This window comes from Hydrogenophaga pseudoflava (genome assembly GCF_031020795.1).
Lineage (GTDB): Bacteria > Pseudomonadota > Gammaproteobacteria > Burkholderiales > Burkholderiaceae_C > Hydrogenophaga > Hydrogenophaga pseudoflava_A.
Map to the genome: position 1 here is coordinate 254,834 of NZ_JAVHJP010000005.1, position 174,468 is coordinate 429,301.

The 174,468-nt window shown below is 68.4% G+C and carries 166 protein-coding genes and 2 riboswitches; of the genes, 98 read left to right on the forward strand and 68 right to left on the reverse strand.

Annotated features, from left to right (window positions below; all coding sequences use genetic code 11):
• Positions 1 to 129: 129 nt before the first annotated feature.
• The 3 genes from RCO38_RS17555 to mnmG all read right to left on the reverse strand — a co-directional run bounded on the left by RCO38_RS17555 (position 130) and on the right by mnmG (position 3,880).
• Positions 130 to 744: a LysE family transporter gene (locus RCO38_RS17555; protein ID WP_308329643.1), complete on the reverse strand. Its 615-nt coding sequence runs from the start codon at positions 742 to 744 to the stop codon at positions 130 to 132.
• 467 nt (positions 745 to 1,211) lie between these two features.
• Positions 1,212 to 1,886, reverse strand: coding sequence for a 16S rRNA (guanine(527)-N(7))-methyltransferase RsmG (gene rsmG / locus RCO38_RS17560; protein WP_308329644.1), 675 nt, complete (start codon positions 1,884 to 1,886; stop codon positions 1,212 to 1,214).
• The gene (gene mnmG / locus RCO38_RS17565) at positions 1,883 to 3,880 is read right to left on the reverse strand and encodes a tRNA uridine-5-carboxymethylaminomethyl(34) synthesis enzyme MnmG (protein WP_308329645.1); all 1,998 of its coding nucleotides are present in this window, start codon (positions 3,878 to 3,880) and stop codon (positions 1,883 to 1,885) included. The genes rsmG and mnmG overlap by 4 nt, the downstream gene beginning before the upstream one ends.
• 158 nt (positions 3,881 to 4,038) lie before the next feature.
• Here mnmG and RCO38_RS17570 point away from each other — a divergent pair, with 158 nt between their 5' ends.
• The gene (locus tag RCO38_RS17570; protein WP_308329646.1) at positions 4,039 to 4,314 is read left to right on the forward strand and encodes a TfoX/Sxy family protein; all 276 of its coding nucleotides are present in this window, start codon (positions 4,039 to 4,041) and stop codon (positions 4,312 to 4,314) included.
• Between the two features lie 45 nt (positions 4,315 to 4,359).
• The gene (locus RCO38_RS17575; RefSeq protein ID WP_308329647.1) at positions 4,360 to 4,950 is read left to right on the forward strand and encodes an NADPH-dependent FMN reductase; all 591 of its coding nucleotides are present in this window, start codon (positions 4,360 to 4,362) and stop codon (positions 4,948 to 4,950) included.
• An 18-nt stretch (positions 4,951 to 4,968) separates the two neighbouring features.
• Here RCO38_RS17575 and RCO38_RS17580 read toward each other — a convergent pair whose 3' ends face one another.
• Together RCO38_RS17580 and mprF are read right to left on the reverse strand one after the other, a co-directional pair.
• Positions 4,969 to 6,354, reverse strand: coding sequence for a virulence factor family protein (locus RCO38_RS17580; RefSeq protein WP_308329648.1), 1,386 nt, complete (start codon positions 6,352 to 6,354; stop codon positions 4,969 to 4,971).
• Positions 6,351 to 8,912, reverse strand: a complete 2,562-nt coding sequence (gene mprF, locus RCO38_RS17585; RefSeq protein WP_308329649.1) for a bifunctional lysylphosphatidylglycerol flippase/synthetase MprF — start codon at positions 8,910 to 8,912, stop codon at positions 6,351 to 6,353. The genes RCO38_RS17580 and mprF overlap by 4 nt, the downstream gene beginning before the upstream one ends.
• A gap of 81 nt (positions 8,913 to 8,993) precedes the next feature.
• On the opposite strand from mprF, the gene RCO38_RS17590 reads away from it, so the two are divergent.
• Entirely contained in the window at positions 8,994 to 9,278 is a 285-nt protein-coding gene (locus RCO38_RS17590; RefSeq protein WP_308329650.1) for a YkgJ family cysteine cluster protein, read from the forward strand.
• On the opposite strand, the gene RCO38_RS17595 is transcribed toward RCO38_RS17590, so the two are convergent.
• The 4 genes from RCO38_RS17595 to RCO38_RS17610 form a co-directional block, all read right to left on the reverse strand.
• Positions 9,253 to 10,155, reverse strand: a complete 903-nt coding sequence (locus tag RCO38_RS17595; RefSeq protein WP_308329651.1) for an alpha/beta fold hydrolase — start codon at positions 10,153 to 10,155, stop codon at positions 9,253 to 9,255. The genes RCO38_RS17590 and RCO38_RS17595 overlap by 26 nt on opposite strands.
• A 91-nt stretch (positions 10,156 to 10,246) precedes the next feature.
• Entirely contained in the window at positions 10,247 to 10,819 is a 573-nt protein-coding gene (locus RCO38_RS17600; protein WP_308329652.1) for a YceI family protein, read from the reverse strand.
• Positions 10,820 to 10,866: 47 nt separating this feature from the next.
• Positions 10,867 to 11,430 (reverse strand): YceI family protein, encoded by a 564-nt coding sequence (locus tag RCO38_RS17605; RefSeq protein WP_308329653.1) that lies wholly within the window; start codon positions 11,428 to 11,430, stop codon positions 10,867 to 10,869.
• A gap of 19 nt (positions 11,431 to 11,449) precedes the next feature.
• Positions 11,450 to 12,004, reverse strand: coding sequence for a cytochrome b (locus RCO38_RS17610; RefSeq protein WP_308329654.1), 555 nt, complete (start codon positions 12,002 to 12,004; stop codon positions 11,450 to 11,452).
• A 137-nt stretch (positions 12,005 to 12,141) separates the two neighbouring features.
• Here RCO38_RS17610 and RCO38_RS17615 point away from each other — a divergent pair, with 137 nt between their 5' ends.
• From RCO38_RS17615 to RCO38_RS17625, 3 genes are all read left to right on the forward strand, one after another.
• The gene (locus tag RCO38_RS17615; protein WP_308329655.1) at positions 12,142 to 12,795 is read left to right on the forward strand and encodes a Crp/Fnr family transcriptional regulator; all 654 of its coding nucleotides are present in this window, start codon (positions 12,142 to 12,144) and stop codon (positions 12,793 to 12,795) included.
• Positions 12,796 to 12,895: 100 nt separating this feature from the next.
• On the forward strand, positions 12,896 to 13,084 hold the full coding sequence (locus RCO38_RS17620; RefSeq protein WP_308329656.1) for a YgaP family membrane protein: 189 nt from the start codon (positions 12,896 to 12,898) through the stop codon (positions 13,082 to 13,084).
• A 200-nt stretch (positions 13,085 to 13,284) separates the two neighbouring features.
• The gene (locus RCO38_RS17625; protein WP_308329657.1) at positions 13,285 to 14,058 is read left to right on the forward strand and encodes a class II aldolase/adducin family protein; all 774 of its coding nucleotides are present in this window, start codon (positions 13,285 to 13,287) and stop codon (positions 14,056 to 14,058) included.
• 21 nt (positions 14,059 to 14,079) lie between these two features.
• Here the strand turns inward: RCO38_RS17625 and RCO38_RS17630 are convergent, their stop codons facing one another.
• The 10 genes from RCO38_RS17630 to RCO38_RS17675 all read right to left on the reverse strand — a co-directional run bounded on the left by RCO38_RS17630 (position 14,080) and on the right by RCO38_RS17675 (position 26,390).
• On the reverse strand, positions 14,080 to 15,420 hold the full coding sequence (locus tag RCO38_RS17630; protein ID WP_308329658.1) for a type III glutamate--ammonia ligase: 1,341 nt from the start codon (positions 15,418 to 15,420) through the stop codon (positions 14,080 to 14,082).
• A 4-nt stretch (positions 15,421 to 15,424) separates the two neighbouring features.
• A complete protein-coding gene (locus RCO38_RS17635; RefSeq protein WP_308329659.1) occupies positions 15,425 to 16,903 on the reverse strand; it encodes an aldehyde dehydrogenase in 1,479 nt (492 codons plus the stop codon).
• Between the two features lie 120 nt (positions 16,904 to 17,023).
• The gene (locus RCO38_RS17640) at positions 17,024 to 18,349 is read right to left on the reverse strand and encodes a hypothetical protein (protein WP_308329660.1); all 1,326 of its coding nucleotides are present in this window, start codon (positions 18,347 to 18,349) and stop codon (positions 17,024 to 17,026) included.
• 28 nt (positions 18,350 to 18,377) lie between these two features.
• Complete coding sequence (locus RCO38_RS17645; RefSeq protein ID WP_308329661.1) at positions 18,378 to 19,238, reverse strand: ABC transporter permease; 861 nt, start codon at positions 19,236 to 19,238, stop codon at positions 18,378 to 18,380.
• Entirely contained in the window at positions 19,238 to 20,143 is a 906-nt protein-coding gene (locus RCO38_RS17650; protein ID WP_308329662.1) for an ABC transporter permease, read from the reverse strand. Before RCO38_RS17650 ends, RCO38_RS17645 begins: the two co-directional genes overlap by 1 nt.
• 21 nt (positions 20,144 to 20,164) lie before the next feature.
• Positions 20,165 to 21,268 carry an ABC transporter ATP-binding protein gene (locus tag RCO38_RS17655; protein WP_308329663.1) on the reverse strand — a complete coding sequence of 368 codons (1,104 nt, stop codon included), beginning with the start codon at positions 21,266 to 21,268 and terminating at the stop codon, positions 20,165 to 20,167.
• A 98-nt stretch (positions 21,269 to 21,366) separates the two neighbouring features.
• Positions 21,367 to 22,548, reverse strand: coding sequence for an extracellular solute-binding protein (locus RCO38_RS17660; protein ID WP_308329664.1), 1,182 nt, complete (start codon positions 22,546 to 22,548; stop codon positions 21,367 to 21,369).
• A 153-nt stretch (positions 22,549 to 22,701) separates the two neighbouring features.
• A complete protein-coding gene (locus tag RCO38_RS17665; protein ID WP_308329665.1) occupies positions 22,702 to 24,141 on the reverse strand; it encodes an aspartate aminotransferase family protein in 1,440 nt (479 codons plus the stop codon).
• Positions 24,142 to 24,162: 21 nt separating this feature from the next.
• Positions 24,163 to 25,536, reverse strand: a complete 1,374-nt coding sequence (locus tag RCO38_RS17670; RefSeq protein WP_308329666.1) for a glutamine synthetase family protein — start codon at positions 25,534 to 25,536, stop codon at positions 24,163 to 24,165.
• Between the two features lie 53 nt (positions 25,537 to 25,589).
• Entirely contained in the window at positions 25,590 to 26,390 is an 801-nt protein-coding gene (locus RCO38_RS17675; RefSeq protein WP_308329667.1) for a gamma-glutamyl-gamma-aminobutyrate hydrolase family protein, read from the reverse strand.
• A 112-nt stretch (positions 26,391 to 26,502) separates the two neighbouring features.
• Between RCO38_RS17675 and pdxR the strand changes: the two genes are divergently transcribed.
• Entirely contained in the window at positions 26,503 to 27,993 is a 1,491-nt protein-coding gene (pdxR, locus tag RCO38_RS17680) for a MocR-like pyridoxine biosynthesis transcription factor PdxR (RefSeq protein WP_308329668.1), read from the forward strand.
• On the opposite strand, the gene RCO38_RS17685 is transcribed toward pdxR, so the two are convergent.
• The gene (locus RCO38_RS17685) at positions 27,983 to 29,377 is read right to left on the reverse strand and encodes a sigma-54-dependent transcriptional regulator (protein ID WP_308329669.1); all 1,395 of its coding nucleotides are present in this window, start codon (positions 29,375 to 29,377) and stop codon (positions 27,983 to 27,985) included. The two genes, pdxR and RCO38_RS17685, sit on opposite strands and share 11 nt — an antisense overlap.
• 10 nt (positions 29,378 to 29,387) lie before the next feature.
• Entirely contained in the window at positions 29,388 to 30,758 is a 1,371-nt protein-coding gene (locus tag RCO38_RS17690; protein ID WP_308329670.1) for a sensor histidine kinase, read from the reverse strand.
• A 308-nt stretch (positions 30,759 to 31,066) separates the two neighbouring features.
• Here RCO38_RS17690 and RCO38_RS17695 point away from each other — a divergent pair, with 308 nt between their 5' ends.
• The 3 genes from RCO38_RS17695 to RCO38_RS17705 are packed head-to-tail and all read left to right on the forward strand — an operon-like array spanning position 31,067 to position 32,227.
• Positions 31,067 to 31,297 (forward strand): hypothetical protein, encoded by a 231-nt coding sequence (locus RCO38_RS17695; RefSeq protein WP_308329671.1) that lies wholly within the window; start codon positions 31,067 to 31,069, stop codon positions 31,295 to 31,297.
• Between the two features lie 50 nt (positions 31,298 to 31,347).
• A complete protein-coding gene (locus RCO38_RS17700) occupies positions 31,348 to 31,629 on the forward strand; it encodes a PepSY domain-containing protein (protein ID WP_308329672.1) in 282 nt (93 codons plus the stop codon).
• Between the two features lie 22 nt (positions 31,630 to 31,651).
• Complete coding sequence (locus tag RCO38_RS17705) at positions 31,652 to 32,227, forward strand: cytochrome b/b6 domain-containing protein (protein ID WP_308329673.1); 576 nt, start codon at positions 31,652 to 31,654, stop codon at positions 32,225 to 32,227.
• A gap of 9 nt (positions 32,228 to 32,236) precedes the next feature.
• Here RCO38_RS17705 and RCO38_RS17710 read toward each other — a convergent pair whose 3' ends face one another.
• Complete coding sequence (locus RCO38_RS17710) at positions 32,237 to 33,550, reverse strand: NAD(P)/FAD-dependent oxidoreductase (protein ID WP_308329674.1); 1,314 nt, start codon at positions 33,548 to 33,550, stop codon at positions 32,237 to 32,239.
• Between the two features lie 2 nt (positions 33,551 to 33,552).
• On the reverse strand, positions 33,553 to 34,479 hold the full coding sequence (speB, locus tag RCO38_RS17715) for an agmatinase (protein WP_308329844.1): 927 nt from the start codon (positions 34,477 to 34,479) through the stop codon (positions 33,553 to 33,555).
• A 175-nt stretch (positions 34,480 to 34,654) separates the two neighbouring features.
• Here speB and gstA point away from each other — a divergent pair, with 175 nt between their 5' ends.
• On the forward strand, positions 34,655 to 35,266 hold the full coding sequence (gstA, locus tag RCO38_RS17720; RefSeq protein ID WP_308329675.1) for a glutathione transferase GstA: 612 nt from the start codon (positions 34,655 to 34,657) through the stop codon (positions 35,264 to 35,266).
• A 3-nt stretch (positions 35,267 to 35,269) separates the two neighbouring features.
• Here the strand turns inward: gstA and RCO38_RS17725 are convergent, their stop codons facing one another.
• The gene (locus RCO38_RS17725) at positions 35,270 to 36,487 is read right to left on the reverse strand and encodes a YbfB/YjiJ family MFS transporter (protein WP_308329676.1); all 1,218 of its coding nucleotides are present in this window, start codon (positions 36,485 to 36,487) and stop codon (positions 35,270 to 35,272) included.
• A gap of 56 nt (positions 36,488 to 36,543) precedes the next feature.
• Positions 36,544 to 37,137: a hemerythrin domain-containing protein gene (locus RCO38_RS17730; protein ID WP_308329677.1), complete on the reverse strand. Its 594-nt coding sequence runs from the start codon at positions 37,135 to 37,137 to the stop codon at positions 36,544 to 36,546.
• 177 nt (positions 37,138 to 37,314) lie between these two features.
• Between RCO38_RS17730 and RCO38_RS17735 the strand changes: the two genes are divergently transcribed.
• Positions 37,315 to 37,809, forward strand: coding sequence for a peptidoglycan-binding domain-containing protein (locus tag RCO38_RS17735; protein WP_308329678.1), 495 nt, complete (start codon positions 37,315 to 37,317; stop codon positions 37,807 to 37,809).
• 18 nt (positions 37,810 to 37,827) lie between these two features.
• Here RCO38_RS17735 and RCO38_RS17740 read toward each other — a convergent pair whose 3' ends face one another.
• Positions 37,828 to 40,110, reverse strand: coding sequence for a heavy metal translocating P-type ATPase (locus RCO38_RS17740; protein ID WP_308329679.1), 2,283 nt, complete (start codon positions 40,108 to 40,110; stop codon positions 37,828 to 37,830).
• Between the two features lie 124 nt (positions 40,111 to 40,234).
• Here RCO38_RS17740 and RCO38_RS17745 point away from each other — a divergent pair, with 124 nt between their 5' ends.
• From RCO38_RS17745 to RCO38_RS17770, 6 genes are all read left to right on the forward strand, one after another.
• A complete protein-coding gene (locus RCO38_RS17745) occupies positions 40,235 to 40,432 on the forward strand; it encodes a heavy-metal-associated domain-containing protein (RefSeq protein ID WP_308329680.1) in 198 nt (65 codons plus the stop codon).
• Positions 40,433 to 40,541: 109 nt separating this feature from the next.
• Complete coding sequence (gene cueR, locus RCO38_RS17750; protein WP_308329681.1) at positions 40,542 to 40,970, forward strand: Cu(I)-responsive transcriptional regulator; 429 nt, start codon at positions 40,542 to 40,544, stop codon at positions 40,968 to 40,970.
• Between the two features lie 163 nt (positions 40,971 to 41,133).
• Positions 41,134 to 41,667 (forward strand): Spy/CpxP family protein refolding chaperone, encoded by a 534-nt coding sequence (locus RCO38_RS17755; RefSeq protein ID WP_308329682.1) that lies wholly within the window; start codon positions 41,134 to 41,136, stop codon positions 41,665 to 41,667.
• 125 nt (positions 41,668 to 41,792) lie between these two features.
• Positions 41,793 to 43,001: a 5-demethoxyubiquinol-8 5-hydroxylase UbiM gene (gene ubiM / locus RCO38_RS17760; RefSeq protein ID WP_308329683.1), complete on the forward strand. Its 1,209-nt coding sequence runs from the start codon at positions 41,793 to 41,795 to the stop codon at positions 42,999 to 43,001.
• A 133-nt stretch (positions 43,002 to 43,134) separates the two neighbouring features.
• A complete protein-coding gene (locus tag RCO38_RS17765; RefSeq protein ID WP_308329684.1) occupies positions 43,135 to 44,061 on the forward strand; it encodes a histone deacetylase family protein in 927 nt (308 codons plus the stop codon).
• Between the two features lie 7 nt (positions 44,062 to 44,068).
• Positions 44,069 to 46,747 (forward strand): bifunctional acetate--CoA ligase family protein/GNAT family N-acetyltransferase, encoded by a 2,679-nt coding sequence (locus tag RCO38_RS17770; protein WP_308329685.1) that lies wholly within the window; start codon positions 44,069 to 44,071, stop codon positions 46,745 to 46,747.
• Between the two features lie 305 nt (positions 46,748 to 47,052).
• On the opposite strand, the gene RCO38_RS17775 is transcribed toward RCO38_RS17770, so the two are convergent.
• Positions 47,053 to 48,000 carry a prenyltransferase gene (locus tag RCO38_RS17775; protein ID WP_308329686.1) on the reverse strand — a complete coding sequence of 316 codons (948 nt, stop codon included), beginning with the start codon at positions 47,998 to 48,000 and terminating at the stop codon, positions 47,053 to 47,055.
• 120 nt (positions 48,001 to 48,120) lie between these two features.
• Here RCO38_RS17775 and minC point away from each other — a divergent pair, with 120 nt between their 5' ends.
• The 7 genes from minC to infA all read left to right on the forward strand — a co-directional run bounded on the left by minC (position 48,121) and on the right by infA (position 53,229).
• On the forward strand, positions 48,121 to 48,909 hold the full coding sequence (gene minC / locus RCO38_RS17780) for a septum site-determining protein MinC (protein WP_308329687.1): 789 nt from the start codon (positions 48,121 to 48,123) through the stop codon (positions 48,907 to 48,909).
• 18 nt (positions 48,910 to 48,927) lie between these two features.
• Positions 48,928 to 49,743 carry a septum site-determining protein MinD gene (minD, locus tag RCO38_RS17785; RefSeq protein ID WP_308329688.1) on the forward strand — a complete coding sequence of 272 codons (816 nt, stop codon included), beginning with the start codon at positions 48,928 to 48,930 and terminating at the stop codon, positions 49,741 to 49,743.
• A 2-nt stretch (positions 49,744 to 49,745) separates the two neighbouring features.
• A complete protein-coding gene (gene minE / locus RCO38_RS17790; RefSeq protein WP_308329689.1) occupies positions 49,746 to 50,006 on the forward strand; it encodes a cell division topological specificity factor MinE in 261 nt (86 codons plus the stop codon).
• 80 nt (positions 50,007 to 50,086) lie between these two features.
• Entirely contained in the window at positions 50,087 to 51,577 is a 1,491-nt protein-coding gene (locus RCO38_RS17795; protein ID WP_308329690.1) for a M48 family metalloprotease, read from the forward strand.
• Entirely contained in the window at positions 51,574 to 52,290 is a 717-nt protein-coding gene (locus tag RCO38_RS17800) for a hypothetical protein (protein WP_308329691.1), read from the forward strand. The genes RCO38_RS17795 and RCO38_RS17800 overlap by 4 nt, the downstream gene beginning before the upstream one ends.
• A gap of 367 nt (positions 52,291 to 52,657) precedes the next feature.
• Complete coding sequence (locus tag RCO38_RS17805) at positions 52,658 to 52,942, forward strand: hypothetical protein (protein ID WP_308329692.1); 285 nt, start codon at positions 52,658 to 52,660, stop codon at positions 52,940 to 52,942.
• Positions 52,943 to 52,974: 32 nt separating this feature from the next.
• Complete coding sequence (gene infA, locus RCO38_RS17810; protein ID WP_308329693.1) at positions 52,975 to 53,229, forward strand: translation initiation factor IF-1; 255 nt, start codon at positions 52,975 to 52,977, stop codon at positions 53,227 to 53,229.
• Positions 53,230 to 53,255: 26 nt separating this feature from the next.
• Here infA and RCO38_RS17815 read toward each other — a convergent pair whose 3' ends face one another.
• The 6 genes from RCO38_RS17815 to RCO38_RS17840 form a co-directional block, all read right to left on the reverse strand.
• Positions 53,256 to 54,056, reverse strand: coding sequence for an SDR family NAD(P)-dependent oxidoreductase (locus RCO38_RS17815; protein WP_308329694.1), 801 nt, complete (start codon positions 54,054 to 54,056; stop codon positions 53,256 to 53,258).
• A 72-nt stretch (positions 54,057 to 54,128) separates the two neighbouring features.
• A complete protein-coding gene (locus tag RCO38_RS17820; protein ID WP_308329695.1) occupies positions 54,129 to 55,160 on the reverse strand; it encodes a patatin-like phospholipase family protein in 1,032 nt (343 codons plus the stop codon).
• Between the two features lie 8 nt (positions 55,161 to 55,168).
• Positions 55,169 to 56,266, reverse strand: a complete 1,098-nt coding sequence (locus tag RCO38_RS17825) for a 3-deoxy-7-phosphoheptulonate synthase (protein WP_308329696.1) — start codon at positions 56,264 to 56,266, stop codon at positions 55,169 to 55,171.
• Between the two features lie 36 nt (positions 56,267 to 56,302).
• Positions 56,303 to 56,776 (reverse strand): C40 family peptidase, encoded by a 474-nt coding sequence (locus tag RCO38_RS17830; protein WP_308329697.1) that lies wholly within the window; start codon positions 56,774 to 56,776, stop codon positions 56,303 to 56,305.
• A gap of 31 nt (positions 56,777 to 56,807) precedes the next feature.
• Positions 56,808 to 59,561: a cation-translocating P-type ATPase gene (locus tag RCO38_RS17835; RefSeq protein WP_374694550.1), complete on the reverse strand. Its 2,754-nt coding sequence runs from the start codon at positions 59,559 to 59,561 to the stop codon at positions 56,808 to 56,810.
• A gap of 62 nt (positions 59,562 to 59,623) precedes the next feature.
• Entirely contained in the window at positions 59,624 to 60,826 is a 1,203-nt protein-coding gene (locus RCO38_RS17840; protein ID WP_308329699.1) for a helix-turn-helix domain-containing protein, read from the reverse strand.
• A gap of 173 nt (positions 60,827 to 60,999) precedes the next feature.
• Here RCO38_RS17840 and RCO38_RS17845 point away from each other — a divergent pair, with 173 nt between their 5' ends.
• From RCO38_RS17845 to RCO38_RS17855, 3 genes are read left to right on the forward strand one after another with little or no spacing between them, the layout of a single operon-like run.
• Entirely contained in the window at positions 61,000 to 62,667 is a 1,668-nt protein-coding gene (locus RCO38_RS17845) for a PQQ-dependent dehydrogenase, methanol/ethanol family (protein ID WP_308329700.1), read from the forward strand.
• A 2-nt stretch (positions 62,668 to 62,669) separates the two neighbouring features.
• On the forward strand, positions 62,670 to 63,038 hold the full coding sequence (locus RCO38_RS17850; protein ID WP_308329701.1) for a c-type cytochrome: 369 nt from the start codon (positions 62,670 to 62,672) through the stop codon (positions 63,036 to 63,038).
• The gene (locus RCO38_RS17855) at positions 63,035 to 63,943 is read left to right on the forward strand and encodes a substrate-binding periplasmic protein (RefSeq protein ID WP_308329702.1); all 909 of its coding nucleotides are present in this window, start codon (positions 63,035 to 63,037) and stop codon (positions 63,941 to 63,943) included. Before RCO38_RS17850 ends, RCO38_RS17855 begins: the two co-directional genes overlap by 4 nt.
• Before the next feature lie 127 nt (positions 63,944 to 64,070).
• Here RCO38_RS17855 and RCO38_RS17860 read toward each other — a convergent pair whose 3' ends face one another.
• From RCO38_RS17860 to RCO38_RS17870, 3 genes are read right to left on the reverse strand one after another with little or no spacing between them, the layout of a single operon-like run.
• Positions 64,071 to 64,688: a 3'-5' exonuclease gene (locus RCO38_RS17860; protein WP_308329703.1), complete on the reverse strand. Its 618-nt coding sequence runs from the start codon at positions 64,686 to 64,688 to the stop codon at positions 64,071 to 64,073.
• Positions 64,685 to 66,835 carry a HAMP domain-containing sensor histidine kinase gene (locus tag RCO38_RS17865; RefSeq protein WP_308329705.1) on the reverse strand — a complete coding sequence of 717 codons (2,151 nt, stop codon included), beginning with the start codon at positions 66,833 to 66,835 and terminating at the stop codon, positions 64,685 to 64,687. The genes RCO38_RS17860 and RCO38_RS17865 overlap by 4 nt, the downstream gene beginning before the upstream one ends.
• Positions 66,832 to 67,524 carry a response regulator transcription factor gene (locus RCO38_RS17870; protein WP_308329706.1) on the reverse strand — a complete coding sequence of 231 codons (693 nt, stop codon included), beginning with the start codon at positions 67,522 to 67,524 and terminating at the stop codon, positions 66,832 to 66,834. Before RCO38_RS17870 ends, RCO38_RS17865 begins: the two co-directional genes overlap by 4 nt.
• Positions 67,525 to 67,691: 167 nt before the next feature.
• On the opposite strand from RCO38_RS17870, the gene RCO38_RS17875 reads away from it, so the two are divergent.
• From RCO38_RS17875 to RCO38_RS17935, 13 genes are all read left to right on the forward strand, one after another.
• Entirely contained in the window at positions 67,692 to 69,014 is a 1,323-nt protein-coding gene (locus RCO38_RS17875) for an SPFH domain-containing protein (protein WP_308329707.1), read from the forward strand.
• 1 nt (position 69,015) lies between these two features.
• Positions 69,016 to 70,545, forward strand: a complete 1,530-nt coding sequence (locus tag RCO38_RS17880) for a hypothetical protein (protein ID WP_308329708.1) — start codon at positions 69,016 to 69,018, stop codon at positions 70,543 to 70,545.
• Positions 70,546 to 70,580: 35 nt separating this feature from the next.
• On the forward strand, positions 70,581 to 72,281 hold the full coding sequence (locus RCO38_RS17885; protein WP_308329709.1) for an ABC1 kinase family protein: 1,701 nt from the start codon (positions 70,581 to 70,583) through the stop codon (positions 72,279 to 72,281).
• Between the two features lie 186 nt (positions 72,282 to 72,467).
• Positions 72,468 to 72,568, forward strand: a riboswitch (guanidine-I (ykkC/yxkD leader).
• A 52-nt stretch (positions 72,569 to 72,620) separates the two neighbouring features.
• Complete coding sequence (locus RCO38_RS17890) at positions 72,621 to 73,661, forward strand: ABC transporter substrate-binding protein (RefSeq protein ID WP_308329710.1); 1,041 nt, start codon at positions 72,621 to 72,623, stop codon at positions 73,659 to 73,661.
• Between the two features lie 13 nt (positions 73,662 to 73,674).
• Entirely contained in the window at positions 73,675 to 74,685 is a 1,011-nt protein-coding gene (locus RCO38_RS17895; protein WP_308329711.1) for a fatty acid desaturase family protein, read from the forward strand.
• Positions 74,682 to 75,467: an SDR family NAD(P)-dependent oxidoreductase gene (locus tag RCO38_RS17900; protein WP_308329712.1), complete on the forward strand. Its 786-nt coding sequence runs from the start codon at positions 74,682 to 74,684 to the stop codon at positions 75,465 to 75,467. Before RCO38_RS17895 ends, RCO38_RS17900 begins: the two co-directional genes overlap by 4 nt.
• Positions 75,464 to 76,216: an SDR family NAD(P)-dependent oxidoreductase gene (locus RCO38_RS17905; RefSeq protein ID WP_308329713.1), complete on the forward strand. Its 753-nt coding sequence runs from the start codon at positions 75,464 to 75,466 to the stop codon at positions 76,214 to 76,216. The genes RCO38_RS17900 and RCO38_RS17905 overlap by 4 nt, the downstream gene beginning before the upstream one ends.
• 10 nt (positions 76,217 to 76,226) lie before the next feature.
• Positions 76,227 to 77,177, forward strand: coding sequence for a DMT family transporter (locus RCO38_RS17910; protein WP_308329714.1), 951 nt, complete (start codon positions 76,227 to 76,229; stop codon positions 77,175 to 77,177).
• Complete coding sequence (locus RCO38_RS17915; RefSeq protein WP_308329715.1) at positions 77,174 to 77,956, forward strand: creatininase; 783 nt, start codon at positions 77,174 to 77,176, stop codon at positions 77,954 to 77,956. Before RCO38_RS17910 ends, RCO38_RS17915 begins: the two co-directional genes overlap by 4 nt.
• Complete coding sequence (locus RCO38_RS17920) at positions 77,953 to 78,630, forward strand: cysteine hydrolase family protein (protein WP_308329716.1); 678 nt, start codon at positions 77,953 to 77,955, stop codon at positions 78,628 to 78,630. Before RCO38_RS17915 ends, RCO38_RS17920 begins: the two co-directional genes overlap by 4 nt.
• A 4-nt stretch (positions 78,631 to 78,634) precedes the next feature.
• Positions 78,635 to 79,264 (forward strand): hypothetical protein, encoded by a 630-nt coding sequence (locus RCO38_RS17925; RefSeq protein ID WP_308329717.1) that lies wholly within the window; start codon positions 78,635 to 78,637, stop codon positions 79,262 to 79,264.
• Between the two features lie 9 nt (positions 79,265 to 79,273).
• On the forward strand, positions 79,274 to 80,041 hold the full coding sequence (locus RCO38_RS17930; RefSeq protein ID WP_308329718.1) for an MBL fold metallo-hydrolase: 768 nt from the start codon (positions 79,274 to 79,276) through the stop codon (positions 80,039 to 80,041).
• 46 nt (positions 80,042 to 80,087) lie between these two features.
• On the forward strand, positions 80,088 to 80,858 hold the full coding sequence (locus RCO38_RS17935) for a S1 family peptidase (RefSeq protein WP_308329719.1): 771 nt from the start codon (positions 80,088 to 80,090) through the stop codon (positions 80,856 to 80,858).
• A gap of 24 nt (positions 80,859 to 80,882) precedes the next feature.
• Here the strand turns inward: RCO38_RS17935 and RCO38_RS17940 are convergent, their stop codons facing one another.
• Positions 80,883 to 81,437 carry a glycine zipper 2TM domain-containing protein gene (locus RCO38_RS17940; RefSeq protein WP_308329720.1) on the reverse strand — a complete coding sequence of 185 codons (555 nt, stop codon included), beginning with the start codon at positions 81,435 to 81,437 and terminating at the stop codon, positions 80,883 to 80,885.
• Between the two features lie 79 nt (positions 81,438 to 81,516).
• Here RCO38_RS17940 and RCO38_RS17945 point away from each other — a divergent pair, with 79 nt between their 5' ends.
• Positions 81,517 to 82,152, forward strand: a complete 636-nt coding sequence (locus tag RCO38_RS17945; protein WP_308329721.1) for a YitT family protein — start codon at positions 81,517 to 81,519, stop codon at positions 82,150 to 82,152.
• Positions 82,153 to 82,167: 15 nt separating this feature from the next.
• On the opposite strand, the gene RCO38_RS17950 is transcribed toward RCO38_RS17945, so the two are convergent.
• Positions 82,168 to 82,380, reverse strand: a complete 213-nt coding sequence (locus RCO38_RS17950; protein ID WP_308329722.1) for a hypothetical protein — start codon at positions 82,378 to 82,380, stop codon at positions 82,168 to 82,170.
• Between the two features lie 168 nt (positions 82,381 to 82,548).
• Between RCO38_RS17950 and RCO38_RS17955 the strand changes: the two genes are divergently transcribed.
• Genes RCO38_RS17955 through RCO38_RS17965 form a run of 3 tightly spaced genes read left to right on the forward strand, consistent with a single transcriptional unit; the run spans position 82,549 to position 84,645 of the window.
• Complete coding sequence (locus RCO38_RS17955; RefSeq protein ID WP_308329723.1) at positions 82,549 to 83,022, forward strand: Rrf2 family transcriptional regulator; 474 nt, start codon at positions 82,549 to 82,551, stop codon at positions 83,020 to 83,022.
• Entirely contained in the window at positions 83,009 to 83,905 is an 897-nt protein-coding gene (locus RCO38_RS17960) for an NAD(P)/FAD-dependent oxidoreductase (protein WP_308329724.1), read from the forward strand. Before RCO38_RS17955 ends, RCO38_RS17960 begins: the two co-directional genes overlap by 14 nt.
• 26 nt (positions 83,906 to 83,931) lie before the next feature.
• On the forward strand, positions 83,932 to 84,645 hold the full coding sequence (locus RCO38_RS17965) for an enoyl-CoA hydratase/isomerase family protein (protein WP_308329725.1): 714 nt from the start codon (positions 83,932 to 83,934) through the stop codon (positions 84,643 to 84,645).
• Position 84,646: 1 nt separating this feature from the next.
• On the opposite strand, the gene RCO38_RS17970 is transcribed toward RCO38_RS17965, so the two are convergent.
• Complete coding sequence (locus RCO38_RS17970; protein ID WP_308329726.1) at positions 84,647 to 85,048, reverse strand: ankyrin repeat domain-containing protein; 402 nt, start codon at positions 85,046 to 85,048, stop codon at positions 84,647 to 84,649.
• A gap of 168 nt (positions 85,049 to 85,216) precedes the next feature.
• Here RCO38_RS17970 and RCO38_RS17975 point away from each other — a divergent pair, with 168 nt between their 5' ends.
• The 11 genes from RCO38_RS17975 to RCO38_RS18025 all read left to right on the forward strand — a co-directional run bounded on the left by RCO38_RS17975 (position 85,217) and on the right by RCO38_RS18025 (position 98,036).
• Complete coding sequence (locus RCO38_RS17975) at positions 85,217 to 85,498, forward strand: hypothetical protein (protein ID WP_308329727.1); 282 nt, start codon at positions 85,217 to 85,219, stop codon at positions 85,496 to 85,498.
• Between the two features lie 84 nt (positions 85,499 to 85,582).
• Entirely contained in the window at positions 85,583 to 85,957 is a 375-nt protein-coding gene (locus tag RCO38_RS17980; protein WP_308329728.1) for a hypothetical protein, read from the forward strand.
• Complete coding sequence (locus RCO38_RS17985) at positions 85,935 to 86,180, forward strand: hypothetical protein (RefSeq protein ID WP_308329729.1); 246 nt, start codon at positions 85,935 to 85,937, stop codon at positions 86,178 to 86,180. Before RCO38_RS17980 ends, RCO38_RS17985 begins: the two co-directional genes overlap by 23 nt.
• Before the next feature lie 9 nt (positions 86,181 to 86,189).
• Positions 86,190 to 86,310: riboswitch (guanidine-I (ykkC/yxkD leader) on the forward strand.
• Between the two features lie 68 nt (positions 86,311 to 86,378).
• Positions 86,379 to 87,275: an ABC transporter permease gene (locus RCO38_RS17990; RefSeq protein WP_308329730.1), complete on the forward strand. Its 897-nt coding sequence runs from the start codon at positions 86,379 to 86,381 to the stop codon at positions 87,273 to 87,275.
• Between the two features lie 5 nt (positions 87,276 to 87,280).
• Positions 87,281 to 88,141, forward strand: a complete 861-nt coding sequence (locus RCO38_RS17995; RefSeq protein WP_066151976.1) for an ABC transporter ATP-binding protein — start codon at positions 87,281 to 87,283, stop codon at positions 88,139 to 88,141.
• A 152-nt stretch (positions 88,142 to 88,293) separates the two neighbouring features.
• Positions 88,294 to 88,992, forward strand: a complete 699-nt coding sequence (locus RCO38_RS18000) for an urea amidolyase associated protein UAAP1 (RefSeq protein ID WP_374694554.1) — start codon at positions 88,294 to 88,296, stop codon at positions 88,990 to 88,992.
• Between the two features lie 16 nt (positions 88,993 to 89,008).
• Positions 89,009 to 89,677 carry an urea amidolyase associated protein UAAP2 gene (locus RCO38_RS18005; protein WP_374694551.1) on the forward strand — a complete coding sequence of 223 codons (669 nt, stop codon included), beginning with the start codon at positions 89,009 to 89,011 and terminating at the stop codon, positions 89,675 to 89,677.
• 79 nt (positions 89,678 to 89,756) lie between these two features.
• Positions 89,757 to 93,383: an urea carboxylase gene (uca, locus tag RCO38_RS18010; protein WP_308329733.1), complete on the forward strand. Its 3,627-nt coding sequence runs from the start codon at positions 89,757 to 89,759 to the stop codon at positions 93,381 to 93,383.
• A gap of 26 nt (positions 93,384 to 93,409) precedes the next feature.
• Complete coding sequence (gene atzF, locus RCO38_RS18015; RefSeq protein WP_308329734.1) at positions 93,410 to 95,239, forward strand: allophanate hydrolase; 1,830 nt, start codon at positions 93,410 to 93,412, stop codon at positions 95,237 to 95,239.
• Between the two features lie 224 nt (positions 95,240 to 95,463).
• Positions 95,464 to 97,122 (forward strand): AAA family ATPase, encoded by a 1,659-nt coding sequence (locus RCO38_RS18020; RefSeq protein WP_308329735.1) that lies wholly within the window; start codon positions 95,464 to 95,466, stop codon positions 97,120 to 97,122.
• A 44-nt stretch (positions 97,123 to 97,166) separates the two neighbouring features.
• Positions 97,167 to 98,036, forward strand: a complete 870-nt coding sequence (locus RCO38_RS18025; protein ID WP_308329736.1) for a DNA adenine methylase — start codon at positions 97,167 to 97,169, stop codon at positions 98,034 to 98,036.
• Positions 98,037 to 98,193: 157 nt separating this feature from the next.
• On the opposite strand, the gene RCO38_RS18030 is transcribed toward RCO38_RS18025, so the two are convergent.
• Positions 98,194 to 98,400: a hypothetical protein gene (locus RCO38_RS18030; RefSeq protein ID WP_308329737.1), complete on the reverse strand. Its 207-nt coding sequence runs from the start codon at positions 98,398 to 98,400 to the stop codon at positions 98,194 to 98,196.
• An 84-nt stretch (positions 98,401 to 98,484) separates the two neighbouring features.
• On the opposite strand from RCO38_RS18030, the gene RCO38_RS18035 reads away from it, so the two are divergent.
• The 4 genes from RCO38_RS18035 (at position 98,485) to RCO38_RS18050 (ending at position 100,884) form a co-directional block, all read left to right on the forward strand.
• Complete coding sequence (locus RCO38_RS18035) at positions 98,485 to 98,880, forward strand: hypothetical protein (protein WP_308329738.1); 396 nt, start codon at positions 98,485 to 98,487, stop codon at positions 98,878 to 98,880.
• Positions 98,877 to 99,443 (forward strand): hypothetical protein, encoded by a 567-nt coding sequence (locus RCO38_RS18040; RefSeq protein WP_308329739.1) that lies wholly within the window; start codon positions 98,877 to 98,879, stop codon positions 99,441 to 99,443. The genes RCO38_RS18035 and RCO38_RS18040 overlap by 4 nt, the downstream gene beginning before the upstream one ends.
• A gap of 548 nt (positions 99,444 to 99,991) precedes the next feature.
• Positions 99,992 to 100,375, forward strand: coding sequence for a hypothetical protein (locus RCO38_RS18045; protein ID WP_308329740.1), 384 nt, complete (start codon positions 99,992 to 99,994; stop codon positions 100,373 to 100,375).
• A gap of 116 nt (positions 100,376 to 100,491) precedes the next feature.
• The gene (locus tag RCO38_RS18050; protein WP_308329742.1) at positions 100,492 to 100,884 is read left to right on the forward strand and encodes a hypothetical protein; all 393 of its coding nucleotides are present in this window, start codon (positions 100,492 to 100,494) and stop codon (positions 100,882 to 100,884) included.
• A gap of 21 nt (positions 100,885 to 100,905) precedes the next feature.
• On the opposite strand, the gene RCO38_RS18055 is transcribed toward RCO38_RS18050, so the two are convergent.
• The gene (locus tag RCO38_RS18055; RefSeq protein WP_308329743.1) at positions 100,906 to 101,877 is read right to left on the reverse strand and encodes a helix-turn-helix transcriptional regulator; all 972 of its coding nucleotides are present in this window, start codon (positions 101,875 to 101,877) and stop codon (positions 100,906 to 100,908) included.
• 113 nt (positions 101,878 to 101,990) lie between these two features.
• Here RCO38_RS18055 and RCO38_RS18060 point away from each other — a divergent pair, with 113 nt between their 5' ends.
• Positions 101,991 to 102,596: a glutathione S-transferase family protein gene (locus RCO38_RS18060; protein WP_308329745.1), complete on the forward strand. Its 606-nt coding sequence runs from the start codon at positions 101,991 to 101,993 to the stop codon at positions 102,594 to 102,596.
• Between the two features lie 12 nt (positions 102,597 to 102,608).
• Here RCO38_RS18060 and RCO38_RS18065 read toward each other — a convergent pair whose 3' ends face one another.
• A complete protein-coding gene (locus tag RCO38_RS18065; protein WP_308329746.1) occupies positions 102,609 to 102,977 on the reverse strand; it encodes a DUF1428 domain-containing protein in 369 nt (122 codons plus the stop codon).
• Positions 102,978 to 103,365: 388 nt separating this feature from the next.
• Between RCO38_RS18065 and RCO38_RS18070 the strand changes: the two genes are divergently transcribed.
• Entirely contained in the window at positions 103,366 to 104,085 is a 720-nt protein-coding gene (locus RCO38_RS18070; protein WP_308329748.1) for an alpha/beta fold hydrolase, read from the forward strand.
• Between the two features lie 46 nt (positions 104,086 to 104,131).
• Here RCO38_RS18070 and RCO38_RS18075 read toward each other — a convergent pair whose 3' ends face one another.
• Together RCO38_RS18075 and RCO38_RS18080 are read right to left on the reverse strand one after the other, a co-directional pair.
• Complete coding sequence (locus tag RCO38_RS18075) at positions 104,132 to 104,788, reverse strand: NAD(P)H-binding protein (protein ID WP_308329750.1); 657 nt, start codon at positions 104,786 to 104,788, stop codon at positions 104,132 to 104,134.
• Positions 104,789 to 104,802: 14 nt separating this feature from the next.
• Positions 104,803 to 105,291, reverse strand: coding sequence for a DUF3592 domain-containing protein (locus tag RCO38_RS18080; protein WP_308329751.1), 489 nt, complete (start codon positions 105,289 to 105,291; stop codon positions 104,803 to 104,805).
• A gap of 155 nt (positions 105,292 to 105,446) precedes the next feature.
• Here RCO38_RS18080 and RCO38_RS18085 point away from each other — a divergent pair, with 155 nt between their 5' ends.
• Positions 105,447 to 106,421 (forward strand): Bug family tripartite tricarboxylate transporter substrate binding protein, encoded by a 975-nt coding sequence (locus tag RCO38_RS18085; protein WP_308329752.1) that lies wholly within the window; start codon positions 105,447 to 105,449, stop codon positions 106,419 to 106,421.
• Between the two features lie 38 nt (positions 106,422 to 106,459).
• Here RCO38_RS18085 and RCO38_RS18090 read toward each other — a convergent pair whose 3' ends face one another.
• Positions 106,460 to 108,370 carry an FAD-dependent monooxygenase gene (locus RCO38_RS18090; RefSeq protein WP_308329753.1) on the reverse strand — a complete coding sequence of 637 codons (1,911 nt, stop codon included), beginning with the start codon at positions 108,368 to 108,370 and terminating at the stop codon, positions 106,460 to 106,462.
• Positions 108,371 to 108,494: 124 nt separating this feature from the next.
• Here RCO38_RS18090 and RCO38_RS18095 point away from each other — a divergent pair, with 124 nt between their 5' ends.
• The gene (locus tag RCO38_RS18095; protein ID WP_308329755.1) at positions 108,495 to 108,914 is read left to right on the forward strand and encodes a MarR family winged helix-turn-helix transcriptional regulator; all 420 of its coding nucleotides are present in this window, start codon (positions 108,495 to 108,497) and stop codon (positions 108,912 to 108,914) included.
• Here RCO38_RS18095 and RCO38_RS18100 read toward each other — a convergent pair.
• From RCO38_RS18100 to phnG, 13 genes are all read right to left on the reverse strand, one after another.
• The gene (locus RCO38_RS18100) at positions 108,883 to 110,121 is read right to left on the reverse strand and encodes an MFS transporter (protein WP_308329756.1); all 1,239 of its coding nucleotides are present in this window, start codon (positions 110,119 to 110,121) and stop codon (positions 108,883 to 108,885) included. The two genes, RCO38_RS18095 and RCO38_RS18100, sit on opposite strands and share 32 nt — an antisense overlap.
• A gap of 1 nt (position 110,122) precedes the next feature.
• The gene (locus RCO38_RS18105; RefSeq protein ID WP_308329757.1) at positions 110,123 to 110,683 is read right to left on the reverse strand and encodes a phosphonate degradation HD-domain oxygenase; all 561 of its coding nucleotides are present in this window, start codon (positions 110,681 to 110,683) and stop codon (positions 110,123 to 110,125) included.
• Between the two features lie 9 nt (positions 110,684 to 110,692).
• A complete protein-coding gene (gene phnE, locus RCO38_RS18110; RefSeq protein WP_308329758.1) occupies positions 110,693 to 111,499 on the reverse strand; it encodes a phosphonate ABC transporter, permease protein PhnE in 807 nt (268 codons plus the stop codon).
• Between the two features lie 62 nt (positions 111,500 to 111,561).
• Positions 111,562 to 112,506, reverse strand: coding sequence for a phosphonate ABC transporter substrate-binding protein (gene phnD, locus RCO38_RS18115; RefSeq protein WP_308329760.1), 945 nt, complete (start codon positions 112,504 to 112,506; stop codon positions 111,562 to 111,564).
• Positions 112,507 to 112,554: 48 nt separating this feature from the next.
• Complete coding sequence (gene phnC / locus RCO38_RS18120; protein ID WP_308329762.1) at positions 112,555 to 113,430, reverse strand: phosphonate ABC transporter ATP-binding protein; 876 nt, start codon at positions 113,428 to 113,430, stop codon at positions 112,555 to 112,557.
• Positions 113,431 to 113,539: 109 nt separating this feature from the next.
• Positions 113,540 to 114,694, reverse strand: a complete 1,155-nt coding sequence (locus tag RCO38_RS18125) for an alpha-D-ribose 1-methylphosphonate 5-triphosphate diphosphatase (protein ID WP_308329764.1) — start codon at positions 114,692 to 114,694, stop codon at positions 113,540 to 113,542.
• On the reverse strand, positions 114,691 to 115,407 hold the full coding sequence (gene phnL, locus RCO38_RS18130; protein ID WP_308329765.1) for a phosphonate C-P lyase system protein PhnL: 717 nt from the start codon (positions 115,405 to 115,407) through the stop codon (positions 114,691 to 114,693). Before phnL ends, RCO38_RS18125 begins: the two co-directional genes overlap by 4 nt.
• A complete protein-coding gene (gene phnK, locus RCO38_RS18135; protein WP_308329767.1) occupies positions 115,404 to 116,186 on the reverse strand; it encodes a phosphonate C-P lyase system protein PhnK in 783 nt (260 codons plus the stop codon). The genes phnL and phnK overlap by 4 nt, the downstream gene beginning before the upstream one ends.
• Entirely contained in the window at positions 116,183 to 116,635 is a 453-nt protein-coding gene (locus tag RCO38_RS18140; protein WP_308329768.1) for a GNAT family N-acetyltransferase, read from the reverse strand. Before RCO38_RS18140 ends, phnK begins: the two co-directional genes overlap by 4 nt.
• A complete protein-coding gene (locus RCO38_RS18145) occupies positions 116,628 to 117,536 on the reverse strand; it encodes an alpha-D-ribose 1-methylphosphonate 5-phosphate C-P-lyase PhnJ (RefSeq protein ID WP_308329769.1) in 909 nt (302 codons plus the stop codon). Before RCO38_RS18145 ends, RCO38_RS18140 begins: the two co-directional genes overlap by 8 nt.
• Entirely contained in the window at positions 117,533 to 118,630 is a 1,098-nt protein-coding gene (locus tag RCO38_RS18150) for a carbon-phosphorus lyase complex subunit PhnI (RefSeq protein ID WP_308329771.1), read from the reverse strand. Before RCO38_RS18150 ends, RCO38_RS18145 begins: the two co-directional genes overlap by 4 nt.
• A 2-nt stretch (positions 118,631 to 118,632) precedes the next feature.
• Positions 118,633 to 119,262, reverse strand: a complete 630-nt coding sequence (gene phnH, locus RCO38_RS18155) for a phosphonate C-P lyase system protein PhnH (RefSeq protein WP_308329773.1) — start codon at positions 119,260 to 119,262, stop codon at positions 118,633 to 118,635.
• Complete coding sequence (gene phnG / locus RCO38_RS18160; protein ID WP_308329775.1) at positions 119,259 to 119,759, reverse strand: phosphonate C-P lyase system protein PhnG; 501 nt, start codon at positions 119,757 to 119,759, stop codon at positions 119,259 to 119,261. Before phnG ends, phnH begins: the two co-directional genes overlap by 4 nt.
• Positions 119,760 to 119,833: 74 nt before the next feature.
• Between phnG and phnF the strand changes: the two genes are divergently transcribed.
• The 4 genes from phnF (at position 119,834) to RCO38_RS18180 (ending at position 123,531) form a co-directional block, all read left to right on the forward strand.
• Positions 119,834 to 120,592 (forward strand): phosphonate metabolism transcriptional regulator PhnF, encoded by a 759-nt coding sequence (gene phnF / locus RCO38_RS18165; protein WP_308329777.1) that lies wholly within the window; start codon positions 119,834 to 119,836, stop codon positions 120,590 to 120,592.
• Positions 120,582 to 121,295 carry a DUF1045 domain-containing protein gene (locus RCO38_RS18170; protein WP_308329779.1) on the forward strand — a complete coding sequence of 238 codons (714 nt, stop codon included), beginning with the start codon at positions 120,582 to 120,584 and terminating at the stop codon, positions 121,293 to 121,295. Before phnF ends, RCO38_RS18170 begins: the two co-directional genes overlap by 11 nt.
• Complete coding sequence (gene phnN / locus RCO38_RS18175; protein ID WP_308329781.1) at positions 121,292 to 121,867, forward strand: phosphonate metabolism protein/1,5-bisphosphokinase (PRPP-forming) PhnN; 576 nt, start codon at positions 121,292 to 121,294, stop codon at positions 121,865 to 121,867. The genes RCO38_RS18170 and phnN overlap by 4 nt, the downstream gene beginning before the upstream one ends.
• A gap of 98 nt (positions 121,868 to 121,965) precedes the next feature.
• Entirely contained in the window at positions 121,966 to 123,531 is a 1,566-nt protein-coding gene (locus RCO38_RS18180; protein ID WP_308329783.1) for a methyl-accepting chemotaxis protein, read from the forward strand.
• Positions 123,532 to 123,553: 22 nt separating this feature from the next.
• Here the strand turns inward: RCO38_RS18180 and RCO38_RS18185 are convergent, their stop codons facing one another.
• Positions 123,554 to 124,219 carry a nitroreductase family protein gene (locus tag RCO38_RS18185; protein ID WP_308329785.1) on the reverse strand — a complete coding sequence of 222 codons (666 nt, stop codon included), beginning with the start codon at positions 124,217 to 124,219 and terminating at the stop codon, positions 123,554 to 123,556.
• Between the two features lie 321 nt (positions 124,220 to 124,540).
• On the opposite strand from RCO38_RS18185, the gene RCO38_RS18190 reads away from it, so the two are divergent.
• The 9 genes from RCO38_RS18190 to RCO38_RS18230 are packed head-to-tail and all read left to right on the forward strand — an operon-like array spanning position 124,541 to position 143,888.
• Positions 124,541 to 127,066 (forward strand): hypothetical protein, encoded by a 2,526-nt coding sequence (locus RCO38_RS18190; protein WP_308329787.1) that lies wholly within the window; start codon positions 124,541 to 124,543, stop codon positions 127,064 to 127,066.
• Between the two features lie 2 nt (positions 127,067 to 127,068).
• Positions 127,069 to 128,871: a hypothetical protein gene (locus RCO38_RS18195; protein WP_308329788.1), complete on the forward strand. Its 1,803-nt coding sequence runs from the start codon at positions 127,069 to 127,071 to the stop codon at positions 128,869 to 128,871.
• 49 nt (positions 128,872 to 128,920) lie between these two features.
• Positions 128,921 to 131,512, forward strand: coding sequence for a hypothetical protein (locus RCO38_RS18200; RefSeq protein WP_308329789.1), 2,592 nt, complete (start codon positions 128,921 to 128,923; stop codon positions 131,510 to 131,512).
• A 30-nt stretch (positions 131,513 to 131,542) separates the two neighbouring features.
• The gene (locus RCO38_RS18205) at positions 131,543 to 134,233 is read left to right on the forward strand and encodes a hypothetical protein (protein ID WP_308329791.1); all 2,691 of its coding nucleotides are present in this window, start codon (positions 131,543 to 131,545) and stop codon (positions 134,231 to 134,233) included.
• 20 nt (positions 134,234 to 134,253) lie between these two features.
• Positions 134,254 to 136,599: a hypothetical protein gene (locus tag RCO38_RS18210; protein ID WP_308329792.1), complete on the forward strand. Its 2,346-nt coding sequence runs from the start codon at positions 134,254 to 134,256 to the stop codon at positions 136,597 to 136,599.
• Positions 136,600 to 136,602: 3 nt separating this feature from the next.
• Entirely contained in the window at positions 136,603 to 137,445 is an 843-nt protein-coding gene (locus RCO38_RS18215) for a hypothetical protein (RefSeq protein ID WP_308329793.1), read from the forward strand.
• 15 nt (positions 137,446 to 137,460) lie between these two features.
• A complete protein-coding gene (locus RCO38_RS18220; protein ID WP_308329795.1) occupies positions 137,461 to 137,811 on the forward strand; it encodes a hypothetical protein in 351 nt (116 codons plus the stop codon).
• Between the two features lie 57 nt (positions 137,812 to 137,868).
• Positions 137,869 to 141,378 carry a S8 family peptidase gene (locus RCO38_RS18225; protein WP_308329797.1) on the forward strand — a complete coding sequence of 1,170 codons (3,510 nt, stop codon included), beginning with the start codon at positions 137,869 to 137,871 and terminating at the stop codon, positions 141,376 to 141,378.
• 17 nt (positions 141,379 to 141,395) lie between these two features.
• Positions 141,396 to 143,888: a hypothetical protein gene (locus RCO38_RS18230; protein WP_308329799.1), complete on the forward strand. Its 2,493-nt coding sequence runs from the start codon at positions 141,396 to 141,398 to the stop codon at positions 143,886 to 143,888.
• Between the two features lie 18 nt (positions 143,889 to 143,906).
• On the opposite strand, the gene RCO38_RS18235 is transcribed toward RCO38_RS18230, so the two are convergent.
• Positions 143,907 to 144,515 (reverse strand): M15 family metallopeptidase, encoded by a 609-nt coding sequence (locus RCO38_RS18235; protein ID WP_308329801.1) that lies wholly within the window; start codon positions 144,513 to 144,515, stop codon positions 143,907 to 143,909.
• 69 nt (positions 144,516 to 144,584) lie between these two features.
• On the reverse strand, positions 144,585 to 144,824 hold the full coding sequence (locus RCO38_RS18240) for an ATP-binding protein (protein WP_308329803.1): 240 nt from the start codon (positions 144,822 to 144,824) through the stop codon (positions 144,585 to 144,587).
• Between the two features lie 20 nt (positions 144,825 to 144,844).
• Here RCO38_RS18240 and RCO38_RS18245 point away from each other — a divergent pair, with 20 nt between their 5' ends.
• Positions 144,845 to 145,312, forward strand: coding sequence for a CoA-binding protein (locus RCO38_RS18245; protein WP_066260645.1), 468 nt, complete (start codon positions 144,845 to 144,847; stop codon positions 145,310 to 145,312).
• Between the two features lie 4 nt (positions 145,313 to 145,316).
• Positions 145,317 to 146,603, forward strand: a complete 1,287-nt coding sequence (locus RCO38_RS18250) for an O-acetylhomoserine aminocarboxypropyltransferase/cysteine synthase family protein (RefSeq protein ID WP_308329805.1) — start codon at positions 145,317 to 145,319, stop codon at positions 146,601 to 146,603.
• 3 nt (positions 146,604 to 146,606) lie between these two features.
• Here RCO38_RS18250 and RCO38_RS18255 read toward each other — a convergent pair whose 3' ends face one another.
• Positions 146,607 to 147,323 carry an NUDIX hydrolase gene (locus RCO38_RS18255; RefSeq protein ID WP_308329806.1) on the reverse strand — a complete coding sequence of 239 codons (717 nt, stop codon included), beginning with the start codon at positions 147,321 to 147,323 and terminating at the stop codon, positions 146,607 to 146,609.
• A 113-nt stretch (positions 147,324 to 147,436) separates the two neighbouring features.
• Between RCO38_RS18255 and RCO38_RS18260 the strand changes: the two genes are divergently transcribed.
• The 7 genes from RCO38_RS18260 to RCO38_RS18290 all read left to right on the forward strand — a co-directional run bounded on the left by RCO38_RS18260 (position 147,437) and on the right by RCO38_RS18290 (position 154,103).
• Positions 147,437 to 148,300, forward strand: coding sequence for a cysteine hydrolase (locus RCO38_RS18260; protein WP_308329807.1), 864 nt, complete (start codon positions 147,437 to 147,439; stop codon positions 148,298 to 148,300).
• 13 nt (positions 148,301 to 148,313) lie between these two features.
• Complete coding sequence (gene pncB, locus RCO38_RS18265) at positions 148,314 to 149,510, forward strand: nicotinate phosphoribosyltransferase (RefSeq protein WP_308329808.1); 1,197 nt, start codon at positions 148,314 to 148,316, stop codon at positions 149,508 to 149,510.
• Positions 149,507 to 151,207, forward strand: coding sequence for an NAD+ synthase (locus tag RCO38_RS18270; protein WP_308329809.1), 1,701 nt, complete (start codon positions 149,507 to 149,509; stop codon positions 151,205 to 151,207). The genes pncB and RCO38_RS18270 overlap by 4 nt, the downstream gene beginning before the upstream one ends.
• A 4-nt stretch (positions 151,208 to 151,211) precedes the next feature.
• On the forward strand, positions 151,212 to 152,276 hold the full coding sequence (locus RCO38_RS18275; RefSeq protein ID WP_308329810.1) for a bifunctional nicotinamide-nucleotide adenylyltransferase/Nudix hydroxylase: 1,065 nt from the start codon (positions 151,212 to 151,214) through the stop codon (positions 152,274 to 152,276).
• A 114-nt stretch (positions 152,277 to 152,390) separates the two neighbouring features.
• Entirely contained in the window at positions 152,391 to 152,591 is a 201-nt protein-coding gene (locus RCO38_RS18280) for a hypothetical protein (RefSeq protein ID WP_308329811.1), read from the forward strand.
• 13 nt (positions 152,592 to 152,604) lie between these two features.
• On the forward strand, positions 152,605 to 153,528 hold the full coding sequence (locus RCO38_RS18285; RefSeq protein WP_308329812.1) for a DUF692 domain-containing protein: 924 nt from the start codon (positions 152,605 to 152,607) through the stop codon (positions 153,526 to 153,528).
• On the forward strand, positions 153,525 to 154,103 hold the full coding sequence (locus RCO38_RS18290) for a hypothetical protein (protein WP_308329813.1): 579 nt from the start codon (positions 153,525 to 153,527) through the stop codon (positions 154,101 to 154,103). Before RCO38_RS18285 ends, RCO38_RS18290 begins: the two co-directional genes overlap by 4 nt.
• Positions 154,104 to 154,118: 15 nt before the next feature.
• Here RCO38_RS18290 and RCO38_RS18295 read toward each other — a convergent pair whose 3' ends face one another.
• From RCO38_RS18295 to RCO38_RS18320, 6 genes are all read right to left on the reverse strand, one after another.
• Complete coding sequence (locus RCO38_RS18295; protein ID WP_308329814.1) at positions 154,119 to 154,871, reverse strand: amino acid ABC transporter ATP-binding protein; 753 nt, start codon at positions 154,869 to 154,871, stop codon at positions 154,119 to 154,121.
• On the reverse strand, positions 154,858 to 155,508 hold the full coding sequence (locus RCO38_RS18300; RefSeq protein ID WP_308329815.1) for an amino acid ABC transporter permease: 651 nt from the start codon (positions 155,506 to 155,508) through the stop codon (positions 154,858 to 154,860). Before RCO38_RS18300 ends, RCO38_RS18295 begins: the two co-directional genes overlap by 14 nt.
• A complete protein-coding gene (locus RCO38_RS18305; RefSeq protein WP_308329817.1) occupies positions 155,501 to 156,178 on the reverse strand; it encodes an amino acid ABC transporter permease in 678 nt (225 codons plus the stop codon). The genes RCO38_RS18300 and RCO38_RS18305 overlap by 8 nt, the downstream gene beginning before the upstream one ends.
• A gap of 31 nt (positions 156,179 to 156,209) precedes the next feature.
• A complete protein-coding gene (locus tag RCO38_RS18310; protein WP_308329819.1) occupies positions 156,210 to 157,004 on the reverse strand; it encodes a transporter substrate-binding domain-containing protein in 795 nt (264 codons plus the stop codon).
• Positions 157,001 to 157,726: a GntR family transcriptional regulator gene (locus RCO38_RS18315; RefSeq protein WP_308329821.1), complete on the reverse strand. Its 726-nt coding sequence runs from the start codon at positions 157,724 to 157,726 to the stop codon at positions 157,001 to 157,003. The genes RCO38_RS18310 and RCO38_RS18315 overlap by 4 nt, the downstream gene beginning before the upstream one ends.
• 178 nt (positions 157,727 to 157,904) lie before the next feature.
• A complete protein-coding gene (locus RCO38_RS18320; protein ID WP_308329822.1) occupies positions 157,905 to 158,246 on the reverse strand; it encodes a thioredoxin family protein in 342 nt (113 codons plus the stop codon).
• An 84-nt stretch (positions 158,247 to 158,330) separates the two neighbouring features.
• Here RCO38_RS18320 and RCO38_RS18325 point away from each other — a divergent pair, with 84 nt between their 5' ends.
• From RCO38_RS18325 to RCO38_RS18380, 12 genes are all read left to right on the forward strand, one after another.
• Entirely contained in the window at positions 158,331 to 158,768 is a 438-nt protein-coding gene (locus tag RCO38_RS18325) for a PACE efflux transporter (RefSeq protein ID WP_308329823.1), read from the forward strand.
• A complete protein-coding gene (locus RCO38_RS18330; protein ID WP_308329824.1) occupies positions 158,765 to 159,058 on the forward strand; it encodes an acylphosphatase in 294 nt (97 codons plus the stop codon). Before RCO38_RS18325 ends, RCO38_RS18330 begins: the two co-directional genes overlap by 4 nt.
• Positions 159,059 to 159,104: 46 nt before the next feature.
• Complete coding sequence (locus RCO38_RS18335) at positions 159,105 to 159,863, forward strand: NYN domain-containing protein (protein WP_308329825.1); 759 nt, start codon at positions 159,105 to 159,107, stop codon at positions 159,861 to 159,863.
• Between the two features lie 41 nt (positions 159,864 to 159,904).
• Positions 159,905 to 162,703, forward strand: coding sequence for a type I restriction endonuclease subunit R (locus tag RCO38_RS18340; RefSeq protein ID WP_308329826.1), 2,799 nt, complete (start codon positions 159,905 to 159,907; stop codon positions 162,701 to 162,703).
• A 16-nt stretch (positions 162,704 to 162,719) separates the two neighbouring features.
• A complete protein-coding gene (locus RCO38_RS18345) occupies positions 162,720 to 164,429 on the forward strand; it encodes a type I restriction-modification system subunit M (protein ID WP_308329827.1) in 1,710 nt (569 codons plus the stop codon).
• The gene (locus RCO38_RS18350; protein ID WP_308329828.1) at positions 164,426 to 166,003 is read left to right on the forward strand and encodes a restriction endonuclease subunit S; all 1,578 of its coding nucleotides are present in this window, start codon (positions 164,426 to 164,428) and stop codon (positions 166,001 to 166,003) included. Before RCO38_RS18345 ends, RCO38_RS18350 begins: the two co-directional genes overlap by 4 nt.
• Positions 166,004 to 166,008: 5 nt before the next feature.
• A complete protein-coding gene (locus RCO38_RS18355) occupies positions 166,009 to 167,829 on the forward strand; it encodes a restriction system-associated AAA family ATPase (protein WP_308329829.1) in 1,821 nt (606 codons plus the stop codon).
• Positions 167,826 to 168,908: an HNH endonuclease gene (locus RCO38_RS18360; RefSeq protein WP_308329831.1), complete on the forward strand. Its 1,083-nt coding sequence runs from the start codon at positions 167,826 to 167,828 to the stop codon at positions 168,906 to 168,908. Before RCO38_RS18355 ends, RCO38_RS18360 begins: the two co-directional genes overlap by 4 nt.
• The gene (locus RCO38_RS18365) at positions 168,905 to 169,843 is read left to right on the forward strand and encodes a DUF5655 domain-containing protein (protein WP_308329832.1); all 939 of its coding nucleotides are present in this window, start codon (positions 168,905 to 168,907) and stop codon (positions 169,841 to 169,843) included. Before RCO38_RS18360 ends, RCO38_RS18365 begins: the two co-directional genes overlap by 4 nt.
• Positions 169,844 to 169,877: 34 nt before the next feature.
• Positions 169,878 to 170,699: a DUF6216 family protein gene (locus tag RCO38_RS18370; RefSeq protein ID WP_308329833.1), complete on the forward strand. Its 822-nt coding sequence runs from the start codon at positions 169,878 to 169,880 to the stop codon at positions 170,697 to 170,699.
• Positions 170,699 to 172,369, forward strand: a complete 1,671-nt coding sequence (locus RCO38_RS18375) for an RNA-binding domain-containing protein (RefSeq protein WP_308329834.1) — start codon at positions 170,699 to 170,701, stop codon at positions 172,367 to 172,369. Before RCO38_RS18370 ends, RCO38_RS18375 begins: the two co-directional genes overlap by 1 nt.
• A 459-nt stretch (positions 172,370 to 172,828) precedes the next feature.
• Entirely contained in the window at positions 172,829 to 173,950 is a 1,122-nt protein-coding gene (locus RCO38_RS18380) for a hypothetical protein (protein WP_308329835.1), read from the forward strand.
• The last annotated feature ends 518 nt before the right edge of the window (positions 173,951 to 174,468 follow it).

A 174,468-nucleotide genomic window follows, 5' to 3' on the forward strand; every position in this document is an offset into this window, starting at 1 on the left:
ACGCAAAAGATCTTCGCCATCAGATGTCCTCCCACGCTCCGCCGCTGCGCGGGTCGCTGCCCCCCATGGGGGCGTTCGCGCCTTGGGGCGGCCCGGCGGCGCTCAGTGCTTGCTGCAGATGAAGTTTCTTCATTTCGAGATGGCCAGCTTGACGCCGAAGCCGATGAGGAAGACACCGGCGAGCTTGTTGAGCGTCCGGGTGATGCGCGGGTTGGCGCGCATGCGTTCGGCCAGGAAGTGGGTGAGCAGCACGGCGGTCAGGCCATAGAGGAAGGTGAGGAAGGCCACGGTGATCGCCATGGCGCCGAAGGTGATCAGGCCCTGGTGGTGCGCGGGGTCGACGAACAGCGGGAAGAAGGCCATGTAGAAGACGATGGCCTTGGGGTTGAGCAGGGTGATGGTGAAGGCCTGCTGGAAGAACTGGCTGGGGCGGATGTTGAGGACGGGCGCATCACCCGGCTTGGCGGTGAGCATCTTGAAGCCCAGCCAGGCGAGGTAGGCGGCGCCGGCCCACTGCACGAAGCTGAAGGCGGTCGGGTAGGCCGCGAGCAGCGCGGCCACGCCTGCGACCGCCATCCACATCAGCACCTGGTCGCCCGCGATGACGCCGAAGGTGGCCGCCATGCCGCCCCGGATGCCACCTTTGCCGGTGGAGGTGATGAGGGCGAGGTTGCCCGGGCCGGGGATGGCGAGGAACAGGACGATGGCGGCGACGAAGGCGCCGTAGTCAGCGATGCCGAACATGGTGGCTCTCTTGGGGGGTGTGGAGACGGTCGAGTTTACGTGAGGGGCTTGTGTTTCCTTCCCACGTTTCGCTCCAACGTTGCGTCAGAGGGGACTGCGTCGTGTGGCTGGGCTCTGGTCTCGCTCGCGGGCGGCTGGACCTGAGCGCTCCGATTCCTTCGTCAACAACACACAGGTTCGCTGGCTCTGTGGCAACCGCGAATCGTCTCGCCGCCCATCCACACGCCACAGCCCCCTTCAGCGACACCAGGGCGAGCCACCGGTGGCGCGCACGCGTTGCTGCTCACAGGCCGTTGGCGATGTGCGCGGGCGCAGGCCCCATTCGCGGTTGCCCACGCGGCGGCACACAGGCCCCGTGTTGACGAAAGGGTTTCAGCGGAACCGGGTCTTCGCCCGCGAGCGTGGGCCGGAGAACGCGCATGTCGCCAATGGCCTGGCGCGAGGTCAATGAGCGAAATGCACCGAGCTCAAGAGACAGCAGGCCGCAGCCAGACAATGCACCGCTCGGCATCCAAGCCCGGCACCGTCAACTGTTCCACGTGAAACACCGACACATCGGCCGGCAGGGCTGACAGCTCTTCCGCAGGGTGCTTGCCCTTCATCGCCATCCACACCGCCCCCGGCCTGAGCGCCGCGCGCGACCAGGCCGTGAAATCCGCCAGCGAGGCAAAGGCGCGCGAACAGACCACGTCGTAGCCGCCACCCCCCTGCCCTTCGGGTCCAGCCGTCAGCGACTCCACCCGCGCATGAATCCCGCGCAGATTCGGCAGCTTCAGCGAAGCCGCCACCTGCTGGATGAAGGTCGCCTTCTTGAGCACCGTGTCCACGCAATGCACCTGGATCTGCGGGCAAGTGATCGCAATGACCACACCCGGCAAGCCGCCACCCGAGCCCACGTCGAGAAGCTGAATGGGTTGCCCGCCGGTCTGGCGCAACAGCGGCGGGATGGCGGCCAGGCTGTCCAGGAGGTGGTGCGTCAGCATCTCCTGCGGGTCGCGTACCGCCGTCAGGTTGTAGACCTTGTTCCACCTGGCGATCAGGTCCTGGTAGGCCAGCAGCTGGTCCACCCGGGCGTCGCTCAGGCTCAGGCCGAGTTCACGCGCGCCGGCTTCGAGCGCCGGCTTCAGGGCAGCGGCGCTCATGCGTCCTGCGTCTCGGTGGTGCGGGCAAAGCCCTTGAAGCCACCCTTTTTGAGGTGGATCATCAGCAGCGAGACGCTGGCCGGGGTGATGCCCGAGATGCGCGCAGCCTGGCCCAGTGTCTCCGGCCGGTGCTTGGCCAGCTTCTGGCGGGCCTCGAACGACAGGGCCGTGACCTGGGCGTAGTCCAGATCGGGCGGCAGCTTCAGGTGCTCGTAGTGGGCGGCACGCTCCACCTCGTCCTTCTGGCGGTCGATGTAGCCCGAGTACTTGGCCGCGATCTCCACCTGCTCCACCACCGCGTCGTGCAGCTCGCCCAGTGTTTCACGTGAAACCACGGGGCGGGCATCTTCGTCGCCCGCCTGGGCCGCCGGCGCCCAGCGGCCTTCGCCCATGCCCATCAGCTCGGCGTAACCCACACCGGGACGGCGCAGCAGATCGAACAAGTTGTATTCGCGCTCGATGGCCTTGCCCAGCACCCGCTCGGACTCGGCCGCCTCCAGGATGCGCGGATTCACCCAGGTGGATTTCAGGCGCTCTGTTTCGCGTGAAACCGCGTCGCGCTTGCGGCTGAACGCATCCCAGCGGGCGTCGTCCACCAACCCCATCGCCCTGCCCTGTTCGGTCAGTCGCATGTCGGCGTTGTCCTCGCGCAGCTGCAGGCGGAACTCGGCCCGGCTGGTGAACATGCGGTAGGGCTCGGTCACACCTTGGGTCACCAGGTCGTCCACCAGCACGCCGAGGTAGGCCTCGTCGCGGCGCGGCAGCCAGGCGTCTTTGCCCTGGCACCGCAGCGCGGCATTCAGGCCGGCGAACAGGCCCTGGGCCGCCGCCTCTTCGTAGCCCGTGGTGCCATTGATCTGGCCGGCGAAGAACAGGCCCTGGATCTGCTTGGTCTCGAAGCTGCTCTTGAGCGAGCGCGGATCGAAGTAGTCGTATTCGATGGCATAACCCGGCCGCAGGATGTGGGCGTTTTCCAGCCCCGGCATGCTGCGCACCAGCGCGTACTGGATGTCGAACGGCAGGCTGGTGCTGATGCCGTTGGGGTAGACCTCGTGCGTGGTCAAGCCCTCGGGCTCCAGGAAGATCTGGTGGCTGTCCTTGTCGGCGAAGCGGTTGATCTTGTCTTCCACGCTCGGGCAATAGCGCGGGCCCACGCCTTCGATCTTGCCGGTGAACATGGGGCTGCGGTCGAAACCGGAGCGGATGATGTCGTGCGTGCGCTGGTTGGTGTGCGTGATCCAGCAGGGAATCTGGCGCGGGTGCATCGCCGTGTTGCCCATGAAGCTGAACACCGGCACCGGCAGGTCCGGATTCATGCCGCCGGGCACGCCGTCGCCGGGCTGTTCGGTGCATTGGGACCAGTCGATGGTGCGGCCGTCGAGGCGCGGCGGCGTGCCGGTTTTCAGGCGGCCTTGCGGCAGCTTCAGCTCCTTCAGGCGCGCACTCAGCGACACGGCCGGCGGATCGCCCGCGCGGCCGGCCGCGTAATTGTTCAGGCCGACGTGGATCTTGCCGTCCAGGAAGGTGCCCGCGGTGAGCACCACGGTGCGGCTGCGGAAGCGGATGCCGACCTGCGTCACCGCGCCGACCACGCGGTCGCCCTCCACCATCAGGTCGTCCACCGCCTGCTGGAACAGCCACAGGTTCGGCTGGTTCTCCAGCATGCGGCGGATGGCGGCCTTGTACAGAATCCGGTCGGCCTGGGCGCGGGTGGCGCGCACCGCCGGGCCCTTGCTGCTGTTGAGGATGCGGAACTGGATGCCGCCCTCGTCGGTGGCCAGCGCCATGGCTCCGCCCAGCGCGTCCACCTCTTTCACCAGATGGCCCTTGCCGATGCCGCCGATGCTGGGGTTGCAGCTCATCTGGCCCAGGGTCTCGATGTTGTGGGTGAGCAGCAGCGTGGCGCAACCCATGCGCGCGGCCGCGAGCGCGGCTTCGGTGCCGGCATGGCCGCCACCGACGACGATCACATCGAATTCCTGGGGGTACAACATATATATAGAGCGCTTGGGAGGATCGGGCCCATCCGGGCAGGTCCGGTGGTCATGGGCGGTGTTTCACGTGAAACAGTGGCGGCAGGCCTGCCCCGGCCCGTGCCAACCCGCTATTGTCCTAGATAGCGCCCGGCCCTGAGCCTCCGCATCATTTGCCCATGCCCACATCCACACCGTCCGACCTCCCAGGCCTCGGCCCCAAGTCCTTGGCCATGCTGGCCGCCGCCGGCATCCACGGCCGGGCCGACCTCGAACGGCTCGGCTCGGTGCACGCCTACCTGCGCGTCAAGGCCGCCGGACAGAACGCCAGCCTCAACCTGCTCTGGGCGATGGAAGGCGCGCTGACTGGCGAGGACTGGCGGGTGGTCGCCCGCGAAGAGCGCACCCGTTTGCTGCTCGCGCTGGATGCTGCGCAGCGGCCCGAACCGGGATAGCCCCACGCAGGAATCCTGCGCCGGCCCGCTGCCACAATGCCGCCCATGAGCACCCCCACCCCCCTCCTCGTCTTCGCGGGCAGCACGCGCGCCCAGTCCTTCAACCGCAAGCTGGCCACCGTGGCCGCCGAGATCGGTCGCGAGGCCGGCGCCACCGTCACCCACATCGAGCTGGCCGACTTCGACGTGCCGCTCTACAACGCCGACCTGGAAGCCAAGGGGACGCCGCGCGACGTGGTGCGCCTGAAGGAACTCTTCTTCGCCCACCCGGCCTGGATCGTGGTCTCGCCCGAATACAACGGCAGCTACACCGGCCTGATGAAGAACACCATCGACTGGGTCTCCAGCCCCATCAAGGGCGACCCGGTCTGGTCCAGCGGCACCAAGCCGTTCGCGGGCAAGGTGGTCGGCATGCTCTCGGCCTCGCCCGGTGCGCTGGGCGGCCTGCGCAGCCTCTCGCACCTGGCGCCGCTGCTGATGAACCTGCAGTGCTGGGTGTCGCCGAAGCAGTTCGCCCTGTCCAAGGCGGGCGAGGCCTTCACGCCCGAGGGGCAGCTGGTGGCCGAACCCGCGCGCGAGAACGTGCGCGGCGTGGTCGAGCAGGTGCTCTGGGCGGCCCGGCGCTTCGGCGCCTGAGCACCGCGCCGCGAGCCTTCAGCGACTGCGCTGCAGGATCTGCTCGGCCAACCCGTCGTAGTTGCCGCCGTAGTGGTGGTCGCCCTTGAGCGGGACCAAGGTCATCTGCTCGGGGCTCAGCTTCGGGCAGATCGTGTCGCGGTCCTCCGTGCCGTAGATGCAGGTGGCGTTGCCCGCGTTGAAGCCGGCCAGTTCGGGCAGCACCGGCGTGCCCTTGGCATCGCGCGAAACCCAGTTGCTCAGCTTGAATTCAAAGGACGCGCGCTCACCCGGCCCCAGCAGCACGGTCTGCACCACCATCGCCTTCACCGGGGCCGGCAGCCGGTTGACGGCAAACGGCAGCACGTCGGCACCCTGCGAATAGCCGATCAGCACCACCCGCTGGCGCTTCCACTGCCGGGTGTAGGCGCGGATGGTGCGCGAGAGGTCGTCGGCAAAACCCTGCGGCGTGCGCGCCGACCAGAAGTAGCGCAGCGAATCCCAGCCGACCACCGGCACGCCCCTGGCGGCCATCACCGCGGCCACCCGCTTGTCCAGCCCCGCCCAGCCGCCGTCGCCCGAGACCAGCACCGCCAGCGTGTCGGAGGCCACACCGGACGGCACCTCCACCAGAGGCAGGTCGCCCACCTCGACGCCGGCCTCGGCGCTGAGCCGGCTGGTCGACACCTCGGTCGCCATGCGCCGGTACGACACCTCGTAGGCCGACAGGCCCGCCGCCGTTCCGAGCAGGTCCTCTCCCACGCCCGGCACGCCGACCCAGTGGCTGCTGGGCACCTTGCTCACGAAGGCCTGCGTCGCCGCCACCGGGCAGCTGCGGTCCTGCGCGCCCTGCAGGGCCAGCCAAGGGGTCCGCATGGTCGTATCTGGCAAAAGAGTGAGGGCTGACTTTTCCTTGTTGACCCGGAACACCGAGCCCTCGCCCTTGCACAGCGGCTTGGCCAGCGGCAGGCTCGGACAGAAGCCGATGGACACCGCGCCGGAGAAGGTGCCCTCGGGCGCTTGCGCCGCCATGGCGTAGGCCAGCGCGCCGCCGGCCCCCACGCCCACCGCCAGCGGCGGGTAGTAGGCCGGCAGCCGGGCGTAGCCCTGCACGAAGCGCGAGAGGTTTTCCACATCGCCCTCGGGCACCACGCAGCCGCCGCCGTCCTGGTTGAAATTGGCCAGCAGCGAGGGCGTGTCGATGGCCGCCACCACCGCCCCGGTGTCCAGCAGCACCTGCGCGGCAGCGCCGGGGCCGCCCGCCCCCCACCCGCCGGCGCCCGAGAACAGCAGGGCCACGGTCTTGACTTCGCCCCTGGGGCGGTAGAGCCGCACCTCTTTGAAACGGCCGTGCGAGACGGTTTCCTGGGCGGCCGCGGGCACCAGGGCCGCGCCGAGCATGAGCGAGAGAAGCAGGGTTTTCATTTGGTGATCACGCGCCGCCAGCCACCCGCAATCAGCGCGGCGGTGTCCGACAGCACCAGCAACGGAGACAGGCCGCCGGGGGCCGCCAGGTAGCGGGGTTCCCAGACGGGGTCGAATTTTTCCTTGAACGAACGCAATCCCTGGAAGTTGTAGAAGTTCTCGCCGTGGTTGAACAGCAGGCGCCCCAGGCGCTGCCAGCGCGGCGCCAGCCGGTGGCTGGCCATGCCCGAGAGCGGCACCATGCCCAGGTTGAAACGCGCCACGCCCTGTTCGCGCAGGTGCAGGATGATCTGCGTGAACAGGAAGTCCATGGTGGTCTTGGGGGCGTCGCCGCGCTGGCGCATCAGGTCCACCGCGGCCTCGGCGGACAGCCCGGTCACCAGCATGGTGGCAAACGCCACGATGCGCCCCTCGTGCCGCACCAGCGCCAGCGGCTGGCGCATCACGTACTCGCGGCTGAAGGCACCGAGCGAGAACGCCTTCTCGGCCGTGTCCTGGCGACCCAGCCAGTCGTCCGACACCGCCTGCAGCGCATCGAACACCGACTCGGCCGCGCCTGCGGGCAGCCACTCGAAGCCCAGCCCGTCGCGCTGGGCCCGCGCCACACCGTGGCGCAGGTTGGCGCGGCGCTTGCCTTCCAGGCTGAAGCCGGCCAGCTCCACCGTCGCGCACTCCCCCAGCTTGTAGACCCGCAGGCCGGCGTCCAGGTACACCGGCAGGGCCTGCGGCCGCACCTGGTAGAAGGCCGCGCGCCCGCCGGACTCGCCCGCCAGCTCGACGAAGCGCCACACCAGCTCGGGCCACTCCTCGCGCGGGCCCACCGGGTCGTACAGCGCCACCCAGGAGCGGCCCTTGCGTGAAAACATCAGGAACGCGCGGCCCGACTCCGAAAACATCAGGCTCTTGTCGCCCATCAGGGCCAGACCCGCGCCAGCGCTCTCCTGCGCCATCACCACCGCCTGCGCCCGGGCCAGCAGAGCCCCGTCGGGCCGCGGCAGCGCGGGCGGCGCGCGGTGCAGCAGGTGGGCCAGCGCCACGCACAGCGTCAGCAGAGCCACGGCGACCATGGCGCGCAGCGAGCGCGGCGCATGGCCGTCGAACTCGAACCGCCACCACACGCGATCCACATAGTCCGTGTCCTGGTAGACGAACACCAGCAGCACCCCCACCGCCAGCACCACGGCCAGCACCGCCACCAGCCAGCCGCGCGAGAAGGCCAGCGACAACACCGCCGCCCGCCGGTTGAAGTGCCGGTGCGACAGCGCCAGCGACAGCGCCAGCAGGCCCAGCAGCACCGCCTCGGACACCGCGATGCCCTTGGGCAGGCACAGCACCAGGCTGGCCAGCGCCAGCACCAGTCCGGCCCACCAGGCCACGTCCAGCCGCAGCAGCATGCCGCGCGCCACGAACAACAGCGCCAGCCCGATCACGCTGGCCAGGAAGTGCGCCGCCTCCACCGCGGGCAGCGGCATGAACTGGCGCAGGTGCGCGGTGGCGTCCTCGGTGGCGGGCGTGGCGCCCGAGACCAGCAGCACCACGCCGCTGACAAAGGTGAAGGCGGACAGCAGCAACGGCGCGAGCGCCGACGCCGCCCGCACCAGCGGCGTGGACACCCCGCGCCGCCAGGAGGAGCCCACGAGCAGCAGCAGCGCCAGCGCCAGCGGCAGCAGGTGGTAGATCACCCGGTACAGCACCAGCGCGCCCACCAGCCGGTCCGCCGGCACCTGCTGCCCCAGCGCCAGCAGCAGCACGGCCTCGAACACGCCCAGGCCGCCGGGCACGTGGCTGATGACGCCGACGGCGATGGCCAGCGAATAGAAACCGACAAAGGCCGGGAAGCCGACCGCGCCGGCCGGCAGCAGCACCCACAGCACGGCCGCGGCAGCCACCACGTCCAGCGCGGAAATCAGCAGCTGCTGGCCGGCCAGCGAGGCACTGGGCAGCCGGAAGGTCCAGCCGCGGAACGACCAGCGACCGCCGCGCCGGCAGGCGCCCAGCGCCGCGGCCGTCACCAGCAGCGCTGCCACCCCGGCGGCGCGCAGCAGTTCGGGCGGCGCGCGCAGCAGCGAGGCCACCGACTCGGCGCCCCAGACCAGCGCCGCCGCGCCGACCACCGCGATGCCGACCGTGAATCCCAGGGCGTTGAAGGCGATGGCGCGCGAGATCTGCCCCGCTTCCAGCCCCGCCGCACCGTACAGCCGCAGCCGCACCGCGCCGCCGGTGAACACGCCCAGCCCCACCGTGTTGGACAGCGCGTAGGCGATGAACGAGGTCTGCGCCACCACGCGGTAGGGCAGTCGCGCGCCCGCGTACTGCAAGGCCGAGCGGTCGTAGAAGGTGAGCGCCAGAAAGCTCAGGGCGGTGGCCGCCACCGCCGCGAGCAGGTCCCAGGCCGGCGTGTCCTTGGCTGCCGCCATCACCGCGCCGTAGCTGAACCCGCTGAGCACGCGCAGCACCGCCTCGGCCACCAGCGCGAACAGCAGCAAACCCACACCCAGGCGCAGCCAGAAACGCCAGCGCGTCAGACGCGCGGTCAGCAGCTCAGGCGCTGACAGCAACCATTTCGAAAAGAACCGTTGGGACGACATGCAGACCTTGAAACCGGGGAGCCCAGCCGCCCGAAAGGCGACAATGGTGCCATGGCTTTGAGCTCTTCGCCGCCCTGCCGCGCCGGTTGTGCGGCGTGTTGCATCGCGCCCTCGATCAGCAGCCCCCTGCCGGGCCTGCCGGGCGGCAAGCCAGCGGGCATGCCCTGCCCCCACCTGGACGAGGCCCTGCGCTGCCGCCTGTTCGGCCGCCCCGAGCGGCCTGCGGTGTGTGGCTCACTGCCGCCCAGTGCCGAGATGTGCGGCGACACCCGCGAACACGCGCTGCATTTTCTGCAGCGGCTGGAGCAGGCTACACAACCGATTTCGCGCAGATGAAGTCGGCCACCTGGGCACCCACCGGCGCCGCCAGCGCGTCCGGCAGCAGGTGCCCCATGTCCAGCACCGTCAGACGGGCCCCCGGAATCAACCGCGCCAGCGCCTGACCGTGGGCCAGGGGCAGGCAGGGGTCTTCGGCACCGTGCAGCACCAGGGTGGGCACCCGCAGTTGCGGCAGCCAGCCGGTGCGTGGCGCCGCGCGGTCCACCGCCAGGGCGTGCTGCATGGCGGCCAGCGGCTGGTGTCCGGCCGAGGCCGCCGCGCGAGCCTGTTCGCGCACGGTGTCGGCGGGGAACGGGTGGGAGCCGCCATGGAACACCGACCAACCCCGCACGGCCACCTCGTCTGGCGGCAGGCCGCGGGCGCGCACCGAGGTCTCCAGCAAGGCCTGCAGAAAACCCGGTGCCGGCCCGGGCAGCCCGTCGGTGGGCACCGGCCGCCCCAGCGTGGCGGCCATGTAGGGCCGGTGGTCGGGCGAACTGCCCAGCAGCACCAGGCGGTCCACGCGCTGCGGGTGTTCGTGCGCCAGGTGCTGCGCGATGTAGCCGCCCATGGACCAACCCAACACCGACGCCCGCGCCAGACCCCATGCATGAAGCACGCGCAGTGCATCGGCCACCAGGTCGCCCAGTGCATACGGCGGCGCGTGCAGCGGGTGCACGAAGGAGCGGCCGGTGTCGCGGTGGTCATAGCGCAGCACCCGGCAGCCGGCCTGCACCAGCGCCGCCACGAAGCCCGGCGGCCAGAAATGCGCCGGGTTCATCGCCCCCATCACCAGCAGCACCGGCGGCCCGTCGGACGGCCCGCCGGCGTCGCTGAACAGATCGCCCAGCCCGGGCACAGGAACGCGCCGCGGCTCCCAGTGGATGGTGTTCATGGTCCCTGTGTTCATCGCCCGTTTGTACCCCAGCCCAAAAACAAAAGGCCCGCAACAGCGGGCCTTTTGTCCGGGGACGGTGGCGCAGGGATTACTGCTTGACCGCTTCCACCTGCAGCACCAGGCGCACGTTCTTGGGGAAGCCCCAGTCGATGCCGTAATTCACGCCGAAGGCGGTGCGGTCGATGGTGGCCTCGAAGTCGCCGCCGCAGACTTCGCGCTTGAGCATGGGGTTGTCGTAGCAGTTGAACTGCGTGGCCTTGAGGGCGACGGGCTGGGTCTTGCCGGCGATGGTCAGGTTGCCTTCCACGGCCGAGACCTTGTCGCCGCTGAAGACGAACTTGCTGGAGACGAACTGGGCCTTGGGAAATTTCTCGGCGTTCAGGATCTCGGCGCTGGCCAGGTGCTTGTCGAACATGGCGGTGCCGGAGTTCACCGAGGCGATGTCGAGGCTGATGTCGACCTTGCCGGTCTTGGCCGCCTTGTCGAAGCTGACCTTGCCTTCCTTCTTGTCGAAGCGGGCGCGGTTGGTCGTGGCGCCGAAGTGGCCGATCTCGAAGGTGGCGAAGGTGTGGGTCGGGTCGATCGCGTAGTCGGCGGCCTGGGCGACGCCGGCGGTGGACAGCACGGCCGCGGCGGCCAGCAGGGACAGGGACTTGCGCATGGTTGAACTCCTGGATTGAGGTTGGAAACGGAAACGGGAAACGGACATCAGAGCTTGGGCACGCCGGTCAGGGCGATCTTGAATTTCACCTGCACCTCGTCGGCGACCATCGAGGTGTCGGCCCACTCCTTCTCGCCGATGCGGAAGGTCAGGCGCTTGATCGGGAAGGCGCCGCTGGCCACGGTGGTGGCGCCGTTCTGCGCCAGCGTGACCGGCACGACCACGTCGCTGCTCACGCCCTTGATGCTCAGCTTGCCAGCGACTTCGTACTTCGTGGCGTCGATGCGCTTGATGGCACTGGACTGGAAGGTGGCCTTGGGGAACTGGGCCACGTTGAACCAGGAGGCCTTGGGCAACTCGGCGTTGGCCTCGCGGCTGATGTCGGCGCTGCCGGTGTCCACGGTGAAGGCGATGCTGCTGCTGGCCAGCTTGGCCGGGTCGAACGCCACCTGGGCGCTGAAGCTCTTGAACTTGCCGTCCACCGGCACGCCCATCTGGCGGCTGGTGAAGGCGACCTCGCTCTGGGCGGGCACGAGGGCCTGCTGCGCCTGCACGGCCAGCGGCGAGACGCTTGCGGCGACCAGCGCCAGGGAAAGAAGACGGGTGTTCATGAAAAGACTCCTGGGAAGGTCAGCGGCTGAAACCCATGCGGGACATCAGGCCGTCGCGATCGACAAAGTGGTGCTTGAGCGCTCCGGCCACATGCAGCAGCACCAGGCCGGCCATGGACAGGGCCGCGATCTTGTGGGCTTCCTTGAGCGCGTCGGCCAGGCCTTCGCTCACCGGCACAAAGTCGGGCAGCGGCAGCACCCCGAACAGCACCACCGGGAAACCGGCGGCCGAGCTGAAGGCCCAGCCGCTCAGCGGCACCGCGAAGAACAGCGCGTAGAGGCCGATGTGGGTGGCGTGGTGGGCCAGCTTCTGCCAGCCGGGCATGGCCGCCTCGATGGCCGAGGGCAGTGCCGGTGGCGATTTCAGGATGCGTGTCAGCAGGCGGAACGCCGAGAAAGCGAGCACCAGCACACCCGCCCACTTGTGCCAGCTGTAGTACTGCAGCCGGGCGGGCGAGAAGGGCAGGTCCGCCATGTAGATGCCCAGCGCGAAGTTGCCCGCGATGAGCAGGGCCAGCGCCCAGTGCAGGGTCCGGGCCAGCGGGTGGTAGCGGGTGATGGAGGAGGTAGCCATGGCGGCAGTGTAGGGAGGGGCCTGCCCGCTCAGGTCGAAAGCGCTTGAAGCCTGAATTCAAAAAATTCGAATGAACTTTGGCCGCGCGTTCGCATCTCCACCCTCTGGACACGCCCCCCGCACCTACAATGCGCCGCATGTCCCAGACCGCCCCGCCCGACCTGCTGACGCTGTACCCGGCACTGGCTGCACTGCCGGGAGTGGTGGCCCGACTCGCACCGATGACCGTGCCCGCCGGCACCCGGCTGTTCCGCGAGAACGACCCTTGCCAGGGCTTCCCGCTGGTGCTGGCCGGCGAAGTGAAGGTCTCGCGCAGCGCCCCCAATGGCCGCGAGCTGGAGCTCTACCGGGTCGCGCCCGGCGAGATGTGCCTGGTGTCCTCGGCCGGCCTGTTCGCCCACCAGCCGCTGACCGCGCGCGGCGTCGCCACCAGCGAGACCACGCTGTGCCTGCTGCCGCCGCCGGACTTCCAGGCCGCGCTGGCCGACACCGGCTTCCGCGAATACGTGCTCGGCCTGTTCGCGGCGCGCATGGCCGACCTCACCGGCCTGATCGAGGCCATCGCCTTCCAGCGCCTGGACAGCCGCCTGGCCGGCGCCCTGCTCGGCCACGGCCAGACGCTCAGGACCACCCACCAGGCCCTGGCCGACGAGCTGGGCACGGTGCGCGAGATTGTCACGCGGCTGCTGCACCGCTTCGAGCGCGACGGCCTGGTCGAACTCTCGCGCGAGAGCATCACGATCAAGGACAGCGCCGGTCTGCGCACGCTCGCCGCCGGCCAGCCCGCCTGAGCCGGGCCTGGCTTTTTCCTGTGTGACCGTGGTCACAGACCGGACGGGGCCACCACGGCTCCAATACGTCCGCACCCTCTTTCACTCACAGGAGCTTCACATGACCAAGAACGTTGGCGGCGTCGACCGCACCCTCCGCATCGTCGTCGGCCTCGCCCTCATCGCGGCCGCCGCCACCGGCGCTGTCGGCGTCTGGGGCTACATCGGCGTCGTGCCCCTGCTCACCGGCCTGGTGGGCTGGTGCCCGCCGTATGCCCTGCTCGGCTTCAATACCTGTAAAACCAGGTAACCCCCTGCGCCGCTGCGCGGCTTCCCCCCTTGAGGGGGAACATCATGTGCGGCCCGGCGAAGCCGGTTCCGCCGTGATTGCTGGAGCCAGGCACTTCGCTCCTGACACCTGGCTTGTCCGTCCTGCGACAGCCCGCATGCCGTGTCCGCGCGACCATGTCCGCCCAGCCGCGCACCCCGACGCGGCGCAGGAGACACGCCATGCTCAACATCCCTTCGCTCAAGGACTCGGTCAGCGCCGAGGAATGGCAGCTGCGCTGCGACCTCGCGGCCTGCTACCGGCTCGTGGCCGCCTACGGCTGGTCCGACTTGGTGTTCACCCACATCAGCGCCAAGCTGCCCGACAGCGTCACCGGCGGCGAGCACCAGTTCCTGATCAACCCCTACGGGTTGATGTTCGACGAGATCACGGCGTCCAGCCTGGTCAAGGTCGACATGCAGTGCAACAAGCTGATCGACTCGCCCTTCCCGGTCAACCCGGCCGGCTTCGTCATCCACAGCGCGGTGCACGAGGCACGGCCCGAGGTGCAGTGCGTGCTGCACACCCACACCCGCGCGGGCGTGGCGGTCAGCGCGCAGAAGGCCGGCATCCTGCCCATCAGCCAGCAGAGCAGCTTCGTGCTCGCCTCGCTGGCCTACCACGACTACGAAGGCGTGGCCTTCCGCCCCGACGAGAAGCCGCGCCTGCAGGCCGACCTGGGCCGCGCCAACTTCCTGGTGCTGCGCAACCACGGCCTGCTGACCGTCGGCACGTCGATCCCCGACGCCTTCCTCTCGATGTACACCTTCGAGAACACCTGCCGCATCCAGATCGACGCGCTGGCCGGCGGCGGTGAACTCACCCAGGTGGACCCACGCATCCTCGCGGGCATGGCCGAGGTGATGAAGATCGCGACCGCGGGCCAGGGCGCGATGCTCGCCTGGCCCGCGCTGCTGCGCAAGCTGGACCGCAGCGACCCGTCGTACAAGACTTGAGCAGACTCGGCCTGAGCGGTCTCAGAACCCGTCCGCGTAGCGCTCCAGTTCCCAGTCGCTCACCTGCTGCGCGTAGGCGTCCCACTCGGCGCGCTTGAGCGCCAGGAACTGCTCGCAGAAGGCCTCGCCCAGGTCGTCGCGCAGCAGGGCGTCGGCGCGCAGCGCGGCCAGCGCCTCGTGCAGGTCGCGCGGCAGGCGTGGCGGCATCGGGTCGCCTGCCGCGTGGCGCTGGTACAGGTCGGCGTCGCAGGCCTCGGGCGCCGGCAGGTCGCGGTCGATGCCGTCCAGCCCCGCGGCCAGCGTGGCCGCCAGCGCCGCATAGACATTGCACGACGCGTCGGGCAGCCGCCATTCGAGCCGGCCCTCCACCGTGCGCAACACGCAGGTCCGGTTGTTCTCGCCCACCGCCTTCCACACCGGTGACCAGGTGGTGCCCGAGGCGCTCTCGCTGACCGCCAGGCGTTTGTAGCTGTTGACCGTGGGCGCGCACAGCGCTGCCAGCGCATCGCCGTGTTCGAGCAAGCCCGCGGCGAAGCGCAGGCCCAGCGGGCTCAGCCCCATCGGACCGCCGGCATCGGCCATCAGCGGGCAACCCAGTTCGTCGGTCAGGCTGATGTGGAAGTGCAGGCCGCTGCCCGGCGCGTTCGCCAGTGGCTTGGGCATGCAGGAGAACACCATGCCGTGCTGGTCGGCCACGGCGTGCGCGGTCAGCTTGAACAGCTGGAAGCGGTCGGCCGCGGCGAGCGCCTCGTCGTGGCGGTAGTTGATCTCGTACTGGCCGGTGGCGTCCTCGTGGTCCGTCTGCTGCAGCCCGAAGCCCAGGGCTGTGAGGTGGCGGCGCATGTCGTCCAGAAAGCCGTGGTTGCGCACCATGGCCTTGAGGTCGTAGGACGGCTTGTCCAGCCTGTCCTCGGCATCGGCCACGCCCCATCGGCCGTCCTCGCCGCGGCGCAGCAGGAAGAACTCGGGTTCGATGCCGACATGGAAGGTCCAGCCGCGCTCGCGCAGCCGCGCCAGTTGTCGCTGCAGCACCTGCCGCGAACAGGTGTCCAGGGGTTCGCCCCCCGCAAAGCCGTCGCACACCGCGTGCGCCACGCCCGGCAGCCAGGGCAGCGGCCGCAAGCTGTCGGGCACCACGCGGCCGTGGTATTCGCTGCGCGGCCCCATGCGCGGCAGGCCGGTGCCCACGATGCTCGGGCCGGCGAAGCCCGCGCCGCTGGCCACCGCCGCAGGCAGCGCCTCCAGCGGCAGCAGCTTGCCCTTGGGCACGCCGTGCAGGTCGGTGAAGGTGGCCATCACCGAATGCACGCCCTGCACGTGCAGGGCCTCGATGCGCTGCGCCAGCGTGAACATGGGCGTCATCGCGTCACACCGGGCTGTCGATGCGGATCCAGGTGGTCTTGGTCTCGGTGTACTTGTCGAACGCGTGCAGCGACTTGTCGCGCCCCACCCCGCTCTGCTTGAAGCCACCGAAAGGCACCGTGATGTCGTCCTCGTCGTACTGGTTCACGTGCACCGTGCCCGCGCGCAGCGCACGCGCCACGCCGTGGGCCTTGTTGATGTCGCGCGTCCACACCGCGGCCTGCAGGCCGTAGATGTTGTTGTTGGCCTGTTTCACCACGTCGGCCGCGTCGGTGAACGAGAGCACCGACAGCACCGGGCCGAAGATCTCCTCGCGCGCGATCGTCATGCTGTTGGTCACGCCGTCGAAGATGGTGGGCTGCACGTAGCAGCCGCCGGCCACGGGCGCCACGCGCTCGCCACCGGCCAGCAGCTTCGCGCCTTCGCTCTGGCCCAGGCCGATGTAGCGCATCACGTTGTCGAGCTGCACCTGGTCGACGATGGCGCCCATGACGGTGTTCTTGTCCAGCGGATTGGCCGGCTGGTACTGGGGCACCAGCTTGAGCGCCTTCTCCAAGAAAGCCTCCTTGATCGAGGCCTCGACGAACAGGCGCGAGGGCGCGTTGCAGCTCTCGCCCTGGTTGAAAAAGATGCTGCCCACCGAGGCCTCCACCGCCTTGTCCAGGTCGGGGCAATCGGCGAACACGATGTTGGGCGACTTGCCGCCCAGCTCGGTCCAGGCGCGCTTGAGGTTGCTCTGCCCGGCCATCACGTGAATCTGCTTGCCCACGCGCGTGCTGCCGGTGAAGGCGATGCAGTCCACGTCCATGTGCAGCGCCAGCGGCGAACCGGCCTCGGGCCCCAGACCCGTCACCACGTTGAACACGCCGGCGGGGATGCCGGCCTCCAGCGCCAGCTCGGCCAGCTTGAGCGCCGTCAGCGGGCTCTTCTCCGACGGCTTGAGCACCACCGAATTGCCCGCGGCCAGGGCCGGCGCGATCTTCCACGCGGCCATGATCATCGGGTAGTTCCAGGGCACGATCACGCCGACCACGCCCACCGGCTCGCGGGTGATCAGGGCCAGCGCCGTGTCGGGCGTGGGCGCGATTTCGTCGTAGACCTTGTCCACCGCCTCGCCGTACCAGCGGATGCAGTTGGCCGCGCTGTTCACGTCCACGCCCTTGGCGTACTTCACCGGCTTGCCCATGTCGAGCGACTCGGTCAGTGCCAGCAGATCGCCATTGGCCTGGATCAGCTCGGCGAACTTGATCAGGGTGCGCTTGCGCGCAGCGGGCGCCTTGCCGGCCCAGCGGCGGTCTTCAAACGCGGCGCGGGCGGCGGCCACGGCGGCGTCGATGTCGGCCTGGCCGCAGCGGGCCACCTGGGTCAGCACGCGGCCGTCGACCGGGGAAATGCAGTCGAAGGTCTGGCCATCGCGCGCGGCGACGCGCTCACCGTTGATGAGGGCGCGGCCGTCGAAGGAAGGGATGGTGGTGTCGGACATGGGCACGGGTCTCCACATTGAAGTGGCACCATGCTAAGGCAGCATCCGGCCAATTGTTGCGTCCACTTGGAACACCCGGAGAGCCGGAGTGGACTCAGCGGCGGCGCACGGAGCGCCCGGTCAGTGCGCCGCGTCCCGCTCGAACCGCCGCCGCAGCCAGGTGCGCCGCTCGTAGTCGCTCTGCACCACCGGCACCCCGTACAGCGCATGGCAGCCGTAGGCCAGCACGTCGTCGCGACCACGCAGCACCACATACGGCTCGCCGCTGCGGCGCCAGTCCTGCGCCAGCCGCTTGCAGACGCGGCGCACCTTGTCGCGGGTCACGGGTTCGAGCGTGGTCGCGGCCTCGATGAAGCGCTCCTGGCCCAAGACGAAGCGCCCCAGCTGCACCCCGGCCAGCGCCACCACCAGCGCCAGCCCACCCCACAGCGGCACCCGCCAGGCCAGACCGGTCGGCGCCCAGCGCGCAATCACCAACAGCGCCAGCAAGGGCAGCGGCAGCATCATCCGGTAGAGCGAGAAGAAGGGTGAGCCGGCGTTGTATTCGGCGAACTTGTTGTTGCTCACCATCAGCGCGATCAGCAGCAGCAGGCCCGCAGCGCCCAGCGCCCAGCGCCAGCCGTCCGCGCCCGCCAGCGACGCCGGGTCGCGACGCTCAGCCCGGACCACCAGCGCCCCGGCGCCCAGGCCCAGCAGCAGCAGGCCGCCCAGCGCCACCACCACGTCGGGGTTCTGCAGGTTGCCCAGCAGGTAGCCGGGCCGGAAGAACAGGTCGGGAAAACGGTGCACCACATGGTCGGGGTTCCACACATAGAACAGGCCCAGCGCCTTGAACAGCGCATGGCCCAGCACCAGCCCGGCCCCGGCCAGCAGCCAGCGCCGCCGGTCGGGCAGGAACACCAGGGCCGGCAGCATCAGCACATTGCTCATATAGGAACCGGTGCAGAACCCCACCAGCGCCGCCCAGCCGATCTGCGCCCCGGCCGACGGCGCCGCCGGGCGCAGCAGCAGGGCCAGGCCCAGCCAGGCCAGCGCGATGCCGGTGATGAAGCCGCGCGGCAGCGCCGCGGCCAGCGTGTACTCCAGCGGCAGCGCCAGGAACAGCGTGGTCACGGCCAGCGCCGCCCAGGGCCGCTCGCGGCCCAGCCACCAGGTGGTCAGCACCCAGGGCAGGTAGAAGCTCAGCGCCGCCACCGCCTTGACCGCCACCAGCGGGTCCAGGCCCAGCCACACCGCGGGCACGGCCAGGTAGGCCTCGAAGGGCAGCAGATAGGCCTGGCCGTAGAAGAAGGGCTCGTGGAACTCGCCGCGCGCCATCCAGGCGGCCTGATCGGCCACCACCAGCTGGTCCGGGTCCAGCCAGACGGCGTGGAAGCCGGCCTGGTGGACCGCTGCGTGCAGGGCGTAGAGGAGCAGCAGCCAGAGGCGGCTGTCGCGCAGGGACACAGTGCGGCGACGGGTTCGTGCGGACGGCTCAGCGCGCCGACAGCGCCGCCAGCTCGGCCCGCGTGGCCGCCTGGATCTCGCGTTCGCGCTTGCGCGTCTGGCGCGCCACCCAGACGCTGTAGCCGATGATCACGATGGTCACCGTGGTGATCAGCAGCGTGGCCGCGGCGTAGATGGTCGGGTTGATGCCGCGGCGGGCGTAGCCGAAGATCACCTGAGGCAGCGTGGAGACGCCGGGGCCGGAGAGGAATTCGGAGATCACCACGTCGTCGAAAGACAGCGTGAAGCTCAGCAGGAAGGCGGCCAGGATGCCCTGGAAGATGTTGGGCAGCGTGATCAGGAAGAACACCTCGTGGGGCCGCGCGCCCAGGTCCATCGCGGCCTCTTCGATGCTGCGGTTCATCTCCATCAGCCGGCTCTGGATCACCACCATGCCGTAGGCCATGCCCAGCAGGGTGTGGCCCAGGATGATGGTCAGCATGCCGCGCTCGGGCCAGCCGAAGACGTTCTGCGCGCCCACCATCAGCAGCAGCAGCGACAGGCCGATCACCACCTCGGGCATCACCAGCGGCGCGTTCACCATGCCCGAGAAGACGGTGCGCCCCAGGAACTTGCGGTAGCGCACCAGCACGAAGGCGGCGAAGGTGCCCAGGATGGCCGAGAGCAGGCCCGTGACCGCGGCCACCTTCACCGACAGCCAGAAGCCCTCGACGATCTTGGTGTCGCGCGTGAGCGCCTCGTACCAGCGCAGCGAGAAGCCGGTGAAGTTCGCGTCCTGCCGGGTGCTGTTGAAGCTGAACACGATCATGAAGAACAGCGGCAGGTACAGGAACAGGTAGACCAGCGCCATCCAGGCCTTGCCGAAGTGTTTTTCGAGAATCCGTTTCATCACTTCTTCTCCTCGGCGGTGTAGTGGTAATAGATCGCCAGCGGCACGATGATCAGCGCGATCATCACCACCGCCAGCGCCGAGGCGCGCGGCCAGTTGTTGCTGGTGAACATCTCGTCCCAGACCACACGGCCGATCATGATGTTTTCCGGCCCGCCCAGCAGCGAGGGGATCACGAACTCGCCCACGGCCGGGATGAACACCAGCATGAAGCCGGCGATGATGCCGGCCTTGGACAGCGGCACCGTCACCAGCCAGAAGGCCTTGAACGGCGTGGTGCCCAGGTCGTAGGCGGCTTCGAGCAGGCGGAAGTCCATCTTCACCAGGTTGGCGTAGAGCGGCAGGACCATGAACGGCAGGTAGACGTAGGTCATGCCCACCAGCATCGACACGTTGGTGTAGAGCATCTGGATCGGTTCGCTGGTGATGCCCAGGAACATCAGCAGCTTGTTGACCACGCCCTGGTCGGCCAGGATGCCCTTCCACGCATAGACGCGCAGCAGGAACGAGGTCCAGAACGGCAGCATCACCATCATCAGCAGCGCCGGGCGCACCGCCGGCGACGAGCGCGCGATGAAGTAGGCGAAGGGGTAGCCGATCAGCAGGCACAGCAGGGCCGTGAGCAGCGCGTACCAGATCGAGCGCAGGTAGGCCTCGATGTAGATGGTCTGGAACAGCGCCCCACCCTCACCATCGCGGAAGATGGTCCAGTAGTTCTCGTACTTCAGGCTCAGGATGCCCGTCTCCGGGTCCCAGATCGGCTTGAAGGGATTGATGCTCTCGCCCTGGTGAACGAAGCTGATGTACAGCAGGATCAGGAAGGGCAGCAGGAAAAAGACGAACAGCCAGGCATAGGGCAGGCCGATGACGAAGCGCTTGCCTGGAACCGGAAGGGGTGACGCCATGGTGGTGCTCCTGGTTCAGGTTCAGTCGCGCAGAACCACGGCGTCGAGGTCGTCCCACCAGAAGAACACGTCGTCCTCCCAGGTGATGTCCAGCAGCTCGTGGCGCGAGCCGTTGGGCTCGGTGATCTTCACCTTGGTGCCCTGCGGCGTGACCACGATGTAGGTGTTGTAGGAACCGAAGTAGCCGATCTCCTTGACGCGCCCGGCGAAGAGGTTGCGCGTGATGTGGGCCGGCCGCTCCTTGCCGATCTCGATCTTCTCGGGCCGCACCGCCACCGCCACCGGCATGTCGATGGAGCCGCTGATGCCGTGACCCACGTGCACCTCGCCGATCGCCGTGCCCACCGCGCAGCGGTCGGTCTCGTCCAGCGTCAGCTTGCCCTCGAACAGGTTGACGTTGCCGATGAAGTCGGCGACGAAGCGGTTGCCCGGGTATTCGTAGATCTGCTGCGGCGTGCCCACCTGCAGCACGCGGCCCTTGCTCATGATGGCAATGCGGCTGGCCATGGTCATGGCCTCTTCCTGGTCGTGCGTCACCATCACCACGGTCACACCGACCTTCTCGATGATGTTGACCAGCTCGAACTGCGTCTGCTCGCGCAGCTTCTTGTCCAGCGCGCCCAGCGGCTCGTCCAGCAGCAGCAGCTTGGGCTTCTTGGCCAGGCTGCGCGCCAGCGCCACGCGCTGCTGCTGCCCGCCCGAGAGCTGGTGCGGCTTGCGCTTGGCGTACGGCGTGAGCTGCACCAGGGCCAGCATCTCGTCGGTGCGCTTGGCGACCTCGTCCTTGGGCAGGCCCTCGCGCTTGAGGCCGAAGGCCACGTTGTCCCAGATGTTCAGGTGCGGGAACAGCGCATAGCTCTGGAACATCATGTTCACCGGCCGTTCGTAGGGCGGCATGTTGGCCACGTCCTGGCCACCGAGCAGGATGCGGCCCTTGGTCGGGGTCTCGAAACCGGCCAGCATGCGCAGCAACGTCGACTTGCCACAGCCCGAGCTGCCCAGCAGGGCGAAGATCTCGCCCTTGCCGATGGAGAGCGAGACCTCGTCGACGGCCACCGCCTCGTCGAAGCGCTTGACCAGTTTTTCCGTGACCAGATAGCCCTCTTGCGTGCCGGCTGCTGCCATGGTGACCCCTCGTTGTTGGTGATTCGGAAACAGAAAGGGCTGTTCATACGCAGGGTACGAACAGCCCGTGTCAGGCCATGCCTGGGTGCCGGTGGCGCTTACTTGCCCTTCTTGAAGCTGTTGTAAGCGTTGGACATCGCCTCGCGCGCCTCGTTGGTGAAGCTGCTGGGCGGGATCATCTTGCCGAAGTAGTCGGACTCCACAAAGATGGTCTTGTTGCCGGCGATCTCGGGGTTGACCTTGTCCATGCCCGCCTTGTTGCCGGTGGGGTAGCCCATGTCGTTGGCCATGGCGGCGGCGTTTTCAGGGCGCAGGTAGAAGTCGATGAACGCGGCGGCGTTGTTCGGGTGCTTGGCGTCCTTGGTCACGGCCATGGTGTCAAAGAAGATCAGCGCGCCGGTGCTGGGCAGCAGGGCTTCGATGACGTCCTTGGAGCCGTTCTCCTTGGCGCGGGCGGCGGCCTGGTTGATGTCGCCAGACCAGCCGATCGCCACGCAGGCCTTGCCGCCGGCGATGTCGTCGATCATGGTCGAGCTGAACAGGCGCACGTCCTTGCGGACCTTGGCCAGCATCTCCGTCGCCAGCTTGTAGTCGGCCGGGTCGTTCGAGTAGGCGTCCTTGCCGATGTAGTGCAGCGCCACCGGCAGGATTTCGGTCGGCGAATCCAGGTAGGCGATGCCGCAGGACTTGAGCTTGCTGGTGTACTCAGGCTTGAAGACCAGGTCCCAGGCGTTCTCGGGCATGGCCATGCCGCCCAGCGCCTTCTCGGCCTTGGTCTTGTTGATGCCCACGGTGGTGAAGCCCCAGGCCCAGGGCACCAGGTGCTTGTTGTCCGGGTCGGCCTTGGTCAGCACGGACATGATGGCGGGGTCCATGTTGGCCAGGTTGGGGATCTGCTCCTTCTTCAGGGGCTGCAGCAGGCCGCCTTCGATCTGGCCCTTGGCGAACACGGTGCCGGGCACGACGATGTCGTAGCCGGTGTTGCCGGCGACCAGCTTGGCGTGCAGGGCTTCGTTGGTCTCGAAGGTGTCGTAGTTGACCTTGATGCCGGTTTCCTTCTCGAAGGTGGCGATCATGCCTTCGGGGATGTAGTCGGGCCAGTTGTAGATGTTCAGGACCTTCTCGTCGTCGAACACCGGGCCGGCGGGTTTGGCCGGCTCAGCGGCGGGGGCCGGGGCTGCCGCGACCGGGGCGGCCGGGGCCGCAGGCGCTTCTTCTTTCTTGCCGCACGCCGCCAGCAGGATGGCGGAAATGGCCAGGGCCAGGACTTGTTTCTTCATGGTGAGGAACGCTCCAGGTTTGAGGGGAAAAATCCCGACGATTGATGTACAGACACCCTGCTTCAAAGCTTGCGCTCCGCAAGCAAATAGCAGACCAACTTTATCCCCAATCTGGGGCGTCTTTTACTGTAACAAACAAACGCATGAGCCCGGTCAGCCCAGCAGTCCCTGCGAGCGCAAATCGTCCAGCGTCGCATCCAGACACCGGCGGATCAGGCCCATCATCTCGTCGATCTGGGCGCGGGTCATGACCAGCGGCGGCGCGATGATCATGCGGTCGCCCACGGCGCGCATGATCAGGCCGTTGCGGAAGCAGTGGCCACGGCAGACCATGCCCACCGCCAGGTCGGGGTCGAACATGGTGCGCCGGATCTTGTCCTTGACCAGCACCAGCCCGGCCACGAAGCCGCAGGTCTCGGCCTCGCCCACCAGCGGGTGGTCCTTGAGCTCGGCGAAGCGCTGGGCCAGGTAGGGGCCGGTGTCGTTCTTCACCCGGTCCACCAGGCCCTCGCGCTCCATCAGCTCCAGGTTGGCCAGCGCCACCGCGCAGGCCACCGGGTGGCCGCTGTAGGTGTAGCCGTGGTTGAACTCGCCGCCCTTGGCGATCAGCACATCGGCCACGCGGTTGCCCACCATCACGCCGCCCAGTGGGATGTAGCCGCTGGTCACGCCTTTGGCGAAGGTCACCAGGTCGGGCTTGATGCCGAACTTTTCGTAGGCGAACCAGTGGCCCAGGCGGCCGAAGGCGCAGATCACTTCGTCGGCGATCAGCAGGATGCCGTACTTGTCGACGATGCGCTGGATCTCGGGCCAGTAGGTGGCCGGCGGGATGATCACGCCGCCGGCGCCCTGCACCGGCTCGCCGATGAAGGCCGCCACCTTGTCCGGGCCGATGGCCAGGATCTTCTCCTCCAGCCAGCGCGCGGCGCGCACACCGAACTCGGCCGGGGTTTCGCCGGCGCGTGCGTTCTCCCAGTAGTGCGGCTGCTCGATGTGGGTGATGTTGGGGATGGGCAGGTCGCCCTGCGCGTGCATGCCGCCCATGCCGCCCAGCGAGGCGCCGGCCATGGTGCTGCCGTGGTAGGCGTTGTTCCGGCTGATGATGACCTTGCGCTGCGGCTGGCCCATCAGGTCCCAGTAGCGGCGCGCCATGCGCACATTGGTGTCGTTGCTCTCGCTGCCGCTGCTGCTGAAGAACACGTGCTTGAATGAACGGTCACCCACTGTCGGCGCCAGCGCCGCCAGCTTGGCCGCCAGTTGCACCGCCGGCACGTTGGTGGTCTGGAAGAAGCTGTTGTAGAAGGGCAGCGTCATCATCTGCTGATAGGCCGCGTCCGCCAGCTCCTTGCGGCCGTAGCCGGCGTTGACGCACCACAGGCCGCTCATGCCGTCGAGCACCTTCTTGCCCTCGGAATCCCAGACGTAGATGTTGTCGGCGTGGGTCATCACGCGCGCACCGCGCGTGGCCAGGTCCCCATGGTCGGTGAAGGGGTGGATGTAGTGCGCGCTGTCCAGCGCCTGGATGGCCTTGGTGTCCTGCTGCTCGGCGCGGCGGACCAGGGCGGGCGGGGCGATGAGGGTGGAGGTGTTCATGGCGTTTCGCTTATCAACAGTTCAGACATGCAGGAGGAGGTGCTCGCGTTCCCAGGGAGAAATCACCTTCATGAACTCCTCGAACTCCAGTTCCTTGATTTCGGTGTAGATGGTCACAAACTCTTTGCCCAGCACCTCGTGCAGGTCGGTCTCGCGGCGCAGCCAGTCCAGCGCCTCGCCCAGGCTGCGCGGCAGCGCGTAGGGCGAGAGGTAGGCATCGCCCTTCATCTCGGGCTTGGGCTTGATCTGGTTCTTCATGCCCAGGTAGCCGCAGGCCAGGGTCATCGCCATCGCCACGTAGGGGTTGGCGTCGGCGCCGATCACGCGGTTCTCCACGCGCCGCGCCTGCGGGCTGGAGATCGGCGAGCGGATGCCCACCGTGCGGTTGTCGTGGCCCCACTCGATGTTGATCGGCGCGGCCGTGTGCCGAGAGAGGCGCCGGTAGCTGTTCACGTAGGGCGCCACCAGCGCCATCGCGGCCGGGATGTAGCGCTGCAGGCCGCCGATGTAGTGGTGGAAGGCGTCGGAAGCGCTGCCGTCCTCCTTGCTGAAGATGTTGCGGCCCGTGTGCTTGTCCACCACGCTCTGGTGGATGTGCATGGCGCTGCCCGGCTCGCCCGCGATGGGCTTGGCCATGAAGGTGGCGTACATGTCGTGGCGCAGCGCGGCCTCGCGCACGGTGCGCTTGAAGAAGAACACCTCGTCGGCCAGGCCCAGCGGGTGGGCGTGGAAGAAGTTGATCTCCATCTGGCCGGCGCCGATCTCGTGGATCAGGGTGTCCACGTTCAGCTGCATCTTGTCGCAGTAGTCGTAGATCTCCTCAAACAGCGGATCGAACTCGTTCACCGCGTCGATGGAATAGGCCTGGCGCGAGGTCTCGGCGCGGCCGCTGCGGCCCACCGGCGGGCGCAGCAGGGTGTTGGGGTCGGTGTTGCGCGCGGTCAGGTAGAACTCCAGCTCGGGTGCGAGCACCGGGTCCCAGCCTTCGGCGGCGTAGAGGTCGCAGATGTGGCGCAGCACCGAGCGGGGCGCAAACGGCACCAGCTTGCCGGTGTGGTCGAAGCAGTCGTGGATCACCTGCGCGGTGGGGTCGGTGGCCCAGGGCACGATGCGCACCGTGGCCGGGTCGGGCCGCAGCTGCATGTCGCGGTCGGTCGGCTCGATCACGTCGTAGTAGGGACCGCTGGCCGGGAACTCGCCCGTCACACCCATGGCCACGATGCCCTGCGGCAGGCGCATGCCGCGGTCTTCGGTGAACTTCTCGCGCGGCAGGATCTTGCCGCGGGCCACGCCGGTCAGGTCGGGCACGAGGCACTCGACCTCGGTCACGCGGTGCTGGTTGAGCCACTGTTCCAGGTCGTTGAAGGTCTGGGGACTGGTGATCGGCTGGTTCATAAGCTGCTGTCTCGTTGTGTCGATTCTGTCGGGCCGGACCGTCTCGGGACGGCTCAGGCCGGGGTGTGCCGCGCCAGGTCGGCGGCCTGCAGCCGCAGGCTGCGCCGCTGCCGGCAGGCCTTGCCGAAGGCCTGGAAGATGGCGGTGTAGAAGGGGTTCTCCCAGCAGCGCCATTCGGGGTGGAACTGCACCGCGTAGGCAAAGGTGCGGGCACCCTGCACCGCCACCGCCTCGACCTGGCCGTCGGGCGCGTGGGCCAGTGCGTCCAGTCCGGGCGCGAGCTTGTTGATGCCCTGGCCATGCAGCGAGTTGACCATCACCTCCGGACCGCCGGCCCAGGTCTCGAACACGCTGCCCGGCACCAGCCGGATCGGATGGCTGGGCGCGTACTGCACCTCGAACGGCGCGGTCTTGGACTCGCGGTGGTCCGCGCGGCCCGGCACCTCGTGCACCCGCTGGTACAGGGTGCCGCCCAAGGCCACGTTGATCTCCTGGAAGCCGCGGCAGATGCCCAGCAGCGGCACGCCCTCGTGCACACAGGCCTTGATCAGCGCCAGCGTGAGCGAGTCGCGCACCGGGTCCAGCGGCAGGCTCGGGTCGGCCACGTCCTCGTCGAAATGAGAGGGGTGCACATTGGACGGCGAGCCGGTCAGCATCACGCCGTCGACCATCGGCAACAGCTCGGGAATCTGCCCGGCATCGGCCAGCGGGAACATGACCGGCTGGCACTCGGCCCCCACCTTGACGGCCCGGGCGTACTTGTCGCCGAGCAGCAGGAAGGGCATCTGGTGGCCGTGATCGCCCATGAGGCGGTGGTCGGCCGGCAGCCAGACCATGCAAGGTGAAGAATTCATGGCTTTGAAGCTCCAGACTTGATTGTGGCGAGGCAATTGGATCACAATCGGGGCCATTTGTTAAAACAAGATGGTGCCATTTGACGGTCGTCATGGCCCGCCGCCCCCCCGCATGCTGTCCGAATTCCTCCTCGCCGAAATGCACCGCCTGGGCGCGCAGGACGCGCTGCCCCTGCACCGCCAGCTCTACGAGGCGCTGCGGCGCGCCATGCTCGACGGCAAGCTCGGGCCGGGCGAGCGCCTGCCCTCCAGCCGCGACCTGGCGCAGGACCTGGACCTCTCGCGCAACACCGTGGTGGCCGCCATCAACCAGCTCTCGGTCGAGGGCTACCTGCTCAGCCGGGTCGGCAGCGGCACCTATGTGAACGACAGCGTGCCGCGCGCCGCGCCCGGCCGCCACCCCGGCCCCAACGGGGCCCGCCCGCCCGCCGCCACCCCCCGCATGTCGGCGCGCGGCGAGGCCCTGGCCACCCGCTTCTGTGCCACCGAGCTGGAGGTCCAGCCCTTCACGCCCGGCATCGCCGACTTCAACGCCTTCCCGCTCACGCTCTGGCAGCGGCTGCAGAACAAGCACTGGCGCATGACCTACCCGGACATGCTGGACTACAACAGCTCGGGCGGCTACGCGCCGCTGCGCCGCGCCATCGCCGACTACCTTCGGGTATTCCGCAGCGTGCAGCTGGACGCCGACCAGGTGATCGTCACCACCGGCACCCAGCAGTCGCTCGAACTCTGCGCCCGCCTGCTGGCCGACCACGGCGACACCGTCTGGGTGGAAGACCCGGCCTACTGGGGCGCGGTCAAGGCCTTCATGGCCACCGGCCTGGACCTGCACCCGGTGCCGGTGGACGACGAGGGCATCCGGCCCACCGAGGGGGACGACCGCAGGCCGCCGCGCCTGATCTACCTCACGCCCTCGCACCAGTACCCCAGCGGCGCGGTGATGAGCCTGCCGCGGCGCCACCAGCTGCTGTCCACCGCGCGCGCCCACAACGCCTGGGTGCTCGAAGACGACTACGACAGCGAATACCGCTTTTCCGGCCCGCCGATCTCCAGCCTCGAAGGCCTGGACAGCGACGGCCGCGTGCTCTACATGGGCACCTTCTCCAAGGTGCTCTACCCCGGCATCAAGCTGGGCTATCTCGTGGTGCCCAAGCCGCTGGTGGCCGCGTTCCGCCAGGCCCACTACGACCTCAACCGGCCGGGCCAGATGCCGCTGCAGGCCGCGCTGGCCGAGTTCATGGAAATGGGCCACTTCAGCAGCGCGCTGCGCCGCGCGCGCCAGAGCTATGGCGAGCGCCGGCAGTGCCTGCTGGAGGCCCTCAAGCCGGTGCTGGCCCCCGCAGGCCAGGAAGGCCCGTTCATCAGCGGCGCCGAGCAGGGCCTGCACCTGTGCCTGCGGCTGCCCGCGCAGACCGACGACCGCGCGCTGGCGCAGCGCATCGCTCAGCAGGGCCTGACGGTGCGGCCGCTCTCGGCCTACTGCCTGGCGCGCCAGGACCTCAAGGGCCTGGTGATCGGCTACGGCTACGCGCCGCTGTCGGGCATCGCGCGCGGCGGGCCGCTGCTGGCCGCCGCGGTGCAGCAGGCGCTCAAGGCCTGAGCCCGAACTTGTCGATGCGGTAGCGCAGGGTGTCGCGCGAGATGCCCAGCGCCCGCGCGGCCTGGGTCACGTTCCAGCGGTTGCGCTCCAGCGCACTCAGCAGCAGGCGCCGCTCGGTCTCCGGCAGGCTGGCCGGCTGCTCCTCCAGCACCACCGGCAGCCCGGGTCCGGCCGCCGGCATCACCGGCAGCGGCAGCTCCTCGGCCTCGATCACCGCGCCGCTGGCCAGGATCACGCACTGCTCCACCAGGTTGCCCAGCTCGCGCACATTGCCGGGCCAGCGGTGCTGCGCCAAGCGCTCCAGCGCCTCGTCCGAGAAGCGCAGCGCACCCTTGCCGTAGCGCCGCGCCGCACGCTCCAGGAAACTGCGGGCCAGCAGCAGCACGTCGCCATCGCGTTCGCGCAGGGGCGGCAGCTCGATGCGCAGCATGCCCAGGCGGTAGAACAGGTCGCCGCGGAACTGCCCGGCCTGCACCATGGCCTCCAGCGGCCGGTTGGTCGCCGCCAGCACGCGCACGTCCACCTGCTGCTCGCGCACACTGCCCAGGCGGCGGAACTGGTGGTCTTCCAGCAGCTTGAGCAGCTTGGCCTGGGTGGCCAGCTCCAGCTCGCCCACCTCGTCCAGGAACAGCGTGCCGCCATGGGCCGCTTCCACCAGGCCGATGCGGCGCTCGCGCGCGTCGGTGAAGGCGCCGCGCTCGTGGCCGAACAGTTCGCTCTCCACCAGCGCCGCCGGCAGACTGGCGCAGTTGATCTCCACGAACGGACCGTTGCGGCGCGGCCCCTCGAAGTGCAGGGCGCGAGCCACCAGCTCCTTGCCGGTGCCGGTCTCGCCGCCGATCAGCACCGCGGGCGAGCGGCCTTCGCTGAGGCGCTGCTCCGCCTCCACCAACTGGCGCAGGCGCGTGCGCAGCTGGCGCATCGCGGGCGACTCGCCCAGCAGCGCCGCCAGGCCCTGTGTCGCCGGGGCACCGGCCGTGCCACCTCCGGTGCGCAGGTGTTGCAGCTCCAGGGCCTGGCGCTGCTGCTGCACCGCGCGGTCCAGCACCTGCTTGAGTTGGTGCAGCGACACCGGCTTGATCAGGTAGTCGAAGGCACCGGCCTTCATGGCCTCCACCGCCACCTGCTCGCTGCCGTGTCCCGTGGCCATCACCACCGGCAGCTGCGGCTCGCGCTCGCGCATGCGCCGCAGCACCGAGAGGCCGTCCTGGCCCGGCAGGTTGTGGTCCAGCACCACGGCGTCGGGCCGGGCCTCGTCCAGCAGCGCCAGCCCCTCCTCTCCGCTCGAGGCGGTCTGGCAGGCGATGCCGTGGCGCTCCAGGTACAGGAGCATGTTGCGGGCCAGCACCGGCTCGTCTTCGACGATCAGAACGCTGTAGCTCATCGGGGGTGTCTCATGGGCGGTCGGAAGATGGCGGCGGGTTCAGCGGCAGGTCCAGCAGCGCGCGCGTGCCGGTGCCCGGCGCACTCTCCAGCCGCAGGCTGCCGCCCAGGCGCTCGATGCTGCGGCGTGCCAGCGGCAGGCCCACGCCCAGGCCGGTGCGCTTGGTGGTGTGGAACGGCGTGAACACGCGCTCCAGGTCTTCGGGAGAAATGCCCACGCCGGTGTCGGCCACGGTCACGCGCAGGCCCCGTCCCCGGGGTTCCACCGACAGCCGCAGTTCGCCGCCCTGGGGCATGGCGTCCAGCGCGTTGGCGATCAGGTTGTCCAGGGCCTGCTCCAGCGCGGGCGCGTCGGCCTGCGCCTGGGGCAGCTGCGCCGGCCAGTCGCAATGAACCGCCACGCCCTGGCGGTCCATGCGCGCCGCATGCTGGCTCACCAGGTGGTTGAGCAGTTCGTCCAGCCGCACCGGACCCAGCGCCCGGCCGCCCTGCTGCGCATAGGCCAGCAGCCTGGCGATCCAGCCCTGCAGGCGGTCGACCTCGGACATGATGTCGCCCGCCATCTCGCGCTCGGGGCCCATGGCGATCAGCTCGGCACTGGAGCGGATGGCGCCCAGCGGGTTGCGCAGGCCGTGCGCCACCGCCGAGGCCATGTCACCGACCGCGGCCAGCGACTCGTTCGCGACGATGGTGCGCTGCTGCCGCGCGATCTGGCGGTCGGCCTGCATCACCAGCCAGACCAGCGCCAGGTAGGTCAGCAGACCGCTGAGCACGCAGGCGATCCAGACGAAGCGCGTCATCTCGTGCACGTCGTTGAGCAGGCCCTCGGGCAGCATGTACAGCTCGATCACGCCCACCACCTTCGAGCCGCTGTCGAACACCGGGATGTAGACCTCCACCGCATCGCGCGCGTCGTTGCGCAGGAAAGCGTGCTCGGGCTTGATGAAGGACGCCGTCTCCAGCAGCTCGCTCTCGACCTCCAGCCGGCCGGTCAGGGCCGCGTCCAGTTCGTGGTTGGCGCCAGCGTCGCGGCCGATGGCGTCGGTCGCGGTCGACCAGACCACGCGCCGCCCGGTGTCGAACACGTTGGCGTGGCCCAGGCCCGGCATGCGCGAAAGCTCGACAAACAGCGACTCCATGCCGCGGGTGTCCTGGCGGTTGAGAAAGAACTGGTCGCCCCGGTGCATGCGCATCAGGCTGCCCACGAAGTCGCGCGCCAGCTCGGCGTTGTGGCGGATCATGCGTTCGGCCACGTACTTGGACAGCAGGGTCGCACTGGTGAGCGCACTGGCCACCACGCACAGCAGGCTGATCGCGGCAAAGCGCCGGGTCCAGAACAGCGGAGGCCGCGCGAACAGCGAGCGGACGGAGAAATGCGGCACGGCGGTCACCCAGGGGCGGCGCCAACAGCGGCGCCCAGCCATTCTAGGCAGGCTGCGGGCCCCGGCCGGCCACCCCGGCCAGCGGGGCAAATCCCCCGGATCCCCCCAAGAATCGGGGCATTTGCCCCACCCCCGCCGCACCCCTGGCGCGTGGGGCGCAGCCGCCTGGCAGGAAAAAACTTGTTCAGATTCATGGGTCTGGGGCGCTTCGGCCGGGGGATGGTGGGCGGGAGCCGGGATGGCACAACGATTGCAAAACCCGTTCCGTCCGCCACCCGCACCACCCACCAGCACCCCGCACACCCACCATGGCACGGCCCCTGAACACGACCCGGCTCCAGAACGGCGTGCCCGCGCGGGCACCGGCCTTCCGGCCGAACGTGCCGGCCCGCAAGACCCCGGACGCCGCCACCCTCCGCCGCTACCCGGGCGCCCCTGGCGCACGCGGCGGAGACCGGCCGGTCGCGCCGGTCCTCGCGCCCTGCGTGCACGTGCGCGATGTGCCGCTGCGCTGGTACGGCATCGGCGGCACCGGCTGACGCCATCCGGCCGCCGGCCTCTTTTCCAACCTCACTTTTCGGGAGTTTTCATGCGCCTGCGCACCCCCCTGTTCTCCATGCTTCTGCTGGCGGCCGCCGGCGCTGCAGTTGCCGGCCCGACCTGCACCGACGAACCCCAGAGCAAATGGCTCAGCGAAGCCGAGATGAGCCAGCGCTTCCAGGCCCAGGGCTACAAGGACGACGTGAAGAAGCTGCACGTCTCCAAGGGCAAATGCTGGGAGATCTACGGCACCGACAAGCAGGGCCGCAAGGTCGAGGTGTACTTCCACCCGATCACCGGCGCCATCGTCGAAGAAAACGTGCGCAACTGAGCCCGCGGCGCGAGGACGCTCCATGGCCGCCCACCCGACCCGCGTGCGCGTCTGGGACCGCTTCGTGCGGGTCTTCCACTGGTCGCTGGTGGCGTCCTTCGCCACCGCCTATTTCGTCACCGAGCACATCGGCCTGGTGCACAAGGGTGCCGGCTACCTCGCCCTGTCCCTGGTCGCAGCGCGCTGCGTCTGGGGCTTCATCGCGCCCGGCCCGCACGCGCGCTTTGCGGGCTTCGTGCCCACGCCTGGGCGCCTGCGGACCTACCTGGGCCAGCTGATACGCGGTCGCGAGCCGCGCCACCTGGGTCACAACCCGGCCGGCGCGGTGATGATCCTGTACCTGCTGGCGGCCGTGGTGGTGATCGGGGTCACCGGTCACCTGCTCACCACCGACGCTTTCTGGGGCAGCGAGCTGGTCGAGACGCTGCACGTGACCACGGTCGACGTCACTGTGATCGCGGTGATCGTGCATGTCGCTGCCAACCTCTACGAGAGCATCCGCCACCGCGAGAACATGTTCAAGGCCATGGTCACCGGCGAGAAGAACGCGCCACCGAAAGCGGACGACGGTTCCGCGGCCGAACGCGCCTGGCCCTGAGGCCGGCGCTCAGCCGATCACATCCTTCATCCGGTGCCACAGCATGCCCAGCGCCAGCGTGGGCGTGCGCAGCAGCGGGCCGCCGGGAAACGCGTGGTGCCGCAGGCGAGCGAACAGGTCGAAGCGCCCGGCCTGCCCCGCCACCGCCTCGGCCACCATCTGCCCGGCCAGCCCGGTCAGCGCCACGCCGTGGCCGCTGAAGCCCTGCAGGTAGTAGAGGTTGTCGCCCAGCCGCCCGAAGTCGGGCGCGCGGTTCATGCTGATGTCGACGAAGCCACCCCAGACGAACTCCACGGGCACGTCCCTGAGCTCGGGGAACACCGCGCCCATGCGCCGCGCCATCACGCCCTGCAGGTCGGGCGGCGTCATGGTGGTGTAGCTCACCCGGCCGCCGAACAGCATGCGGTGGTCGGCGCTGAAGCGAAAGTAATCGAGCACGAAGTTGTTGTCGCACACCGCCGCCAGGCCGGGGATCAGGCGCTCGCACAGCGCAGGTTCCAGCGGCGCGGTGCCGACGATGTAGGTGCCCACCGGCATGATGCGCGGCGCGATCTCGGGCGCCACGCGCGGGCCGACCTCGGGCAGCATGCAGTTGCCCGCCAGCACGCCGAAGCGCGCGGTCACCTGGCCCTTCGAGGTGCGAGCCACCAGTCGGCGGCCACGGTCCAGCCCGGTCACCGGCGAGTGCTCGTGGATGCGCACCCCCGCCGACTGCGCGGCCTGCGCCAGGCCCAGCGCGTACTTCAGCGGGTGCAGGTGGCCCGAGGTGTGTTCGCGGAACGCGGCCACGTAGCGCGGGCTGCGGATGAAGCGCGCCACGTCGCCGCCCTCGGCCCAGTCGCAGGCGATGCCGCGCGTGCTGTGGTCCTCGAACTCCTCGCGCAGCGCCCGCGCCTTCTTCGGCGAATCGGCCACGTAGGTGTAGCCGCGCCGCCAGTCGCAATCAATGCCGTGCGCGGCGATGCGCTGCTCGATCAGGTGCACCGCCTCCACCGAGAGGTCCCAGGCGCGCTGCGCGTCGGCCGCACCCAATTGCGCCTCGAACGGCCCCTGACCGCTGGCATAGCCGACGATGGCCTGGCCCCCGTTGCGGCCGCTGGCACCCGAACCGATGCGGTCGGCCTCCAGCAGCACCACGCTCAGCCCCTTCAGCCGCAGCTCCAGCGCCGCCGACAGCCCGGCAAACCCGCCACCCACCACCACCACGTCGGCCTCGACCGCGCCATCCAGCGGCGCGCATGCCAGCGGCCGGACCACGCTGGCCTCGTAGTAGCTCTTCTGGTTGAGCTGGGTGTCCGAGCCGGTGAGCGAGCGGGTGAACATGCTCAGGCCCTCGTGCGCTTGGCGACCTGGCCGCAGAGGTAGGCCCAGACGAAGGTGGCGGCGGCGTTGGTGGTGAGCTCGGCGTGGTCGTAGGCCGGCGCCACCTCGACGCAGTCCATGCCCACCCAGTTCAGCCCCGCCAGCTCTTCGATGAAGGTGAGCACCTGGGCGCTGGTCAGGCCACCGGGCTCGGGCGTGCCGGTGCCGGGCGCAAACGCCGGGTCCAGCACGTCGATGTCCAGCGTGAGGTAACAGGGCCGGTGGCCGATGCGCTCACGGATCGCCGCCAGCACAGGGCCCAGCGCCGCGCCGTCCAGACCGCGCAGCGCGCGCGCGGTGAAGATCTGCCCGCCCTGGTCGGCCACGTACTCGCGCGCGGCGCGCACGCCGGGCGACCGGATGCCGATCTGCACCGTGTGCTCGGCGCTGATCAGGCCCTCCTGGATCGCTTCGTAGGTCCAGGTGCCGTGGCCCGAGGGCTCGCCGAAGTGGTCGGTCCAGGTGTCGCAATGGGCGTCGAAATGCACGCAGGCCAGGGCCTCGCCGTGGCGCGCTTTCGCCGCGCGCAGCAGCGACAGCGTGACCGAGTGGTCGCCGCCGAGGAACACGCAGTGGTGCCGCGCCATCAGCTCGGCCGCCTGCCGCTCGATGTGCGCGCGCACCTCGGGCAGCGGCGAGGCGTTGGGCAGGCGCATGTCCAGCGCGTCGCCCAGCAGGTCCAGCGGCGAGACGTCGAAGACCGGGTGGATGCCGTCGCACAGCATCAGGCTGGCGGCGCGGATCGCCTGCGGACCGAAGCGTGCGCCGGGCCGGTTGGTCACCACGCCGTCGTAAGGCACGCCCGACATCGCAAAGGGCTGGTCGGCCAGCGGCGCGCAGGCGAGGAAACGGTTGGTGTTGAGGGCGAAAGCGAATTGACCGGTGGCCATGGCGGGCAGGAAGTGGCGGGCAACAGCGCCCAAGTGGCCCGAAAGATACCTCGATCTTGGTCACTTGACAGAGCCACTTGGCTCCCCTGGCGTCGGGCCAGGCCCGCCTCCTGCAGAAAACCCGGCGGCCCGATAGCATCACCCGCTTTCGTCGTTCACCCCCAAGGAGACCCTCATGCTCAAGCTCTACTACTCCCCTGGCGCCTGCTCGCTTTCGCCCCACATCGTGCTGCACGAGTCCGGCCTGCCCTTCGAGGCCATCCCGGCCCCGACCAAGACCCACCAGCTGCCCAACGGCACCGACTACTACACCATCAACCCGCTGGGCTACGTGCCGCTGCTGGTGATGGCCGATGGCGAGAAGCTGCGCGAAGGCCCGGCCATCGTCCAGTACATCGCCGACCAGGTGCCTGAGAAGAACCTGGCCCCGGCCTACGGCACCCTGGGCCGCTACCGTCTGATGGAGTGGCTGACCTTCATCGGCACCGAACTGCACAAGGGTTTCTCGCCCCTGTTCAACCCCGCCATGCCGGCCGAGGCCAAGCAGATTTCGAAAGACCGCCTGGCGCAGCGCCTGGCCTGGGTCGACGGCGAACTGGCCGGCAAACAGTACCTGCTGGGCGAGGCGTTCAGCGTGGCCGACGCCTACCTGTTCACCGTCACCAACTGGGCGGCCTTCGTGGGCGTGGACATCAGCGGCCTGGCCAACCTCAACGCCTACCGCGCCCGCGTGGGGGCCCGCCCGGCGGTGCAGGCCGCGCTGAAAGCGGAAGGTCTGGCCAAATAAACCTCAAAGGGCGCGCTGCCGCAAGGCCAGCAGTGCGCCCAGCCACAGCACGCCGGCCGAGAACACGAGGCCGCGCGCCAGGCCCCCGGGGCCGTCGGCGATGAAGCCGACGACCGTGGGGCCGACGATCTGCCCCGCTGCGAAAGTCACGGTGAAGGCGCTGATGCCGGCCGCCCACTGCGCCGGCGGCAGGTTGTGCCGCACCAGGGCCGTGGTGCTGGCCACCACCGAGAGGAACACCGCGCCGAACAGCAGGCCCGAGGCCAGCAGCAGCGGCCAGGCGGTGGTCAGCGCCGGCAGGATGGCGGCCACGCCCAGCAGCGCGTTCAGCCGCGCCAGCGCCTGGCCGTCGCGGTGGCGGTCCAGCAGGCCGGCCCAGATGCGCGAGGACGCGATCACCGCCAGGCCCAGCAGCGCGTAGAACACCGTGACCGCCGTGGCACTCGCGCCCTGCTCGCGCAGCAGCGCGATCACGAAGGTCATGTAACCGATGTAGCCCATGCCGAAGCCCAGGTAGCCCAGCAGGCCGAAAGCGAAGTCGCGCCAGCGGAACGGGCGCTGCATGGCCGGCGCCGCAGTGGAACCGCTGACCGCCACGGGTGGCGTGGCCTCCAGCCGGCCCAGCACCCGGGCCGGCCAGAGCATCAGCGCCGTGGCGCCCGCGCACAGCCCGGCCATCGCCCACCAGCCCCAGGACCAGGCGTGTGGCCGCCCCTCGAACAGGGCCAGCACCAGCGGCACCCCCAGCGCCGACAGCGCGATGCCAATGCCCGTGCCGCCGTAGTACAGCCCCAGGAGCAGGCCACTGCGCTGCGGCTGGCGCGCCCCCAGCCGCGCCGCCAGCAGCCCGCCGGTGCTGAACACCAGGCCACTGGCCACACCGGCCAGCAGCCGCTGCAGCATCAGCGCCTTTGCATCGGTGAAGAAGCCGCTGGCCGCCATGAACAGTGTGGCCAGCATGGCCCCGACCAGGAACAGCCGGCTGGGTGACATGCGTTGCAGCAGCCGGGACATGGCCATTGCGCCGAGCAGGTAGCCCACGGCGTTGGCGGTGTTCATGGACCCGGCCAGCGCATAGCTCCAGCCCAGGTCTTCCCGCATCGGCGGCAGCAGCAGCCCGTAGGCGAAGCGGGTGATGCCCAGCGACACCGCCGCCCCGAGCGAAAGCGCCAGGGCCAGGCGCCCGTAGGGAATGGGGTCGTGCGGCGAGGAAACGGGCATGCGCCCATTGTGGCGCGCCCGCGCAGCCACCCGCGCCAGCGGCGGAACGTGCGGAATTAACTGCCCAAACCCACCGGCGCAGGTGCCTTCATCACGATGCGCGTGAACAGGCGGTCGAACTGCGGATCGCGCGGGATGCGGCCGTTCAGCGGGTCCTGGTTGGTCGCGAAGGCGGCATTGAGCGCGTGCCAGTCGGCCTCGCCGAGGTGGCGCTCGGCCTCGGGCAGGATCACGGTCTCTTCCAGCCGCATGTGTTCCAGGTAGAAGTCGACGTAACGCGTGACCTCTTCGACAAATGCCTGGCGGCGCCCATCGCCCAGCAGCTCCCAGGCCACCAGCATGTGCATCAGCTCGCGCACCCGGGGCTCGCCGCGCAGGTGGTCGCGCTCCAGCTGGTCGATCGTGGCCATGGTGTGCGGCGCGGCCTTGACCACGCGGGGAAACAGCAGGTCCGATTCCTTGGGGTGGTGGTGCCGCTCGGGAAACTCGTCGATATAGAACAGCATCGCGCGCAGCACATCGAAGAAACGGTTGGAGTCGTCCAGGCCATTGACCTCGGGCCCGCGCCGCACCAGCTGCATCAGCGACTGCAGCATGGCCGCCAGCGTGGCGTGTTCTTCGCGGATGACGCGCAGGGCTTCATGGGTCATGGTGTTTGTCTCCGGGCAAGGCAAAGCCGACCGTCCGGTCGGCGAATGGTTCCGCGACTATGGGGGAGCAGGCCCCCAGAGGCTTTGACACATGTCAAGCCTCGCGGAACGCACCCTCGGATGGGGGCAGGTCTTACAAGTCGTTGCAAACCAAAGTGCTAGCACCAGGGCGACGACGTGAAAACGCTGCAGCTGGCCCTCCAGCGCCATGGCAAGGCCATCAAGGACGACAGCGACTTCGGTCCGGGCACCGAGCGCCTGCTCACCGAGTTCCAGCGCGAGCACCGGCTCGCCCCCACCGGCTTCGGCGACCGCTCCACGCTCCAGGCGCTGGGCATTGCCCCGGCGCTGGACGCCACCAGCGCGGCCTCGCTGCAGCACATGGTCGACGGCCTGCGGGCCGGTGGCCGGTTCAGCGATGCGCAGATCACCCGCATCGCCGAGTCGTCACAGAACTACCTGCTGGAGCACAGCGCCGCGCTGGGCCAGGTCACCCACATCCAGCTGCGCAACGACGGGCAGAAGATCCTGTTCCAGAACGACTTCAGGCAGATGCGCGAGCTGGACACGCAGCAGGCGCTCGACGGCTACCGGCCCTCCCAGCCCCTGGTGGAGGCGCCCGCTGCGCCGGCCCCGACGGCCGAACGCACGGCCGAAGCCATTCGCCAGTGAGCGGCGGCCCGGGCGGCCTCAGCGCCCGGGTTTCCAGCGCTTGAGCAGCAGCGCGTTGCTCACCACGCTCACCGAGCTCAGCGCCATCGCCGCACCGGCCAGCACCGGGCTCAGGTAACCCAGCGCCGCCAGCGGGATGCCTGCCGCGTTGTAGGCGAAGGCCCAGAACAGGTTCTGCCGGATCTTGCTCACCGTGCGGCGCGAGATGTCCAGCGCCGCCGGCACCATCGCCGGGTCCCCGCGCATCAGCGTGATGCCGGCCGCGTGCATGGCCACGTCGGAGCCGCCCTCGCGACTGCCGATGGCGATGCCCACGTCGGCGGCGGCCAGGGCCGGCGCGTCGTTGACGCCGTCGCCAATCATGGCCACGGTGTGTGAAGGTTCCGTGCCCGTGGCTTCGCGCAACCGGTGCACCACCGCCGCCTTGTCCCCCGGCAGCACCTCGGCGATCACCGCGCCGCCGTCCACGTCCATCCCCAGCCGCCGCGCCATGGCCTCGGCCGCGCCGCGGTTGTCGCCCGAGACCATGTAGGTCCGCAGACCCTGGGCCTTCAGTGCCGCCAGAGCCCCGGCCGCACCGGGCTTGGGCTCGTCGCCGAAGGCCAGCAGGGCCAGCGGCGACCAGGGCTGCTCATCGTCTCCGCGGCTGGCCAGCAGCGAGACCGTGGCGCCGTCGGCCTGGTGCTTGTGCACCGCCAGCGCCAGCGGCCCCAGCGGCACGCCCAGCTCGTCCATCCAGCGCAGGCTGCCCAGGGCCAGCGTCACGCCCTTGATCTGCCCCAGGGTGCCGCGACCGGTCACCGCCTGCACCTCCCGGGCCGCGTCGGCCGGCACGGCCATGCCGCGCGCCACCGCCGCCTCCAGCACCGCGTGCGCCAGCGGGTGCGCGCTTTGCGCCTGCAGCGCCGCCGCCGCGCCCAGCACCGCCTCTTCGTCGGCGCCCGGCACCGCCTCGATCAGCAGCAGCCGCGGCTTGCCCACGGTCAGCGTGCCGGTCTTGTCGAAGGCCACGGTGTCCACCTTGTGGGCGATCTCCAGCGCCTGCGCGTCCTTGATCAGGATGCCGTGGCGCGCCGCCACGCCGGTGCCCGCCATGATCGCGGCCGGCGTCGCCAGGCCCAGCGCACAGGGACAGGCGATCACCAGCACCGCCACCGCGTGCAGCAGCGCGTCTTCCACCGGTGCGCCGGCCCAGAGCCAGCCCGCCAGCGTGGCCAGCGCGATCAACAGCACCACCGGCACGAACACCGCCGCCACCTGGTCCACCATCCGCTGCACCGGCGCCTTGCCGGCCTGCGCGTCCTGCACCAGGGCGATGATGTGGGCCAGCACGCTTTGCGCACCCACCGCCTTGACCTTCAGCTCCACCGACCCTTCGCCGTTGAGCGAGCCGCCGGTGATGCGGTCGCCGGGGCGCTTGGGCACCGGCATCGCCTCGCCGGTCAGCATGGATTCGTCGGCCTGGGTCTCGCCCAGCAGCAGTTCGCCGTCGGCCGGAAAGCGCTCGCCCGGCAGCACACGCACGATGTCGCCCGCCAGCAACTCGTCCACCGGCACATCGCTCATCTCGGTGCGCTTGACGCCGTCGGGCACCAGGTGCGCCGTTTCGGGCCGCAGCGCGTGCAGCGCGCGGATCGCGTCGGTGGTCTGGCGCTTGGCGCGGGCCTCCAGCCACTTGCCCAGCAGCACCAGGGTGATCACCACGGCACCGCCTTCGTAGTAGAGGTGCACCATCTCGTCAGGCTCGGCCTTGAACCACAGCCAGGTGGACAGTGCCCAGGCCGCCGTGGTGCCGATGGCCACCAGCAACTCCATGTTGCCCGTCAGCGCCTTCAGCGCGTGCCAGCCGGCCTTGTAGAAGCGCGCACCGAGCCAGAACTGCACCGGCGTCGCCAGCAGGAACTGGACCCAGGCCGGCAGCATCCAGTGCTTGCCGAACAGGTCGCCCACCATGGGCAGGGCCAGCGGTGCCGACAGCAGGGCGCCGATCACCACCGGCCAGAGGTCCGCCGGCAGGCCCCACAGCCGCTCCTGTTCCACCTCGGGCGCATCCATGGCCCGCGGCTCATAGCCCGCATCGCGCACCGCGCGCCGCATCAGCGCCGCGGCGTGGGTGGCGTCGGCGCCGCGGTAGAGGATGCGCGCCGACTCGGTCGCCAGGTTCACCGTCGCCGCCTCCACGCCCGGGTGTTTGCGCAAGGCCTTTTCCACGCGAGAAACGCAGGAGGCACAGGTCATGCCACCGATGCCCAGGTCGATCTGGCAGGTGTCGTCGTTCAGTTCAAGCGTGGCGGTGTTCATAGGGCGAGCATAAGGTTTACCCCCATGGGAAGGTCAAGCCACAAGGTGTATCTCCCAAGGCCGCTTGACCTTGACACCGTGTCAAGGTGCATCATTGCGCTGTTTCAATCCACCGGAGATTCCCATGAGCCAACAGACGTTCACCGTGCAGGGCATGACCTGCGGCCACTGCGAACGCGCCGTGCAGACGGCCATCAAGACCCTGGACCCACAGGCCGAGATCAAGATCGACCGCACCCAGAACCTCGTCGAGGTGCACACCGCCCAGCCGCGCGAGGCGGTGGCCGCTGCGATCCGCGAAGAGGGCTATTCGGTCGTATGACCCCCACGCTCCTCCGCTGCGCGGGTCGCTGCCCCAGGACCGGGAAGGGACCCGGTCCATGCCGGGTCCGGGGGCTGATCCGCCTTGGGGCGGCCCGGCGGCGGATCGCATGAGCGGCTCATCTATCGAGGCGGTCACCACCTGGCCGGTCAACATCGGCACCGCGGCGCAGCTCTCGGGCATCTCGCCCAAGATGCTGCGCCACTACGAGTCGCTGGGCTTGCTGGGCGAGGTGGCGCGCACAGGCAGCAACTACCGCCAGTACAGCCTGGCCGACGTGCACACGCTGCGCTTCATCCGCCGCGCGCGCGACATGGGCTTCGGCCTGGACGCCATTACCGAGCTGGTCGGCCTGTGGCACAACCGGCGGCGCAACAGCGCCAGCGTCAAGCGCATCGCCCAGAAGCACCACGACGACCTGGCCCAGCGCATCGAGGCGCTGCAGGCCATGCAGCGCAGCCTGCACACCCTGCTGTGCCACTGCCCGGGCGACGAACGGCCCGACTGCCCGATCCTGGACGATCTGGCCCATCCTTGACGGGGATCAAACCCCGGGCCCGCCCGGTCGCCGGTTCCGGAACAAATCTTTACCGGACAGCATCACAAGGGCAGACAACGGTACACACGGGGGTATGACACTGGACCCAAGGCACTGGCCTTGCCGCCCGGTGTCCTCCCCCTCAACCTCAAGGAGCCCTCGCATGAAACCCTTCGTCAAACGCAGCCTCATCGTCGCCGCCATCCTCGCCGGCATTGCCGGTGTGTCGGCCACCGCCATCGCCCAGGGCATGGGCCAGCACCACAGCATGGACCAGCAGAAGCACAGCCAGCACATGGGCCAGCGCATGGAACAGATGCAGAAGCGCCACGCGGAACACCAGGCGCAACTCAAGTCGGCCCTGAAGATCACCGCTTCGCAGGAAGCCGCCTGGAATGCCTACGTGGCCGGCACGGCACCGAATCCGCCCGCCAATGCGCCGGGCATGGCGCGGGAAGACTGGAGCCAGCTGACCACGCCGCAGCGCCTGGACAGGATGCAGGCCCTGCGCGCGGAGCGCGACGCCGCCATGGCCAAGCGCATCGAGGCGGTCAAGACCTTCTATGCCGCGCTCACCCCCGAGCAGCAGAAGGTGTTCGACACCCAGGCCCATGGCGGCATGCACCGCGCCGGCATGAAGGGCGGGCACCGCATGGGCGGCATGGGCTGCGACGGCCCCGGCGCCAAGGCCGGCTGATGTCTCCCCCAGCCTTCATTGATCGGTTCTCCTCAGCACTCACAGCCCCGGTCCGCCGGGGCTTTTTTGTGCCCGTTGACCTGAGTCAATCCCCAGCGCATGCCGCGCACGTAAGCTGCCGCGCCATGGAACACGACCTCCTCATCGTGGGCGCCGGGCCGGCCGGCCTCAGCCTGGCCCGGGCGCTGCGCGGCAGCGGCCTGCGCACCACCCTGATCGAACAGGCTCCCCTCGAATCGCTGCAGAACCCCGCCTTCGACGGCCGCGAGATCGCCCTGACCCAGCACAGCGCCGAGCTGCTGCGCCAGCTCGGTCTGTGGCCGCGGCTGGGTGAAGCGAACATCGCGCCGCTGAAAGACGCACTGGTGCTCGACGGCGGGGTGGGCGGTGCGCAGTCGCGCATGCGCATCGGCCACGAACTGAGCACCAAGTCCGAACTGGGTTTCCTGGTCGCCAACCACCACATCCGCCGCGCCGCCTTCGAGGCCGCGCTGGGCGAGGGCGACGGCCCGGTGCCCGGTTTGCGCTGCGGCCGCCAGGTCACCGGCATCCAGACCGACGCCCAGTCGGCCCGCCTGACCCTGGCCGGCGGCGAGACCCTGTCGGCCCGCCTGGTCGTGGCCGCCGACAGCCGCCACTCCAGCACCCGCCGCGCCATGGGCATCGCCGCCGACATGCACGACTACGGCCGCACCATGCTGGTCTGCAACATGACCCACGAGCGGCCCCACCATGAAACCGCCTGGGAGTGGTTCGACCATGGCCAGACCCTGGCCCTGCTGCCGATGAACCCCGACCCGGCCAGCGGGCTGCCGCGTTCGTCGGTGGTGCTCACCCTGCCGCACCAGGCCATCCAGCCTCTGCTGGCGCTGGACGAAGGCGATTTCAACCGCGAAATGACCCGGCGCTTCGGCGGCCAGCTCGGCGACATGCGGCTGGTGAGCACGCGCCACGCCTACCCGCTGGTCGGCGTCTGGGCGCGGCGTTTCGTGGCACAGCGCTTCGCCGTCGTGGGCGACGCCGCCGTCGGCATGCACCCGGTCACCGCGCACGGCTTCAACCTGGGCCTGCGCAGCATCGACACCCTGTCGAAGGCGCTGATCCAGGCCCACCAGAGCGGTCAGGACATCGCCTCGCCCCAGCTGCTGGAGCGCTACCAGCTGGTCCACCAGCGCGCTGCGCGCGGCCTCTACATGGCCACCCACGCGGTGGCCACGCTCTACACGCGCGAACACGTGCCCGCGCGCTGGCTGCGCCGCGGCATGGTGGAACTCGGAGAGCGCTTCACACCGTTCAAACGGGCGGTGGCAGCCTCCCTCACCGGGCTGGGCTGACCTCCCCGCGCCCCACAGGGCCTTGTTGCGTTGCGTCAAGGCAGCCGTCAGCCTACGGGTCTAGATTGATGGAAATCAATCGGCACGGGCGCGCAGTCGTCCGGCCCTGTTCCGCCCCGAGGAGACCCGAACGATGCTGTCCGCTTTCATCAGCCACGCCGACTGCGCCCGCCACGACATGGGCGCGCACCACCCCGAGTGCCCCGAGCGCCTGGGCGCCATCAACGACCACCTGCTGGTCAAGGGGCTGCTGGACTACATGGTGCCCTACGACGCGCCGCTGGCCACCGAGGAACAGCTGGGCCGCGCCCACGCCTCGCTCTACGTCAAGGAAATCTTCGAAGCCTCACCCAGGGAGGGCCTGCACGCGGTCGACCCGGACACCAACATGTGCCCGCACACGCTGCAGGCCGCGCTGCGCGCCGCGGGTGCGGCCGTGCAGGCCACCGACCTGGTGCTGGCGGGCGAAGCCCCCACCGCCTTCTGCAGCATCCGCCCGCCCGGCCACCACGCCGAACGCTCGGCCGCCATGGGCTTCTGCTTCTTCAACAATGTCGCCGTCGGCATCCGCCACGCACTGGACGTGCATGGCCTGGAGCGCGTCGCCCTGATCGACTTCGACGTGCACCACGGCAACGGCAGCGAAGACATCTTCCGCGGCGACGAGCGGGTGCTGATGTGTTCGATCTTCGAGAAGGGGCTCTATCCCTTCAACGGCGAGAACGCGACCGGTCCGAACATGGTCAACGTCGGCCTGCCCAGCCGCTCCGGCAGCGATGCTTTCCGCGCCGCGGTGACCGAACACTGGATGCCGGCCCTCGACGCCTTCCAGCCCCAGCTCATCTACATCTCCGCCGGTTTCGACGCCCACCGCGAGGACGACATGGGCAACCTCGGCCTGGTCGAGGCCGACTACGCCTGGGTCACCCAGCAACTCATGAAAGTCGCCGAAAAGCACTGCCACGGCCGTGTCATCTCCTGCCTCGAAGGTGGCTACGTGCTCAGCCCCCTGGCCCGCAGCGTGGCCGCACATGTCAGGGTCCTCATCGGGGCCGACTGAACGATTTATGGACAAACACTACCTCACCCCCCTCTTCCAGCCCGACACCATTGCGGTCTTCGCCGGCAACCACGAAGACCCGGACAGCCAGATCGCGCACGCGCGCACCCTCTGCGCCGCGCTGACCGGCCAGCGCTTCTCGGGCAGCCTCGTTTTCCTCGACATCCACACCAGCGGCACCCTGGCCGACCTGGCCCAGACACGCGCGGACCTGGCCATCATCGCGCTGCCTCCCGAGGAAGCGCTCGCGGCCCTGGAAGTCGCCGGCCGCATCAAGTGCAAGGCGGCCCTGGTGGTGGGCAGCGGTGCCAATGCCGACATCGCCTCCGACATGCACCAGGTGGCCCGGCGCCATGGCCTGCACCTGCTGGGCCCGAACAGTCTCGGTTTCCAGCGCCCCCGCAGCGGGCTCAACGCCAGCGTCGCCGGGCCCCTGGCCGCGGTGGGTCCGCTGGCCCTGGTGTCGCAGTCGGGCGCGCTGACCTCGTCCATCCTGGACTGGGCCAGCCAGAACGGTGTCGGCTTCTCCACCGTGGTCTCGCTGGGTCCCAAGACCGCGGTCGACATCGCCCAGGTGCTCGATTTCCTGGCCTCGGATGCGCAAACGCACAGCATCGTCGTCTATCTGGAGGGCATCTCCAACGCCCGGCGCTTCATGAGCGCCCTGCGCGCCGCCGCCAACGCCAAGCCGGTGGTGGTGCTCAAGGCCGGCCGCAAGACCGCGGGCAACGAGGCCGCGCAGACCCACAGCGGCGCCATCGTGGGCAGCGACGACGTGTTCGACGCCGCGTTGCGCCGCGCGGGCGCGGTGCGGGTGCGCTCCTTCGTCGAGCTGTTCTCGGCCGCCAAGTGCCTGGCCTCTCGCTACCGCCCGGTGGGCAAGCGCCTGGCCATCATCACCAACGGCGGCGGCCCCGGCGTGCTGGCGGCCGACTGGGTCAGCGAGATTGCGCTGCAGCTAGGCAAGCTCTCGCCCGAGACCATGGCGGCGCTGAAGCCCCAGCTGCCGGCGCTCGCGTCCCTGAGCGACCTGGTCGATCTCTCCGAAGAGGCCAGCGCCCAGCACTACCTGGCGGCCATCAACGCCGCCGGCCAGGACCGCTCGGTCGACGGCGTGCTGGTGGTTCACTCGCCCAAGGCCGGCGTCGACGCCACCGACGTGGCGCGCGTGATGGCTGAGGCCAAGGCGCGCATGAACAAGCCCCTGCTGTGCTGCTGGATGGGCGACGCGTCCGTCGGCGAGGCGCGCGAGGTGCTGGGCAAGGCCGCCATCCCGAGCTTCCGCACGCCCGAGGCCGCGGTGGGCGCCTTCGGCAACATCGCCAGCTTCTACCAGAACCAGCAGCTGCTGCAGCAGACCCCGCCGCCGCTCTCGACCTTGGCCAACCCCGACATCGAGGGCGCGCGCCTGATCATCGAGAACGTGCTGACCGAGCGCCGCAAGGTGCTCACCGAGATGGAGTCCAAGGCCCTGCTCTCGGCCTTCCACATCCCGGTCACACAGACCATCCTGGCGCGCACGGCCAACGAGGCCATGATGATCGCGACCCAGCTGGGCTACCCGGTGGCGCTCAAGATCGACTCGCCCGACATCAGCCACAAGAGCGACGTCAACGGCGTGGCGCTGAACGTGATGAACGCCACCGCGGTGCGCGACGTCTACAACACCATGATCCAGAGCGTGGCCAAGCTGCAGCCCGGCGCGAAGATCAACGGCGTGACCATCCAGAAGATGGCGCGCAGCAAGCGCGGGCGCGAGCTCTACATCGGCCTCAAGACCGACGACCCCTTCGGCCCGGTGATCGCCTTCGGCGCCGGCGGCACCATGATCGAGCTGATCGGTGACCAGGCCATGGAGCTGCCGCCGCTCAACCAGTTCCTGGCGCGCCGCCTGATCGAGCGTTCGCGCGTGGCCGACACCCTGGGCGAATGGCGCGGGGCGACGGCGGTCGACATGGACGAGCTCGAACACGTGCTGCTGCGCGTCTCCGAGATGGTCTGCGAGCTGCCGCAGCTGCGCGAGATGGACATCAACCCCATCATCGTCGACGAAGACGGCGCGGTGGCGGTCGACGCCCGCATCGTCATCGAGAGTGCGCCGGCCACGGCCCGCAACTACGCGCACCTGGCCATCCTGCCCTACCCGGCGCGCTACGAGCAGGTCTGGCCGCTGCGCGGCGGCGGCGAGTACACCATCCGCCCGATCCACCCGGACGACGCCCAGATGCTGCAGGACCTGGTGCAGAACCTCTCGCCCCAAAGCCGTTACTACCGCTTCGTCTCCAGCATGACGGAGCTGCCGCCGTCCATGCTCTCGCGCCTGACCCTGATCGACTACGACCGCGAGATGGCCCTGGTGGCCATCCACCGCGAGCGCAAGGCCGGCGAACACGGCGAAATCGTCGAGACCGAGCGGGTCGTCGGTGTCTCGCGCTACATCACCAATCCGGACAAATCCAGCTGCGAGTTCTCGCTGGTGGTGGCCGACGACTTCAACGGCAAGGGCCTGGGCTCGCGCCTCATGCTCAGCATCATGGAAGAGGCCCGGGACAAGGGACTGGCCGAGATCGAGGGCCTGGTGCTGGCCAACAACCCCGGCATGCTCAAGCTCATGAAGGGACTGGGCTTCCAGATCAAGCCGTTCGTGGAAGACCCGGACTTCAAGCTCGTCACCCACGCCCTCTGAACGGCCGCCAGAGCGGCTGAACACCCGTCAAAAAGCGCCCCGGAGCCCCCTCCGGCGGCGCTTTTTTTATCCCTGTCTTATTCAACTATCTCAATATCTCTAAATCGTTGTAGTAGTAGAGGACGGCTTCTGGTGTGGACAAGCCGGTTTTTTCCTTTGAAATCAAAGACCGGAGGCCTTGCAAACACTGTTTGAAAAGTTCTGACGCTGTTCAGCCGGAAAATGAACAACTCGGCCTGCAGGCCAGATTCTGTGGATAACAACGGTGTTCTTAAAAAGTTATCAACAGACTTGTTGAAAACTGCTCAGTGGTTCCAACCCAGCCAGGCAAAACCTGCCGCCATGCCCAGGCCGTGCAGCAGGGTGGCCGCCACCGTGGCGGCCAGGGCCGGGTGCAGACGGGCGGTCTGGTGGCGATGGCGGAACAGCCAGCCGGAAGCGAACAGCGACAGGGGCAGCGAAACCAACCCCATCAGCGCAGGCACGGGGGGAATGAGCAGCCACACCGATGCCGCCAGCCAGGCGTGGGCACCCAGGGTGAGCGCGGTGTAGAGCGCCCAGGCGCCGGTGGGTCCCAGCCGGACCGCCAGCGTGCGTTTGCCAACCCGGGCGTCCGCGGTGGCGTCGGGCACCCCGTTGATCAGCAGCAGCGCCGCCACCATGGCCGCGAAGTTCAGCGCCACGCTGGCCGGGATCACGAAGAACTGGCGCCGCTGCACATAGTCGGCCCCCACGACCACCAGAAACCAGGCCAGCGCCACGGTGAGCTCGCCCAGGCCACGCGACATCAGCTGCAGCGGCGGCGCCGAATAGGCCCAAACCAGCCACAGGCCGGCCAGTCCCAGACCGATCACCCCGCCCCCGGCCTTCACCGCCAGCAGCAGGCCGCCCGGCACAAGCAGCCACAGCAGGGCCCGGGCCAGGTCGGCGGTCTCGCGCTCGCTGGTTTCCCCGTTCTGGATCAGGCGCGAACCGCCGGTGAAGGGAAAAATACCGCCGCTGTTGCCGGCGTCGGCGCCGCTGCGCGCATCGTGCAGGTCGTTGAGCACGTTGCCGGCGGCGTGCGCCATCACCGCCAGCACGGTGGTGCCGATGGCCAGCGGCAGGTCCAGCCCGCAACCGCAGGCCGAGGCGGTGGCCGTGCCCAGGCTGCAGGCCACCACGGTCAGCAGCAGAAAGGCCGGCCGGGTCATGCGCCACCAGAGCCCGAGGCGCCAGCCAGATGAACCGTGGGGGGTATCTCTCGCATTCATGGCGCGCAGTGTGCACGACACATGTGGACACCGTGCGGACGCCGGCCGCCGGTGGTCGGCTGGTAAACTGCCCGCCGACCTGGCCGGGGCTTTTCCGGCCCTCTGTTCCCCGCCGGATTCATGTCCACCGTCCTCAGCGCCAGCGCCCCGACCAGTTTCGAAATCAAGAGCGCCCAGCTGCCGCTGGTGGCTTTGCTGCTCAAGACCGCCGACCTCGTCCAGCTGGCCGAGGAAATGACCCAGCGCTACGGCGACATCCCCGACTTTTTCGACCACGACCCGCTGCTGGTCGACCTGAGCCCGCTGCAGGCGGGTGAACAGGCCGACAGCGTGGTCGACTTTCCCGCGCTGGGCTCCCTGCTGCGCCGGTTCCGGCTGGAACCGGTGGCCGTGCGTGGCGGCAACGATGCACAGACCGCGGCCGCCGAACTGGCCGGCCTGATGCCGGCCCAGGACGCCACCGTGCAGCGCAGCGCCGCTGCGCGCACCCCCGAGGCGCCCGTCCCGCAGGCGGCCCCCGCTGCACCGGCTCAGGTGTCGGCGCCTGCCCCCGCGGCGCCGTCCAGCGCCCTGGTCATCGACAAGCCCCTGCGTTCGGGCCAGCAGGTCTATGCCCGGGGCCGCGACCTGGTCGTCCTCGCCATGGTGAACCCGGGTGCCGAGGTCATCGCCGACGGCCACATCCATGTCTATGCGCCGCTGCGCGGCAAGGCCATCGCCGGGGCGCGCGGCAACGCCGAGGCCCGGATCTTCGCCATGTCCATGGACCCCGAGCTGATCTCCATCGCCGGCATCTACCGCACCAGCGACAACCCCCTGCCGGCCGAGGTGCTGGGCAAACCCGGTCAGGTGCGCCTGATGTCCGGCCCCGAAGGCGACAAGCTCGTCATCGAATCCCTGAATCCCTGAACCCGAGGAACCCTCACCATGACCAAGATCGTTGTCGTCACTTCCGGCAAAGGCGGCGTGGGCAAGACCACGACCAGCGCCAGCTTCGCCTCCGGCCTCGCGCTGCGCGGCCACAAGACCGCCGTCATCGACTTCGACGTCGGCCTGCGCAACCTGGACCTGATCATGGGCTGCGAGCGCCGCGTGGTCTACGACCTGATCAATGTGATCCACGGCGAGGCCAATCTCAACCAGGCCCTGATCAAGGACAAGGTCTGCGAGAACCTGTTCGTGCTGGCCGCCAGCCAGACCCGCGACAAGGACGCGCTGACGCAGGACGGCGTCGAGAAGGTGCTGACCGACCTGTCGGGCATGGGCTTCGAGTACATCGTCTGCGACTCGCCCGCCGGCATCGAGACCGGCGCGCTGATGGCCATGCATTTCGCCGACGAGGCGCTGGTGGTGACCAACCCGGAAGTCTCCTCGGTGCGCGACTCGGACCGCATCCTGGGCATGCTGGGCAGCAAGACCCGCCGCGCGATCGAGGGCAAGGAGCCGATCAAGGAACACCTGCTGATCACGCGCTACAACCCCAATCGCGTGGCCGACGGGCAGATGCTCAGCCTGGAAGACATCCAGGACATCCTGCGCATCAAGCTGATCGGCGTGATCCCCGAGAGCGAGAACGTGCTGCAGGCCTCCAACCAGGGCACGCCCGCGATCCATCTCAAGGGCACCGACGTGGCCGAGGCCTACAGCGATGTGATCGACCGTTTCCTGGGCGCCGAGAAGCCGCTGCGCTTCATCGACGCCGAGAAGCCCGGCTTCTTCAAGCGCCTGTTCGGGAGCAAGTGACCATGTCGTTCCTCTCCTTTTTCCTGGGCGAGAAGAAGAAGACCGCCAGCGTCGCCAAGGAACGCCTGCAGATCATCCTGGCGCACGAACGCAGCGGCCGCAACGCCGCCGAGCCCGACTACCTGCCGGCCCTGCAGAAGGAACTGGTGGCGGTGATCAGCAAGTACATCAAGATCAACACCGACGACATCAAGGTCCAGCTCGAACGCCAGGACGACCTCGAGGTGCTGGAGGTCAAGATCGAACTGCCGGACCGCAAGTGAGGAGGCGCAGGGTCGCCACCGGCGGCGGCCCTGACTATCATGGGTCCGATGGCGGTCAGGCCCGCCGACAGGAGCCCACCATGCCGAAACTTTTCGCCAGCACCCTGCTGCTGGCCGCAGCCCTGCTCGCCGGCTGCGGCAGCACCGTGGTCAACCCCGTCACCGGCCAGTCCGAGCGCACGGTCATGGACGAGCGCAGCGAACTGGCCGAGGGCAAAAAAGCCCACGACGAGGTGCTCAAGGAATACGGTGTCTATCAGGATGCGCGGCTGCAGGCCTATGTGAACGAGATCGGCCAGAAGCTGGCGAAGCAGTCGCACCGGGCCAACATCCCCTGGACCTTCACTGTGCTCGACAGCCCGGAGATCAACGCCTTCGCGCTGCCCGGCGGCTACGTCTACATCACGCGCGGCATCCTGGCCTACATGGACAGCGAGGCCGACATGGCCGGCGTGATCGGCCACGAGATCGGCCACGTCACCGCCCGCCATGGCGCGCAGCGCGCGACGCGCCAGCAGAACGCGGGGCTGGGCGTGCTGGCCGCGACGGTGCTCGGTGCTGTACTGGAAAGCCAGGCCGGTGTGTCGGGCGGCACCGAGATGTTCGGCCAGATGGCCCAGGGGGTGGCCGCCGGTTATGTCGCCAAGTACAGCCGCGAGCAGGAGCTGCAGGCCGACAACCTGGGTGCCGAGTACCTGGCGCGCAGCCAGTACGACCCGCGCAACATGATCGACGTGATCCGGGTGCTCAAGCTGCAGGAGGCCTTCGCCATCGACGAAGCGCGTGCCGAAGGGCGCCCGGCGCCCGAGGGCACCAACTGGCTGTCGTCCCACCCCAGCAACGACCAGCGCCTGCAGCAGATCAGCCAGAACGCCGAGAAGTACCAGGGCAGCTACGCCTCGGACGGCGCACAGCGTTTCCTGCAAGTGGTTCGCGGCATGCGCTTCGGCGAGAGCCCCGAACAGGGGCTGACGCGTGGCCAGAACTTCTACCACACCGGACTGGGCCTGGCGATGACCGCGCCGGCCGGCTGGCGCATTCAGAACGAGCCCGAGGCGCTGACCTTCGTCGCGCCGCAGGGCGACGCTGCGCTGCGCATGCTTGCCATGCCGCCGCGCGCCGGCGGTACGCACGACGAGATCATCCGCAACGCCCTGCAGCCCAGCGAGGGCAAGGTGACGCGCGGCCGGATCAACGGCTTCGCCGCCTCCCATTTCGTCGGTGCGCGCAAGGCGCAGAACGGACAGGCCCAGGCGATCGAGGCCACCGTGGTCACCGGCCCGAAGAACAACAGCTACCTGATGCTCTACCTCGCGGCCGACGCAGCCGCGCGCAACCGCGCCATGCCAGGCCTGATGGCGGCCGAGAAATCCTTTCGCGCCATGACCGCGGCCGACCAGGAGGCCGCACGGCCCTGGATGGTGCAGACCGTGCCGATGCCGCGCGGCGGATTCGCCGAACTGGCCCGCCAGTCGCCGCTGTCGGAAAAACGTCTCCAGCTGCTCAACGGCACCTGGGGCCGCAGCGATCCGCCGGTCGGACAGGTCGTCAAAACCGTGGTTGAGCAGTGAGCGCCCCCGAACCCGACAACGGGCCGGACACCACGCCCGGCATCCCACCCTCCCGGCCCGCATCTCTGGCGCCGTACCGGGTGGCCGACACCGCGTTCCGGCCGCCCGAACGCGACGGCATGAACGGCCTCTCCATCGGCTTGTTCGCCGCGGTGGTGGTGCTGGGGCTGTACGCACTGGTCAACTGGCCCTGGTCGCGCCCTGCCGCCGTCGCCGGAGTGCCGGCCGCGGAGGCCGTGAAGGCCGCGCCCGCACAGACACCTGCCCCTGCGCCAGCGGGCATGCGCGGCCAGCCGGTCGACACCACGACGGCGGTGAGTGTCGAGGGCGCGCAGGGCACCACGCTCTACCGCTGTCGCGGCGCGGGCCGGTTCTGGTCGGTGGTGCATTGCCAGCACCGCGGCGCCGAGGTGGTGGCCATGCACACGGTGCCGGCGAACCTGTCGCTGGCCGAGCAGATCGTGTTCGCACGCAACCGGGAAGCACTGGCCAGGCCCGCCAAGGGGGCTACACCCAGAGCGGCCGATGGGGGGCCGGTCGCATCCCTGAACGCCACCCAGCAGAAGGCCAGCGATTGCAGGCGCCTGGACGAACTGGTGGCCGTGCTGGACGACTACGCCCGCCAGCCGCTGCCGCCGCGCGAACAGGACTCGGTGCGGCGCGACCGCAAGAAGCTGCGCGACGAACAGTTTCGCCTGCACTGCGGACGCTGAACCGGCGCAGACTGGCATGTTTTTCCACATCGTGGTACATTAGCGGCTTCGCCTTGGGCGACAGACCCGGTTGCAGCGCCTTCGGCGCGGCCCACCACCCCGGCAGAGGGTCGGTCTGTCCGGCCCCTCCAACGCGAGCCAAGCCCTCTCCGCACCCCAAGCGGTCTTCCGGCGAGGCACTTTTTCCCCGCTGCCCTCCCCATGCCTCTGCCGAGGGCGGGTACCAGAAACCTCCGACGCCGCTGATGCGGTGCGGTGTTTCCGGTCGGAGCAGCAGGGCACCCCGGCACCCTGGGGCTGCCACCTTGTCAGTCGGGCCCTGTGTGGCCGGCGGCCCAGCCGCAGGCCCTGCCCATAGAAGTTCTTGATGATCCAGATGTTTCCGATGTCCGCCCCAGTGGCGCGGACCCCTTGTTCCACCGCCCCGCTGACCCTGGGGCGTTACCGCATCAGCGCCCGCCCACGGGCCCTGGCGGACGGGCGCTTTGCCGCCTTCGTGTCGATTGCCAGCGGCACCGGCAGTGCCAGCACCGACCGCGTGATGCGCTTCACCGAAGACTTTCCCACCCACGAGGCCGCGGCGCGCTACGCCATGGCCCAGGGAATCGACTGGGTGCGCGAAAGCGAGCGCCCGGTGGTCCGCCCGAACTGATCCGAATCCCACGACTCCAGGAGAACCACACCATGGCCAAGGAAGAACTGATCGACATGATGGGCATCGTCAACGAGGTGCTGCCCGACACCCGTTTTCGCGTCACGCTGGACAACGGTCACCAGCTGATCGCCTACTCCGCCGGCAAGATGAAGAAGAACCACATCCGCATCCTCGCGGGTGACCGGGTTTCGCTCGAACTCTCGCCCTACGACCTGACCAAGGGCCGCATCAACTTCCGCCACATCGAGGGCCGCGGCCCCGTGGCGCCGCGCAAGCCGCGCTGACCGGCGCACCGCGGCACGGCCGCGGCTCACATGCCCATGCCACCATCCACCGGCAGGCCCGCGCCGGTGATGAAGCGCGCCGCGTCGGAGCACAGGAACACCACCGCATCGGCCATGTCGGCCACCGTGCCCAGCCGCCCCAGCGGCGTCTGAGCGACGATGGCACCGACCGCGGCCTCAGGCGTCGGGAACAGCCCGGCCGTCACCACGTCGGCCGCCAGCTTCATGCCCATGTCGGTCGGCACCAGGCCCGGGCAGATGCAGTTCACCCGCACGCCGTAGCCCAGCTGGCCCGCCTCCATGGCGGCCACGCGCGTGAGCCGGTCCACGGCCGACTTGGTGGCCGAATAGCCGGCGATCGCCGGAAATGCAATGGTGGCCGCGACCGAGGCCACGTTCACCACCACCCCGCCCTGGCCGGCCACGCCACCGGGGCGCATCGCGCGCATGGCGTGCTTGAGGCCCAGCGCGGTGCCGACGATGTTCACGTCCAGCATGCGCCGCAGCGCCTCGGCGTCGATTTCCGTCACCAGCGCGGTCTCCTCGACACCGGCGTTGTTGATCAGGATGTCGAATCCTCCGAACGTGGTGTGGACGGCATAGATCGCTGCGAGCCAGCCGGCTTCGTCGGTCACGTCCAGCTGCACGAAGGCGGCCCGCCCGCCCGTGGCCACGATGGAGCGGGCGGTCTCCCGGCCCCTGTCTTCCAGGATGTCGCCGATCATCACGGCCGCGCCGGCCGCGGCCAGCGCCTGCGCCATGCCGGCGCCCAGACCGCGGGCGCCGCCGCTGACCAGGGCGGTGCGGCCTTGCAAGGTAGAGCTCATCGAGTTTCTCCGGTGGGGAAGGCCCGCCAGGGCGATCCGGACCCTGCCATTCTCGGCAGCGCCGCCGGGCGTTCAGCCAAACAGCCCGGCAAGTTCGACAGTGCCGTGGCGGCCGACGGCGGCCCGGTGCGCGTCCAGCCAGAGCCGGCCCTGCCCCCTTCCCGCCTCGAACAGCATCTCGAAGAACCGCTGGCCGGCGGCGGCCTTGGTGTCGGTGCCCAGCTCCCCCAGCACCGGGCCGGGCTCGATGGCGTGGAAGCGCGACTGCGCGAGCCGCCGCTCCAGCGGGCCACGGCGCCACCAGCCGATGTGGGCGATGCGCTCGCGCAGGTGGGCGAACATGCGCATCTCGCGCAGGAAGGTGGCGTTGAAGGCCAGTTCCTGCATGCGGTGCTCGATGTCCCGCGCCGACTGCGGCGTGGCGGCGTAGCGCAGCGGCGTGAGCATGACCAGCAGCGTGTCGTGCGTGGCGGTGTCCAGCAGCAGGGGGTAGACCGCGGGGTTGGCCGCGTAGCCGCCGTCCCAGTGCGGCTGGCCATCGATCAGCACGCTGCGGTGCAGACGTGGCAGGCAGGCCGAGGCCAGCACCGCGTCCAGCGACAGCTCGGCATTGCGGAACAGCCGCAGCCGGCCGGTGTTGGCCTCGGTGGTGGCGATGAACAGCTGCACCGGCGAGCGCCGGCGCAGGCCCTCGATGTCCAGCTGCTGGCGCAGCACCTGGCGCAGCGGGTTGAGGTCGAAGGGGTTGAGCTGCTCGGGCGTGAAGTGGTGGGTCCACGGCAGCATCAGGCGCATGGCCGGTGCCAGCTGGAAGCCCGAGCCGTCGGCCCGCGGCACCGCCACCTCGAACGGCAGGCTGGCGGCCACGGCGGTCCAGAAGCGGCGCAGCGCGGCGCGCGCGCCCTCGCGGCCGCCGTCCATCAGGCCTTGGGCCAGCACCACCGCGTTCATGGCGCCCGCGCTGGTGCCGCTGACGCCGTCAAAGGCGAGCTGCCCGTCCTCCAGCAGCGCGTCGAGCACGCCCCAGGTGAAGGCCCCGTGGGCCCCGCCGCCCTGCAGCGCCAGGTTCAGCGCGGGCGAGGCGGGTTGCCAGGGCAGGCGCATGGGGTGCGTCAGCGGGTGCGGCGCTGGCGCACGGCGGCCGCCAGCCCCTGCAGCACCGGCACGGTCTGCTCGAAGCTGATGCAGGCGTCGGTCACGCTCACCCCGGGCAGCAGCGGCTGGCCCGGCACGATGTCCTGCCGGCCCTCGAATAGGTGGCTCTCGATCATGATGCCGGTGATGCGTGCATCGCCCGCGGCGATCTGTTCGGCCACGTCGGCCGCCACATCGATCTGCCGGCGGTGCTGCTTGCTGCTGTTGGCGTGCGAGACGTCGATCATCACCTGCTCGCGCTGGCCCGCGGTCTTGAGCAGGGCGCAGGCCGTGTCCACGTCCGATGCGCTGTAGTTGGGCGCCTTGCCGCCGCGCAGGATCACGTGGCAGTCGCGGTTGCCGCGGGTCTCGAAGATCGCGGACTGGCCCATCTTGGTCATGCCCATGAAGGCGTGCGGCGCCTGCGCCGCCTGGATGGCGTCGCTGGCCACCTTGACGCTGCCGTCGGTGCCGTTCTTGAAGCCCACCGGGCAGGACAGGCCCGAGGCCAGCTGGCGGTGGCTCTGGCTCTCGGTGGTGCGAGCGCCGATCGCGCCCCAGCTGACCAGGTCGGAGATGAACTGCGGTGAGAGCAGGTCCAGGAACTCGGTGCCCACCGGCAGGCCCACGGCCAGCACGTCCAGCAGCAGCTGGCGCGCCAGTTCCAGGCCTTCGTTGATGGCGAAGCTGCCGTCCAGGTGCGGGTCGTTGATGTAGCCCTTCCAGCCCACGGTGGTGCGCGGCTTCTCGAAGTACACACGCATCACGACCAGCAGGTCGTCGGACAGCGCGTCGGCCTGTTGCTTCAGGCGTCGCGCATAGTCCATGGCCTGGCCGTGGTCGTGGATGGAGCACGGACCGACCACGACGATCAGGCGGTCGTCCTGCCCGTGCAGCACGCGCGAGAGGGCGGCGCGGCTGCTCTCCACCAGGGCCTGCGCGGCCGGAGGCGTGGGCAGCCACTCCTGCAGCAGCGCGGGCGTGATCAGCGGCCGCACCGCACCGATGCGCAGATCGTCGATGCGGGTGGTGTCGTGCGTGGACAGCGGCGGGGTGGCGGGAACGTGGGTGCTCATGACGCGATTGTCGCCGCCTTGCCGGCAAAGCCCGTGTCAGGGCCTGCGGAAACGCACCATCTGGCGCGCCCAGTAGCGGTTGTCCAGCCGGTCCAGCCGCACCGTGCCGCCGCTGGACGGGGCGTGCACGAAGCGGCCCTCGCCCACGTAGATGCCCGCGTGCCAGGCCGGGTCGCGGCCGAAGATCACCAGATCGCCGGTGCGCAGCTCGTCGGCGTCGACCGCCTGGCCGAAACCCGCCAGCTGCGCGACGGTGCGCGGTGGTGCCGCGCCTGCGCGGTGCCGGTAGACGTAGCCGATGAGGCCGCTGCAGTCGAAGCCGCTCTCGGGTGTGTTGCCGCCCCAGCGGTAGGGCGTGCCCACCAGGCCCATGGCGTGGATCGCCAGGTCGCTGCTGTGTTCGGCCGACAGCGCGGGCAGCGATGAAGGCGGTCGGGCCGGCGGCGTGCTGCCGCAGGCGGCCAGCAACAGAACGGCGCAAAGACTCAGGGTGTGGGGGACCAGGCGCATGGCAGCAAGCTTACCGAAGGACCGGGGTATGTCACAGGCGCCGCACACCGCCGCCGCGCAGCAGCGCCTTTTCCAGTTCCACCAGCGCGAAGGTCGCCGCCCCAACGGCCAGCACCATGCCCCAGGACGCGGCGTCCAGTGCCTGGGTCTGGAACATGGCCTGAAGGGCCGGCGCGTAAGTGAAGGCCAGCTGCAGCAGAACCAGCAGACCCGCCACCAGCGGCACCACGGGGTTGCCGGTCAGCGTCTCCAGGCGCCAGGCGTGGCGGGTGAAGTGGCGCACGTTGAACAGGTAGAACAGCTCGCAGGCCACCAGCGCGTTCACGGCCGCTGTGCGCGCCGTCTCCAGCGCCGAGCCGCGCGAGAGCTCCCAGTGGAAGACCCAGAAGGTGGCGGCGATCATCAGACCGATCACGAACAGGATGCGCCCGCCCAGGGTGCGGGTGATGACCGGCTCCTGGGGCGGCCGTGGCGGGTGCTGCATCACATGCGGCTCGGCCGGCTCGAAGGCCAGCGAGAGCGCCAGCGTCACCGCCGTCACGGTGTTGACCCACAGGATCTGCCCGGCTGTCACGGGCAAGGGCAGGCCGGCGAAGATCGCCAGCAGGATCACGCCGGCCTCGCCGCCGTTGGTGGGCAGCATGTGCATCAGCGACTTCTTGATGTTGTCGTAGACCACGCGACCCTCGCGCACGGCGCGCGCGATGGTGGCGAAGTTGTCGTCGGTCAGCACCAGGTCCGAGGCCTCGCGCGCCGCGTCCGTGCCCTTGCCGCCCATGGCCACACCCACGTCGGCGACCTTGAGCGCCGGGGCGTCGTTCACGCCGTCGCCGGTCATGGCCACCAGCTGGCCCTCGGCCTGCAGTGCGGCGATCAGGCGCAGCTTGTGCTCGGGGCTGGCGCGTGCGAACACGTCGGTGTCCCGGGCGGCGCGGCGCAGCGCCGCATCGTCCAGCGTGGCGATGACGTCGCCCGTCAGCGCCCGGTCGGCCTCCAGGCCGAGCTGGCGTCCGATGGCCGCCGCCGTCACCGCGTGGTCGCCGGTGATCATCTTGACCCGGATGCCGGCCTGCCGGCATTCGGCGACGGCGGCCACGGCCTCCGCGCGCGGCGGATCGATGATGCCCACCAGGCCCAGCATCTCGAAGCGCGGCGTCAGGTCGGCCAGGCCCACCTCGCGGCGTTCGGCCGGCCAGTCGCAACGGGCCAATGCCAGCACGCGCTCGCCCGCGCCGCCGGCGCGCTCCACCGCCGCCGTCCAGCGCGCGCGCTCCAGCGGCCGCCCGCCCGACTCGCTGGTGCACAGCGCCAGCACGCGCTCGGGCGCGCCCTTGAGCAGCAGCTCGTGGTGACCGGCGTGGTCGTGGTGCAGCGTGGCCATGATCTGGCGCTCGGATTCGAAGGGGATCGCGTCCAGCCGCGGGAAGGCCTGGGCCGCGTCCGTGGCGTCCAGGTCGGCCTTGTGCGCCAGGGTGGTCAGCGCACCCTCGGTCGGATCGCCCGTGAGCACCCAGCCTTGGTCGTCTTCGCGGTGGATGCGGGCGTCGTTGCACAGCAGCGCGCAGTGCAGCAGGGCCATCAGCGCGGCGTCGTCGCCCGGGTGCAGCACCGAGCCGTCCTCTCGGTGGAAGCCGCCCTCGGGCGCGTAGCCGGTGCCCGTCACGCCCAGCTCGTGCGCCGGCAGCACCACGCGCACGGCGGTCATCTCGTTGCGCGTGAGGGTGCCGGTCTTGTCGCTGCAGATCACCGTGACCGAGCCCAGCGACTCCACCGCCGGCAGCCGCCGCACGATGGCCTTCTTGCGCGCCATCACCCGCGTGCCGATGGCCAGCACGATGGTCACCACCGCCGGCATGCCCTCGGGAATGGCGGCCACCGCCAGCCCCACCACCGCCAGGAAGACGTCGAACAGCGGCATGTCGGCGACCAAGTACCCCCAGGCCATGGTGAGCACCGACACCCCGAGGATGAAGGCGGTGATCTGGCGCGCGAAGCGGTCGAGCCGGCGCGTCAGCGGCGTGGCCAGGGTCTGCACCTCGCTGACCAGCTGGCCGATGTGGCCGATCTCGGTGGCGCTGCCGGTGGCCACCACCACACCGCAGCCGCTGCCACACGCCACCAGCGTGCCGGAGAAGGCCATGCCGTGGCGGTCGCCCAGGGCTGCGCCCTCGGTCGCTGCGCCGGTGTCCTTGTCCACCGCGGCCGACTCGCCGGTCAGGGCCGCTTCCACCGTGCGCAGGTTGCGGACCTGCAGCAGCCGCAGGTCGGCCGGCACGCGGTCGCCGGGCTCCAGCCAGACGATGTCGCCCGGCACCAGCTCGCCGGCATCGATCTGGTGGCGCTCGCCGCCGCGCTGCACCGTGGCGCGCGCGGCCAGCATGCCGCGCACGGCCGCCAGCGCCTGCTCGGCCTTGCCTTCCTGGATGTGGCCGATCAGCGCGTTGATCAGCACCACGCCCAGGATGACGCCCGCATCCACATGGCTGCCCAGCAGCAGCGTGGCCAGACCGGCGGCCAGCAGCACATAGATCAGCGGGTTGTGGAACTGCAGCACAAAGCGTTGCCACGCGGGCCGGCGCGGCGGCTCGGGCAGGCGGTTGAGGCCGTGTTGCGCCAGTCGCGCGGCGGCTTCCTCCGGGTCCAGCCCCTTGTCCGGGGCCACACCGCCGAGGCGCTGCAGCACCTGGGGACGTTCCAGCGCGTGCCAGGCCGGCGGGGGAGATGGGATCGGTTGTTCGCTCACGTGCGGGCTCTGCGGGCAGGTCGTCGGTAGGCTTTTGACCATAGCACGCAGGTCCTCGCGCGCCCGGGAACCTGAGCGCTGCGCCGGGCGACCCGGGCCGGCGCCTATTTGCGCAGGTGGCGGTAGACCAGCCCGCGCGAGACGCCGAGCTGGCGAGCGGTGCGCGCGACGTTGCCGCCGTTGGCCTGCAGCGCGTCCTCGATCAGGCGCTGCTGGGTCTGGGCCAGTGAAGGGGCGGCCACCGGCGCAGGCGATGCCGCAGCGGGCTCGGCGACCGGGACCGGCTCGGGTGCCGGCGGCACGGCGGCCGGCCAGGCCACCGCGTGCCGGAAGTCGACCCCGTCGCGCAGGCCCAGCGTCGCGCGCACCCAGATGCCCAGGCCGCTGGGCAGCTGCAGGCGCCGCGCCTCGGTGGCGCCGCACAGCGGCAGCAGCTGCGACAGGCCCTGGCCGAACAGCTCCTCCACCGGCGCCACCTCGGGCCGCGAGGGGCGGCCCAGCAGGCTGTGGCCGGTGGCGTTGACCCAGACCACGCGACCGCCGTGGTCGACGCCGGCCAGGCCCTCCATCGGCGTGCCCAGCAGAGCGGGCGCGGCCTGGAAGTGCAGCACCAGGTGCTCGTCGGACTGCGCCTGCAGCAGGCGGTTCTCGATCGAGGTGGCGTACACGCCGACCACGGCCGCGGCATCGAAGCCGAAGGCGCGCGACTCGGTGGACACGTCCAGCACGCCCACCAGCCGGCCGTGCACATCATGGATCGGCGCGGCCGCGCAGCGCACCTGGCCGAACAGCTCGTAGAAGTGTTCGCAGCACTGCACGGTGCAGGCCATGCCGGTCTGCACCACGATGCCGGGCGCCGTGGTGCCCAGCACTTCCTCGGCCAGGTGCACGCCCACGCGCGTGGCCGCGTCCAGCACCTTCTGCTCGGGGTCGCCGCTGCCGCGCGAGGCGTGCACGATGATCCCCTGCGCATCGGTCAGCATCAGGCGGCTGGCGGTGCCCGCGAGCGCGGCCTCGAGCTGCCGCAGCTCGTCGTGCGCGGCCTCCAGCAGGTGCCGGTTGCGCGCCAGCGCGGCGCTGAGGGCGCTGCGGTTGACCGGGTCCAGCGCCGGCATCTTGTGGCTGGCGTGACCCAGCGTGCGGCTGCGGCCCCAGGAGCGGATCACCGCCTCGCTGACCAGACCGGCCGGGTGCTGCTGCTCCTCGAAGAAGCGCTGGCGCGCCAGCGCGGCGCGCTGCTCGGGCGTCTGGAAGAAGGGCTGCGGCGGCAGGTCCTGGGTGGACAGGGTTCGGTGGGTGGCGCGCATGGTGTTCGTGGGGGCGAAGTCTCGCGTCCGTTGCGGCGGTGTGGGGGAGTGTTCCACCGCAGAACACTTTTCCCACCGGGAAAACCCGGACGTGATCGGCGGCGCCCAAATTCCCACAATGAAAAAGGACAGCCACAACAACGAGGCACCGCCTCACCCCACAGGAGACCTCCATGCAACAGACCACCCGATGGGCCGGTGCGGCCGCGCTCGCGCTGCTCGCCACCAGCCTGCACGCCCAGTCCCTGGACGACCTCCGGCGCGACCACGCCACGCCCGGCGACGTGCTCACCTACGGCATGGGCTACAACAACCAGCGCTACAGCCCGCTCAAGCAGATCAACACGAAGAACGCGGCCAAGCTGCGCCCCGTGTGGGCCTACAGCCTGAACAACCCGCAGGGCCAGGAGTCGCAGCCCATCGTGCACAACGGCGTGATGTACGTGACCACCCACAACACCACCGTGGCGATCAACCCCGCCACCGGCAAGCAGATCTGGAAGCAGGAGATCGAACTGCCGCAGGACGTGTTCAAGATGGCCTGCTGCGGCATCCTCAACCGCGGCGCCGCGATCTACGACGGCAAGCTGTTCCGCAGCACGCTGGACGCGCACGTGGTCGCGATGGACGCCAAGACCGGCAAGCAGCTGTGGAAGAGCAAGGCCGCCGACTACCAGAACGGCCAGGCCATGACCAGCGCGCCGCTGATCGCCAATGGCGTGGTGCTGACCGGCATCGCCGGCGGCGAATACGGCACGCGCGGCTTCATCGACGGTTGGGACCCGGCCACCGGCAAGCAGCTCTGGCGCTTCTACACCACCGCCGCGCCCGACCAGAAGGGCGGCAACACCTGGCCCGGCGACACCCACCAGAAGGGCGGCGCCCCCACCTGGCTGACCGGGGCCTACGACCCCGAACTCGACCTGGTCTACTGGGGCACGGGCAACGGCGGCCCCTGGAACCCGAACGCGCGCCAGGGCGACAACCTCTACATCGCCTCGGTCGTGGCCATCCGGCCCAAGACCGGCGAGCTGGTGTGGCACTACCAGTTCAGCCCCAACGACCCCTACGACTACGACGCCACCGAAGTGGGCATGCTGGTCGACATGAAGGTCGGCGGCAAGGACCGCAAGGTGCTGGCCCAGGCCAACCGCAACGGCTTCTTCTACGTGCTCGACCGCGCCAGCGGCGAGCTGCTCGCGGCCAACCCCTACGTGAAGGTGAACTGGGCCGAACGCATCGACCTCAAGACCGGCCGCCCGGTGCCCACGGACATCGACCGCAGGGCCCGTGCGGGTGAAGACGTGGAGATCTTCCCCAGCGTGGTCGGCGGCAAGAACTGGACGCCGATGTCGTGGAACCCGGCCACGGGCCTGGCCTACGCCAACACCCTCAACATGAGCTGGCCCTACCAGCTGGCCAAGCCCGAGTACAAGAAGGGCGAGTGGTACCTGGGCGTGAACTTCCGCGGCGTGAACATGCCCAAGAACGAGCCGCACGGTCACCTCAGCGCCATCGACCCGATGACCGGCAAGAGCAAGTGGCAGATGCCCTGGCCCGGCCAGCCGAGCATGGCCGGCACGCTTTCCACCGCGGGCGGCCTGGTGTTCACCGGCGCGGCCACCGGCGAGTTCATCGCGGTGGACGCCAACAACGGCAAGAAGCTCTACGAGTTCCAGACCAGCAGCGGCATCATCGGCCTGCCCGTGACCTTCGAGCACCAGGGCAAGCAGTACGTGAGCATCGTTTCGGGCGCGGGTGGTGTGTGGGCGCTGCTGGGCGACGAGCGCATGGCCAATGTGCCCGCCGGCGGTTCGGTGTGGACCTTTGCGGTCGACTGACGATGCGCTGGCGTGAACCCATCCTGTGCGCGCTCGCCCTCACGGGCGCGGCGCTGGCACAGTCGAACACGGTGCCGGCCCAGACGCTGCCGGTGGCGATGCCGCCCGCGGCGCCCTTCTCCGCCGAAGCGGTGGAGAAAGGCCGCGAGCAGTTCCACCGCACCTGCGCGCAGTGCCACGGCCGCAACATGGTCAACGCAGGCACCACGGTCTACGACCTGCGCAAGTTCCCCACCGAACAGCGCGAGCGCTTCTACAACTCCGTGACCAACGGCAAGGGCAACATGCCCTCGTTCAAGGGCGCGCTGGAGCCGGAGGCCATCGAGCTGCTGTGGAACTACGTGGCGACGCGTGGAGGAAAAGAACTGTGAGCACCCTGCGCGCGCTGCTGGCGCCGCTGCTGCTCGCGCCCGTGCTGGCCTTCGCGCAGGCGGCACCACTGACCGTCTGCATGGCCGAGGACAACCCGCCGTTCTCAGTGGCGCGCAAGGGCCAGGTCACGGGCTTCGACGTGAAGCTGGCCGAGGCGGTGGCGCGCGAGCTGGGGCGGGAACTCAAGCTCATGCCCTTCGAGCCCGAGGTGGAGAAGGAGGCGATGCTGACGCACGAAGTCAACGCGATGCTCTCGGCCGGGCTGTGCGAACTGGCGAGCGGCTTTCCGCTGCTGGCCTCGGACCTCGGTCCGCCCACGCGCGAGCGCTTCAAGACGCCGGACCACCCGGGCGCCAAGCCGCCGCGCGAGCGGCCGTGGGTCGCCCTGGGCACGCTGGCGGCGAGCCAGCCTTACCAGGGCACGGCGCTGGTGATCGTGCAGCGCGCCGGGGCACCGGCCGTGGCGTCGCTGGGTGAACTCAAGGGTCGCAAGGTGGCCGCGGTGGCGGGCACGCTCGAAGGCACGCTGGTGGCGATGTACGGGGGTGGTGCGCTGGCGAAGGACATGGTGTCGCTGGGGCAGCGTGAAGACGCCTGGGCGGCGCTGGAGAGTGGCCGTGTGGACGCGATGCTGGTGCCTTCCGCGGCGTTCGACACGCACCGGGCGCGCAAGCCGGTCACGACCTTGCAGGCGGGGCCGGCGCGGCCGCTGGGGATCAACCTGGGCTGGGTGGCGCTGTCGTCGAAGGCGGAGTTGCTGGAGGCGGTGAACCGGGTGGTGGCGCGGGCTTCGGCCTCGGGTGAGTTGCAGGGGTGGGCGCGGGAGTCTGGTCTGTCGTGGCAGGCGCCTTCTGTACCTGCGGTGGCCGGGTCTTTGTCTTTGGCTGGCTTGCTTCGGGACTGAACTGTTTTCGTTTCCTTGGTGAACAGTGCAGTCTCTGGAGCCGGGTGTGCGTGTGGGCCGGAGAACGCCCAGGCGCACACCCGGCTCTGAGCCAAAGCAACGAAAGAAACGGGACGAACGAAATGAATCAGGCCAGCGCAGCCACCTGACGGGCAAAGAACTTCGGCAGAGCAGCCTTGGAACAGGCCTGCAGGGCACAGAGGAAGGCGTGGTCCGGCCGAGCCACACCGTGCTTGAGCATTAGGTCGTGCCGGATGCGTCCCAGCAGCTCGGTCGCCATCTCCGCATCCGCCAGCGCCCGGTGCGCCTGCCCGGTTCGTGGCAGGCCGAACCAGTCAACCAGCTGCCCCAGCTTGTGGCTCGGTGCCTCCGGGTACAGCCGGCGCGACAGCAGCACCGTGCAGGCAAAGGGCTGCAACGCCGGCAGGCCGCACAACGCGAGCTCGGCCTGCCAGTAGCGCCGGTCGAAGCCCGCGTTGTGCGCCACCATCGGCGCATCACCCACAAAGCGCGCGGCCTCGCGCATCACCTGCGCCGCCGACGGTGCGGCCTGCACCATCGCGTTGGTGATGCCCGTCAGCTGCGTGATGAAAGCCGGGATGTAAACGCCCGCGTTCATCAGGCTCTGGTAGCGGTCCACCACCCGCCCGCCCTCGGTCATCACGATCGCGACCTCGGTCGCGCGGTCGCCCAGGTTCGGCGAGGTGCCGGTGGTTTCAAAGTCGATGACGGCGATGCGGTTCATGCGGAAGGAGAAGTGCGTGAAGCGGCGCGCGGCAGGCGCAGCGTGAAGGTGACGCCGCCTGCGACGTTGGCGGCCGTGATGGTGCCACCCATCTTGGCCATGTAGGTGCGCGCGACGAACAGGCCCTGGCCCCGGCCCTCGCCCTGCCCGCCGTTGGCCGCGCCGTCGCTCACGCCGTAGTCGAACACCTTGTCCAGCAGCGGCTCGGGAATCGCCGGGCCGCTGTTGCGGATCGCCAGCGCCACCATGGCCTCGCCGACGCCCGGCAGCGCCAGCGTGATCGGCGTGCCGGCCGGGCGGTAGCGGTCGGCGTTGCGCAGCACATGGGTCACCACGTCTTCCAGCGAGTGTTCGTCGGCCTGCACCCAGACCGGCGCACCGGCCGGCGTGTAGACCACGTCGGCGATGCCCGCATACGGCGCGTTCTCGGCCACATGGCGCAGAAAGGTGTCCAGGTCCAGCGCGTCCACCTCCACCGTGGCCGCCGTGATCGCCTCGCTCGGCGAGGCCGTGCCATAGAGCACGCGCACCGCCTGCTGCATGCGCTGCACATAGCGGTGGCTCGGGTCGGCGGCGTCGCCGTGCAGCACCATCAGCGACTGCAGCGGCGACATGATCTCGTGGCCCACGGCCTGCCACATGTCGCGCTCCTGCTCGTTGCGCAGGTGCTCGCGCCGCACGCCCTCCTTCACCCGCTGCAGCAGCGCCGCCAGCGTGCTCGCGAGAATGCCCATCTCGTCGCGGCCGGCCATGTCGCGCACCTCCAGATCGCCCAGCCGGCGCTCGACCTGCGGGTCCTGCATGTTGTAGTTGAGCGCCGCGGCGCGTTTCGTCAGCAGCGCCACCGGGCGGATCAGGCCCAGCTCGATCACCAGCCAGGCCAGCAGGATGGCCGCCAGCATCGCGCCGACAAAACCGCTCATGCGCGTGGCCGTCGCGCTCAGGCTGCGGTCCACGCTGGCCAGCTCGCCGCTGAGGCTGAGCTGGTAACGGCCGCTGGAGGTGCTCACGGTCTCGCTGGCCGACACCTGCGTGCGCGTGTCGCCCGACGGCAGCCGCAGGACCAGGCGCGTGAGCCAGGGTGCGGCCACGCCCTCGCCCTGCGCCTGGCCGCGCAGCTGCGTCACCAGTTGCGGCGCGGCGCCGCCCAGGCGCTCGATGCGCAGCACCTCGCCTGCGGACAGCGTGCCCGCCAGTTGCTGCAGCGAAAACGGCTGCACCGCGCCCGTCCGTGCGCTGTCGAACAGCACCTGCCCGCCCGGCGCCACCCACTGCAGGTGCAGCCGCGTCTGCGCCAGGTCGGCCGGCGGCCAGGTGCGCGTGCCCTGGGCGAACAGCGCGCGGCGCCAGGCCTCCACCGGCACCCGCAGCGACAGCAGGCTGCGCCGCGCGCAATCCGGCAGGGCCTGTCCCGGCGCCGCACAACCGGCCTCTTGCCAGAGCCAGCCGCGGAAATCGCGCACCGGCAGCGAGCCCTTGACCAGCAGCGAGCCCTCGCCGGCGAAGCCGGTCACGCGGCCGCGCAGCCCGCCGTCGCCCAGGTCGGCCGGCGCATCGCCGGGTGCCTCGAAAGGCGCGACCCAGCGCTCGGTGCCGGCGGACGTCTCGGCCCGGATCACCGCGTGGCTCACCGGGTCGAGTTCCAGCGTGCCCTTCTCGCGCGCCACCGCCGGCGGCAGCACCAGGTCGGCCACCAGATACACCACACCGCCGGCGTAGGCGCTGTTGCCCACGCCCACGCACAGCTGCCCGCCATCGTTCGGCCAGTGCACCGCGCAACCGCTCATCTCCACGGCCTGCCGCGCCTTGAACGGGTCGGAGTAGTCCAGCGCCGAGAACGGCAGCACCACGGGCGAGATCCCGGCCTGCGACGGCGCCACCGCGTCGGCGTTGATCAGCGCGAGTTGTCCGGTGGGGTGGCGCAGCTGCGCGGCCAAGGTGGAGAGCGTCTGGCGAAAGCCCGCCTCGTAGCGCGCCCGCGCGCGCTGCTTCTCCTCGGCCAGCAGCGTCAGCGCCAGCCCCACCACCGCCAGCGCCAGCAGCACGAACACGGTGTGGAACACGATGCGCCGCCGGAACGCCGCCAGCGGCAGCCGCGGCAGCGCGAGCGCCGGCAGCGAGGGGAGATCCAGCGGGCCGAATTTCATCGCGACCAGCGGAAGCCGCGCATCGGCACGTTTTCAATGGCGTCGAACGTGGGGTCCAGATCGCGGAAGGCGTCGCGGATTGCGCTCACGTGCTTGCGCACGTTGTCGCGGTTGCGCCCGCTCTTGACCACCTCGAACAGGTCCTCGTAGCTCACGGTCTGGCCCTTCTTTTGCACCAGCACCGCCAGAATGCGCTGCGCGGTCAGCGGCAGGTTGATGCGCTGGCCGCGCCAGGTCGGGCTGCGCTGCCACAGCGGGTCCAGGCTCAGCTCGTCGTCAGCCGCGGCCACCGGTTCGGCGCCCTTCTGCGCCCGCGCGCTGCGCAGGATGTCGAGGAAGGTCTCGACGAACTCGGCCTCGTCGAAGGTGGTCTTCTGCAGGTAGTCCCAGGCGTCCAGCGCCTTCATGATGCTGCGGTAGATGGCGGCCGGCATGGCCGAGACCACCAGCACCGGCGTGCCCTGGTGCAGCTTGTTGATGGTGTTGATGATCGCCACGCCCGCGTGCCGCTCGCGGCCCAGCTCGATGTCCAGCACCACCAGTTCGTAGCGCTCGGTGGCCAGCGCGGCCTCGGCGCTGTCGCGGTCGAACCACTGGTGCACGGTCAGTTCGGGGCGTGCGGCTTTGATCCAGCCGGCCAGCAGGTCGCTGGTGGGGCGGTCGTCTTCGATCACGGCTACGGAGGGCATGGGCCGATTATCGAAGCGCCCCGGGTGGAGCCCCTGTGAGTTTTTCTTCCGGGGCCGGCGGTGCATCCGCCCGGCGGCCGCATTGAGACTTCCGCGCCGCTCCGGAACGATGCAGGGCATGGCGGACCCGCGGTTGGGAACGCCGGCCACAACACCCGGAGGACACCATGCTGTACCGACTCAAGACCCTCACCCGTTCCACCCGACTGGCCCTGGCGCAATGGTTGCGTGGCACACGCTCCGCCACTGCCGCCACTGCCGCCGCGGACGGCGACACGACGGGCGCAGAAGCGGTGGACCGCGCAGCGCGCCAGCCGGTCCCGCTGCGCCCCGTGCTGCTCACCCTCGGCACCGCCGCCGTCGCCGCGGGCGCCGCCTGGGTGCTCGTCAATCACCCGCCGGTGCAACCGCTGGAGCCCGGCCACCTGGCCGTGCGCACCAACAACCTCACCGGCGACACCAGCGTCTGGCGAGAAGGCCCAGTGTGGGTGCTGCCCGGCCTGCACCAGCTGGCCACCCTCTCGCTGCAGGACCGCAGCTGGACCGCGGCCGCCATGGCCACCGCCGACGGCGCCTCACCCGCACAGACCGTCGAAGGCCTGTCCATCGGCATGGACCTGCGGGTGCGCTACGCCATCGACCCCTCGCGCATCGGCGGCGCCCAGGCCGTGAGCTACCCCAAGGACATCGATGCGCAGATCGTCGAACCCGCCGTGCAGGCCACGGTCTACAAGATCGTCGCGCGCCACACGGTGCGCGAGATCTTCTCCTCGCAGCGCGCGCAGATCGAACAGGACATCGAGACCCAGATCCGCGAGCGCCTGAAAACCGACGGCCTGCTGCTGCGTTCGGTGCACATCGGCCAGATCGACCTGCCCGAGGACTACCGCCGCGGCATGGAGGTGCTGCTGACCGAAGGCCTGTCGGCCGAGAAGATGCGCTACACGCTGGAGCTGCGCGAGAAGCAGGTCAAGGAAAGCGAACTGACCGCCGCGGCCGAGAAGGCGCGGCGCGAGGTCGCGGCCGAGGCCGCGGCGCGCGAACAGGTGATCGCGGCCAAGGCACAGGAAGAGGCGATGAAGCACGTGCTGCCGCTCAAGCAGCGCCAGATCGAACAGCGCCAGCTGGAAGCCGAGGCCGCGCGCGTCTCGCGCGTCAAACAGGCCGAGGGCGAAGCCCAGGCGCGCCGCATCGAGGCCACCGGCGAGGCCGAGGCGCGCCAGAAGCTGGCCGACGCCGAGGCCTACCGCCTCAAGAACATCGGCAAGGTCAATGCCGAGCAGATGGCGCTCGAAGGTGCGCTGATCACCAAGCACCCGCTGCTGATCCAGAAGACCATGGCCGACCGCCTGAGCGACAAGGTGCAGGTCATCATCGCGCCGCCGAACACCAACGGCTTCATCGGCAACAACCTGCTGGGCAACGTCGCCGCCGCGCCGCGCGACGCCAGCGCCGATGCCGAGATGTCCGGCGACCACGGGGAGCAGTGAGATGAGCTTCAAACCCAAAACCCGCTGGGCCCGCTACCTCTGGGCCGGCACCCTGGCCATCGCGCTGGCCGCCACGCTCTACACCGCCACCGCACGTGCTGCGACCTCCGCACCCGCCACCACCGTCGGCCTGGTGACGCGCGACAAGGTCGCCCTGCGCGCCGCCCCGCGCGAGAGCGCCGCCAGCCAGACCCTGCTCTGGCGTGGCGAGGCGCTGGAGATCCGCGGCGCCAAAGGCGACTTCCTGCAGGTCTGGGACCACCACCGCGAGCGCGGCGGCTATGTGCGCGCCACGCAGCTGATGCGCGTGGCCGGCGACGCCGCCGAAGCGCCGCAGTTGCTGGCCCTGCTGGGCTTCGTGAGCGAGCAGCCCGGCGCCGAACCGCTGGGCCTGGCGCTGGCCGCCGCAGCCATCCAGGCCCTGCCCGCGGCCGCACTGCAGGGCGCGCAGGGCGCCACCGTCATGGACGCCATCGCCCGCCAGGCCGAACGCCTGGCCGAGCGCGCCACCGTCGGCGCCGGCCGCGTCGACGACGCGCTGCTGACCGCGCACCTCGATGTCGCGCGCCGCCATGGCGTACAGCTTGTGACCCGTGAGCTGGAAGGTCGCATGACCGTCTGCTACGACGGCGACGCCTTCCGCCGCCTGCTCGCCATGTCCGCCGCCAGCGCCGAACAGAAGGCCCGTGCCGCGCTGGCGCTGACCCGCGTCGAGTGCCTGGAGCAGCCGGCCCGCATCGCCGACCGCGAGGCGCTCGACGAAGGCCTGGCCGACCTGCTGGCCCGCGCCGACGCGCCCTCGCTCGCGCCCCACTGGCGCGCCCGCCTGGCCACGCGCCAGGCCGAAGTCTGGAGCCGCATCGCCTACGCCCGCGCCCAGCGCGACAGCGCCGACACCGCGCGCAACGCCGCCCGCCAGGCCATCGACGCCATCGGCCGCATCGAGAAGGCCGAGCTGGTCGACGACGACCTGGCCCGCTTCCACGCCGCCGCCGTGCGCGTCAATGCCGTGCGCTGGGCCGCCGCGCCCGTCGTCGCCACATCCGGCCGCCTCACCGTCGCCACCCGCCGCGCCGACGACGGCCAGACCTGCGTGATGCTGCGCGACCCGAAGGCCAAGGCCGACGCCCCCGCGCTGGCCGAGCGCTGCAGCTGGGGCCAGGTCTGGGCCGCCTCGGCCGCGCCCAACCGCGAAGGCACGGCGCTCGCGCTGGCGGTGCAGCCGGTGGACGGCTGGCGCGAACTCTGGGTGTTCAGGAAGGACGCGGGCGGCTGGGGCGTGCAGGTGCTGCCCCCCGCCGCGCTGCAGCCCGGCACCGGCTACGCCGAATTCGCCGGCTGGGAACCCGGCGGCCAGCGCCTGCTGGTGGCGCGCGAGGCCATGGCCGAAGGCAAGACCATCCGCCGCTTCGAGGTGGTGAAGCTGGCGACGCTCACACCCGAACGCACCGCCTTCGACGCCGAGGCCCTGGGCCCGTTCTCGCGCTGGCCTGACCCTGCATGGAAGCGGGAGTCGCTGGCGTTGCGGTGAGCGACGCCAGGCAGGGAGCGGCCTATGATGGCCGCATGCTGATCGAAACCCTGGGTTCGGCCCGCGACATGGGCCGCCTCAACCAGATTCTGGGTGTGCTCATCCGTCATGGCTTCGGCGACAGCGTGCGCCGGCTGGGCCTGGCGGACCGGCTGGAACGTGCCGGCCACGCGCTGCGCTGGGAGCACGCGGCCGACCTGGCGAAGCTGGAGCCGCCGGTGCAGCTGCGCCTGGTGCTCGAAGAGCTGGGGCCCACCTTCGTCAAGCTCGGTCAGATCCTCGCGGGCCGCGCCGACCTGTTCGGCCCCGAGTACATCGCCGAGTTCGAGAAGCTGCACAGCAACGTGCCCGGCCTGCCGCTGGACGAGCTGCGGCCGCAGCTGCGCGAGGACCTGGGCGGCGAGCCCGAGGCGGTGTTCGCGCGCTTCGACACCGAGCCGCTGGCGGCGGCCTCGATCGCGCAGGTGCACCGCGCCCAGCTGCACGACGGCACCGAGGTGGTGGTCAAGATCCGCCGCCCCGGTATCGACCGCACCATCGAGGCCGACCTGCGGTTGATGGGCCGCCTGGCCGCGGTGGCCGAGGCCGAGCTGCCCGCGCTCAAGCCCTACCGCCCGCAGCAGCTGGTGCGCGAGCTGGCGCAGTCGCTGCGCCGCGAGCTGGACCTGGCCAGCGAATGCCGCAACGCCGAGCGCATCGCCACCAACATGACCGGCCTGCCCTGGATCGTGGTACCCCGGGTGCACTGGGCCTACACCAAGGCCCGTGTGAACGTGCAGGACTTCGTCCAGGGCATCGCAGGCCATGAGCTCGCGATGCTGGACGAACAGGGGCTGGACCGCACGCTGCTGGCGCGCCGCGGCGCCCAGGCGGTGCTCAAGCAGATCGTGCAGGACGGCCTGTTCCACGCCGACCCGCACCCGGGCAACGTGTTCTACCTGCCGGACAACCGCATCGCCTTCATCGACTTCGGCATGGTCGGCCGCCTCTCGGCGCGCCGCCGCGAGGAGCTGCTGCAGCTGCTGATGGGCCTGGTCGAGCGCGACCCACGCACCGTGGCCGACGTGCTGCTGGACTGGGCCGGCGACGCGCACACCGCCAACCTGTCCTCGCTGGAGACCGAGATCGAGACCTTCGTCGACCAGTACCACGGCGCCCCGCTGGCCGAGCTGAACCTGGGCCAGATGCTGGGCGACGTGACGGCCATCCTCCGCGGCCACCAGCTGGGCCTGCCGTCCGACCTGGCGCTGCTGATCAAGGCCTTCATCACGCTCGAAGGCATGGGCCGCGGGCTGGACCCGGACTTCCACATGACCAGCGAGGCGCTGCCGCTGCTGCGGCAGGTGGTGCGCGCGCGCTACCAGCCCAAGGCCATGGCCACCCGCGCCTGGAAGACGCTGCGCCGGGCGCTGTCGGTGGCCGAGCAGCTGCCCGACGACCTCACGCGGCTGCTGCGCAACGCGCGCCGCGGCAAGGTGCACGTGGGCATCGACATCGCCCACCTCAAGCGCGTGGGCGACCAGATCGACCGCGCGGCCAACCGGCTGGCGATGGCGCTGCTGATCGCGGCCCTGATCGTCGGCTCGTCCATCGTCATGACGGTGCAGGGCGGCCCCACGCTGTTCGGCCTGCCGGCCTTCGGCTTCCTGGGATTTGCCAGCGCGTTTGCCGGCGCCATCTGGCTGCTGCGCGCGATCTGGCGCAGCAACCACGGCAAGGACCTGGGCGACGACTGAGCCGCCGCCCCGTGCCTGATGGCACGGCGCACCAAGTCTGTTCACCGCCGGCCCGAACCGCCGGGTTTCTGACGCGCTTTGGTGCGTCGTGCGCCTTCAAAGGCCCCGCCCACCCTGGCACGCTCCATGCATTGGGGGGTATCAGCATGGATGAGCGGTCTGTGACCGGTGGTTGCAGCGGCTCGTGCGTAGGTCCACTAGGGTTCCGTCTGCGGCAACGCAGGGTCTGGTCCGAGAGTGGGCCGGCCTCATCGCAGGCTCCACGGAGGGACAAAAGCCCGGGAGAACGACATCAGATCGTCTCTCCTGCGCCCGTCCCACATCAACCGGAGCTTTCCCATGAAACTGGCTGGTCTCTTCTCCTCTCCCGCAGCGTCCACCTCTTCGTCTTCCCTGCTCGGCCGGCTGTTCAAGCCCGCGCTGGGCGCCGCGCTCTCGCTGGCCACGGCCGCCGCGATGGCCGCCCCCACCAACATGAAGATCGCCACCGTGGTGTGGATCGGCTACGGCCCGTTCTACGTGGCCGAGTCGCTGGACCTGTTCAAGAAGTACAACCTCAAGGTCTCGCTGCAGGTCTTCACCGATCCGGCGCTGATCCCGCCCGCCATCGCCTCGGGCGCGGTGGACGGCGGCATGCTGACGTATGACCAGGTGGTCGGCCAGGTCGCGGCGGGCAAGGCCATGAAGGTGGTCATGCCCATCGACTATTCCAACGGCGGCGACGCCATCGTGGCCGACGGCTCGATCAAGTCGGTCAAGGACTTCAAGGGCAAGAAGATCGGCTACAACCCGCTCTCGCCCAGCGACTTCCTGCTGTCCTACGCGCTCAAGGTCAACGGCCTGAGCGAGAAGGACATCAGCCCCGTCAGCATGACGCCCGAAGCCGTGCCGGCGGCTATGGCCTCGGGCCAGCTGCCGATTGGCGTGACCTACGAACCCAGCCTGTCGCAGATCCTCGGTCAGGGCGGCGGCAAGAAGTTCAAGGTGGTGTTCTCGTCCAAGGACGCGCCCGGCCTGATCGCCGACGTGCTGGTGTTCGATGACAAGGCCATCAAGGCCAAGCCCGCCGAGATCAGCGGCCTCATCAAGGCCTACCTCGACGGCATGGCCTACATGAAGGCCAAGCCCGACGAGGCCGCCAAGATCATCGGCAAGTTCATGGGCGTCTCCGCCAAGGAAGCCAAGGAACAGATGGGCGGCGTCTACAACATCCCGCTGGCCGAGATGCCCAAGGCCTTCCTGCCCGCCAAGGAAACCACCTCCTACTACGCCAGCGGCGAAGTCATCGGCCAGCTGCTCAAGGCCAAGGGCCAGATCAGCGCCATCCCCGCCACCGAGGCGACCTTCGACGCCTCCCTGGTCAAGGCCCTGGCCAAGTAAGACAGGAGGCGCCATGCCCGCCCTGTTCCGGCACGCCGACGGCGCGCTGCCCAACACGCTCGCCCTCGCGGTGACCGTGCTGGGCTGGCCCGCCGGCCTCTGGATGCTCGGCCAGAGCGCCTGGTGGCTCAACGCCGCCGGCGTGCTGCTGGTCGCGCTCACCCTCACCTGGTCGGCCTACTTCATCCACGAGTTCGCCCACCAGGCCATCTTCCGCACGCCGCAGGCCAACGAGCGCTGGGGCGTGGCCATGAGCTGGATCAACGGCAGCGCCTACGCCAGCTTCGACGACCTGCGCCGCAAGCACATGCGCCACCACGTCGAGCGCGCCGACGTCATCACCTTCGACCACCAGGCCTTCCTGCGCGCGCGCCCCCTGGTGCGCCGTGTGGTCCTGGCGCTGGAGTGGCTGCACATCCCGGCGGTGGAGTTCGTGATGCGCGGCTTCGTCATCGCGCTGCCCTTCATGGACGAACGCAAGAAAGCCGCGCGCGGTCGCATCATCGGCGTGGCCGTGGTGCGGCTGGCGGCCTGGGCGCTGCTCGGGTGGTGGTCGCTCAAGGCGCTGGCGCTCTACGCGCTGGCCTACCTGCTGTTCGTGCACCTGCTGCGCTTTGCCGACTGCTTCCAGCACACCTACGACGCCTACCCCATCCTCGACGACAGGCCGATCCCGCAGGACAAGCTGCGCGACCGCGCCTACGAGCAGGCCAACACCTACAGCGACGTGGTGGGCCTGGACGCCAAATGGCTCAACATGGTGTGGCTGAACTTCGGTTTCCACAACGCCCACCACGAGCGGCCCGTCGCGCCCTGGTACCAGCTGCCGGCCCTGCACCGGCAGCTGTATGCGGACCAAAGCCCGCAGGTGGTGACCGTGGGCGAGCTGCTGCGCGCCTACCACCGCCACCGCGTCACGCGTGTGCTGGCCAAGGACTACGGCGAAGTGCTGCCGCCCGGCACGCCGCGCCGCGCCGACGGCTTCATCGGTGCGGTGGGCGTCTCGTTCCTGACCGCGGTATGACGGTCCGCTACGGCCTGGAAGGCCGCACCGTGCTCATCACCGGCGCGGCCGGCGGCATCGGCCAGGCGCTCTCCCGCGCCTTTCTCGCGCAGGGTGCGCGGCTGATGCTGCTCGACCGCGAGGCCGCGCCGCTGGACACGCTGGTCGAATCCCTGCACAGCCGCCAGGTGCACAGCGCCGTGTGTGATCTTGGCGACGACGCCGCTGTCAACGAAGCGGCCGCGCGGGTGGCGAACCGCTTCGGCCGGCTGGACGTGCTGGTGCACAACGCCGGCAGCGAGTACCCGACACCTGTCGATGAGGCGTCCGACGACGCCAACGCCCGCTGGGCCGCGCTGCTGGACAACAACGTCAGCGGCATGTGGCGGCTCACGCGCGCGCTGCTGCCGCATCTGCCGCGCGGCGCCAGCGTCATCCACCAGTCCTCCATCTGGGGTCGCATCGGCGTGGCCGGCTTCTCGGCCTACAGTGCGAGCAAACACGCCATCGTCGGCCTCACACGCTCGCTGGCGCTGGAGCTGGGCCCGCGCGGCATCCGCGTCAACGCCGTCTGCCCCGGCTGGGTGCGCACCGCCGCCGCCATGCGCTCGCTCGCGGTCATGGCACGGGAACAGGGCCGCAGCGAAGCCGAGGTCGAACGCGAGATCCTCTCGCGCCAGGCCGTGCCGGTGATGCTCACGCCCGAGGACCTGGCCGACACCTTCCTGTTCCTGGCCAGCGACGGTTCGGCCGCGCTCACCGGTCAGTGCCTGTGCCCCAGCCATGGCGAGGTGATGCTGTGACGCTGCCCACCCTCTCCCTGCAGGGCCGCACGGCGCTGATCACCGGCGGCGCCACGGGCATCGGCCGCGCCACCGCGCTGCTGTTGGCCCAGGCCGGTGCCACCGTCTGGGTGAACCACCTCGGTCAGGCCGATGCCGCCGCCGCACTGGTCGAGCAGATCCGGACCGCCGGTGGCAGTGCGCAGGCCATCCAGGCCGACGTGAGCCAAGCCGTCGCGGTGCAGGCCATGGCGGAAGCGGTGGGCGCCGTGGACGTGCTGGTGAACAACGCCGGCGTCATCCAGGAGAAGGCGTTTCTGGAGACCACCGAGGCCGACTGGGACCGCCTGCTGGGCGTGGACCTCAAGGCCGTGTTCCTGGTCTGCCGCGCCTTCATTCCCGGCATGCTTTCAAAGGGCCGGGGCGCCATCGTCAACATGGCGTCCGACCTCGGCATCCTGGGCCGCGAGCGCTACGCGCCCTACTGCGCGGCCAAGGCCGGCGTGATGGGCCTGACCAAATCGCTGGCGCGCGAGTTCGCGCCGCAGCAGATCCGCGTCAACGCCATCGCGCCCGGTCCGGTGGCCACCGCCATGGTCTCGCTCGAACACATGAGCGCCGAGTGGGTGGAGAAGGAACTCGCCATCCCGCAGCACCGGCTGGCCGCGCCGGAGGAGATCGCCGCCACCGCGCTCTTCCTCGCCTGCGACCTGTCGGGCTTCTACACCGGCCAGGTGCTCGGTCCCAACGGCGGGTCGGTCATGCCCTGAACGCAATCCCATGAAGCTGCTGCCCGCCCACCCCACCGACCGCGTCGCCACGGCCGTGCTGCTGTTCTCGGCCACGCTCTGGGGCCTGACCTGGATGCCGCTGAAGGGCTTCATCGCCCAGGGCCTGCCCGGACCGCTGGTCTCACTGCTCACCTACGGCTCGGTGGGCGTGCTGGCCGTGGCGCTGCTCTGGCACGACCGCGCCGCCTGGCGCACGCAGTGGGGCCTGGTGCTCGCGCTCACGCTGGTCGGCGGCTGGGCCAACACCTCGTTCGTCAACGCGGTGATGCTGGGCGACGTGGCGCGGGTGATGTTCCTGTTCTACCTCTCGCCCGTGTGGTCGGTGCTGGGCGGCTGGCTGTTCCTGAAGGAGCGCATCCCGCCCGCGCGCTGGGCGGCGGTGGCCGGCGCCATCGTCGGGCTGTGGCTGGTGCTCGGCGGGCCGGGCCTGGGCGGCGCCGAGGCGCTGGCCTTCACCTGGGTCGACGCGCTCTCGCTCTCGGCCGGCCTCGCCTTCGCGGCCAACAACGTGATCGCGCGCGCCGCGCACCGCGTGCCGCTGCGCACCAAGACCTTCGCCGTCTTTGTGGGCTGTGGACTGCTCTCGGCCGTCGCCACCGCACTGTCCGGGCGCGAGCTGCCCGCCATCGGTGCGTGGCTCTGGATCGCGCTGCTGGCCTACGGCTTTGGCTGGATGCTGCTGGCCACGGTGACCTGGCAGTACGGCGTGAGCCACCTGGAGAGCAGCCGCGCCGGCGTGATCCTGCTGGCCGAGCTGCTCGTGTCGGTGGGCACGGCCATTGCATTCGGTGGGGAGAGCCTCAGCCCGATGGGCTGGGCCGGCGGCGCGCTGATCAGCTGTGCGGCGCTGGCCGAGGCCCTGTTCCCGCCCGCCGACCCGACCATGACCGAGACACCCGCCCCCCACCCCATCGCCGCCAGCGGCCCCCGCACGCCATGAACACCACCGTCTGGATGAACCAGCTTTCCTGGGTCGACTACCAGCGGCGCATCCGCACCGAGCACCCGCCCGTGCTGCTGCCCGTGGGCGCGCTCGAACAGCACGGCCCGCACCTGCCACTGGGCACCGACGGCCTGCTCGCTGCGGCCGTGGCGGCCGACACCGCCGCGCTCGTCGGCGGCCTGGTCGCGCCCACGCTGAGCTACGGCTACAAGTCGCAGCCCAAGTGCGGCGGCGGCCAGCACTTCTGCGGCACCACCAGCGTCGACGCCGCCACGCTGATCGGCCAGGTGCGCGATGCGGTGCGCGAGTTCGCGCGCCACGGCGTCGACAAGCTGGTGGTCGTCAACGGCCACTACGAAAACCAGTGGTTCCTCATCGAAGGCATCGACCTCGGCCTGCGCGACGCCAGGGCCGCCGACCCGGCCTGCGCGCTGCAGGTGATGCGGCTCGAATACTGGGACTTCATGACGCCCGAGACCCTGGGCCACGTGTTCCCCGAGGGCTTCCCCGGCTTCGCGCTGGAACACGCGGCCGTGCTGGAGACGTCGATGATGCTGCACCACCACCCCAGCCTGGTGCGCATGGACCTGCTGCCCGACGACGGCCCGGCCGATTTCCCGCCGTATGACATGTACCCGCCGCGCACCGACTGGGTGCCGCCCTCGGGCGTGCTCTCGTCCGCCAAAGGCTCCGACGCGGTCAAGGGACAACTGCTCGCCGACGAGGTGGCGCGCCGCATGGCGGGCGCCATCACCACCGGATTCACCCGCCCATGACCTCCCTGCAAGACCTCGACCCTTCGACCACGGCGCTCATCGTCATCGACATGCAGCGCGACTTCTGCAGCCCCGGCGGCTACGCCCACCAGGCCGGGCTGGACATCGCGCGCATGCAGGCCGTGGTGGGCCAGGTGAAGGCCCTGCTGGTGGCCGCGCGCGCGGCCGGCCTGCACGTGTTCCACACGCGCGAAGGCCACCTGCCCGACCTCTCGGACTGCCCGCCCGCCAAGCTCGCGCGCAGCGTGGCGGCCGGTGCACCCATCGGCAGCGCCGGCCCCCTGGGCCGCCTGCTGGTGCGCGGCGAACAGGGCCACGACTTCGTGCCCGAGCTGCGCCCGCTGTCTTGCGAACACGTGATCGACAAACCCGGCTATGGCGCCTTCCACAAGACCACGCTGGGCGCGCTGCTGGGCGCCTTCGGCATCCGCCGCCTGCTGCTGTGCGGTGTCACCACCGAGGTCTGCGTGCATTCCACGCTGCGCGAGGCCATCGACCGCGGCTTCTTCTGCACCACCGTGGGCGACGCCACCGCCGCCAGCCAGGCCGAGCTGCAGGCCCCGGCGCTGGCCATGATCGGCGTCGAAGGCGGCATCTTCGGCGGCGTCTGCGGCACGGCCGAGGCCGTGGCCGCGCTCAATGCCCTGCCGCGCGCGAACCGGGAAGCGGCGTGAACCCATGAACCACTGGATCGACCTGCCCGCACCCGACGAGCCCGTGCCCGACGCCTACCGCGGCGTCTGGCAACGCACCCTGCTCGAAACCCCCGAGGGCCGCGACACGACCACGCGGGTGCACTGGCTGCAGACCGGAGGCTGGCACGCCGACCTGCGTGTGCCCGCGGGCGTGGACCCTGCCACGCCCGAAGGCCGCGCGCAGCTGCAGGGCTTCTGCGGCCTCACCCGCATCACGCCCGGCGCGAGTGGGCAGCCCGATGTCTGCACCTGGCATCGCCGCTGGGACGTGCAGCCGCCGCGCAGCACGCCCGACGCGGGGTACATGGTGTTCGAGACCAGCGAATGCGTGATCGAGACCGGCGTGCACGGCCGCTACCTCGAGGTGTGGGAGCGCCTGCCCGGCTCCACCGGGCCCTGCGCCGCGGTGGCCGAGCTTGATGCCGAAGGCCAGGCCACGGGCCTGATGCGCTTCACGGCCGGCCGGTACACGCTCACCGTGCGCCCGCGCCGTGCCACCTGGCCGGCCGACCTGCGGCCCGACGAGACCCTGGCCGAACTGGTGCAGCGCCACCCCGCCGAGGCCGGCGCCTTGCTGGACTTCGAGCTGGTGTTCAGCGAGACACCGGCCTAGAGTGTTCCCATGCTCCCGACCCTCGACGGCGACTGGTTTGAATTCCGCTCCCTCGGCGACGGCCTCACGCTGATCACCGAGCCCCACGTCGTCCCGCTGCTCCGCTGCAACATCTGGCACATCCGCGGCCGCGACATCGACCTGGTGGTCGACACCGGCCTGGGCGTCAGCAGCCTCCACCAGGCCTCGCGCCACCTGTTTGGCCACCGCGTGGCGGCGCTCGCCACGCACGTGCACCTGGACCACGTCGGCGGCCACCACGAGTTCGCCGAGTGCTGGTGCCACCGGCTCGAAGCGCCCGGCCTGCGCGGCGCCGACCCGGCCTTCACCCTGGGCGACATCGACCTCCGGCGGCTGGACTTCGCCGCGCCCGGCTACGAAACCGGTGGCGCCGCCCTCACCGCGCTGCCCGCGCCCGACTACGACCTCTCGGCCTGGGAGATCCAACAGGCCACGGTGACGCGCGAACTCGAAGACGGCGACGTGATCGACCTGGGCAACCGCCACTTCGAGGTGCTGCACCTGCCCGGCCACTCGCCCGGCAGCATCGGCCTCTGGGAGGCGAAGACCGGCACCCTGTTTTCGGGGGATGCGGTCTACGACGGCCCGCTGCTCGACGCGCTGCCACATTCCGACCGCGCCGCCTACGAGCGCACCATGGAGCGCCTGCTGGGCTTGCCGGTGAACGTGGTGCACGCCGGCCACGACCCGAGCTTCGGGCGCCAGCGCCTGCACGAGCTGGTGCGTGCGTACCTCGACCGCCCGTCACCGCCCTGACCGCACAAGGCCGGCGCTGCGCGCCGAATGCGACGACACTGCAGGCATGAACACACCGCCTGCCGACCGCCCGGTCACCGTCCCGCCCGCCGTCGACCCGCTGTTTCTGGTCGCACCCAGCGTGACCACCTACGACGGCGCGGTGGCGCTGACCAATGCCTCGGGCTTTTTCTTCCAGCGCGGTGAGCGTCTGTACCTCGTGACCAGCCGCCATGTGCTGATCGACCAGCCCAGCAACCACCGCCCCAGCCGCCTGGCGATCACGTTGCATCTGGACGCCCAGAACCTCTCGCGCTGCACGGAGTTTTCCATGCTGCTCTACGCGAAAGGGACCGCCGCCTGGCGCCAGGGCAAAGACGGCGGTGGCGAGATCGACGTGGCGGTGCTGGAGATTGATCGCAGCGCCTTGCCCGAAGGGGCCATCGTCTACGCCTTCACGCCGGAGCATCTGCCCGGCGACTTCGACAGCGTGCCCATCGACGCGGCCCTGTGCATCGCCGGGTTCCCGCTGGGCTTCCGCGACACCGTGTACCAGCTGCCGGTGCTGCGCCACGCCGCGATCGCTTCACCGTTTGGTGTGCGTTTCCAGGGTCGGGGCTTCTTCCTCACCGATGCGCGCACCCACCGGGGCACCAGCGGTGCACCGGTGGTGACGCGTCACCATGGGCTGACGCGTGAGGGTGCCCGGTTGCCGTGGCAACTGCTGGGCGTGCATTCGGCGCGCATGGACATGGGCAACCGGGACCGCGGGCAGGACGAGTCCCTGGGCCTGAACTGCGCCTGGTACGCCGACATCCTGCTCACGCTGACGGCGTGAGCGCGGCGCCGGCGGCGCGCGGCCTCAGGACCGCACCTCCGACGGCGGCGGCGTGACCACCACCTGCCCGTCCTTCACCGGCAGCGTGGGGCCCGGCGGGAAGGAGGTGCGCGTCTTGCCCTCCTGGCCGCCCAGCCGGTAGGTCACGTCGTAGCCCACCAGCCGCTGCGACTTCTGCTGCACCGTCCTGCAGCGCTGTTCGGTCGTCGTGACCACGTCGTTTTCCTGCAGGTTCTTTTGCACTCGGTTACCGGCGTAACCCCCAGCCACCGCGCCCGCCACCGTGGCCACCTTCCTGCCGTTGCCGCCGCCGATGTTGCTGCCCAGCAGGCCGCCCGCCACACCGCCGATCACCGTGCCGGCGATGCGGTGCTCGTCCTTCACGGGCGCCTGCCGGCGCACCGCCACGTTCTCGCAGCGCACCTGGGGCGTCGACACGGTCTGCAGCACCTCCTTGACGGCGACCACGTCGGCCACCTTCGGCTGGGCCAGCTTCTGGTATCCGGTGACCGCGCCGGCCCCCAGCACCACCATGGCGATGCCGCCCACCGCCATGCCCTTCATCATCGACTTGTCCATGTGTTGTTTCCTTTCTCGACGTTTCTTCCGGGGCGAAATCTAGGGCGGCTGGCGCGCCGGGTCGTGACAAACGGTGTCAATGGCACATCCCATGCTTGTCATGGGCATGGACCCCACCGCACCCGCCGCCCATTCCTGGTTCGACGACACCCACGCGCTGATCGCCGGTTCGCTCTTCGTCGCGCTGGGCATGACCATGTTCGGCCACGCCGGCCTGCTCACCGGCGGCGTCGCGGGCGTGGCCTTCCTCGCCAGCTACGCCAGCGGCCTGCCCTTCGGCCTGTTCTTCTTTCTGCTGAGCCTGCCGTTCTTCGTGCTCTCGTGGTTCCGGCTCGGCCCGGCGTTCACGTTCAAGAGCTTCGGCGCCGTGGCCCTGGTGTCCGTCTGCACCACGCTGGCGCCCAAGGTGGTGCGCTTTGAACTGCTCAACCCCTGGCTGGCCTCGGTGCTCGGTGGCTTCCTCATCGGCTTCGGCCTGCTCGCCCTGCTGCGCCACCAGGCCAGCGTGGGCGGCGTCAACATCCTCGCGCAGTGGCTGCAGCAGGCCCGCGGCTACAGCGCCGGCAAGGTGCAGATGTCGGTCGACCTCGTCGTGGTGCTGGCCGCCCTGTGGGTGCTGCCGCCGCTGCAGGTGGCGCAGTCGGTGGTGGGGGCGGTCGCCATCGGTGCCATCCTCGCGCTCAACCACAAGCCGGGGCGCTATCTCGGCGTCTGAGTCGCCAGTGGTGGGCTACGGCAGCGTGATCGCGCCCTCGGACACGTAGCGCCGGAACTCGGCCATGGGCATGGCCGCCGCGCCGTGGGTTTCGCCCTCCACCCAGCTCAGGGTGGCTTCGAGCTTGGTGGTCTCGATCTCCACCGGGCCTTCCGGGATGCGCATCAGGGCGCCGTCGCCCGGCCGGTACTCCACTTTCCCCACGATGTATCCAGTCTTCTGAGTCATGACGTGCTCCTGTTGGTTGCAGTTCATTCTGTGAACCGCGCTGCAGGCCCGGCATCGGTGAACGCGCAGTCCGCCGGTAGGACGCGTCCTACACCGAAGGTCTGCATCCGGCTTCCGCCAATGGCCCTGCGCAGGCAGAGGTCAATGTCATGCAACTCATAATGTTGCATGAAATCAAACAGCCAGCTGTCCGACGTGCTGCACGTGCTGCTGCACATGGCCGAGCGCGATGCGCCCATGACCTCCGACACCCTGGCCGCCGCCATGCAGACCCACCCGGTGGTGCTGCGCCGCCTGATGGGCGGGCTGCGCGACGCCGGCTTCGTCGGCTCGGCCAAGGGGCATGGCGGCGGCTGGGTGCTGACCTGTTCGCTGGACCAGGTGACGCTGCGCGACATCCACGAGGCGCTGGGCGCCCCCGCCCTGGTGTCGCTGGGTTTTCGCGAAGACCGGCCCGAATGCCTGGTCGCCCTCGCGGTCCACGACGCGCTGACCAGCGCCGTGCAGGAGGCCGAGGCCGCGCTGCTGCGGCGGCTGGACGGCGTCACGCTGGCGGCGCTCTCGCGCGACTTCCATCAACGTCTGTTGGCCCGCGGCGCGGTGCGCCACCGGCCCGAGGAGCACTTCCATGATGAACACTGAATTCGCCGTCATCGGCGGCAGCTACGCCGGCATGTCGGCCGCGCTGCAGCTCGCGCGGGCGCGCCGCCAGGTGCTGGTGGTGGACGCCGGCCAGCGCCGCAACCGCTTCGTCGACGAGGCCGGCGCCACGGCGCACGGCTTTCTGGGGCAGGACGGCCGCGCACCCGCCGCCATTGCGGCCGAGGCGCGCCAGCAGCTGCTGGCCTACCCGAACGTGCGGTGGATCGATGGCCTGGCCGAGGACGCGCACCACCGGCCCGACGGGCGCTTGGGCTTCCGTGTGGGCGGCACCGAGGTGAGCGCCGCGCGGCTGGTGCTGGCCACCGGCGTGCGCGACGAAATGCCGCTCGTGCCCGGCCTGGCCGAGCGCTGGGGCCGCAGCGTGTTCCATTGCCCCTACTGCCACGGCTACGAACTGGAAGAAGGCGCCATCGGCGTCGTCGCCACCTCGCCCGCCGCCCTGCACCAGGCCGCCATGCTGCCCGACTGGGGCCCCACCACGCTGTTCCTCAACGACGCCTTCACCCCCACCGACGACGACCTGGCCCTGCTCGCCCGGCGCGGCACGCAGATCGAGCGCACCCCCGTCGCGCGCATCGAGGGCGTGGCCGACGTGGTGCTGACCGATGGCCGCCGTTGCGCCATGGCCGGCCTCTTCGCCCAGGCGCGCATGCACATGGCCAGCCCGGTGGCCGAGCAGCTGGGTTGCGCCTTCGAGCAGGGGCCGCTCGGCCCGTTCATCCAGGTGGACCGCATGGGGCAGACCAGCGTGCCGCACGTGTTCGCCTGCGGCGATGCCGCGCGCGCGGCCGGCAACGTGGCCCTGGCGGTGGGCGATGGCGCCATGACCGGCGCGGCCGCGCACCGCTCCGTCATGTTCTGAACGCCGCGATCCTGTTAGCCTGCGCCATGCCCTCCACATCCACCCTCCTGCGCACCTCTGAAGCCGGCGTCCTCACCCTGACGCTCAACCGCCCCGACAAGCTCAACGCCATCGACAACCCGCTGGCCGAAGCCCTGCTCGAAGCGCTGAACGCCGCCGCCACCGACCCCGCGGTGCGCGCCATCCGCCTGCGCGGCAACGGCCGCGCCTTCTGCGCCGGCCGCGACGTCAGCGCCGCGCCCACCGACAAGGACCTGGAACTGGTGCAGGCCGTCTCCCGCGCCATCGTGGCGCACCGCTGCCCCGTCATCGCCGCCGTGCACGGCTGGACCGTGGGCGCGGGCTTCGAGTGGACGATGAACGCCGACATCGTCTTCGCCGCCGACAGCGCGAGATTCAAGCTCCCAGAGGCCTCGCTGGGAGTCTTCGTCACCGGCGGCCTGGTGGCCACCCTGCCCGCCGCCATCGGCCCCATGCGCGCCAAGGCGCTGACGCTGCTGGGCGAACCGTTCGACGCGGCGCAGGCGCTGGCCTGGGGCCTGGTCTACCGCTGCGTGCCGGCGGACGAGCTTGATGCGGTGTCGCTGGCCGCGGCGCGGCGCGTCGCAGACCTGAAGCCCGAGGTGGCCCGCGAGTTCAAGCGCGTGCTCAATCAGATCGGGCTGGAGCGCTTCGAGCGTGCGGTGGAGGAGGAAACGGCCGTCCAGCGCCGGCTGGGCCAGGGCAACGCTGAAGCCTGATTCAGCCCGCCGGCGGGCGCTGTTTCTTCGCGATGCGGTCCCAGTCGCGCAGCGTCTGCAGCAGCCGGTTCTTCGCATCGGTGTGGCTCTGGCCGAAGGTCTCGGCCATCTGCCGGCGCAGCGCCTCGTCCGGCGGCGGCGCGCCCAGCGCCTTGAGCCGGTCGATCACCAGCATCACCACCTGAAAGCTGCCCGAGCCCACCGCCATCGTCAGCGGCGTCTGCCCGTCCGCCGCCGTGTCCAGCACGTCGGCGCCGTGCTCGATCATGAACTTGACCACTCCCGCCTTGCCGCCCGCACAGGCCCAGTGCAGCGGCACCAGCCCGCCCTCCAGCCGCGCGTTGAAGTCGGCGCCGGGCGCAAGATGCTCCGCGGCCAGGGGCCAGCCGGAGGCTTTGATCATTTGCTGGAGTTGCCAGGGGGGCATGGGGTGGATGTGTCGGATGGGTTTGATGGATGTGGCGGGCGGGGGACAACCGGGTTTGCCGAATCTGTGGTGAATGGTCGAAACTACGCGTTCGTCGGCTACTTTGCTCGACTGTCATTCAAATGAGAGGGAGATCGCTGAGCCATGTCCACCGTCACAAAAGATCATGTCAGAGAGCATGCGCGCATGGCGCTGCTGCGCGGCCTGAGAGGCTGGTGTATTGCGTTGAGCATCGTCTTTCTCGCCCTGGCGATCATGTCGCTAAGAAACACTGTCGGCAATCCGAAAACATGGGCGTCTTCCTTCCACGCGCTCGCCGCCAGCGGCGCATTTGTCGAGTATGGCGCCTGGCTTGCGGCTGTCGGAGGACTGTTCTTGTTCATCGCGCTGGTCATCTCATTCGTTCTCAGAACAATGAAGGAATGACCTCCATCGCGACCGAACACTGTCCTTGCGAATTTCCCATCCTCATCGCTTGGATGCATTTGCTCCACCAGTCAGGACCTATCCATGTTGAAAATCATCGCCATCCTCGTGTTCTCAGGCTCGCTCAACGTTGCCGTCGAGACCGATTCCGGTTGGGCTGAGAAGTCGTTTGCCAACACCGCGAAAGGTGCAGAAGAACTCGTCGGATTTGCGGAAGAAGTGGTTGGTGATCCGCCGGATGGCGTGAGGGTGGTCCTTGGCGCTCTGAACGAGGACGACAACTTGGAGCACATCGTCACCCTGTTCAATGCGCTGGAGTTGAAACACAGCTTCGCCACGCCTGAAGAGGTCAAGGCAGCGGCAGCCAAGCACCAACTGTCTGCGCAAACTGCCATCTCGGTGGCCAAGGCCGACCAGGAAAAGTTTGGAGCGCTCTATGGAAGAACGCCTCCGAAGTGATGCGCCCACCCGGAGCAATTGGCGCGTCTGGCTGTACCTGCTCTTGGGGTTCACCGGTGGTGGCATCGGCGCCCTCTTCGCGCTGTTCTTCGGCGCCTCGTCTTGGCCAGACGCACGGCTGTTCATCCTGTCGGGCATCGCCATCGGGCTCGGTCTGGCCTCCTTCCTGGCACCAAACCTGCTAAGCCCTAAACACAGAGAGGCGAGTGCACCAAAACAGTGACTCGCAGCCTTGAATGACCGCTAGGGTTCCGGGCGCTGCGCATACATATATGTAGACAGCAGCGCCGCCTGGTCCGAGAGCGGTCGGCCACGATCGTGTGGCTCCACGGAGGGACAAAAGCCCGGGAGAAGCTGGCATGCCGCTGATGCGGTTGCGCGAGCCTCTCTGGCCGTCGTCCCCCCGAACAGGAGCCCGCGCATGTCCACGTCTCCCCCTTCGTTTCCGCTGGTGGCCCCGGCGCCTGTCGCCGAGGCGGCTGCGCTGCAGCCCGCGCCCTTGGCGCCACTGCCAGCCCGCCGTCCGCTGTCCTCGCTCTGGACGGTGCGCGCGCCCATCAACCGCCGCGCCTACTGGGTGCTCGCGCTCACCGGCCTCGTGCTGCCGCTGCTGGCCTGGGCCGCGCTGGCCGCCTGGGGCGGGCTGGACCCGACTTTCATGCCCTCGCCCGGGGCGGTGATGGGCAAGTTCTGGGCATGGCTGACCGAGAACGACCTGCTCAACGACATGGCGATCAGCACCTACCGCGTGGTCGCGGGCTTCGTGCTCTCGGCCGTGTTCGCGCTGCCGCTGGGCCTGTTCATCGGCTCGTTCCGTTCGGTGCAGGCGCTGCTGGAGCCGCTGACCGACTTCATCCGCTACATGCCGGCGGTGGCCTTCATTCCGCTGGTGATGCTGTGGGTGGGCATCGACGAGGGTTCCAAGATCGCCATCATCTTCATCGGCACCTTCTTCCAGATGGTGCTGATGGTGGCCGAAGACGTGCGGCGCGTGCCGGCCGCGCAGGTGGAGGCGGCGCAGACCATGGGCGCCAGCCGCGCCGAGCTGATCGAAAAGGTCATCCTGCCCAGCGCCAAGCCCGCGCTGCTGGACACGCTGCGCATCACCATGGGCTGGGCCTGGACCTACCTGGTGGTGGCCGAACTGGTGGCGGCCAACTCGGGCCTGGGCTACGCCATCCTGCGCGCGCAGCGCTTCCTGCAGACCGACACCATCTTCGCGGGAATCATCGTCATCGGCCTCATCGGCCTGTTGACCGACCAGCTGTTCCGCCTGGCCCACCGCAAAGCCTTTCCCTGGCTCTACCTGAAAGGCTGACCGCCATGCGCTTTCCCGCCTTCAACCCCCTGGTCCCCAAGATCCAGATCCGCGACCTGCACAAGCGCTTTGACGGCGCGCCGCTGAACGCGCTGGAGCACATCAACCTGGACATCGCGCACAACGAGTTCGTCACCTTCGTCGGCGCCTCGGGCTGCGGCAAGAGCACGCTGCTGCGCACCATCGGCGGGCTGGAGACGCACACCAGCGGCGAGCTGCTGGTGGACGGCCGGCCCGTCACCGGCCCGGACATCGACCGCGCCATGGTGTTCCAGCACTACAGCCTCTACCCCTGGATGTCGGTGATGGAGAACATCAAGTTCTGCCGCCAGCTCGCCGCGCACCGCAAGGACCACACCTCGGCCCAGGTCGAGGCCGCCTCGGGCCGGGCCGACGCGCTGCTGCGCCTGATGGGCCTGCAGGCCTCGGCCAACGCCTGGCCCAACCAGCTCTCGGGCGGCATGCAGCAACGCGTGGCAATCGCGCGCGCGCTCATGGGCCGGCCCGGCATCCTGCTGATGGACGAACCCTTCGGCGCGCTGGATGCGCAGACGCGCGAGGTGATGCACGACCTGATCCGCCACGTGCACCGGCTGGAGCGCGCGACCATCGTCTTCGTCACGCACGACGTGGAGGAAGCGATCTACCTGGGCGGCCGCGTGGTGCTGATGGCGCCGCGCCCGGGCCGCATCGACACCGTCTACGACGTGCCCTTCGGCGACCAGCGCGACCAGGACCTCAAGCACGCGCCCGAGTTCCTGCGGCTCAAGCGCGAGATCCTCGAACGCATCCGGGAAACCTCGGGCATGAAGACCGACCTTGAACAACTGCAACGCCTGTCCGGCCTGACCGCGGAGACCGTATGACACCCACCAACACCTACCCCCTGCCCGAGACGCTCACCGACCCGCTGAGCGTGATCCCCTCCAACCCGCCGGCCGCGATGCCGGTGGACGCGCCCGCGCTGTGGCAGCGCTTTCCTCAAACCTCGCTGGCGGGCGTGCACACCGGCCATGCGATGTGGAGCGAGGTCATGCCCGGCGGCAGCCACTGGAGCTGGCGCATGCCGCGCGGCAGCGCAATCCGATTCGTGGCGCTGGAAGCCGGCGCCAACGTGAGCGTGGTCATGTACTCGGCGCTGGAAAAGCTGGAGCGCTACAACATGCCCGACAGCCTCAAGGCGCAGCACACCGCGCACTACGGCAAGGGCCATGTGCTGATGAGCGACATGGGCCGCAGCATGGCCAGCGTCACCGCCGACAGCCTGGGCTGGCACGACCCGCTGGGCGCGCTGCTCGACAACGAGCTGATGACCGCGAAATACGGCGAGCGGCGCTACGAACAGGCGCGCAACGCCATGCACCGTTCGGGCAAAGACGGCCTGCTGATCGAGATCGGCAAGTACGGCCTGACCAAACGCGACCTCGTGGCGCCGGTCAACCTGTTCAGCAAGGTGAGCGTGGACGAGCATGGGCGCTTTCATTTCGCGAAGGACCACAGCCGCGCGGGCGACTTCGTCGAGCTGCGCTTCGACATGGACGTGATCGTCGCCGTCTCCAGCGCGCCGCACCCGCTGGACCCTGCCCCTGAGTGGTCACCGAAGAAGGTGGGCCTGCTGGCCTGGCGCTGCGGCGCCGCGCCGGCCCACGACGCCTGCCGCGCCTTCCGCCCGGAGAACGCGCGGGCGCTGCACAACAGCGACATGCTCTACCTGTGAGCGAGGAGACGAAGCCATGAACGCCACCACCGCCACCGACATCCGCATCCAGGAAAGCGCGCTCGACCCGGCCGCCGCCGTGATGAACCAGCGCCACCCCGCGGGCGAGCCCATCCTGTTCGCCGTCCACAAAGGCCAGACCCTGCGCATCGTGGACCTCGAAGGCAACCAGGCCGCCGACGTGATCTTCTACAACCGCGACGACCTGGCCGAGCACTACAGCGCAACCGACACCATGCTGCACCAGGGCGGCATCTACCTGACCACCGGCTCGGTGATCCGCAGCAACGAGGCGCGGCCCATGCTCACCATCGTGGCCGACACCTGCGGCCGCCACGACACGCTCGGCGGCGCCTGCGCGGCCGAGAGCAACACCGTGCGCTACGCGCTGCAGAAGAAGTTCATGCACAGCTGCCGCGACAACTACCTGATTGCGCTGCAGCGCGCCGACATGGGCCTGACCAAGCGCGACCTGGTGCCCAACATCAACTTCTTCATGAATGTGCCGGTGACCGGCGAAGGCGGGCTCAAGTTCGACGACGGCGTGTCCGGCCCGGGCAAGTACGTGGAGATGCGCGCCGAGATGGACCTCTGGGTGCTGATCAGCAACTGCCCGCAGCTCAACAACCCGTGCAACGCCTACAACCCGACCCCCATTCAACTCATTGTTTGGGACCCGGTCTGACCGACCCTTGTGAAACCGGCCAGCAGGACGGCCTGCTGCGCGACACCCCTCGGCAGGACGGCCTGCCACCGGAGAGCCCATGTTCCGCAAGGTCCTGATCGCCAACCGCGGCGCCATCGCCTGCCGCATCATCCGCACGCTCAAAGCCCTGGGCGTGCAGAGCGTGGCCGTGTATTCCGAGGCCGACGCGATGGCGCGCCACGTGCGCGAAGCCGACGAGGCGTATCTGCTCGGCCCCGCGCCCGCGGCCGAGAGTTACCTCAGAGCCGATCGCATCCTGCAGATCGCCCGCGACTGCGGCGCCGAAGCCATCCACCCCGGCTACGGCTTCCTGTCGGAGAACCCCGGCTTTGCCCAGGCCTGCGAAGACGCGGGCATCGCCTTCATCGGCCCCACGCCCGAGCAGATGCGCGCCTTCGGCCTGAAGCACACGGCGCGCGACCTGGCCGAGCAGCGCGGCGTGCCGCTGCTGCCCGGCACCGGCCTTCTGGCGGACGCGGCGCAGGCCCGCGCCGAGGCGCTGCGCATCGGCTACCCGGTCATGCTCAAGAGCACGGCCGGCGGTGGCGGCATCGGCATGCGCCTGGTGTGGAGCGAAGACGAACTGAGCGACGCGTTCGCCTCGGTGCAGCGCCTGGCCAGCGCCAACTTCAAGGACGCCGGCCTGTTCCTGGAAAAGTACGTGGAGCAGGCGCGCCACATCGAGGTGCAGGTCTTCGGCGACGGCGCGGGCACGGTGCTCGCGCTGGGCGAGCGCGACTGTTCGGTGCAGCGCCGCAACCAGAAGGTGATCGAAGAGACCCCCGCGCCGGGCCTGACGGAGGCACAACGCCACGAGCTGCACGCCACCGCCGTGCGGCTGGCGCAGGCGGTGAACTACCGCTCGGCCGGCACGGTGGAATTCGTCTACGACGCGGCCACCGGCCAGTTCTACTTCCTCGAAGTCAACACCCGCCTGCAGGTGGAACACGGTGTGACCGAGCAGGTGACCGGGGTCGATCTTGTGGCGTGGATGGTGCAACTCGCGGCCGGCGACCTCCCTTCACTGGACTCGTTGAAGCCCACGCCACAAGGCGCGTCCATCCAGGTGCGGCTGTACGCCGAAGACCCGGCCAAGAACTTCCAGCCCAGCGCCGGTCTGCTGACCGAAGTGGTGTTCCCCACCGATGCACGCGTCGATGGCTGGGTCGAACGCGGCACCGAGGTGCCCGCCTGGTACGACCCCATGCTGGCCAAGCTCATCGTCACCGCACCGGACCGCGAGCAGGCGCTGGCCAAGCTCGACGCCGCGCTGGCCGCCACGCGCCTGGCCGGCATCGAGACCAACCTGGGCTACCTGCGCCAGGTGGTGCGCGACCCGGTGTTCCGCGAAGGCCGGCAGGTCACGCGTTTTCTCAACAGCTTCCACTTCCGCCCCGCCACCGTCGAAGTGGTCGAACCCGGCGTGCAGACCAGCGTGCAGGACTGGCCGGGCCGCCTGGGCCACTGGGACGTGGGCGTGCCGCCCAGCGGCCCCATGGACGCCTACGCCCACCGCATGGCCAACCGCCTGGTGGGCAACGCCGACGACGCGGCCGCGCTGGAGATCACGCTCTCGGGCCCCACGCTGCGCTTCAACGCCGAGGCGGTGATCGCCGTGACCGGCGCTCCGGTCAAGGTCATGCTCGACGGCGCGCCGCTGACCATGTGGCAGAGCCACCGCGTGGCCGCCGGCAGCGTGCTTGCCATCGGCCGGGCCGAGGCTGGTGCGCGCCTGTGCCTGGCCGTCGGTGGCGGCTTCGACGTGCCGCTGTACCTGGGCAGCCGAAGCACCTTCACGCTCGGCCAGTTCGGCGGCCATGCGGGGCGGCACCTGCGCACCGGCGACGTGCTGCACCTGGCCTCGCCGGGCGCCGGCACGGCCGGCATGAGCGCCGCCCCGGACACCGTGCCGGCCTTCACCCACCACTGGGACGTGGGCGTGCTCTACGGCCCGCACGGCGCGCCCGACTTCTTCACGCCCGACGACGTGGCCACCTTCTTCGCCACCGACTGGGAGGTGCACTACAACTCCAGCCGCACCGGCGTGCGCCTGATCGGCCCCAAGCCGCAGTGGGCGCGGGCCGACGGTGGCGAGGCCGGCCTGCACCCGTCGAACATCCACGACAACGCCTACGCCATCGGCGCCATCGACTTCACCGGCGACATGCCGGTCATCCTCGGCCCCGACGGCCCCAGCCTCGGCGGCTTCGTCTGCCCGGCCGTGGTGGTGGACGCCGAACTCTGGAAGCTCGGCCAGCTGCGCCCCGGCGACACGGTGCGCTTCCACCGCCTCTCGCTCGATCAGGCGCTGGACCGCAGCGCGACCGTCGAAGCCGCGCTGACCTCGCTCGCGCAGCCCCTGCCCGCCACGCCGAACGACGACCCAACCGCCCACCCCACACCCGTCGTCCACGAAGACCCGGCCCGCGAAGACGAGGCCGTGCCCGCCATGGTGGTGCGCCAGGCCGGCGACCGTTACCTGCTGGTCGAGTTCGGCCCGCTGGTGCTCGACATCGAACTGCGCCTGCGCGTGCATGTGCTCATGCAGGCGCTGCAAGCGCGCATGGCAGCAGGCACGCTGCCCGGCATCGTCGACATGACACCCGGCATCCGTTCCCTGCAGCTGCACTTCGACCCGTCCCAGGTCTCGCGCGCCGAGTTGCTGAAGGTGCTGGTCGAGGCTGAGGCCGCGCTGCCCGCGGTGGACGACATGGAGGTGCCCAGCCGCATCGTGCACCTGCCGCTGAGCTGGGACGACCCGCAGACCAAACTCGCCATTCAGAAGTACATGCAGTCGGTGCGGCCCGACGCGCCCTGGTGCCCGAGCAACATCGAGTTCATCCGCCGCATCAACGGGCTGGACAGCATCGACGACGTGTTCAAGGTCGTGTTCGACGCCAGCTACCTGGTGCTGGGCCTGGGCGACGTCTACCTGGGCGCGCCCGTGGCCACGCCGGTGGACCCGCGCCACCGCCTGGTGACCACCAAGTACAACCCCGCGCGCACCTGGACGCCCGAGAACGCCGTCGGCATCGGCGGCGCCTACCTCTGCGTCTACGGCATGGAAGGCCCCGGCGGCTACCAGTTCGTCGGCCGCACGCTGCAGATGTGGAACCGCTGGCGCCACGGCGAGCCCGGCTCCGTGTTCGAGCAGCCCTGGCTGCTGCGCTTCTTCGACCAGATCCGCTTCGTGCCGGTGGACCAGGACGAGCTGCTGCGCATCCGAGCCGCCTTCCCGCATGGCGGCTACGCGCTGCAAGTCGAAGAGACCACCTTCAGCCTGCGCGACTACCGCCGCTTCCTGGCCGACAACGCACCGAGCATCGGCGCCTTCAAGGCGCAGCAGCAGGCCGCCTTCGACGCCGAGCGCGAGCGCTGGGCCGCGAGCGGCCAGCTGACCTACGCGGGCGACGCCGACGTGGCTGCGGCCGACGCCAGCGTCGAGCTGGATCTGCCGCCCGGCGGCCGGCCGCTGGCCAGCAGCGTGCCTGGCAGCGTGTGGAAGGTGCTGGTCAGCGAAGGCCAGCGCGTGGCCGCGGGCGACGTGCTGCTCGTCGTCGAGTCCATGAAGATGGAATTCAGCGTGCTCGCGCCGCAGGACGCCACCGTGCACCGCCTCATGTGCCGCGAAGGCGCGCCCGTGGCCGCCGGCCAGGACGTGCTGGTGCTCGTCACCGAAGACTGAACAGAACCGAATCAGCGGATCCCCCCATGACCACGAACTTGCAAGACCTGTCCTTCGACCTCGCCAGCCTGCGCGCCGCCTACGCCGCTGGCACCCCCGTGCGCGCCGTCATCGCCGAAGCCATGCGCCGCTGCGCCAGCGACGCGCACCACGCCTTCATCCACCGCCTGACCGACGCCGAGATCGAGCCCTACGTCGCGCACCTCGACGGCGTGGACCCGGTCAGTCTGCCGCTGTACGGCGTGCCGTTTGCGATCAAGGACAACATCGACCTCGCGCACATCCCCACCACCGCCGGCTGCCCCGAATACGCGTACACGCCGGGCGAGAGCGCCTTCCTCGTGCAGCGGCTCATTGCGGCCGGCGCCGTGCCGCTGGGCAAGGCCAACCTCGACCAGTTCGCCACCGGCCTCAACGGCACGCGCTCGCCCTACGGCGCCTGCCGCAATGCCTTCAACCCCGACTTCGTCTCGGGCGGCTCCAGCTCCGGCTCGGCCGTGAGCGTGGCCAAGGGCTGGGTCAGCTTCTCGCTGGGCACCGACACGGCCGGCTCGGGCCGCGTGCCCGCCAGCTTCAACAACCTGATCGGCCTCAAGCCCAGCATCGGCCTGCTCTCGGCCACCGGCGTGGTGCCGGCGTGCCGGTCGGTGGACACCGTGTCCATCTTCGCGCTCACCGCCGCCGACGCGCAGGCCGTGCTCGCCGTGGCCGCTGTGCCCGATGCGGCCGACGCCTTCAGCCGCGCCGCCAAACCCTTCGGCGTGGACTTCTCGGCCAGCCACTTCCGTTTCGGCGTGCCGCGCCCGCAGGACCTCAACTTCTTCGGCAACGACGCGGCCGTCGAACTGTTCGCGCAGAGCATCGAACGCCTGCACGCCCTCGGCGGCACCGCGGTGGAGGTGGACCTCACCCCCTTCCTCGAAGCAGCGCGACTGCTCTACGAAGGCCCCTGGGTGGCCGAGCGCTACGTCGCCATCCAGGACTTCATCGACGCACAGCCCGAGGCCGTGTTCCCGCCCGTGCGCACCATCATCGAAGGCGGCAAGGCCAAGACCGCCGCCGACGCCTTCGCCGCGAGCTACAAGCTCAAGGCCCTCAAGCGCGTGTGCGACGCCGTGTGGCAGGACGTGGACTGCCTGCTCACGCCCACGGCGGGGACGATCTACCGCATCGCCGACATGCAGGCCGGCCCGATCCGCCTGAACAGCAACCTGGGCTACTACACCAACTTCATGAACCTGCTGGACTACGCCGCCGTCGCGGTGCCCGCCGGCTTCCAGGCCAGCGGCGACGCGCAAGGCCTGCCCTGGGGCGTGACCCTGGCCGCGCCCGCGTTCAAGGACGTGCCGCTGCTGCGCCTGGCCGACCGGTTTCACCGCGCGCAGGCCGCGTTGTCACTCGGCGCCACCAACGCGACGCTGGCCGACACCCCCGCCATCGGCACCGAGCTGCCCAAAGGCAGCAACACCGCCGGCACCGTCAAGGTCGCGGTCTGCGGCGCCCACCTCAGCGGCCTGCCGCTCAACTGGCAACTCACCCAGCGCGGCGCGCGCCTGCTCGGCGCGGTCCAGTCCGCGCCCGAATACAAGTTCTACGCCCTGGCCGGTGGCCCGGTCCAGCGGCCCGGCATGGTGCGCGTCAACGAAGGCGGCGCCGCCATCGACATGGAAGTCTGGGAACTGCCCGCCGAACACTTCGGCAGCTTCGTCGACGGCATCCCCGCCCCGCTGGGCATCGGCAAGGTGAAGCTGGCCGACGGGTCGTGGGTGAGCGGGTTTGTGTGCGAGGCGATCGGGGTGGAGGGGGGGGCCGAGATCACTGCGCTGGGGAGTTGGCGGGCTTGGTTGGCGCAGTAGGGCTGAGGTTCGGTGCTCGCTTTTGACGTTAGCTGTAAAAAATTTCCGACAAGAGCAGATGGTGGGGCTTGGTAATTTTCGAGATGCCCGCTGGGGACGAATGCGCTTCAAGGGGAGGCTCATCTAAAGAGATAGGCGGCACTTTGGATTATTGAACATCGCCTACGGCATACTTGTCGGGATCAAATATTCAGCCAGACGAAAGGCATCTTTAGGGAGGAGACATGGCAGTGACAAAAAATCTCATCAAGGTCCGTTCTCTTGAGTTTGGAACGCCGGCATTCCGGAAGTTGGGCAATCTGACGATCGAGTTTGCTGATCGTCTTACCTTAATTGCAGGTCACAACGGAATCGGAAAATCCACCATCCAGGGGTTAGTTGCCAACACTTTCGGCGTTGCGAAGGGCGGCCCCAAGAGCTACTTTGGCGAGCCGTTCTCCGCAAACATCGAGCGAATCGTGTATCTCGCCCTCGAAGAGGTGGTGACTGCACAAGAGAACCCTGCTGCCGCTCCAACTGTCGTTGCGCAGGTGGGGGGGATCACCGTTCGAAAGCGTTGTGCTATGACGCAACGTACTGAATGGAAGCGTGCACGCGTTGTCCCCAGAACGATTGAAAGAGCTGAAGGAGATCCGGTGGGGCCGGATGCAAAAGTGCCTCTGCCCACCATCTTCCTTGGCATCAAGCGGCTGGCGTCAATCGGGGAGGCTGATGAGAAGGAAGTTGCAAGCCGGAAAATCACCATGCACCCGGAGGATCGCCAACTCATGGCGGACTTCGTGAGTTCAGTAATCATCGGTACACAAGTGACTACTGAAGTCACCCACCAGAGTATCAAGGGGTCTAGGAAGAAGACCGTTCAACCAGGCTATGCAACGCATGATGCGCTCGCAATTTCGATGGGCCAGGACAGCTTAGGCAGCATCGCAACGGCATTGGCTTCGTTCAATAGACTCCAACGCGAGCAAGGCAACAACTACTGCGGTGGACTCCTTGTGATTGACGAGCTCGATGTGGGATTTCACCCCCACGCGATCGACCGTCTTGTCAAGGCATTGAAAACACATGCCAAGCGGCTCGATCTGCAGATCATCGCAACTACGCACTCGCCTCGACTGATCGAGGCGGTCCACCCACAGGGCGGGGGCAACTCGAAAGCGCCCGACAAGGTTGTCTACCTGCTTGACACGCGGCACCCACGCCTTGCGGATGACCAGTCTCTGCAAGCCATCCTCGACGACATGGCACTACGTCAAGACATTGACGTTCTTCCGAAAGCGAAGAAGCCGGTGCTCGGCGTCTATTTCGAGGATCCCGAAGGTGCTCAGTTCTGTGATGCCCTATATCCGGCAGCCAAACGGGCAGCCTTGGGCAAAAAGCTGGGCGTACAGATTAAGTTGATCCCGCTCGGTGTTGGGGGATCAAACCTGATCGGCCTCCCAGATAAGGATCCGCTCTTCAAGGACCGCGTGCTAATAGTCGATGCGGACACATCTATTCCGCAGAAGGCAGGAGCTCGCGGAAATACCATCAAGCTTCCATGTCCCCGAGGGGCTCACGGCACTGACCGGTCGCCAGAGAACGTCCTGAAGAAGTTCTTGAGGGCTGTGATGGACGCCTCAAGTGGGCCATTACATGAGGCCCTTCGAAGACTCAGTGTCCGCAACCCAAGCTCCGACAAGGTGTTGAGCACGTTTTTTGCTGACGACTCCAGTACGAGCACGCAGCGCGAAGCCAGTAAGGGATGGTGGGTTGCTCATTGGAATCAATTGAAGCGGTGGGGTGTGATACGGGAGTGGGCCATCTGCCACTCTGACGAGGCTGGAGCGTTTGTAAAGGCCTTCGAAGAGGCAGTAACCAAGACTGCGAGCCGGATCATCTGAGCCCTGGCCAAGATGGCCAGCCTGAGGCTACAGTTCCGTTATTCATGTACTCCAACAAGCTCTTCACCCCGCTGCGCTACCCTGGCGGAAAGGCACGGTTTGCACCGCTGATCGCCGACGTCCTCTACAGCAACGATTTGGCTGGTGGTCACTATCTTGAGCCCTATGCAGGCGGGGCTGGCGTCGCCCTCGTGCTGCTACTGGACGGCGTCGTCGGACACATCCACATCAACGATGCTGACCCAGCAATCGCCGTCTTTTGGCGCGCGGTTGTGCAGGAGACCTCTGAGCTAATAGAGCTGGTTGCAAGCGAACCAGTGACTATGGACGCATGGCATTACTGGCGCGCCATCATGCTTGGCGAATCTGAGGGCACACAGCTTCAGCGTGGCTTCGCGACGCTCTTCATGAATCGGACGAACCGCTCGGGGATCCTCAAAGGTGGGGTCATCGGCGGCAAGACACAAAGTGGTACCTACAAACTGGATGCTAGGTTCATGCGCGATGAGCTTTGCCGGCGCCTTGAGCGCATCGGACGGCATGCGAGTGCAATCAGCGTCTATGAAGAGGACGCCCACAAGCTGTTGCTGCGGTGCCATCAGTTCCTTCCCGGAAAGTCACTGATCTATCTTGACCCGCCCTATTACGTGAAGGGCGCAGGCCTTTATCGCAACTTCTACAAGCACGATGACCACGCGCGCATCGCGCGCCTACTTGGCAGCAGCCGGTTTCGACGCCCGTGGATCGTTTCCTACGACAACGCCGAGGAAATTCGCGCGATGTACAGCTACGCGCATTCGTTCACGTATGGACTTCACTACACCGCTCAGCAGCGCTACACCGGGTCGGAAGTCATGTTCTTCAGTGACCGGCTGACACCGCCAGAACAGGCTCGAGAGCGAGAGGCCGCGTGACTCTTTTTCCCGCGCTGCGACTGCTTATGAACTCGAGCCGTTGCTGATCGACTCGTATCGCAATACTTGGCGCGATGGGCAGTTCTGCCAAGGCAGGTGCTCTGGGTCGAAAGCAACTGTTCACATACCAAGATAAGGTCTCGAAACCTTCAATTCCTCACCAACCTCCCCGGACCAAGCTCCGCCCCACCCGCTCACTCGCCCGGCGCAGCCGCTCCTTGAGCACAGGCGGCTCAAGCACATCAAACTCCACGTCCAGCGCCATGAGCCAGTAGACCAGCGAGTCAAGCTGGCCCGTGCCGCAGAGCATGAGGCAGTGCGTGTCGTCAATCGCCTCCAACGTGGCGCGGCTTGGTTGTGCCATAGCGTTCCCTCTGTATTCGGCGCACTGAGTCTGCAAACGTCGTGATGCGATACAACCGCGGTTTCGAACGCATGTGGGGGCGCGATGAGCAGCTACGCTGAAAAATCGGGGCGGCAGCCGGACTTTAGGCTTTCGTACAAGCGACTGCCTGCGCAGCAACGCCTGTTTCAACACATGCGCAGCAATGTGTCTTGGGCGGCTGATGACGACCCCACCCGGCAGTGGTCCATCTGGCCGGAGTTTGAATCACCGAATCGCGAACCCATCGGCGAGGGAGTCGAGCCTTGCGAACATGGAACAGCCACCATGTGGGTCCTGTTCGATGAGCCAGACTACAGATCCCAGCTGCGGCAGTGGTTGCGGACGGGCCAGGAAGGGTTCTTCATGGCGGGTAGCGAAAAGATCGCGCATTTCACCGTCTTGGAATTGCTCTGCCGCGAAGCAGATGCCCAAGCCAACGCTTCTGTGAAACACCTATGAATCCCGTCTTCGCTGTCCTCGTTCTTTTCACCCTGAGTGCATGCACAGATGGTGGTGGGTATCTTGTCGAGGCAAAGGCTCCTCCCGCAGCCGCAATGGCAGCGGAGTCGCCCGATGGGCAGAAGCTGGTGCTTCCGCTCGAAGTGGACCAGCAGGCCGCTGAAGCCTTTGTTCGACTCGGGTTCGGTCTGAACGAAGGGCAGCGCTTCCAAGCCACAGCGTTTCTGACGCCTTTCCTGCGAACAACCCAAGCTGCGCCGCTGATCAGGTTGGTGAAGGAATACAACGAGTTCAACGGTGAGCGGGTCGCCGCAGCGGTTGAGAAGCTGCGAGGCCGGATATCGGGTTTGGAATTCGGCCGCGAGGGTTCGCCTGTCCTCTACATCGAGCTGCCCCATTGGACTCATCAGCGTGATGAGGCTGAGACCAATGTTCAAGGCACCAGGATCACCGACGCCGAGAACGACAGGCTCGTCGAGGAACTGCGTCAGGTGTTTGTCGGTGAGTTGAGGGCGGATGAGTTTGGTGTGGATGGACGCAAGGTTCGCGTGTGGTGGGACTGATGGCGACACATTGGCCGTATGGAGCATGCCTTGATGCTGAGTCTTGAAAGTTCTCGTTGGTCCGCGCTTGAACATGCCTACGGCCACGCTTCCGACATTCCGCCGCTGCTTCGCCAGCTTCAGGACCTGCCCGTGTCTTAAGGGCAGTCTGAGCCGTGGTTAGCTCTTCCATTGCGAGGCTCTGAACATGGAACTCCTTGAACCGTGGCATGTACCTCAACGTGCGGACCTGCTTGAACGGCAACTTGCAACTGAGCTTCCTCGTGGACATGCGCTATTTGGCGTTCCTGTTCGAGCCGTCGCGCAGCGACAGGACTGTGACGATGTCTTGTTCGAACTGCTAGACGGGTCAGACCGAGTCGCCGTCGTTCACCTCACCTACTCCATGAACTTTGATCCCGCCTGGCCGTTCACGACGGTCTTTAACGGGCTGTCTGCGTGGACGGAGAGTCGCATGCTCAAAGACCATCTCGACTTCAATACATAAATTGATGTCGTGCGGACTCCCCCAAAGGCGAGCCGCTCCCTTCAAACGAGAGAACACACACATGAGCTACGTCGTTGTGTACGACCTTCCTGAGTTCGATACCGGGCAATACGAAGGCTTTGAGTTCGTCATGGACGAGGGGGACGCGTCATTGCGGATTCGAGTAGCGGAGCTGGGCGTGATCACCATCACTTTCTGCCGCGTGCGGTGGCATCAGTTCACTGCGGCTCCCAATTGCACTGCGGAGCTTGTCGAAGGTGCTTACTTCCGCCTTGTGGATGTCGCCTCACCAGCGCTCCAGGCGTTCCTCGCCGCAGACCGCTCAACGCTCAAGGCATATTCCGGGCTGCACCACTTTCGGATCTTTCTTGACGAATCAGGTTGTCATGAACTCTTTGCGGAGTCCTTCAATGTGGTCAAACCTGCGGCTCAAATTCAGTGTTGAGCATCTGACTGATGGCGACACGTTGGCCACGTGAAGGATGCGTCCGGCAAGGCCCATGACCAGTGATACTCAGCAGCCCTTCTGTCACCTTGCCAGACCGACTCGCTGAGCTCCCTATGCACGACCGCGACACCCTTTCCCAAACCGATCAACTTTCGACCCTTCACAAACCGCGCGGACGTCGAGTTCGTATCGCGCTGTACGTTGGTCTCTGCCTGGTGGCCTCCCTGGTTCCGCTGTTCCTGGAAAGCGCACGAGCCCCACACGGTGATAGCGGCGTCGCTGAGATGCTCGGCGCGATCGGTGGTTTGCTGGCGCTGGCGGTCCTCACGTTTCCTGCTGGTGTTGTGGCTGTTCCTCTTTGGTGGCTGCTGGTATGGAATGGCATTGCCACGCCGTCTGAGGGCGTTGCCGCGGTGATGCCCGTATTCACCGTCGCCGGCTACCTGCAGTGGTTCGTGTTGGTTCCCAAGTTGGCGCGCCGCGGGTCGAAAGCGGCTTCTCGTTAAGGGTGGAGTTCAGGTCGCCGGTCATTGCCCCCCACCCCGCGCCAGACTCCTCCCCACCCGCTCACTCGCCCGGCGCAGCCGCTCCTTCAGCGCGGGCGGCTCCAGCACATCAAACTCCACGTCCAGCGCCATGAGCCAGTACACCAGCGAGTCCAGCTGGCCCGTGCCGCAGAGCATGAGGCAGTGCGCGTCGTCCATCGCTTCCAGCGTGGCGGCGGATGGGGGAATGGTTTTCGCCATCACCTCGCGAGGCTGGTGCAGCACCACGCGCGCCTGTTCGCCCTGCTGGTGCACGCCGGCCATGGCCCCGGTGACGTAGGCGCGCAGGTCGCCCGCGGGCGGCGGGCGTGGCGCGAAGTGCGCGCCGGTGCGGGGTGTGCCCTGCACGCGGTCGATGCGGAAGGTGCGCCAGTCGTCGCGCGCCGGGTCCCAGGCCACCAGGTACCAGTGGTGGCCGGTGTGCACCAGCCCGTGCGGCTGCACCTGGCGCAGGCTGGCCTGGCCGCGCAGGTCGCGGTAGCTGAAGCCCACCTGCAGCTGGTCGCGGCAGGCCGTGGCCAGGGTGGCCAGCACGCTGGCGTCGATGGTGGGCCCCATGCGCTGCACCGGCACGATGGCCGAGCGCAGCGCGCCCGTGCGGCGTCGCAGGCGGGTGGGCATCACCTGTTCCAGCTTCACCAGCGCGCGCAGCGAGCTTTCCTCCACACCGCTCACGGTGCCGGCCGCGGCGATCTGCAGGGCAATGGCCACCGCCAGCGCCTCTTCGTCGTCCAGCAGCAGCGGCGGCAGCGATTGCCCCGCGCGAAACGCGTAGCCGCCCGCCACGCCGCTGCTGGCATGGATGGGGTAGCCGAGCTGGCGCAGCCGGTCGATGTCGCGCCGCAGCGTGCGCGGGTGCACCGCGAGCCGATCGGCCAGCTCGGGGCCGGCCCAGTGGCTGCGGGTCTGCAGCAGCGAGAGGACGCGCAGCAGGCGCGAGGACGATGACAGCATGGCCGCACTCTAGCGTTTATTGAGGGCCGGAACTGTCCGCAATGGGCGCGACATTGCAGCCACGGGTTCGGCGCGGTGTCGGGCCCGCTGTCCACACCTTCAAGGAGCCCACCATGTCCCAGATCGTTCTCTACTGGCACCCCATGTCCAGCGCCACCCCGGTCGCCTGCGCCCTCGCCGAACTCGGCGTGCCGCACGAGCGCGTCAAGATCGACATCACCACCGGCGAGCAGCGCCGGCCCGACTACCTGGCCCTCAACCCCAACGGCCAGGTGCCCACGCTGACGGTGGACGGCGCGCCGATGTTCGAGGCGCTGGCCATCGAGCTGTGGCTGGGCCACACCTATGGCGTGAAGAGCGGCCTGTGGCCGGCCGGCGGCACGCCGGAACACCTGCAGGCCATGTCGTGGAGCACCTGGTCCTACGTGACCTACGGCGCGCAGCTGGTGCGCCTGCAGGCCGCGAAAAACTTGGGCACACCCGACGACGCGCACGGCACAGCGGCGCACAAGGCCCTGGACGAACTGCTCACCGTGCTCGACGGGCACCTGAGCGAGAAGCCCTGGCTGCTGGGCGACGCGTACACGCTGGCCGACCTGATCGTGGCGTCGGTGATCGGCTACAGCGTCTACCTGGGGGCACCGGTAGACAAGCACCCGACCACGAACGCCTGGCTGCAGAAGGTGCAGGCGCGGCCGGCGATGCAGATCGACGCCTGACCGAACAGCCGCTCAAGGCTTCACTTCAACCACCGCTTCGAAGCCGCCGAAGATCATGCGTTTGCCGTCGAAGGGCATGGGCGGGTTGTCGGGGTTGGTCGGGTCCATGCGCGGGTCCTCCAGCATCTTTTTCATGCCGGCGTCGCGCGTGGCCTTGTCCGGCCATTCGACCCACGAAAACGCCACCGTCTCCTCGGCCGTGGCCTGGACGGCACGGCGGAAGTCGGTGACCTTGCCGTCGGGGACGTCGTCGCCCCAGGCCTCGAGCACGCGGATCGCGCCCAGTTCGATGAACAGAGAATCGAAATGCCGCGCGTGTTCGATGAACTGCTGCTTGCTGGCCGTGGGAACCGCGATGACGAAACCATCGATGTAGGACATGTCTTCACTCCGGTGGGGTTGAGGGCGTGACGCCAAGCTGGAAGGCGCCCCGTATGCCGACGACGAACGACAGGGTGCCGAATCGACATGGCCTGCCGCGAACGGGTCGCGGAGCCCTCATCCTGGACCCCTTGGCCCGGCTTGTCACGCTGAAGCCACCGGCGCTGCAGAGCATGAGGCGGTAGTGTCGTCCTGCCGTTTTCACTAGGTCGGGCGGAGCGGGTGCGGGGTGAGAATGAAGCGATGAGCACCTCCACCTCCTCCTTCCTCTCCGACGCCGACCGCACCCAGGTCGTTACCTACACCTGGGCCGACGTGGACGGCCAGCCCACCGGCGTGGTGCAGATCGCCCACGGGCTGGCCGAACACGGCGAACGCTACGACCGCTTTGCCCGGGCCCGGCTTCGTGGTCCACGCGGTCGACCACCGCGGGCATGGGCGCACCGCCAACGGGCAACTGGGCGACTTCGGTGCGGCCGGCTTCACTGGCCTGATCGCCGACGTGGCCCAGTTCGGCGCCCTGCTCCGCGCGCAGCACGGCGGCCTGCCGGTGTTCCTGTTCGGGCATTCGATGGGCTCGTTCGCCGCGCAGGCGGCCCTGCTCGATCACTCCGCCACCTGGTCGGGCGTGGTGCTGTCCGGATCGACGGCGCTGGACGCGTTTGCCGCGGCCATGGCCAACGCGCCCGCGGACGCACCCGCCGGGCTCGAGGCCTTCAACGCCGGCTTCGAGCACCGCACGGGCTACGAATGGCTGTCCCGCGACCCCGCCGAAGTGGACGCCTACGTGGCGAACCCCTGGTGCGGCTGGGACGTGCCGGCCGATGTGATCCCTGCCCTGTTCGAGCCCGCGCCCCGCGTGGCCGACCCGGCGCGACTGGCCGGCATCCGCCGCGACCTGCCGGTGCTGATCGCGTCCGGCGACGCCGACCCGCTGGCCGGCGGAGGCGCACTGATCCAGCTGCTGGGCCAGCGCTACCGCGAGGCCGGCCTGAGCGACGTGACGGTGAAGCTGTACCCGGGCGGCCGTCACGAGATCCTGAACGAGACCAACCGCGACGAGGTGACCGCCGACATCGTGGCCTGGTTGCGCGCGCACGCGGCGTAGCGGCGGAAGGCCGCGCACCGGAAGGCGCCGGTCTGGCGCGGGCGCCTCAGCGGCCGATACGGGCCAGCGCGTCCGACGCCAGCACCACCACGCCCTGCGCGGTCGGCAGCGTGCGCACCAGGGCCAGCGCCACCGCACGCGCGTGCACCGGTTGGTAGCGCCCAGGAAACAGCGGCGCCAGCACGCGGGCGATGGGGATGGCGATGCGTTCGCCCAGGCGCGGTGGCTGTTGCAGGCCGTCGCGCAGGTCGAGCAGCAGCGAAGGCTGGGCCAGCACCAGAGCTTGCAAGTTGAGCGTGCGCAGCGCATCTTCCAGCTCGCCCTTGACGCGGTTGTAGAACACCGACGACTGCGCGCTGGCGCCGGCCGCGCTGACCAGGCCGATGCGCCGCACGCCCGCGGCCAGGGCGGCGCGCGCCACCGCAATGTTGGCGTCCAGGTCCACCGCGCGGAAGGCCGCCTGGCTGCCCGCCACCTTGATGGTCGTGCCGAGGGCAAGGTAGAGCTCGTCGGCCGGCGGCAGCGCGGGCAGGCGCGTGAAGTCCACGCGCAGGGGCCGCAGCTTGGGGTGGTTCAGGGTCAGGTCGCGGCGGGTCAGCGCGTGCACCTGCGCCACCGTCGGGTCGGCCAGCAGGGCTTGCAGTATCTGTCCGCCCACCAGTCCGGTGGCGCCGGCGAGCAGCACGGTGCGGGTGGGTTGCATGGGTGGGCTCTCGGTTACCAGCGCCAGAGGTAGAAGGCCGCGGTTGCGGCGATGAGTCCGCTCAGGAAAAGGATGCTGGCCCAGCCGGGGCGCAGCAGCAGGCTCTTGTGGGGGCGCCGGGGGTTGTAGAGCACCGGGACCCGGCCGTGCACGTCGGCACGGACGCGCCGGGGCAGCAGCGCGGCCGTGCCTTTGAGGATGCCCGAGGCGGAGTATTTCCAGACCGAGATTTCCTGGCCTTCATAGGCCACGCCACCGACCTCGTAGCGGTAGAGCGCCGAAGGAATGTGGTCCTGCAGGTGGCTCTGCAGGTCGGGCGTGCCCAGCGGACGCACGCCCAGGCGAAGCAGCTGGCCCGTGGTGGTCGGCCAGGCCCGCACGCGCACAACGTGCCAGAGCGATCCGAGAAGCACGACCAGCACATAGACGGTCGCCCAGAAATGGAGGCCCTGCAGCTCCTTGCGCAGCGCCAGATCCAGCATGTGTCGAAGGTAATCGGTCATGGCAGAGGAAGTTCTTCGGAGGCGTCATGGGGGGCTGTTGATGAAGCAGGGGCCATTCTGCGGTGCTGGCGCACGTCTTGCACAGCGGTGTCCAGCCCACGTCCGGCCGCACTGGCCCGGTGCGTGCCTACCCCACCTGTTCTGGAGAGTCGCCCATGCCCACCCGCCGCACCACCCTGGCCTGTCTGGCCGCCGCCGCCCTTTCTGCCACCGGCCTGGCCGGCGCACAGGGCAAGTACCCCGACCAGACCGTCAAGCTCATCGTCGCCCTGCCGGCCGGTGGCAGCGTGGACATGATCGCCCGCGCGCTGGGGCAGAAGCTGAACGCGTCGCTGGGTGTGCCCTTCATCGTGGACAACCGCGGTGGCGCCTCGGGCCAGATCGGCATGCCCGTGGTGGCCAAGGCCGCGCCCGATGGCCACACGCTGGCCGTGTCGCCGGCCTCGTTCCTGACCACGAACAAGAGCGTGTTCAAGACCCTGCCCTACGACCCGGAAGCGGACTTCACGCCCGTCACGCGCCTGGTCAACCAGCCCATGGTGCTGATCGTCAAGGACAAGCAGAAGTACCCCAGCGTGGCGGCGCTGGTCGCGGCGGCCAGGGCCAAGCCGGGCGGCATCACCTTTGCGTCTTCGGGCGACGGCAGCCCGCAGCACCTGGGCGGCCTGCTGTTCGAATCGCGCGCCAAGGTGAAGATGCTGCACGTGCCCTACAAGGGCGGCGCGCTGGCCATCAACGACACGCTGGCGGGCACGGTGGACGTGATGTTCGCGGTGATGCCCGAAGCGGTGCCGCACGTGGCGTCGGGCAAGCTGCACGCGCTGGGCGTGATGAGCCCCAACCGCTCGCCGGTGCTGCCGCAGGTGCCTACCATGGCCGAGGCGGGCGTGACCGACATGAACCTGTCGGCCTGGATGGCACTGCTGGCGCCGGCCAAGACGCCACGCCCCATCGTGGACCAGCTCAACCGTGCGGTGCAGGCCGCCTTCGACCCCGAGCTGAAGGCCAAGCTGGCCGAGAGCGGCATCGAGGTGGCGACCAGCACACCCGAAGAGCTACAGCGCCTGATCGCCAGCGACATCAAGCTGCACGCCGAGCTGGTGAAGTCGGCGGGACTGGTCCCGCAGTGACCCGGGCTGGCCGGGCACCGGCCAGTGCTGATATCACCTCACTTCAGCACGCCCGCGAAGTACGCCGACAGAGCGTCGAATCCGTCCAGCGGCAGCACGTTCGCCACGTACTGGTCGGGCCGCACGACGATCAGGCAGCCCTGCTCGCGGTGAATGCCGCGCATGGCGTAGATGTCGCCCGCGCCCTTGTGGTCGACGCAGAAGATCTTCTCGTGGTCCTGCAGGCCGAGCTTGCCGGTCCTCGGTTTCAGCAGCGAGGGCATCTGCCCGACGTCGAGCTGGTCGAAGGTGGGCTGGAAGATGGCGCGCACGTCGATGATGGCGTCGATGTCTTCGCCTTCGCGCGTGTGCTTCACCACCGGTGAGGCCGGGTCGTTCTCCAGCCAGTCGGCCAGGCGGGCCATGGGCGCGCCGGGCTGGCCCACGTCGCCCTGACCGGCAAAGGCGTAGATCCGCCAGCGCGCGTCGGCCTCGGCCACGTGGCCCAGCTGCATCTGCTTGGCGTCCGACAGGCGCACCACCGGCGCCGAGTGGAAGCGGCGGCCGATGGCTTCGCCTTTCGCCAGCGCCTGGTGCGTGCCGGGCGCGAACAGGGTGGAGGTGTCGTACTTCACCGCGGTCCCGCCGGTGAATTCGAGGTTGGCCTTGAACTGGCGGATGATGCGCGGTTCTTCCTTGCCTTCGCGTTCGGCCTGGGTGGTGGGCGCGGACATGATGCGCGACCACTCGTGGTCGGTCTCGACCAGCCGCCTGGCCTCGGTCAGGCGCTCCTTGCTGTAGCTGCGCAGCAGGCTGGGGTTGGCCCGGCCCTGCAGCACGTGCACCAGCTTCCAGCCCAGGTTGAAGGTGTCCTGCATGGACACGTTCATGCCCTGCCCCGCCTTGGGCGAGTGGGTGTGGCAGGCGTCGCCCGCGGTGAACACGCGCGGCGCGCGGTCGCTGCCTTCGGGCACGTCGTCGAACTTGTCGGTGATGCTGTGGCCGATGTCGTAGATCGACCACCAGACGATCTCCTTCACGTCCAGCGAATAGGGTTGGATGATGCGGTTGGCGGCCGCGATCATGTCGTCCTGCGTGAACTTCTTGCTCGCGGCCTTCTCGCCGTCCTTGAGCTTGTCCAGCTCCACGTACATGCGGAACACGTAGCCGCCTTCGCGCGGCAGGATCAGCACGTTGCCCTCGTTCGCCGACGAGATCAGGCACTTCTGGCGCACGTCGGGGAAGTCGGTGTTGGCCAGGATGTCCATCACGCCCCAGGCCTGGTTGGCCGCGTCGCCGTGCAGCACGCCGCCGATCGCCTTGCGCACCGCCGAATGCGCGCCGTCGCAGCCGACCACATAGTTGGCGCGCACGGTGCGCGTGGCGCCCCAGTGGATGCCCGTCGAGTCCTTGAGCGTCACCGTCACCGGGTGGTCGTCGGTGGTCTCGTCGATGGTCAGACCCACCACCTCCCAGCCGTAGTCGGGCGCCAGGCGCGAGGGCGAGTTCGCCATCACCTCCAGGAACAGCTCGTGCAGCCGCGCCTGGTTGATCAGGATGTGCGGCATCTCCGAGCTGTCGTCGGCCACGTCCTGCACCCGGCCGACGCGCCGGATGTGCGCGGGGTTGGCCGGGTCGGGCATCCAGAACGCGGTCTGGTTGACCCAGTAGGTCTCGCGCTTGACCTTGTCGGCGAAACCGAAGGCCTGGAACATTTCCATGGTGCGCGTGTTGATGCCGTCGGCCTTGCCCTTGACGATGTTGCTGGCCATGCGCTCGATGATCATGGTGTCGATCTGCGGGAACTGCGCCAGCTGCGCGGCCAGGCACAGGCCGGCCGGGCCGGTGCCGGCGATCAGCACGTCCACCTTCTCGGGCAGGGGTTCGTTGACGCCCCGGTTGCGCCGGTTGGGCGCGGCCTGCCTGAGGTCGGGGTTGCCGCCGCGAAAACCGTCTTTGTAGAACTGCATGGCCTGTCTCCTGGGTGGTGGGCACGGGGAACGATTGGTGTGTGGGCAAATGATATCTATGCTTACTAATCCGTGTCAAGACGGTACGTATACTTATCAATCGACTTTCAAACGGAGCGTTGGCATGGACTCACTCGACATGGCGGGGCACCTGATCCGCCGGCTGCACCAGCTGTCCACGCAGGTGTTCGTGCAGCGCACGCAGGCGGCGGGCTTCGACCTGACGCCGGTGCAGTTCGCGGCGCTGGACGCCATCGGTCACCACCCGGGCACGGACCAGGCGACCGTGGCCGAGCTGATCGCCTACGACCGCGCCACCATCGGCGGCGTGATCGAGCGGCTGGAGCAGAAGGGCTGGGTCGACCGCGTGGTGAGCGAGCGCGACCGCCGCGCGCGCGTGCTGTCGCTGACGGCCGAAGGCGAGCGCATCCTCCAGGCGCTGGTGCCGGTGGTGCGCGATCTGCAGGACGAGATCCTGCAGGCCCTGGGCGATGCCGACCGCGCGCGTTTTCTCAGGCTGGCGCGCCAGGCCGTGGGGTCGTAGCCGGCGGCGCCACAGCGCGCCGCGCCATGTGCAGCGCCAGGCCCTGCAGCAGGGCCAGCGCCAGCAGGCCCAGCCCGGCGGTGAGCCAGAGCGCATGCCCGCCCCAGTGCGCCATGGCCAGGCCGAACAGCACCGGCGCAAAGGCCTGCGACACGCGGGCCGGCGCCATCAGCCAGCCCTGGCGCTCGCCGTAACCCGCGGCGCCGAACACCACCAGCGGCAGCGTGCCCTTGGCGATGGTGAGGATGCCGTTGCCCATGCCGTGCATCACCGCAAACAGCCAGGCGCCGACCGGCCCGCCCAGCGCCAGCAGCAGCACACCGATGGGGTGACCCGCGGTGGCGAAGCGGCTGGAGAGCAGCGGGTGAGCGCGGCGCAGCAGGCCGAACTCCAGCAGCCGACCCGCCACCTGCGCCGGCCCGACCAGCATGGCCACGCCCAGCGCAGCGGAGGTCGACAGGCCCTGGGCCTGCAGCAGCAGCGGCAGGTGGGCCGCCATGGCGGTGCTGGTGAACCAGGCGATGGCGAACACGGCGGCCAGCACCATGGCCACGCCGCGGCCGGCGGTGGCGTGTGAAGGGGCCGGTGCTGCCGGCGCGGTGCCCGGTACGGCCACGCTCTGCACCGCCGGCGTGGCTTCCACCCGCCCGCGCGGCAGCGCGCTGTGCAGCGGCAGGCCGAGCACGAGGTGCAGCGCGGCCCAGCCCAGGCAGGTGCCGCGCCAGCCCAGCGTGTCCAGGCCCCATTGCGTGAGCGGCCAGCCCACGGTGCTCGCAAACCCGGCGATGAGCGTGATTCCGGTGATGGCGTTGCGCGCGCTCACCGGGTAGAGCCGCACCAGCGTGGCGAAGGCCGCGTCGTAGAGCCCGCTGCCCATGGCCACACCGATCAGGCACCAGGCGGCCCAGACCTGCCACCCGGCTTGCGCCAGGCCCAGTGCCGCCAGGCCGGTGGCGAACAGAAGATTGGTCACCAGCAGCACCGCGCGCCCGCCGTGCCGGTCGATGGCGCGGCCCGCGGCCGGCCCGACCAGGGCCGAAATCACCAGCGCCAGCGTGAAGGCGCCGAACACCTGGGTGACCGCGATGCCCAGCTCCGCCGCCAGCGGCGCGGCCAGCAGGGCGGGCAGGTAGTAGGACGAGGCCCAGGCCAGGGTCTGCGTGCTGCCCAGCCGCAGCACCACCCCGGTCTGGCCTGTGTGCCTCACCTCATGCGGTCTGGAGCATCAGCTGTTCCAGACGGGGCAGGTAGTGGTCCAGGGGGGGCACCACGCGGGCCGGGTCCTTGGCTTTGTCGTCGTAGCGCCGCAGGCGCACGGCGTCTGCGGCGAAGGGCTGCAGCAGGAAGGCGCGTGACTCGACGGCGGTGTAGGCCCCGCCCTGCTGGGCCAGGCTGTGCACCGAGGCGGTGGACAGCGAGGCGTAGTAGCCGCCTTCGGCCTGGCAGAGGTAGCGCTTGGCGTCCACGTGCAGGCGGATCGGCTCCAGCACGGCGTCGGGCAGGACGCCGCGCAGAAAGGGCAGCACGGTGTACTGGTGCAGATCGTCCTGGCTCATGTCGGTGTCCATGGTACCGGCCTTCTCGGCAGCGATCAGATGGCCCAGGTCGTGCAGCAGGCAGGCGATGACCAGCTCGTCCGGTTCGCCCGCGGTCTCGGCCAGGTGGGCGCACTGCAGCGCGTGCTCGCGCTGGCTCACGGCCTCCAGGCCGTACTGCTGTGCACCCCGTTGCTCCAGCAGGCGCACGATGTCGTCGATGTTCAGGGCCATGGGTGCTCCTCAGATCATGAGTTTGCGGATGCGGGCGGAGACCAGGTCGATCAGGCTGACGGTGACGATGATGATGACCATCACCGCGGCGGTCTCGCCATAGCGGAAGCCACGGATGATTTCCCACAGCACCACGCCGATGCCGCCTGCGCCGACCATGCCGACCACCGAGGCCGAGCGCACGTTGGCCTCGAACCGGTAGAGCGTGTAGGAGATCCACAGCGGCATCACCTGCGGGATCACGCCGTAGACGATTTCGTGCAGGGCCGAGGCGCCGGTGGAGCGGATCCCCTCGACCGGCTGCGGGTCGATGGCCTCCACCGCCTCGGAAAACAGCTTGGCCAGGGTGCCCGCGGTGTGGATCCACAGCGCCAGCACACCCGCAAACGGACCCAGGCCCACCGCCACCACGAACAGCATCGCGAACACCATCTCGTTGATGGCGCGGAAGGCATCGAGCACGCGGCGAACCGGCTGGTGGACCCACCAGGGCGTGATGTTGGACGAGGCCAGCAGGCCCAGCGGAATGGCCGAGACCACCGCCAGTGCCGTCCCCCAGACGGCGATCTGCAGCGTGACCAGCATTTCCTGCACATACATCTTCCAGTCCGCGAAGTTGGGCGGGAAGAACTCGCTGGCGTACTGCGCCATGTTGCCCGAGTCGCGCAGCAGCTCCAGCGGTCGCATGTCGGCACCGTTCCAGGAGCCGGCGAGCACCAGCAGCACGGCGGCCCAGCCCAGGTACCAGCCCGGGCTGTGCTTCTGTGCGGCGACCCGCACGGCGGCGGTGGCCGGGAGCGAGGACGTTGTGGTCATGAGGTTCTCCGGTCGAAAAAAAGCCCGCCGCGGCACCGGGCGGGCCTGGACTCAGCGGCGCGTCACTGCAGGGCGGCGAGCTGCTTGTCGATGTCGGCCAGCCTGGCGGCCTTGTCGGCGGCGGCCAGCGTGGCGTCGGCCTCGATCTTGTTGCGTTTGCTGAACAGGTCGAGTTCGCGGATGGGCGTCAGCTGGGCGTTGGTCGAGGGCTTGAAGCCCGACAGCTTGGAGATCTTCATCACGATCTCCTTCTCGCGCGCGTCGGACTTGGCGTAGTTGTAGAAGAAGGTCTTGACCTTCTCCTTGGTGGCCGCCGGCAGGTCCTTGTGCATCACCAGCGGGTCCAGGGGGATCAGCGGCGAGGTCCAGACCACGCGGATCTCCTTGAACTTCTCGGGCTGGCGCTCTTGGATCTTGCCCAGGTTCTCGCTGTTGTTGGTGGCCACATCGACCTGCTTGTTGGCGACGGCCAGGGCGTTGGTCTCGTGGTTGGCGCTGCGCACGATCTTGAAGTGCGTCTTGGCGTCGACCTTGTTCTTGGCAAACACATAGAAGCCCGGCACCAGGAAACCCGAGGTGGAGTTCGGGTCGCCGTTGCCGAACGACAGGCTCTTGCCGTTCTTGAGCACGTCGTCCAGCGACCTGAGCGGGCTGTCCTTGTGCACGATCAGGTGCGAGTAGTAACCCTGGGTGCCGTCGGCGTTGACCATCTGGGCGAACACTTCGCCGTTGGCGCGGTCCACCGCCTCCATGGCCGACTTGTTGCCCAGCCAGGCCACCTGCACCTTGTTGAAGCGCATGCCTTCGATGATGCCGGCGTAGTCGGGTGCGAAGAAGGCCGTGACCTTCAGGCCGGTTTGCCGGGCCATGTCGTCGATCAGCGGCTGCCAGTCGGCCTTGAGGTTCTGCGTCGCTTCGGTCGAAATGATGCCGAAATTGATGTCCTGCGCCCAGGAGGCGCTCAGGGTCAGGCCGAGTGTGGCGGCGGCGAGGGTCTGCTTGATCATGGGAGTGTCCTTGGCTTCAAGGTGGAAGGGGCGAAGGGATGCCGGCGCTCAGGCGGCCTGGGCCAGCGGGGTCGGCCAGGTCACCACGTTCGGTGCCGGCGCAAGAGAAGGGGTGGGCGTCGGGACTTCGTGCAGCGACGAACTGCCGTTGAGGATTTCGTCGGCCTGCATGCCGTAGAGGCTGCGCAGCAGCGCCGGGGTGAGTTCGCGCGACGGGCCATCGAACACCACGCGGCCCTGGTGCAGCGCCACCACGCGCGGGCAGTAGCGCATGGCCATGTCGACCTGGTGCAGCGAGACCACCACGGTGCAGCCGTCTTCGCGGTTGATGCGGGCCAGGATCTCCATCACCTTGCGCGAGGCCTCGGGGTCCAGCGAAGCGATGGGTTCGTCGGCCAGCACCACCTTGGCGCCCTGCACCAGGGTGCGCGCGATGGCGGCGCGCTGCTGCTGGCCGCCCGAGAGCGTGGAGGCGCGCTGTGCATGGCATTCGGCGATGCCGACGCGGCCCAGGGCCTCGATGGCGAGCGCGCGTTCCTGCGCGGTGAACCAGCGCGTCCAGGCGCGCCACCAGGGCATGCCGTGCAGGCGGCCCACCAGCACGTTCACCAGCACCGGCAGGCGGTCGACCAGGTTGAACTGCTGGAACACGAAGCCGATCTGCGAACGGATCCGGCGCACGTCGCGCTGGATGCGGCCTTCGCGCTGCACGCAGCAGCCCGCCACCTCGATCACCGAGCCGGGTGTGGCGTCGGCGGCCATCAGGCCGGCCACGTGGCGCAGCAGGGTCGACTTGCCGGAGCCGGACGCGCCGATCAGCGCCACCATCTCGCCGGGCCGGATGTCCAGGTTCACATGGTCCAGCGCCAGTTTGCCGCCGGCGAATCGCTTGCTCAGGTTCTGGATGCGCAGGGCGGAAGACATGGCAGGGCTCCGTGATCGAAGTTATCTAGACAAGTCGCAGTGTCCGGGGCTTGTGTGACAGCTCTTTGAAGGCCGCGGGAAGCTTTGATGGCGGGGCCGGCCGTGCGGCTCAGAGCACCCGCCCGCCTTCGCGCCAGACGCCCCGCACCACCGCCTGGCGGCGTCCGTCGGGCAGGTCCACCAGCTTCACGCGCACCAGGTCGGCGCGTTGTCCGGGCGCGATTTCGCCGCGGTCGTGCAGGCCGCAGGCGCGCGCCGGGTTGCGCGTGACGGTGGCCACCGCACTCGGCATGTCCAGGATGCCGTCGTCCACCAGCCGCACCACGGCACTGAGCAGGCTGCCGGGCACGTAGTCGGACGAGAGAATGTCCAGCAGGCCCAGGCGCGCCAGATCGGCTGCGGCCACGTTGCCCGAGTGCGAGCCGCCGCGCACCACGTTGGGCCCGCCCATCACCGTCAGCAGGCCGCGCTCGTGCGCCGCGCGAGCAGCCACCACGGTGGTCGGGAATTCGGACACGCTGGCGCCCTCGGCGTGCGCCTGCTCCACATGGGCCAGCGTGGTGTCGTCGTGGCTGGCCATGGCGATGCCGTGGGTGCGGCAGTAGTCCACGAAGTACTGGCGGTGCGGGTCGGCGTAGAGCGCCTGCAGTTCGGCGGCGTGCTCCACCTGGCGCCGGAACTTCTCCAGGCTCCAGCCCTTCTTGCCGGTGTAGTAGACCTTGGCCACGTCGATGTTCTCCCACTGGCGCTGGCCCGGTGTGTGGTCCATCAGCGAGATCAGCGACAGGCGCTCGTGGCCGTGGAAGGGTTCGAACAGATCGATGGTGTTGGGCGCCGGCAGCTCGCAGCGCACGTGCAGGTGGTGGTCGGCGCGCAGCAGGCCTTCGCGGGCGCAGGTGTCGATGGTGTCGACCACACCGTGCCAGGTGCTGCCGCGCAGGCTGTCCGGGTCGGCGTCGCCCACGCCCAGCGCGTCGAACACGGTGGTGATGCCAGCGGCGGCCACCTCGGCGTCGTGCGCCAGGAGGGCGGGCATCTCGGCCCACTGCACCGAGGGGCGCGGCATCAGGTGGCGCTCGAAGTTGTCGGTGTGGATCTCGACCAGGCCCGGCAGGAGGTAGTCGCCTTCCAGGTCCAGGCCCACCGCGCCCTGGCGGTGGCCGGGGTCGATGGAGGCGATGGTGCCGCCGGCCGCCGCGAGGCTGCCTTCGACCACTTCGTCGCCCAGCACCATGCGGGCGTTGCGGAACACGGTGGGGTTCATGCGGCACTCCTGAACTGGGCGATGTCGATGCGGCGGGTGGCCACGGCGGCCCCCACCTCGGGGTCGTGGAAGATGCCCATCAGCGCGGCGCCACGCGCCACCGCCTCGTGGATGAGTTCGATCACGGTGCGGGTGTTGGCCTGGTCCAGCGAGGCCGTGGGTTCGTCCAGCAGCAGCAGCTGGCGCGGCTGGATCAGGCTGCGCGCGATGTTGATGCGCTGCTGCTCGCCGCCCGAGAAGGTGGCGGGCGGCAGCGGCCACAGGCGCTCGGGGATGCGCAGCCGCGTCAGCCAGGCGCCGGCTTCCTGCCGCGCGGCCTCGACCCGCTCGGGCGACGGCGTGCCCTCGCCCAGCAGCGGCTCGGCCACCACGTCCAGCGCGCTCACGCGCGGGATCACGCGCAGGAACTGGCTGACGTAGCCCACGCGGTCGCGCCGCATGGCCACCAGCTCGCGCGGGGTCGCCTGGGTGATGTCCAGCGTGCGGCCGTCGTCCTGGCGCAGGGTGATGGTGCCGCTGCTGGCGCGGTAGTTGGCGTAGACCAGCTTGAGCAGCGTGCTCTTGCCCATGCCCGAGGGGCCGTCGAGCACCAGGCATTCGCCCGCGTGCAGGTCCAGGTCCACCTGGTCGAGCACGCGCAGCTGCGCGGCGTTCTGGTGGTGCAGGGTGAAGCGCTTGGAAACGCCTTGCAGGGTCAGGAGGGGTGGGGTCATGGCTGGAGCACCGAGGCGACGAGCAGCTGGGTGTAGGGGTGTTGCGGGTCGTCGAGCACCTGGTCGGTCAGGCCCGACTCGACGATGCGGCCGCGCTGCATGACGACCATGCGGTGCGCCAGCAGGCGCGCCACGGCGAGGTCGTGCGTGACGATGACGACGGCCAGCTGCATCTGCTGCGTGAGCTGGCGCAGCAGGTCGAGCAGGCGGGCCTGCACCGACACGTCCAGGCCCGAGGTGGGTTCGTCCATGAAGACCAGGCGCGGCTGCGTGACCAGGTTGCGCGCGATCTGCAGGCGCTGGCGCATGCCGCCGGAGAAGGTGCGCGGCGCGTCGTCGATGCGGATCGGGTCGATTTCCACGCGCCGCAGCCATTCTTCGGCCTGCGTGCGCAGGTCGCCGTAGTGGCGCTGCCCCAGGCCCATCAGGCGTTCGCAGACATTGGCGCCGGCCGAGACGTCCATGCGCAGCCCGTCGGCCGCGTGCTGGTGCACGAAACCCCAGTCGGTGCGGGCCAGCAGGCGCTGCTGGGCCTGGCTCATGGCGTGCACGTCCTGCAGCGCGCCGTCGCGGCCCTGGAACAGGATCTCGCCGCTGTCCGGGCGCAGGCGTGCGGCCAGCGTGTTGAGCAGGGTGGTCTTGCCCGAGCCGGACTCGCCGACGATGGCCAGCACCTCGCCGGGCCAGAGTTCGAACGAGGCCTCTTGCAGGGCGATCTGCGGGCCGTAGCGTTTGCCGACGCCGGCGGCGCGCAGCAGGGGGGTGTGTGACAGGGTCATGGGGTGATCACGAAGCTGATGCCATGGCGCTGGAAGCCCAGCGATTCGTAGAAGGCGTGGGCACGCTCGCGCTTCTGGTTGGACGAGAGGGCGAGCTTGTAGGCGCCGGCCTCGCGCGCCAGCGCGCGGGCGTGTTCCATCATCCGGCGGCCGATGCCCAGGCTGCGGCAGGTCTGGTCCACCACCACGTCCTCGACGATGGCCGAGGGTGTGCCACGGTGGGCCAGGTTGTGCATCACCAGCAGGGCGTAGCTGCCGACCACGCGGCCGGCGGCGTCGCAGGCGACGAACAGGCGGTAGCTCGGGTAACGCGCGAACTGGGCGAAGGCCTCGCGCGCCTGTTCGGGGCTGAGCACGTCGCCGTCGTCCAGGCCCGGCTGGGCGTAGAGCGCCAGCACGGCCTGAAGGTCGTCGGCCGTGGCTTCGCGCAGGTGAATGCCGTCAGCCACGGGCCTGCTCCGGCGTCTCGGCTTGTACCGCCTGCCGCTCCTGGCAGTGGTCGGAGTCGGAGCAGACGTGCAGGCGCGTGCCCTGGTCGTCGGTGATGATCTCGTCGAGGAAGCTGTCGGTGGCGCCGCACAGCGCGCAGGGCACGTCCCATTTCTGCACCTCGAAGGGGTGGTCCTCGAAACCCAGGCTCTCCACCTGGGTGTACGGCGGCACGGCGTAGATGCGCTTCTCGCGCCCGGCGCCGAACAGCTGCAGCGCGGGGTTCATGTGCATCTTGGGGTTGTCGAACTTCGGGATCGGCGACGGCGCCATCAGGTAGCGGTGGTTCACCATCACGGGGTAGTCGTAGGTGGTGGCGATGTGGCCGTGGCGCGCGATGTCCTCGTAGAGCTTCACGTGCATCAGCCCGTATTCCGCCAGCGCGTGCAGCGTGCGCGTCTCGGTCTCGCGCGGCTCCAGCCGCTGCATGGGCTCGGGCACCGGCACCTGGTAGACGATCACCTGGCCCTCGCGCAGCGGCGTCTCGGGGATGCGGTGGCGCGTCTGGATGATGTCGGCCTCGGTGGTGCGCGTGGTCACGTCGACGCCGGTGGTGCGCTGGAAGAAGCGGCGGATGTTGACCGCGTTCACCGTGTCGTCCGAGCCCTGGTCGATCACCTTGAGCGTGTCGTCCGGCCCGATCACCGCAGCGGTCACCTGGATGCCGCCCGTGCCCCAGCCGTAGGGCAGCGGCATCTCGCGCGAGCCGAAAGGCACCTGGTAACCGGGGATGGCGACCGCCTTGAGGATGGCGCGGCGGATCATGCGCTTGGTGCGCTCGTCGAGGTACGCGAAGTTCACACCGGGTTCGGTGGCCGGCGCGGCGGGATGCAGCAATTCAGGGTTCATGGGCGCGTTCATGCGGGCTCCTGGTCCGGGGTGGCGCGGCGGGCGGCTTCGGCGCGCATGCGGCGCACCAGCTCCAGTTCGGACTGGAAGTCCACGTAGTGCGGCAGCTTCAGGTGCTGCACAAAGCCCGAGGCTTCCAGGCTGTCGCTGTGCGAGAGCACGAACTCCTGTTCCTGTGCGGGGGCTTCGACCGTCTCGCCCAGCTCGGGGGCGCGCAACGCGCGGTCCACCAGGCTCATGGCCATGGCCTTGCGTTCGCTGTGGCCGAAAGCCAGGCCGTAGCCGCGCGTGAACTTCGGGGGTTCGGTCTTGCTGCCAGCGAACTGGTTGACCATCTCGCACTCGGTGATCTCGATCTCGCCGATGGACAGCGGGAAATCCAGCTCTTCGGGTTCAAGCACCACCTCGACCTGGCCCAGCCGCACCTCGCCCACGAAGGGGTGGGTGTGCGAATAGCCGCGCTGGGTGGAATACGCCATCGCCAGCAGGAAGCCTTCGTCGCCGCGCGCCAGGTTCTGCAGACGGGTGGCGCGGCCGGCCGGAAAGCGCAGCGGTTCGCGCGTGAGGTCCACCGGCTCGGGGTCGTCCTCCGGCACCGGGTGGGTCTCGATCAGGCCTTCCTGGTTCAGCAGGTCGACCACGCGTGGGGCTGGAGTGGGCACGGTGGCGGTTGTCGTTTTCACACCTGGCGCCGACGCGTCGGCCAGCAGCGTGAAGTCCAGCAGGCGCTGGGTGTAGTCGTAGGTGGGGCCGAGGATCTGCCCGCCGGGCAGGTCCTTGAAGGTGGCCGAGATCCGGCGGTCCGGGCGCATCTGCGCGGTGTCCAGCGCCCGCGTGGTGCCCAGGCGCGGCAGCGTGGCGCGGTAGGCGCGCAGCAGGAAGATCGCCTCGACCAGATCGCCTGCCGCCTGCTTGATCGCCAGCGCCGCGAGTTCGGGGTCGTAGACCGAGCCTTCGGTCATCACGCGGTCCACCGCGAGCTTCATCTGCTGGCGGATCTGGTCGACGCTGAGCTCGGGCTGCCGCGGGTCGCCGCGGCGCTGTTCGGCCAGCAGGCGGTAGCTGTGGAGGATGGCGGTCTCTCCGCCCTTGACGGCCACGTACATGGTCAGGCCTCCACGGTCGTTTGGGCAGCGCGCACGCACGTGCTGCGGGGCAGGCCTGCGATGTGGCCGGGCGTGGCCAGGAACAGGTCCACGCCGCGCGGGAAGCGGCGGTGGTTGGCGTCCCACTGGTCCACAAAGTCGTCGGGCAGGCCGGTGGCGCACAAGGTCTGTTCGCTCGCGATGCCGGGGCCGGTGAGCACGAAGGCATCGGCCCCGGCACCGGCCAGCGCCGCCACCTCGATCACGCAGGTGGCCGACTGGTCGGGGTACTCGTCGGTGCCGGCGTCCAGCGAGGCCAGCGCCGGCAGGGTGTCGCCTTCGGCCACCCAGAGGAAGCGCGCGTCGGCGGGCGCGGCGGCCCAGCGGCAGCCGGTGTGGAAGCGCAGCCAGGGCGCAGCGTCGCTGGAGGCCAGCTTGGGCGAGAGCCACACCGCGCAGTCGCTGTCCACCAGCGACTGCAGCAGCTGGGCCGCGGCGCCGTGACCGTGGCGCGGCAACGCGGACACGTCGGGCATCCCGATCACACGGCCCGGGTGCGACAGCGCCGAGAGCGCCGTGCGGAACACCGCCTGGCTGCCCAGCGCGGCATCGTGGAAACCGGGGCGCACCTGTTGCAGGTCTTCGGCCTTCATGCCTCGTCTCCTTCGTCGGCCGCACCGGACTCGCGCGCCACGGTGAAAAAGTCCACCTTGGTCGATTGCGCGCGCGCGGCCCGGCGGGCCTGCTGCGCCGCCAGGTGCTGGCGCACCGGGTGCAGCAGGGCGCTGTCCAGCGTCTCGTGCTGCGCCGGGTCCTGCAGCAGCGCATCGGCCACGGCCGCCAGCTGGGCCTGCCGGTGGTTGCGCCCCATCACATAGGCCACGCCCACGGCGCTGTCCTCGCCACCCACGCGCAGCGCGCAGCGTGTGACCGTCATTTCGCCCAGGTTGAAACGTTCGCCGGTGCCACCGGCGCGGCCCTGCACCATGTACAGGCCGGTTTCGGGTTTGCGCAGCCACTGCAGCGGCGCCCCAGCCTGTTTCGACAGCGCCTGCTCCAGCAGCGGCAGGGGCGCGCGGCACAGCAGGGCCATCCAGTCGGGGCGCGGTGTGGGCCGGTTCGGCCCGGTGTTGTCAAACGCGTGAAACATCGTGGTGGTAGTCTGAAATCTGTGTAGACAACTTGTTGTCGATGCCCAGCTTAGGTTTCACCTGTGTCCCTTTCATGACAAGAAACGCCGCCTCTTTCGCCCTGCTCCTGCCGGAGCCCGATCACAGCTTCTGGGCCCGCATCGCCCACGAACTGGCCGACGCCATCGGTCGCGGTATCTACGCGCCTGGCGAGCGCCTGCCCTCGGAGCACCTGCTGGCCGAGCAGTACGGCGTGAACCGCCACACCATCCGCCGTTCGCTGGCCAGCCTGGGCCAGATCGGCCTGGTGCGCTCCACGCAGGGCAGTGGCACCTACGTCGAGGACTTCGCGGTCGACCTGGTGCTGGGCCGCCGCACACGCCACCGCCAGAGCCTGGCGCAGGCCGGTCTGCCCGGCGGCATGCAGGTGCTGGCCTCGCGCAGCCTGCGCGCGAACGCCGATGTGGCGAAGGCGCTGGAGCTGCGCACCGGCAGCACGGTGCTGCACCTGCAGGTGATCGGCGACGGCGGTGGCCAGCCGCTGCACGTCAGCGACCGCTTCTTCCCCTGCCCGCGTTTTGCGGGACTGGACGATCTGGTTCGCCAGAGCGGCTCGATCACGCAGGCCTTCGCCGCCTGTGGCGTGGCCGACTACACACGGCGCCAGAGCCGCATCTCGGCGCGCCTGCCGGTGTCAGAGATCGCCGCCCACCTCAGGCAGCCCGCGGCCCATCCGGCGCTCTACGTCAGCAGTGTCAATGTCGACACCGACGGCGTGCCGATCGAGTACGCCTGCACCTGGTTCGCGGGCGACCGCGTCACCCTCACCGTGGACCACGACCATGTCGCATGACGTACTCGCACCGCACCGTGTGGCCATCTACGCCGCGCCCCAGCCCGGCTCCGACTGGTGGGAGCGCGGCAGCGAGTGGCTGGGTCGCTGCGCGTCCCGCCGCTGCGCCCTGCCGATGCCGGAAGGGGCGAGGGTCGACCCGGCCGTTCTGACCGCCGTGACCGCCGACCCGCGCCGCTATGGCTGGCACGCCACGCTCAAGGCGCCGTTCCGGCTGTCGCGCCAGTCGAACCTCTGGGCCCTGCGCGATACGGTGGCGGCCATCTGTCGCGAACACCGTCCGTTCGAGCTGGGCGATCTGCAGGTCACCCGGCTGGGTTCGTTCCTCGCCCTGCAGCCTGAGCAGGCGCCGGCGGCGCTGGGCGCGCTGGCCGACGACTGTGTGCGCCGCCTGCAGCCGCTGGCCGCGCCCCTGAACGAGGCCGAGCTGGCGCGCCGCCGCCGTGCGCCGCTCACGCCCGAGGAAGACGCGCTGATGCAGGCCTGGGGCTACCCCTGGGTGTTCGACAGGTTCCGTTTCCACTTCTCGCTCACCGGTCCGCTGGCCGGCGTGCCGGACGATGTGGTGGGTGGCCTGTGGGTGGCCGCCACGCGGCAGTTCGGCGCCCTGCCGCCGATGCGGCTGGACCGCCTCTCGATCTTCATCGAACCGTCGCCGGGCGCCGACTTCGTGCTGCTCGAACAGCTGGAGCTGGGCGCATGACACACCGTCTGGTCTATGTGGTCGGCCCCTCGGGCGCCGGCAAGGACAGCGTGCTGCACCACCTGCGCGAGGCCTGGACCGGCATGCCGCCCGCGCACTGGGCGCGCCGCACCATCACGCGCGTGGCGCAGGCCGGGGGCGAGGCCAACGAGTGGGTGGACCGCCCGGCGTTCGAACGCCTGCAGCAGGCGGGCGCGTTCGCGATGCACTGGCAGGCCAACGGCCATGCCTACGGCGTGCGCCGTCCGGAGCTGGCGCCGCTGGCCAGCGGCCATTGCGTGTTCGTCAACGGGTCCCGCGCCCACCTGCCGCAACTGCTCGCGCAGTGGCCCGAGGCCACGGTGGTGCAGATCTCGGCGCCGGCCGATGTGTTGCTGCAACGCCTGCGTGCGCGCAACCGGGAGAGCGTGCAGGCGATCTCGGACCGGCTCGCACGGGGCATTGATGTCGAACTGCCCGCGAGCGCGATCCGCATCGTCAACGACGGCCCGCTCAGCGAAGCCGTCGACATGCTGCTGGCCGCGCTGCAGTCACGACTGGGCGAGCGCACCACCCGCGCGATGGCGCGGTGAGGCCGGCGCCGGCATAGTTCTTCAGGACTATTCAGCGCGTCACCCGGGGCGCCGAAAACCTCCCCATGAGGCGCCGGTGCGCGCGCCAGGAGTTCAGCATGTGGGGTGTGTCCAGGTTCCGGATCGGTGCGCGGCTGGCGGCCGGTTTCGGGTTGATGTTGTTGCTCATCGCGGGGCTGGTGGCGTCGTCGCTGCTGTCGCTGCGGCTGATCGGTCAGGAAAACAGCCAGCTGATCGACCACGAGATGGTGAAGGTGGCGGCGGTGTCGGTGATCGACACGGCCACGCGCGCCAATGGCCTGAACACGGCCGAACTGCTGCTGGTGGAGCCTTCGCAGATGCCGGTGGTGCAGGCGCGCATCGACGTCAACCGCAAGGCCATCGACGAGGCCCTGCTGACGCTGGACCGGCTGGTGGTGCGGCCTGAAGGCAAGGCCGCGCTGGCCGAGCTGCGCACCTCGCGCGCGGCCTATGTCGCCTCGTTCGTGAAGGTGGGTCCGCTGGTGAAGGCCGGGCGCATCGACGAGGCGCAGCAGCTCCTGAACAGCGAAACCCTGCCGGCGCTGGTGCGCCTGCAGCAACCCATCGACACCCTGCGTGCGCTGCAGGACCGGCTGGCCCATGAACGGGGCCAGGCCGTGGTCGACGCGATCGACGGTGCCCGGCTGCTGCAGATCGGCCTCGGCGCGGTGGCGCTGGTGCTGGGCCTGCTGGCCTCGGCGGTGCTGGCGCGCAGCATCGTGCAGCCGCTGCGCGAAGGCGTGGCGGTGGCCGGTCGCATCGCGGCCGGTGACCTCACGAAGGACGTGCCGGTGCAGGGCCGCGACGAGGTGGCCGAGCTGCTGCGTTCGCTGGGCACCATGCAGGACGGGCTGCGCAGCCTGGTGGGCCAGGTGCACCGCGGGGTCGACCATGTGGGCTCGGCCTCGGCGCAGATCGCCAGCGCCAACAAGGACCTGAGCGCGCGCACGGAGGCGCAGGCCAGTGCGCTGGAGCAGTCTGCCGCGTCGATGGAGCAGCTGAGCAGCGCGATCGCCCTGAACGCCGACAGCGCGCAGGCGGCCCGCACGCTGTCCACCGACGCCTCGCGGGCGGCCGAGGCCGGTGGCGAGACGGTGGCGGCGGTGGTGCGCACCATGCGCAGCATCGAGGACGCCTCGCGGCGCATCGCCGAAATCATCGGCGTGATCGACGGCATTGCCTTCCAGACCAACATCCTGGCGCTGAACGCGGCGGTGGAGGCGGCGCGGGCTGGCGAGCAGGGTCGCGGCTTTGCCGTGGTGGCCTCCGAGGTGCGGGCCCTGGCCAGCCGTTCGGCCGACGCGGCGCGGCAGATCAAGCAGCTGATCGAAGCCAGCGTGGACCAGGTGGGTTCGGGCACCGAACTGGCCGACCAGGCCGGCCACGCGATGACCGATGTGGTGGCGGCCATCCGCCGGGTGAACCAGCTGGTGGTGGACATCGCCGCCGCCATGCAGGAACAGAGCACCGGCGTGAGCCAGATGGGCGAGGCCATCACCCAGCTGGACCAGGCCACTCAGCAGAACGCGGCCCTGGTGGAAGAGACCGCCGCGGCCTCGCAGAGCCTGAACGACCAGGCGCGGGACCTGGTGGCCTCGGTGGCGGCGTTCCGGATCGAGCGCCGCGCGCTGCAGGCCGCCTGAGGCCCGCAGCGCAGCGGATGGATCACTTCACTTCGGTGACGAACTGCTCCAGCGGGCGGCGCACCTTCTTCAGGTTCGCCAGCCAGTCGCCTTCAGCGGCGCGGTAGCCCAGCGGCACGATGGCCACGCTGCGCAGGCCGCGCTCGCGCAGCTTCAGGATCTCGTCCAGCTTGGCGGGGTCGAAGCCTTCCATCGGCGTCGCGTCGACCTCTTCGAACGCGGCCGCGATCAGCGCGGCGCCCAGGCCGATGTAGGCCTGGCGGGCGGCGTGGTTGAAGTTCACTTCCGCGTCGCGCTGCGGGTAGCTGTTCAGCAGCATCTGGCGGTAGTTCTCCCAGCCTTCGTTGGTGAAGCCGCGCTCGGTGTTCACCAGGTCGAACATGTGGTTGATGCGCTCGGCCGTGTAGGTGTCCCAGGCCGCGAACACCAGCAGGTGCGAGCCGTCGGTGATCTGGGCCTGGTTCCAGGCGATGGGCTGGATCTGCTCGCGCACGGCCTTGCTGGTGACGACGAAGATCTCGAAGGGCTGCAGGCCGCTGGAGGTGGGCGCCAGGCGCGCCGCCTCGACGATGCGGTCCACCTTGTCCTGCGGCACGGCGCGGGACGGGTCCATCTTCTTGGTGGCGTAGCGCCACTGCAGTTTGTCCAGCAGGACGGGGGCGTGGGTGGGTTGCGACAGGTCGCTCATGGAACGGGTTCTCCGGGGTGGTGGGGCGCCCGCACCATGCGGGCGCATGGAGAAATCATGACGCGGTGCAGCAATCGGCGCTGCCGCCCGTGGGGATCACGGCCACCGGAACGCCTTTGTTCCCGCTGTCCGGCGGTGCGGCGGCGGATGGGGTATATGGCGCGGCCCGCCGGCTTGTCATCAAAACGGGTGATCCGGGAGGCCGCCGGTCCCTAGTCGGAAGGATGTCACCGCCACACCGCGCTCCTACATTGGCCCCACCCCGCGCACCGGTCCGTCCATCGGACCCGGGCCACGGGGCCACCCCTTGCAGGAGCGGACATGGCAAGCGACGAGCAGGTTCTGTTGATGAGCAACCAGCTGCAGGCTTTCGAGCTCAAGTCCCTGGTGCTCAAGCCCACGGCGCGCCCGGCGACCACCGTGGTGGCGGAGACACCGGTGCCGGTGAGCCCGGACGGCAGCCTGCAGCCCCAGGTGCTCTACGAGGCCTCCGACGACGCCAACGCCCGCTACCAGCTGCCCCGCTACGAATGGAACATGGTCGGCGGCCGCCACACGTCGCGCTTGCGCCTGCGCACGGCCGACGACGATCCGCACGGCCCGCTGGGCTGGCTGAACATCGAGCTGCTGGCGGTGCACGCCGTCGACGCGCGCTTCGCCATGCGCACCATCCCCCACACCGCGACGCTGCGCCTGGGCTACGAAATGCCGGTGGTGAGTTCCGGCGAGCCGGAGGCCCCGCCCTGGGAAGGCCAGTGGGAAAACACCGACCCCGCCACGCGGGGCATGACCCGTCTGGTGATCGGGCGGCGGGCCGACGGCGGTTGGTCCATGCACGGCTTCGGCAAGTGCCACCCCAGCGACTGCGACTGGGGCGAGACCACGGCCATGCTCTCGGGCGATGCGCTGATCGGCGTCTACGCCTTCGGCTTCAAGGTCACCACCCTCACCGCCCGCCGCAGCGGCCAGACGCTGGTGGTGGACGTGCTGGACGACTACACCGACGCCGATGGCCGCACCGACCGCCTGAGCCAGTACGTCATGGCCCGCTCGGTGGCCGCCGCGCCCGCCCAGCCGCTGATCTGGGAGGCGCTCGGCCCGCTGAACCCGCTGGGCGGCAGCGTGCACCGCTGCACGCTGCCGTTCCACGCCCAGGAGGACTACGACCGCATCCACCAGATCATCACCTCGCCGGTGCACCGTGCGCGGCTGGAGGTGGTGTGCAAGGCCACGGTCGGCCAGCGCACCTGGCAGCAGTGGTGGCTGCACGACCGGCCGGCGGTGGCGCCGGTGCGGCCGGACATCGACGTGGTCCGCATCAGCCCCGCGGTGCTGAACACGCTGCGCACCAGGCCGGTGGCGGCGGCGGTGCCCCGGATGCCGGCGATCGCCAGCCTGCGGGCCGAGCGCGCCAGCGTGGCCACGCTGGCGCTGGCCCGGGGTGTGCGCCGCCCGCACCATGAGCCCGATCTGGACGAGGCGCTGTCCAGGGAAGAGGCCGCGCGCGTGCTGCGCACCCTGCCGCGGCGCGTGGCCATCGACAAGAAGGGCCGGCCGGTGCTGGTGCGGCGCGAGGCCGAGTGCACCCAGTCGCTGGCCTGCACCTTCGACCCCCAGGCCGACGGCTACATGCTCGACGCGCCGCGCGACCCCTCGCAGGCCCATGTGCTGTTCAAGCACGACCTGGTCGCGGACGGGCAGAGCGTCACCTTCTTCCAGGACTCCCTGGTGCGCGACCAGGTCTATTTCGAGCCGCAGGAGTTCCGGCTCGCACGCAGCGACGCCAGCCCCTTCCTGCCCTCGCTGGTGTTCGCCATCACCGACGTCGCCACCGAGAGCGAGGCGCTGAGCTACCGGGTGCGGCTGGCGTTCCAGGCGCGGCCCCACCTCGGACAGGCCTTCGTGCTGCTGGCGCGCCAGCACTTCGGCCCCGCCGCGCGGCTGACCGCGCTCACCCCCCGGTCGGCCCGGCTCACCCTGGGCGTGCCGACCGCCGACGGTGCGCCCCCGGCGCTGCTGGAGCGGCCCGACGCGGTGATCCGCTTCGACGAGGGCATCACCGACGAGCTGTCGCTGGACGAGGCGCAGTTCGTGCGCCTGGCCGCCGCCTTCCAGTCGCCGGCCGGCATCGGCATGCAGGGCTGGGTGACAGCCACCATCAGCGACGGCACGCAGGTCGACATTCCGCTGGTGGTCTCGCTCAAGGACAACACCGGCAGCGTGTTCGATCCGCAGCTGCTGCGCCCGGACCCGGACGGCGTGCCGGGCCACTGCGTCGTCACCCTGCGCAACCGCATCGAGAGCCCGGTGCGCGTCAACGGGGTCCACGCCCAGGAGCTGGGCGTCTGGACCGACCCGGCCACCGGCGTGCCGCAGACCGTGACCGTGCGGCCCCTGGATCTGCCGCCGGCCGCGCCGGTGCTGCCGGGCCAGACCGTGGACCTGCGCTTCGCCGTCACGCCGGCGGCGTTTCCGCTGCTGTCGATCACCCCGGCGCTGGACCTGGACATCCAGCCCGACCTCGCTCGGCTGATGGGGCAGCTCACCGTCACCGAGGCCTTCACCGAGGCCACCTTCGAGGTGCAGGTGTCGGCCAGCCCGCTGTTCTTCGGCCCCGGTGCGCTGACGGCGCTGCGGGTCGAGTTCGACGATGGTCCGGTGGTCGCGCTCGATGCCGGCACCCTGGTGCAGACGGTGAGTCTGCGCAAGCCGGTGGTGGCGCGCATCCTGGGCCTGGAGCCCGGTTACCGCTACCGCCTGGTGGCGGTGGATGCGCAGCGCGGCGAGCGGGTGCACGAAGGGCTGGCCGGGGTCGGTCACCTGCAAGTGAGCCTGCCACAGGGGTGACCATGATGCTCACCCGGCCGCTTCAGGATTTCCCGGACGTGTTCCCGGACCACCGGGACGCGCACCGGCTGTATGTCCTGCCGGACCGGGCGGCGCTGGCGCTGGACGCCGACGGTTTCCCGCGCTTCACGCTGCTGCGGCGCACCGCCGACGACGGCGCGGCGCAGGACGGCGGATTGCTGCAGGCCTTCCTGGCGCTGGACCACACCCACCTCGATGCCCTGGCCCGCGAGCCGTCGCTGGCCGGGCGGGCGCTGGAGCCCGCGCCGGTGGCGCAGGCCGAGGCCCGCCTGGTGCTGCGCGGGGTGTCGGGCGATCTGGTGCAGGCGGCCGGACAGTGGCAGCCCGTGGCCACCAGCACGGCCGATGCGCTCTCGCTCACCCACCACCTGGGTCCGGACGACAGCCGCATCGTCGCGGCGCTGGTGCGAGAAGACAGCTCCGGGGGGCCCGAGCCGGTGGAGCTGGAGCTGCGGCTGCGGGTCCAGGGCCTGCGGCCCGGCCTGCCCTGGGTGGTGACGACCACCGGCACCACCTTGCACGACCAGCTGCAGGCCCTGCTGCCCGCCGATGCGCCGGCCAGCGCCACGGACCTCGACCGGGCCTTCCTGAGCCTGCCGGCGGGTCTGCTGCGCTGGCAATCCCTGCTGGACGATGCCGTGCCAGCCGACACCGAGGCCCTGGCGCTGCAGGCGGCGCACAGCGCGCGGCAGAGCCTGTTCCGACGCGTGGGCGAGGGCTTCGAGTGGCACCCTGGCGTGCCGCTCACCGACACGGCCGACGGCCTGTCGTGGCGCCTGGACCTGCCGCTGCCCGACACGGTCGAGCGGCGGCTGCGCTGGTCGCTCAGCGACGTGCACCGCGACTGGGCTGGACGCGCCCAGGCCTTTCCGGTGGTCACGCCGTTCCGGCCGATGCAGCGGGTCATGGTGCACGTGCTCTGCGCCCTGCCCCTGCACTCCCGGGGGCTGGCGCAGCTCGACGTGGAGCTGCGCTACCGCGGCCCCAGCGGTGCCTGGGTGCACCACACCTTGCGCTTCGATGGGCGCACCGGGCTGCACGCCCTGTCGGTGGTCGGTCCCGCCTTCGGTGCGGGCCTGGAACTGTCCTACCGGACGCTGGCGGTGGTGGCCCGGGAAGGGCAGCTGCCGCTGACGCTGTCGTCGCCGGACTTCGTCCCGGTGCAGGGCCTGCAGCTGGTGATCGGCGAGGCCGAGGCCGGCGTGCGCCCGGTGCCCGTCGGCGCCGACCCCTCGCTGTGGGCGCACACGCAAGCGGTGCGGCTGGTGGTGACCGCCGCCAGCGCTAGCGCCACGACGGTGATGCTGACCCCGCAGGCCCCGGACGCCTGGGTCTGCCTGAGCGGCGGCGACCGGCAGACCCCGGCCGAGGCGCAGGCCCTGGCCCGCGCGGGCGACGGGGCGGAGCAGGCCTTCTGGTCCGGTGCCCTGCCGCCCGAAGGCCTGCGGCTGAACGGATGGGCGCTGGAGCCGGCGGTGCCCGATCAGGTCGAGATTCGGCTGGCCGGGCCGCTGGCCGCGGCGACCGCGCTGGTGGGCGTCGAACTGCGGGCCGGCGACCAGCTGCCCGCCGACGACGCCAGCGGCACCCTGCTCACGCTGGAAGCGGGCCCGGCGCGCCGCTGGTCCTACTGGCGCCGCAGCCTGCTGCAGCCGCCGGCCTACGCCTGGCGCTTGCACTGGGTCGGGCGCGACCCGGCCACCGGCGCCACCCGTCCGCTGCGCGTCGGTCCCTGGCGCGTGGACCACGCCTCCGAACTGCTCATCGAGCAGCTGCCGTCATGAACCCGTGCCATGCCATCCCGGTGTGCCCACCCACCACAGAGGTGACCCCATGCTGAAAGTCCCCGCCTTCCGGACCGTCGACGGCGTCACCGTCTACGCCGACGACACGCTCTGGTACCGCTTCTACCCGGTGGCCGATCAGCCCCGGGTCCGCCTGGACGCCGACGGCCAGCCGGTGTTCCTGCTCGTCAAGTACGCGTTGTCCGACGAAGAGCTGGCGCGCAACCCCACGCTGCCGCGCGGCGGGGGCTACCTCAACGTCGACGTGGTGTTCGAGCTGGACGACGCGCAGCGCGAGGCGGTGCGCGCCAACCTGCAGGCCTGGGTGGACACCGAGTTCGCACGCCGCCAAGCCGGCAGCGCCGAAGAGAAGGCCTCGGTGCAGGGCATGAGCGCGCCGCCCCCGGTGGACTTCGGCACCCCCACCTACACCGGCGGCACGGTGGCCATGGACGCGCCGCAGACCAGCGTGCTGGTGAGCAAGCGCGTGGCCAGCGGCGCGCCGTCCCTGCTGGCCGACAACGTTTCGGTGTTCAGCATGGACCTCACCAGCGAGGGCGCCACCTTCATGGAGCGCACCCTCACCGGCGGTGGCGGGGCCGCCGGGGCCTCCGACCTGACGCCGATCCAGGTGCGCTACGACCTGAGCTTCTGGGCCCGCCTGCCGCCGGTGCGCATCCATGTGAAGGCCGACTCGCAGCGCATGTACGAGCAGGTGCGCAAGATCATGGACGGCGCCGGCGTCGACCACTGCACCACCTACGACTTCCAGCACAGCGACATCGACACCGCCTCGGCCGAGGTGGCCGGCCTGATCACCGTGCAGATCGACACCGGCAGCGGATCGCTCGACGACGCGGTGATCGCCGAACTGCGGCGCTATGCGCTGGAGGTGATGCAGGAACTGGTGGAGTCGAACTTCTTCACCGACGACCCGGGCGAGGCCCACCGGCCCTCCGGCCCGGGCGACGTGCCCGACGAGGCGCTCTCGGGCCGCCGCGACAGGACCAAGAAGTACCTGCGCAAGCAGCACGACAGCGTGCACATGAAGCTGGAGCTGAGCCTGGAGCAGAACAGCGTGGTGTCCTGGCCCATCCATCCGCAGGGCACGCTGCAGACCTTCTTCCGGGGCATGTCGGCGGCGCAGATTTCGAACTTCGTGCGCGTGGTCCAGCTGGACGACCCGGTGTTCCAGTCGCTCAACCTCACGGCCCGCGTGTTCGCGCCGTTCGACGCCACGGGCCTGGAGGCTGTCGAGGTCGAGGTGCGCTACGCCGGTCGCGACGCCAGTGGCGACCGCCAGGAAAAGCTCAAGACCTTCACCTTCACCGGCAACCAGCCGCAGAAGTGGGAGCCCAAGCTGATCGGCGACGAGCGCAGCTACGAACACCGCCACCGCTTCAAGTTCGCCGGCCGCGCGTTCGGTTCGTTCACCCGCTGGGAAAGCTCCAGCCGCAACGACCTCAACATTTCCGTGGCGGCGCCCGGCCGGGTGTTTGTCGAGGTGCGCGCGGGCGACGTCGACTTCGAGAACCAGGTGCGGCAGGTGCAGGTGCTGCTGGCCTACGAGGACCCGGCGGCCGGCGTGCCGCGCCAGGAACAGACCGTGCTGCTGGAGAAGACCAGCACCAGCGGCGTGTACGACCGCCAGATCTTCGAGCCGCGCGCGCGCCCGGTGCTCTACCGTCAGCGCTTTCGCTTGCAAAGCGGCGAGGTGGTCGAAGACCCCGACTGGCAGGAACTCTTCGGCAGCCAGCTCATCGTCAACCAGCCAGCCCGGGGCCTGCTGCGCGTGCGCCTGCTGCCCGCCGGCGACGGCTGGGACGGTGTGGCCCAGGTGATCGTCGACCTGCGCTACGAAGACGCCGCCCACGGCCTGCGGCGCGAGGAGAGCCTGGTGCTCAAGACCAGCCAGGAGTTCCGCACCTGGGAGGTGGCGCTGCGCGACCAGAACCGCCGGGTGTTCGAGTACCGCGTGCACGCCAGCTTCAAGGACGGCCGCTTCCAGCAGGGGCAGTGGCAGAGCCACACCGGCGAAGAGACCCTGCCCGTCGTGGTCCACGCGCCGCCGCGCCACCAGATCCAGATCATTCCCGACCGTCTTGACCTGGCCACCGCGCCACTGACCGAGGTCGGCCTGACCCACCTGCCCACCGGCCGGCAGGAGACCTTTGTCTTCCGCGCCAAGCAGCCCGTGGTGTGGAACGTGGACGTGCCCGCCGGCACGCCGGTGCGCTACCGGGTGCAGGTGACGCACTTCCCCGCCACCGGCGACCCGGTGGTGCTGCCGCCCTTCGAGGAAGAGGACCCGGTGCTCGTGCTGCCGCCCTACCAGCCGCCCCGGCCGGGCACGCTGAGGGTGCAGTTGCTCGGCAACCTGATCGACTTCGCACGGACGCCGCTGGTGACGGTGGACCTGCGCTACCAGGACGAGGTGCACGGCATCGACACCAGCCACGCCCTGGCCTTCACGAACGCCACCGGCTTCGAATGGAACGTCGACGTGCGCGACCTGAACCGGCGCCTCTACGCCTACCAGATCACCTACTTCGTGGCGCCCGACCAGACGCCCCACACCCTGCCCCAGGCCTTCAGCGACAAGCCGCTGCTGGTGGTCCCGCGCTGGCAGCCCGCACCCTGAACCACCGAACCCACCGCCAGGAGAAACACCATGCTCAAAGTGCCCGCCTACGCGTATTTCGAGGACCTGCGCGTCACCGTCTTCCAGGACGACACCATGTTCTGGAAGTTCTACGTGATCCCGGACTACATCTCGGTCCGGCGCGACCAGAACGACAACCCCGTCTTCCTGCTGATCAAGTACGCCTTCGGCGACCAGGACCGGGTGGCCAACCCGGCGCTGGGGCGCGGCGGCGGCTTCATGGCCTTCGACGTGGAGATGCGGGTGGCCGAACAGGACCAGGCCACGCTGGTCCAGCGCCTGCAGGACCTGGTGGACGACGAGTACCGGCGCCTGAAGGCCCTGGCCGAGGCCCACAACGAGCGGGTCGAAGGCATGCGCCTGAGCAGCTGGGCCTACGCCAACAACCGGTCCATGAGCACCTCCCTGTCGATCCACGACGTCAAGCTGGGGCTGCGGCCGGACGCACCCGAAGCGCCGCCCGGCAACAAGCCGCCCACGGTGATCCTCTCGGTGCCCACCTGGACCGAAGGCACCTTCAGCGTGAGCGCGCCGCAGTCGGCCTCCTTGGTCAGCCACCGGGTGGTCGAGGGTCCGCTGTCCCTGGTGGGCAGCAACGTGGCCAGCGCCAACATGGACCTCACCGAGGCCGGCGCCACCTTCATGGAAAAGACCCTGGTCAACCGCGACGGCACGGGCGGCAGCGACCTGACCCCGATCCAGGTGCGCTTCGACCTCAAGATGTGGGCCCGCCTGCCGCCGGTGCGCCTGTCCATCGAGGCCGACACGCGCAGCGTCTACCAGGGCCTGCGCGCGGTGATGCACGACTTCGAGGGCAACACCTGCAACGAGGACGAGCTCTACCACTTCGACCAGCACCTGAAGATGGCGGTGGAATCGAACCTGATCAAGATCAGCTTCGACACCGGCACGCTCAAGCTCGACGACAAGTTCGTCAACGAGCTGCGCGCCACCGCGATGGAGATCGTCACCAACCTGATGGAGGAGAAGTTCTTCAAGAAGGAGGACGCACCGGCCGCCACCGAAGACCCGGTGGGCATGGACGACGAGCGCAAGGTGTACTTCTTCAAGTCCGAGCAGGAGATGGAGTTCACCTCCATCGCCTACAACGAGGAGATCAAGAGCATCGCCGAGTGGCCGGTGCACCCGCAGGGCACCATGCAGTCCTTCTTCGCCGGCATGTCGGCGCAGGAGATCGGCAAGTACGTGCGCGTGGCCGACCTCAACGACCCATTCTTCATGACGCTGGGCCTCAAGGTCTCGGCCTTCGCCGACTGGGAGCACAACCCGATCGCCTTCGTCGAGGCGCAGGTGCAGTACGAGGGCCGCGACGAAAACGGCGACATGGTCGAGAAGCAGCAGACCTTCACCTTCAACAAGGACAACACGCGCGGCGACTGGGACCCCAGCCTGATCGGCGCCAAGCGCGAGTACCAGTACCGCTACCGCATCGCCTTCCAGGGCAAGCCGCCCGGTGAGTTCACGCGCTGGGAGCGCGAGCGCACGCCGCAGCTCAACCTCTCGATCCCCGACGCCGGCCGGGTCAACGTGCGGCTCCTCGCAGGCCAGATCGACTTCGCGCAGACGGTCGACCAGGTGCAGGTGGAGGTGGCCTACGCCGACACTTCGTCGGGTGTGAACGAGGAGATCGAGACCTTCCGCCTGCTCGACGGCCAGCAGGAACAGACCTACAACCGCGTCATCTTCACGAACTGGGACCGGCCGGTGCGCTACCGCTCGCACTTCTTCCTCAAGGACGGCCAGCGCATCGAGACCGACTGGACCGAGACCACGGCCCGTCAGCTGCTGATCAACGCGCCGCTGTACGACAAGCTGGACGTGCGGCTTGTGCCCTCGGGCGACTGGAGCGGCGTGGTGCAGTCGGTGGTGAGCCTGCGCTACGAGGACGCGGCCAACAACTACCGCGCCGACGAGGCCTTCTCGCTCAAGGCCATCAACGAGTTCAAGACCTGGTCGGTGGTGCTGCGCAACAGCCAGGTGCGCCACTTCGAATACAAGGTGCTGACCACCTTCCAGAACGGCGACCTGCGCGAAGGCCAGTGGACCCCGATGGACGGCGACCAGGCTCTGCCCATCGTGGTGCGGACCGTGCCGCAGCTGGTGGTCAAGCTGCTGCCCAACGTGGTGGACTTCGACGCCAGCCCGGTGGTGGAGACCACGATGCGCTACGCCGACGCGGCCAACGGCATCCAGAAGGTGGAGACCTTCACCTTCGTCAAGGGCGACAAGATCGAGGAGTGGCGCGTGCCGCTCACCGACAACAGCCCGCGCCAGTACCGCTACCAGGTCACCTTCCACACCGCCGACGGCCGCACCGTGAAGGAGCCCGAGGTGGTGGACGACCGGACCGAGGTGGTGCTGCCCCGGCTGCTCACGCCGGAGATCAAGGTCACGCTGCTGCCGCGCTTCGTGAGCTTCATCGACACGCCGGTGGTGGAGGTGAGTGTGCGCTACGAGGACGGGGCCAACCAGATCCGCTTCAACGACTCCTTCCTGTTCACCGAGCCGGTCGACCAGGTGTTCCGCATCCCCGTGCGCGCGAATTCCCCGGCCGGGTACGAGCTGCAGATCACCTACTTCAACAAGGACGGCACGGCCTTCCCGCAGGAGCCGGTGCGCACGGACAAGAAGCACTTTCCGCTGCCCAGGTTCGTGCCCGAGCTGGCGCCGCAGCCCTGACCACAGCCCAGGAGACTGACATGCTCTCGTTCGGCCCGCCCTACTTCCAGGTCGAGGGGATGACGGTCATGAGTGACTTTCACGACCCCCTCCAGTTCTATTACTTCCCCAACCGCCCCAAGCTCTCGGTGGACGAGCAGGGCCGTCCCGCCATCCGCTTCATCATCCTCAAGGAAGCCCAGGACGAGATCGAGCGCAACCCCGACGGGACGGCCGCCGAGGACGACGTGGCCGGCTTCCTGGTGTTCGACACCGACCTGGCCTGGGACAGCGAGGCGGTGCGCAAAGCCGAGCGCTTCATCAAGCGCGAGATGAACCTGGCCGACACGCCGCGGCTGGCGCCCCTGCCCTACAAGGGCGGCACCGTGCAGCTGACCTTTCTCGACCGCACCACCGAGCTGCCCAAGCCGGTGGACCCCACCAACCCGACCCCGCCGCCGGCCCCGGCCGATCCGGTCGATGCCGAGCAGCGCTGGGTGCCCTTCCTCAAGTCCAGCGGCGTGCCCTCGCTGTACGGCGACAACCGGGCCATCTTCAGCGCCATGCTCAGCCGCAAGGCGACCAAGCTGCTCTACGGGGCCTTCGAAGGCTTCATGCCGGCGGGTGTGGTCTACAACCTGGAATTCGTGGGCATGCAGACCGCCTACCGGGTCGACGTGCAGGCCGACTGGGAACAGGCCTACCACTTCATCCAGGAGCACTTCGGCGTCGACTTGATCTTCGTCACCGCCGACCTGGACGACATCGTCGAGAAGCTGGAGGAGGAAAAGATCATCAACATCACGGCCTCGCTGGAGCTCGAAGGCGAAGAGGCGGCGGTGGTGGAGGAGGAGTTCAACCAGGTGCGCAAGGACCTGAGCGAGCTGGTGCTGGAGAAGTTCTTCGAGCCGGCGCCCAACCCCAACGAGGCCACGCCCGACGACCAGACCGTGAGCACCGTGCTGCGCACCGCGCGCCAGATCCGCAACATCGCGCACCACTGGCCCAGCGCGGGCTACAGCCGGCGCGAGGTGAGCACCGAGGAACTGCGGTCGATCCAGGTCGACTACACGGTCAACAAGGCGGTCTCGCGCAAGATCGCGCCGCAGGCGCACATCAGCCTGTTCTTCGAGGACTTCGGCCTGACGAAAGAGGACGTGGTGACCGTGGTGGACGGCAACGACGCGCTCTGGAACACCACCAGCTTCGACGCGCTGGTCAACGCCGACTACGCTGGCGACGCCATCCACAGCGTGGCGCTGGACGTGCAGTACCGCGCGCCCGACCAGTTCGATCCGCTGGCCGACCCGGACGCCGAGTGGTCCTTCCTGTTCGACTCGCCCGAGGACCGCGTCAAGCGTTCGTCCTGGTACAACCCGGACATCGGGCACCAGTACTTCTACCGCTACAGCGTCTTCTTCAAACCCTCGGCCCTGCCCGGCCCGACCCACAGCGTGAGCAGCGGCTGGCGCCCGCACGACTCGCAGCTGCTGGTGATCTCGCCCGACGAGCTGTACCGGCGGCTGGCGCTGGAGGTGCAGGTCGACACCAGCTTCCCATGGGACCGCTACTCCGGCGTGTTCGTGCACCTGCGGCACAGCACCGGGGCGTGGACCCACGAAGACTCCAAGCTGCTGCACAAGGGCGACAGCAGCTTCCGTGTGGCGCTGCGCACCGACAAGGCGGCGGACCCGGGGATCGACTACCGGCTGAGCTACCTCAAGGCCGGCGGCGGCACGGTGGAGGAGGGCTGGCAGCGCACGTCCAGCGACCTGGTGATCATCCGCGACCCGATGCCGCCGCGCCCCAAGGTGCGCATCGTCGTGGCGGGGGACCGCACGCGCATCCTCAACCTGATCGTCGACCTGCGCTACACCGACCCGGCCAACGGCGTCGCCGCCAGCGAGTCCGTCGTGTTCGACACCAGCAACATCCACACCGCCCAGGTGTGGGAGATCCCGGTGGTCGATCCGGCCAAGCGCCGCTACGAGTACGGCCAGACCATCATCGACGTCGACGGCAATGTCACGTCCACCGGCTTCCAGCAGGAAGACAAGAGCACCCTCACCGTGGGCGAGACCTTCGTCAAGCTGATGGAGGTCCAGCCCGAGCTGGTCGGTCCGCCGCTGTCCGCCAACAGCGTCGAGCGCATCGTGCTGACCCTGCGCTACGACGACGATGCCAACAACGTGCACGAGGAAGAGCAGCAGTCGTTCGCGCAGCCCGGCATGGGCGCACCCTGGCGCCTCAAGCTGCAGGACGCGTCCTTGCGCGACTACACCTACGAACTGACCTACGTGCTCAACACCGGTTTCGAAAAGAGCACGGGCCGGCGCTCCACGCGCGACCGCTTCCTCATGCTCTCGACCGTACCGCCCAGGGGCTGAGCCATGCAGACCACACCCTCATGGATGCACCACGCGGGCCTGCTGGCCGGGCTCGGGCCGCGCGCCTTCGTGCCCCGGGTCGAAGGCGACGCCCTGGCCGCGGACCTCTCCTTCCGCACCTGCATCGAGGCCGGCAGCGGCGCGCTGGTGTCCGTGCAGGCGCCGGGTGCGCGCCGCCTCCACCTCTGGACCCGGCGCCCGGGTGCCCCGGGCGCGCAGCGCTGGACCCACTGGCTGGATGGCCACGAGGTGGGCGAGGTGGTGATCGGCGCCCCCGGCTGGCAGCCGCAGGAATGGGGCTGGGAGCGCCCGCACCAGGGGCTCCACCAGCGTGTGGAAACGCTCGCCACCCTCTACCGCATCGACGCCGACCACAAGACCGAGCCCTGGTTTTCCTACCACCTGCCGCGCCAGGCCGACGTGGCCGATGCGCTGCGCCTGCTGGGCCTGTCGACCGCCTGGTCGACGGTGGCGGACGTCTGGGCGACCGTGCTGGGCCGGCCCCTGCCGCCGCGCAGCCGCCCCTGGAGCCTCGGGCTGCGCGGCCCCGGTGGCGACCAGCCCGCCTTGCGGGTCGCCAGCAGCCTGTGGGCGCTGGTGCCAGAGACCCGGGACAAGTGCGACCGCCTCACCGAGGCGGTGCACCGCCTGGGGGGTGACGGGTGCTTCGCCCAGGCGCTCTACAAGCTGCTCGCACCCGATCTGCCGGACCCGCCGTCGCAGGTGATCGGCGCGGCCATCGAGATCAGCCTGCACCCCGACGGCACGCTGGACACCGTGCACTTCGTGCTGCGCGGCCCCAAACAGACCCTCCACCACGGCGGCCAGGCACCGCCCCTTCACTGACCACCGGAGCGCCCCATGGACAACGACGACACCTCCTACCTGAACAAGATCGACGCACCGACCAGCCTGCAGATCCGCCTGCTGGCCCCGCAGGACAACCCGGTGGTCGATGTGCTCCTGCAATGGGCGTCCACGCCCAGCGCTGCCGACCTGGACCAGGTGGCCCGGCTGGGGGGCGTCTGGAACCGCCCGCCCACGGCCGCGGCAGGCCCCGCGCCGACCGACCTCCAGACCCTGCGGCTGCCGCTGAGGGCGCTGGCCGATCTGGCGCGCCTGCCGTCGGTCCGGGCGCTGGCGGCCGCCGCGCCGCTGGCACCGGACACCGACGACGGTCCGCCCGCCGATGGCGTCCGGTCGAACCCCTGACGGCCGGCGTGTCCGCCGCCGTTCTCGCCATCCCTTCGATCTCTGGAGAACACCATCATGAGCAAGATCGACGCCTCCCTGAATCTCAACCTCCGGCTGAAGGCCGGCAACCAGCTGGCGGGCGACCTGCTCGACCGCTACGGCTTCTCGGCCGATGGCCAGCGTGTGTCGGTGCTGGTGCAGTTCAGCGGCGAAACCGGCCCGCTCGTGGCAGCGGGCCTGCAGATCGCCAGCCGGACCGACGACGTGCTGACGGGCGACATCGCGGTGTCGGCCATCGACGCCCTCGCGGCCCTTGAAGGCGTGGTGCGCATCGAGGGCGCGCGCCTGATGCATCCCATGCTCGACATCGCCACCGCCGATGCCCACCTGGGCCACACGCGCAGCCCGGGCATCGGCACACCACCCACCGCCTACCGCGGACGCAATGTGATCGTGGGCCTGATCGATTCGGGCATCGACTACACCCACGCCAGCTTCCGCAGGGCCGACGGCAGCACGCGCATCCTGCGCATCTGGGACCAGTTCCTCGTGCCGGCGGCCGGCGATGCGGCGCCGGCCGGCTACAGCTACGGCGTCGAGTACACCGACACCCAGATCAACAGCGCCCTGGGCAATGCCAACCCCCACAGCGTGGTGCGCCACCGCGACCGGGGCGCCCATGGCACGCACGTGGCGGGCATTGCGGCGGGCAATGGCCGCGCGGCGGGCACCTTTGCCGGCGTCGCGCCCGAGGCCGACATCATCATGGTGCGCAACGACAGCCGCGGCAGCGACGGCACGCTGCAGCTGGCCAACTCGGTGCGCACGGTCGATGCCCTGCACTACATCTACAGCGTGGCGGCCGCCCTGAACCGGCCGGTGGTGATCAACCAGAGCCAGAGCATGAACGTCGGCCCGCACGACGGCACGACCCTGCTGGAGCAGGCCATCAACCGGGAGCTGGGTTTTCCCGGCCGGGCCTATGTCTGTTCGGCCGGCAACCAGGCCGACAACGCCATCGCGGTCAGCGGCAGCGTGCCGGCCTCGGGCAACCTGGTGCAGACCTTCAGCGTGCCGGCCGGCGACGTGGTGGACGACACCATCGACCTCTGGTACCCCGGCAACCAGCGGCTGTCGATCACCGTGACCAACCCGGCGGGCGTGGCCACGCCGGTGGTGGCGCCGCCGGCCGCAGCGGCGGCACCGACCACGCTGGTCCACACCCTGGCCGGCGGCAACGTGGTGGCGATCGACTCGCGCATCGACAGCGTGCAGAACCACGACAACGAGATCCTGATCCGGCTGACCCGTGGCACGGCGGCGTCGATTGCCAGTGGCACCTGGCGCATCACGCTGACCAACGCCGGCACCACGGCCGTGCCGTTCGACGCCTGGATCGAGCGCCCGGTGGATGGCAACCCGGTCTGGACCGGCAGCCCCGACACGGTCAGCAAGTCGGTGGCGATCCCGGCCAGCGCGCGCGAGGCCATCGCGGTGGGCTGCTACCGCACCAAAACCGGCGCCGGCGCCGATGCCGGTGGCAACAAGGGCACGCTGTCGGACTTCTCCAGCCGCGGGCCCACGCGCGACGGGCGCATCAAGCCGGACCTGAGTGCCCCGGGCGAGTTCGTCATGTCGGCGATGTCCATCGACGAAACCAGCCCCGGCACCACCGACGCGAGCGGCACCTACCAGCTCATGGCCGGCACCAGCATGTCCACGCCCATGGTCGCGGGCACCGTGGCCCTGATCCTGGAGAAGAACCCCACCCTGCGCCAGGAGCAGATCCGGCTGGGCCTGCAGGCCACGGCCCGCAAGGACGCGCAGACCGGCACCGGCGACGCGGTGCCAAACAACAACTGGGGCCACGGCAAGCTCGACATCGAGGCCGCCGTGGCCTACAACTACCCGGCCTTCGCCAGCCGCAACTGGGTGCGCATCCGCACCATGCTCTACAACTGGACCGAGGCCGACACCCCGCCGACCTTCGAGATCAGCGCCAACGAGAACGGCGAGGCGGTGATCGAACTCGCCTGGGACCCGCAGGCCCTGCTCGCGCCCAGCACCGGCTATGTGCCGCTGCGCTACTACAACACCGGTCAGGCGCTGGACGTCACCATCACCAAGGCCGCGGGCGGCAACCAGCCCATCCAGCTGCCCGTGCAGGTGATCCGGCTGGCCGGCAACCGGGCGCGCTGGCAGATGCCCCAGGCCCTGTGGGACGGCTACCGTGAGGAGCTGCGCAAGGCGCGGGTGGGCCAGTCCACCATGTCGCCCAACCTCTACTACCGCGTGCGCCTGAACCCCACCGGCGCGGCCTCGGTGCTGATCTGGCCGCCCGACGCCAGCTTCCAGAACGACCCGCTGGCGCAGCGGCTGGCCATCATCCAGACCAGCCTGTCGGCCGCCTCGCAGGTGGCGCCGGACCAGGCGGCCGTCGACGCCATGCCGGTGCCCTGGGGGGCCTTCCTGCAGTGGCTGTGGAACAACCTGCCGGCCGACTCGCCCGACCGCCAGTCGCTCGCCGGGGTGTTCAGCCACCGCTTCTTCAGCAACGAGATCGAGACCGCCACCCGCGGCAAGATCCTGATGCTGTGGCTGTTCGCCGGGCCGGGCGCGCGGCAGAAGCTGCCGACCCTGCTGGACACGCGCTTCCGCAACGCCGCCAACCTGGAGATGTCCATCCTCAAGCAGCCCGATCTCAAGGACGGTGTGCTGCTGGTGGACCACCTGCTGGCCCTGCTGCAGATCGACCCCCACCCCGACATCGCCGGTGTGACCGCCGCCGAACAGCTGGTCGACGACGCGCTGACCGAGATCATGGACCCCAACGGCCAGACCAACCAGGGCACGGCCAGCACCTGCGGACCCACGAGCGTGCAGACCCTGCTGATCAACACCAATGCGTCCGAGTACGTGCGGCTGCTGCGCGGCCTGCTCGGCCGCGAGGCCAAGGCCACCCTGGCCAACGGCGACCAAATCGAGGTGCCGCCCGGGGTCTACCAGGTGGCGCGCTACGCCGGCGCCGCCTCGCTGCCCTTCTTCGTGCGGACCAACGCCGAGCTGGGCTTCCAGTCGGCCGTGCTGCGCTATGCGCGCGGCAGCGCCTGGCCCGAGTACGACCCGTCGGCACCGCCGGACGCGCCCAATGGCGTGAACACCGTGTTCCAGGAAACCATGCGGCGCGGCGTGACGGCGGCGCAGCTGCAGCGGGCCCTCAGCGGGCTGCTGGGGCGCAACCACTCGACACAACAGGCGCCGCAGCCCACCGACGCGCTGCGCAACGACTTCGTGCAGCGCATCCAGCAGGCGCGCGACCCGATGCTGCTGGTGGTGCACTGGGGCGCACCGCCCAGCGACGCGGCCCACACCGGCCTGCACGCGGTGGTGGCGCTGCGCGGCGAATCGGGACGGGTGTTCTTCAAGAACCCGCAGTACGCGGGCAGTTCACCACCGGCCGGCGCCTCACCCAATGGCGGCGCCACAGCACCACCCCGACGCTACGAAGACCCGGCCCAGGCGCTGGAGTCCATGGGCGACAGCGATCTGGGGTCCTGGATCCGCTGGTTCCACCACCCCGCCTGACCACCAAGGAGCCTGCCATGCTGTACCTCGATGCACCGATCGGCCCCATCCGTGGCCTGATGATCTACCGCGATCACGAAGACACCAACCTGTTCTATTACGTGCCCGAACGGCCGCGGCTCGCCCTCAACGACGGCGTGCCCGAGTTCCTGTTCCTCAAGTACCGGCGCGACATCACCGACAACCCCGACTTCGACCCCGATGCGGGCGGGCAGTCGCTGGGCGGCGGCTTCATGGCCTTCACCGTCGACCTCGGGGTGGACGACCGCACGCTCAGCAGCATCAAGGGCGAGCTGGGCCGCTTTGCCGACGGCGACGTCAAGCTGGTGCCGATCCAGTTCCGCAAGGGCACGGTGCGGCTGTCGGTGGTCAAGGACGCGGCCGAGGACCCGCCCGCGGGCGCCCCGGCCCCCTCGCCCACGGCGGCGCGCGGCCTCAAGCTTTACGAGGAGGTGTACGGCGCCACGCAGCCCTCGCTGTTCGGCTTCAACCGCGCCACCTTCGCCATGATGCTGGACCGCGAGGCGGCCACCCTGATGGAGGCCGGCCTGCGCACCGGCATCAGCCCGGTGGGCGTGATCTACAACCTCGAGTTCCTGGGCCTGCGCCCCTCGTTCCGCATCAAGATCCGTGCCGAGTACAAGCGCGTCTACGAGACCCTGGAGGCCGAGCTGGGCGCGCGCGGATCGATCGGCATGGTCAGCCTGGCGGCCGACATCGGCGTGGCCTTCCAGAAGCTGCGCGACAACGGCTCGGTGCAGATCGAGGTGATGAACTTCACCGACGACGAGGACCTGCGCAAGAAGGCCGACGACGCCTGGCAGTGGTTCCAGACCAAGCTGCTGGAGGACTTCTTCGAGTCCGCCCTCGAACCGCCGAGCTTCATGACCCGCCAGTCCGGCAACCTGGGCATGCTGGGCCAGCTGCAGTCGCTGTTCGGCGGCCTGACCGGGCCGCAGACCGGCACCGCGCTGGCGCCGCCCATGGGCGCGCCGTCCACCGCCACGCCCACCACCGCACCGGCGGTGCACGGGCCGTCCGAAGGTGTGCCGTCCACCAGCAGCGTGAACCGCACCGCGGCGGCGGCCAACACCGGCAGCGGTGGCGCGGCCGGGCCGGCGGGCAACAGCTCGATCTCGCCGTTTCAGGTGGCCTTCTCGCTCAAGTTCGTGCACCAGGACGAGCTGCAGGTGCGCACCTTCGACTATTCCATGCAGTCGGCCGAGGCGCGCACGGCCGCGCCGCAGGGCATGTTCGGCACCGTGGTGGCGGGCTTCAACCTGGCCGACCGCATCCGCAGCGTGAGCCTGGACGACAGCTTCTTCCAGCGCCTGATCGCCACGGTGTCGATGGGCACCGACCTGGCGCAGGCCGGCATCGCCAGCGTGGCGGTGAACCTGGAGTACCCCGGCGAGCGCCCGGCCAACGAGGACGCCCAGCACGTCGACGGCTTCCTGTTCGTGCCCGGCAAGACCGATCCGCGCACCTTCACCACCTTCCTCAACGACCGGCGCGACCTGAGCTACCGCTACAAATTGGACATCACCTTCACGCCCAACAGCGACTGGACGGCGGGCAACACGCAGGTCTCCACCGGCTGGGTGGTGGAGCGCACGCGCCAGCTGGTGATCGCGCCGCTCGACCACGTCGAGCTGATGGACGTGGAGGTGTCGCTGGGCGACATGGACAGCGGCGAGATCACGCAGGTCGAGGTCGAGCTGGTGTACGACGACCCCTCCAACGCCTTCCGGGTCGAGAAGACCCTGCTGCTCAAGCCCGGCGAGGCCACCAAGCACTGGCGCCTGCGGCTGGCCAACAACGCCACCCGCAGCTTCCGTTACCGGGCGCGCTACTTCCTCAAGTCGGGCAACCTGCGCGTGCAGGAAGACTGGATCACCACCGCCGACCCGGCGGTGATCATCAACGAGCCCTTCGAGGGCGAACTCAACATCCGCCTCATCCCCCTGCTGGACCAGACCAACCTGATGGAGGCGGTGGTGGACATCCGCTACCACGAGGCGGCCTCGGGCTACCGGCGCGAGTTCCAGGAGATCTACGACGAGACCCGGCTGGACCGCCGCTCGCTGCGCATCCCCACGCTGGCGCCCGAGCCGCCGCCCTTCACCTACGAGACCACGGTGGTGCGCGGCGACGGTTCGGTGTTCGAGTCCGGCCAGGTGGCGGCCGACGGCAACGTGGCGGTGATCATGGACGGCGTCGGCGTCACGCAGCGCATCCGGGTGCGCCTGCCCCAGGCCACGCTGGGCTCGCTGGTCGCGCTGAAGGTGGACCTGCGAGGGCCGGGCGACGAGCCCGACTTCGCCAGCGTGCTGTTCACGCCCAGCCAGCTGGAAGAGAAGACCGTGGTGCTGGTGCAGCCACCATCGGCGGGCGGCGGGCCGTTCACCTACGGCTTCACGGTGACGGGCTACAACAACCTGGGCCAGCCGGTGCCCGGCCAGACCGGCCAGCAGTCGGGGCCGGCCCTGGTCGTGCCCATGCCGGCCTGAGCCGGCGGCCGGTGCCGCTCAGGCGAACACCGGTTGCCCGCTGGCGAGCCGTTCGCGAAAGCTCGCCAGCATCTCGCGCTCGGAGAGGTCCTGCGCCCAGACCGGCCGCAGCTGGAAATGGGGCTGGTCGACGATGGTGGTCCAGTTGCCGCCCCACTCCAGCCCCAGTTCCATGCCCAGCACACCGACCGCCTTGTACTTGGGCGACTCGGGCAGGTACTTGTTGCCGCTGAAGACGCCGATGTCGAAGGCGATGCCGAAGTTGTGGTTGGAGAAGCCACCGCGCGCGTTGGTGACCTTGGGCCCGGGTGCGGTGCGCCCCTTGGCGAACAGCGCGTCCTGCTCGGCGAAGCTGCGGGTGCCGCTGATCACCTTGATCTGGATGCCACTGGCCGCGGCCTTCTGCACCAGTGCGCGCGCCATGGGGCGGGCTTCCGGCAGCAGGGTGGCGATGGCGGCCTCGCTGCGCGGGTCCACCGCGGAGAGGGCCTGCTCCGGCGGCTTGCGGTTGATCGTGGGCTTGACCAGCGCGGCGTAGATGGCACCCCAGGTCTGTGGTCCGGCGCGGCCGTCGGTCTCAATGCCCAGTGCGCCCTGGACGGCGCGAATCATGTCGGTGATGTCCATGGAACCTCCGAAGTGAAACGCTTCCCTCAGGAAGCCGGAGGACCACTGTAGGACGCTCGCGCGGGGGCTTCATCCCTCGCCAGAGGGACCTCCGCCCAGCCGCTGCATGGTGATCGCATCGAACGGGCAGCGCACCACGCACTTCGCGCAGCCGGTGCAGCCGGCCTCGTCGTGCAGCGTGCTCTTCTTCTGCCAGCCCGGCACCACGGCCAGCGACAGCACGTGCGGCGGGCACACCGCCACGCACCAGCCGCAGCCGGTGCAGCGCGTCGGGTCGATGACAGGCAGTGCCTTGCGTTCGCTCGCCATGGCGGTATTGTGTCGGGACCATGCAAGACGACATCCCCACCCTGCGCCGCATCCTCGCGCGCGACCGCACCATCGCCGTGGTCGGCCTCTCGGCCGAATGGCACCGCCCCAGCTACTTTGCAGCCAAGTACATGCAGGAACGCGGCTACCGCATCGTGCCGGTCAACCCGCGCTACCCGGAGATCCTGGGCGAGAAGAGCTATGCGCGCCTGGAGGACATCCCCTTCCCGGTCGACATGGTCGACGTGTTCCGCAAGGTCGAGGAGATCCCGGCGATTGCCAAAAGCGCGGTCGCCATCGGCGCGAAGACGCTGTGGCAGCAGCTGGGCCTGATGAGCGAAGAGGCCGACCGCATCGCCACGGAAGGGGGACTCGACTCGGTGTGGGACCGCTGCGTGAAGATCGAACACGCGCGCCTGTTCGGCGGCCTCAACTGGGCCGGCGTGAACACCAAAGTGATTTCGTCGCAACGACCGAAGCAGGGCTGAGACCATGGCCGACCGCACGTTCCAGCCCGAGACGCTCGCCATCCACGCGGGCCAGATTCCCGACGCCGCGACCGGCGCGCGCGCCCTGCCCATCTACCAGACCACCAGCTTCGTGTTCGACAGCGCCGACCACGCGGCCAGCCTGTTCAACCTGCAGACCTTCGGCAACGTCTACTCGCGCCTGTCCAACCCCACGGTGGCGGCGCTGGAAGAGCGCGTCGCGGCGCTCGAAGGCGGGCGCGCCGCGGTCGCCACGGCCAGCGGCATGGCGGCCGAGGCGCTGGCGCTGACGACGCTGCTGCAGGCCGGCGACCACGTGGTCGCGGCCGGCGCGCTCTACGGCGGCAGCGTGACCATGCTGGCGGTCAACCTGAAGAAGTTCGGCATCGAGACGAGCTTCGTCGACGCCACCGACCCCGGGGCCTTCGCCGCCGCGATCCGCCCCAACACGCGCGCGCTGTTCGCCGAAACGCTGGGCAACCCCAGCATGGTGGTGCTGGACATCACTGCCATCGCCGACGTGGCGCACGTCCACGGCCTGCCGCTGGTGGTGGACAACACCGTGCCCAGCCCCTTCCTCTGCAACCCGATCCGCTTCGGTGCCGACATCGTGGTGCACAGCGCCACCAAGTACCTCGCCGGCCACGGCAGCACGCTGGGTGGCGTGGTGGTCGAGAGTGGCCGCTTCCCCTGGGACAACGGCAAGTTTCCCGGCATGACCGAGCCCTCGCCCGGTTACCACGGCGTGAAGTTCTACGAGACTTTCGGCAACTTCGGCTTCACCATGCGCTGCCGCATGGAAGGCCTGCGCGTGTTCGGTGCATCGCTCGCGCCCACCAGCGCCTGGCAGATCCTGCAGGGTGTGGAGACGCTGCCGCTGCGCATGGAGCGGCACTGCGCCAATGCGCTGGCGGTGGCGCAGTACCTCCAGGACGACCCGCGCGTGGGCTGGGTGAATTACCCCGGCCTGCCGGACCACCCGCAGCACGACCTGATGAAGCGGCAGATGCGCGGCGCTTCGGGCCTGCTGGCCTTCGGGGTGAAAGGCGGCCTGGCACAGGGCGTGAAGTTCATCGAGAGCGCGCAGTTCATGAGCCACCTGGTCAACATCGGCGACACGCGCACCCTCATCAGCCATCCCGCCAGCACCACGCACCGCCAGCTCGACGAAGCCCAGCAGCTGGCGGCCGGCGTGCCGCCGGACATGGTGCGCATCTCGGTCGGTCTGGAGCACATCGACGACATCCTGTGGGACATCGACCAGGCGCTGGACCGGGCGGTGAAGGTCTGAGAGTCACTCCCCCGACTTGAAGCCGCGCGGGAACACGGTGGCGCGTTCCCGCTCGCGCAGCCGGTAGCCCATGGCAGGCCGGCCGTGGTCGCCGGTGACGGGGCCGGCCTCGTCGAGGTAGTCCGCGTCCAGCATGCGTTTGCGGAACGCGCTCTTGTCCAGGGCGCGGTCCAGAACCACCTCGTACACCCGCTGCAGCTGCGGCAGGGTGAAGGGCTCGGGCAGCAGGAAGGCCGGCAGTGAGGTGTATTCGACCTTGCCGCGAAGCCGTTCGATGGCGGCGTTCAGCAGCACGTTGTGGTCGAAGGCCAGCCGGCGCCGCAGCGCCTGGTCGAGGGGCAGCCACTCGGCCGGTGTACGGCCTGCTTCCTGGCTGGCGGGCCGGGCGATCAGCGCGAAGTAGGCGTGGGTGCTGGACCAGCCGCGCGGGTCGCGCTTTGCATCCCCCCAGCTGCCCAGCTGCTCCAGGTAGGGCGAGGCCACGCCGGTCTTGGCCCGCAGCTTGCGCTGGGCGCAGGCCAGCAGCGAGGCGTCCTGTTGCACATCCACGAAGCCACCGGGCAGGGCCCAGCGGCCGGGAAAGGGCTCGTCTTCGTCGTCGGGCCGGCGCACCAGCAGCACACACAGCCGATCGTCGACGACGGTGAAGATGACCACGTCGACCGTCACCAGCGGCCGCTCGAAGTCCACACTCCTTGAAACCTCACGTGAAAGGGACATGGCTTGACGCTCCGGATTTTAGTTGTACTATACAACCCACATGAGTTGCACTGTGCAACTCATGTGGTGGATGGCAGCACCACCTTCCCCTACCATCGACCCAGGAGGACACCATGAGCAGCCGCAGCACCCTGTTGATCATCGACCCGCAGAACGACTTCTGCGACATGCCCGAGGGCTGGCGCGCCACCGATCCGCTGCGCAATGCCCACATCGCACCCGCCCTGCCGGTCAACGGTGCCCACGCCGACATGCTGCGCCTGGCCGCGTTCATCGACGCTCGTGGCGATGGGATCGACCGCATCGTCGTCACGCTCGACTCCCACCAGCGCTACGACATCGCCCACCCCACCTTCTGGCAGACCGGCGAAGGCGCCACCGTGAATCCGTTCACCGCCATCACCGCGGCCCAGGTCCGCGCGGGCGACTACCGGCCCCGCGACGTCGGTGCTCTGCCGCGCGCTCTGGCCTACCTCGACGCGCTGGAGCAGGCGGGCCGCTACACGCTGATGGTCTGGCCGGTGCACTGCGAGATCGGCACCTGGGGCCACAACGTGCACGCCGCGGTCCAGGCCGCCTACAACCGCTGGGAAGACCGGCGCCTGGCGGTGGTGCAGAAGGTCACCAAGGGCAGCAACCCCTGGACCGAGCACTACAGCGCCCTGCAGGCCGAGGTGCCCGATGCGGCCGACGAAGACACGCAACTCAACCGTGCGCTGATCGCCAGCCTCGACCAGGACGAGCGCATCGTGATCGCGGGCGAGGCCAGCAGCCACTGCGTCAAGGCCACCGTCGAACACCTGGCGCAGCACCTGCCCTCGCGCCGGCTGGACAAGCTGGTGCTGCTGACCGACGCGATGAGCCCGGTCACCGGTTTCGAGGCGCAGGCCCAGTCCTTCCTGGCCGACCTGCAGCGCCAGGGCGCGCGCCTGGCCACCTGCGCCGAGGTTCTTCCCCTTTTGCAGGCCGAGGCCTGAACACGGAGCCGCCATGGAACCCGTCATCACCAGCCTGCTGGACACCGACCTCTACAAGTTCACGATGTGGCAGACCATGCTGCACCGCCACCCGCAGACGCAGGCGGAGTACCGCTTCGTCTGCCGCAACCCGCCGGCCTTTCCGCTGACGCGGCTGCTGGACGAGGTGAATGCCGAGCTGGACGCGCTGTGCGCGCTTTCGTTCAGCGAGGACGAGCTGCGCTACATCGGCGGCCTGCGCTACATCAAGAGCGACTTCGTCGACTTCCTGCGCATCTTCCGTTTCCAGCGCAACTTCATCGAAGCCTTTGCCGAGGGCGACCAGCTGCGCATCGTGGCCAAGGGGCCGCAGGTGCACGTCATGGCTTTCGAGATCTTCGTGCTGGCCATCGTCAATGAGCTGTACTTCCGCCGCTTCGACCGCGCCGCCGCCGAAGCCGAAGGGCGCCGCAGGCTGGACGCCAAGATCGGTGTGATCGAGGCCTTCGTGCAGCAACCCGCGCTGCGCCACCCTTTCGAGCTGTTCGATTTCGGCGTGCGCCGCCGCCTCTCGCGACCCTGGCAGCGCGAGGTGGTGCAGGCCTTCAGCGCGCGCCTGCCCCAGGTCTTCAAGGGCACGTCCAATGTGCGGCTGGCCGCCGACCTCGGCCTGGTCCCCATCGGCACCATGACGCACGAGTACCTGCAGACCTACCAGGCGCTGGGCGTGCGCCTGCGCGATTCGCAGAAGGCCGCGCTCGAAGACTGGGTGCAGGAATACCGCGGCGACCTGGGCATCGCGCTGACCGACGTGGTCGGCATGGACGCCTTCCTCGCCGACTTCGACCTCTACTTCGCCAAGCTGTTCGACGGTCTGCGCCACGACTCCGGCGACCCGCTGGTGTGGGCCGAGAAGGCCCTGGCCCATTACGCGAAGCTGCGCATCGACCCGCACACCAAGCGCCTGGTGTTTTCCGACGGCCTGACGGTGGACAAGGCCATTGCGATCTACCGCGCACTGGGCGACCGCACGCAACTGGGCTTCGGCATCGGCACCCACCTGTCCAACGACGTGGGCCTGCAGACGCTCAACATCGTCATGAAGCTCACCAGCGCCAACGGCCAGCCGGTGGCCAAGCTGTCCGACTCGCCCGGCAAGACCCTGTGCGACGACGCCACCTTCCTGGCCTACCTGCGCCAGGTGTTCAACGTGCCCCCGGAGGCAGCATGATCAGCATCACCCTGGCCCAGCTCAACGTCACCATCGGCGACATGGACGGCAACGTGCGCAAGATGGTGGCGGCCGCGCAGCGCGCCCGCGACGACGGCGCCGATCTGGTGGTCTTCTCCGAGCTCTCGCTCACCGGCTATTACCCGGGCGACCTGCTCGACGAACCCCACTTCATGGCCCGCGTGGACGCCGGCTTCGAGGCGCTGCTGCAGGCCTCGCGCCAGATGCCCGCGCTGCACTGGGTGATCGGCATGCCGGCGGGCCACGGGGGGCCCGGCCGGCGGCTGCGCAACGTGCTGCGCGTGGTGCGCGCCGGCGAGGTGCTGCTCGAATACGCCAAGCAGCTGCTGCCCAGCTACAACATCTTCAGCGAGCGCCGCCACTTCGAGCCCGGCCCCGACGTGGCCAAGGTGCTGCGCATCGGCAGCGCCCAGGTCGGCTTCCTGATCTGCGAGGACGGCTGGAACGACGACGTCAGCGGCTACGCCGTCAACCCGTTCGAACGGCTGCGCGACGCCGCGCCCGACCTGGTGGTGTCCATCAACGCCAGCCCCTCGAACATCGGCAAGCGCGAGCAGCGCCACCAGATCTTCGGCGCCGCCAGCCGCCGCCACGGCCTGCCCATCCTCTACGTCAACCAGGTCGGCGGCCACGACCAGCTGGTCTACGACGGCGCGTCCTTCGCGGTGGAACCCAAAGCCGGCGTGGTGTTCGAGGCGCAGCGCTTTGTCGAGGACGTGCGCACCCTGCGCTTCGAGGCCAGCGGCTTCCGCGGCGCGCGCGGCGAGACCCTGCCGTCGGTGCCGGCCGCCGGCCTGCCCACCATGGCCTTCTACCGCCAGCAGATCGTGCTGGGCCTGCGCGACTACGCACGCCGCTGCGGCTTCACCCAGGCGGTGGTTGGCTCGTCCGGCGGCATCGACTCGGCCATCACCATCGCGCTGGCAGCCGAAGCCTTCGGGCCCGACCGCGTGACCGCCATCACCATGCCCTCGGTGTTTTCCTCGGCGGGTTCGGTGGACGACTCGCAGGCCCTGTGCGACGGCCTGGGGGTGCGCCTGCACCGCCACCCCATCGCCGACCTGGTGCAGGGCTACCGCACCGGCTTCGAAGCGGCCTTCGACGCGCCCCTGCAAGGCCTGGCGCTGGAGAACCTGCAGGCCCGCATCCGCGGCACCATCCTCATGGAATATTCCAACACCTGGGGCCACCTGCTGCTGACCACCGGCAACAAGTCGGAGATGTCGGTCGGCTACTGCACGCTCTACGGCGACACCAACGGCGGCCTGGGCCTGATCGGCGACCTCTACAAGACCGAGGTGTTCGCGCTGGCCCGGCACCTCAACGAGGCGGCCGGCCGCGAAGTGATCCCGCAGGCCATCCTGCACAAGCCACCCTCGGCCGAACTCGCGCCCGACCAGAAGGACACCGACAGCCTGCCGCCCTACGAGGTGCTGGACGAAGTCCTCAAGCACCTGATCGAAGGCCACGGCCTCGCGCGCGAGGAAGGCGCCGAGGTGGAACGCTTCGTGGCTCGCCTGCTGCTGCAGCCCGAGGGCGCCGCCCTGGTGGACCGCGTGCGCCGCATGGTCGCGCGCAGCGAGTACAAACGCCGGCAGGCCCCGCCCGTCATCCGCGTGCGCGCCCGCGCCTTCGGCTCGGGTCGCCAGATGCCGATCGCGGCCCAACACTTCTGACGCCATGAACACCTCACAGCACTTCGCCGCCGCCGTCTGCATCGGCCGCTTCCAGGGCCTGCACCTGGGCCAGCTTGCCGTCATCCGCCGCGCCCTTTCGCTCGCGCCGCGCGTGGTGGTCGTCATCGGCTCGGCCTTCCAGGCGCGCAGCGCCAAGAACCCCTTCACCTGGGCCGAACGGGTCGAGATGATCCGCCTGGCGTTGGGCACCGACGAGGCGGCACGCGTGGGCTTTCTGCCGGTGCGCGACCACTACGACGGCCAACGCTGGGTGCAGGCCGTGCGCGAGGGCGTGCGTGCGCAGCTGGGCACGCTGCCGCCGGGGCAGGCCGTGCTGGTGGGCCACCACAAGGACGCCACCAGCACCTATCTCGACGATTTTCCCGGCTGGCTGCTCGACGACGTGGGCTCGCAGGGCGCGCTGCATTCGAGCGCCGTGCGCGACGCGCTCTTTGGCGCCGCCGGCCACCCGCTGGAGCCCGCGCTGGCGGCCCTGGTCAGCCAGGTGCCGCCATCGACCATCCACTTCCTGCGCGCATGGGCCCAGCTGCCCTGCTACCGCGAACTGGCGGCCGAATGGGCCAGCCTGCGCACGGAAAAGGCCCTGTGGGCCAGCGCGCCCTACCCGCCGGTGTTTGTCACGGTCGACGCGCTGATCCAGTGCGCCGACCACGTGCTGCTCATCGTGCGCGACCGCGCCCCGGGCCAGGGCCTGTTCGCGCTGCCGGGCGGCTTTCTGGAGCCGCGCGAGACGGTGTACCAGTCCGCCCTGCGCGAGCTGCAGGAGGAGACCGGCCTGCACCTGCTGCCCGGCGACATCGCCCACGCGCTCCAGGGCGTGCGCGTCTTCGACCACCCCGACCGCAGCGCGCGCGGTCGCGTCATCACGCACGCCCACCACTTCGATCTCGGCCAGCGCCCGCTGCCCGAGGTGCAGGGCAGCGACGACGCCCGCTCGGCGCAGTGGTTGCCCATCGCCGAACTCGCGGCGATGGAAGACCGCTTCCACGACGACCACTTCCACATCCTCGACAGCTTCCTCGGGCTGACCGGGTCTCCATCCGTTTGATGACGCACCCGGTCCCTGCTCATTCAGGCGAGGGATGACCCTTCCGAAGTCGGCTCCTAGCATGGCCCAGCCGTCCCGCGTCGGGGCGGCACAACCCCCACGCAGGAGAGACCCATGGCCACCCTCAAGAAGACGCCGCAGGTGCGCGAAGTCCGGCTCGCGCTGTCCAACGACATGCCCTTCGACAAGATCGTCGATGTGCTCAAGCAGACCCTGACCATCCCGGAACTGCCGGGCCTCAAGGGCTGCCGACCCTGCCTGTCGGGGCTGGATCGCTTCGTGATCGAAGACATCGTCAACGGCCGCATCCGCTGAGCCGGAAACCGCCATGCTGCCACTGCCCAAGCTCGGCGTGGGACTGGCCTTTCAGACCCCTCTGCGGGGTCTGATCGAGCGGCCGGCCGGCGCCTTCGACATGGTCGAGGTCGTGCCTGACATCCTGTGGACCGACCTTGGTCCGGGTCACGAGCCGCGCTACCTCGACGACATCGAACACCTGGCCTGGCTCGACGGCATCGCGCGCGGCATGCCCGTCATCCCCCACGGCATCGGCCTGTCCATCGGCAGCGCCGCCCACTTCGACCCGCAGCACCTGCAGCAGCTGCGCCGCTGGCACCAGCGCCTGCGCTTTCCCTGGTACAGCGACCATCTGGCCTTTCACGTGGCCGACCACCGCGGCGAGGCGGTCAACGTCGGCATCACCCTGCCCCTGCCGCGCGACCTCGCCACCATCGACCTCATCCGCCCGCGCGTGCGCCAGGTGCAGGCCGCGGTGCCGGTGCCCTTCCTGCTGGAAAACAACGTCTGGTACTTCGACATCCCGGAGGCGGAGATGGACGAAGCGACCTTCCTCAACGCGCTGTGCGAGCGCTGCGGCTGCGGTCTGCTGCTGGACCTGCACAACGTGCACACCAACGCGGTCAACCACGGCTTCGACGCGCGCGGCTTCATCGACGAACTGGACCTGACCAACGTGGGCGAGATCCACGTGGCCGGCGGCATGATGCTCGACGGCGTCTACCTGGACGCCCACAGCGACGCGGTGCCCGACGAGGTCTGGGCGCTGCTGGAACACACCCTGCCCCGCTGCCCCAACGTCGGCGCAGTGGTGTTCGAACTGTTCGGCTCGTGGTTCGACGTGGTCGGCGAAGCACGGGTGCGCGCCGACCTGCGCCGCATGAAGCGGCTCTGGCAGTCGTGCCAGCCGCACCGGGCGATCAGAGCCGAACCTGACTTCAAGGTGGCCGCATGAGTGCAGCAACGTTCCAGTCGCTGATGGCCCGGCTGGTCATAGAGCCCGCGTGGCGCGCGTCGGTGCTGGCGCAGGGCCTGCCGGAGGACGCGGACCTGAGCGCGCTGGAGCGCCGCCGGCTGAACGCCATCGCCGCCAGCACCGGGCTGGACACCAACCAGACCCTGCACAAGGGTTTCCGCCTCGGCAAGATCAAGGCCCTGCTGCCGCTGACCACCACCCTGCTCAAGGGCGAGGCGCTGCAGGCGGCGCTGTCCGGCTTCTGGGCGCAGCACCCGCCCAGGACCTTCTATTTCCTGCCCGAAGCCATCGAGTTCTGCGACTTCCTGCTGGCCCGGCCGTCGCACGATCCTTACCTGCATGAGGTGGCGGCCTTCGAGCGTGCCCACCTGGAGCTGCAGCGTGCGCGCACAGACGATCCCGCGCCGCAGACCGTGCGCTTCGTGCACCACCCCTCGCAGCTGTTGGGCCCGCTGGCCCAGGGCCGGCGGCCGGTGTCCGTGGAGCGCCGGCCGTGCACCGCCGTGGGTGTGCGCGACCCCCGGGGCCAGGCGCAGTGGACCCTGCAGGAGTGAGCGGCCCGCCGCCGCTCAGTGGATCGACGCGAGGAACTGCTGCAGCTCCGGCGTCTTGGGCGCCGCGAACAGTTCTGCGGGCGGCCCCATTTCGTGCACGCGACCCTGGTGCATGAAGATCACGCGGTCGCTGACCTTGCGCGCGAAGCCCATCTCGTGCGTCACCATCAGCAGCGTCATGCCCTCGTCGGCCAGCGACTCCACCACGCGCAGCACCTCGCCCACCAGTTCGGGGTCGAGCGCCGAGGTGATCTCGTCGCACAGCAGCACGCTGGGCGCCATGGCCAGCGCGCGGGCGATCGCCACGCGCTGCTGCTGACCGCCCGAGAGCTGGTCCGGAAACGCGTCGAACTTCTCGCCCAGGCCCACGCGCTGCAACAGCCGGCGCGCCTGCTGCTCGCCCGCGTCCTTGGCGGTCTTCTTCACCAGGCCGGGCGCGAGCATCACGTTCTTGCCCACGCTCAGGTGCGGGAACAGGTTGAACTGCTGGAAGATCATGCCCACGTGCTGGCGCAGCGCGCGCATGGCGGCGGCGTCCTCGTGCAGCAGGGGTTGGCCGTCCACCGTCAGCGCGCCGGACTGGAAGGTCTCCAGCCCGTTGATGCACCTCAGCAGCGTGCTCTTGCCCGAGCCGCTCTTGCCGATGATGGCGATCACCTCGCCCTTTTTCACCTGCAGGTCGATGCCCTTGAGCACCTCGTTGCTGCCGTAGGACTTGCGCAGCGCGCGGATGTCGACGATGGGGGTGGCGGTCTCAGCGGACGGCATTGAGTTTCCTTTCGAGGCGGCGCGCCGTCAGGCTCACGGGGAAGCAGAGCGCGAAATACATCAGGGCCACGCAGCTGTAGACCAGGAAGGGCTGGAAGGTGGCGTTGGTGATCATGGTGCCGGCCTTGGTCAGCTCGACAAAGCCGATGACGGACGCCAGCGCCGTGCCCTTGATGACCTGCACCAGGAAGCCCACGGTCGGCGCGATGGCGATGCGCGTGGCCTGCGGCAGCACCACATGGTGCAGCTGCTCGGCAAAGCTCAGCGCCAGGCTCTGCGCCGCCTCCCACTGCCCCTTAGGCACCGAGGCCACGCAGCCGCGCCAGATCTCGCACAGGAAGGCGCTGGTGTAGAGCGTGAGCGCCAGCGCCGCCGAGACCCAGGCCGAGGTGTCGACGCCGAACAGCGCGAGGCCGAAATAGGCCAGGAACAGCTGCATCAGCAGCGGCGTGCCCTGGAAGAGCTGCACGTAGCCGGACACGAAGGTCTCGGCGCCGGGCCAGCGCGCGGTGCGCGCCACCAGCAACAACAGGCCGACGAGACCGCCGCCGATGAAGGCGACCAGCGAGAGCGCCACCGTCCAGCGCGCGGCCAGCAGCAGGTTGCGCAGGATGTCCCAGAGGGAAAAGTCAACCACGGGCGCCTCCCTGGCCGAAGATGAAGCGCGGACCGGCCCAGTTGAGCAGGGCGCGCACGCCGATGGCCAGCAGCAGGTAGAGGCCGGTGGCGACGATGAAGGCCTCGAAGGCGCGGAAGTTGCGGCTCTGGATCAGGTTGGCCGCGTAGCTCAGCTCCTCGGTCGCGATCTGGCCGCACACCGCCGAGCCCAGCATCACGATGATGATCTGGCTGGTCAGCGCGGGCCACACCTTGCGCAGCGCGGGCGGCAGCACAACGTGGAAAAAGGTCTGTGCCCTGCTCAGCGCCAGGCTGGCCGCGGCCTCGTACTGCCCCCTGGGGGTGGCTTCGATGCCGGCGCGCACGATCTCGGCCGCGTACGCTCCGAGGTTGACCACCATCGCGATCACCGAGGCGGTCTCGGGCGTGAGCTTCACGCCCGCCGCCGGCAGCCCGAAGAACACGAAGAACAGCTGCACGATGAAGGGCGTGTTGCGGATCAGCTCCACATAGGTGCCCACCACCCAGCGCAGCCACAGCGGACCGTGGCTGCGCGCCCAGGCGCAGGCGATGCCGACGGCGACGCCCAGCAGGGCGGAGATGGCCGTCAGCCCCAGCGTCCAGGCCACGCCGGTGGCCAGCAGCGGCCACTGCTCCAGCACGGCCAGGAAGTCGAGTTCGATGCGCATGGCGCCCGTCCTTTGTGTGCGTCAGTAGCGCTTATTCAGGAAGGGTGCCGGCGGGCCGGCCCAACCACTTCTTGGCCATGGTGTCCAGATCGCCCGCCTTCTTCGCCGCGAGGATGACCTCGTTCACCTTGCTGCGCAGCGCGTCCTCGCCCTTGGCCACGCCGATGAAGTTCGGGCTGTCCTTGAGCAGCAGCTTGTACTCGGTGTTCAGCTGCGGGTTGCGGGCCATCATGTTGCCGGCCACCGAGGCGCCCGTCGCGATCACCTGTACCTGGCCCGAGACGAAGGCCGAGACGGTGGCGTTGTTGTCTTCGAAGCGCTTGATGTCGGCGCCCGCCGGCGCGACCTTGCTCAGTTCCTGGTCCTCGATGGCGCCGCGCGTGACGCCCACCGACTTGCCCGCCAGGTCGGCGAACGAGGCCAGCGGCATCGACTTGGCCGCGAACACCGCCTGGAAGAAGGGCGAGTAGGCGACGGTGAAGTCGATCACCTTCTCGCGCTCGGGGTTCTTGCCCAGCGTGGAGATGACGAGGTCGGCCTTCTTGGTCTGCAGGTAGGGGATGCGGTTGGCGCTCGTCACCGGCACCAGTTCCACCTTCACGCCCAGCTTGCCGGCGATGTACTTGGCCATGTCCACGTCCAGGCCCTGGGGCTGGAGGTCGGTGCCCACAAAGCCGTAGGGCGGGAAGTCGGTCGGGATGGCGATCTTGATCGCCTTGGCCTTCATCACGTCGTCCAGCGCGGTCTGCGCATGGGCGCCGCCGGTGAGGGCGACCAGGGCGAGGCCCGCCGAGAGGGCAAGCAGGTGGCGTTTGGTGGTCTTCATAGAACAGCTCCTAGGTAGGTGGGGGAGGGCGGGGTGTCGGGGTCGTTGCGCGGGCCCGAAACGGGGGCGAGCGCGGCGCGCAGCCCGGCTAGCGGGTCGGCCGCGGCCGTGTCCAGCCGCAGCGCCTGCTGCACGTGGCCGATGTGCTGGGCCATCAGCGCCTCCGCGCGCGCGGTGTCGCCGGCTTCGAGCGCCTTGACGATGTCCACGTGCTCCTGGCACGAATGCGCCGCGTCGTGCGTGCTCTGGTAGAGCATGGCGATCAGCGTGGTGCGCGCGGTGAAGTCGCGCAGCGTGTCGGCCAGCAGCTGGTTGCCCAGGCACTCGGCCAGGCACACGTGGAAGTCGCCCAGCAGGTAGCTGCGCCGGCCCACGTCCGTGCCCTTGAGCGCCTGCTTCTCCTCGCGGATGTGGCGCTTGAGCTTGTCCAGCTTGGCCTTGTCCATCGGTGCCGCGCTGCGGATGAGGCCGGTCTCGATCACGCGCCGCGCCTCGAATGCCTCGCGTGCCTCGGCCTCGGAAGGCTCCACGACGAACCATCCGCGGCGCGAGCTGACGGTGACGATGCCGCGCGCGGCCAGCTGCATCAGGGCCTCGCGCACCAGGGTGCGGCTGCAGTCGAACAGCATGGACAGCGCCTGCTCGCCCAGGCGCGCACCCGGCGCGAGCTTCTGCGCCAGGATGGCTTCAACAATGCGGTCGGCGATGTCGCTGGAGGTCATGGTGGGCAAAGGTGGTTGCCGACCCCTCTTGCCAGAACCGTGCCAGCCAGTTCACAGGCCTTGTATGCAAGACAGGTGCATCAGACAGGTGCACATCGGGGTGAAACGCGGCCGCGCGCCCCGATCCGGCCCATGCGACCGCCCGGTTCCGGTGCCTGCGGGAAAGAAAAAGGGGCGCTCAGCCGCCCCGCGCTGCCAGCCGCTGTGCCAGCGCGACGGCTTCGGGCGTCACGCCCTGTGGTGCCGCGCCCTCAGGGCTCAGGCGCGCGATCAGGTTGTCCAGGAACGCCGCCTGCGGCGGAATGGCGCTCAGGAAAAGCGCCCGGTCACCGCGCGCGATCAGTACCGTCGGGAAGGTCTCGATGTCCAGTCCGACCTCGTCCATCAGGTCCGGCTCGTCCTCGATGTCCAGCCAGTGCCAGCGGTGCTGCGGGTGGCGCGTGGCGACCGCGTCCCAGTCCGGCCGCCAGGCCCGACAGGCACTGCACCACTCGGCACACAGACAGACCACATCCAGCATTCAACCGCTCCGACCAGACATCACAATCGGGGGAGCATAGCCGCGCGCCTGCGGCCCCTACACCCCCCCGTACAAAGTCCGTCCATGCAAGGCATCCGCCGCAAAGTCGTCTATGTCACCCTGTTCGAGTTGATCGCCATCGCTATCAGCAGCACCGGCCTGGCCGCCGGCTCGGGCGCCAGCGTGCAGCACGCGGGCGTCGCGGCCATCGCGTCCTCCGTCATCGCCGTGGTGTGGAACCTGGCCTACAACACCGCCTTCGAACACTGGGAAGCGCGCCAGACGGTGCGGGGCCGCAGCTTCAAGCGACGCGCGGCGCACGCCATTGGTTTCGAGGTGGGCTTCATCGTCACGCTGGTGCCGCTGTTCGCCTGGTGGCTGGACATCGGCTGGTGGCACGCGCTGGTGCTGGACCTTGGCCTCTCGGCGTTTTTCCTCGTGTACACCTTCGTCTTCAACCTGGCGTTCGACAAGGTGTTCGGCCTGCCCGCGTCGGCGCTGCCGCTGCCCGAAACCCCATGAGCACCCAAGCCGTCACCAACCGCCACCTGCGCATCACCGGCCGCGTGCAGGGTGTGGGCTACCGCTGGAACATGGCGCAGCAGGCGACCGCGCTGGGCGTCAGTGGCTGGGTGCGCAATCGGCGGGACGGGAGTGTGGAAGCGCTGGCCTGTGGCCCGGCCGAGGCGGTGCAGGCGCTGATCGACTGGGCTCGGCGCGGGCCGGAGATGGCGCGGGTGGATGGGGTGGTGGTGACGGCGTTGGAAGATGAGGACGCGCTGAGCGGGTTCGAGCAGCGGAAGACGGTGTAGACGCTGCCTATGATGTAAACCTCAAACCCGAGGGAGGCCCTCTCAGATGGCGAACAATCACCACGGCGCAGATCAGGAATCGCGCGTCGCCGTCCTGGTGGACTGTGACAACACCACCCCTGAAATCCTCGAATACGCATTGCGCGTCGTCGCGCAGTTCGGCCGCGTCGTGCTGCGCCGCGGCTACGGCAACCACAGCACCCTGGCCAACAAGTGGCAGGAAGCGCTGGTCCGCCTCGCCTTCACACCCTGCCTTCAATACCAGTACGCTGCGGGCAAGAACACGTCCGACATCGCGCTGGCGCTGGACGCCATCGAAGCCCTGTTCGACCGCCGGGCCGACACCTTCTGCCTCGTCACCAGCGACTCCGACTTTGCCTACCTCTGCCGCAAGCTGAGAGAGCGCGGCGCCACGGTCCACATCGTGGGCGAAGCCAAGAGCCCGGACGCCTTGCGTAACGCGAGCGACCAGTTCTTTGAGTGGGTGAAGCCTGAACCAGCAGCCGAGCTACCCAAAGTCGCTGCCAAGGTGGAGTCGGCAAAACCTGACTCGGCCAAGCCAGCGGCGAAGCAACGTCCGATGTTTGTCGTCGAGGCAGTAACCTTGTTGGCGGCGGACACATCGGAAGGAAAAGTCAGCGTCGGTGGTCTGGGCTCCTATCTAAAGCGTGCAGACCCATCTTTCTCGCCCAAGAACTACGGCCATTCGGGGCTGCTTGACATGCTCAAGACCTACGACCTGCTCAAGGTGCAGCAGGAAAATGGCGGGCATTGGACCGTTCGCCTTGCCTCAGCGGCGACCTGACAATAGCGTTCCAGCTCTCAAGAACCAATCAAGACTGATAAATGACGCACTCAGAAGCGGCCACCAGGTCAGCGCTGATCGACAAGGCCCTTGGCCAATCGGGCTGGAACGTCAAAGACCCAACCCAGGTCATTGAAGAGTTCGACATCACGGTCGGCCTGGCGCCCGGTGTCAAAGAGCCACGCACCCCTTACGAAGGCCATCAGTTCAGCGACTACGTGTTGCTTGGCAAGGATGGCAAACCATTGGCGGTGGTTGAAGCCAAACGAACCAGCAAAGACGCAGCTCTGGGCAGGGAGCAGGCCAAACAGTACTGCTACAACATCCAGAAGCAAGTGGGGGGCGAACTGCCATTCTGCTTCTACACCAACGGTCACGACACCTACTTCTGGGACTTGGAGAACGCTCCACCCCGTAAGGTGGTGGGATTTCCAACGCGCGATGACCTGGAGCGCTTCTCGTACATCCGCCGCAACCGCAAGCCGCTGACGCACGAGTTCATCAACACCTCGATTGCGGGCCGCGACTATCAAATCCGCGCCATCCGTTCAGTGCTCGAAGGCATTGAGCAAAAGAAGCGGGACTTTCTGTTGGTCATGGCCACCGGCACAGGCAAGACAAGAACCTGTATTGCCCTGGTCGATGCCCTGATGCGCGCCGGGCATGCCGAGAAAGTGCTGTTTTTGGTGGATCGCATTGCCCTTCGCGAGCAAGCCCTGGCGGCCTTCAAAGAGCACATGCCCAACGAGCCACGTTGGCCGAACCTAGGTGAAAAGTTGGTCGCCAAAGACCGCCGGGTGTATGTCGCGACCTACCCGACGATGCTCAACATCATCCGAGACGAGGCGCAGCACCTATCGCCTCACTTCTTTGACTTCATCGTGGTCGATGAGAGCCACCGCTCCATCTACAACACCTTTGGAGAGGTCCTCGACTACTTCAAGACCATCACCCTGGGGTTGACCGCCACTCCCACGGACCTGATCGACCACAACACCTTTCAGCTGTTTCACTGCGAAAGCGGCATCCCGACGTTTGCGTACACATACGAAGAGGCCGTTAACAACGTCCCGCCCTATCTCTCCAACTTCCAGGTCATGAAGATCCAGACCAAGTTCCAGATGGAGGGCATCAGCAAGCGCACCATTTCGCTGGAAGACCAGAAGAAGCTGATCCTGCAAGGCAAGGACGTTGAAGAAATCAATTTCGAAGGGTCGCAACTCGAAAAGCAGGTCATCAACAAGGGCACCAACACCCTGATAGTCCGCGAGTTCATGGAAGAGTCCATCAAGGACGCGAACGGTGTTCTGCCAGGCAAGACCATCTTCTTCTGTGCCACCAAGGCCCACGCCCGACGCATGGAAGAGATCTTTGACAAGCTCTATCCCCAGTACCACGGCGAGCTGGCCAAGGTCATGGTGTCAGACGATCCGCGCGTCTACGGCAAAGGCGGCTTGCTCGATCAATTCACCAACAACGACATGCCGCGCATCGCCATCAGCGTGGACATGCTCGACACAGGCATCGACGTGCGAGAAATCGTCAACCTCGTCTTCGCCAAGCCGGTGTATTCGTACACCAAGTTCTGGCAGATGGTCGGGCGTGGTACGCGCTTGCTCGAAACGAACAAGCCCAAACCGTGGTGCCTTGAGAAAGACGTGTTTCTTATCCTCGACTGCTGGGACAACTTCGAGTACTTCAAGCTCAACCCCAAAGGCAAGGAGCTGAAGCCACAGTTGTCGCTGCCGGTGCGGCTGGTCGGTCTGCGCCTCGACAAGATCGAAAAGGCCAACGACAGTGGCCATGAAGACATTGCCGCACGGGAAGTTGCCAAACTGCGCTCGCAGATTGCAGCGTTGCCCAAAGAGTCTATCGTCATCAAGGAAGCCGCTGCCGCTTTGGCGAGGCTACAAGACGAGAACTTCTGGATCAGCCTCAACCACGACCGGCTGGACTTCCTTCGCGCAGAAATCAAGCCGCTGTTTCGCACCGTTTCCGAAGCCGACTTCAAAGCCATGCGCTTTGAGCGCGACGTGCTGGAGTACTCCCTCGCCATTCTCAGCGAAGACAAGGAACAGGCCGAAACCCTCAAAGCAGGCATCGTCGAGCAGATCAGCGAGTTGCCCCTGTCGGTCAGTTTCGTGAAGCAGGAAGAAGCCCTCATCCGCGCCGCCCAGACCAACCACTATTGGGCCAAGGCCGACGACGATGTCTTTGATGAACTGGTCGCCAAGCTCGGCCCGCTGATGAAGTTCCGGGAACACAACACGGGGCAGGAACAAACCCACCTCGATCTGGCCGATGAGCTACACAAGAAGGAGCGAGTGGAGTTTGGCCCTCAACACGAGTCGGTCAGCATCACCCGCTACCGCGAGATGGTCGAGGCCCTGGTCACGGAGCTGACAGACCACAACCCGGTGCTGCAGAAAATCAAGAACGGCGAACCCGTCAGCGCTGAGGAAGCCAGCCAACTGGCCGACCTGCTGCACGAAGAGCACCCGCACATCACCGAAGACCTCCTGCGTCAGGTCTACAAGAACCGCAAGGCGCGCTTCATCCAGTTCATTCGCCACATCCTGGGCATTGAGCCACTCAAGACCTTCCCGGACGAGGTCAGAGCCGCCTTTGACCAGTTCATTCGCGCCCACACCACGCTCAGCGTCAGGCAGATGGAGTTTCTCAACCTGTTGAAGAACTTCATCATCGAGCGAGAGAAGGTCGAAAAGAAAGACCTGATCAACGCGCCCTTCACCGTCATCCACCCACAGGGCATTCTTGGCGTGTTCACTCCGACAGAAATCAACGACATCCTGCAGCTGACCGAACGGTTGGCTGCCTAAGAAACCAGGCACACCCATGCTGCAAAACAATCCCGAACTCAAAGGCAAGATCGACCAGCTTTGGCAGAAGTTCTGGGCCGGTGGCATCAGCAACCCACTCACCGCCATCGAACAGATCACCTACCTGCTGTTCATGAAGCGGCTGGACGAGCTTGACCTGAAGCGCCAGGCCGAAGCTAGGTTCACGGGCGAGAAGTACACATCCAAGTTCGAAGGCACCTGGTTGCCACCGGAACAACGTGCGCGCATCCCCGAATCGGCGACTCCCCTCGAACGTCTGCAGCTGGAACATGAAGCCATGAGGCTATATGGCGTCGACAAGCGCACCCTGCGCTGGAGCGAGTTCAAGCGCATGCAGGCCGAAGAGATGCTGCAGCACGTCCAAGGCAAGGTTTTTCCTTTCCTCAAAGACCTGAACGGCGCGGAGTCCAACTTCACCCATCACATGCGCAATGCGGTGTTCATCATCCCCAAGCCGGCCTTGCTGGTCGAGGCGGTGAAGGCCATCGACGAAATTTTCGAGGTGATGGAGAAGGACTCAAGAGAGAAAGGACAGGCGTTCCAGGACATTCAGGGCGATGTCTATGAAATGCTGCTGTCCGAGATTGCCACTGCCGGCAAGAACGGCCAATTCCGCACACCGCGGCATGTCATCAAGTTGATGGCTGATCTGGTGCAGCCGCAGCTGGGCCACAGTATTGCCGATCCAGCCTGTGGTTCTGGTGGCTTTCTGCTGGGTGCCTACCAATACATCGTCACGCAGCTGGCTATTCGGGCAGGGGCTACAAATCTCAAGCCAGACGAGGACGGCTTTGTTCGTACCTCAGTCGCGGCTGCGCTGACCCAGGACGCGAAAGACGTGTTGGAGCAGACGCTATGGGGTTACGACATCGACCAGACCATGGTGCGCCTGGGCCTGATGAACCTGATGATGCACGGCATTGACGAGCCGCACATTGACTACAAAGACACCCTCAGCAAGAGCTACACCGAGGAGTCCCAATACAAGATCGTGATGGCCAACCCGCCCTTCACGGGCAGCATCGACAAGGGCGACATCAACGAGAACTTGACCCTTGGCACCACCAAGACCGAGCTGCTGTTTGTCGAGAACATCTATCGCCTACTGGAAAAAGGCGGTACCGCTTGCGTCGTTGTTCCGCAAGGGGTTCTCACAAATACCGGCAGTGCGTTCAAGAAGCTGCGTCAATTGCTAGTGGACAGCTGTGAGCTGAAGGCAGTGATTGCCATGCCGAGCGGCGTCTTTAAGCCCTATGCCGGTGTGGCTACTGCAATCCTGCTTTTCACCAAGGTGTGGGGTTCGAAAGAGAAGGTAATCAAGCCTGCCACCGATCACGTCTGGTTCTATGACATGCGCACCGACGGCTACAGCCCCGACGACAAGCGGACCAAATTGGAAGGCTATGGCGATCTGCAAGATATCGTCGCTCGCTACCACGCACGGAATGCCGAAACAGATTCTGACCGCAGGGCTCAATGTTTCATGGTGCCGCGTGCAGAGATCGTCAACGAACAAAACGGCTACGACCTTTCCCTATCGCGCTACCGGGAGAATGTGTTCAAGCAAGTGACTTATGACAAGCCCAGCGATATCTTGGATCGACTGATTCAGGCAGAGGTGGGCGCCGTGGACGAGGCAGACCTCATAAAGGTGCAGAGCGGTATCGTACGCGAGCTGCTGGAGTTGAAGGGGATGGTGCGATGAGCTGGACCCCAAAGCCTCTACGTGAACTCTTGGAACTGTCGGGCCGCCACCGTGCTGGCGATCAGGATTTGCCAGTCCTTTCGATTACCATGAAGCATGGCTTGGTCGATCAAGCAGAAAAGTTCAAGAAGCGCGTTGCCAGTTCAGACACCTCGAACTATCGTGTCGCATACAAGAACGAATTGGTTGTCGGCTTCCCGATTGATGAGGGTGTCCTCGGTTTTCAGACCAAATATCCAGCAGGAATCGTTAGTCCGGCGTATGACATCTGGAAGCTACGAAGCGAACCAGATTCCCACATCCCCTACCTTGAGCGATATTTGCGATCCGCGCAGGCAAGGGCTTCATATGCCTCGCGCATGCAAGGTGCTGTTGCACGGCGACGCAGCCTAACAAAAACGGACTTCCTCAACCTGGAAATTCCGTTTCCGCCCCTCGACGACCAAATCCGCATTGCCCATCTGCTCGGCAAAGTGGAAGGGCTGATCGCCCAGCGCAAACAACACCTGCAACAACTCGACGACCTGCTCAAGAGCGTGTTTCTGGCGATGTTTGGTGACCCGTTGCGGAATGAGAAGGGGTGGGACAAACCTGAGTTGAAAGCCTTCGGCAGGATTTCGACCGGCAACACGCCACCCAGAAATGAGCCCGCAAATTACGATGGCAGTTTCATCGAATGGATCAAAACGGACAACATCACCGGTGATGCGGCTTTCGTCACACCGGCTACAGAATACCTTTCTGAGGTCGGAGCGAAAAGGGCCAGAACGGTCACGAACGGCGCCTTGCTTGTAGCCTGTATCGCGGGCAGCGTCGAATCTATCGGGCGGGCGGCGTTAACCGACAGAACGGTATCGTTCAATCAGCAGATCAATGCCATACAGCCTGGAAAGGATGTCAACTCTCTGTACTTGTATGGTTTGTTCAAGCTGTCTCGGGCTTACATACAGAGCCACGCCACGAAGGGAATGAAGAAGATTCTGACCAAGGGGGATTTTGAGAAGATCACGATGATCAAGCCACCCCTTGAAATCCAGAATCAATTCGCTGCCATCGTAGAAAAGGTCGAAGCCCTCAAGTCCCGCTACCAGCAAAGCCTCACCGACCTCGAAGCCCTCGACGGCGCCCTTAGCCAGCAGGCCTTCAAGGGCGAGTTGGATTTGTCGCGGGTAGCCTTACCTGCTGCCACTATCGAAGGAGAAAGCCCAGTGGCCGCTAACGTGCCTGCGCCCATCAACGTGCCGGTGATCGACCTGCCCGAAACCGATTTGCTTCTGCCCGCACTGCAAGACCGCACACAGCTTGAGCCGCTGCTGCGCTTCTGGTTGGAGGCTTATACCGAACAGCTCGGTGATATGGCGTTCTCCGTTGACCAATTCATGCGAGCGGCAGAGGCCCGTGCAGAAGAGGTCTTCCCAGATCGCGAGTTCGAGCTGGGTGCCGATGCTTTTGAGTTGATCAAGGCATGGGTGTTTCACGCATTGCGTGCGGGACGCTTGGAACAGGTCTATCCCTGTAGAGACGATGACATCCGCGTGGCTGTGCGAAAGCCGCCTGCCGTAGTCGAGGGCTGAACCCGATGAAGCTGCTGCGGCTGAAGATCACCGACCCGGACGGCTTCCGCAGTTTGCCGACGGGCTTTGAGCATTGCTTCCGAACCGAGATCACCTTGGGGGACGAAGGGGATGAGTTCGCCCCCTTCGTCTGCGCCGGTCGCAACGGCAGTGGCAAGTCAAACCTCCTGGAGGCGCTGGCAGCGATCTTCTACCAGCTGGAGTTGCTGCGGGTGCGGCGCAGTTTCCTGCCGGAGGTGTTTCAGTATGACCCGGTCGACAACCCGCAAGGCATCAAAGAGGGGGCGGGCTTTCCAAACGCCTTTGAGCTGGAGTACCAGATCTACCCGTCGACTTTTTCGCTGGCGGCGTTGGGACGACTCGCAACCGTCCGTGTTGTGAAGCTCAAGGACGAGTCTCCTCGCATGTACTGGACCAACGCCCAGGAGTTCATTCACTTGGCTGACGGCTTGGGCGAAGGCGGCCTTTGTGGCGAGCAGCATCGCGACTTTCTGTTGCCAGATTTCGTGGTGGGCTATTCGTCGGGTGAAAACGAAATCCTGAGCCTGCCCTTCTTCAAGATGCGCTTCATCCAGTTCGACGAGTACTGGACGAGCCTGAGGGAGGGGTTACCGTACCCGGGGCGGCCAGAGACACGTCTGACGTACCTCGACAGCAGCTTCAGCCAGGCCATTCTGTTGTGCAACCTGCTTTTTGCTGGGGACGGCCGGGAAGAGCTCTTCACGCGTGACATTGGCATCGAGGCGTTGAAAGAGTTCCGCATCGTACTCAAGCGGTACGTGTTGCTGAACGAAGCACAAGCCAGGCCATTCATCCGCCCTATCGAACGCTCCACTGCGTCTTCTGATGAGGCGTTCTGGATGGGCCGATCTGCTGTGTCCATAGACCACAAGACTGGGCTGTATCAGTTGGATGTACTTCGGCTGTTGGAAGAGCAGAACCCCAAAGAGCGCCGCATGTCGCAATATCCGTTGGATGCTTTGCGGCGCTGTGCCACGCTGGAGTTTTACGACGAGGCCACCGACACGCTCATCTTGGACTACTGGGTGAACCCGGCGACTCAGCAGGCCTTCCGCGAAAGCTTCTCTGACGCGCGCACGCTGTTCCAGGCTTTCCAGGTTTTGCTCACCCTGAACCTCTACACGGTGAGCGACCAGCTGAAATCCGACCTGTACCGGTCGGATAGCCAGTATGTGAGCGAGACGGTGCCGAAACTGGCGTCGGATGAGCGGGTGATGCGCTTCAAGTTTGTCCGCTTCGCCAAGAAGGGCGTGAAGGAGGCGCTGATGCTCAAGAGCCTGTCAGACGGCGAGCATCAGCTGCTGCATAGCTTGGGGCTTTGCCTTTTGTTCCGGGATACCAACAGCCTGTTTCTATTGGATGAGCCGGAAACGCACTTCAACCCGGACTGGCGCGCCAGCTTCATCAGCCGACTGCGTCAGGGTCTGAGGGGCCGAGAAGGGGCCTCTCAAGAGATGTTGATCACGACGCACTCGCCGTTCCTTATTTCGGACAGCAAGCCCGAAAAGGTGCTGGTCTTCGAGAAAGACCGTATAAGCGGCAACGTGACCATCAAGCACCCTGAGTTCAATACATTGGGTGCTTCAATCAACAAGATCACCATGAACACCTTCGGTAAGCGCGAGACTGTTGGTGGCATTGCTGAAGCGCTGCTTGACGGCTTCAAGGCGCGCTTTGACGCTGGTCAGGAGGACTTGTCGGCTCTGGTCGATGAGATTGAAGCCGAGCTGGGTGACTCGGTCGAAAAAATCCTCTTGATCAAGGCGATACAGGACAAGCTGGAAGAGAAACAAAAGGGGGCGTGAAAGCGATGCTCTTTCCCTACACCTATGTGCCGCACAAGATGGAGAAGATGCAGGGCTTTATTGACTTCATATTCTTTGCGGTGTGGTGCCAGGCTCCGTCAAAAGGACCGTACCGTTTGGAGCTGTTCGCATCGAATCCCGAGCTGTTTGAGGTGATGTCGGAGTTCCACTTCGACGATAGCAAAGGAGCTGAATTCTTCGCAGGGCATGTGGAGCGCATCTACACACTCTTCGCCGCTCTTAGCTCTTGCCAGATTGAGCAGCTTCGGCTCTGGTATGTGGCGAACAACGATATCGAACGCGTCTGCTCCAACGACCCCTTCGTTCCGATAAAACGGTATGCGGACTTCCCCACAGAGATCAAGGACCTTCGCGATCAGTTGGCCTCGTTCTTCAAGGGGCTCTATTCGAACGTGGAAATGGCAGCGCTCAAGAAGCGGATTGGCGATATCAAGGATCACTATCGCGCCTGGGAGGCAGTCAACAAACGGGGTAAGTGCCCGTTCTGTGGGATCAGCGACTTGCTGGGTCAACACCACAGTAAGCGCGAGGCGTATGACCACTACCTACCCAAGGCGCTGTATCCGTTTAACTCCATTAACTTCAAGAATCTCGCACCCGCTTGCCCTCACTGCAACAGCAGCTACAAGACAAGCAAGGACGTCGCGTACCCGGTGAAAGACCCGGCAGGTGCGCAGGTTCGTCGGAGAGCCTTCTATCCGTACTCGGTAGTGCCGTACGAGCTAACGATTTCCTTCAATCTGGACAAAGTCAACCTGTCTTCGCTGGAACCCCAGCATGTGTCCGTCCAGTTCGGACCGGCGGAGCTGCAAGAGCAGATCGACACATGGCGCGATTTGTACGGGATTGATGAGCGGTACAAGGCCAAGCTCTGTGCTGAAAACGATGGAAAGTACTGGTTGGAGCAGGCGCATGGCGAGTGGAAAGAATTGGGCAGAGACCCCCAAGAGCTACTGACCCAAGTCCTTCGGAATGCCCAGAAGGCACCCTACGCAGAGTGCAATTTCTTGAAGGCTCCTTTCCTCAAGGCGTGCGCGGCCAACGGAGCGTTTTCGTGAGCGACATCAAACTCTTCCGCATCACCAAGGGCCATGCCACTGAGCTACAAGGCGCTGCATCAGATCTGGAAAAGCCGATGCAGAACCTGATCGAGGCGAACCTGGACACCTTTCTAGGCATCCGTTTCCTGGCCTCGGAATACTCCACCGGCAAAACGCACGGCGGGCGTATCGATTCGCTGGGGCTGGACGAAAACCACTGCCCGGTCATCGTCGAATACAAGCGCTCGGTGGGTGAAAACGTCATCAACCAAGGGCTGTATTACCTGGATTGGTTGATGGACCACCAGGCCGAGTTCAAGCTGCTGGTGCTGGAAAAGGTGGGCAAGGCCGCAGCCGACGCGATCGACTGGAGCGCACCACGCCTAGTGTGCATTGCGGCCGACTTCACCAAGTTCGACGGCCACGCGGTGCAGCAGATGAACCGAAACATCGAGCTGATTCGCTACCGCAAGTTTGGTGACGACCTGCTGTTGTTTGAACTGGCCAACGCCAGCACCGCCGCCGCCAGCAAGGCCAAGCCCGCCAAAGCCAGCAAGACGCCGGTGACCACATCCACCGCTGTGGGTGGCACCGACAAGACCTTTGCCGAACACCTGGGCGTGCTACCAGCCGATTTGAAGCTGGTGCTGACCTCGCTGGAGGACTACGCCACCTCGCTGGGTGATGACGTGCAGCGCAAAGAGCTCAAGCTCTACATGGCGTTCAAGCGGCTCAAGAACTTCGCCACCGTGGTGTTGGCCAGGAAGGGCGTTCTGCTGTACCTGCACCTGGACCCGGCGCCCGTGGTGAAAGCGCTAAAGAACGCCAGAGACGTCAGCAACATTGGTCACTGGGGCACGGGTGATGTTGAGATCACACTGACCTCGATGAAGGAGTTTGAAGAGATCAAGCCGTTGCTGGCAGCGGCGTATGAGGGGCGGGCGCCGGCTTAAGCTGGTGAGCCGTGCTCGTTAAAGGAGGAACTGTTTGGAAGCTTTCAACGGCCTGTTGCAAAGCCCTTGGCTGCAGCCAGCGATGCCGACGCTGGCTTTCGTTGCTTTGGTTGCGTGGTTTTGGTGGCGTACAGGATCGATCCGCAGTGTGCTGGATCGGGTGTGGCATCTGCTGGCCGGCAGCACGGACGTGAACGACCCGATCTTGAAGGAAGTCCTGGTGAACAGCCGGGACCTGGAGCGGTTCCGCTTCACCTACCGGATCAAGGTGGATTCATTGGATCACGTCCACAAACTGCACGCTTGGAGCCAACAGCATCGCTTGGACATCGCAACCGTCTCCAAGGCCCGCGAGTGGGTGGATGTGACGCGGTCTGACCTGATCAAAGAGCCACCCAGCGCATTCATTCGGCGGAGGGGCTGGCTGGCCGGGCTACTGCTGGCTACTGTCTATGGGCTTGGCGCCTTGTTGCTGCCGTCGGGCGCTTTGCTGCGCATGAAGGCCTCGGGCACCTATTTCCGGCTGCAAGAGTCGTCTTTGCAGCATCCGCTGTGGCTCTGGTCTGTTGCATCGTCGGACTGCAAGACAAGTGTCGACGCGGTAGTGCGTAAGACGGGGTTTACGAAGGAAGAGACGGGCCTGATGTGCGGGATGCTCCAAGGCGATGGCGCGAAGAGCCTGATTGAAGAAAACCAGGCTACCCAGCGTTGGCTTTTTGTGGTCGCCTTGATTCCATTGGGCTTCTGGTTCTTTTCGACGACATGGCAGCTGGGTGCGGCTCGTGCAGCCCTTGCACTGCGCAGGCGCGCTGCGGTCACTGACCAAGGGCCTGAAGACGAAGGCGTAGAACCTTGATGGATGCAAACCAGCTGGCCAACTGCCTGTCGCAACTGATCGCCGCCTGGGAAAGCGAGGTGGTGGAGTTCAAGCGCGCCGACCACGACTACGACACGGACAAGATTGGCGAGTACTTTTCCGCCTTGAGCAACGAGGCGAACCTGCGTGGACTGGACCGGGCCTGGCTGGTGTTCGGGGTGGACGACAAGTCACGTGCGGTGGTGGGCAGTGCCTACCGCATGGAGTCCGATCGGCTGCAGAGCCTCAAGCATCAGATCGCGCAGTCCACTGAGCCGAGTATCACGTTCCGCCACATTCATGTGTCGGCGCACCCGGCGGGACGGGTGCTTATGTTTGAGATTCCTTCGGCACCACGCGGTATGCCGATTGCATGGAAGGGGCACTATTACGCCAGAGCCGGTGAGAGCCGCACGTCCCTGGGTCTGGACAAGCTCGATGAGATTCGCAGCCAGACCTTGTCCTTGGACTGGTCTGCCCAATGTGTCCCCCAGGCTACGTTGGAGCATCTTGATGCCGAAGCACTGAAGGTGGCCCGGGATTCCTTCGCCAAGAAGTACGCCAATCGCTTTCCGCGTGAAGAGGTCGAGGCTTGGCCCGTGGCGACCTTCTTGGAGCGTGCCTGCCTGACACAGGCGGGGCAGCTGACACGGGCAGCGCTGTTGCTGCTGGGCAAGCGCGAGGCTGCCCACTTGCTGTTGCCCCACCCTGCCCAGATGACCTGGAAGCTCGAAGGCCCGGAAAAGGCCTATGAGCATTTGGGCTTGCCGTTCTTGTTGGCGACGTCAGAGCTGTACCGTCGGATTCGCAATGTGCAGGTGCGCATCCTGCCGCAAGACGCTTTGTTGCCGGTGGAGGTGGCCAAGTACGACCAGCGGGTAGTGTTGGAGGCCCTGCACAACTGCATTGCGCACCAGGACTACACCCGTAACGCACGCATCGTGGTGCGGGAACAGCTGGACCGCTTGATCTTCGAAAACGAAGGCAGTTTTTTTGAGGGCGAGCCGCGTGACTACATCGGTGGCGAGAAAACACCGCGACGCTATCGGAACACAGTGCTGGCCCAGGCAATGGTCGAGCTCAACATGATCGACACCATGGGTTATGGCATCCATGAGATGCACAAGACACAGGCGCAGCGCTACTTTCCACTGCCCGACTACGACTTGAGCGAACCCAACCTTGTGCGCATGACCATCCATGGCGCGGTGGTGGACCCCGCATACAGCCGCTTGCTCATTCAGAACACCCAGCTGGCTTTGGCCGATGTGTTCGCGCTGGACCGGGTGCAGAAGAAGCTGCCCATTGATGACGATGTGGCAGGGCGTTTGCGCAAAGCGGGGCTGATTGAGGGCAGAAAGCCGGCGTACCGGGTGTCGGCCGCGGTGGCCAAAGTCACAGCCAGCAAGGCGGACTACATCCGCACCCGAGCGCAGGACGATGAGTTCTACGCCAAGCTGCTGACCGACTACTTGGCCAAGTTCAGGCAGGCAACGCGCAAGGAGATCAATCAGCTGCTGTTGCCCAAGCTGAGCGAGGCGCTGACCGCAGAGCAGAAGGAACGAAAGATTGGCAACCTCTTGACCAATCTCCGTCGGGCAGGGAGGTTGGTCAACGCCGGCACCCGAGCACAACCCATTTGGTCACTTGCAGAAAGCAAAAAGCCATAAACGGCTGCTGTGCTTATGGTCTTTTGAATAAGTCTTTAAGAATCAAAGACTTGGCGCTTTCTGCAAACCGCTAAAAGGGTCGGTTTGCAGAAAGGTTTGCAGAAACGTGTAGAGAGACACATAAGCCAAGAAATGCCCCCTTATGAATCAAGGCTCTCCCGGGCTTCTCGAACCAAAAGGTGAGAAGGCGGGCCTCATAAGGTGAGAAATTCCTCCTGCAGGGGGGGTCTTCCTCCGTACCTCTACGGTGTCATCGCATACGGTCACCCATGGAGACCTTAACCAGAGAGTAACTCCCCTGTGAAGGGTTGAAGGGTCGATGAGAGCACGACGTAGGCCTGCATTTTCCCACCACGGTTTGCTGTTGCTCACAGTACCTCGTTGTTGTTGAATCTTCAAGCATGTCTGCGGCAACGTCGGTAGCCGGTCGTCGGCTCTTGCGCAGGCTGAGGAGGTGCTGTGAAGATTTCGCGTGAAGAGCTGTACCGCAGGGTTTGGGAGAAGCCAGTCACCCATATCGCCAAGGAACTCGACATCTCTGACGTCGGTTTAGCCAAAGCTTGTCGCAAGCATGCGATTCCTCTGCCCCCGGTGGGCTACTGGGTGAAGCTCAAGTTCGGCAAGGCAGGTTCCAGACCACCGCTGCCAAAGCTTGCGGTCGAGAGCGAGATAGAAATCGATGCGCGCCGATACCGGCTTGCTCCTCCAGTCAAGGCAGACGAGAACGAACCCAAACTGGTCGTCGTCCCCCAGCCTGAACTTCAGGCTGAAAAGCTCAGCCGGTTCACTGCAGCGACCCGAAAGAAGCTGCTGAGTACGAAGCCTGACAGACACGGCTTCCTTGAGTGCTCGGGCCCAGAACTGTTTTCATGTCGTGTCTCTGAAGGAACAGTGGAATATGCAGCTTTGCTCCTTGACGCGGTGGAGAAGGCACTGCCCGAAGTCCAAGCGAAGCTGGTCAAAGGCGAAAAGGCCCTTGAGTTTGAGCATGACGGCCAGCGCGTCTCGTTCCGACTTTTCGAGCAACATTCAAGAGCTGAGGCGCCCGTGCAGGACCCGTTCTACAAGCGCTTGGGAGGCACTGAATATGTCTATACCTTTACCGGGAAGCTGAGCCTAGAAATCACCAGCTACTTTGACGGGCGCAAGAAGTGGGGTGATGGCGCTCGCGAGTCTTTGAGCGACAAACTCGGCTCGTTCGTCCAAGGTCTTGTGGACGCTGCAAGAGCCCTGAAGAAGCGCGCTCAAGAAATGGAAGCGCAACGACTGAGATGGGCAGAAGAAGCCAGAGTGCGCGAAGAGCGGGAGCGCGAAAATCGTGCGTTGGAAGACTTCAGGCAGAAGCTCCTGGCCGAGGCCAAAGCATCGAACGACAGTCAGTTGATGCTGGCGTACCTGCTTCGCATTCAGGAGCGGTTGGCAGAATCAGATACGCCCCTGCAAAAGCACGCTCATGAATGGCTGCAAAGAGCGCAGCGCATAGCTGAACAAACGAACCCCGAACTTCGTCGTGTCCGGCGACTCACCGCTGGCGGAGAACCGGACCCCTTCAGTGGCTACTTCGGGCGAGCTTTGATTTGACCGTCTGAACCATGCGGCTCAGACGCATGTCTCCCCTTGCTGCGGGCCTGGCTGTTGGTTGCCGATGTTCCAGAGGGCCCTGCGGTAGTACTGGACCCAACGCTAGTGAAGAATCGAGCCCGCTTCTTTGCCCGCTAGGGAATTGAGGTCGCAGTTTCCTTTCCTTTTGCCACTGCGACCTGGGTGCGCGATAGCACTGTTGCCCGTGAAAGGACGCATCTGTACTGCGGGTGTAGGAATAAAAACAGATAGCCTCAAAGGTATTTGTTGCTCTCAAACCGGGGCAGCGCATAGAGTCACGCTCCGATTGAAGGAGCGCTGAATGCGAGCCCCAAACTGGATTTGCGATGACGGAACTGCCATCTCCTTGTTGCAGATGAGCACTGCGCACATTTTGAATGCCCGGGCCTATCTGCTGTCTGGAACTGGCCCATACGGGCCGTATGCGTCCGGTTATCCCATCTTGACATGGGCCGCTCACAGATAGCTTAGCAAGAGATCAAGCCGCGGGTTTACAG

Excerpts from the sequence above, each read along its gene's own strand:
- RCO38_RS17555 (WP_308329643.1), bottom strand. The coding sequence starts at position 744 with ATGTTCGGCATCGCTGACTACGGCGCCTTCGTCGCCGCCATCGTCCTG.
- rsmG (WP_308329644.1), bottom strand. The coding sequence starts at position 1,886 with ATGAGCGCCGCTGCCCTGAAGCCGGCGCTCGAAGCCGGCGCGCGTGAA.
- mnmG (WP_308329645.1), bottom strand. The coding sequence starts at position 3,880 with ATGTTGTACCCCCAGGAATTCGATGTGATCGTCGTCGGTGGCGGCCAT.
- RCO38_RS17570 (WP_308329646.1), top strand. The coding sequence starts at position 4,039 with ATGCCCACATCCACACCGTCCGACCTCCCAGGCCTCGGCCCCAAGTCC.
- RCO38_RS17575 (WP_308329647.1), top strand. The coding sequence starts at position 4,360 with ATGAGCACCCCCACCCCCCTCCTCGTCTTCGCGGGCAGCACGCGCGCC.
- RCO38_RS17580 (WP_308329648.1), bottom strand. The coding sequence starts at position 6,354 with ATGAAAACCCTGCTTCTCTCGCTCATGCTCGGCGCGGCCCTGGTGCCC.
- RCO38_RS17590 (WP_308329650.1), top strand. The coding sequence starts at position 8,994 with ATGGCTTTGAGCTCTTCGCCGCCCTGCCGCGCCGGTTGTGCGGCGTGT.
- RCO38_RS17595 (WP_308329651.1), bottom strand. The coding sequence starts at position 10,155 with ATGAACACCATCCACTGGGAGCCGCGGCGCGTTCCTGTGCCCGGGCTG.
- RCO38_RS17600 (WP_308329652.1), bottom strand. The coding sequence starts at position 10,819 with ATGCGCAAGTCCCTGTCCCTGCTGGCCGCCGCGGCCGTGCTGTCCACC.
- RCO38_RS17605 (WP_308329653.1), bottom strand. The coding sequence starts at position 11,430 with ATGAACACCCGTCTTCTTTCCCTGGCGCTGGTCGCCGCAAGCGTCTCG.
- RCO38_RS17610 (WP_308329654.1), bottom strand. The coding sequence starts at position 12,004 with ATGGCTACCTCCTCCATCACCCGCTACCACCCGCTGGCCCGGACCCTG.
- RCO38_RS17615 (WP_308329655.1), top strand. The coding sequence starts at position 12,142 with ATGTCCCAGACCGCCCCGCCCGACCTGCTGACGCTGTACCCGGCACTG.
- RCO38_RS17620 (WP_308329656.1), top strand. The coding sequence starts at position 12,896 with ATGACCAAGAACGTTGGCGGCGTCGACCGCACCCTCCGCATCGTCGTC.
- RCO38_RS17625 (WP_308329657.1), top strand. The coding sequence starts at position 13,285 with ATGCTCAACATCCCTTCGCTCAAGGACTCGGTCAGCGCCGAGGAATGG.
- RCO38_RS17630 (WP_308329658.1), bottom strand. The coding sequence starts at position 15,420 with ATGACGCCCATGTTCACGCTGGCGCAGCGCATCGAGGCCCTGCACGTG.
- RCO38_RS17635 (WP_308329659.1), bottom strand. The coding sequence starts at position 16,903 with ATGTCCGACACCACCATCCCTTCCTTCGACGGCCGCGCCCTCATCAAC.
- RCO38_RS17645 (WP_308329661.1), bottom strand. The coding sequence starts at position 19,238 with ATGAAACGGATTCTCGAAAAACACTTCGGCAAGGCCTGGATGGCGCTG.
- RCO38_RS17650 (WP_308329662.1), bottom strand. The coding sequence starts at position 20,143 with ATGGCGTCACCCCTTCCGGTTCCAGGCAAGCGCTTCGTCATCGGCCTG.
- RCO38_RS17655 (WP_308329663.1), bottom strand. The coding sequence starts at position 21,268 with ATGGCAGCAGCCGGCACGCAAGAGGGCTATCTGGTCACGGAAAAACTG.
- RCO38_RS17660 (WP_308329664.1), bottom strand. The coding sequence starts at position 22,548 with ATGAAGAAACAAGTCCTGGCCCTGGCCATTTCCGCCATCCTGCTGGCG.
- RCO38_RS17665 (WP_308329665.1), bottom strand. The coding sequence starts at position 24,141 with ATGAACACCTCCACCCTCATCGCCCCGCCCGCCCTGGTCCGCCGCGCC.
- RCO38_RS17670 (WP_308329666.1), bottom strand. The coding sequence starts at position 25,536 with ATGAACCAGCCGATCACCAGTCCCCAGACCTTCAACGACCTGGAACAG.
- RCO38_RS17675 (WP_308329667.1), bottom strand. The coding sequence starts at position 26,390 with ATGAATTCTTCACCTTGCATGGTCTGGCTGCCGGCCGACCACCGCCTC.
- pdxR (WP_308329668.1), top strand. The coding sequence starts at position 26,503 with ATGCTGTCCGAATTCCTCCTCGCCGAAATGCACCGCCTGGGCGCGCAG.
- RCO38_RS17685 (WP_308329669.1), bottom strand. The coding sequence starts at position 29,377 with ATGAGCTACAGCGTTCTGATCGTCGAAGACGAGCCGGTGCTGGCCCGC.
- RCO38_RS17695 (WP_308329671.1), top strand. The coding sequence starts at position 31,067 with ATGGCACGGCCCCTGAACACGACCCGGCTCCAGAACGGCGTGCCCGCG.
- RCO38_RS17700 (WP_308329672.1), top strand. The coding sequence starts at position 31,348 with ATGCGCCTGCGCACCCCCCTGTTCTCCATGCTTCTGCTGGCGGCCGCC.
- RCO38_RS17705 (WP_308329673.1), top strand. The coding sequence starts at position 31,652 with ATGGCCGCCCACCCGACCCGCGTGCGCGTCTGGGACCGCTTCGTGCGG.
- RCO38_RS17710 (WP_308329674.1), bottom strand. The coding sequence starts at position 33,550 with ATGTTCACCCGCTCGCTCACCGGCTCGGACACCCAGCTCAACCAGAAG.
- speB (WP_308329844.1), bottom strand. The coding sequence starts at position 34,479 with ATGGCCACCGGTCAATTCGCTTTCGCCCTCAACACCAACCGTTTCCTC.
- gstA (WP_308329675.1), top strand. The coding sequence starts at position 34,655 with ATGCTCAAGCTCTACTACTCCCCTGGCGCCTGCTCGCTTTCGCCCCAC.
- RCO38_RS17725 (WP_308329676.1), bottom strand. The coding sequence starts at position 36,487 with ATGCCCGTTTCCTCGCCGCACGACCCCATTCCCTACGGGCGCCTGGCC.
- RCO38_RS17730 (WP_308329677.1), bottom strand. The coding sequence starts at position 37,137 with ATGACCCATGAAGCCCTGCGCGTCATCCGCGAAGAACACGCCACGCTG.
- RCO38_RS17740 (WP_308329679.1), bottom strand. The coding sequence starts at position 40,110 with ATGAACACCGCCACGCTTGAACTGAACGACGACACCTGCCAGATCGAC.
- RCO38_RS17745 (WP_308329680.1), top strand. The coding sequence starts at position 40,235 with ATGAGCCAACAGACGTTCACCGTGCAGGGCATGACCTGCGGCCACTGC.
- cueR (WP_308329681.1), top strand. The coding sequence starts at position 40,542 with ATGAGCGGCTCATCTATCGAGGCGGTCACCACCTGGCCGGTCAACATC.
- RCO38_RS17755 (WP_308329682.1), top strand. The coding sequence starts at position 41,134 with ATGAAACCCTTCGTCAAACGCAGCCTCATCGTCGCCGCCATCCTCGCC.
- ubiM (WP_308329683.1), top strand. The coding sequence starts at position 41,793 with ATGGAACACGACCTCCTCATCGTGGGCGCCGGGCCGGCCGGCCTCAGC.
- RCO38_RS17765 (WP_308329684.1), top strand. The coding sequence starts at position 43,135 with ATGCTGTCCGCTTTCATCAGCCACGCCGACTGCGCCCGCCACGACATG.
- RCO38_RS17770 (WP_308329685.1), top strand. The coding sequence starts at position 44,069 with ATGGACAAACACTACCTCACCCCCCTCTTCCAGCCCGACACCATTGCG.
- RCO38_RS17775 (WP_308329686.1), bottom strand. The coding sequence starts at position 48,000 with ATGAATGCGAGAGATACCCCCCACGGTTCATCTGGCTGGCGCCTCGGG.
- minC (WP_308329687.1), top strand. The coding sequence starts at position 48,121 with ATGTCCACCGTCCTCAGCGCCAGCGCCCCGACCAGTTTCGAAATCAAG.
- minD (WP_308329688.1), top strand. The coding sequence starts at position 48,928 with ATGACCAAGATCGTTGTCGTCACTTCCGGCAAAGGCGGCGTGGGCAAG.
- minE (WP_308329689.1), top strand. The coding sequence starts at position 49,746 with ATGTCGTTCCTCTCCTTTTTCCTGGGCGAGAAGAAGAAGACCGCCAGC.
- RCO38_RS17795 (WP_308329690.1), top strand. The coding sequence starts at position 50,087 with ATGCCGAAACTTTTCGCCAGCACCCTGCTGCTGGCCGCAGCCCTGCTC.
- RCO38_RS17805 (WP_308329692.1), top strand. The coding sequence starts at position 52,658 with ATGATCCAGATGTTTCCGATGTCCGCCCCAGTGGCGCGGACCCCTTGT.
- infA (WP_308329693.1), top strand. The coding sequence starts at position 52,975 with ATGGCCAAGGAAGAACTGATCGACATGATGGGCATCGTCAACGAGGTG.
- RCO38_RS17815 (WP_308329694.1), bottom strand. The coding sequence starts at position 54,056 with ATGAGCTCTACCTTGCAAGGCCGCACCGCCCTGGTCAGCGGCGGCGCC.
- RCO38_RS17820 (WP_308329695.1), bottom strand. The coding sequence starts at position 55,160 with ATGCGCCTGCCCTGGCAACCCGCCTCGCCCGCGCTGAACCTGGCGCTG.
- RCO38_RS17825 (WP_308329696.1), bottom strand. The coding sequence starts at position 56,266 with ATGAGCACCCACGTTCCCGCCACCCCGCCGCTGTCCACGCACGACACC.
- RCO38_RS17830 (WP_308329697.1), bottom strand. The coding sequence starts at position 56,776 with ATGCGCCTGGTCCCCCACACCCTGAGTCTTTGCGCCGTTCTGTTGCTG.
- RCO38_RS17835 (WP_374694550.1), bottom strand. The coding sequence starts at position 59,561 with ATGGTCAAAAGCCTACCGACGACCTGCCCGCAGAGCCCGCACGTGAGC.
- RCO38_RS17840 (WP_308329699.1), bottom strand. The coding sequence starts at position 60,826 with ATGCGCGCCACCCACCGAACCCTGTCCACCCAGGACCTGCCGCCGCAG.
- RCO38_RS17845 (WP_308329700.1), top strand. The coding sequence starts at position 61,000 with ATGCAACAGACCACCCGATGGGCCGGTGCGGCCGCGCTCGCGCTGCTC.
- RCO38_RS17850 (WP_308329701.1), top strand. The coding sequence starts at position 62,670 with ATGCGCTGGCGTGAACCCATCCTGTGCGCGCTCGCCCTCACGGGCGCG.
- RCO38_RS17860 (WP_308329703.1), bottom strand. The coding sequence starts at position 64,688 with ATGAACCGCATCGCCGTCATCGACTTTGAAACCACCGGCACCTCGCCG.
- RCO38_RS17865 (WP_308329705.1), bottom strand. The coding sequence starts at position 66,835 with ATGAAATTCGGCCCGCTGGATCTCCCCTCGCTGCCGGCGCTCGCGCTG.
- RCO38_RS17870 (WP_308329706.1), bottom strand. The coding sequence starts at position 67,524 with ATGCCCTCCGTAGCCGTGATCGAAGACGACCGCCCCACCAGCGACCTG.
- RCO38_RS17875 (WP_308329707.1), top strand. The coding sequence starts at position 67,692 with ATGCTGTACCGACTCAAGACCCTCACCCGTTCCACCCGACTGGCCCTG.
- RCO38_RS17880 (WP_308329708.1), top strand. The coding sequence starts at position 69,016 with ATGAGCTTCAAACCCAAAACCCGCTGGGCCCGCTACCTCTGGGCCGGC.
- RCO38_RS17885 (WP_308329709.1), top strand. The coding sequence starts at position 70,581 with ATGCTGATCGAAACCCTGGGTTCGGCCCGCGACATGGGCCGCCTCAAC.
- RCO38_RS17890 (WP_308329710.1), top strand. The coding sequence starts at position 72,621 with ATGAAACTGGCTGGTCTCTTCTCCTCTCCCGCAGCGTCCACCTCTTCG.
- RCO38_RS17895 (WP_308329711.1), top strand. The coding sequence starts at position 73,675 with ATGCCCGCCCTGTTCCGGCACGCCGACGGCGCGCTGCCCAACACGCTC.
- RCO38_RS17900 (WP_308329712.1), top strand. The coding sequence starts at position 74,682 with ATGACGGTCCGCTACGGCCTGGAAGGCCGCACCGTGCTCATCACCGGC.
- RCO38_RS17910 (WP_308329714.1), top strand. The coding sequence starts at position 76,227 with ATGAAGCTGCTGCCCGCCCACCCCACCGACCGCGTCGCCACGGCCGTG.
- RCO38_RS17915 (WP_308329715.1), top strand. The coding sequence starts at position 77,174 with ATGAACACCACCGTCTGGATGAACCAGCTTTCCTGGGTCGACTACCAG.
- RCO38_RS17920 (WP_308329716.1), top strand. The coding sequence starts at position 77,953 with ATGACCTCCCTGCAAGACCTCGACCCTTCGACCACGGCGCTCATCGTC.
- RCO38_RS17925 (WP_308329717.1), top strand. The coding sequence starts at position 78,635 with ATGAACCACTGGATCGACCTGCCCGCACCCGACGAGCCCGTGCCCGAC.
- RCO38_RS17930 (WP_308329718.1), top strand. The coding sequence starts at position 79,274 with ATGCTCCCGACCCTCGACGGCGACTGGTTTGAATTCCGCTCCCTCGGC.
- RCO38_RS17935 (WP_308329719.1), top strand. The coding sequence starts at position 80,088 with ATGAACACACCGCCTGCCGACCGCCCGGTCACCGTCCCGCCCGCCGTC.
- RCO38_RS17940 (WP_308329720.1), bottom strand. The coding sequence starts at position 81,437 with ATGGACAAGTCGATGATGAAGGGCATGGCGGTGGGCGGCATCGCCATG.
- RCO38_RS17945 (WP_308329721.1), top strand. The coding sequence starts at position 81,517 with ATGGCACATCCCATGCTTGTCATGGGCATGGACCCCACCGCACCCGCC.
- RCO38_RS17950 (WP_308329722.1), bottom strand. The coding sequence starts at position 82,380 with ATGACTCAGAAGACTGGATACATCGTGGGGAAAGTGGAGTACCGGCCG.
- RCO38_RS17955 (WP_308329723.1), top strand. The coding sequence starts at position 82,549 with ATGAAATCAAACAGCCAGCTGTCCGACGTGCTGCACGTGCTGCTGCAC.
- RCO38_RS17960 (WP_308329724.1), top strand. The coding sequence starts at position 83,009 with ATGATGAACACTGAATTCGCCGTCATCGGCGGCAGCTACGCCGGCATG.
- RCO38_RS17965 (WP_308329725.1), top strand. The coding sequence starts at position 83,932 with ATGCCCTCCACATCCACCCTCCTGCGCACCTCTGAAGCCGGCGTCCTC.
- RCO38_RS17970 (WP_308329726.1), bottom strand. The coding sequence starts at position 85,048 with ATGATCAAAGCCTCCGGCTGGCCCCTGGCCGCGGAGCATCTTGCGCCC.
- RCO38_RS17975 (WP_308329727.1), top strand. The coding sequence starts at position 85,217 with ATGTCCACCGTCACAAAAGATCATGTCAGAGAGCATGCGCGCATGGCG.
- RCO38_RS17980 (WP_308329728.1), top strand. The coding sequence starts at position 85,583 with ATGTTGAAAATCATCGCCATCCTCGTGTTCTCAGGCTCGCTCAACGTT.
- RCO38_RS17985 (WP_308329729.1), top strand. The coding sequence starts at position 85,935 with ATGGAAGAACGCCTCCGAAGTGATGCGCCCACCCGGAGCAATTGGCGC.
- RCO38_RS17990 (WP_308329730.1), top strand. The coding sequence starts at position 86,379 with ATGTCCACGTCTCCCCCTTCGTTTCCGCTGGTGGCCCCGGCGCCTGTC.
- RCO38_RS17995 (WP_066151976.1), top strand. The coding sequence starts at position 87,281 with ATGCGCTTTCCCGCCTTCAACCCCCTGGTCCCCAAGATCCAGATCCGC.
- RCO38_RS18000 (WP_374694554.1), top strand. The coding sequence starts at position 88,294 with ATGTGGAGCGAGGTCATGCCCGGCGGCAGCCACTGGAGCTGGCGCATG.
- RCO38_RS18005 (WP_374694551.1), top strand. The coding sequence starts at position 89,009 with ATGAACGCCACCACCGCCACCGACATCCGCATCCAGGAAAGCGCGCTC.
- uca (WP_308329733.1), top strand. The coding sequence starts at position 89,757 with ATGTTCCGCAAGGTCCTGATCGCCAACCGCGGCGCCATCGCCTGCCGC.
- atzF (WP_308329734.1), top strand. The coding sequence starts at position 93,410 with ATGACCACGAACTTGCAAGACCTGTCCTTCGACCTCGCCAGCCTGCGC.
- RCO38_RS18020 (WP_308329735.1), top strand. The coding sequence starts at position 95,464 with ATGGCAGTGACAAAAAATCTCATCAAGGTCCGTTCTCTTGAGTTTGGA.
- RCO38_RS18025 (WP_308329736.1), top strand. The coding sequence starts at position 97,167 with ATGTACTCCAACAAGCTCTTCACCCCGCTGCGCTACCCTGGCGGAAAG.
- RCO38_RS18030 (WP_308329737.1), bottom strand. The coding sequence starts at position 98,400 with ATGGCACAACCAAGCCGCGCCACGTTGGAGGCGATTGACGACACGCAC.
- RCO38_RS18035 (WP_308329738.1), top strand. The coding sequence starts at position 98,485 with ATGAGCAGCTACGCTGAAAAATCGGGGCGGCAGCCGGACTTTAGGCTT.
- RCO38_RS18040 (WP_308329739.1), top strand. The coding sequence starts at position 98,877 with ATGAATCCCGTCTTCGCTGTCCTCGTTCTTTTCACCCTGAGTGCATGC.
- RCO38_RS18045 (WP_308329740.1), top strand. The coding sequence starts at position 99,992 with ATGAGCTACGTCGTTGTGTACGACCTTCCTGAGTTCGATACCGGGCAA.
- RCO38_RS18050 (WP_308329742.1), top strand. The coding sequence starts at position 100,492 with ATGCACGACCGCGACACCCTTTCCCAAACCGATCAACTTTCGACCCTT.
- RCO38_RS18055 (WP_308329743.1), bottom strand. The coding sequence starts at position 101,877 with ATGCTGTCATCGTCCTCGCGCCTGCTGCGCGTCCTCTCGCTGCTGCAG.
- RCO38_RS18060 (WP_308329745.1), top strand. The coding sequence starts at position 101,991 with ATGTCCCAGATCGTTCTCTACTGGCACCCCATGTCCAGCGCCACCCCG.
- RCO38_RS18065 (WP_308329746.1), bottom strand. The coding sequence starts at position 102,977 with ATGTCCTACATCGATGGTTTCGTCATCGCGGTTCCCACGGCCAGCAAG.
- RCO38_RS18075 (WP_308329750.1), bottom strand. The coding sequence starts at position 104,788 with ATGCAACCCACCCGCACCGTGCTGCTCGCCGGCGCCACCGGACTGGTG.
- RCO38_RS18080 (WP_308329751.1), bottom strand. The coding sequence starts at position 105,291 with ATGACCGATTACCTTCGACACATGCTGGATCTGGCGCTGCGCAAGGAG.
- RCO38_RS18085 (WP_308329752.1), top strand. The coding sequence starts at position 105,447 with ATGCCCACCCGCCGCACCACCCTGGCCTGTCTGGCCGCCGCCGCCCTT.
- RCO38_RS18090 (WP_308329753.1), bottom strand. The coding sequence starts at position 108,370 with ATGCAGTTCTACAAAGACGGTTTTCGCGGCGGCAACCCCGACCTCAGG.
- RCO38_RS18095 (WP_308329755.1), top strand. The coding sequence starts at position 108,495 with ATGGACTCACTCGACATGGCGGGGCACCTGATCCGCCGGCTGCACCAG.
- RCO38_RS18105 (WP_308329757.1), bottom strand. The coding sequence starts at position 110,683 with ATGGCCCTGAACATCGACGACATCGTGCGCCTGCTGGAGCAACGGGGT.
- phnE (WP_308329758.1), bottom strand. The coding sequence starts at position 111,499 with ATGACCACAACGTCCTCGCTCCCGGCCACCGCCGCCGTGCGGGTCGCC.
- phnD (WP_308329760.1), bottom strand. The coding sequence starts at position 112,506 with ATGATCAAGCAGACCCTCGCCGCCGCCACACTCGGCCTGACCCTGAGC.
- phnC (WP_308329762.1), bottom strand. The coding sequence starts at position 113,430 with ATGTCTTCCGCCCTGCGCATCCAGAACCTGAGCAAGCGATTCGCCGGC.
- RCO38_RS18125 (WP_308329764.1), bottom strand. The coding sequence starts at position 114,694 with ATGAACCCCACCGTGTTCCGCAACGCCCGCATGGTGCTGGGCGACGAA.
- phnL (WP_308329765.1), bottom strand. The coding sequence starts at position 115,407 with ATGACCCCACCCCTCCTGACCCTGCAAGGCGTTTCCAAGCGCTTCACC.
- phnK (WP_308329767.1), bottom strand. The coding sequence starts at position 116,186 with ATGACCCTGTCACACACCCCCCTGCTGCGCGCCGCCGGCGTCGGCAAA.
- RCO38_RS18145 (WP_308329769.1), bottom strand. The coding sequence starts at position 117,536 with ATGAACGCGCCCATGAACCCTGAATTGCTGCATCCCGCCGCGCCGGCC.
- RCO38_RS18150 (WP_308329771.1), bottom strand. The coding sequence starts at position 118,630 with ATGTACGTGGCCGTCAAGGGCGGAGAGACCGCCATCCTCCACAGCTAC.
- phnH (WP_308329773.1), bottom strand. The coding sequence starts at position 119,262 with ATGAAGGCCGAAGACCTGCAACAGGTGCGCCCCGGTTTCCACGATGCC.
- phnG (WP_308329775.1), bottom strand. The coding sequence starts at position 119,759 with ATGTTTCACGCGTTTGACAACACCGGGCCGAACCGGCCCACACCGCGC.
- phnF (WP_308329777.1), top strand. The coding sequence starts at position 119,834 with ATGACAAGAAACGCCGCCTCTTTCGCCCTGCTCCTGCCGGAGCCCGAT.
- RCO38_RS18170 (WP_308329779.1), top strand. The coding sequence starts at position 120,582 with ATGTCGCATGACGTACTCGCACCGCACCGTGTGGCCATCTACGCCGCG.
- phnN (WP_308329781.1), top strand. The coding sequence starts at position 121,292 with ATGACACACCGTCTGGTCTATGTGGTCGGCCCCTCGGGCGCCGGCAAG.
- RCO38_RS18180 (WP_308329783.1), top strand. The coding sequence starts at position 121,966 with ATGTGGGGTGTGTCCAGGTTCCGGATCGGTGCGCGGCTGGCGGCCGGT.
- RCO38_RS18185 (WP_308329785.1), bottom strand. The coding sequence starts at position 124,219 with ATGAGCGACCTGTCGCAACCCACCCACGCCCCCGTCCTGCTGGACAAA.
- RCO38_RS18190 (WP_308329787.1), top strand. The coding sequence starts at position 124,541 with ATGGCAAGCGACGAGCAGGTTCTGTTGATGAGCAACCAGCTGCAGGCT.
- RCO38_RS18195 (WP_308329788.1), top strand. The coding sequence starts at position 127,069 with ATGATGCTCACCCGGCCGCTTCAGGATTTCCCGGACGTGTTCCCGGAC.
- RCO38_RS18200 (WP_308329789.1), top strand. The coding sequence starts at position 128,921 with ATGCTGAAAGTCCCCGCCTTCCGGACCGTCGACGGCGTCACCGTCTAC.
- RCO38_RS18205 (WP_308329791.1), top strand. The coding sequence starts at position 131,543 with ATGCTCAAAGTGCCCGCCTACGCGTATTTCGAGGACCTGCGCGTCACC.
- RCO38_RS18210 (WP_308329792.1), top strand. The coding sequence starts at position 134,254 with ATGCTCTCGTTCGGCCCGCCCTACTTCCAGGTCGAGGGGATGACGGTC.
- RCO38_RS18215 (WP_308329793.1), top strand. The coding sequence starts at position 136,603 with ATGCAGACCACACCCTCATGGATGCACCACGCGGGCCTGCTGGCCGGG.
- RCO38_RS18220 (WP_308329795.1), top strand. The coding sequence starts at position 137,461 with ATGGACAACGACGACACCTCCTACCTGAACAAGATCGACGCACCGACC.
- RCO38_RS18225 (WP_308329797.1), top strand. The coding sequence starts at position 137,869 with ATGAGCAAGATCGACGCCTCCCTGAATCTCAACCTCCGGCTGAAGGCC.
- RCO38_RS18230 (WP_308329799.1), top strand. The coding sequence starts at position 141,396 with ATGCTGTACCTCGATGCACCGATCGGCCCCATCCGTGGCCTGATGATC.
- RCO38_RS18235 (WP_308329801.1), bottom strand. The coding sequence starts at position 144,515 with ATGGACATCACCGACATGATTCGCGCCGTCCAGGGCGCACTGGGCATT.
- RCO38_RS18240 (WP_308329803.1), bottom strand. The coding sequence starts at position 144,824 with ATGGCGAGCGAACGCAAGGCACTGCCTGTCATCGACCCGACGCGCTGC.
- RCO38_RS18245 (WP_066260645.1), top strand. The coding sequence starts at position 144,845 with ATGCAAGACGACATCCCCACCCTGCGCCGCATCCTCGCGCGCGACCGC.
- RCO38_RS18250 (WP_308329805.1), top strand. The coding sequence starts at position 145,317 with ATGGCCGACCGCACGTTCCAGCCCGAGACGCTCGCCATCCACGCGGGC.
- RCO38_RS18255 (WP_308329806.1), bottom strand. The coding sequence starts at position 147,323 with ATGTCCCTTTCACGTGAGGTTTCAAGGAGTGTGGACTTCGAGCGGCCG.
- RCO38_RS18260 (WP_308329807.1), top strand. The coding sequence starts at position 147,437 with ATGAGCAGCCGCAGCACCCTGTTGATCATCGACCCGCAGAACGACTTC.
- pncB (WP_308329808.1), top strand. The coding sequence starts at position 148,314 with ATGGAACCCGTCATCACCAGCCTGCTGGACACCGACCTCTACAAGTTC.
- RCO38_RS18270 (WP_308329809.1), top strand. The coding sequence starts at position 149,507 with ATGATCAGCATCACCCTGGCCCAGCTCAACGTCACCATCGGCGACATG.
- RCO38_RS18275 (WP_308329810.1), top strand. The coding sequence starts at position 151,212 with ATGAACACCTCACAGCACTTCGCCGCCGCCGTCTGCATCGGCCGCTTC.
- RCO38_RS18280 (WP_308329811.1), top strand. The coding sequence starts at position 152,391 with ATGGCCACCCTCAAGAAGACGCCGCAGGTGCGCGAAGTCCGGCTCGCG.
- RCO38_RS18285 (WP_308329812.1), top strand. The coding sequence starts at position 152,605 with ATGCTGCCACTGCCCAAGCTCGGCGTGGGACTGGCCTTTCAGACCCCT.
- RCO38_RS18290 (WP_308329813.1), top strand. The coding sequence starts at position 153,525 with ATGAGTGCAGCAACGTTCCAGTCGCTGATGGCCCGGCTGGTCATAGAG.
- RCO38_RS18295 (WP_308329814.1), bottom strand. The coding sequence starts at position 154,871 with ATGCCGTCCGCTGAGACCGCCACCCCCATCGTCGACATCCGCGCGCTG.
- RCO38_RS18305 (WP_308329817.1), bottom strand. The coding sequence starts at position 156,178 with ATGCGCATCGAACTCGACTTCCTGGCCGTGCTGGAGCAGTGGCCGCTG.
- RCO38_RS18310 (WP_308329819.1), bottom strand. The coding sequence starts at position 157,004 with ATGAAGACCACCAAACGCCACCTGCTTGCCCTCTCGGCGGGCCTCGCC.
- RCO38_RS18315 (WP_308329821.1), bottom strand. The coding sequence starts at position 157,726 with ATGACCTCCAGCGACATCGCCGACCGCATTGTTGAAGCCATCCTGGCG.
- RCO38_RS18320 (WP_308329822.1), bottom strand. The coding sequence starts at position 158,246 with ATGCTGGATGTGGTCTGTCTGTGTGCCGAGTGGTGCAGTGCCTGTCGG.
- RCO38_RS18325 (WP_308329823.1), top strand. The coding sequence starts at position 158,331 with ATGCAAGGCATCCGCCGCAAAGTCGTCTATGTCACCCTGTTCGAGTTG.
- RCO38_RS18330 (WP_308329824.1), top strand. The coding sequence starts at position 158,765 with ATGAGCACCCAAGCCGTCACCAACCGCCACCTGCGCATCACCGGCCGC.
- RCO38_RS18335 (WP_308329825.1), top strand. The coding sequence starts at position 159,105 with ATGGCGAACAATCACCACGGCGCAGATCAGGAATCGCGCGTCGCCGTC.
- RCO38_RS18340 (WP_308329826.1), top strand. The coding sequence starts at position 159,905 with ATGACGCACTCAGAAGCGGCCACCAGGTCAGCGCTGATCGACAAGGCC.
- RCO38_RS18345 (WP_308329827.1), top strand. The coding sequence starts at position 162,720 with ATGCTGCAAAACAATCCCGAACTCAAAGGCAAGATCGACCAGCTTTGG.
- RCO38_RS18350 (WP_308329828.1), top strand. The coding sequence starts at position 164,426 with ATGAGCTGGACCCCAAAGCCTCTACGTGAACTCTTGGAACTGTCGGGC.
- RCO38_RS18355 (WP_308329829.1), top strand. The coding sequence starts at position 166,009 with ATGAAGCTGCTGCGGCTGAAGATCACCGACCCGGACGGCTTCCGCAGT.
- RCO38_RS18375 (WP_308329834.1), top strand. The coding sequence starts at position 170,699 with ATGGATGCAAACCAGCTGGCCAACTGCCTGTCGCAACTGATCGCCGCC.